This window comes from Rhizobacter fulvus, assembly GCF_964020785.1.
This window is the reverse complement of record NZ_OZ224516.1, coordinates 2929648-3155094: the sequence shown is the minus strand read 5'-3', so window position 1 is coordinate 3155094 and position 225447 is coordinate 2929648. Positions and strand designations below refer to the sequence as shown.

211 protein-coding genes, 1 tRNA gene, 2 pseudogenes and 1 riboswitch (2 of these 215 cut by a window edge) are annotated in these 225447 nt (G+C 67.4%); of the genes and pseudogenes, 94 read left to right on the top strand and 120 right to left on the bottom strand.

Translation table 11 applies throughout. The features are described 5' to 3' along the window. Positions 1-746, top strand: the 3' portion of a protein-coding gene (gene fahA, locus ACWH49_RS15085) for a fumarylacetoacetase (protein ID WP_448172187.1). Its footprint begins 571 nt before the window's first position; only the last 746 of its 1317 coding nucleotides appear in the window; the start codon falls outside the window, past its left edge; the stop codon is at positions 744-746. Between the two features lie 8 nt (positions 747-754). Here fahA and ACWH49_RS15080 read toward each other — a convergent pair whose 3' ends face one another. After that, positions 755-1369 (bottom strand): LysE family transporter, encoded by a 615-nt coding sequence (locus tag ACWH49_RS15080; protein ID WP_448172186.1) that lies wholly within the window; start codon positions 1367-1369, stop codon positions 755-757. 96 nt (positions 1370-1465) lie between these two features. Between ACWH49_RS15080 and ACWH49_RS15075 the strand changes: the two genes are divergently transcribed. Then, on the top strand, positions 1466-1855 hold the full coding sequence (locus ACWH49_RS15075; RefSeq protein WP_448172185.1) for a hypothetical protein: 390 nt from the start codon (positions 1466-1468) through the stop codon (positions 1853-1855). Positions 1856-1887: 32 nt separating this feature from the next. Then, complete coding sequence (gene miaB, locus ACWH49_RS15070) at positions 1888-3195, top strand: tRNA (N6-isopentenyl adenosine(37)-C2)-methylthiotransferase MiaB (RefSeq protein ID WP_448174356.1); 1308 nt, start codon at positions 1888-1890, stop codon at positions 3193-3195. A gap of 18 nt (positions 3196-3213) precedes the next feature. Here the strand turns inward: miaB and ACWH49_RS15065 are convergent, their stop codons facing one another. Next, positions 3214-3495, bottom strand: a complete 282-nt coding sequence (locus ACWH49_RS15065; RefSeq protein WP_448172184.1) for a hypothetical protein — start codon at positions 3493-3495, stop codon at positions 3214-3216. Positions 3496-3563: 68 nt separating this feature from the next. Here ACWH49_RS15065 and hemA point away from each other — a divergent pair, with 68 nt between their 5' ends. From hemA to ACWH49_RS15035, 6 genes are all read left to right on the top strand, one after another. Next, entirely contained in the window at positions 3564-4850 is a 1287-nt protein-coding gene (gene hemA, locus ACWH49_RS15060) for a glutamyl-tRNA reductase (protein ID WP_448172183.1), read from the top strand. 76 nt (positions 4851-4926) lie between these two features. Beyond that, positions 4927-6012: a peptide chain release factor 1 gene (gene prfA / locus ACWH49_RS15055; RefSeq protein WP_448172182.1), complete on the top strand. Its 1086-nt coding sequence runs from the start codon at positions 4927-4929 to the stop codon at positions 6010-6012. Further along, the gene (prmC, locus tag ACWH49_RS15050; RefSeq protein ID WP_448172181.1) at positions 6009-6851 is read left to right on the top strand and encodes a peptide chain release factor N(5)-glutamine methyltransferase; all 843 of its coding nucleotides are present in this window, start codon (positions 6009-6011) and stop codon (positions 6849-6851) included. The genes prfA and prmC overlap by 4 nt, the downstream gene beginning before the upstream one ends. 104 nt (positions 6852-6955) lie before the next feature. Then, the gene (locus ACWH49_RS15045; RefSeq protein ID WP_448172180.1) at positions 6956-7570 is read left to right on the top strand and encodes a hypothetical protein; all 615 of its coding nucleotides are present in this window, start codon (positions 6956-6958) and stop codon (positions 7568-7570) included. A 112-nt stretch (positions 7571-7682) separates the two neighbouring features. Further along, a complete protein-coding gene (gene grxD / locus ACWH49_RS15040; protein WP_448172179.1) occupies positions 7683-8003 on the top strand; it encodes a Grx4 family monothiol glutaredoxin in 321 nt (106 codons plus the stop codon). Beyond that, on the top strand, positions 8000-8575 hold the full coding sequence (locus ACWH49_RS15035) for a UbiX family flavin prenyltransferase (protein ID WP_448172178.1): 576 nt from the start codon (positions 8000-8002) through the stop codon (positions 8573-8575). The genes grxD and ACWH49_RS15035 overlap by 4 nt, the downstream gene beginning before the upstream one ends. Before the next feature lie 4 nt (positions 8576-8579). Here the strand turns inward: ACWH49_RS15035 and ACWH49_RS15030 are convergent, their stop codons facing one another. Both ACWH49_RS15030 and ACWH49_RS15025 read right to left on the bottom strand, forming a co-directional pair. Continuing rightward, entirely contained in the window at positions 8580-9230 is a 651-nt protein-coding gene (locus ACWH49_RS15030) for a lytic transglycosylase domain-containing protein (protein WP_056461307.1), read from the bottom strand. Next, positions 9227-10972: a proline--tRNA ligase gene (locus ACWH49_RS15025; RefSeq protein WP_448172177.1), complete on the bottom strand. Its 1746-nt coding sequence runs from the start codon at positions 10970-10972 to the stop codon at positions 9227-9229. Before ACWH49_RS15025 ends, ACWH49_RS15030 begins: the two co-directional genes overlap by 4 nt. Before the next feature lie 167 nt (positions 10973-11139). Here ACWH49_RS15025 and ACWH49_RS15020 point away from each other — a divergent pair, with 167 nt between their 5' ends. Next, positions 11140-11751 carry an RNA pyrophosphohydrolase gene (locus ACWH49_RS15020; RefSeq protein ID WP_448174355.1) on the top strand — a complete coding sequence of 204 codons (612 nt, stop codon included), beginning with the start codon at positions 11140-11142 and terminating at the stop codon, positions 11749-11751. Positions 11752-11764: 13 nt separating this feature from the next. Here the strand turns inward: ACWH49_RS15020 and proB are convergent, their stop codons facing one another. The 4 genes from proB to rplU all read right to left on the bottom strand — a co-directional run bounded on the left by proB (position 11765) and on the right by rplU (position 14643). Then, positions 11765-12883 (bottom strand): glutamate 5-kinase, encoded by a 1119-nt coding sequence (gene proB, locus ACWH49_RS15015; protein WP_448172176.1) that lies wholly within the window; start codon positions 12881-12883, stop codon positions 11765-11767. Beyond that, on the bottom strand, positions 12880-13953 hold the full coding sequence (gene cgtA / locus ACWH49_RS15010; protein ID WP_448172175.1) for an Obg family GTPase CgtA: 1074 nt from the start codon (positions 13951-13953) through the stop codon (positions 12880-12882). The genes proB and cgtA overlap by 4 nt, the downstream gene beginning before the upstream one ends. Before the next feature lie 106 nt (positions 13954-14059). After that, positions 14060-14317: a 50S ribosomal protein L27 gene (gene rpmA / locus ACWH49_RS15005; protein ID WP_056461291.1), complete on the bottom strand. Its 258-nt coding sequence runs from the start codon at positions 14315-14317 to the stop codon at positions 14060-14062. Positions 14318-14331: 14 nt separating this feature from the next. Then, positions 14332-14643 (bottom strand): 50S ribosomal protein L21, encoded by a 312-nt coding sequence (gene rplU / locus ACWH49_RS15000; RefSeq protein WP_056461288.1) that lies wholly within the window; start codon positions 14641-14643, stop codon positions 14332-14334. Between the two features lie 240 nt (positions 14644-14883). Between rplU and ispB the strand changes: the two genes are divergently transcribed. From ispB to ACWH49_RS14960, 8 genes are all read left to right on the top strand, one after another. Next, positions 14884-15825: an octaprenyl diphosphate synthase gene (gene ispB, locus ACWH49_RS14995; protein ID WP_448172174.1), complete on the top strand. Its 942-nt coding sequence runs from the start codon at positions 14884-14886 to the stop codon at positions 15823-15825. Between the two features lie 41 nt (positions 15826-15866). Next, positions 15867-15943 (top strand) — tRNA-Pro (locus ACWH49_RS14990). Between the two features lie 306 nt (positions 15944-16249). Beyond that, positions 16250-17968: a type IV-A pilus assembly ATPase PilB gene (gene pilB, locus ACWH49_RS14985; protein WP_056463022.1), complete on the top strand. Its 1719-nt coding sequence runs from the start codon at positions 16250-16252 to the stop codon at positions 17966-17968. 52 nt (positions 17969-18020) lie between these two features. Further along, positions 18021-19241, top strand: a complete 1221-nt coding sequence (locus ACWH49_RS14980) for a type II secretion system F family protein (protein WP_448172173.1) — start codon at positions 18021-18023, stop codon at positions 19239-19241. Between the two features lie 11 nt (positions 19242-19252). After that, a complete protein-coding gene (locus ACWH49_RS14975; RefSeq protein WP_448172172.1) occupies positions 19253-20110 on the top strand; it encodes a prepilin peptidase in 858 nt (285 codons plus the stop codon). Continuing rightward, entirely contained in the window at positions 20092-20718 is a 627-nt protein-coding gene (gene coaE, locus ACWH49_RS14970; protein ID WP_448172171.1) for a dephospho-CoA kinase, read from the top strand. The genes ACWH49_RS14975 and coaE overlap by 19 nt, the downstream gene beginning before the upstream one ends. A 79-nt stretch (positions 20719-20797) precedes the next feature. Then, positions 20798-21553 carry a cell division protein ZapD gene (gene zapD, locus ACWH49_RS14965; RefSeq protein WP_056461274.1) on the top strand — a complete coding sequence of 252 codons (756 nt, stop codon included), beginning with the start codon at positions 20798-20800 and terminating at the stop codon, positions 21551-21553. Beyond that, the gene (locus ACWH49_RS14960; RefSeq protein WP_056461271.1) at positions 21550-21774 is read left to right on the top strand and encodes a DNA gyrase inhibitor YacG; all 225 of its coding nucleotides are present in this window, start codon (positions 21550-21552) and stop codon (positions 21772-21774) included. Before zapD ends, ACWH49_RS14960 begins: the two co-directional genes overlap by 4 nt. A 12-nt stretch (positions 21775-21786) precedes the next feature. Here the strand turns inward: ACWH49_RS14960 and ACWH49_RS14955 are convergent, their stop codons facing one another. Further along, positions 21787-22389, bottom strand: coding sequence for an HAD family hydrolase (locus tag ACWH49_RS14955; protein ID WP_448172170.1), 603 nt, complete (start codon positions 22387-22389; stop codon positions 21787-21789). Between the two features lie 60 nt (positions 22390-22449). On the opposite strand from ACWH49_RS14955, the gene ACWH49_RS14950 reads away from it, so the two are divergent. After that, positions 22450-23046 (top strand): DUF938 domain-containing protein, encoded by a 597-nt coding sequence (locus ACWH49_RS14950; RefSeq protein ID WP_448172169.1) that lies wholly within the window; start codon positions 22450-22452, stop codon positions 23044-23046. On the opposite strand, the gene ACWH49_RS14945 is transcribed toward ACWH49_RS14950, so the two are convergent. The 4 genes from ACWH49_RS14945 to ACWH49_RS14930 form a co-directional block, all read right to left on the bottom strand. After that, positions 23024-23722, bottom strand: a complete 699-nt coding sequence (locus ACWH49_RS14945; protein WP_448172168.1) for a helix-turn-helix domain-containing protein — start codon at positions 23720-23722, stop codon at positions 23024-23026. The genes ACWH49_RS14950 and ACWH49_RS14945 overlap by 23 nt on opposite strands. Before the next feature lie 31 nt (positions 23723-23753). After that, entirely contained in the window at positions 23754-25337 is a 1584-nt protein-coding gene (locus ACWH49_RS14940; RefSeq protein WP_448172167.1) for a WS/DGAT/MGAT family O-acyltransferase, read from the bottom strand. Beyond that, positions 25334-27034 carry an AMP-binding protein gene (locus ACWH49_RS14935; RefSeq protein ID WP_448172166.1) on the bottom strand — a complete coding sequence of 567 codons (1701 nt, stop codon included), beginning with the start codon at positions 27032-27034 and terminating at the stop codon, positions 25334-25336. The genes ACWH49_RS14940 and ACWH49_RS14935 overlap by 4 nt, the downstream gene beginning before the upstream one ends. Positions 27035-27112: 78 nt before the next feature. Beyond that, a complete protein-coding gene (locus ACWH49_RS14930) occupies positions 27113-28186 on the bottom strand; it encodes a phosphotransferase (protein WP_448172165.1) in 1074 nt (357 codons plus the stop codon). Positions 28187-28248: 62 nt separating this feature from the next. On the opposite strand from ACWH49_RS14930, the gene ACWH49_RS14925 reads away from it, so the two are divergent. The 3 genes from ACWH49_RS14925 to ACWH49_RS14915 all read left to right on the top strand — a co-directional run bounded on the left by ACWH49_RS14925 (position 28249) and on the right by ACWH49_RS14915 (position 31879). Continuing rightward, complete coding sequence (locus tag ACWH49_RS14925) at positions 28249-29235, top strand: LysR family transcriptional regulator (protein ID WP_448172164.1); 987 nt, start codon at positions 28249-28251, stop codon at positions 29233-29235. Beyond that, complete coding sequence (locus ACWH49_RS14920; RefSeq protein ID WP_448172163.1) at positions 29232-30842, top strand: amidase; 1611 nt, start codon at positions 29232-29234, stop codon at positions 30840-30842. The genes ACWH49_RS14925 and ACWH49_RS14920 overlap by 4 nt, the downstream gene beginning before the upstream one ends. Before the next feature lie 107 nt (positions 30843-30949). After that, complete coding sequence (locus ACWH49_RS14915; RefSeq protein ID WP_448172162.1) at positions 30950-31879, top strand: exopolyphosphatase; 930 nt, start codon at positions 30950-30952, stop codon at positions 31877-31879. Between the two features lie 24 nt (positions 31880-31903). Here the strand turns inward: ACWH49_RS14915 and ACWH49_RS14910 are convergent, their stop codons facing one another. The 6 genes from ACWH49_RS14910 to ACWH49_RS14885 form a co-directional block, all read right to left on the bottom strand. Then, positions 31904-33091 (bottom strand): DUF4382 domain-containing protein, encoded by a 1188-nt coding sequence (locus ACWH49_RS14910; protein WP_448172161.1) that lies wholly within the window; start codon positions 33089-33091, stop codon positions 31904-31906. Continuing rightward, complete coding sequence (locus ACWH49_RS14905) at positions 33088-33939, bottom strand: DUF6502 family protein (protein WP_448172160.1); 852 nt, start codon at positions 33937-33939, stop codon at positions 33088-33090. The genes ACWH49_RS14910 and ACWH49_RS14905 overlap by 4 nt, the downstream gene beginning before the upstream one ends. Positions 33940-34018: 79 nt before the next feature. Next, a complete protein-coding gene (locus ACWH49_RS14900; protein ID WP_448172159.1) occupies positions 34019-35248 on the bottom strand; it encodes an acyl-CoA dehydrogenase family protein in 1230 nt (409 codons plus the stop codon). Positions 35249-35392: 144 nt separating this feature from the next. Then, entirely contained in the window at positions 35393-36580 is a 1188-nt protein-coding gene (pobA, locus tag ACWH49_RS14895) for a 4-hydroxybenzoate 3-monooxygenase (protein ID WP_448172158.1), read from the bottom strand. Between the two features lie 42 nt (positions 36581-36622). Further along, positions 36623-37612, bottom strand: a complete 990-nt coding sequence (locus tag ACWH49_RS14890; protein WP_448172157.1) for an NAD-dependent epimerase/dehydratase family protein — start codon at positions 37610-37612, stop codon at positions 36623-36625. Positions 37613-37658: 46 nt separating this feature from the next. Continuing rightward, on the bottom strand, positions 37659-38213 hold the full coding sequence (locus tag ACWH49_RS14885; RefSeq protein WP_448172156.1) for a GAF domain-containing protein: 555 nt from the start codon (positions 38211-38213) through the stop codon (positions 37659-37661). 282 nt (positions 38214-38495) lie between these two features. On the opposite strand from ACWH49_RS14885, the gene groES reads away from it, so the two are divergent. Together groES and groL are read left to right on the top strand one after the other, a co-directional pair. Continuing rightward, on the top strand, positions 38496-38786 hold the full coding sequence (groES, locus tag ACWH49_RS14880; RefSeq protein ID WP_056461224.1) for a co-chaperone GroES: 291 nt from the start codon (positions 38496-38498) through the stop codon (positions 38784-38786). A gap of 27 nt (positions 38787-38813) precedes the next feature. Then, positions 38814-40466: a chaperonin GroEL gene (groL, locus tag ACWH49_RS14875; RefSeq protein WP_056461221.1), complete on the top strand. Its 1653-nt coding sequence runs from the start codon at positions 38814-38816 to the stop codon at positions 40464-40466. Between the two features lie 83 nt (positions 40467-40549). On the opposite strand, the gene ACWH49_RS14870 is transcribed toward groL, so the two are convergent. Further along, positions 40550-41455 carry an alpha/beta fold hydrolase gene (locus tag ACWH49_RS14870; RefSeq protein ID WP_448172155.1) on the bottom strand — a complete coding sequence of 302 codons (906 nt, stop codon included), beginning with the start codon at positions 41453-41455 and terminating at the stop codon, positions 40550-40552. Between the two features lie 72 nt (positions 41456-41527). Next, positions 41528-42217, bottom strand: a complete 690-nt coding sequence (gene yihA, locus ACWH49_RS14865; protein WP_448172154.1) for a ribosome biogenesis GTP-binding protein YihA/YsxC — start codon at positions 42215-42217, stop codon at positions 41528-41530. 64 nt (positions 42218-42281) lie between these two features. On the opposite strand from yihA, the gene ACWH49_RS14860 reads away from it, so the two are divergent. The 6 genes from ACWH49_RS14860 (at position 42282) to ACWH49_RS14835 (ending at position 48637) form a co-directional block, all read left to right on the top strand. Beyond that, a complete protein-coding gene (locus ACWH49_RS14860) occupies positions 42282-42911 on the top strand; it encodes a c-type cytochrome (RefSeq protein ID WP_448172153.1) in 630 nt (209 codons plus the stop codon). Between the two features lie 97 nt (positions 42912-43008). Then, positions 43009-45144 (top strand): cytochrome c biogenesis protein ResB, encoded by a 2136-nt coding sequence (locus tag ACWH49_RS14855; RefSeq protein ID WP_448172152.1) that lies wholly within the window; start codon positions 43009-43011, stop codon positions 45142-45144. Then, a complete protein-coding gene (ccsB, locus tag ACWH49_RS14850; RefSeq protein WP_448172151.1) occupies positions 45144-46514 on the top strand; it encodes a c-type cytochrome biogenesis protein CcsB in 1371 nt (456 codons plus the stop codon). The genes ACWH49_RS14855 and ccsB overlap by 1 nt, the downstream gene beginning before the upstream one ends. 21 nt (positions 46515-46535) lie before the next feature. Next, positions 46536-46871, top strand: coding sequence for a hypothetical protein (locus ACWH49_RS14845; protein WP_448172150.1), 336 nt, complete (start codon positions 46536-46538; stop codon positions 46869-46871). 75 nt (positions 46872-46946) lie between these two features. After that, positions 46947-47939 carry a protein-methionine-sulfoxide reductase catalytic subunit MsrP gene (gene msrP / locus ACWH49_RS14840; RefSeq protein WP_056461199.1) on the top strand — a complete coding sequence of 331 codons (993 nt, stop codon included), beginning with the start codon at positions 46947-46949 and terminating at the stop codon, positions 47937-47939. A gap of 2 nt (positions 47940-47941) precedes the next feature. Further along, positions 47942-48637 (top strand): sulfite oxidase heme-binding subunit YedZ, encoded by a 696-nt coding sequence (locus ACWH49_RS14835; RefSeq protein WP_448172149.1) that lies wholly within the window; start codon positions 47942-47944, stop codon positions 48635-48637. On the opposite strand, the gene ACWH49_RS14830 is transcribed toward ACWH49_RS14835, so the two are convergent. The 18 genes from ACWH49_RS14830 to ACWH49_RS14745 all read right to left on the bottom strand — a co-directional run bounded on the left by ACWH49_RS14830 (position 48583) and on the right by ACWH49_RS14745 (position 68294). After that, complete coding sequence (locus ACWH49_RS14830) at positions 48583-48873, bottom strand: STAS domain-containing protein (protein ID WP_448172148.1); 291 nt, start codon at positions 48871-48873, stop codon at positions 48583-48585. The two genes, ACWH49_RS14835 and ACWH49_RS14830, sit on opposite strands and share 55 nt — an antisense overlap. 12 nt (positions 48874-48885) lie before the next feature. Next, complete coding sequence (locus tag ACWH49_RS14825; RefSeq protein ID WP_448172147.1) at positions 48886-49512, bottom strand: MlaC/ttg2D family ABC transporter substrate-binding protein; 627 nt, start codon at positions 49510-49512, stop codon at positions 48886-48888. A 101-nt stretch (positions 49513-49613) separates the two neighbouring features. After that, positions 49614-50471, bottom strand: coding sequence for an MlaA family lipoprotein (locus ACWH49_RS14820; protein WP_448172146.1), 858 nt, complete (start codon positions 50469-50471; stop codon positions 49614-49616). Next, the gene (gene mlaD / locus ACWH49_RS14815) at positions 50468-50980 is read right to left on the bottom strand and encodes an outer membrane lipid asymmetry maintenance protein MlaD (RefSeq protein ID WP_448172145.1); all 513 of its coding nucleotides are present in this window, start codon (positions 50978-50980) and stop codon (positions 50468-50470) included. The genes ACWH49_RS14820 and mlaD overlap by 4 nt, the downstream gene beginning before the upstream one ends. A 12-nt stretch (positions 50981-50992) precedes the next feature. After that, positions 50993-51772, bottom strand: coding sequence for a lipid asymmetry maintenance ABC transporter permease subunit MlaE (mlaE, locus tag ACWH49_RS14810; RefSeq protein ID WP_448172144.1), 780 nt, complete (start codon positions 51770-51772; stop codon positions 50993-50995). Positions 51773-51774: 2 nt separating this feature from the next. Next, entirely contained in the window at positions 51775-52623 is an 849-nt protein-coding gene (locus ACWH49_RS14805; protein WP_448172143.1) for an ABC transporter ATP-binding protein, read from the bottom strand. Positions 52624-52691: 68 nt separating this feature from the next. Next, a complete protein-coding gene (locus tag ACWH49_RS14800; protein ID WP_448172142.1) occupies positions 52692-54170 on the bottom strand; it encodes a glutamate synthase subunit beta in 1479 nt (492 codons plus the stop codon). Positions 54171-54206: 36 nt separating this feature from the next. After that, positions 54207-58982 (bottom strand): glutamate synthase-related protein, encoded by a 4776-nt coding sequence (locus ACWH49_RS14795; protein WP_448172141.1) that lies wholly within the window; start codon positions 58980-58982, stop codon positions 54207-54209. Positions 58983-59113: 131 nt separating this feature from the next. After that, positions 59114-59788 carry a transposase gene (locus ACWH49_RS14790; protein WP_448172140.1) on the bottom strand — a complete coding sequence of 225 codons (675 nt, stop codon included), beginning with the start codon at positions 59786-59788 and terminating at the stop codon, positions 59114-59116. Between the two features lie 18 nt (positions 59789-59806). Further along, on the bottom strand, positions 59807-60979 hold the full coding sequence (locus tag ACWH49_RS14785; protein WP_448172139.1) for a deoxyguanosinetriphosphate triphosphohydrolase: 1173 nt from the start codon (positions 60977-60979) through the stop codon (positions 59807-59809). Between the two features lie 5 nt (positions 60980-60984). Continuing rightward, entirely contained in the window at positions 60985-62079 is a 1095-nt protein-coding gene (gene aroB, locus ACWH49_RS14780; RefSeq protein WP_448172138.1) for a 3-dehydroquinate synthase, read from the bottom strand. Between the two features lie 49 nt (positions 62080-62128). Then, a complete protein-coding gene (locus ACWH49_RS14775; protein WP_448172137.1) occupies positions 62129-62698 on the bottom strand; it encodes a shikimate kinase in 570 nt (189 codons plus the stop codon). A gap of 55 nt (positions 62699-62753) precedes the next feature. Continuing rightward, entirely contained in the window at positions 62754-63140 is a 387-nt protein-coding gene (locus ACWH49_RS14770) for a hypothetical protein (RefSeq protein WP_056461168.1), read from the bottom strand. A 69-nt stretch (positions 63141-63209) separates the two neighbouring features. After that, on the bottom strand, positions 63210-65384 hold the full coding sequence (gene pilQ, locus ACWH49_RS14765; RefSeq protein ID WP_448172136.1) for a type IV pilus secretin PilQ: 2175 nt from the start codon (positions 65382-65384) through the stop codon (positions 63210-63212). Continuing rightward, positions 65381-65884, bottom strand: coding sequence for a pilus assembly protein PilP (locus tag ACWH49_RS14760; RefSeq protein WP_448172135.1), 504 nt, complete (start codon positions 65882-65884; stop codon positions 65381-65383). The genes pilQ and ACWH49_RS14760 overlap by 4 nt, the downstream gene beginning before the upstream one ends. 47 nt (positions 65885-65931) lie before the next feature. Further along, positions 65932-66621 carry a type 4a pilus biogenesis protein PilO gene (locus tag ACWH49_RS14755; protein ID WP_448172134.1) on the bottom strand — a complete coding sequence of 230 codons (690 nt, stop codon included), beginning with the start codon at positions 66619-66621 and terminating at the stop codon, positions 65932-65934. A 6-nt stretch (positions 66622-66627) separates the two neighbouring features. Continuing rightward, the gene (locus ACWH49_RS14750; protein ID WP_448172133.1) at positions 66628-67260 is read right to left on the bottom strand and encodes a PilN domain-containing protein; all 633 of its coding nucleotides are present in this window, start codon (positions 67258-67260) and stop codon (positions 66628-66630) included. Continuing rightward, the gene (locus ACWH49_RS14745; RefSeq protein WP_056461153.1) at positions 67257-68294 is read right to left on the bottom strand and encodes a pilus assembly protein PilM; all 1038 of its coding nucleotides are present in this window, start codon (positions 68292-68294) and stop codon (positions 67257-67259) included. The genes ACWH49_RS14750 and ACWH49_RS14745 overlap by 4 nt, the downstream gene beginning before the upstream one ends. A gap of 315 nt (positions 68295-68609) precedes the next feature. Between ACWH49_RS14745 and ACWH49_RS14740 the strand changes: the two genes are divergently transcribed. Then, positions 68610-71000, top strand: a complete 2391-nt coding sequence (locus tag ACWH49_RS14740; RefSeq protein WP_448172132.1) for a penicillin-binding protein 1A — start codon at positions 68610-68612, stop codon at positions 70998-71000. A 9-nt stretch (positions 71001-71009) separates the two neighbouring features. On the opposite strand, the gene cyaY is transcribed toward ACWH49_RS14740, so the two are convergent. Beyond that, complete coding sequence (gene cyaY, locus ACWH49_RS14735) at positions 71010-71345, bottom strand: iron donor protein CyaY (protein WP_448174354.1); 336 nt, start codon at positions 71343-71345, stop codon at positions 71010-71012. Between the two features lie 45 nt (positions 71346-71390). Here cyaY and lptM point away from each other — a divergent pair, with 45 nt between their 5' ends. Both lptM and lysA read left to right on the top strand, forming a co-directional pair. Then, positions 71391-71576 carry an LPS translocon maturation chaperone LptM gene (lptM, locus tag ACWH49_RS14730; RefSeq protein WP_448172131.1) on the top strand — a complete coding sequence of 62 codons (186 nt, stop codon included), beginning with the start codon at positions 71391-71393 and terminating at the stop codon, positions 71574-71576. Beyond that, complete coding sequence (gene lysA, locus ACWH49_RS14725; protein ID WP_448172130.1) at positions 71573-72844, top strand: diaminopimelate decarboxylase; 1272 nt, start codon at positions 71573-71575, stop codon at positions 72842-72844. The genes lptM and lysA overlap by 4 nt, the downstream gene beginning before the upstream one ends. Before the next feature lie 6 nt (positions 72845-72850). On the opposite strand, the gene ACWH49_RS14720 is transcribed toward lysA, so the two are convergent. From ACWH49_RS14720 to ACWH49_RS14695, 6 genes are all read right to left on the bottom strand, one after another. Further along, on the bottom strand, positions 72851-73897 hold the full coding sequence (locus ACWH49_RS14720; protein ID WP_448172129.1) for an ABC transporter ATP-binding protein: 1047 nt from the start codon (positions 73895-73897) through the stop codon (positions 72851-72853). After that, the gene (locus ACWH49_RS14715) at positions 73894-74877 is read right to left on the bottom strand and encodes an ABC transporter ATP-binding protein (RefSeq protein WP_448172128.1); all 984 of its coding nucleotides are present in this window, start codon (positions 74875-74877) and stop codon (positions 73894-73896) included. The genes ACWH49_RS14720 and ACWH49_RS14715 overlap by 4 nt, the downstream gene beginning before the upstream one ends. 11 nt (positions 74878-74888) lie before the next feature. After that, positions 74889-75830, bottom strand: a complete 942-nt coding sequence (locus ACWH49_RS14710; RefSeq protein ID WP_448172127.1) for an ABC transporter permease — start codon at positions 75828-75830, stop codon at positions 74889-74891. Between the two features lie 19 nt (positions 75831-75849). Continuing rightward, positions 75850-77424, bottom strand: coding sequence for an ABC transporter substrate-binding protein (locus tag ACWH49_RS14705; RefSeq protein WP_448172126.1), 1575 nt, complete (start codon positions 77422-77424; stop codon positions 75850-75852). Between the two features lie 42 nt (positions 77425-77466). Continuing rightward, positions 77467-78450: an ABC transporter permease gene (locus ACWH49_RS14700; protein WP_448172125.1), complete on the bottom strand. Its 984-nt coding sequence runs from the start codon at positions 78448-78450 to the stop codon at positions 77467-77469. A 201-nt stretch (positions 78451-78651) separates the two neighbouring features. Beyond that, positions 78652-79689, bottom strand: coding sequence for a porin (locus ACWH49_RS14695; protein WP_448172124.1), 1038 nt, complete (start codon positions 79687-79689; stop codon positions 78652-78654). Between the two features lie 222 nt (positions 79690-79911). Between ACWH49_RS14695 and coq7 the strand changes: the two genes are divergently transcribed. Further along, positions 79912-80544, top strand: a complete 633-nt coding sequence (gene coq7 / locus ACWH49_RS14690) for a 2-polyprenyl-3-methyl-6-methoxy-1,4-benzoquinone monooxygenase (RefSeq protein ID WP_448172123.1) — start codon at positions 79912-79914, stop codon at positions 80542-80544. 3 nt (positions 80545-80547) lie between these two features. Here coq7 and ACWH49_RS14685 read toward each other — a convergent pair whose 3' ends face one another. After that, positions 80548-80970, bottom strand: a complete 423-nt coding sequence (locus tag ACWH49_RS14685; RefSeq protein WP_448172122.1) for an OsmC family protein — start codon at positions 80968-80970, stop codon at positions 80548-80550. Positions 80971-81262: 292 nt separating this feature from the next. Between ACWH49_RS14685 and ilvA the strand changes: the two genes are divergently transcribed. Continuing rightward, complete coding sequence (ilvA, locus tag ACWH49_RS14680; RefSeq protein ID WP_448172121.1) at positions 81263-82831, top strand: threonine ammonia-lyase, biosynthetic; 1569 nt, start codon at positions 81263-81265, stop codon at positions 82829-82831. Between the two features lie 79 nt (positions 82832-82910). Beyond that, positions 82911-83984 (top strand): nicotinate-nucleotide--dimethylbenzimidazole phosphoribosyltransferase, encoded by a 1074-nt coding sequence (locus tag ACWH49_RS14675; RefSeq protein ID WP_448172120.1) that lies wholly within the window; start codon positions 82911-82913, stop codon positions 83982-83984. Between the two features lie 17 nt (positions 83985-84001). Here the strand turns inward: ACWH49_RS14675 and ACWH49_RS14670 are convergent, their stop codons facing one another. Then, on the bottom strand, positions 84002-84613 hold the full coding sequence (locus ACWH49_RS14670) for a type II secretion system protein N (protein WP_448172119.1): 612 nt from the start codon (positions 84611-84613) through the stop codon (positions 84002-84004). 58 nt (positions 84614-84671) lie between these two features. On the opposite strand from ACWH49_RS14670, the gene gspG reads away from it, so the two are divergent. The 14 genes from gspG to ACWH49_RS14600 all read left to right on the top strand — a co-directional run bounded on the left by gspG (position 84672) and on the right by ACWH49_RS14600 (position 98410). Continuing rightward, positions 84672-85136, top strand: coding sequence for a type II secretion system major pseudopilin GspG (gene gspG / locus ACWH49_RS14665; protein ID WP_448172118.1), 465 nt, complete (start codon positions 84672-84674; stop codon positions 85134-85136). Beyond that, complete coding sequence (locus ACWH49_RS14660) at positions 85136-85642, top strand: pilus assembly FimT family protein (protein WP_448172117.1); 507 nt, start codon at positions 85136-85138, stop codon at positions 85640-85642. The genes gspG and ACWH49_RS14660 overlap by 1 nt, the downstream gene beginning before the upstream one ends. After that, entirely contained in the window at positions 85639-86001 is a 363-nt protein-coding gene (gspI, locus tag ACWH49_RS14655; RefSeq protein WP_056461112.1) for a type II secretion system minor pseudopilin GspI, read from the top strand. Before ACWH49_RS14660 ends, gspI begins: the two co-directional genes overlap by 4 nt. Beyond that, positions 85998-86657 (top strand): prepilin-type N-terminal cleavage/methylation domain-containing protein, encoded by a 660-nt coding sequence (locus ACWH49_RS14650; RefSeq protein WP_448172116.1) that lies wholly within the window; start codon positions 85998-86000, stop codon positions 86655-86657. The genes gspI and ACWH49_RS14650 overlap by 4 nt, the downstream gene beginning before the upstream one ends. A 5-nt stretch (positions 86658-86662) precedes the next feature. Further along, on the top strand, positions 86663-87640 hold the full coding sequence (gene gspK, locus ACWH49_RS14645; protein ID WP_448172115.1) for a type II secretion system minor pseudopilin GspK: 978 nt from the start codon (positions 86663-86665) through the stop codon (positions 87638-87640). Between the two features lie 115 nt (positions 87641-87755). Next, positions 87756-89021 carry a type II secretion system protein GspL gene (gene gspL / locus ACWH49_RS14640; protein ID WP_448172114.1) on the top strand — a complete coding sequence of 422 codons (1266 nt, stop codon included), beginning with the start codon at positions 87756-87758 and terminating at the stop codon, positions 89019-89021. Beyond that, positions 89018-89530, top strand: a complete 513-nt coding sequence (gene gspM / locus ACWH49_RS14635) for a type II secretion system protein GspM (RefSeq protein ID WP_448172113.1) — start codon at positions 89018-89020, stop codon at positions 89528-89530. The genes gspL and gspM overlap by 4 nt, the downstream gene beginning before the upstream one ends. Next, entirely contained in the window at positions 89527-90423 is an 897-nt protein-coding gene (gene gspN / locus ACWH49_RS14630) for a type II secretion system protein N (RefSeq protein WP_448172112.1), read from the top strand. The genes gspM and gspN overlap by 4 nt, the downstream gene beginning before the upstream one ends. Then, positions 90420-92675 carry a type II secretion system secretin GspD gene (gene gspD, locus ACWH49_RS14625; RefSeq protein WP_448172111.1) on the top strand — a complete coding sequence of 752 codons (2256 nt, stop codon included), beginning with the start codon at positions 90420-90422 and terminating at the stop codon, positions 92673-92675. The genes gspN and gspD overlap by 4 nt, the downstream gene beginning before the upstream one ends. 13 nt (positions 92676-92688) lie before the next feature. Beyond that, positions 92689-94110, top strand: coding sequence for a type II secretion system ATPase GspE (gene gspE / locus ACWH49_RS14620; RefSeq protein ID WP_448172110.1), 1422 nt, complete (start codon positions 92689-92691; stop codon positions 94108-94110). Between the two features lie 3 nt (positions 94111-94113). Next, complete coding sequence (gene gspF / locus ACWH49_RS14615) at positions 94114-95328, top strand: type II secretion system inner membrane protein GspF (protein WP_448172109.1); 1215 nt, start codon at positions 94114-94116, stop codon at positions 95326-95328. Between the two features lie 160 nt (positions 95329-95488). Next, positions 95489-96490, top strand: a complete 1002-nt coding sequence (locus ACWH49_RS14610) for an AAA family ATPase (protein ID WP_448172108.1) — start codon at positions 95489-95491, stop codon at positions 96488-96490. 112 nt (positions 96491-96602) lie between these two features. Continuing rightward, a complete protein-coding gene (locus ACWH49_RS14605) occupies positions 96603-97496 on the top strand; it encodes a 5'-nucleotidase (protein WP_448172107.1) in 894 nt (297 codons plus the stop codon). Positions 97497-97711: 215 nt separating this feature from the next. Further along, entirely contained in the window at positions 97712-98410 is a 699-nt protein-coding gene (locus ACWH49_RS14600; protein ID WP_448172106.1) for a PEP-CTERM sorting domain-containing protein, read from the top strand. Between the two features lie 44 nt (positions 98411-98454). Here the strand turns inward: ACWH49_RS14600 and ACWH49_RS14595 are convergent, their stop codons facing one another. Continuing rightward, a complete protein-coding gene (locus ACWH49_RS14595) occupies positions 98455-101265 on the bottom strand; it encodes an ATP-binding protein (protein WP_448172105.1) in 2811 nt (936 codons plus the stop codon). Between the two features lie 142 nt (positions 101266-101407). Then, on the bottom strand, positions 101408-102136 hold the full coding sequence (locus ACWH49_RS14590; protein ID WP_448172104.1) for a Crp/Fnr family transcriptional regulator: 729 nt from the start codon (positions 102134-102136) through the stop codon (positions 101408-101410). A gap of 139 nt (positions 102137-102275) precedes the next feature. Here ACWH49_RS14590 and ACWH49_RS14585 point away from each other — a divergent pair, with 139 nt between their 5' ends. The 9 genes from ACWH49_RS14585 (at position 102276) to ACWH49_RS14545 (ending at position 111837) form a co-directional block, all read left to right on the top strand. Beyond that, a complete protein-coding gene (locus ACWH49_RS14585; protein ID WP_448172103.1) occupies positions 102276-104222 on the top strand; it encodes an AMP-dependent synthetase/ligase in 1947 nt (648 codons plus the stop codon). After that, positions 104222-105007, top strand: a complete 786-nt coding sequence (locus ACWH49_RS14580; RefSeq protein WP_448172102.1) for an ABC transporter ATP-binding protein — start codon at positions 104222-104224, stop codon at positions 105005-105007. The genes ACWH49_RS14585 and ACWH49_RS14580 overlap by 1 nt, the downstream gene beginning before the upstream one ends. 1 nt (position 105008) lies before the next feature. Next, on the top strand, positions 105009-105938 hold the full coding sequence (locus ACWH49_RS14575; RefSeq protein ID WP_448172101.1) for a branched-chain amino acid ABC transporter permease: 930 nt from the start codon (positions 105009-105011) through the stop codon (positions 105936-105938). Positions 105939-105945: 7 nt separating this feature from the next. Next, complete coding sequence (locus ACWH49_RS14570) at positions 105946-107010, top strand: branched-chain amino acid ABC transporter permease (protein ID WP_448172100.1); 1065 nt, start codon at positions 105946-105948, stop codon at positions 107008-107010. A 25-nt stretch (positions 107011-107035) separates the two neighbouring features. Next, positions 107036-108352, top strand: a complete 1317-nt coding sequence (locus ACWH49_RS14565; protein ID WP_448172099.1) for an ABC transporter substrate-binding protein — start codon at positions 107036-107038, stop codon at positions 108350-108352. A 7-nt stretch (positions 108353-108359) separates the two neighbouring features. After that, the gene (locus ACWH49_RS14560) at positions 108360-109172 is read left to right on the top strand and encodes an ABC transporter ATP-binding protein (protein ID WP_448172098.1); all 813 of its coding nucleotides are present in this window, start codon (positions 108360-108362) and stop codon (positions 109170-109172) included. A gap of 15 nt (positions 109173-109187) precedes the next feature. Then, positions 109188-109457 carry a hypothetical protein gene (locus ACWH49_RS14555; RefSeq protein ID WP_448172097.1) on the top strand — a complete coding sequence of 90 codons (270 nt, stop codon included), beginning with the start codon at positions 109188-109190 and terminating at the stop codon, positions 109455-109457. A 16-nt stretch (positions 109458-109473) separates the two neighbouring features. After that, positions 109474-110745 carry a phenylacetate--CoA ligase family protein gene (locus tag ACWH49_RS14550; protein ID WP_448172096.1) on the top strand — a complete coding sequence of 424 codons (1272 nt, stop codon included), beginning with the start codon at positions 109474-109476 and terminating at the stop codon, positions 110743-110745. A 120-nt stretch (positions 110746-110865) separates the two neighbouring features. Beyond that, positions 110866-111837, top strand: a complete 972-nt coding sequence (locus tag ACWH49_RS14545; RefSeq protein ID WP_448172095.1) for a tripartite tricarboxylate transporter substrate-binding protein — start codon at positions 110866-110868, stop codon at positions 111835-111837. A 6-nt stretch (positions 111838-111843) separates the two neighbouring features. On the opposite strand, the gene dtd is transcribed toward ACWH49_RS14545, so the two are convergent. Genes dtd through tyrS form a run of 4 tightly spaced genes read right to left on the bottom strand, consistent with a single transcriptional unit; the run spans position 111844 to position 114816 of the window. Next, positions 111844-112287: a D-aminoacyl-tRNA deacylase gene (gene dtd / locus ACWH49_RS14540; RefSeq protein WP_448172094.1), complete on the bottom strand. Its 444-nt coding sequence runs from the start codon at positions 112285-112287 to the stop codon at positions 111844-111846. Continuing rightward, positions 112284-113174, bottom strand: coding sequence for a cation diffusion facilitator family transporter (locus ACWH49_RS14535; protein WP_448172093.1), 891 nt, complete (start codon positions 113172-113174; stop codon positions 112284-112286). The genes dtd and ACWH49_RS14535 overlap by 4 nt, the downstream gene beginning before the upstream one ends. A gap of 4 nt (positions 113175-113178) precedes the next feature. Beyond that, on the bottom strand, positions 113179-113550 hold the full coding sequence (locus ACWH49_RS14530; protein ID WP_448172092.1) for a DUF5329 family protein: 372 nt from the start codon (positions 113548-113550) through the stop codon (positions 113179-113181). A 6-nt stretch (positions 113551-113556) separates the two neighbouring features. Next, the gene (gene tyrS, locus ACWH49_RS14525; protein WP_448172091.1) at positions 113557-114816 is read right to left on the bottom strand and encodes a tyrosine--tRNA ligase; all 1260 of its coding nucleotides are present in this window, start codon (positions 114814-114816) and stop codon (positions 113557-113559) included. Between the two features lie 225 nt (positions 114817-115041). On the opposite strand from tyrS, the gene ACWH49_RS14520 reads away from it, so the two are divergent. Together ACWH49_RS14520 and ACWH49_RS14515 are read left to right on the top strand one after the other, a co-directional pair. Then, positions 115042-116427 (top strand): peptidoglycan DD-metalloendopeptidase family protein, encoded by a 1386-nt coding sequence (locus ACWH49_RS14520; protein WP_448172090.1) that lies wholly within the window; start codon positions 115042-115044, stop codon positions 116425-116427. Positions 116428-116493: 66 nt separating this feature from the next. After that, positions 116494-117615: an anhydro-N-acetylmuramic acid kinase gene (locus ACWH49_RS14515; protein ID WP_448172089.1), complete on the top strand. Its 1122-nt coding sequence runs from the start codon at positions 116494-116496 to the stop codon at positions 117613-117615. Positions 117616-117691: 76 nt separating this feature from the next. On the opposite strand, the gene erpA is transcribed toward ACWH49_RS14515, so the two are convergent. The 5 genes from erpA to rplM form a co-directional block, all read right to left on the bottom strand. Continuing rightward, positions 117692-118081, bottom strand: coding sequence for an iron-sulfur cluster insertion protein ErpA (gene erpA / locus ACWH49_RS14510; protein ID WP_056461030.1), 390 nt, complete (start codon positions 118079-118081; stop codon positions 117692-117694). Positions 118082-118117: 36 nt separating this feature from the next. After that, on the bottom strand, positions 118118-118513 hold the full coding sequence (locus ACWH49_RS14505; RefSeq protein WP_448172088.1) for a bactofilin family protein: 396 nt from the start codon (positions 118511-118513) through the stop codon (positions 118118-118120). A 35-nt stretch (positions 118514-118548) separates the two neighbouring features. Further along, entirely contained in the window at positions 118549-119259 is a 711-nt protein-coding gene (locus tag ACWH49_RS14500; protein ID WP_448172087.1) for a DUF6776 family protein, read from the bottom strand. Positions 119260-119363: 104 nt separating this feature from the next. After that, on the bottom strand, positions 119364-119756 hold the full coding sequence (gene rpsI / locus ACWH49_RS14495) for a 30S ribosomal protein S9 (RefSeq protein ID WP_056461020.1): 393 nt from the start codon (positions 119754-119756) through the stop codon (positions 119364-119366). Positions 119757-119768: 12 nt separating this feature from the next. Continuing rightward, the gene (gene rplM, locus ACWH49_RS14490; RefSeq protein WP_056461018.1) at positions 119769-120197 is read right to left on the bottom strand and encodes a 50S ribosomal protein L13; all 429 of its coding nucleotides are present in this window, start codon (positions 120195-120197) and stop codon (positions 119769-119771) included. Positions 120198-120437: 240 nt separating this feature from the next. Between rplM and ACWH49_RS14485 the strand changes: the two genes are divergently transcribed. The 3 genes from ACWH49_RS14485 (at position 120438) to ACWH49_RS14475 (ending at position 123254) form a co-directional block, all read left to right on the top strand. After that, positions 120438-121136 carry an N-acetyltransferase family protein gene (locus ACWH49_RS14485; RefSeq protein ID WP_448172086.1) on the top strand — a complete coding sequence of 233 codons (699 nt, stop codon included), beginning with the start codon at positions 120438-120440 and terminating at the stop codon, positions 121134-121136. A 170-nt stretch (positions 121137-121306) separates the two neighbouring features. Further along, positions 121307-122143 (top strand): DUF2726 domain-containing protein, encoded by an 837-nt coding sequence (locus ACWH49_RS14480; protein ID WP_056461012.1) that lies wholly within the window; start codon positions 121307-121309, stop codon positions 122141-122143. Positions 122144-122177: 34 nt separating this feature from the next. Next, positions 122178-123254, top strand: a complete 1077-nt coding sequence (locus ACWH49_RS14475) for a serine/threonine protein kinase (RefSeq protein WP_448172085.1) — start codon at positions 122178-122180, stop codon at positions 123252-123254. 18 nt (positions 123255-123272) lie between these two features. Here the strand turns inward: ACWH49_RS14475 and htpG are convergent, their stop codons facing one another. From htpG to ACWH49_RS14455, 4 genes are all read right to left on the bottom strand, one after another. Then, entirely contained in the window at positions 123273-125153 is a 1881-nt protein-coding gene (gene htpG, locus ACWH49_RS14470; protein ID WP_448172084.1) for a molecular chaperone HtpG, read from the bottom strand. Positions 125154-125234: 81 nt separating this feature from the next. Then, complete coding sequence (locus tag ACWH49_RS14465) at positions 125235-125585, bottom strand: hypothetical protein (protein ID WP_056461003.1); 351 nt, start codon at positions 125583-125585, stop codon at positions 125235-125237. A 14-nt stretch (positions 125586-125599) separates the two neighbouring features. Next, entirely contained in the window at positions 125600-126037 is a 438-nt protein-coding gene (locus ACWH49_RS14460) for an OsmC family protein (RefSeq protein ID WP_448172083.1), read from the bottom strand. Positions 126038-126092: 55 nt separating this feature from the next. After that, positions 126093-127163, bottom strand: coding sequence for a flavodoxin family protein (locus tag ACWH49_RS14455; protein WP_448172082.1), 1071 nt, complete (start codon positions 127161-127163; stop codon positions 126093-126095). Positions 127164-127255: 92 nt separating this feature from the next. Between ACWH49_RS14455 and ACWH49_RS14450 the strand changes: the two genes are divergently transcribed. After that, a complete protein-coding gene (locus ACWH49_RS14450) occupies positions 127256-128062 on the top strand; it encodes a HipA family kinase (protein WP_448172081.1) in 807 nt (268 codons plus the stop codon). Then, the gene (locus ACWH49_RS14445) at positions 128040-128462 is read left to right on the top strand and encodes a DUF3037 domain-containing protein (protein ID WP_448172080.1); all 423 of its coding nucleotides are present in this window, start codon (positions 128040-128042) and stop codon (positions 128460-128462) included. Before ACWH49_RS14450 ends, ACWH49_RS14445 begins: the two co-directional genes overlap by 23 nt. On the opposite strand, the gene asd is transcribed toward ACWH49_RS14445, so the two are convergent. After that, the gene (gene asd / locus ACWH49_RS14440; protein ID WP_448172079.1) at positions 128447-129298 is read right to left on the bottom strand and encodes an archaetidylserine decarboxylase; all 852 of its coding nucleotides are present in this window, start codon (positions 129296-129298) and stop codon (positions 128447-128449) included. The two genes, ACWH49_RS14445 and asd, sit on opposite strands and share 16 nt — an antisense overlap. Positions 129299-129393: 95 nt before the next feature. Between asd and ACWH49_RS14435 the strand changes: the two genes are divergently transcribed. Then, the gene (locus ACWH49_RS14435; protein ID WP_448172078.1) at positions 129394-131103 is read left to right on the top strand and encodes a long-chain fatty acid--CoA ligase; all 1710 of its coding nucleotides are present in this window, start codon (positions 129394-129396) and stop codon (positions 131101-131103) included. A gap of 16 nt (positions 131104-131119) precedes the next feature. Here ACWH49_RS14435 and ACWH49_RS14430 read toward each other — a convergent pair whose 3' ends face one another. The 9 genes from ACWH49_RS14430 to ACWH49_RS14390 are packed head-to-tail and all read right to left on the bottom strand — an operon-like array spanning position 131120 to position 147470. Next, positions 131120-132307 (bottom strand): amylo-alpha-1,6-glucosidase, encoded by a 1188-nt coding sequence (locus ACWH49_RS14430; RefSeq protein WP_448172077.1) that lies wholly within the window; start codon positions 132305-132307, stop codon positions 131120-131122. Continuing rightward, positions 132285-135245, bottom strand: coding sequence for a malto-oligosyltrehalose synthase (gene treY, locus ACWH49_RS14425; RefSeq protein ID WP_448172076.1), 2961 nt, complete (start codon positions 135243-135245; stop codon positions 132285-132287). The genes ACWH49_RS14430 and treY overlap by 23 nt, the downstream gene beginning before the upstream one ends. Next, positions 135242-137074, bottom strand: a complete 1833-nt coding sequence (gene treZ / locus ACWH49_RS14420; RefSeq protein ID WP_448172075.1) for a malto-oligosyltrehalose trehalohydrolase — start codon at positions 137072-137074, stop codon at positions 135242-135244. Before treZ ends, treY begins: the two co-directional genes overlap by 4 nt. Next, positions 137071-139206 carry a glycogen debranching protein GlgX gene (gene glgX, locus ACWH49_RS14415; protein WP_448172074.1) on the bottom strand — a complete coding sequence of 712 codons (2136 nt, stop codon included), beginning with the start codon at positions 139204-139206 and terminating at the stop codon, positions 137071-137073. The genes treZ and glgX overlap by 4 nt, the downstream gene beginning before the upstream one ends. Beyond that, complete coding sequence (locus ACWH49_RS14410) at positions 139206-139889, bottom strand: mechanosensitive ion channel family protein (protein ID WP_448172073.1); 684 nt, start codon at positions 139887-139889, stop codon at positions 139206-139208. Before ACWH49_RS14410 ends, glgX begins: the two co-directional genes overlap by 1 nt. Positions 139890-139904: 15 nt before the next feature. Continuing rightward, positions 139905-143261 (bottom strand): maltose alpha-D-glucosyltransferase, encoded by a 3357-nt coding sequence (gene treS / locus ACWH49_RS14405; RefSeq protein ID WP_448172072.1) that lies wholly within the window; start codon positions 143259-143261, stop codon positions 139905-139907. Between the two features lie 8 nt (positions 143262-143269). Then, a complete protein-coding gene (locus ACWH49_RS14400; protein WP_448172071.1) occupies positions 143270-145348 on the bottom strand; it encodes an alpha-1,4-glucan--maltose-1-phosphate maltosyltransferase in 2079 nt (692 codons plus the stop codon). Then, the gene (gene glgB, locus ACWH49_RS14395) at positions 145345-147267 is read right to left on the bottom strand and encodes a 1,4-alpha-glucan branching protein GlgB (RefSeq protein ID WP_448172070.1); all 1923 of its coding nucleotides are present in this window, start codon (positions 147265-147267) and stop codon (positions 145345-145347) included. The genes ACWH49_RS14400 and glgB overlap by 4 nt, the downstream gene beginning before the upstream one ends. After that, positions 147264-147470 (bottom strand): hypothetical protein, encoded by a 207-nt coding sequence (locus ACWH49_RS14390; protein WP_448172069.1) that lies wholly within the window; start codon positions 147468-147470, stop codon positions 147264-147266. Before ACWH49_RS14390 ends, glgB begins: the two co-directional genes overlap by 4 nt. Positions 147471-147661: 191 nt before the next feature. On the opposite strand from ACWH49_RS14390, the gene ACWH49_RS14385 reads away from it, so the two are divergent. Both ACWH49_RS14385 and ACWH49_RS14380 read left to right on the top strand, forming a co-directional pair. Beyond that, complete coding sequence (locus ACWH49_RS14385; RefSeq protein WP_448172068.1) at positions 147662-148618, top strand: LysR family transcriptional regulator; 957 nt, start codon at positions 147662-147664, stop codon at positions 148616-148618. Positions 148619-148722: 104 nt separating this feature from the next. Then, positions 148723-149703, top strand: coding sequence for a Bug family tripartite tricarboxylate transporter substrate binding protein (locus tag ACWH49_RS14380; protein WP_448172067.1), 981 nt, complete (start codon positions 148723-148725; stop codon positions 149701-149703). Positions 149704-149766: 63 nt separating this feature from the next. Here the strand turns inward: ACWH49_RS14380 and ACWH49_RS14375 are convergent, their stop codons facing one another. From ACWH49_RS14375 to ACWH49_RS14355, 5 genes are read right to left on the bottom strand one after another with little or no spacing between them, the layout of a single operon-like run. Next, on the bottom strand, positions 149767-150924 hold the full coding sequence (locus ACWH49_RS14375; RefSeq protein WP_448172066.1) for an ABC transporter substrate-binding protein: 1158 nt from the start codon (positions 150922-150924) through the stop codon (positions 149767-149769). A 49-nt stretch (positions 150925-150973) separates the two neighbouring features. Further along, positions 150974-151681 (bottom strand): ABC transporter ATP-binding protein, encoded by a 708-nt coding sequence (locus tag ACWH49_RS14370; protein ID WP_448172065.1) that lies wholly within the window; start codon positions 151679-151681, stop codon positions 150974-150976. After that, positions 151668-152477 (bottom strand): ABC transporter ATP-binding protein, encoded by an 810-nt coding sequence (locus ACWH49_RS14365; protein WP_448172064.1) that lies wholly within the window; start codon positions 152475-152477, stop codon positions 151668-151670. Before ACWH49_RS14365 ends, ACWH49_RS14370 begins: the two co-directional genes overlap by 14 nt. Then, complete coding sequence (locus ACWH49_RS14360; RefSeq protein ID WP_448174353.1) at positions 152470-153480, bottom strand: branched-chain amino acid ABC transporter permease; 1011 nt, start codon at positions 153478-153480, stop codon at positions 152470-152472. Before ACWH49_RS14360 ends, ACWH49_RS14365 begins: the two co-directional genes overlap by 8 nt. Before the next feature lie 11 nt (positions 153481-153491). After that, positions 153492-154355 carry a branched-chain amino acid ABC transporter permease gene (locus tag ACWH49_RS14355; RefSeq protein ID WP_056460977.1) on the bottom strand — a complete coding sequence of 288 codons (864 nt, stop codon included), beginning with the start codon at positions 154353-154355 and terminating at the stop codon, positions 153492-153494. Between the two features lie 281 nt (positions 154356-154636). Between ACWH49_RS14355 and ACWH49_RS14350 the strand changes: the two genes are divergently transcribed. Both ACWH49_RS14350 and ACWH49_RS14345 read left to right on the top strand, forming a co-directional pair. Beyond that, the gene (locus ACWH49_RS14350) at positions 154637-156190 is read left to right on the top strand and encodes a class I adenylate-forming enzyme family protein (protein ID WP_448172063.1); all 1554 of its coding nucleotides are present in this window, start codon (positions 154637-154639) and stop codon (positions 156188-156190) included. A 2-nt stretch (positions 156191-156192) separates the two neighbouring features. Further along, positions 156193-157179: a Bug family tripartite tricarboxylate transporter substrate binding protein gene (locus ACWH49_RS14345; protein ID WP_448174352.1), complete on the top strand. Its 987-nt coding sequence runs from the start codon at positions 156193-156195 to the stop codon at positions 157177-157179. A 10-nt stretch (positions 157180-157189) separates the two neighbouring features. Here ACWH49_RS14345 and ACWH49_RS14340 read toward each other — a convergent pair whose 3' ends face one another. The 14 genes from ACWH49_RS14340 to ACWH49_RS14275 all read right to left on the bottom strand — a co-directional run bounded on the left by ACWH49_RS14340 (position 157190) and on the right by ACWH49_RS14275 (position 167588). Next, positions 157190-157672 carry a hypothetical protein gene (locus ACWH49_RS14340; RefSeq protein WP_448172062.1) on the bottom strand — a complete coding sequence of 161 codons (483 nt, stop codon included), beginning with the start codon at positions 157670-157672 and terminating at the stop codon, positions 157190-157192. A gap of 129 nt (positions 157673-157801) precedes the next feature. Next, on the bottom strand, positions 157802-157993 hold the full coding sequence (locus ACWH49_RS14335; protein ID WP_056460967.1) for a hypothetical protein: 192 nt from the start codon (positions 157991-157993) through the stop codon (positions 157802-157804). Positions 157994-158086: 93 nt separating this feature from the next. Further along, complete coding sequence (locus tag ACWH49_RS14330) at positions 158087-158869, bottom strand: esterase/lipase family protein (RefSeq protein ID WP_448172061.1); 783 nt, start codon at positions 158867-158869, stop codon at positions 158087-158089. A 33-nt stretch (positions 158870-158902) separates the two neighbouring features. Beyond that, a complete protein-coding gene (locus ACWH49_RS14325; RefSeq protein ID WP_448172060.1) occupies positions 158903-159541 on the bottom strand; it encodes a TetR/AcrR family transcriptional regulator in 639 nt (212 codons plus the stop codon). Positions 159542-159547: 6 nt separating this feature from the next. Continuing rightward, on the bottom strand, positions 159548-160015 hold the full coding sequence (locus ACWH49_RS14320; RefSeq protein WP_448172059.1) for a phasin family protein: 468 nt from the start codon (positions 160013-160015) through the stop codon (positions 159548-159550). A 104-nt stretch (positions 160016-160119) separates the two neighbouring features. Then, a complete protein-coding gene (locus ACWH49_RS14315; protein ID WP_056460954.1) occupies positions 160120-160665 on the bottom strand; it encodes a hypothetical protein in 546 nt (181 codons plus the stop codon). 98 nt (positions 160666-160763) lie between these two features. Continuing rightward, on the bottom strand, positions 160764-161462 hold the full coding sequence (locus ACWH49_RS14310) for a GntR family transcriptional regulator (protein ID WP_448172058.1): 699 nt from the start codon (positions 161460-161462) through the stop codon (positions 160764-160766). A 22-nt stretch (positions 161463-161484) separates the two neighbouring features. Then, complete coding sequence (locus ACWH49_RS14305; RefSeq protein ID WP_448172057.1) at positions 161485-162807, bottom strand: C4-dicarboxylate transporter DctA; 1323 nt, start codon at positions 162805-162807, stop codon at positions 161485-161487. Positions 162808-162917: 110 nt separating this feature from the next. Next, entirely contained in the window at positions 162918-163676 is a 759-nt protein-coding gene (soxA, locus tag ACWH49_RS14300; protein WP_448172056.1) for a sulfur oxidation c-type cytochrome SoxA, read from the bottom strand. After that, a complete protein-coding gene (locus ACWH49_RS14295) occupies positions 163673-164005 on the bottom strand; it encodes a thiosulfate oxidation carrier complex protein SoxZ (protein WP_448172055.1) in 333 nt (110 codons plus the stop codon). The genes soxA and ACWH49_RS14295 overlap by 4 nt, the downstream gene beginning before the upstream one ends. An 11-nt stretch (positions 164006-164016) precedes the next feature. Further along, entirely contained in the window at positions 164017-164475 is a 459-nt protein-coding gene (locus tag ACWH49_RS14290) for a SoxY-related AACIE arm protein (protein WP_448172054.1), read from the bottom strand. 11 nt (positions 164476-164486) lie between these two features. Next, a complete protein-coding gene (soxX, locus tag ACWH49_RS14285; protein WP_448172053.1) occupies positions 164487-164906 on the bottom strand; it encodes a sulfur oxidation c-type cytochrome SoxX in 420 nt (139 codons plus the stop codon). Beyond that, positions 164906-167122 (bottom strand): molybdopterin cofactor-binding domain-containing protein, encoded by a 2217-nt coding sequence (locus ACWH49_RS14280; protein WP_448172052.1) that lies wholly within the window; start codon positions 167120-167122, stop codon positions 164906-164908. The genes soxX and ACWH49_RS14280 overlap by 1 nt, the downstream gene beginning before the upstream one ends. Positions 167123-167135: 13 nt before the next feature. Then, positions 167136-167588, bottom strand: coding sequence for a (2Fe-2S)-binding protein (locus ACWH49_RS14275; protein ID WP_448172051.1), 453 nt, complete (start codon positions 167586-167588; stop codon positions 167136-167138). A 116-nt stretch (positions 167589-167704) separates the two neighbouring features. Between ACWH49_RS14275 and ACWH49_RS14270 the strand changes: the two genes are divergently transcribed. After that, entirely contained in the window at positions 167705-169495 is a 1791-nt protein-coding gene (locus tag ACWH49_RS14270) for an acyclic terpene utilization AtuA family protein (protein WP_448172050.1), read from the top strand. A gap of 3 nt (positions 169496-169498) precedes the next feature. Here the strand turns inward: ACWH49_RS14270 and ACWH49_RS14265 are convergent, their stop codons facing one another. The 4 genes from ACWH49_RS14265 to ACWH49_RS14250 all read right to left on the bottom strand — a co-directional run bounded on the left by ACWH49_RS14265 (position 169499) and on the right by ACWH49_RS14250 (position 172978). Then, positions 169499-170203, bottom strand: a complete 705-nt coding sequence (locus ACWH49_RS14265) for an RES family NAD+ phosphorylase (RefSeq protein WP_448172049.1) — start codon at positions 170201-170203, stop codon at positions 169499-169501. Beyond that, positions 170204-170617, bottom strand: coding sequence for an MbcA/ParS/Xre antitoxin family protein (locus tag ACWH49_RS14260; protein ID WP_448172048.1), 414 nt, complete (start codon positions 170615-170617; stop codon positions 170204-170206). Positions 170618-170681: 64 nt separating this feature from the next. After that, positions 170682-171449 carry an SDR family oxidoreductase gene (locus ACWH49_RS14255; RefSeq protein ID WP_448172047.1) on the bottom strand — a complete coding sequence of 256 codons (768 nt, stop codon included), beginning with the start codon at positions 171447-171449 and terminating at the stop codon, positions 170682-170684. Positions 171450-171745: 296 nt separating this feature from the next. Next, the gene (locus ACWH49_RS14250) at positions 171746-172978 is read right to left on the bottom strand and encodes a multifunctional CCA addition/repair protein (protein ID WP_448172046.1); all 1233 of its coding nucleotides are present in this window, start codon (positions 172976-172978) and stop codon (positions 171746-171748) included. 160 nt (positions 172979-173138) lie between these two features. Between ACWH49_RS14250 and ACWH49_RS14245 the strand changes: the two genes are divergently transcribed. Beyond that, a complete protein-coding gene (locus tag ACWH49_RS14245) occupies positions 173139-173684 on the top strand; it encodes a PEP-CTERM sorting domain-containing protein (protein WP_235580295.1) in 546 nt (181 codons plus the stop codon). Between the two features lie 75 nt (positions 173685-173759). Here ACWH49_RS14245 and ACWH49_RS14240 read toward each other — a convergent pair whose 3' ends face one another. Together ACWH49_RS14240 and ACWH49_RS14235 are read right to left on the bottom strand one after the other, a co-directional pair. Further along, a complete protein-coding gene (locus ACWH49_RS14240; protein ID WP_448172045.1) occupies positions 173760-174440 on the bottom strand; it encodes a glutathione S-transferase family protein in 681 nt (226 codons plus the stop codon). Positions 174441-174547: 107 nt separating this feature from the next. Beyond that, on the bottom strand, positions 174548-176590 hold the full coding sequence (locus tag ACWH49_RS14235; RefSeq protein WP_448172044.1) for a transglycosylase SLT domain-containing protein: 2043 nt from the start codon (positions 176588-176590) through the stop codon (positions 174548-174550). A 24-nt stretch (positions 176591-176614) separates the two neighbouring features. On the opposite strand from ACWH49_RS14235, the gene ACWH49_RS14230 reads away from it, so the two are divergent. Next, positions 176615-177172: a 5-formyltetrahydrofolate cyclo-ligase gene (locus tag ACWH49_RS14230; protein ID WP_448172043.1), complete on the top strand. Its 558-nt coding sequence runs from the start codon at positions 176615-176617 to the stop codon at positions 177170-177172. On the opposite strand, the gene ACWH49_RS14225 is transcribed toward ACWH49_RS14230, so the two are convergent. Further along, positions 177169-178125, bottom strand: a complete 957-nt coding sequence (locus tag ACWH49_RS14225; protein WP_448172042.1) for a LysR substrate-binding domain-containing protein — start codon at positions 178123-178125, stop codon at positions 177169-177171. The two genes, ACWH49_RS14230 and ACWH49_RS14225, sit on opposite strands and share 4 nt — an antisense overlap. Here ACWH49_RS14225 and ACWH49_RS14220 point away from each other — a divergent pair. After that, a pseudogene (locus tag ACWH49_RS14220) lies at positions 178007-178402 on the top strand (DUF2917 domain-containing protein); the annotation flags it as partial. The gene ACWH49_RS14225 and the pseudogene ACWH49_RS14220 sit on opposite strands and share 119 nt — an antisense overlap. Before the next feature lie 53 nt (positions 178403-178455). On the opposite strand, the gene ACWH49_RS14215 reads toward ACWH49_RS14220, so the two are convergent. Further along, a complete protein-coding gene (locus ACWH49_RS14215) occupies positions 178456-178803 on the bottom strand; it encodes a TfoX/Sxy family protein (protein ID WP_448174351.1) in 348 nt (115 codons plus the stop codon). A 127-nt stretch (positions 178804-178930) separates the two neighbouring features. Between ACWH49_RS14215 and ACWH49_RS14210 the strand changes: the two genes are divergently transcribed. After that, positions 178931-179512 carry a 5-formyltetrahydrofolate cyclo-ligase gene (locus tag ACWH49_RS14210; RefSeq protein WP_448172041.1) on the top strand — a complete coding sequence of 194 codons (582 nt, stop codon included), beginning with the start codon at positions 178931-178933 and terminating at the stop codon, positions 179510-179512. Positions 179513-179565: 53 nt separating this feature from the next. Here the strand turns inward: ACWH49_RS14210 and metF are convergent, their stop codons facing one another. The 3 genes from metF to ahcY are packed head-to-tail and all read right to left on the bottom strand — an operon-like array spanning position 179566 to position 182630. Continuing rightward, a complete protein-coding gene (gene metF / locus ACWH49_RS14205; RefSeq protein ID WP_448172040.1) occupies positions 179566-180408 on the bottom strand; it encodes a methylenetetrahydrofolate reductase [NAD(P)H] in 843 nt (280 codons plus the stop codon). Positions 180409-180419: 11 nt separating this feature from the next. Next, entirely contained in the window at positions 180420-181187 is a 768-nt protein-coding gene (locus tag ACWH49_RS14200) for a TlyA family RNA methyltransferase (protein ID WP_448172039.1), read from the bottom strand. Between the two features lie 3 nt (positions 181188-181190). Continuing rightward, entirely contained in the window at positions 181191-182630 is a 1440-nt protein-coding gene (gene ahcY / locus ACWH49_RS14195) for an adenosylhomocysteinase (RefSeq protein WP_448172038.1), read from the bottom strand. A 75-nt stretch (positions 182631-182705) separates the two neighbouring features. Further along, positions 182706-182793, bottom strand: a riboswitch (S-adenosyl-L-homocysteine riboswitch). Between the two features lie 66 nt (positions 182794-182859). Here ahcY and ACWH49_RS14190 point away from each other — a divergent pair. Continuing rightward, a complete protein-coding gene (locus tag ACWH49_RS14190) occupies positions 182860-183678 on the top strand; it encodes an HAD-IIB family hydrolase (RefSeq protein ID WP_448172037.1) in 819 nt (272 codons plus the stop codon). Here ACWH49_RS14190 and ACWH49_RS14185 read toward each other — a convergent pair. Continuing rightward, on the bottom strand, positions 183665-184522 hold the full coding sequence (locus ACWH49_RS14185; RefSeq protein WP_448172036.1) for a transglutaminase-like domain-containing protein: 858 nt from the start codon (positions 184520-184522) through the stop codon (positions 183665-183667). The genes ACWH49_RS14190 and ACWH49_RS14185 overlap by 14 nt on opposite strands. A 177-nt stretch (positions 184523-184699) precedes the next feature. Between ACWH49_RS14185 and ACWH49_RS14180 the strand changes: the two genes are divergently transcribed. Next, a complete protein-coding gene (locus ACWH49_RS14180; protein WP_448172035.1) occupies positions 184700-185914 on the top strand; it encodes a YbfB/YjiJ family MFS transporter in 1215 nt (404 codons plus the stop codon). A 13-nt stretch (positions 185915-185927) separates the two neighbouring features. Here ACWH49_RS14180 and ACWH49_RS14175 read toward each other — a convergent pair whose 3' ends face one another. From ACWH49_RS14175 to metK, 3 genes are read right to left on the bottom strand one after another with little or no spacing between them, the layout of a single operon-like run. Then, positions 185928-187025 carry a DNA glycosylase AlkZ-like family protein gene (locus tag ACWH49_RS14175; protein ID WP_448172034.1) on the bottom strand — a complete coding sequence of 366 codons (1098 nt, stop codon included), beginning with the start codon at positions 187023-187025 and terminating at the stop codon, positions 185928-185930. 33 nt (positions 187026-187058) lie between these two features. Then, positions 187059-187598, bottom strand: a complete 540-nt coding sequence (locus ACWH49_RS14170) for a GNAT family N-acetyltransferase (protein ID WP_056460874.1) — start codon at positions 187596-187598, stop codon at positions 187059-187061. Between the two features lie 17 nt (positions 187599-187615). Continuing rightward, positions 187616-188797 carry a methionine adenosyltransferase gene (gene metK / locus ACWH49_RS14165; protein ID WP_448172033.1) on the bottom strand — a complete coding sequence of 394 codons (1182 nt, stop codon included), beginning with the start codon at positions 188795-188797 and terminating at the stop codon, positions 187616-187618. A 174-nt stretch (positions 188798-188971) separates the two neighbouring features. Here metK and ACWH49_RS14160 point away from each other — a divergent pair, with 174 nt between their 5' ends. Genes ACWH49_RS14160 through ACWH49_RS14140 form a run of 5 tightly spaced genes read left to right on the top strand, consistent with a single transcriptional unit; the run spans position 188972 to position 193324 of the window. Continuing rightward, on the top strand, positions 188972-189835 hold the full coding sequence (locus ACWH49_RS14160; protein WP_448172032.1) for a lysophospholipid acyltransferase family protein: 864 nt from the start codon (positions 188972-188974) through the stop codon (positions 189833-189835). A gap of 32 nt (positions 189836-189867) precedes the next feature. After that, positions 189868-190743, top strand: coding sequence for a lysophospholipid acyltransferase family protein (locus tag ACWH49_RS14155; RefSeq protein ID WP_448172031.1), 876 nt, complete (start codon positions 189868-189870; stop codon positions 190741-190743). Positions 190744-190756: 13 nt separating this feature from the next. Continuing rightward, positions 190757-191623: a diaminopimelate epimerase gene (gene dapF, locus ACWH49_RS14150; RefSeq protein ID WP_448172030.1), complete on the top strand. Its 867-nt coding sequence runs from the start codon at positions 190757-190759 to the stop codon at positions 191621-191623. Positions 191624-191648: 25 nt separating this feature from the next. After that, entirely contained in the window at positions 191649-192347 is a 699-nt protein-coding gene (locus tag ACWH49_RS14145) for a DUF484 family protein (protein WP_056460859.1), read from the top strand. Positions 192348-192358: 11 nt separating this feature from the next. After that, a complete protein-coding gene (locus ACWH49_RS14140) occupies positions 192359-193324 on the top strand; it encodes a tyrosine recombinase XerC (protein WP_448172029.1) in 966 nt (321 codons plus the stop codon). A gap of 14 nt (positions 193325-193338) precedes the next feature. On the opposite strand, the gene ACWH49_RS14135 is transcribed toward ACWH49_RS14140, so the two are convergent. Beyond that, on the bottom strand, positions 193339-193827 hold the full coding sequence (locus ACWH49_RS14135) for an Lrp/AsnC family transcriptional regulator (RefSeq protein ID WP_448172028.1): 489 nt from the start codon (positions 193825-193827) through the stop codon (positions 193339-193341). A gap of 134 nt (positions 193828-193961) precedes the next feature. Here ACWH49_RS14135 and glmS point away from each other — a divergent pair, with 134 nt between their 5' ends. After that, positions 193962-195848, top strand: coding sequence for a glutamine--fructose-6-phosphate transaminase (isomerizing) (gene glmS / locus ACWH49_RS14130; RefSeq protein WP_448172027.1), 1887 nt, complete (start codon positions 193962-193964; stop codon positions 195846-195848). Positions 195849-196031: 183 nt separating this feature from the next. Then, entirely contained in the window at positions 196032-196532 is a 501-nt protein-coding gene (locus ACWH49_RS14125) for a hypothetical protein (RefSeq protein ID WP_448172026.1), read from the top strand. A gap of 119 nt (positions 196533-196651) precedes the next feature. Here ACWH49_RS14125 and ACWH49_RS14120 read toward each other — a convergent pair whose 3' ends face one another. From ACWH49_RS14120 to ACWH49_RS14070, 11 genes and pseudogenes are all read right to left on the bottom strand, one after another. Then, positions 196652-198430 (bottom strand): UvrD-helicase domain-containing protein, encoded by a 1779-nt coding sequence (locus tag ACWH49_RS14120; protein WP_448172025.1) that lies wholly within the window; start codon positions 198428-198430, stop codon positions 196652-196654. Further along, complete coding sequence (locus tag ACWH49_RS14115) at positions 198423-200171, bottom strand: ATP-dependent nuclease (RefSeq protein ID WP_448172024.1); 1749 nt, start codon at positions 200169-200171, stop codon at positions 198423-198425. Before ACWH49_RS14115 ends, ACWH49_RS14120 begins: the two co-directional genes overlap by 8 nt. A gap of 88 nt (positions 200172-200259) precedes the next feature. After that, positions 200260-203382, bottom strand: a complete 3123-nt coding sequence (locus ACWH49_RS14110; RefSeq protein WP_448172023.1) for a type I restriction endonuclease subunit R — start codon at positions 203380-203382, stop codon at positions 200260-200262. Position 203383: 1 nt separating this feature from the next. Continuing rightward, entirely contained in the window at positions 203384-204583 is a 1200-nt protein-coding gene (locus ACWH49_RS14105; RefSeq protein WP_448172022.1) for a DUF4357 domain-containing protein, read from the bottom strand. A 33-nt stretch (positions 204584-204616) separates the two neighbouring features. Next, positions 204617-204979, bottom strand: a complete 363-nt coding sequence (locus ACWH49_RS14100) for a DUF262 domain-containing protein (protein WP_448174350.1) — start codon at positions 204977-204979, stop codon at positions 204617-204619. Next, positions 204901-205500 carry a DUF262 domain-containing protein gene (locus ACWH49_RS14095; RefSeq protein ID WP_448172021.1) on the bottom strand — a complete coding sequence of 200 codons (600 nt, stop codon included), beginning with the start codon at positions 205498-205500 and terminating at the stop codon, positions 204901-204903. Before ACWH49_RS14095 ends, ACWH49_RS14100 begins: the two co-directional genes overlap by 79 nt. A 25-nt stretch (positions 205501-205525) precedes the next feature. Beyond that, complete coding sequence (locus ACWH49_RS14090; protein ID WP_448172020.1) at positions 205526-206830, bottom strand: restriction endonuclease subunit S; 1305 nt, start codon at positions 206828-206830, stop codon at positions 205526-205528. After that, positions 206827-208667: pseudogene (locus tag ACWH49_RS14085) on the bottom strand (type I restriction-modification system subunit M). The gene ACWH49_RS14090 and the pseudogene ACWH49_RS14085 overlap by 4 nt, the downstream one beginning before the upstream one ends. Before the next feature lie 329 nt (positions 208668-208996). Then, the gene (locus tag ACWH49_RS14080; RefSeq protein ID WP_448172019.1) at positions 208997-210709 is read right to left on the bottom strand and encodes an NERD domain-containing protein; all 1713 of its coding nucleotides are present in this window, start codon (positions 210707-210709) and stop codon (positions 208997-208999) included. Further along, on the bottom strand, positions 210706-213264 hold the full coding sequence (locus ACWH49_RS14075; RefSeq protein WP_448172018.1) for a protein NO VEIN domain-containing protein: 2559 nt from the start codon (positions 213262-213264) through the stop codon (positions 210706-210708). Before ACWH49_RS14075 ends, ACWH49_RS14080 begins: the two co-directional genes overlap by 4 nt. Next, complete coding sequence (locus tag ACWH49_RS14070; protein WP_448172017.1) at positions 213185-215008, bottom strand: sacsin N-terminal ATP-binding-like domain-containing protein; 1824 nt, start codon at positions 215006-215008, stop codon at positions 213185-213187. The genes ACWH49_RS14075 and ACWH49_RS14070 overlap by 80 nt, the downstream gene beginning before the upstream one ends. A gap of 473 nt (positions 215009-215481) precedes the next feature. Between ACWH49_RS14070 and ACWH49_RS14065 the strand changes: the two genes are divergently transcribed. Genes ACWH49_RS14065 through ACWH49_RS14035 form a run of 7 tightly spaced genes read left to right on the top strand, consistent with a single transcriptional unit; the run spans position 215482 to position 223458 of the window. Further along, a complete protein-coding gene (locus tag ACWH49_RS14065) occupies positions 215482-216321 on the top strand; it encodes a TnsA endonuclease N-terminal domain-containing protein (RefSeq protein WP_448172016.1) in 840 nt (279 codons plus the stop codon). Then, positions 216318-218519 carry a hypothetical protein gene (locus ACWH49_RS14060; RefSeq protein WP_448172015.1) on the top strand — a complete coding sequence of 734 codons (2202 nt, stop codon included), beginning with the start codon at positions 216318-216320 and terminating at the stop codon, positions 218517-218519. The genes ACWH49_RS14065 and ACWH49_RS14060 overlap by 4 nt, the downstream gene beginning before the upstream one ends. 11 nt (positions 218520-218530) lie before the next feature. Beyond that, on the top strand, positions 218531-220015 hold the full coding sequence (locus ACWH49_RS14055) for a TniB family NTP-binding protein (RefSeq protein ID WP_448172014.1): 1485 nt from the start codon (positions 218531-218533) through the stop codon (positions 220013-220015). Further along, complete coding sequence (locus tag ACWH49_RS14050; RefSeq protein WP_448172013.1) at positions 219999-221666, top strand: TnsD family Tn7-like transposition protein; 1668 nt, start codon at positions 219999-220001, stop codon at positions 221664-221666. The genes ACWH49_RS14055 and ACWH49_RS14050 overlap by 17 nt, the downstream gene beginning before the upstream one ends. Continuing rightward, positions 221663-222439, top strand: coding sequence for a hypothetical protein (locus tag ACWH49_RS14045; protein WP_448174409.1), 777 nt, complete (start codon positions 221663-221665; stop codon positions 222437-222439). The genes ACWH49_RS14050 and ACWH49_RS14045 overlap by 4 nt, the downstream gene beginning before the upstream one ends. Further along, positions 222394-222864: a BPSL0761 family protein gene (locus tag ACWH49_RS14040; RefSeq protein WP_448172012.1), complete on the top strand. Its 471-nt coding sequence runs from the start codon at positions 222394-222396 to the stop codon at positions 222862-222864. The genes ACWH49_RS14045 and ACWH49_RS14040 overlap by 46 nt, the downstream gene beginning before the upstream one ends. A gap of 36 nt (positions 222865-222900) precedes the next feature. Further along, positions 222901-223458, top strand: coding sequence for an HAD domain-containing protein (locus tag ACWH49_RS14035; protein ID WP_448172011.1), 558 nt, complete (start codon positions 222901-222903; stop codon positions 223456-223458). A 471-nt stretch (positions 223459-223929) separates the two neighbouring features. Here the strand turns inward: ACWH49_RS14035 and ACWH49_RS14030 are convergent, their stop codons facing one another. Continuing rightward, a complete protein-coding gene (locus ACWH49_RS14030; RefSeq protein WP_448172010.1) occupies positions 223930-224469 on the bottom strand; it encodes a MerR family transcriptional regulator in 540 nt (179 codons plus the stop codon). Positions 224470-224916: 447 nt separating this feature from the next. Here ACWH49_RS14030 and ACWH49_RS14025 point away from each other — a divergent pair, with 447 nt between their 5' ends. Continuing rightward, on the top strand, positions 224917-225252 hold the full coding sequence (locus ACWH49_RS14025) for a YnfA family protein (protein ID WP_448172009.1): 336 nt from the start codon (positions 224917-224919) through the stop codon (positions 225250-225252). A 46-nt stretch (positions 225253-225298) separates the two neighbouring features. Then, on the top strand, positions 225299-225447 hold the 5' portion of the coding sequence (locus ACWH49_RS14020; RefSeq protein WP_448172008.1) for a hypothetical protein. Its footprint extends 241 nt past the window's final position; 149 of the gene's 390 nt are visible here — the first part of the coding sequence; its start codon is at positions 225299-225301; its stop codon lies off the right edge, out of view.

The window sequence follows — 225447 nt, the reverse complement described above, 5'->3', positions numbered from 1 at the left end:
CCAAGGGCGAGGCCGCCACGCCGGCATTCGGCCCGAGCCAGCGCATCGACTACGAGCTCGAACTGGGCATCTTCGTCGGACCCGGCAATGCGCTCGGCGAGCCGGTGGCGATCGCCGATGCCGAGGATCACCTGTTCGGCGTCTGCCTGCTGAACGACTGGTCGGCGCGCGACTTGCAGGCCTGGGAGTACCAGCCGCTCGGCCCGTTCCTGGCGAAGAACTTCGCGACCACGATCTCGCCGTGGATCGTGACGATGGAGGCGCTGGCGCCGTACCGTGCGGCGTTCACGCGGCCCGCCGGCGATCCGCAGCCGCTGCCCTACCTCGACTCACCGTTCAACCGCGAACACGGCGCCCTCGACATGACGCTGGAAGCGTGGCTGCAGACCGCCGCGATGAAGGAGGCCGGCGTGGCCGCCGTGCGTCTGTCGCAATCGTCCGTCCGCGAAGCCGCCTACTGGACCTTCGCGCAGCTGCTGGCCCACCACACTGTGAACGGCTGCAACCTGCAATCGGGCGACCTGCTCGGCTCGGGCACCCTCTCCGGTCCCGCGGCCGACCAGGGCGGCTCGCTGCTCGAGCTGTCGATGGGCGGCAAGCAACACATCACGCTGCCGAACGGCGAGACGCGCACCTTCCTGCAGGACGGCGACACCGTGACGCTGCGCGGCTATTGCGCCCGGGCAGGCGCCGCGCGGATCGGCCTCGGCGAGGTCAGCGGCACGGTGCTCAGCGCCGTGGGCTGAAGGTCCGATCAGCGGGACAGCGCCAGCTTGACGCCGAAACCGATCAGGAACACGCCCGCGACCTTCTGCAGTGCATTCGAGATCGCCGGGCTGGCGCGCAGCCGCTCGGCGAGCCGGTGCGTCAGCAGCACGACGATCAGGCCGTAGAGGAAGGTCAGCGCTGCGATCGTCGCCGCCATCACGCCGAAGGTCAGCAGGCCCTGGTGGCGCGCCGGGTCGACGAACAGCGGGAAGAACGCCATGTAGAACACGATCGCCTTCGGGTTCAGCAGCGTGATCACGAAGGACTGCTTGAAGAAATGGTGCGGCTTGATGTTCAGCACCGGCTTGTCGCCGGCCTTGGCCAGCAGCATGCGCAGGCCCAGCCAGGCCAGGTACGCCGCGCCCAGCCACTGCACCGCGTTGAAGGCCGGCGGCCACGCGGTGAGCAGCGCGGCCACACCGGCCACGGCCATCCACATCAGCACCTGGTCGCCGGTGATCAGCCCGAAGATCGAAGCGAAGCCGCCGCGCAGGCCGCCCTTGCCGGTCGACGTGATCAGCGCCAGGTTGCCCGGGCCAGGGATCATCAGGAACACGATCACGGCGATGACGAACGACGGGTAGTCAGCGATGCCGAACATGGGAACTCCGGGTGTGCAGTGCGTGGCGGGCCTGCATGGTACGCGCGGCAGGGCGACCGGTAAAATGCGCAGCTTCGCCACTCCGACAGCCACTGGATGAACACCATGTACCGCTGTGCCCTCGCGGTCGCCGTCGCCGCCGGCATCGTCGCGCCGGCCGCCGCGCAGACTCGTTCCTTCCCGCAGAACACCTTGCGCGGCACCATCGCCTTCGCCGAGGACGGCACGATCGCGCTGAACGGCCGCGCGACCACGCTCTCGCCCGGCTCGCGCGTGCGCGACGAGCAGAACATGATCGTGCTGCCGGCCGGGCTGGTCGGCACGAAGCGCCTGGTGCACTACACGCTCGACATCGGCGGTGGCCAGGTGCGTGACGTCTGGATCCTGCGGCCCGACGAGGCGGCGATCCGCCCCTGGCCGGCGACGCTCGAACAGGCCAACACCTGGACCTTCGACCCGACGACGATGACCTGGACCAAGCCGTGAAGAAGGTCTTCATCAAAACGTTCGGCTGCCAGATGAACGAGTACGACTCGGACAAGATGGCCGACGTGCTGCACGCCGCGCAGGGCTACGAACCGACCAGCGATGTCGACGAGGCCGACCTGATCCTGTTCAATACCTGCTCGGTGCGCGAGAAGGCGCAGGAGAAGGTGTTCAGCGACCTGGGGCGCGTCAAGCACCTGAAAGCCAAGGGCGTGCTGATCGGCGTCGGGGGCTGCGTGGCGAGCCAGGAAGGCGAGGCGATCATCGCGCGTGCGCCGTATGTCGACGTGGTGTTCGGCCCGCAGACGCTGCACCGCCTGCCCGAGATGCTGAACCAGCGCGCCAAGCAGATGCGCCCGCAGGTCGACATCAGCTTCCCCGAAATCGAGAAGTTCGACCACCTGCCGCCGGCGCGGGTCGATGGCGCGACCGCGTACGTCTCGATCATGGAGGGCTGCTCCAAGTACTGCAGCTACTGCGTCGTGCCGTACACGCGCGGCGAGGAGGTATCGCGCCCGTTCGACGACGTGCTCGCCGAAGTGGCCGGCCTGGCCGCCCAGGGCGTCAAGGAAGTGACGCTGCTCGGCCAGAACGTCAACGCCTACCGCGGTGCGATGGGCACGACGGCCGAGATCGCCGACTTCGCACTGCTGATCGAGTACGTGGCCGAGATCCCCGGCATCGAGCGCATCCGTTACACCACCAGCCACCCGAACGAGTTCACGCAGCGGCTGATCGACGTCTACGCCCGGGTGCCGCAGCTGGTGAACCACCTGCACCTGCCGGTGCAGCACGGCAGCGACCGCATCCTGATGGCGATGAAGCGCGGCTACACCGCCATGGAATACAAGAGCACGGTGCGCAAGCTGCGCGCGGTGCGGCCCGGCATCTCGATGTCGAGCGATTTCATCATCGGCTTTCCCGGCGAAACCGAGGCGGACTTCTCGGCGATGATGAAGTTGATCGACGACATCGGCTTCGACGACAGCTTCAGCTTCGTGTTCAGCCCGCGCCCCGGCACGCCGGCGGCCAACCTGGCCGACGAGACGCCGCAGGTCGAGAAGATGAAGCGGCTGCATGTGCTGCAGAAGGCGATCACCGCCAGCGCCTTCGCGATCAGCCAATCGCGGCTGGGCACGGTGCAGCGGCTGCTGGTCGAGGGCCCGTCGCGCAAGGACCCGAACGAGCTCGCCGGCCGCACCGAATGCAACCGCATGGTGAACTTCAAGGGCCCCCCGCGGCTGATCGGCCAGATGGTCGACGTGACGATCACCGAAGCCAATTCGCACTCGCTGCGGGGCGAGGTGCTGCAGCGCCAGGCGCAGGCGCTGCCGGCCTGAACGGCACGCGGTCGAGCTTCAGCGCCGCAGCGGGCCGAAGCCGACCAGCCACAGCATCAGCCCGCAAGCGGCGACCATCGCGGCGTAGGTCGCCATCTTGCCGTCATGGCCGAACACCACCAGCCCGGCGACGAGCACCAGCGCGCAGCCGCCCGAGGCCCACAACGCCAGGCGCTGCCAGCTGGCCGCCTTGAGCTCGCGCCGCCACAGCAATTTGGCGAGCCCGGCCGCGGTCAGCCCGACGCCGACGGCGGGCGCGAAGAAGTTCAACAGGTGCCAGACGGCGTCGATCGGGCCCAAGCGGTGCCTTTCCGGTGGCTTGACGGCGCGCAAACACGCGCGCCGGGCGCGGATTTTATAATTCGGACATGAGCGTCTTCGCCCTCGGCCTGAACCACACCACCGCGCCTGTCGATCTGCGCGGCCGGTTCGCGTTTTCGGCCGAGCAGCTGGCGCCCACCCTGCGCGGCTTCCGCGAGCGGCTGCAGCGCGCCAGCGAGGTCGCAATCGTCTCGACGTGCAACCGCACCGAGCTCTATGTCGGCGCCAATCGCGGGCTGGTGACGCCGGCGGTCGACTGGCTGGCCGGCGTCGGCGGCGTCTCGCCGCAGACCTTGCGCGAGCACGCCTACGTGCTCGAAGGCGGCGCCGCGGCGCGGCACGCGTTCCGCGTGGCCAGCGGCCTCGATTCGATGGTGCTGGGCGAGCCGCAGATCCTCGGCCAGCTGAAGCAGGCGGTGCGCGAGGCCGAGACCGCCGGCACGCTCGGCGGCTCGCTGCACCAGATGTTCCAGCGCTCCTTCGCCGTCGCGAAGGAGGTGCGCAGCTCCACCGAGATCGGTTCGCATTCGATCAGCATGGCCGCCGCGGCGGTCCGCCTCGCCGCTCAGCTGTTCGAGGACCTGCGCGAGAACAAAGTGCTGTTCGTCGGCGCCGGCGAGATGATCGACCTGGTCGCGACGCACTTCGCGGCGCGGCACCCGCGCGCGATGGCCGTCGCGAACCGCACGCTCGAACGCGGCGAGAAGCTGGCCGGCCGCTTCGGCGCCGAGGCCATGCGGCTGGCCGACCTGCCGTCCCGCCTGGCCGAGTTCGACATCGTGATCTCGTGCACCGCGAGCACGCTGCCGATCATCGGCCTGGGTGCCGTCGAGCGCGCGCTCAAGCAGCGCAAGCACCGGCCGATCTTCATGGTCGACCTGGCGGTGCCGCGCGACATCGAGCCCGAGGTGGCGCGGCTGTCGGACGTCTACCTCTACACCGTCGACGACCTGTCGACGCTGGTCCAGTCCGCCGGCGAGAAGCGCCAGGCCGCCGTCGAGCAGGCCGAGGCGATCATCGAGACCGGCGTCCAGAGCTTCGTGCACTGGCTGGACCAGCGCGGCTCGGTCCCGTTGATCCAGGCCCTGCAGACCCAGGCCGACGACTGGCGTGCGACCGAGATCGCGCGCGCCCGCAAGATGCTCGCGAAGGGCGACAACGTCGAGGCCGTGCTCGAAGCACTGTCGCGCGGCCTGACGCAGAAGATGCTGCACGGCACGATGGCCGAGTTGAACGCTGCCGCCGATGGCGACCAGCGCGCGCAGTTGGCGCAGACGGTATCGCGGCTGTTCCTGCGGCAAAGCGCGCGTCCGCCCGTCGACGATCAGCGTTAGCGGCGCTCGCGCCGCCGCTGCCGCGCGCCCTCTCCGGGCGCGCTGCGACTCCGCTGATTTCCCAGTCGACGCCCGCATGAAAGATTCCCTCCGCCACCAGTTCGAGCGCCTCGCGCTGCGGCTGGCCGAACTCGACGCCACCCTCGCCGACCCGAGCGTCGCGAGCGACATGAAGCGCTACCGCGCGCTGTCGCGCGAGCATGCCGAGGTCGCGGGCCTGGTGGCGCGCTACCGCCGATACGAGCAGCGCGAGCGTGACCTGGGCGACGCGCAGCAGATGCTCGACGATCCCGACATGGCCGAGCTCGCGCAGCAGGAGATCGCCGAGGCGCGCGCCGATGTCGAGCGGCTCGACCTGGAGTTGCAGACCGCACTGCTGCCGCGCGACCCGGACGACGCGCGCAACGCCTTCGTCGAGATCCGCGCGGGCACCGGCGGGGACGAATCGGCGCTGTTCGCCGGCGACCTGGCGCGCATGTACCTGCGCCACTGCGAGCGCCGCGGCTGGAAATCGGAGTTGATGAGCGAGAGCGTCAGCGACCTCGGCGGCTACAAGGAAGTGGTGATCCGGGTCGAGGGCGACGACGTGTATGCGCGGCTGAAGTTCGAGTCCGGAGGCCACCGCGTGCAGCGCGTGCCGGTCACCGAGACGCAGGGCCGCATCCACACCAGCGCCTGCACCGTCGCCGTGCTGCCCGAGCCTGACGAGGCGGAGGAGGTCACGCTGAACCCGGCCGAGCTGCGCATCGACACGTTCAGGGCCAGTGGTGCCGGCGGCCAGCACGTCAACAAGACCGACAGCGCGATCCGCATCACCCACCTGCCGACCGGCATCGTCGCCGAATGCCAGGACGACCGCTCGCAGCACCGCAACAAGGCCAAGGCGATGGCGGTGCTGACGGCGCGGCTGCGCGACAAGGACCGCAACGAGCGCGCCGCGAAGGAGGCCGCGACCCGCAAGGGCCTGATCGGCAGCGGCGACCGCAGCGACCGCATCCGCACCTACAACTTCCCGCAGGGGCGTTTCACCGACCATCGGATCAACCTGACGCTGTACAAGCTGCAGCTGATCCTCGATGGCGACCTGGACGATGTGACTGCGGCGCTGCAGGCCGCACAGGCCGCCGAGCAGCTGGCGGCGCTCGAAAGCGGCGACGCATGACGACGGTCGCCAGCGCGCTGCACGAGGCGAGGATTGCCGGCGTCGAGCGGCTGGATGCGCAATTGCTGCTGGCGCATGTGCTCGCGCGGCCGCGCGCCTGGTTGTACGCGCATGACGACGCCGCAATCGACGCCGCACAGGCGCTCACGTGGCGCGGACTGCTGGCCCGCAGGGCGGCCGGCGAGCCGGTCGCGTACCTGATCGGCCGCAAGGAATTCCACGGGCTGACGTTGCAGGTCGACAAGCGCGTGCTGGTGCCGCGGCCGGAGACGGAGCTGCTGGTCGACTGGGCGCTCGATCGCCTGACCGACGCGGCGACGTCGCATCCGCGCGTCGTCGACCTCGGCACGGGCAGCGGGGCCGTCGCGCTCGCGGTCAAGGCGGCGTGGCCGCAGGCGGACGTGCTCGCGACCGACGTGTCCGAGGACGCGCTCGCGGTCGCGCGCGCCAATGCCGACGCGCTGGGCCTGCCGCTCGCCACCTGCAGCGGCGCCTGGTGGGACGCGCTCGACGGCGAGCGCTTCGATCTTGTGCTGAGCAACCCGCCCTACATCGCCGGCGGCGACCCGCACCTGCCCGCGCTGCGCCACGAGCCGGCGCTCGCGCTGACGCCCGGCGGCGACGGGCTGGACGCATTGCGGATCATCGTCGCCGGCGCCGCGGTGCACCTGCGCGCCGGCGGCTGGCTGCTGCTCGAGCACGGCTATGACCAGGCGGACGCGGTCCAGGCGCTGCTGCGCGAACACGGCTTCGATGGCATCGAAACCCGGTGCGACCTGGCCGGGCAACCGCGCTGCACCGGCGGCCGAAAGCTCGCCGCGACAGAACGCACGGGTTGACCCGTCGCTTTTTCGGGCGATCGCTACCCGAGCGCCGGGCATCGGCGTACGATGAAGCTGCCGCTGAGGCCGGTGGCCGTTCCTGTCGTCGAAAGGAGCCCGCAATGCGCCAGTTCGTGTGGATGTTCGCCGGGGCGTTCGCTCTGGTCTCGACCGCCGCGCTCGCGGCCGACCCCGCGCCGTACGCCGGCGTCGACTCGCTCTCATGGTCGCGATGGCAAGGCCGCCTGTCCCTGGGGACGCCCGCCACTCCCTGGCGCCTTGGCGCCGACAGCCCCAACGCCAAGCTCGGCAGCGCCAGCCTGATGGGCGACTACTACTTCAGCCGCTCGCTCGTCGGCGCCCGCCAGCTCGGCGGCTTCCGCGCCACCAGCGGGCTGATCGTCGGCCCGCGCTCGCTTCTCGGCAGCGCACAAGGCGGGTTCGCCAGCGGCAACGCCTTCAGCATCGGCAGCCGTTCGATCGGCCTTGCGCCGGCGCCGCTTGCGGGCGATCCGGCCGCGGAGACGACGACGGCGCCCTACCTCGGTGTCGGCTACACGAATCTGTCGGTGCGCAACGGCTGGAGCTTCAACGCCGACCTGGGGCTGGTGGCCCAGGGCAGCGGCAGCGGCGCGCGACTCGGCCGGGGCCTGACCGGCGGCCAGAGCCTGGACGACGCGGTGCGCGAGATGCGGATGACGCCGCTGTTGCAACTCGGCGTCTCGTACGCGTTCTGAACCCCGTCGGCGCGGCGGGGGCATGCGCGCCGCCACGGCCGCCGGAGGGCGGTTTGCCGTATAACCTCGCCTGTCTGTCCCCCTCTTCTTCCTGCTTGCGAGCCCGATCATCATGAGTGACGTCCAACAACGCATCGACGACATCGTCAAAGGCAACCGCGTGGTGCTTTTCATGAAGGGCACCGCGCAGTTCCCGCAATGCGGCTTTTCCGGCCGGGCCGTGCAGGTGCTGAAGGCCTGCGGCGTCGGCGCGACCGAGCTGAAGACCGTCAACGTGCTCGAGGACGAGGGCATCCGCCAGGGCATCAAGGACTACGCGCAGTGGCCGACCATCCCGCAGCTCTACGTCAACGGTGAATTCGTCGGCGGCTCGGACATCATGATGGAGATGTACCAGGCCGGCGAACTGCAACCGCTGCTGTCGCCGGCTTGAACCCGGCGCCGCGCGCGCGCGTCGTCGTCGGCATCACCGGCGCGACCGGCGCGGTCTACGCGCAGCGCCTGTTGCTGCGCCTGAAGGTCTGCGGGGCGGAAACGCACCTGGTCGTCAGCCCGGCCGGCGTGCTGAACGCGCACCACGAACTCGGCCTGGATCGTCGGGCGCTCGAAGCGCTCGCCGATCACTCCTACAACCCGGCCGACATCGGTGCCGCGATCGCCAGCGGCTCGTTCGCGACCGACGCGATGGTGATTGCGCCGTGCTCGATGCGCACGCTCGCGGCCGTGGCCCACGGCCTCTCGGACAACCTGCTGACCCGCGCCGCCGACGTGGTGCTGAAGGAGCGTCGCCGCCTGGTGCTGATGGTGCGCGAGACGCCGTTCAACCTGGCGCACCTGCGCAACATGACGGCGGTGACGGAGATGGGCGGCGTGATTTTCCCGCCGCTGCCGGCCTTCTATCACCGGCCGCAGAGCATCGACGAGATGGTCGACGACACCGTCGAGCGGGTGCTGGCGCTGCTCGGCATCACCGGCGCAGTGCCGAGGGTCTGGTCCGGTCTCTAGCCCATCACGCCACGGCCGGCTTGTAAAGCCACTGGCGCTGGGACGCGAACACGGCGTCCGGGTACTCGGCCCGGCCGCGGCTGCCGTTGTAGCGGCCGAGCGCCATGAACAGGTCGCCGCGCTCGCGGTCGAGGTAGTGGCGCAGGATCACGCAGCCGAAGCGCAGGTTGGTCTGCATGTGGAACAGCCGCGCCGGGTCGCCGTCTCCGATCAGCTTGGCCCAGAACGGCATGACTTGCGTATAGCCCCGCGCGCCGGCGCTGCTGATGGCATAGCGGCGGAAGCCGCTTTCCACCTGGATCAGCCCGAGAAGCAACGCCGGCTCCAGACCGGCGCGGGTGCTCTCGTACCACGCTGTCTGCAGAAACTCGACACGGCGCAGGTGCTCCGACTCGCGCCGCTTCAAGCGGTTGCTCATCTCGCCGAGCCAGCGCAGGTAGGCCAGGCGCGCATCCATCGTGTCGAACTGCGGCCTGGGCGGCGCGGCGTCGGCAACGGCCGCGGCGAGCGCCGAGCGCACCGCGTTCGCGAGCGGTTCTTCGACCTGCGCACCGGCGAACGCGCGCGTCGGCCACAACGCGGCCAGCGGACTCCCGATCGCGGCGGCGGCGAGGCTGCGCCGCGCTCTCCCGAGCCGGGAGAGGGGCTCGCTCATGCCGTGAGCTTGGCCTTCAAGGAAGGCAGCAGATCGGCGATGGCGATGGCGGTGGCCTGCGCGTCGCGCCGGCCCTGGTACTCGGCCTTGCCGTCCTTCAATCCGCGGTCGGAGAGCACCACGCGGTGTGGCACGCCGATCAGTTCCCAGTCGGCGAACATCGCCCCGGGACGCTCGCCACGGTCGTCGAGCATCACGTCGATGCCGGCGGCTTCGAGTTCGTCGTGCAGGCGATCGGCCGCGGCCTTCACCTCGGCCGAGCGGTCGTAGCCGATCGGACACACGACGACCGTGAACGGCGCGATCGCCGCCGGCCAGACGATGCCGCGCTCGTCGTGGTTCTGCTCGATCGCGGCGCCCAGGATGCGCGTGACGCCGATGCCGTAGCAGCCCATCTGCATCAGCTGCGGCTTGCCGGCTTCGTCGAGGTAGGTCGCATTCATCTTCTCGCTGTAGAACGAGCCCAGCAGGAACACGTGGCCGACCTCGATGCCGCGCTGGATGGCGAGCACGCCCCGGCCGTCGGGCGACGGATCGCCGACGACGACGTTGCGGATGTCGGCCACCATGTCAGGCTCGGGCAGGTCGCGGCCCCAGTTGACGCCGGTGTAGTGGAAGTCGGCGAGGTTCGCGCCGCAGATGAAATCGCTCATCTGCGCGACGGTGCGGTCAGCGACGATGCGGACCGGCTGCGCGATGCCGATCGGCCCGAGGTAGCCGGGCTTGCAGCCGAAGTGCGCGTCGATCTCGGCAGCGGTCGCAAAGCGGAAGCCCTTGTCGAGCCCCGGCACCTTGCTGGCCTTGATCTCGTTCAGCGCGTGGTCGCCGCGCACCAGCAGCAGCCAGACGGTGGTCTCGAGCACGTCGCCGGCGTCGCTGGTCTTGTCGGTCGCGAGCACGAGCGATTTCACGGTCGACTGCAGCGCAACGCCGAGCAGTTCGGCCACGTCTTCGCAGGTGGCCTTTCCGGGCGTGGGCGTCTTGGTCAGCGGGGCCGACGCGGCGCCGCGTGGGGCGGCCGGCGCGACGGCCTCGGCGAGTTCGATGTTGGCGGCGTAGTCGGAGGTGGGGCAATAGATGATCGCGTCTTCACCAGTCTCGGCGATGACCTGGAACTCGTGCGAGCGCACACCGCCGATCGAGCCGTTGTCCGCCGCGACCGCGCGGAACGTGAGGCCCATGCGTTCGAAGATGCGCGTGTAGGCCGCGAACATCTGGTCGTAGCTGCGGCTGGCCGACTCGACGTCGCGATCGAACGAGTACGCATCCTTCATCGTGAACTCGCGCCCGCGCATCACGCCGAACCGCGGCCGGCGCTCGTCCCGGAACTTGGTCTGGATGTGATAGAAATTCTTCGGCAGCGCGCGGTAGCTTCGCAGCTCCTGGCGCGCGATGTCGGTGATGACCTCTTCGCTGGTCGGCTGGATCACGAAGTCGCGGTCGTGGCGGTCCTTCAGGCGCAACAGTTCGGCGCCGTACTTCTGGAACCGGCCGCTCTCCTGCCACAGCTCGGCAGGCTGCACGACAGGCATCAGCAACTCGACGCCGCCGGCCCGGTCCATCTCCTCGCGAATGATCGCCTCGACCTTGCGGATGACACGCAGGCCCATCGGCATGTAGTTGTAGATGCCGGCGCCGAGCCGCTTGATGAAGCCCGCGCGCATCATCAATCGATGGCTCGCCACTTCAGCGTCGGCGGGCGCTTCTTTCAGCGTCGAGATGAAGAAACGGGATGCTTTCATGCGGCGGGCCGATTGGTCGTGTTGAACGGGTTGATGCGAGCGCGACTGGAGCCGGCGCGGTGCGCGTCGGGCCACGCAGCGAGGCGCGGCTGCTGCGGGAAACCGCAGGGGTTGAATCCCGTCACGCCGGTGTAATAATGAATTCAACGAATGAATTGGGGTTGATTATGCTCGACCGTGAAGGGTTCAGACCCAACGTCGGCATCGTCCTGCTGAACCAAAGAAACCAGGTGTTCTGGGGCAAGCGCATCCGAACCCATTCCTGGCAGTTCCCGCAAGGGGGCATCAAGTACGGCGAGACGCCCGAGCAGGCGATGTACCGCGAGCTCCACGAAGAAGTGGGCCTCGTTCCCGAGCATGTGCGGATCGTCGCGCGCACGCGCGACTGGCTGCGCTACGAGGTGCCGGATCACTTCATCCGCCGCGACGCCCGGGGCCACTACCGCGGGCAAAAGCAGATCTGGTTCCTGCTCCAGCTGGTGGGTCGTGACAGCGACATGAACCTGCGCGCCACCGACCACCCGGAGTTCGACGCGTGGCGCTGGAACGAGTACTGGGTGCCGCTCGATCTGGTGATCGAGTTCAAGCGCGATGTCTACCAGATGGCGTTGACCGAACTCGCGCGCTTCCTGCCGCGTGGCACGCACCACAACCGCTATCTGCGCTCGGGCATGCGGCCACACCATCGCGACGAGTCGCCGATGCCGCAGCTGGTGCAGGCGCCAACGGCGAACGAGCCGATCGCCACGCCATCGACGGTCAGCAAGCTGCCCGAGTGATCCGCCGGGTCCGCTACGCCAGGACCAGGTTGTCGCGGTGGATGAGTTCGGGCTCGGCGGTGTAGCCGAGCAGCTTCTCGAATTCGCTCGACGGCCGGCGCGCGATCAGTCGCGCTTCGCTGCTGCCGTAGTTGGCGAGCCCACGCGCGAGTTCGACACCGTCCGGGCCGCGCACCGCGATCACGTCGCCGCGATGGAATTCGCCCTGCACTTCGGTCACGCCGATCGGCAACAGGCTCTTGCCCTCATCGCGCACCTTGTGCGCGGCACCCGCATCGACGAGCACCGCGCCCCGCAGCTGCAGGTGGTCGACCATCCACTGCTTGCGCGCAGCGAGCTTTTGCGTCGGCGCGATCAGCGCGGTGCCGATGGCCTCGCCGTCGACCAGCCGCACCAGCACGTCGCTCTCGCGGCCGTACGCGATCACGGTACTGGCGCCGCTGCTGGCAGCCCGCTTGGCCGCGAGGATCTTGGTGAGCATGCCGCCCCGGCCGATGCTGGAACCCGAGCCGCCCGCCATGTGCTCGAGTTCCGGCGTTCCGGCACGCGCTTCGTCGATGAAGCGCGCGTTCGGATCCTTGCGCGGATCGGCTGAATAGAGGCCGCGCTGATCGGTCAGGATCACCAATGCATCGGCGTCGACGAGGTTGGCGACCAGCGCCCCGAGCGTGTCGTTGTCGCCGAACTTGATCTCGTCGACCACGACGGTGTCGTTCTCGTTGATGACCGGGATGACGCGGTGGTTCAGCAGCGTCAGCAGCGTCGAGCGCGCGTTCAGGTAGCGCTCCCGATCGGCGAGGTCCGCGTGCGTCAGCAGCACCTGGGCGCTGCCCATGCCGTACTCGCGCAGCTTCGATTCGTAGATTTGTGCGAGGCCCATCTGGCCGACCGCGGCCGCAGCCTGCAGTTCGTGCACTTCCTTGGGCCGCACCGACCAGCCCAGGCGCTTCATGCCCTCGGCGATCGCGCCGCTCGACACCATCACGACCTCGCGCCCCTGCCCGGCCAACACCGCCATCTGCCGGCACCAGTTGCCGACGGCTTCGGCATCGACACCGCGGCCCTCGTTCGTCACCAGGCTCGAGCCGACCTTGACGACTATGCGGCGCGCGTTGCGCAGCGCCGAAGTCATGACGCCGAACCGGTGGGCGCCTCGTCGAAGCGCGGGTCCGGATCGTCCGGCACGACGTTCTTCAACGTCGCCACGTGGTCGTAGATCGCACGGATCAGGGTGTCGCAGCCTTCGCGCGTCAGTGCCGATATCTGGAACACCGGGCCCTTCCACTTGAAACGCTTGACGAAGTCCTTCACGCGCTTCTCGCGTTCCTCGATCGGCACCATGTCGAGCTTGTTCAGCACCAGCCAGCGGGGCTTCTCGAAGAGCGCCTGGTCGTACTTCTTCAGCTCGGCGACGATCGCCTTGGCCTGCGCGACCGGATCGACCGCGTCGTCGAACGGTGCGAAGTCGACCAGGTGCAGCAGCAGGTGCGTGCGCTGCAGGTGGCGCAGAAACAGGTGACCGAGCCCGGCGCCTTCGGACGCGCCTTCGATCAGGCCGGGGATGTCCGCGACCACGAAGCTCTGCTCCGGCGCGACGCGCACGACGCCGAGGTTGGGGTGCAGCGTCGTGAACGGGTAGTCGGCGATCTTCGGCCGCGCATTCGAGATCGCCGTGATCAGCGACGACTTGCCCGCGTTGGGCATGCCCAGCAGCCCGACATCGGCGAGCACCTTGAGTTCGAGCTTGAGCTTCCTTTGCTCGCCGGGCCAGCCGGGCGTCTTCTGACGCGGCGCGCGGTTGGTGCTGGTCTTGAAGTGCAGATTGCCGAACCCGCCGTCGCCGCCCTTGACGATCAGCACCTTCTCGTCCGGCACCAGCAGCTCGGCGATGACCTGATCGGTCTCGGCGTCGGTGATCACGGTGCCCATCGGCATGCGCAGCACGATGTCTTCGGCGGCGGCGCCGTACTGGTCGGAGCCGCGTCCGTTCTCGCCGCGACGGGCCTCGTGGCGCCGGGCGTAGCGAAAATCGATCAGCGTGTTCAGGTTGCGATCGCCGACGGCGTAGACGCTGCCGCCGCGCCCGCCGTCACCGCCGTTCGGGCCGCCGAAGGGCAGGAACTTCTCGCGCCGAAAGCTCATGCAACCGTTGCCGCCGTCGCCGGCAACGACGTCGATGGTGGCTTCGTCAACGAATTTCATGGGTGCGTGTCCGGGTCAGCGCGCATGTTACGGCACGGTCGAAAGAACGAAGCCCCGGGGGTGCCGGGGCTTCGTCGCGTGGCCGCACCGCTCGCGCGGTCGCAGCTCAGAGTGCCTTGACGAAGACCGTCTGGCGGTTGCGCGGGCCCTTGACGGCGTAGCTCACTTCGCCATCGACCAGCGCGAACAGCGTGTGGTCCTTGCCGATACCGACATTGCTGCCGGCATGGAACTTGGTGCCGCGCTGGCGCACGATGATCGAGCCGGCCGGAACCTGCTGGCCGCCGAACACCTTCACGCCGAGCATCTTGGGTTGGGAGTCGCGGCCGTTCCGTGTGGAACCGCCGCCCTTTTTCTGTGCCATGAATCAGCTCCTTGTTAAGCGTTCACCGCACCGATTTGAATCTCGGTGTAGTTCTGGCGATGACCTTGCCGCTTCTGGTAGTGCTTGCGACGGCGCATCTTGAAGATGCGCACCTTGTCATGCCGGCCATGAGCCACGACGGTGGCCACCACGCTTGCGCCCGTTACCAAGGGAGTCCCGACCGTCAGATCGGCGCCGGCACCAATGGCCAACACCTGGTCGATCGTGATCTCTTGGCCAACATCCGCAGCAATCTGTTCTATTTTGATCTTTTCGCCGGCTGCAACCTTGTATTGCTTGCCACCGGTTTTTATGACCGCGTACATATCAGCCCTTTCTGTGTATGCCGCCGAGCCCGGTGGCCGAATGGCTTACCGAATGCAGCAGCCCCTGCAAAACGCGCAGAGCCTGTGATTCTAGCACGCCGCTACTTTTCGGGGCCATCGACCCGTTGCGCGTGACACACTTTCTATAATCGAACGTTATCCGTCGAGCCCCTCGTGCCTTCAACGCCCACCTCCACACCCGCGCCAGTCGACGCTCCCGCCGTTTCCGCCGCCGTCTTGATGGCTGCCGACATGCGCGAGGTGGACGGCGTCATCCGCGAACGCCTGGCTTCGGACGTGGTGATGATCAACCAGATCGCGCACTACATCATCAGCGCCGGCGGCAAGCGGATACGACCGCTTCTGGTGCTTCTGTTTGCGAACGCCCTGGGCTTCGGCGGGCGCGAGCGGTTCGAACTGGCTGCTACCGTGGAGTTCATCCACACCGCCACGCTGCTGCACGACGACGTGGTCGACGAATCGGCGCTGCGCCGCGGCCGCCAGACGGCGAATGCGTTGTTCGGCAACGCTGCGAGTGTGCTGGTCGGCGATTTCGTCTATTCGCGCGCCTTCCAGATGATGGTGTCGGTGAACAAGATGCGCGTGCTCGAGGTATTGGCCGACGCGACGAACGTGATCGCCGAAGGCGAAGTGCTGCAGTTGATGAACATGCACGATCCCGACCTGTCGGTCGACGACTACCTGCGAGTCATCCGTTACAAGACCGCGAAGCTGTTCGAGGCCAGCGCGCGCATCGGTGCCGTGTTGGCCGATGCGGATCGCGCCGTGGAGGAGTCCTGCGCCGCTTACGGGCGCTCGCTCGGCACCGCGTTCCAGCTGGTCGACGACCTCCTCGACTACGAAGGCGCCACGGAGCAACTCGGCAAGAACGTCGGCGATGACCTGCGTGAAGGCAAGCCCACCTTGCCCCTTCTGCTCGCCATGGAGCGGGGCAGCGCCGACGAGCGCAACCTGATCCGCCATGCGATCGAACATGGCGAGGTCGCCCGGCTGCCCGACATCGTCGAGATCGTGCGCAACACGGGGGCGCTGGCGGCAACGCGCGAAGCGGCCCGTGCCGAAGCCGACAAGGCCGCGCAGGCGCTGCAGGTGCTGCCGCCCTCGACGTACCGCGAAGCTCTGCTAGAATTGTGTTTTCGATCCGTCGAGCGCTCGTCCTGAGTCGTTCGGCGTTGGCTTCGCGACAAGCACAGCCATTGAATCGGGGTGTAGCTTAGCCTGGTAGAGCGCTACGTTCGGGACGTAGAGGCCGGAGGTTCGAATCCTCTCACCCCGACCAATTTTCCCCTCAGAAGCCTTTCCGTTGTGGCGACGCCGCGCGCGCGTCGTGCGCTTGGGCGCGCTCATTCCGATCGGGCATTCTTGAATGTTCCCGTTGCACTACGCGTGCTAATCTGTTGATTTGTTGGGCTTCTTTCCGCGCATAGCACACGGCTGTGGAACGCGTTTTGCGGCTTCAAACTGTTTCAATTGGCGGGATAAGTGCGCCAAATTGTTGGCTTTGGCTTTCCGACAGCGCGTTTACAGTCGTTGATCGATCGGGGAAGATCGTTCGTTTGAGAATCTTGGAGTGAACCAGCGAACCGTGGACACCTTGGCAGAAGCTCCGCAATCCGCGCTATCCGGCGTGGCACGCGTGCTCGTGCACGCCGGAAAGCTGAATGCCAAGGTCGCCGAGGACCTGGTCAAGAGTTCGAAGGACAAGCGCAACAGTTTCGTGGCGTCGGTGATTGCGGCGGGCGCGGTCTCGCCGGCCGACCTGGCGCATACCTTGTCTGCCGCCTTGGCGCTGCCGCTGCTCGACCTGTCCGCGATCGACCCGCAGCGGCTGCCGCGCAATGTGATCGACGGCAAGCTCGCTGCCCAGTACCAAGTTGTCGTGCTCGGCAAGCGTGGCAGCCGGTTGTTCATCGGTGGCGCCGACCCCACCGACCAGGAAGCCGTCGAGCGCATCAAGTTCGCCACCCAGCTCTCGCCTGAATGGGTGATCGTCGAGCACGACAAGCTCGCGAAGATGCTCGACTTGAGCAGTGCCAGTGCGAACGAGACGCTCGAATCGCTGTCCTCGGGCGATTTCGAATTCGATGTCACCGACGACGTCACCACGCCGCAGGAATCGAACGAGGCCTCCTCGGACGTCGAAGACGCCCCGGTGGTGCGCTTCCTGCAGAAGATGCTGATCGACGCGATCAACATGCGCGCCTCGGACCTGCACTTCGAACCCTACGAATACCACTATCGCGTGCGCTTCCGGATCGACGGCGAGCTGCGCGAGATCACGCAGCCGCCGATCGCGATCAAGGACAAGCTGTCGTCGCGAATCAAGGTCATCTCGAGACTCGACATCGCCGAGAAGCGCGTCCCTCAGGATGGTCGGATGAAGCTGAAGTTCGGCGCCAAGGCGATCGACTTCCGCGTCAGCACTTTGCCGACGCTGTTCGGCGAGAAGATCGTGATCCGAATCCTCGATCCGAGCAGCGCGAAGGTCGGCATCGAGGCGCTCGGCTACGAGAAGATCGAGAAGGACCGGCTGCTCAAGATCATCCAGCGCCCGTACGGCATGGTGCTGGTGACCGGCCCGACGGGCAGCGGCAAGACCGTGTCGTTGTACACGTGCCTCAATATCCTGAATCAGCCGGGCGTCAACATCTCGACCGTCGAGGACCCGGCGGAAATCAATCTGCCCGGCGTGAACCAGGTCAACGTCAACGACAAGGCAGGGCTCACTTTCTCGGCCGCGCTGAAGTCGTTCCTGCGCCAGGATCCGGACATCATCATGGTCGGCGAGATCCGCGACCTCGAAACAGCCGACATCGCGATCAAGGCCGCCCAGACGGGCCACATGGTGATGTCGACGCTGCACACTAACGACGCGCCGACCACGCTGACCCGCCTGCTGAACATGGGCGTCGCGCCGTTCAATATCGCCTCCAGCGTGCTGCTGATCACCGCGCAGCGGCTGGCGCGCAAGCTGTGCGAGACCTGCAAGACACCCGCCGACTACCCGCGCGAGGCGATGCTCAAGGCCGGCTTTGCCGACCATGATCTCGACGGCACCTGGAAGCCGTTCCGCGCCGTCGGCTGCTCGGCGTGCACCAATGGCTACAAGGGCCGGGTCGGCATCTACCAGGTGATGCCGATCACCGACGAAATTCAGAAGATCATCCTGAACGAAGGCACTTCGATGGACATCGCGACGCAGGCCCAGCGCGAAAGCGTGCGGGACCTGCGCCAGTCGGGTCTGGTCAAGGTGCGCGCAGGCGTCACGACACTCGAGGAAGTGATCTCGGTGACGAACGAGTAGGCCTCCATACCAACACATCGAAGGGACGGGGAGGACACTCCTCGAAGTTCATATGGCGACTGCAGCGGCCGCGAAAAACATCAAGGACCTGGTCTTCGAATGGGAAGGCCGGGACAAGAACGGCAAGGTCGTTCGCGGCGAGATGCGCGCGGGCGGCGAGGCCGTCGTCGGCGCCAGCCTGCGCCGCCAGGGCATCCTCGTCAACAAGGTGAAGAAGCGTCGGCTGAACGGCGGCAAGTCGATCAAGCAGAAGGACATCGCGATCTTCACGCGCCAGCTGACCACGATGATGCGCGCCGGCGTGCCGCTGATCCAGGCCTTCGACATCGTCGCTCGCGGAAGCACCAACCCACGGATGACGCGCCTGCTGACCGACATCCGCAGCGACGTCGAGACCGGCACCAGTCTGTCGTCAGCGTTTCGCAAGCACCCGCTCTATTTCGACGCACTCTACTGCAACTTGGTCGAGGCCGGGGAGGCCGGCGGTATCCTGGAGCAACTGCTGGATCGCCTGGCGATCTACCAGGAAAAAACGATGGCGATCAAGAACAAGATCAAGTCCGCCTTGATCTACCCGATCGCGGTGATCGTCGTGGCCTTCGTCGTGCTCGCGGTCATCATGATCTTCGTGATCCCGGCGTTCAAGGAGGTGTTCTCGTCGTTCGGCGCCGACCTGCCGGTACCGACGCTGGTCGTGATCGCGATGTCCGAATTCTTCGTCAAGTACTGGTGGCTGATCTTTGGCTTCCTTGGCGGCGGAACATACTTCTTCATCCAGTCGTGGCGGCGCTCGATCAGGATGCAAAAATTCATGGATCGGCTGCTGCTGCGCGTGCCGGTATTCGGTGATCTGGTCCGCAAGTCGGCCGTGGCGCGCTGGACGCGTACGCTGTCGACGATGTTCGCCGCCGGCGTCCCGCTTGTCGAGGCACTCGACTCGGTCGGTGGCGCCTCGGGCAACGCGGTCTACGCCGAAGCGACCGAACAGATCCAGAAGGACGTGTCGACCGGTTCGGCTTTGACCACCTCGATGCAGACCACCGGCGTTTTCCCGACGATGGTGCTGCAGATGTGCGCGATCGGCGAGGAGTCGGGCTCGCTGGACCAGATGCTCGGCAAGGCCGCGGAGTTCTATGAGGACGAGATCGACGAGGCCGTCAAAGGGCTGTCCAGCCTGATGGAGCCGTTCATCATCGTGATCCTCGGCGTGCTGGTCGGCGGCATCGTGGTCTCGATGTACCTCCCGATCTTCAAGCTGGGGGCCGTCGTCTGACCGCCGTTCGGATGTTGGACCCGCAACTCGTCGGCGCGCTGCTGTCGCCGCTCACGCTGGCCGTGCTCGGCCTGTTGATCGGCAGCTTCCTGAATGTCGTGATCCACCGCATGCCGCTGATGATGGAGCGCGGCTGGCGCATGGAGAGCGCCGAACTGCTCGGGGTGACGATCGAGCCCACGCCCGAGATCACGCTGTCGACACCGCGCTCCCGCTGCCCGTCGTGCGGGCACCAGATTCGCTGGTACGAGAACATCCCGGTCGTCGGCTACCTCGCGTTGCGCGGCAAGTGTTCCGCCTGCAAGGCACCAATCTCGGTGCGCTACCCGGCCATCGAGATCCTGACCGGTTTGCTGTTCGCCGCCTGCGGCGTGCACTTCGGCGCCCAACCCACCGTGCTGCTGTGGTGCGGATTTGCCGCCACGTTGGTCGCGCTCGCCTTCATCGATCTGGACACCAGCTTCCTGCCCGATGACCTGACGCTGCCGCTGATGTGGGCCGGAATCGTCTCGGCCGCGTTGGGCTGGATCCCGGTCACGCTCAGCGCCTCGGTGGCCGGCGCAGCGATCGGCTACCTGTCGTTGTGGTTCGTGTTCCATGCCTACCGCCTGATCCGCGGCAAGGAAGGCATGGGCGCCGGTGACTTCAAGCTGCTCGCCGCACTCGGCGCGTGGATGGGCTGGCAGGCGATTCCGTCGATCATCCTGCTGTCGTCCGCGGTCGGCGCGATCGTCGGCATCGCGCTGATCATCTTCCGTCGCCACGACCGCGACGTGCCGATCCCGTTCGGCCCCTACCTCGCGGGCGGAGGGGTTGCGGCCCTGTTCTTCGGCGAGCAGCTTTCCCGCCTGTGGATGCCGCCGGTCTGACACCGGGCCGGCTGCAGATCGGCCTGACCGGCGGGATCGGCAGCGGCAAGAGCACGGTGGCGCGGCGGCTGGCGACGCACGGCGCGGTCGTCGTCGACACCGACCTGATCGCCCGCCAGCTCACCCTGCCCGGCGGCGCGGCCATCACGGCCATCGCTGCGGCGTTCGGCGCGGACCTGATCGACGCCAACGGCGCGCTCGACCGTCACCGCATGCGCGAGATCGTTTTCGCGGATCCGCTGAAGAAGCGCGAGCTCGAGGCCATCCTGCACCCGATGATCGGCCTGGAGACCGAACGCCAAGCCGCGGCGGCGGCCGGAATAGCCGTCGTTTTCGACGTTCCGCTGTTGGTCGAGTCGGGCCGCTGGCGGGCCCGCGTCGACAAGGTGCTCGTGGTCGACTGCGCCGAACGCACGCAGGTCGAACGCGTGGTCGCGCGCTCAGGCTGGACGCCTGCTGCGGTGCAGGCGGTCATCGACCAGCAGGCTCCGCGCCCGCGCCGGCGTGCCTGTGCCGATGCGGTGGTGTTCAACGACGGCATCACACTGGCAGAGCTCGAGCGCCAGGTGAGTGCACTGTGGGCGTGCTGGACCCGACCAGCGCAGTGAGTCTCGTGTGGCGCCCACGCGTCACTGTGGAACAATCGCGCCTCGACAGGTCCCGCTTTGCCTGTTCAGGACCCCCACAGTGATCCTTTACGAATACCCGTTCAACGAAGGCATCCGCACGATGCTGCGCCTCGAGCACCTGTTCGACCGGCTCGGCCAGTTGATCGCGCGCGAGGCTCCGGTCGATCACCACTACGCGCTCGCCACGCTGTTCGAGATCCTCGACGTGTCGTCCCGCGCCGACCTGAAATCCGACCTGCTGAAGGAACTCGACAAGCACAAGCAGCAGTTCAACAGCTACCGCGGCAACCCGTCGATCTCCGAGGCCGCGCTCGACGACGTGGTTGCCAAGATCGACCACGCGTTCAATGGCCTCAACGAGGTCCAGGGCAAGGCCGGCGCGGCGCTGAACAGCAACGAGTGGCTGATGAGCATCCGCAGCCGCATCAGCATCCCGGGCGGCACCTGCGAGTTCGACCTGCCGGCGTACTACGCCTGGCAGAAGCTCGAGCCGCAGCGTCGCCGCGCCGACCTGATGCAGTGGGTCGCCTCGCTGATGCCGCTGGCCGAGGCGCTGCAGGTGCTGCTCGGGCTGCTGCGCGATTCCGGCACGCCGCACAAGGTCGCCGCGCCAGCCGGCCAGTACCAGCAGAGCCTGCCGCAGGGCCGTGTCTACCAGTTGATGCGGGTGCGCCTCGACGTGCCCGAAGACATCGTTCCCGAGATCAGCGGCCACCGCCTGATGGTCTCGGTGCGCCTGATGCGGCAGGACGCCGAGGGCCGCCTCAAACCCAGCCTGGAAGACGCCAACTTCGAGTTGACGCTCTGTTCATGAGCGCGGGGACCGTCGGGGCGCGGACGATCCGCTGCCCGGGATGTGGCGGGCCGAGCGTGTACGCCGCCGACAACCCGTATCGCCCGTTCTGCAGCGCACGCTGCAAGAACAATGATTTCGGTGCATGGGCGAGCGAAGCCTTTGCCGTGCCGGCCGATCCGGAGCCGGACGCCGACGCGCCCGAGCCCGGCACCGGCCGACCCGACCCGTTGCCGCATTAGCCCGCCCGCGGCTCAGCGGCTCAGCCAGTGGTCGGCGAACCCGGCCAGATTCTCGTGCGTCGACTTCGCCCACCTGAGGTCCGGCCCGACGTTCGGGCTGCCGTTCGGCGCGCGCAGCACCAGCGCGGTGTGGACATGCGCGGGCAGGCCACGCATGTAGAGGATGTAGTCGTCGACGAACGCGAGCGGGTTCAGCATCTCGATCGCATCGGCCTTCGGGCTGCGTTCGCCTTCGTGGTTGCCGGTCGCGATCACCCGCTCGATCGGAAAGCCGAGATTGCGCAGATTGCGAAGCCGGGCGGCCTCGAATTCCAGGTCGAGCGCCGAGACGCAAATCAGCTCGAAGCCGGCGTCATGCAGCCGATGGCAGGCGTCGAGCGCGCCGTCGATCGGCGGCATCGTGGTCCAGAAATGCTCGTCGAATGCCGCCCGGAAGATCGGCCTGCGTTCGGGCGTCAGGCGGTCGACCGCCCAGCGGTCGATCGGCCAGTAGGCGTGCGGGTCGCGGTCCGTCGGTCGCATGCCGAACGCACGTTCCCAGGCCGAGGCGTAGCCGAGCTGGAAGTCGAGCAGCACGCCATCGCAGTCGAGCGCAATCAAGGGTCGGGAAGCCATCCCCGGACTGTAGCGAGACCCGCGCCACCGCGCTGTCACCCGCAGGACGACAATCGAACGATGCAGCACAAACCCTTCTCGCCCGCCTGCGAGCGCAATCAGGACGCGATCCTCGCGGTGCTGCGCACGCACTTCGCCGATCGCACGCGGGTGCTCGAGATCGGCAGCGGCACCGGACAGCACGCCGTCCACTTCGCCCGCGCGCTGCCGCAGCTGACCTGGCAGACCTCCGACGTGCCGGCCAACCTGCCGGGCATCCGCCAATGGCTCGACGAGGCGGCGTTGCCGAACACCCCGCCCCCGCTCGTGTTCGACGTCAACGAGGAGCCGCCCGCGGGTCGATACGACGCGGCCTTCAGCGCCAACACGCTGCACATCATGGGCTGGACGGAGGTCCAGGATCTGTTCGCCCTGCTGCCGGTGATGCTGGACGCGAACGCCCTGCTGACGATCTACGGACCGTTCAACGTCGCGGGCGCCTTCACGAGCGCCAGCAATGCGGCGTTCGACGCCGTGCTGCGCCAGGCGGATCCGAAGCGCGGCATCCGCGACATCGAGGCCGTCGACGCGCTCGCGCGAACCGCCGGCTTCGCGCTGATCGACGATTGGGCGATGCCGGCCAACAACCGCTGTGTCACGTGGCGTCGGGCGGGTTGACCTTGCTCTTGCCGGCCTTCACCGTCTCGCCGCGAAACACCAGCGCTGCCTCGAACGACGCGCGCACGAACTTCAACGCGGCGGCGAACTCCTCGTCGTTCAGTTGCCGCGCCGCGTCGCTGGCGCGGTAGAGGTTGGCGAATTCGCGCTCGCGCCCGGCCTGCACGGCCAGCTTGCCGATTCCGAGGCTCTCGAGCGTGGCCCACAGCTTGGGGTTGTAGGTTCGGGTCAGCTTCATCGCGACCGGGATCGGGTCGTTGCGACCGAGCACGCCGGCCAGCCGCAGGATGATCTCGAATGGCAGCCCGACCTTGCCGCCCTCCACCTGCTCCAGCAGCGAGGTGTCCTTCAGGTTGATCGCGTGGCCGAGGTCGCCCAGCGTCAGCCCGGCGCTCTCGCGCAGGTCGCGGAACAGCCCGCCGGCCTTTTCCACCGCGGCCTTGTGCGAGGGCTTGGTCAGCCGCGAGCTGGCGACCCGGAACGACAGGTCGGCGGCCGTGTTGGCGATGCCGAGCACGAAATCGGTCCACGACCGCAGGTCGCTGGCCAGCGTCATCAGGCTCTTTTGATCCGGCGGCGCGACGATCACCGCGTCACTCACCGGGCGCTTTGCCGCCGGAAGCTTCGAGCGGGTCGACGGGGTCTTCTTCGCGGGTGTGCGCTTTGCGGTGACCATGCGAGCCCTCGGTGGTGAGTACGGTATGAGGTCAGCGCGCCGCAGCGGAAGCGCTCTTGGCGCTGCGCTTGCGGGCGACGCCGGTCGGCGGCACCACGGCACGGCGTCGCGTCATCGCCGGCTTTTTCGCCGTCGGTCGCTTCTTCGCCGTCGGTGCCGGCTCGGGGTCCGCCGCCCGCGGCGTCGCCTCGGCCGCCACGTCGAGCGCCTCGATGACCGCGCGGAGCTTCTTGTGCTCCTCGACGATGTAGTCCGCCAGGTCGGCCACGTCCGGCAGCGCACGCCGGCATGCCGTCAGCCCGACCTCGAGCAGCCCGTTGTAGCTCTGCACCGTGATGTTCAGCGCGATGCCGTGGCCGGGGATCGAGACCGGGAAGAAGTTCGCGAGCTTGGCGCCGGCGAAGTACAGCGGGAACTGCGGCCCCGGCACGTTCGAGATCGCGACGTTCGCCACCGGCGGCAGCCGGTTCGCGAGCCGCGAGCGGCCATACAGCGAGACCAGCCCGGTCATGATCCACGGCACGCCGAGCGACGGGAAGTCGGTCGGCATCGCGCCCTTCACGCTGCCTTGCAACTTCTTGCCCAGGTTGGCCGACGCGTTGATCGCCATCAGCCGCTCGATCGGATCGGCGATGTGCGTGGCCAGGCTCACCAGCATCATCGACACCTGGTTGTTCGGGTCGGTGTTGCCGGCTTCGCGCAGCGAGACCGGCACGCCGGCGATCAGCGGCTTGTCGGGCGTCACGTCGTAGTCCGCGAGGTAGCGCTTGAGCGCGCCGGCGCAGGTCGCCATCACGATGTCGTTCAGGCTCGCACCGCTGCGCTTGGCCATCGCCTTGACCTCGGCCAGCGAGATCGAGCGCGCCGCGAACGAACGCTGGTTCGTGATCGCGACGTTCAGCGGCGTCTTCGGCCCGAGCTGGAAGCCCTCGGGCAGGCTCAGGTGCCGCTTGCCATCGACCTCGGAGACGGGGTAGACGACTGCCCGCAGCGCCCGCCCCATCGCCGGCAGCGACTTGAACAGCTTGATGTACTGCGTGACCGCGTTGCTGACCGCCGCACCGGCCAGCTCGGCCACGCCGAGCTGGTAGCGGTTGGTGCGCGGACGCTGGCGCGGCGGCTTGGTCGGCGGCGGCGTGGCCGAGCCGCTGAGCAGCGCCTTGGCGATCGCGACGCCGGCCTGGCCGTCGATCGCCGCGTGGTGCATCTTGTTGTAGATCGCGACCTGGCCGGTGTTCAGGCCTTCGATCACGTAGATCTCCCACAGCGGCCGGCTGCGGTCGAGCAGGCTCGAATGCAGGCGCGCGACGTACTTCTCGAGCTGCTCCATCGTGCCGGGCCGCGGCAGGATCACGTGGCGCACGTGGTAGTCGAGGTCGACGTCCTCGTCGTCGACCCAGACCGGGTTCGCGAGGTCGAACGGCATCAGCGCGAGCTTGCGCTGGAACACCGGGGCGAGGTGCATGCGCGTGGCCATCCAGCGCTTCACATCTTCGTAGTAGTCGCCGGCGTAGCCCTCGGGGAGGTCGGCAATCTGCAGGCTGCCGACGTGCATCGGCATCTCGGGCGTTTCGAGGTGCAGGAACGAGGCGTCCATGCCGCTGAGGTGGATCATGCTTGTGCCCTCTTCTTCGCTTCTTCTTCGACCAGTTCCTTCTTCAACAGCTTGCCGACCGGCGACTTCGGCAACTCGGCGCGCAGCTCCATTGCCTGCACCATCTCGTGCTTGCCGATGCGGTCCTTCAGGAAGGCCTTGAGCTCGTCGAGCGTGAACGCAGCCGCGCCGTTCTTGAGCTTGATGAAGGCCTTCGGCGACTGGCCGCGGTACTCGTCGGGAATGCCGATCACGCACACCTCCTCGACCGCCGGGTGCTCGTAGATCGCCTCCTCGATGACCCGGGGGTACACGTTGTAGCCGCCGCACAGCAGCATGTCCTTGGTGCGGTCGACGATGAACACGAAGCCGTCGTCGTCCATGTAGGCGACATCGCCGCTGCGGAAGAAGCCGTCCTTCGTCATCGACTTGGCCGTGGCCGCCTCGTTCTTCCAGTAGCCCTTCATCACGTTCGGGCCGCGGATGCACAGCTCGCCGGGCTCGCCGCGCGGCGCCTCCTGCTCGGGGTCGCTCAGGCTTTCGAACTTGAGTTCGATGCGCGGCAGCGGCATGCCGCACGAGCCGGCCTTGCGCATGCCGTGCACCGGCGTGAAGGTGCCGGTCGGCGAGGTCTCGGTCATGCCCCAGCCCTCGTTGAGCTTGCAGCCGGTCAACTCGACGAAGCGGTTCGCCACCTCGACCGGCAGCGGCGCGCCGCCCGAGCCGCAGAACTGCAGCGACTTCAGCTCGCCGGCCTGCACCCGCGGGTGCGCGGCCAACGCCATGTACATCGTCGGCACGCCGGCGAACAGGCTGATCTTCTTGTCGATCAGGTCCTTGATCACCGCATCGACGTCGAAGCGCGCGTGCAGCACCATCAGCGCACCCAGACGAACGCCGTACAGCAGGTTGACGGTCAGGGCGTAGATGTGGAACAGCGGCAGCACCACCAGCACGCGCTCGACGCCTTCCGTCAGAACGCGCGGGTTGCCCTGCGAGGTCGCGAGGTACTGCGCGCAGGCCGCGGTCAGGTTGGCGTGGGTCAGCATCGCGCCCTTCGGCAGCCCGGTCGTGCCGCCGGTGTACTGCAGCACGACGATGGCCTGACGCAGGTCGCCGAGCGCATGCGGCTCGTACGCGCCGTCGTTGGCGAGCAGCTGGTCGAAGCTCAGGTGGCGCTCGTCGCTCGCCACCGGCGCCAGCTGCCCGGCCGCCTGAAGGTGGGCGCGCACGCCGGCCGGCTGCGCGGCGTAGTCGGCCAGGTTGCCGACGACCAGCTTCTTCAGGCGCGAGGTGCCCAGTTGCCGCGCCATCTGCGGGTAGAGCACTGTCAGGTCGAGCGTCACGAGCACATCGGTCTCGCTGTCCTCGATCTTGTGCGCGAGCACCCGCTCGGCGTCGAGCGGCGAGTAATTGACGACGGTGCCACCGGCCTTCAGCACGCCGAAGAAGGCGATCGGATAGTGCGGCGTGTTCGGCAGGTACAGACCCACATGGACGCCGGGCCCGACGCCGATCTGCTGGAAGCCCTTGGCCGCACGGTCGGCCAGTTCGCCGAACTCACGGTAGGTGAGGGTGCGGCCCATGAATTCGATGGCCGGGTTCTCGGGCCAGCGCCGCACGGCGTCGTCGAGCAGTTGCTGCACCGGCATCAGCGGAAGTTCCGCGTCCCAGCGCACGCCGTCGGGGTAGTTCTTGATCCAGGGGTGGTCGGCCAAAGTGGGCTCCTCGTTCCGGGGCGCGGATGCGCCGCGGGGGTTCGTCTTGCGGGAACTATCGCGTGGCGGCGGGCCGCGTCAGTTCGGTGTTTGCCCGGTGTCGGCCAGCACACGCTGCCACGCGATGTCGGCCACCACGCGGCCCTTGCGGCCCGCCTCGAACGCATGCGCGCTGGCGGCCGAGCCGTCGAGCGCGCGTTTCAGGATGCCCTGCGAGATCGCGGCACCCCGAAACAGGTTATAGGCGATGTAGAACGACCACTCGATCGCGGACGGCGGCGTGGCGCCGGTGCGCTCGCAGTAGCGCGCGAGGTAGGCCTCGGCGCTCGGGATGCCGAGCGCCGCCAGATCGGGCCCGACCAGGCCGCGCATCTCGCCGGCCGGCATGATCCACGCCATCGCGTGATACGCGAAATCGGCCATCGGGTGGCCGAGGGTCGACAGCTCCCAGTCGAGCACCGCGATGACGCGCGGCTCGGTCGGGTGGAACACGAGGTTGTCGAGCCGGTAGTCGCCGTGCACCAGCGACGCCGCCTCAGAGGGCGGGATGTGCGCCGGCAGCCAGTCGATCAACCGCTCCATCGATTCGATGCGCTCGGTCTCCGACGCGCGGTATTGCGCTGTCCAGCGGCCGATCTGCCGGGCGAAGAAATTGCCGGGCTTGCCGTAGTCGGCCAGCCCGATCGACGCGTAGTCGACGCTGTGCAGCGCGGAGAGCGCGGCGTTCATGCTGTCGAAGATGGCGGCCCGTTCAGCCGGCGCCATGCCGGGCAGGCCCGGGTCCCACAGGATGCGTCCCGGCACGTTCGCCATCACGTAGAACGCGGTGCCGATGACTGAATCGTCCTCGCACAGCGCGAAGGTCTCGGGCACCGGCACGTCGGTGCCGGCGAGCGCGCGCATCACGCGGAACTCGCGGTCAACGGCATGCGCGGAAGGCAGCAGCTTGCCCGGCGGCTTGCGGCGCAGCACGTAGCTGCGCGACGGCGTGGCGAGCAGGAAAGTCGGGTTCGACTGCCCGCCCTTGAACTGGCGCACCTGCAGCGGGCCGGCATAGCCCTCCACGTAGCGACGCAGCCAGGCGTCGAGCGCGCCCTCGTCGAAGCGGTGGCGCTCCTGAACCTCGCTGGTTCCGGTGAACTGTCCGGTCATCCTGTCTCCTGGCCCGCTCTGTGTCGGTCTGCGACCGTATGCTGCCACGGCAGGCGGCGCCAATGAACTTTGCGCGTTATCGTCATGCACCGGGCGCATTTGCCCCTTTCAGCGTGCCGCTCGTGGTCAACGTCAGCCGAGTCGATCTGAACCTGTTCGTCGTGCTCGACGCGATCTACACCGAGGGGGGCATCACGCGCGCGAGCGAGCGCCTGAACCTGACCCAGCCGGCGATCAGCCACGCGCTGGCCCGTCTGCGCGAACTGGTCGACGACCCGTTGTTCGTGCGCGAGGGTCACGCGATGGTGCCGACGCCGGCCGCGCACGCGCTGATCGGCCCGGTGAGACGCGCGCTGAAGGAGATCGAGGGCTCGCTGAATCAGCTGAAGCAGTTCGAGCCGGCCACGTCGACCCGCGCGTTCCGCATCGGCATGCGCCACATCGTCGAGTCGGCCGCCCTGCCGGCACTGGTGCAACGCGTGCGCGCGCAGGCGCCGCACGTCCAGATCGTCTCGGCCCACCACGACCGCGACGCGCTGCACGGCGCGCTGGCGAAAGGTGAGCTCGACGCGGTGATCGACGTGCTGCTGCCACGCGTCCAACACGTCTCGTACCAGCTGCTGGCCGGCGGACGCATGGTGGTGGCCGTGCGCGCCGGGCATCCGCGCGTCGGAGACACGCTGGACCTCGCGACCTACCTGGAGATGGAGCACGTGATGACCAGCTCGCGCCGCAGCGGGCCCGGTCTCGAGGACCTGGCGCTGCAGCGCCTCGGCCGCGAGCGCCGCGTGGCCGTGCGCTGCCAGCACCACTGGACGGCCTGCCAGCTCGTCGCCAGCTCCGACCTGCTGCTGACCATGCCCGAGCGTTACGCCGGCATCGCAAACGCGGCGCTCGGCAACCGCTTGCTGCCGTTCCCGCTCGCCACGCCGGCCAACGATCTGTACCTGTACTGGCATGCCAATGCCGACGCCGAACCCGGCAACCGCTGGCTGCGCGAGCAGATCCGCAGTTGCCTGGCCGATCACGAACCCGCCGAATCCGCATGAACGAGAACCGTCGCCACTTGCTGCTCGCCACCGTCACCGGCGCGCTGCTGCCCGCCACCACCAACGCGCAGACCGCGCCCGCCGGAGACCCGATGACCCCGATCGCGCTCGAAGAACGCAGCCTTGCCGATCTGCAGGCCGACCTGGCGTCCGGACGCGTCAGCGCGCAGCAGTTGGTCTCCGCGTACACCGAGCGCATCGAGCGGATCGACCGCCGCGGCCCGACGCTGGCGGCCGTGATCGAGCTGAACCCCGACGCGCTCGCGACCGCAAAGCAGCTCGACGCGGAGCGCGCCGCCGGTCGCACGCGCGGGCCGCTGCATGGCATCCCGATCCTGGTCAAGGACAACGTCGCCACCCGCGACCGCATGCAGACCACCGCCGGGTCGCTCGCGCTCGCGGGCATCCGACCGCCGGACGACGCGTTCGTGGTGCAGCGCTTGCGCGCCGCCGGCGCGGTGATCCTGGGCAAGACCAATCTGAGCGAGTGGGCCAACATCCGCAGCAGCCAGAGCAGCAGCGGCTGGAGCGCGCGGGGCGGGCTGACCCGCAACCCCTACGCGCTGGACCGCAGCGCCTCGGGCTCGAGCTCGGGTTCCGGCGCCGCGGTGGCGGCGAGCCTGTGCGCCGCCGCGGTCGGCACCGAGACGGACGGTTCGATCGTGAGCCCGTCGTCGGTCTGCGGCATCGTCGGGCTGAAGCCGACGGTCGGCCTCATCTCCCGACGCGGCATCGTGCCGATCGCGCACAGCCAGGACACTGCCGGCCCGATGGCGCGCAGCGTGCGCGATTGCGCGCTGCTGCTGGGTGCGCTGGTCGGCCACGATCCGCAGGATCCCGCGATGAGCGAGGGGGCACGCCCGGCGGTCGACTACGCCGCCGCGCTCGACGCCGGCGCGCTCAAGGGCGCGCGGCTCGGCGTCGCACGCCAGTTCTTCGGCTTTCACGAGCCGACCGACCGCGTCTTCGCCGGCGTGCTGGCGGCACTCGAGCGCGCCGGCGCGGTGCTCGTCGACCCGGTCGAACTGCCCGCGATCGAGAGCATCGGCGACGCCGAGCTGACCGTCCTGCTTTACGAGCTGAAGGCGGACCTGAATGCCTACCTCGCGGGCCTCGGCCCGAATGCCGCCGTCAAGTCGCTCGCCGATGTGATCGCCTTCAACGAGCGGCACGCCGAGCGCGAGCTCCGATGGTTCGGGCAGGACCTGTTCGCAAAGGCCGAAGCCAAGGGCCCGCTGACCGACGAGGCCTACGTGAAGGCACGCGCCCAGTGCCTGCGCGTGGCACGCGAGGAAGGCATCGTCGCCGTGATGAAGCAGCACCGGCTCGACGCCTTCGTTGCGCCGACCGGAGGGCCGGCGTGGCGCAGCGACCTCGTCATCGGCGACCACGTCGTCGGCGGCGGCAGCACCACGGCGCCGGCGGTGGCAGGCACGCCCGCCGTCACCGTGCCGGCCGGCTTCGTGCAAGGCTTGCCGGTCGGGCTCACCTTCTTCGGTGGGGCGTGGAGCGAGGCGCGCCTGCTGGCGCTGGCCTACGCGTTCGAGCAGGCGACGCAGGCCCGGCGCCCGCCGCGCTACCTGGCGAGCATCGACACGCTCCTCTGACGGCCCTGTCGGGCATTAGCGCACGGCGGCGCCCTCGCCGGCCCTTCAGTTGTCGCGCGCCGCGCCGTAAATGTGCGGACGACGCCTGTCAACCGAAGGACCCGACCATGAGCCCACAGAAGTACCGTCTCATCACCCGCAGCGATTTCGACGGCCTGGTCTGCGCCGTGCTGCTGAACGAGATGAAGCTGATCGACGAGATCAAGTTCGTCCACCCCAAGGACATGCAGGACGGCAAGATCGACGTCGGCCCGCGCGACATCACGACCAACCTGCCCTACGTGCCGGGCGCCTACCTGGCGTTCGACCACCACCTGTCGGAGTCGATCCGCAACGGCAAGCACCTGAACCACATCATCGAGGTCGATGCGCCCTCCGCCGCGCGCGTCGTCTACAACCACTACGGCGCCCGCGACGCCTTCCCGCGCATCACCGACGAGATGATGCTGGCGGTCGACAAGGCCGATTCCGCGCAGTACGAGCGCGACGACATCCTCGATCCCAAGGGCTGGGTGCTGCTGAACTACCTGATGGACGCGCGCACCGGCCTCGGCCGTTTCCGCGACTTCCGCATCAGCAACTACGCGCTGATGATGGACCTGATCGAGTACTGCCGCGACCACACGATCGAGCAGATCCTGGAATTGCCGGACGTGCGCGAGCGCGTCGACCTGTACTTCGAGCACGCCGAGCCGGCACGCCGCCAGATCGAGCGCTGCGCCGCCGTGCACGGCAACCTCGTCGTGCTCGACCTGCGTGGCGAGGAGACGATCTACGCGACCAACCGCTTCATGGTCTACGCACTGTTCCCGCAAACCAACATCTCGATCCACGTGATGTGGGGCGTGCAGAAGCAGAACACCGTGCTCGCAACCGGCAAGTCCATCCTGGACCGCAGCAGCCGCACCAACGTCGGCGGGCTGATGCTGACCTATGGCGGTGGCGGCCACGTGGCCGCGGGCACCTGCCAGATCGCGAACGACCAGGCCGACGCGACGCTGGCGGCGCTGATCAGGACGATCAACGCCGACGGCTGATGCGCTGGCCCGCCCGCGGGGCCGTCACGGGATGGTCAGGGTCAGCGCCGGCACCGCCGCGCTGACATCGAGCGCCTGCGTCTTCAGCGTACCGGCCGAGGTGGCCTCGATCGTGTACCGGGCGGCGGCAGAGGCGTCGGGCGTGAACACTGGCGCTGTCACGCCGGCCGCGTACGCGTTGCGCACCGGCGCAGCGATCGGCAACGAGAACGAGAACGCTCCGCTGAGGGCATCGACGGCGCCCCATCCCGACTCGAGCGTGGGCCCGCCATTCAGCGTCTGCAGCGCACGCACCGTCGCCGTGACCGGCGTCACCGTGCCGTTCACCGCCCGCACCGCGCTGGCGGGCGGCACGATCGGCGCGCCGACGGCGTTGACATAGGTGTAGGCACTCGTCGTGACCGGCACGCCGGTCATCACGGCCATGACGCGGCCGGGTGCCGTGACCACCAGGTCATAGGTGCCGGCCGGCACCGGGTAGAGCTGGAACTGGCCGGTCGAATCCGGCGCGGTCGCCTTCACCGGCCGGCCGTTGACCTGAACCGACACGCTGGTCGAGCCGTTCGCCAGCAAGGGGTCCAGGTAGCCGACCACGCGCATCCCGGCGTCCGACAGGCGCGGGATCACGCTGATCACCGGCTTCAGGTTGTACTGGCCCGAATTGCCGCGCTTGACGATGGATTTGCAGGCGTCGAAATCGAGCACGTAGTCGGCGATCTGGTCCGGCGCCACCTCGATGTCGGCGTTGAGCTTCAGCCCGCTCTGGTTCGCGCTCGGCGTGGTCAGTGGCGTCTCGCTGCCGCCGGTGGGCACGACCGAGTTCGCCAGGGCCGGCGCGCCGTTGCCGTTCTCGGCCAGCACCAGCCGCACCTGCGTGTACTTGCCCGCAGGCAGCTGGGTTTGGCCGAGCTCGACCAGCACCCCGTTCTGCAGGGTCAGCAGGTCGACCCGCTTCGGCGGGTTGACGACGATCTCGGACCAGCCGGCGTCGGCGTCCGCCGCGCTCGCGCTGGCGTGGATGCGGACCTTCTCGACCGTGATGTTGACCGCGTCGAAGCCGCAAGACGGCGCGTCGGTCATCGACATGCGCACGGTGCCATACGCGGAGCCGGTGCCGCCGATCCCGCCTCCTCCACCACCGCCCCCGCCGCAACCGGCGAGGAACAGGAGCAAAGCGGTGGATGCAGCGATAGCGCGCAACAGAGTGGTCATGACTGGCCTCGTTCGGCAGGAGGCGGCTCGTCGCCGAGCCGCTCTTCGAAATAGTAGATGCCCAAGCCGACGCGGGCATGGGGCAGGTGAGGGTTCTCGTGCGGCGCGTCGGGATCGTGTTCGGCGAGCCAGCGGTCGAGTTGCTCGAGCAGCGCTTGCGCCCGCGACGTGCTCAGCCGCCGGAACGCCGGCAGTTCGTCGACGCGAATGCGGTGATACATCACTTTGCGCTGGAATCGCGGGTCGGCGGCGCCATCGGTCAGGTTGTGGTCGATCGTCTCGATCAGGTCTGCCACGTCGGTGCCCAGGATCTGCAGCTTGTCGACCGAGCTGCCGATCGGCAGGTAGCCGCGCGCCACCGGTTCGATGCGGCCGTCGTCGAGGCGCCGCACGGCACCGACGCGCAGCAACTCGTCGAGCACGGCGCGGGCCGGCATGTCGCCGCTGTAGAGCCGCGCGAGCTGCGGGAAATCGCCGACGGCGTCGGTGCTCAGCGGGCGCGGCGTGCCGGCCGCGTCATGGAATTTGGGGTCGCGCAGCCAGCCGCCGAGCACGCGGGCGGCGCGGTTGTAGCGCTCGTTCGTCTCGGCCGCATCGGGCTCCGGCTCGGTCAGCAGGCGCTGGACGTCCTTGCGCGTCAGGCCGGTCAGGATCGACGCGCGGGCCGCCGAGGGCTTCTTGCCCGGAATGGCGAAATCGTTCATCGCCACCTCCACGTAAGCCCGCTTCGCGATCTCCTGGAATGCACCGAACGGCACCGCGTGACGAAGCAGCAGCCGCACCAGCGGGCGCAGCAGTCGCATCGTGGCGGCATGCAGGGCCGCGGTCGCTCGGGAACCATCCTCCATTTTTGGGATGTTTGTCCCAAACGCCTTGCCAGTCAATGTTGCAGGTGTGAGCGGTCGTGACGATTCCCGATCCGCGGACTCAAAGGTACGCAGCCAGCTCCTGCTTGGCAATGGCGTTTCTATGGACCTCGTCGGGGCCGTCGGCCACGCGCAGGTGGCGTTCGTAGGCGTAGAAGCTCGTCAGCAACGTATCCTGGCTGAGCCCCATCGCGCCGAAGGCCTGCATCGCCCAGTCGATCACCTTGACGCAGTTGTTCGGCGTCAGCACCTTGATCATCGCGATCTCCTTGGCTGCGACCTTGTTGCCCACGGTGTCCATGCGGTGAGCGGCGTTCAGCACCATCCAGCGCGACTGGTCGATCAGCATGCGCGATTCGGCGATCCGCTCGCGCCACACGCCCTGGTCGGCCAGCAACTTGCGGAACGCCGTGCGCGAGGCCAGGCGCCTGCACATCATCTCGAGTGCCGCCTCGGCCATGCCGATCGCACGCATGCAGTGGTGAATGCGTCCGGGCCCGAGCCGACCCTGCGCGATCTCGAAGCCGCGCCCTTCGCCGAGGAGGATGTTCGAGACCGGCACGCGCACGTTCTCGAACACGATCTCCGGGTGACCGAACGGCGGGTCGTAGACGCCGAGCAGTGCCATGTCGCGCACGATCGTGATGCCGGGCGTGTCCTTCGGCACCAGGATCATCGACTGCTGCTTGTGGCGGTCGGCGTGGTCGGGATCGGTCTTGCCCATCAGCACGAAGATTTCGCAGCGCTCGTTCATCGCGCCGGTGATGTACCACTTGCGGCCGTTGATCACGTACTCGTCGCCCTCGCGGCGGATGCTGCACTGGATGTTGGTGGCGTCGCTCGACGCGACTTCCGGCTCGGTCATCGCGAACGACGAACGGATCTCGCCCGCCAGCAGCGGCGTGAGCCAGCGGGCTTGCTGCTCGGGCGTGCCGTAGCGGGCCAGCACCTCCATGTTGCCGGTGTCGGGCGCGGAGCAGTTGAAGATCTCCGCGCACCAGTAGCGCCGGCCCATGATCTCGCACAGCGGGGCGTACTCCACGTTCGTGAGGCCGGTCGGCGCATGGGTATCGCCGGGGTGCGGCGGCAGGAACAGGTTCCACAGGCCCTGCTCCCGCGCCTTGGCCTTCAGGCCGGCCATCATCGGCAGCTCGGCGTAGGGCCGGCCGGCCTTGGCATTGGCAGCCAGTTCTTCCTCGCGGCGCTGTTCGTTCGGATAGACGTGGTCGTCCATGAACTTCAGCAGGCGTTCGCGCAGTTCGACGACCTTGGGGGAGAACTCGAATTCCATGACGGTGTTCCTGTGACGTTGAGCGTGCGTCGAAGATACGCACCGCGACGCCCACCGGGTGTCCGGCAGGCGACAAGGGCCGATGCAGATTGTTGATGCCGCCCGCCCCGCCAATTCATTTGACGCCGGCGGCACGCGGGGGGCTCAGGCTTCGAACGGCAGCCCGACGTAGTTCTCGGCCATCGCGGTCGACGCGGCACGCGAGCCGACCAGGTAGTCGAGTTCGGCGCGCTGCAGCTTCTGGCCGATCGCGCCGGTCTCCGGGAACTTGTGCATCAGCCCGGTGAACCACCACGAGAAGCGCTCGGCCTTCCAGACCCGGCGCAGGCACTTCTCCGAGTAGTGATCGATGCCGGCGCGGCTTTTCTCGGCGTAGAACTCGATGAAGGCGCGCGACAGGAAGCGCACGTCGGCGGCCGCCAGGTTCAAGCCCTTGGCGCCGGTCGGCGGCACGATGTGGGCCGAGTCGCCGGCCAGGAACAGCGTGCCGAAACGCATCGGCTCCGCAACGAAGCTGCGCAGCGGTGCGATGCTCTTCTCGATCGACGGGCCGGTGACCAGCGCCTCGGCCGCGGCCGGGTCGAGCCGGCGGCGCAGTTCGTCCCAGAACGCGGCGTCGCTCCACTGCTCGACCTTGTCGTGCAGCGGGCACTGCACGTAGTAGCGTGTGCGCGTGGCCGAGCGCATCGAGCACAGCGCGAAACCGCGTTCGTGGTTCGAGTAGATCAGTTCGTGCGCGACCGGCGGCGTGTCCGCCAGCACGCCGAGCCAGCCGAACTGGTAGACCTTTTCGTAGATCGACAGCGCCTTCGGCGGCACGCTGGCCCGGCTCACGCCGTGGTAGCCGTCGCAGCCGGCGATGAAGTCGCAGGCGACTGTGTGGACGACGCCGTCGAGCGTGTAGCTGACGGTCGGGTGGTCGGTGTCGAAGCCGTGCGGTGCCACGTCCTTCGCGCCGTAGATCGTCGGCAGGCTGGCAGCGGCGCGCGCCGCCATCAGGTCGCGCGTCACTTCGGTCTGGCCATAGACGGTCACGTGCTTGCCGCCGGTCAGCCCGTGCATGTCGATGCGGTGGCGCGCGCCGCCGAAGCACAGCTCGAAGCCGTCGTGCACCATCCCCTCGGCATGCATCCGCTCGCCGACGCCGGCCTCGTCGAGCAGGTCGCAAGTCGTCTGCTCCAGCACGCCGGCGCGAATGCGGCCGAGCACGTAGTCGCCAGTCTGGCGCTCGAGGATCACGTTGTCGATGCCGGCCCGGTGAAGCAACTGACCGAGCAACAGCCCGGCCGGGCCGGCGCCGATGATCGCGACTTGGGTGCGCTGGGTGCTCATGCGGAAATCCTCATCGGCCACGACGCGGGCCGGCGCCGTAGTCTAGGGCGCGACGGGGTACGGGCCGTCACCCAGGAACGGCCCCGGGTGGTAGCCCTTCTTGCCGATCTCGAGCGCGAGCGCACTGCGGTGGTCGCCGCCCGAACGCAGCCGCTCGAGCACCGAAGCGAAGTCGTGGCGGGGCTGCCAGTGCAGATCGGTGCGGGCCTTGGCGTTGACGTAGACGCGATCGATGCCGTCGAACATCTTCCAGCCGCGGCGCTGATACTCGGCCTCGAAATCAGGCACGCGGCGTGCCACGACGCCGGCCGCGCCGCGACGCAGCGCCGCGAGATCCACCGCCTCGAAGGGCGTCGTCGCGCTGACGATGTAGCGGCCGAAACCGAGCACCGGCGCACGCTCGAGGGCGCACAGGTGCGCATCGACCGCGTCCTCGATGTCGACACGGCGGTTCAACAACTCGTTCACCTTGGCGTTCGCGTCGAAGTAGTCGTCGCGCGTGCGCTTGCAGTCGTCGTCCTCCGGAAAGAAGCGCGAGGTGCGCAGCACCAGGCACGGCAACCCGTGCAGCGCATGCATCAATTCGCACAGGTTCTCCGCGGCCAGCTTGGTCACGCCATAGATGTTCTTCGGGCGCGGCACGACCTCCTCGGTGATCCAGGCGGCCGGCGCGCCCGGCGCCGGGATCAGCACGTGTCCGTAGGCGCTGGTCGTGCTGGTGAAGATGAAGGCGCCGACACCCCCGGCGAGCGCTTCCTCCAGCAGGTTCAGCGTCCCGGTGATGTTCGTGTCGACGAAATGCTGGCGCGTGTGGGTCGCGATGTGCGGCTTATGCAGTGTGGCGGTGTGCAGCACCGCGTCGATGCCGTCCATGCAGCGCGCGACGAACGCCCGATCGGCGACCGAGCCGACATGCCGCGTGTACGGCGACGCCCGCACGTCGCAACCGACCGCGTCGTGCACGCTTTCCGCCAGCGTGCGCATCAGCGCTTCGCCGAGGTGGCCGGCGCTTCCGGTGACGAGGATCTTCATGGCGGGCAGTCTGGGGCTCGCGGTCCGCAGGTGCCATGGCGCCCAGTCACGTCAGGAAGCCCCCGGTGGACAGCGAATTCCCGAGCATCCGGCGCTGGCTCCGCAAGGTCGAGATCTCGGCGGCGCACTTCCTCAGCGCCGTCACCTCGGCGGATCGCCATGTCCGTGCGACATTGTTCGTGCAGGTGATGATGCCCCACACCTCGCCGTGGCCGCCATACGAGGCGGCCAGCAACGCGCGGATCCCGAACGGCACGAGCATGGCGTCCTTCACCGACTGGAGCGCCGGATCCGCGAAGGTGTCGCCGCAGACATAGCACCCCTCGCGCACCAATGCGCCGAAGAAGCCGCCGCCCGACTCGGGGAACACCGCGGCGCCCGCGATGGCCATTCCCCTGACACCGTCATAGGCCGCGACGCTGCGCATCACGCGCCGGCCGATGGGCCCGGAGACGCTCCAGAACGTGACGTGGATGCATCCCAGCGCCTTCTGGATGTGCTCGGCCACTTGGCCGGCAGCGTCGATGTCGGTCACGCGCCCGGCGTCCACTTCGTGCGCCAGGTCTCTCATGAGGAAATGGAAATTCGGCACACCGGTCACGCGGGGATCTCCGTCCTTGATTCAGCGCGGCATTTTCTCGCAACCGGCGGCACGTGGAGTCAGCGGCGTCGGAGCCATCGTGCCCGCTCGCGCTGAACGGGCGGCGATGTCACTTGAAAGATCGGGTCGTCGCCCTATAATCCGCCCTGCTAGCACTCGCTTCCAGTGAGTGCTAACGGCGGATCGGCGTGCCCCAGGTCGCGATCCGCCGTGGAAAGCTGAGTGCCCACTTCGCTTCCAAGCCACGATTTATATCGTTCTTAAGTCCATCAAGGAGATGCTATGAAACTTCGTCCGTTGCACGATCGCGTGATCGTCAAGCGCCTGGAACAGGAAACCAAGACCGCCTCGGGCATCGTCATCCCCGACAACGCCGCCGAAAAGCCCGATCAGGGCGAAGTGCTGGCCGTCGGTCCGGGCAAGCGCAATGACAAGGGCGACTTCGTCGTCCTGAACATCAAGGTCGGCGACCGGGTGTTGTTCGGCAAGTACAGCGGCCAGACCGTCAAGGTCGATGGCGAAGAACTGCTGGTGATGAAGGAAGACGACCTGTTCGCGGTCGTCGAGAAGTAATCCCACGGTACACAGGAGAACATTCAAATGGCAGCAAAAGACGTAATTTTCGGCGGCGAAGCCCGCGCACGCATGGTCGAGGGTGTGAACATCCTGGCCAACGCGGTCAAGGTCACGCTCGGCCCCAAGGGTCGCAACGTGGTGCTGGAGCGTTCGTTCGGCGGCCCGACGGTCACCAAGGACGGTGTCTCGGTCGCCAAGGAAATCGAGCTGAAGGACAAGCTTCAGAACATGGGCGCGCAGATGGTCAAGGAAGTCGCTTCCAAGACCTCCGACATCGCCGGTGACGGCACCACCACCGCCACCGTGCTCGCGCAAGCCATCGTTCGCGAAGGCATGAAGTACGTGGCCGCGGGCATGAACCCGATGGACCTGAAGCGCGGCATCGACAAGGCCGTCACGGCGCTGGTCGAGCAGCTGAAGAAGCAGTCGAAGGCCACCACGACCTCGAAGGAAATCGCGCAAGTCGGCACGATCTCGGCCAACAGCGACGAGGAAGTCGGCAAGATCATCGCCGACGCGATGGACAAGGTCGGCAAGGAAGGCGTCATCACCGTCGAAGACGGCAAGAGCCTGAACAGCGAACTCGAAGTCGTCGAAGGCATGCAGTTCGACCGCGGCTACCTGTCGCCGTACTTCATCAACAACCCGGAAAAGCAGACCGCGACGCTGGACAACCCGTTCGTGCTGCTGTTCGACAAGAAGATCAGCAACATCCGTGACCTGCTGCCGACGCTGGAGCAAGTCGCCAAGTCGGGCCGTCCGCTGCTGATCATCGCGGAAGAAGTCGAAGGCGAAGCGCTCGCCACGCTGGTCGTCAACACGATCCGCGGCATCCTGAAGGTCGTCGCCGTCAAGGCGCCGGGCTTCGGTGACCGCCGCAAGGCGATGCTCGAGGACATCGCGATCCTGACCGGCGGCAAGGTCATCGCCGAAGAAGTCGGCCTGACGCTCGAGAAGGTCACGCTGGCCGACCTGGGCCAGGCCAAGCGCGTCGAAGTGGGCAAGGAAAACACCACGATCATCGACGGCTCGGGCGCCGCGGGCGACATCGAGGCGCGCGTCAAGCAAGTGCGCATCCAGATCGAGGAAGCCACCAGCGACTACGACCGTGAAAAGCTGCAAGAGCGCGTGGCCAAGCTGGCCGGCGGTGTGGCGGTGATCAAGGTCGGCGCCGCCACCGAAGTCGAGATGAAGGAAAAGAAGGCCCGCGTCGAAGATGCGCTGCACGCGACCCGTGCCGCCGTCGAGGAAGGCATCGTGGCCGGTGGTGGCGTCGCGCTGCTGCGCGCCAAGCAATCCGCGGGCGTCATCAAGGGCGACAACCCCGACCAGGAAGCCGGCATCAAGCTGGTGTTGAAGGCCATCGAAGCGCCGCTGCGCGAGATCGTCTACAACGCCGGCGGCGAAGCCAGCGTGGTCGTGAATGCGGTGTTGGCCGGCAAGGGCAACTACGGCTTCAATGCGGCCAATGACACGTATGGCGACATGATCGAGATGGGCATCCTGGACCCGACGAAGGTCACGCGCACGGCCCTGCAGAACGCAGCCTCGGTCGCGTCGCTGATGCTGACGACGGAAGCCATGATCTCCGAGGCGCCGAAGGACGAAGCCGCCGGCGGCGGCGGCATGCCGGGTGGCATGGGCGGCATGGGTGGCATGGGCGGCATGGACATGTAAGACGACCCGGGCGGTCAAAGCCGCCCGATTCGCACCCGCAAAGAGGGCACTTCGGTGCCCTCTTTCTTTTGACGCGTCCGATTTCAGCGGCGCAGGTGCTTGTCGATCTCCGCGGCGATGGACGCCGGCCGCTCGTGGATGATCCAGTGGCTCGCGCCCGGCACGCGCACGAGGTTCATGTCGGGCACGAACTCGTCCAGGCCGTCGATCAGCGCGACCGGCAACGCCATGTCGTCCTCGCCCCAGATCACCAGCGTGGGACGCCGGACCGTGACGTACTCGCGCGGGAACTCGACCTTCATGACCGCGGACTCGGCATCGAGCGGCGGGCGCAGCGGCGAGGCGCGGTAGTAGTTGCAGCCGCCCGTCAGCCCGGCGTCCCAGATCGCGCGGTACTGGTCCCGAACCGATTCGGTGAGCCAGCCGCCGCCCTCGCGGCCGGTGTCCGCCGCGCCCATGTTGGTGAACATCGGCCACATGCGGGCGTAGTCGTTCTCGGCGAGCAGCTTCTCGGCATCGGGCCGGCACAGGAAGTTCATGTACGCACTCGCCGCCTGCTGGTTCGGGCTGCTCTTGAGCTCGCGCAGGAACAGGGCGGGGTGCGGCGAATTGATGATCACCAGGCGCTTCATCAGTTCCGGATGGAGCGCGGCCAGCGTCCAGGCGACTGCGCCGCCCCAGTCGTGAGCGACCAGCGCCTCGAGCGGTGCGCCCTCGCCCAGCTGCGCGATCAGCGCCTGCAGGTCGGCCATCAGGTGCTTGACGCGGTACTGCTCCGGTTCCGTCGGCGACGAGGACGGGCCGAAGCCGCGCAGGTTGGGCGCGACGCACCGGTAGCGGTCGCCGAAGTGCTCGAGCACTTCGTCCCAGACGAACGCCGCCTCGGGAAAGCCGTGCAGGAACACGAGCAGCGGCGCGCCGGGCCGGCCGGTGGCGCGGCAGTTCAGCGTGATGCCGTGGGGGAGCGCGAGGTCGAAGGTGTCGATCATGAAAGCCTCCATGCAGGGGCGCCAGTATCGGTGCGACGCGCCGACGCCGGCGTCACGATCGGGACAGGGGCGTCAGCCGTGGACCCAGCTGTAGAGCACCTTGGCGGCGTCGTCGATACCCGACTTCTTGAGCGCCGAGAACAGCGCGACGCCGACGTCGGCCTCGTCGGTCGCGAGCTCGCCAAGCACGGCCTGCGCGCTCTCCAGCGCGGCGTTCGACTCGGCCCGATTGAGCTTGTCCGACTTGGTCAGCAGCACCAGCAGCTTGACCGAGCCGTTGCCGACGCGCGGCGCGACGAAGCTCATCAGCTGGTGGTCGAGGTCGGTGAAGCCCAGGCGGGAATCGACCATCAGCACCACGCCGACCAGGCTGCGGCGCACGTCGAGGTAATCGGCCATCACCTTCTGCCACCGCAGCTTGGCGCCCCGCGCCACCGCGGCGTAGCCGTAGCCCGGCAGGTCGGCGAAGATCGCGTTGGGGACCATCTTCGGCCCGAGGTCGAACAGGTTGATGTGCTGCGTGCGGCCGGGCGTCTTCGAGGCGAACGCGAGCCGCTTCTGCTGCGTCAGCGTGTTGATCGCGGTGGACTTGCCGGCGTTGGAGCGGCCGACGAAGGCGATCTCGGGCAGCTCGGTCTGCGGCAGCTGGTCGAGCTGGCTGGCCGTGGTGCGAAAGCGCGCGGTGTGCGCCCAGCCGAGGGCCCGCTTGGCCTCGTCGACGAGGGCGTCCGGTGCCGGATTGGAATTGTTTTGCTCGGCCATGGAGTCGCCCAAAGCCATCATTGTAAAATCATGGGGTTTTGCACATGAAACACGTCGCACTCCTATGAAGTCCGTTGCCTCCGTCGTCGCCTCCCTCTTGCTCGCCGCCTGCGCCTCGTCGGCGATCGCGGCCGAGGCCGCCAAACCCGCTGCGAAGCCCGATCTGGCGAAGGGACAGGCCACCTCGACCAACGTGTGCGCCGCCTGCCACACCAGCGACGGCTCGCGCGGCAGCCCCGCAAACCCTATCCTGCAGGGGCAGCACCCGGAATACCTGGTCAAGCAGCTGACCGAGTTCAAGTCCGGCAAGCGCCAGAACGCCGTGATGTCGGGGATGGCCGCGACACTGAGCGAAGACGACATGAAGAACGTCGCCGCGTTCTACGCCGGCAAGGTCGCCAAGCCCGGCTTCGCGAAGAACAAGGCCACGGTCGAGCTGGGCGAGAAGATCTACCGCGGCGGCATCGCCGATCGCAACGTGCCGGCCTGCGCCGGCTGCCACAGCCCGAACGGTGCAGGACTGCCGTCCCAGTACCCGCGTCTGGCCGGCCAGCATGCCGACTACACCGAGGCGCAGCTGGTCGCGTTCCGCAGCGGCGTGCGCAAGAACAGCGTGCCGATGACCGGCGTCGCCGCCAAGATGAACGACCGCGAGATCAAGGCCGTGGCCGACTACATCGCCGGCCTGAACTGACCGCCGCGTTCTTCCCCCTCCTGGAAAGGGCCGGTCTCGTACCGGCCCTTTGCCTTTGATTCGCTCGCTTCCGCACGCCGCCCCGGATAATCCGCCCATGACCGCCTCCACCACCGGCATCGAACTGCGTACCCGCTCGCGCCGGGTGCGCGACGTCGTCGAGCTGGTGTCGTCGATGCGCTTCTCGATCTCGCTGCTGACGGTGATCTGCATCGCGTCGGTGATCGGCACCGTCGTCAAGCAACACGAGCCATACAACAACTACGTCAACCAGTTCGGGCCGTTCTGGGCCGAGGTGCTCGACAAGGTCGGCCTGTATTCGGTCTACAGCGTCTGGTGGTTCCTGCTGATCCTGGCGTTCCTGGTGATCTCGACCAGCCTGTGCATCGCGCGCAACGTGCCGAAGATCGTCGTCGATCTGAAGACCTACAAGGAGCATGTGCGGGAGCAGGCGCTCGGCGCGTTCCACCACCGCGGCCAGGCCGAAGTCGCCGAGACCCGCGACGCTGCGTTCGAGCGCATCTCGGCCCTCCTGGTGCATTCGGGCTGGAAAGCCAAGGTGCAGGTTCGCAAGGACGGCGAGCGCGAGTTGGGGACGATGATCGCCGCGCGCCGTGGCACCGCCAACAAGCTCGGCTACATCGCGGCGCATTCGGCGATCGTCCTGGTGTGCGTCGGCGGGCTGCTCGACGGCGACCTGATCGTGCGTGCGCAGATGGCGCTGCAAGGCAAGAGCAGCTACACCGGCGGCGGCATGATGCGCGACGTGCCGGCCGCGAACCGCCTCGGCCCCGGCACGCCGACCTTCCGCGCCAACCTGTTCGTCCCCGAGGGCCAGCGCTCGAGCACCGCGGTGATCAACCTGCAGGACGGCGTCGTGATGCAGGACCTGCCGTTCGACGTGGAACTGAAGAAGTTCATCGTCGACTACTACGACACCGGCATGCCGAAGCTGTTCGCCAGCGAGATCGTGATCCACGACCACGACAGCGGCGAATCGATCCCGGCGCTGGTCAAGGTCAACGAGCCGGCCTTCCACCGCGGCGTGGCGATCTACCAGAGCAGCTTCGACGACGGCGGCTCGGCCCTCAAGCTGCGCGGCCTGCCGATGAGCGCGGGCGGCAAGACCTTCGACATAGATGGCGTGGTCGGCGGCAAGACCCAGATCTCGAACGGGGCGTCGCAGATGACGCTCGAGTTCACCGGCCTGCGCGTGATCAACGTCGAGAACCTCGGCGGCAATCCGGCCGGCGCGGCCGGCACGGACGTGCGCAAGGTCGACCTGGTCGGTTCCCTGCAGGAGCACCTCGGCTCGGGCGCCAAGGGCAATGGCAAGAAGGAGTTGCGCAACGTCGGCCCGTCGGTCAGCTACAAATTGCGCGACGCCGCCGGGCAGGCCCGCGAATTCAACAATTACATGGTGCCCGTCGAGCTCGATGGCGTCCGCGTCTTCCTCGTCGGCGCCCGCGACAAGCCGGAGCAGGAGATGCGCTACCTGCGCATCCCCGCCGACGACAAGGACAGCATCGACGGCTGGGCGCGCCTGCGCATGGGCCTGCTCGATCCGGCGCTGCGCAGCAAGGCGGCCGCCCGCTACGTGGCCATCGCCTCGCCGCCCGACAAGCCCGAGATGGCAGCGCAGCTGACGACGACCGCGGAGCGGGCCCTCGGGCTGTTCGCCGGCGCGGAATCCGTGCTTCCCAAGGGTGCCGCGGCACCGGCCGACCCGCGCGCCGGGCTCCAGGCGATCTCCGATTTCATCGAGGGCAGCGTGCCGGAGGCGGACCGCGTGCGCATCTCCGAGGTGCTGCTGCGCATCCTCAACGGCACCCTGTTCGAGTTGCTGAACCTGACCCGCGAGAACGCCGGTCTCGCGCCCTTGAAGGCAGACGACAAGACCCAGGCGTTCATGACCCAGTCGGTGCTGTCGCTGTCCGACAGCTTCTTCTACCCGGCGCCGGTGCTGTTCCAGCTGACCGACTTCACGCAGGTGCAGGCGAGCGTGTTCCAGGTCGCGCGCGCTCCCGGCAAGAAGCTCGTCTACCTGGGCGCGATCCTGCTGATCGTCGGGGTCTTTGCGATGCTCTACATTCGCGAGCGCCGCCTGTGGGTGTGGCTCACGCCCGCCGCGAACGGAACCAAGATCACCACGGCGTTGTCCACCACCCGCCGCACGCTGGACGCCGACGCCGAGTTCGAGCAGTTGAAGCGCCAGATCCTGAAGGAAGCCTGATGAACACGACCACCCTCGAGACGATGTCGCTCGGCCGCCGCGCCGGCCCGGTCGGCTTCGTGACCGGCCGCTCGATCTTCGACTGGCTGTTCGCGCTGCTCGTCGTCGTCGGCGGCGGCTACGCGTTCTCGCGCTACGCCGGTGCGATGGACTACTACGAGAAGCTCATCCTCGTCGGCACGCTGCCGGTGGCGGTTCTGCTCGGCTGGTTCTGGGGCCCGTTGCGCGTGCTGATGGTCGGCGTCGCCGCGGCCACGCTGCTCGCGATCAGCCTCTACAACCGGCAGATGGACGGCTTCGGTGCGGACCTGGCGCAGGCGGACCAGGTCTTCCTGCTCAAGTACTTCCTGTCGAGCCAGAGCGCGATCATGTGGATGAGCGTGCTGTTCTTCATGAGCACTACGTTCTACTGGATCGGGTTCGCCGCCAAAACCGAGAACAATACCGCCGTGCGGATCGGCTCGGGCCTGACCTGGGCCGCCGTCTTCATGGCGCTGACCGGCACGATGGTGCGCTGGTTCGAGAGTCACCAGATCGGCGCCGACATCGGCCACATCCCGGTCAGCAACCTGTACGAGGTGTTCGTGCTGTTCTGCTGGCTGACGGCGCTGTTCTACCTGTACTACGAGCAGCACTACGGCACCCGCTCGCTCGGCGCGTTCGTGATGCTGGTCGTCAGTGCCGCGGTCGGCTTTCTGATCTGGTACACGCTGGCGCGCCAGGCCAGCGAGATCCAGCCGCTGGTGCCCGCCCTGCAGAGCTGGTGGATGAAGCTGCACGTGCCGGCCAACTTCATCGGCTACGGCAGCTTTGCGCTGTCGGCGATGGTGGCGCTGGCCTACGTGCTGAAGAACGCGACGCCGCGGGCGTTGTGGATCGGCCTGCTCGGCGTGCCGGGCATCGTGATCGCAATGCCGCTGCTCGGGTTCGCGCTGTTCGGCGGCCTGTCGGCAGAGGGCATGGCGAGCGTGGCCAAGTCCGGCCGCATGATCACCGGACTGATGGCATTCTTCGCCTTCACGATCGTCGCCCGAAAGTGGATCAACGCCCGCACGCCGAGCGCCGAGATCGCCGACGACCTGATGTACAAGTCGATCGCGGTCGGCTTCGCGTTCTTCACGATCGCGACCATCCTCGGTGCGTTCTGGGCCGCCGAGGCCTGGGGCGGATACTGGAGCTGGGACCCGAAGGAGACCTGGGCGCTGATCGTCTGGCTCAACTACGCGGCCTGGCTGCACATGCGCCTGATGAAGGGCCTCCGGGGCGTGGTTTCGGCCTGGTGGGCGCTGACCGGGCTGGTCGTGACCACGTTTGCCTTCCTCGGCGTGAACATGTTCCTTTCCGGATTGCACTCGTACGGTACGCTTTGAGCCTGTCTCCGGAGTGCCACCATGCCCTATGTTCACCGCGATGACGAGGGGCGGATCGCGACCGTTCAACGTCTTGCCGACGACGCCTGCCGCGAGTTCGTCGCCGACGGCGATCGCGAGTTGCTCGCCTTCGTCGGCGCTGGCACCATGCCGGGTGCGTTCGATGAACTCGACGCCGGCTTCGTGCGCGTGCTCGAAGACGTGATCGACACGCTCCTCACCAAGAACATCATGAACATCACCGACCTGCCCGAGCAGGCGCAGGCCAAGCTGTTCGCCCGCAAGAGTTTTCGGGAACGCGCCTCCAGGAGCGCGCTCCAATTGTTGGCACCGACCGATTTCGGCGACGTCATCTGACTCGCGTGGCGGTGCGTAGGTAAGAAGGCCCGTCGCGATCGCGACGGACTGTCATCGACCGAGCGAGCACCCTCCATGCACCATCTTCGCGACCGCGGCTTCGACCATCCGCATCCTTCCGAGATCACGCCGCGCGCGGCCTACGCCGACCGGCGCACGCTGCTGAAGCTGTTCGGCACCGGCGTCGCCGGCGCGGCGCTCGCCACCTGGGCCGCGCGCGAAGCCCACGCGCAATCGGCCAGCGGCGGCAAGCTCGCGCCGCTGCCCGGCGTGCGCAGCACGATCGCCGGCGGCGTGACGATGGAGACGCCCACCGCCTACATCGACGCGACCGGCTACAACAACTTCTACGAGTTCGGCACCGACAAGGGTGATCCGGCCCAGAACGCACACACGCTCAAGACCCGGCCGTGGACCGTGGCGATCGAAGGCGCGGTGCGCAAGCCCAAGGTTTACGACATCGCCGACCTGCTGAAGCTGGCGCCGCTCGAGGAGCGCGTCTACCGACTGCGCTGCGTCGAAGGCTGGTCAATGGTGATCCCATGGGTCGGCTATTCGCTGGCCGAGCTGATCAAGCAGGTGGAGCCGACCGGCAACGCCAAGTTCGTCGAGTTCGTGACGCTGGCCGATCCGAAGACCATGCCCTTCGTCGGCTCGCGCGTGCTGGAATGGCCGTATGTCGAGGGCCTGCGGATCGACGAGGCCATGCACCCGCTGACCCTCCTCGCGTTCGGCATGTACGGCGAGGTGATGCCGAACCAGAACGGCGCGCCGGTGCGCGCGGTCGTGCCGTGGAAGTACGGCTTCAAGAGCGGCAAGTCGATCGTGAAGATCCGCTTCGTCGAGAAGCAGCCGGCGACCAGCTGGGTCAAGAGCGCGAGCAACGAATACGGGTTCTATTCGAACGTGAATCCCGAGGTCGATCATCCGCGCTGGAGCCAGGCGACCGAGCGCCGCATCGGCCAGGACAACATCTTCGCGAAGAAGCGGCCGACGCTGATGTTCAACGGCTACGGGCAGCAGGTCGCGTCCCTGTACACGGGCATGGACCTGAAGAAGAACTTCTGACGATGCGGGCGCTGCAAAGGCCCGCGCGGCCCCTGCCGCTTCTGCTGCGCCCGGCTGCGAAGGTTCTCCTGTTCGCGCTGTGCCTGCTGCCGTTCGCCTGGCTGCTGCGCGGTGCAGTGCTCAGCGTGATGGGAACGAACGTGCTCGGCGCCAACCCGGCGGAGGCGCTGATCCGCGCGACCGGCGACTGGACTCTGCGCTTCCTGTGCCTCACGCTCGCCGTGACACCGCTGCGCCAGGCCTTGACGCTGCCGGCACTCGCGCGCTTCCGGCGCATGCTGGGGCTGTTCACGTTCTTCTATGGCGCGGTGCACTTCCTCTGCTACAGCTGGCTGGACATGGGGCTGGTCTGGAGCGACATCGTGCGCGACATCGCGAAGCGCCCGTTCATCCTGGTCGGCACGAGTGCCCTGCTGCTGATGCTGCCGCTCGCGGCCACGTCGTTCAACCGCGCGATCAAGGCGCTCGGGGCGCGCCGCTGGCAGGCGCTGCACCGCGCGGTGTATGCAGTGGCGCTGCTGGGTCTGCTGCACTTCTTCTGGATGCGCTCCGCGAAGAGCAACTATGCGGAGGTGGCGGTCTACGCCGCAGTGATCGGCGTGCTGTTGGGCTGGCGCCTGATCGCGGCGCTGCGCCGACGGGCTCAGGCGGCCGGCGGCGCCTCGGGCTCGGCCATCAGCACGACGTCGAGCCCGTAAAGTGCGGCCAATGCCGCCAGCTTGGGCGGGACGTGACGCAATGTGAAGCGCTTGCCCGACGCATCTGCGGCGCGCTGGCAGTCCAGCAGCACTGCCAGCGCCGCTGAATCGAAATGCTGCAGGTTGGAGGCATCGACGACGACGGCGTCACCCTGCTCGCCCTTCATCGCCTGCGCGAGCAGGCGACGGGTATCGTTGGCCTCCTTGGCCGTGACGGTGGCGGGCAGCAGCATCATCGACGCGGACGCTCAGCTCTTCGCCGCGCCGGCCGACTTGTTGCGCGCCGCGAGCTTGCCGATCAGCCCGTCGATCCCGCCCGAGCTGATTTCCTGCGAGAAGCTGTTGCGGTAGTTCTCGACCAGCCACACGCCGAGCACGTTGACGTCGTAGATCTTCCAGCCGCCGGGCGTCTGCTCGAGACGGTAGTCGAGTTGGACCGGGTCGCCGCGGCCCTTGATCTCGGTCTTCACGACGACTTCGGTGTCGGTCGGCGTGCTGCGCATCGGCTTGAGTTCGACCGTCTGGTCCTGCACCTGGGCGAGCGCCCCCGAGTAGGTGCGCACCAGCAGGATCTTGAATTCGTCCTGCAGTCGCTTCTGCTGGTCCGGCGTCGCCTGGCGCCAGTAACGGCCAACCGCCGAGGCCGTCATGCGCTGAAAATCGACGTGCGGCATCACCTTGCTGTCGACCAGCGCGATGACCTTGGTCACGTCGCCTTGCTTGATCGACTTGTCGGCGCGGACCGAGTCGAGGACGTCGGTCGAGACTTCCTTGATCAGCGCGTCGGGCGACTTGCCGGACTGCGCCTGCGAGACGGCACAGCCCACGGTGAGCAGGCCGGCAGCCAGCCACGGAATCATTCGCTTGAGCAACATCTGGTTTCCTCTTTGTAGAGACAGGTGAGCCTGTCTGAGCCCGCTTCGACCGGTTGGTTCAGCGGCGGCCCCGTGGTTAACGCGCGAACCGGGTCAGCGGTTCACGGCTTGGTGGGAGCCGAGCCGGCCGTGGCGGGGGGCGCCGGCGCGTACACCGGATCGGCCGCGGTCGCGCCCGAGGCCGGCACGGCCGCCGGCGACGGCGCGTCGGGCATCTCCGGCGCGTCGCCATCGAACACCAGGCTGCGGCGGCGCTGCAGATAGGCATCGCGGATGAACGTGTACTTGTCGAGTGCGATGTCGTCGATCACCTGGCTCGCGCCCAGCAGTCTGGCGCGGGTGTTGATGATCTGCAGGCCGACGACGCCGAACTGGTAGCTGCCATCGCTGATGTACAGCGCCGGCGACGCGGTGCGGTCGAGCGGCAGCGCGATCGTTTCGCGCACGGTCGACGGGCCGATCAGCGGCCAGACGATGTACGCACCCGCGCCGAAGCCCCAGCGGCCGAGCGTCTGGCCGAAGTCTTCGTAGTGATGCTCCAGGCCGAACTCGCTGGCGATGTCGAGGACGCCGAAGAAGCCGAACACGGTGTTGGTCGTGAAGCGCACGACGTCGGTGAATGCGGGCTCGGCCTTGCCTTGCAGCACGTTGTTGACAGCCGACCAGGCATCCGCCGCGTTGGCGAAGAAGTTGTCGACGCTACGGCGCACGAACTGCGGCACCACCTTGGCATAGCCGGTCGCGACCGGCTTCAGGATGCGCTCGTCCAGGCCCTCGTTGAAGGCGAAGACCTTGCGGTTCCAGTTCTCCCACGGGTCGAGGCGCGCGCCCGGGCCGCCACGCGCATCGGTCACCAACGACTTGGTGGTCGCGCAGCCGCCGAGCGTCAGCAACGCGCCCACCATCAGGGTCAGCACTGCGCGCGCGCACAGGGAGCGCATGTCGGTTGAGCGGGTCACTTCTTACCTCCGGGGGCGGCGGGCGCGGGTGCCGCCGGCGCGGCGCCGGCGTCGGCCGCCTTGTTGAACAGGAACTGGCTGATCAGGCTTTCCAGCACGATCGCCGATTGGGTTTGCTTGATGGTATCGCCGGCGGCGAAATTCTTCTCGCTGCCGCCCGCCTCGAGGCCGACGTACTGATCGCCGAGCAGACCGGAGGTGAGGATGCGCGCCGAAGAATCGGCCGGGAACTGCACCGACTTCTGCATGTCCAGCATCACGACGCCCTGGAATGTCTTCGGGTCGAGCGTGATCGAGGCGACCCGGCCGACCGTGACGCCGGCGCTGCGCACCGGCGCGCGCACCTTGAGCCCGCCGATGTTGTCGAACTTGGCCGCCAGCGGATAGGTGTCGCCGCCGTTGAAGCTGCTCAGATTGGCGGCCCGCAGCGACAGGAACACCAGCGCGGCGATGCCCAGCAATACGAAGAAGCCGACCAGCGTTTCAGTGCCCTTCTTGCCCATATTCATTCCCCTTGTCGTTCAGCGCGTCGAGAACATCAGCGCGGTGAGCAGGAAGTCCATCGCCAGCACCGTCAGCGAGGAGATCACCACCGTGCGCGTCGTCGCGCGCGCCACGCCCTCGGGCGTGGCCTTGGCTTCATAACCTTGATAGACCGCGACGAAGCTGCAGATCACCCCGAACACGATGCTCTTGATGACGCCGTTGCCCAGATCGCGCCACACGTCGACGCCGTTCTCCATCGCCGACCAGAAGTTGCCCGGATCGAGCCCGATCAGCATCACCCCGACGATGTACGCGCCGAGGATGCCCACCGCCGAGAACAGCAGCGCCAGGATCGGCATCGCGACGACGCCGCCGATGAAGCGCGGCGCCAGCACGCGGCTCTTCGGGTCGACCGCCATCAGCTCCATCGCGGCGAGCTGTTCGCCGGCCTTCATCAGGCCGATCTCCGCGGTCAGCGACGTGCCGGCGCGCCCGGCGAACAGCAGCGCGGTGACGACCGGGCCCAGCTCGCGCACCAGCGACAAGTTCACCAGCAACCCGACAGAGTCGGCCGCGCCATAGGTCACGAGTGCGTAGTAGGACTGCAGCGCCAGCACGAAGCCGACCGCCAGGCCCGACGACAGGATCACCAGCAGCGACAGGTTGCCCAGCGCGTGCACCTGCGCGACCGAGAAATAGGGTCGCCGCAGCGACACCGGCAAGGTGCGCAGCAATTCCCAGAAGAAGAACGCGTGGTGACCCAGCACCCGCAGGCTCTCGATGACGGAGCGACCGATCGCGGCGACCCAGCCCATGCTCACCGCGCCTGCAGGCCCAGGTCCTGCGCCAGCGGCGGCGCGGGATAGTGGAACGGCACCGGGCCGTCAGGCTCGCCGCGCAGGAACTGACGCACCTGCGGATCCTCGCTGGCGTTCAGTTCCTCGGGCCGCCCGTGTGCGATCACCACCCCCGGCGCGGCCATGATGTAGGCGTAGTCGCAAATCGCGAAGCACTCGTGCACGTCGTGCGAGACGACCAGCGAAGTCGCGCCGGTGGCGTCGTTCAGCTTGCGGATCAGGTTGGCGGTGACGCCCATCGCGATCGGATCCAGGCCGGTGAATGGCTCGTCGTAGAGCAGCACTTCCGGGTCGAGCGCCATGGCGCGGGCGAGGGCGACGCGTCGACCCATGCCACCGGAGATCTCGGCGATGCGCAGCCTGGCCGCGCCGCGCAAGCCCACGGCATTGAGCTTCATCAGCACGATGTCGCGGATCATGGTGTCGTCCAGATCGGTGTGCTCGCGCAGCGGGAACGCGACGTTCTCGAACACCGACAGGTCGGTGAACAGCGCGCCGAACTGGAACAGCATCCCGAGACGACGCCGCAAGCCGTAGAGCTGCGCGGCGTTGCGCGTGTCGATCGCCTCGCCCGCGAAGCGGACGCTGCCCTGCGTCACCGGATGCACACCGCCGATCAGGCGCAGCACGGTCGTCTTGCCGCATCCCGAGCCGCCGAGGATCGCGGTGACCTGCCCGCGCCGGAAGCTCATCGAGATGTCGTTGAGGATGTTCCGGCTGGGCTCGTAGCCGAACGTGACGTGGTCGACCTCGATCAGCGCGTCGGCGCTGCTTTGGTCATGGCGGGTCCGGCTGAAGTCACTCGGCATGCGGTCGTTGTTCTGGGTCGGCTCTCGAAAATCATTGTCTCACGCGACCCTTCGCCAGCGTGTTGCGGTCAGCGCGGCAGTTCGCTGGCGCCCATCAGGAACAGATCGACCGCGCGTGCCGCCTGCCGGCCCTCGCGGATCGCCCACACCACCAGTGACTGGCCACGGCGCATGTCACCGGCCGCGAAGACCTTGTCGACGTTGGTCGCGTAGCCACCGACCGCGTCCATCGACGCCCTGGCGTTGCCGCGCGCGTCCTTCTCGACGCCGAAGGCCTCGAGCACGCTCGCCACCGGGCTGACGAAGCCCATCGCCAGCAGCACCAGATCGGCCGGCAACGTCTGCTCCGAGCCGGCGACTTCGACCATCTTGCCGCCCTGCCACTCGACGCGCACCGCCTTCAGGCCCTTGACCTTGCCCTTGTCCTTGCCCTCGCCGCCGATGAACTCCTTGGTCGCGATCGCGAACTCGCGCTCGCAGCCTTCCTCGTGGCTCGACGAAGTGCGCAGCTTGATCGGCCAGTACGGCCACACGAGCGGCTTGTTCTCCTGCTCGGGCGGCATCGGCAGCAGTTCGAACTGCGTGACGCTGACCGCGCCGTGGCGGTTGCTGGTGCCCACGCAATCGCTGCCGGTGTCGCCGCCGCCGATCACGACGACATGCTTGCCGTCGGCACGCAGCTGCGACTTGATCTTGCCGCCGGCGTTGATCTTGTTCTGTTGCGGCAGGAACTCCATCGCGAAATGCACGCCGTCGAGCTCGCGGCCGGGCACCGGCAGATCGCGCGACTGCTCGGCGCCGCCGGTCAGCAGCACGGCGTCGAACTCGGCCTTCAGCTGCTCGGGCGTGATTGTTTCCCTGGCCCAGTTGGTGACCTTCGTGCCCTCGGGCATCTTGCCGACCAGCACGCCGGTGCGCATCGTCACGCCCTCGGCCTCCATCTGCTTGACGCGGCGGTCGATGTGCGACTTCTCCATCTTGAAGTCAGGAATGCCGTAGCGCAGCAGGCCGCCGATCGCATCGTTCTTCTCGAACAGCGTCACGGCGTGACCGGCGCGCGCGAGCTGCTGCGCCGCGGCCATGCCGGCCGGCCCGGAGCCGACCACCGCGACCTTCTTGCCGGTCTTGGTCTTCGACAGGCGCGGCGTGACCCAGCCCTCGGCCCAGGCCTTGTCAATGATCGCGTGCTCGATGCTCTTGATGCCGACCGCGTCGTCATTGACGTTCAGCGTGCACGCCGCCTCGCACGGCGCCGGGCAGATGCGGCCGGTGAACTCGGGGAAGTTGTTGGTCGAGTCGAGCACCGCGAACGCGTTCTTCCAGTCGGCGCGGTACACGAGGTCGTTGAAGTCCGGAATGATGTTGTTGACCGGGCAGCCGCTGTTGCAGAACGGCGTGCCGCAGTCCATGCAGCGGGCGGCCTGGATCTTCGCGTCGGCCTCCTTCAAGCCGATCACGAATTCCTTGTAGTGCTGCTTGCGCTCGGCGACGGGCGCGTAACCCTCCTCGAGGCGCTCGTATTCCATGAAGCCGGTGACTTTTCCCATGATGCTGTGCGTCTGTGTTCGTTGTACGAGGGCCGCTTACTTGGCAGGCACCGACTTGTTCTTCGCCTTCGCGATCGTCGTGTCGGCCTCTTGCACCGCCTTCGATTCGCTCGCGAGCATCACCGCCTTCGCCGCGCGTTCGCCGAGCGCGCGCTTGTACTCGTTCGGGAACACCTTGACGAACTTGGCGCGCGACTCGACCCAGTGGTCCATGATGTGGCGCGCGCGCAGCGAGCCGGTCCACTTGTGGTGGTCCTCGATCAGCTTCTTCAGGATCGCCTCGTCGGGCTGGCCGTTGTGCCAGTGGTCGCGCTCGGCCTCCTGCTCGGCGGCGCTCACGACCTTGCCGAGCGACACCATCGCGGTGTTGCAGCGCGAGGCGAAGCTGCCGTCCTCGTCGTACACATAGGCCACGCCGCCGCTCATGCCTGCCGCGAAGTTGCGCCCGGTCTTGCCGAGCACCGCGACCGTGCCGCCGGTCATGTACTCGCAGCCGTGGTCGCCGGTGCCTTCGACGACCGCGGTCGCGCCCGACAGCCGCACCGCGAAGCGCTCGCCGGCCACGCCGCGGAAGAACGCCTCGCCACTGGTCGCGCCGTACAGCACGGTGTTGCCGACGATGATGTTCTGCGTCGCGTCACCGCGGAACTCGATGCTCGGCCGGATCGCGATGCGCCCGCCGCTCATGCCCTTGCCGGTGTAGTCGTTCGCGTCGCCGATCAGGTAGATCGTGATGCCTTTCGCGAGGAACGCGCCGAAGCTCTGACCGCCGGTGCCTTCCATCTGGATGAAGATGGTGTGGTCGGGCAGGCCCTCGGGGCGGTGCCTGATCAGCTCGCCCGAGAGCATCGCGCCCACCGTGCGGTTGACGTTGCGCACCTCCTGCATGAACTGCACCTTCTCGCCGGTCTCGATCGCCGGGCGGCACTTCTCGATCAGCTTGACGTCGAGCGCCTTCGCGAGACCGTGGTCCTGCTCCTCGGTATGGCGGCGCGCCACCTCGGCGGGCGCGGTCGACAGCTGGAACACGCGGCTGAAGTCGAGGCCCTTGGCCTTCCAGTGCTCGACGCCCTTCTTCGTGTCGAGCAGATCGGCGCGGCCGATCAGGTCATCGAACTTGCGGATGCCGAGCTGCGCCATGATCGAGCGCGCTTCCTCGGCGACGAAGAAGAAGAAGTTGACGACGTGCTCGGGGCGGCCGGTGAACTTCTTGCGCAGCACCGGGTCCTGCGTCGCGACGCCGACCGGGCAGGTGTTCAGATGGCACTTGCGCATCATGATGCAGCCCTCGGCCACCAGCGGCGCGGTCGCGAAGCCGAACTCGTCGGCGCCGAGCAGCGCGCCGATGACCACGTCGCGCCCGGTCTTCATCTGGCCGTCGGCCTGCACGCGGATGCGCGAGCGCAGGCGGTTCAAGACCAGCGTCTGCTGGGTCTCGGCCAGGCCCAGTTCCCATGGGGTGCCGGCATGCTTGATCGAGCTCCACGGCGAGGCGCCGGTGCCGCCGTCGTGGCCGGCGATCACGACATGGTCGGCCTTGGCCTTGGCCACGCCGGTCGCGATCGTGCCCACGCCGACCTCGCTGACCAGCTTGACGCTGATGCTGGCGCGCGAGTTGGCGTTCTTCAGGTCGTGGATCAGTTGCGCGAGGTCTTCGATCGAGTAGATGTCGTGGTGCGGCGGCGGCGAGATCAGGCCGACGCCCGGCACCGAGTAGCGCAGCATGCCGATGTAGTCGGTCACCTTGCCGCCGGGCAGCTGACCGCCCTCGCCGGGCTTCGCGCCCTGCGCCATCTTGATCTGGATCTGGTCGGCGCTCTGCAGGTACTCGGTGGTCACACCGAAGCGGCCCGATGCGACCTGCTTGATCTTCGAGCGCAGCGAGTCGCCGTCGTTCAGCTCGAAGTCGACCTGGATGTTGCCCGGCCCGAGCACGTCGCTGAACTTCGTGCCCTGCCTGATCGGGATGCCCTTGAGTTCGTTGCGATAACGCGCCGGGTCTTCACCGCCCTCGCCGGTGTTCGACTTGCCGCCGATGCGGTTCATCGCGACAGCGAGGTTGGCGTGCGCCTCGGTGCTGATCGAGCCGAGCGACATCGCACCGGTCGCGAAGCGCTTGACTATCTCGCTCGCGGGCTCGACCTCGTCGATGGGGATCGCCTTGCTCGGATCGACCTTGAACTCGAACAGCCCGCGCAACGTCATGTGGCGGTGCGACTGGTCGTTGATGATCTGCGCGTATTCCTTGTAGGTCTCGTACTTGTTGGAGCGCGCGCTGTGCTGCAGCTTGGCGATCGCGTCGGGCGTCCACATGTGCTCCTCGCCGCGCACCCGCCACGCGTATTCGCCACCGGCGTCGAGCATGTTCTCGAGCACCGGATCGTCTCCGAACGCGGCCTTGTGCATGCGGATCGCCTCTTCGGCGACCTCGAACACCCCGATGCCGCCGACCTGGCTCGCGGTGCCCTTGAAGAACTTCTGGACCAGATCCTTGTCGAGCCCGATCGCCTCGAACAACTGCGCGCCGCAGTAGCTCATGTAGGTCGACACGCCCATCTTGGACATGATCTTCGACAGGCCCTTGCCAATCGCCTTGACGTAGTTGTAGATCGCCTTCTCGGCCGACAGGTCGCCAGCGAGTTCCTTGTGCATCGAGGCGAGCGTCTCCATCGCGAGGTATGGGTGGACCGCCTCGGCGCCGTAGCCGGCGAGCACGCCGAAGTGATGCACTTCCCTGGCCGAACCGGTTTCGACGACCAGACCGGCCGTCGTGCGCAGGCCCTCGCGCACCAAGTGCTGGTGGATCGCCGACAAGGCCAGCAGCGCCGGAATCGCGACGAAATCGCGGTTCATCTGGCGGTCGCTGATGATCAGGATGTTGTGGCCGCTCCTGATCGCGTCGACGCTTTCCGCGCACAGCGATGCGAGCTTGGCTTCGACGCCTTCATCGCCCCAGACCAGCGGGTACGTGATGTTCAGCTCGTAGCTCTTGAACTTTGCGCCGGTGTGCTTCTCGATCTCGCGCAGCCGCGCCATCGCCTCGAAATCGAGGATCGGCTGCGGCACTTCGAGCCGCATGGGCGGGTTCACCGCGTTGATGTCGAGCAGGTTCGGCTTCGGGCCGATGAACGACACCAGCGACATCACGATCGCCTCGCGGATCGGGTCGATCGGCGGGTTCGTGACCTGCGCGAACAGCTGCTTGAAGTAGTTGTAGAGCGGCTTGTTCTTGTCCGACAGCACCGCCAGCGGCGAGTCGTTGCCCATCGAGCCGATGCCCTCTTCGCCGGCCTGCGCCATCGGGCTGAGCAGGAACTTCAGGTCCTCCTGCGTGTAGCCGAAGGCCTGCTGGCGGTCGAGCAGCGATTCGCTGTGCGGCGCGGGCTGCGCGCCGGCCGGCACGTCGTCGAGCTTGACGCGCACGCTCTCGATCCACTGGCGATACGGCTTGGCGGACGCGAACTGGTTCTTCAGCTCCTCGTCCTCGATGATGCGGCCCTGCTCGAGGTCGATCAGCAGCATCTTGCCCGGCTGGAGGCGCCACTTCTTGACGATGCGGTTCTCCGCGATCATCGGCAGCACGCCGGATTCGGAAGCGCCGACCACCAGGTCGTCGTCGGTGACGATGTAGCGCGTCGGGCGCAGGCCGTTGCGGTCGAGCGTGGCGCCGATCTGGCGTCCATCGGTGAAGACCATTGCGGCCGGGCCGTCCCACGGCTCCATCATTGCGGCGTGGTATTCGTAGAACGCGCGGCGGCGCTCGTCCATCGTCGCGTGCTGCTCCCAGGCCTCGGGGATCATCATCATCGCGGCGTGGGCAAGCGAGTAGCCGCTCATCACCAGCAGTTCGAGCGCGTTGTCGAAGGTGGCGGTGTCGCTCTGGTGCTCGAAGCTGATCGGGTACAGCTTCTTCAGGTCGTCGCCGAGCACCGGCGACTTCATCACGCCCTCGCGGGCGCGCATCCAGTTGAAGTTGCCCTTGACGGTGTTGATCTCGCCGTTGTGCGCCACCATCCGGTACGGGTGCGCGAGCGGCCACTCGGGGAACGTATTGGTCGAGAAGCGCTGGTGCACCAGCGCGAGCGCCGAGGTGACGCGGGTGTCCTGCAAGTCCTTGTAGTACTTGCCGACCTGGTCGGCGAGCAGCAGACCTTTATAGATGACCGTGCGGCAGCTCATGCTGGGCACGTAGTACTCGCGCGAATGGGTCAGCTTGAGCGCCTGGATCGCGCTCGACGCGGTCTTGCGGATCACGTAGAGCTTGCGCTCCAGCGCATCGGGCACGATCACGTCGGGGCCGCTGCCGATGAAGATCATCTTCAGGATCGGCTCCTTGGCGCGCACGGTGGGCGACATCGGCATCTCCGCATCAACCGGCACGTCGCGCCAGCCGATCAGGATCTGGCCTTCGGCCTTGACGGCGCGCTCCAGTTCCTGCACGCAGGCCAGGCGCGACGCATGCTCCTTGGGCAGGAAGATCATCCCGACGCCGTACTCCCCGGGCGGCGGCAGCGTGATGCCTTGGGCGGCCATGTCGGCGCGGTAGAACTCGTCGGGGATTTGAATCAGGATCCCTGCACCGTCGCCCATCAGCTTGTCGGCGCCGACGGCGCCGCGGTGATCGAGGTTCTCCAGGATCTTCAGGCCTTGCTCGACGATCGAGTGCGCCTTCTGCCCCTTGATGTGGGCGACGAAGCCGACGCCGCAGGCATCGTGCTCGGACGTCGGGTCATACAAGCCACGTGTCTGGGCGCTCGTGAGTTCGGCATCGGAGGGCGCCGCGGCGGACGAGGGATCTGTAGTAAGGGGCATGGCGCGCGCTCCGGAGGCTCAAAACGGCTGGGAAGGATACTGCACTGCAGCATAGTTCTCAACACAAACAGTCGGGGTCTGACACCAATTAACTCTCAGCGATCAGTTCGACTCAGGAAATCGGGGACAGATCAGCGTTGCGCAACGCGCGGCCGCCCCGGCGAGGCCGGCCGGGGCCGCCTTTCGGCCTGTTGCGCCGCGGTCGCGAGAAACCCGTCGGAACCGACCGCCCACCCATGCGCGGCCGCATGCAAGATTGCTGCCAACTGGCGCTCCGGAGGCCCGTCCGCGGCGTAGCGCCGGTAGGCCGCCTCGCGCTCGAACGGCGTGTTCCCCAGCGCCCAGAACGACGGGTGCGCGACGACGAGCGTATCGGCCTGCCCTGTCAGGTGGTGACCGGCGCTGCTGCGCACATCGTCGGCGCCCGGCTCGGCGAGCGCCTCGACGAAGTACATCGCGGCGGGCAGCTGCGAAGCGGCTTCGATCACCGCCGAGCGGAACCGCCCTTCCCAGGGCGTGCCGTTGCGCGCGTGACGCTGGTTGAACTGGCGCACGTAGCGGCGTCCGACCGATTGCATCATCCGCCCGAGTCCCTCGGCATCGCGCGGGGTCACGAGCAGGCGGACTTCGCGCGTCAACAGGCCATAGGCATGGATCGCCACACCCGCCTCGCGCCCCGCCTCACGCACGCTGGCGAGGTAGGCGTCGCGATCATGCTCGTCGATGAAGACCGGCTGTCCGTTGTGACCGCGATGGACGACCACATGCAATTCGCCGGGCAGGACGATTCGGCGCAGGCGTGCCACTGCAGCGTCCCGACCGCGTCAACCCTGCCAGTCCAGGCCGCTGCGCCCCGGTCCGAACAGGCGCGCGTGCTCGCGCAGCGCGAACCGGTCGGTCATGCCGGCGATGTAGTCGGCCACGGCTCGATGCTGCGGCGTGCGCAGCGCATGCGTCGCCGGCAACTGGGCCGGGTCGGCGCTGTACGCGTCGAACAGATCCGCCACGACCTGGCGAGCCGACTGGGTCGTCTGCACCACGCGCGGGTGTCGATAGAGTCCCGAACGCAAGAACGCCTTCACCTCGCGCGAGGCGGTATGCGCGTCGTCGCTGCAGGCCATCAACGGCCCCGCCACGCGCGCGGCATCCGCGTCACGCGGCGAGGTGCGCGCCAAACGCGACGCACTGGTGTCGATCAAATCGTAGACCTGCGTCGACAACATCCGTCGCAAGGCCTCGAACAACAACCGGCGCCCCGCCAGCGCCGGGTGCGCCGCAAGCGACTCGCGGTGAAAGCGCTCAAAGGCCGGCAGCTCCAGCAGTTGCTCGTAGCCCAACAGTCCGGATCGGACCCCGTCATCGATGTCGTGGGTGTTGTAGGCGATCTCGTCGGCCAGATTGCACAGCTGCGCCTCGAGACCGGGCTGGGTGTGGTCGATGAAGCGCCGGCCCACGCCCCCGGGCTCGCGGGCCTCGAGCGCTCGCGCGTTGCGCGCCGAACAATGCTTGAGGATGCCCTCGCGCGTCTCGAATGTGAGATTGAGGCCGTCGAAATCGGGATAGCGCTCCTCCAGCTCGTCGACGACGCGCAGACTCTGGAAGTTGTGTTCGAAGCCGCCGCTGTCCGGATGCGCCTTGCGCAGGCAGGCGTCGAGCGCATCCTGCCCGGCGTGGCCGAACGGCGTGTGGCCCAGGTCGTGCGCGAGCGCGATCGCCTCGCACAGGTCCTCGTTCAGGCCCAGGGCACGCGCGACCGAACGCGCCAGTTGCGCGACCTCGAGCGAGTGCGTCAGGCGCGTACGGAAGAGATCGCCTTCGTGATTCAGGAAGACCTGGGTCTTGTAGACCAGGCGCCGGAAGGCCGTGCTGTGGACGATGCGGTCGCGGTCGCGCTGGAAGTCGTCGCGCGTCGGTGCCGCGGGCTCGGGCCGGGCGCGGCCACGAGAATGCGCGGCCCGGCTCGCCCAGGCGGCCGGGGCGCGAGCAGGCTTCGTCATCGGGTTCACGCCGTGGCGTCGTCGATCACCTGCGCCACCAGGGCATCGGGCGCCGTGCGAACGCCCGCGCGCCCCGGAGACTCGATCACGACGAAACGGATCTCGCCGTCGCGCGCCTTCTTGTCGACGCGCATCAGCTCGAGGTAGCGGGCCGCCCCGAGGCGCGGCCCGCGCACCGGCAGCCCCGCGCGTTCGATCACGCGGACGATGCGGTCCTGGTACGCCCGATCGATCAACCCGAGGCGCCGCGACAGGTCGGCCGCCATGACCATGCCGCAGCCGACCGCCTCGCCGTGCAGCCATTCGCCGTAACCCAGACCGCTCTCGATCGCATGCCCGAAGGTGTGGCCGAAGTTGAGAAGCTCACGCACGGCAGCCTCGCGCTCGTCGCGCGCGACGATGTCGGCCTTGATCTCGCACGAACGGCGAACCGCGTGCCGCAACGCCGCGCGGTCGCGGTCCAGCAGCGCGGGCAGGTTGCCCTCGATCCACTGCAGGAACGATTCGTCGGCGATCGGCCCGTACTTGATCACCTCGGCCAGTCCGGCGCTGAACTCGCGCGCGGGCAAGGTGTCGAGCACGTCGAGGTCGGCGATCACCCGCAGCGGCTGGTTGAACACGCCGATCATGTTCTTGCCGAGCGGATGATTCACCGCCGTCTTGCCGCCGACCGACGAGTCGACCTGCGCGAGCAGCGTGGTGGGCACCTGCACGTAGGGCACGCCGCGCATGTAGCAGGCGGCGGCGAAACCGGCCATGTCGCCCACCACCCCGCCGCCAAGCGCGAAGACGATGGTCTTGCGGTCGCAGGCCGCGCCGAGCAACGCGTCGAAGATCGTGTTCAGCGTCGCCAGGTTCTTGTGCGCTTCGCCGTCGGGCAGCACGATCAGCTGCACCTGCGCAAAGGCGGGCCGCAAGGCCTGCGTGAGTCGCGCCGCCAACAGGGGCGCGACCATCTCGTTGGTCACGATCGCCGCCGCAGCGCCGGCCGGCAGGCCCTCGAACGTGTCGGCGCGGCCGAGCAGGCCGGAGCCGATCAGGATGTCATAGCTGCGCTCGCCGAGATCGATCGCGACCCGTTCAACGTCATGGGAGTTCATCGGCGAAGTGTACGAGCCACGGCAAACGGGCGTCGCTCCCCGCCGCCGCTCAGTGCGGCGGTGCGTCGATCGGCGACGGTACGCCGGAGGCGTCGATCACGCCGGCAAGCTCGAGTTGCATGAGGATCATGTTGACGAGCGTGGGGACGGAGGGGCGGCCCGTATCGACGCTGAAGTGCGCGGTTTCGCGATAGAGCGGATCCCGGGTCGCGTACAGCTCTCGCAGTCGCGTCAGTGGATCGGCCACCTGCAGCAACGGGCGCTTGGTATCGTGGCGCAGGCGCCGGAAGAGGTCCTCGGGCGTGGAACGCAGGTAGACGACTGTCGCATGGCGGTTGAGGCGTTCGCGCGTCGCTTGTCGCAGGATGGCCCCTCCGCCGGTCGCGAGTACCTGTCGGGGCTTGCCCAGCAAGTCCGCGATGACCTGCTCCTCGATGTCGCGAAATCGCGCCTCGCCTTCGCGCTCGAAGAAACTACTGATAGAGCAGCCCACCTGGCGCTCGACGAGCGCGTCGGAGTCTGCGAATTCCCAGTTCAGCCGACGCGCAAGTTGTCTGCCGACCGTGGACTTGCCTCCGCCCGGCATCGAGACCAACGCAATCAGCTCAGGCCTGCTCACGGCAGATGTACCAGCGTCACAGCTGGAATCCGTGGGCAGTGGAGGCCGGCTGGCGTCAGGCCCCAGGCGTCGTCGTCACCGTCAACGTGACGTTGTTGCCGAGCTTGTCGACGACGACGATGTTGCCGGGCGAGACACAACCACCCAGCGTGGTGATCGTGAAGCTGCCCCCACGGTCGCTGACGGTTCCGGTACTCAGTGCGATGAAATCCGGCACGGTGTTGTCGATCCGATACGGTGCGGCGCCGCCATACACAAATATGGTGGCGGTTCCGCCGCCGGGGCATACGCCAACGGACGTGCCTGCCGGCGGCGCCGTGAATGTCACGGTGCTCGGAACAATGCTGAACGCCGTCGGCGAACCTGCTTCATCGTCTCCTCCGCCGCCGCACGCAGCCAATACGGTGGCCGCAACCATGGCGGAAAAAACGGCAGCCTGCATCCCTGTTTTCATCGCTCGCACCTGCTTTGATAGTGTTCTACGTACGCTCCGCGCTGACTGGCTGGAGCGTCACCGCGCTGCCGTCCGGTCCGTGACGACCTTGGGCGTGAGGAAAATCAGCATCTCGGTCTTGGTGCTCGACTTCGTCCGGGTCTTGAACAAATTGCCGAGGTACGGCACATCGCCAAGCAGCGGAACCTTGGAGATATCCTCACGTTCGTTCTGCTCGAAGATGCCGCCGATCACGACTGTGCCGCCATTCTCGATCAACACCTTGGTCTGCACGTGCTTCGTGTTGATTGCAAAGCCGGCAATACCCGCCGACGTGCCGCGACTGTCCTTGGTCACGTCCACATCGAGAATCACGCTGCCTTCAGGCGTGATCTGCGGCGTGACCTCGAGCTTCAGGTTCGCCTTGCGGAAGCTGACCGCCGTCGCGCCACTGGAAGTGGACGACTGGTAGGGGATTTCTTCACCTTGCTCGATCAATGCCTTCTGCTGGTCGGCCGTGATGACGCGGGGGCTCGAAACGATCTTGCCCTTGCCTTCGGCTTCGAGGGCGGAGAGTTCCAGGTTGAGGAATCGGTTCGCCCCGGCGGTGAAGAGCGACAGCGCAAAGGACGCGGGGCTGGCGTCGCCACCCAGCGGATTGCCGGCTGGAAGGCTGACGAAGTTCGTATCGTTGAAGCCGCTGGTCGCGCCCGGTTGCTGGGTTTGCGTGCCGACCGCGTTCAGGTTGCCGCCGACGCCGATGTAATTGCTGCCGCCGACGTTGTACCCGGAGATGCCGCCGCGAGCGCCACGGTTGTCAACCAAGCCCAACTTCACGCCGAGCGAGCGTCCGAAGGAATCGTCCGCGATCACGATACGTGATTCGATCAACACCTGGCGCACCGGGATGTCGATCTTCGCGATCATGTCTTGAATTTCCTGAAGCTTCGACGGCGTATCGCTGACGAACATCTGATTCGTGCGCGCTTCGTAGATGACGCTTCCGCGGCTCGAGAGGATTCGCGAATTTGTTCCTGCAGCTCCTTGACCGCCCTGGCCGGTCAGCCCGTTCGCGACATCAGCCGCCTTCGCATAGTTCAACTGGAACGACTGCGTCCGCAGCGGTTCGAGCGAAGCGATCTGGGCCTTGGCCTCGAGCTCGACCTTTTCCTTGGCGTTGAGTTCATCCTTCGGCGCGATCAGGATCACGTTGCCGGACTTGCGCAGCCCGAGGCCCTTGGCCTGCAGGATGATGTCGAGCGCCTGGTCCCACGGCACGTCCTTGAGGCGCAGCGTGACGTTGCCCGTCACCGTGTCGCTCGTCACGACGTTGAAGTTCGTGAAGTCGGCGATCACCTGCAGCAGCGCACGGACCTCGATGTTCTGGAAGTTCAGCGACAGCTTCTCGCCCGCGTAGCCCGGGCCCTGCGTGAGCTTGTTCGGGTCGACCTTGCGCTGGCGCACTTCGAGCACGAACTGGTTGTCGCTCTGGTAGGCGCTGTGTTCCCAGTTGCCGCGGGGGTCGACGGTCATGCGGACACGGTCGCCGTTCTGCGTGGTCGTGATCGACTGCACCGGCGTGCCGAAATCGGTCACGTCGAGTCGACGACGCAGGTTGTCGGGCAACGACGAACGCAGGAACTCGACGACCAGACTCTGCCCTTGCTGGCGGATGTCGACGCCGACCTGGCTGTTCGGCAGTTCGACGACGACGCGACCGGCGCCATCGCTGCCGCGGCGGAAGTCGATGTCCTTCAGCGACAGCGGGTTGCGGTTCAGGCTGGGCGCGAAGTTGCCGGAAGGTGTCGCGGCCGGCGCGGCCGCCACGGCGGCTTCCGGTGCAGGGCCACCGTCCAACACAAGGAGCAGCACCTTGCCCTGCACCTCGGCGCGGTAATTGGCGGCCTTCTTCAAGTTCAACACGAGACGCGTGCGCTCCCCGGCCTGGGCGACATTGACCGTGCGCAGATTGCCCTGGTTGATCTCGACGCTCGATTTGCCGAGGGCGTTGGAGACGCCCGGGAGGTCGATCGCGATGCGCGGTGGCGTCTGGATCGCGAAGCCGGCCGGCACGGCGGTCAGCGGTTCCGACAATTCCACGCGGATCACTTCGGAGCCGGCCTGCTGGCTGCTGCTGATCGACTGGATCGCGTTCTGGGCCAGCGCGCTCGCGCAGGCACCCAACGACAACACGAGCGTCAAGGCACGGGCGCGCCATTTAGCGGTCATCTGATTCTCCTGATTGCTCTTCATCGCGCCTTCTCCTGAAGCTGGAGGGCGCTGGTGCGCTCAATCCATTCACCGGCTGCATCCTGAACGATTTCCCGGAGCGCCACGTCGGTCTCCGAGATCTTGGTGATCTTTCCGTAGTTCTGGCCGATGTAGTCGCCCGGCTTGACCTGATAGAGCAGGTTGTCGACCCGCAGCAGCGCGTACTGGCGACCGCCACGCACGACGCTGCCGACCATCGACATGCTGTCGAGCGGGTAGGCCTCGAGCGGTTCCTTGCGGCGGTTGATCTCGGCCGACAGCAGGGAATTCGGCTGCCGCGCTTCCTGCTTGAGCGCTACCGTCAGCTTCTGGTTGCTGAAGGGCTCGACACCGCTCAGCGCCACATAGGGCTGCGGCACGAATTGCTTCGGGGCGGCGATCGGCTCGACGTTCGGCTTGACCTCGCGGCGCTGCTGGTCCATCCACTGGCTGAGCTCTTCCTGTTCGCCGCCGCAGCCCGCCAGCCCGACGCCGAGCGCCACGCTGATGAGACAGAGCGAGAGCCGCGACGATCGTGCTGCTTTCGCGCTCATTTCTTCGCTCCCGGCTTGGCCTTGGCAGCCGCGGCCTTGGTGGCTTCGAGTTCGGTCTGGTCCAGATAGCGGTAAGTGCGCGCAGTCGCCTCCATCGCGAGCGCGCCCGTCGTTCCCGGCGCGGTGCTGATGTTCATGTTGTGCAGCGTGACGATGCGCGACAGGTTGGCGATGTCACCGGCGAACGCGCCCATGTCGTGATATCGCCCCGACACGCGAATCGCGATCGGCAATTCCGCGTAGTAGTCCTTGACGATCACCTGGCCCGGGCGGAACAACTCGAACTGCAGTCCGCGTCCGAGTCCTGCCTGGTTGATGTCCGACAGCAGCGCGTCCATTTCGGCCTTGCCGGGCAGTTGCTTCTCGAGCTGCGTGACGTAGCCTTCGACCTGCAGCTTCTGCTTGCGCAATTCGGCCAGGTTGACGGCCTGCGCGAGCTTGGCGCGGTAGTCCGCTTTGAGCGTCGGCTCCTTGGCGCGCTCGGCGTCGAGCTCTTCGTGCGAAGTCTGCAGCAGCAGGAACCAGCCGAGCACCACGACCGCCACGGCGACGAGCGCCCAGACGGCCAGCTTGGGCAGCAGCGGCCACTGCCCGGGCTGGTTCGGGTTCAAGCCGCGGAACTGCGAAGCCGCGCCTTCGAACACCGAGTTCAGGTCGAGATTGATAGGGGTTGCTTTGGTCGCCATGGCGGGTCAAGCCTTCTTCGCCGCGGCCGCGGCACTGGCCGGGGCGCTGGCAGGGATCGCCTGAGCGGCCGCCTTGTCCTGCGGACGCTTCACGGTCAGACGCATGGAAAAGTCGAACAGGCGCTTCTGCTCGCGATTGGCGCCAGTCACGACCGTGGCCTTGCTTTCGATCAGTTCCGGCTTCACGAGCCACTCGGAGTTGTAGGCGGTGTTGCGCAGAAACTCGGAGATGCGTTCCTGGGTCTGCGCGATGCCGGTGATGTTCAGAATCTGCCCGTCCTGCCTCATGGCGGTGAAGTACATCCCCTCGGGCGTCTGGCGCACGAGCTCGTTCAGGATGTGGACCGGCACGTTGCGGTCCGTCTGCAGATCCTCGACGGCTTTCTGACGCGCCACCAGCGAGGCGATCTCGGCCTTCAGGTTCGCAATGTCCTTGATCTCGAGTTCGAGTTTCGCGATCTCGGTGGCCAGGAACTTGTTGCGGTCCTGCTGCGCCGACTTCAGCTGCTCGACCACGAGGTACCAACCGCCGACGACGCCCAGGCCCACGACGGCCGCCACGCCCAGGCCCGCGAAGAACGCGATCTTGCGGCGCTTGCGTCGTTCTTCCCGGTGCGGGAGTAGATTGATCAGGATCACTGCACGAACCTCCGCATGGCCAGACCGCAGGCCGTGAGATAGGACGGAGCCTCGCGACGAAGCTTGCTCTCACGCACCGCCGAGCCGAGCTTCATGTTCTCGAACGGGTTCACGACCATCGAGGCGAAACCGGTCAGTTCGGTGACGCGGTCCTTGAGGCCGGGCAAGGTGGCCGTGCCGCCCGCCAGCATCACGTAATGCACCTTGTGGTGCGGCGTGCTGGTGAAGAAATACTGCAGCGCCCGGCCGATCTCCTGCGACAGGCTGTCGACGAACGGCGCCAGCAGGGTGGCCTCGTAGTCGTCCGGCAAGTCGGCGGCGAGCTTCTTCTGTTCCGCTTCCTCGTACGAGAAGCCGTACTGGCGCGAGATCAGTTGCGTGAGCTGCGATCCGCCGAACGCCTGGTCGCGGTCGTAGAGCATCTCTTCGTCGCGCAGCACCTTGAGGCTCGTGGTGTCCGCGCCGATCTCGAACAACGCGACGAGCGCATCCTTGCCCTCGTTGGGAAGCGACGCGATCACGCGGCTCATGGCAAGGCGCGACGCGTGCGATTCGATGTCGAGCACCACCGGCGTCAGACCGGCCGCTTCGGCCAGGCCCTGTCGATCCTGCACACGATCCTTGCGCGAGGCCGCGATCAGCACCTCGACATCTCCCACCGAGGTCGGGCTCGGGCCGATCACGCAGAAGTCGAGGCTGACCTCGTCGAGCGAAAACGGAATGTACTGGTTGGCCTCGGTCTCGACCTGCACCTCGAGTTCTTCCTCGCGCAGGCCGGCGGGCAGCATGATCTTCTTGGTGATCACCGCAGACTGCGGCATCGCCATCACGACGTGCCGTGTCTTGGTGCCGCTCTTGGACACCACGCGCTTCACGGCCTCGGCGACCTCGTCGAATTTCTCGATCTGGCCATCGGCAATCCAGCCCTTTTCGAAGCTCTCGACGCCGAACCGCTCGACCACGTATTCGCCGGTTGCCGACTGTCCCAACTCCACGAGCTTCACGCTGGATGAGCTGATGTCCAGCCCGATCATCGGCGGATGTTTGCGGCCCAACAACGTGTCTAGGAAGCTCACGACGCCTTTCCACCAGCTGTGAAGAAACGTGCTGGATTGTTAATAAGTTACTTCAATGCTAGCAGTAAAGCCTTTGTGCCACAAAGAAAAATCCGGTTTGCGGCACGCGCGCTCGTTGCAAAACTCACACGCTAACAAACGTTGCTCGAGGTCGCCGAGCGCATTCTCGAAAGCATTCGGCGGGCCACCCCACGAAGGGCCGAAAAGCGTCACTCCCTGCAAGATCGGCCTCGCCACGGTTTTCTATAATGCGAACTTGCAACGTGGAGTGACATGAGCGAATCCGAGCGCGCGCGCAAGCGCCCTGCCGATGAACCTGCCGCGCGCGGCACCCACCTCCCGCGTTGGGCCCGCTGGGTGAGTCGCAGCGCACTCTGGCTGGTGGGCTTGATCGCGACCGGCGTCATCACGGTCGTCGTGCTGGTCGGGATCGCGCTGTCGGTGGCCTATCCCAACCTGCCGGAGATCGGCGGGCTGATGGATTACCGGCCGAAACTGCCGATGCGGGTGTTCTCGTCCGACGGCGTGTTGCTGGGCGAATACGGCGAGGAGCGACGCAACTTCGTGCCGCTCGCGCAGATTCCCAAGGTCATGCAGCACGCGGTGTTGGCCTCGGAAGACGCGCGGTTCTACGAGCACAGCGGCGTCGACATCAAGGGCGTGCTGCGGGCCGGCCTGGCCCAGTTCAACCGCTCGCGCAGCCAGGGCGCGTCGACGATCACGATGCAGGTCGCGCGCAACTTCTACCTGTCGACCGAGAAGACCTACACCCGCAAGATCTACGAGATGCTGCTGGCCTTCAAGATGGAGAGCCTGCTGACCAAGGACCAGATCCTCGAGGTCTACATGAACCAGATCTTCCTGGGACAGCGGGCCTACGGCTTCGCATCCGCCAGCGAGATCTACTTCGGCAAACCGCTGAAAGACCTGTCGATCGCCGAGGCCGCGATGCTTGCCGGCCTGCCCCAGGCGCCGTCGGCCTACAACCCGATCAACAACCCCGAGCGGGCCAAGAACGGCCAACTGCGGATCCTCGATCGCATGGTCGACAACGGCTACATCACGGCCGAGCAGCGGGACGCCGCGCGCCAAGAGCCGCTGCGCTACCGTGAACCGTCGGAGGTCGCGGTGCACGCCGAGTATGTGGCCGAGGCCGCGCGCCAGCTGATCTTCACCCAGTACGGCGAAGATGCCTACACCCGCGGCCTGAATGTCTACCTGACCCTCAAGTCCGCGGACCAGATGGTGGCGTACCGCGCGCTGCGGCGCGGCATCATGGACTACGAACGGCGCCAGGTTTATCGCGGCCCTGAAGACTATGTCGACCTGCCTGCGGACCCGAAGGAAGTCGACGCCCGCATCGCCGAGGCGCTGCAGGACCACCCGGACAACGACGAACTGAAGGCCGCAATCGCCATCGAGGCGAGCCCGAAGAAGGTGGTGGCGGTGTTGCAGAACGGCGATGCGATCACGATCACCGGCGACGGCCTGAAGCCGGTCACCTCAGGCCTCGCGGTCAAGGGCAACCCCAAGACGCAGATCCGGCCGGGCGCGGTGATCCGTCTGATCCGCGGCACCGGCAAGGACGGCAAGCCCGGCGACTGGAGCATCACGCAACTGCCCGAGGTCGAAGGCGCCTTCGTCGCGATCGACCCACGCACCGGCGCCGTGCGGGCGATGGTCGGCGGGTTCGACTACGCGAAAAACAAGTTCAACCACGTGACGCAGGCCTGGCGCCAGCCGGGTTCGAGCTTCAAGCCGTTCATCTATTCGGCGGCCCTGGAGAAGGGCTTCACGCCCGCCACCGTGGTCAACGACGCGCCCCTGTTCTTCGACGCCGGCTCGACCGGCAGCCAGCCTTGGGAACCCAAGAACTACGACGGCAAGTTCGAGGGGCCGATGACGCTGCGCCGCGGTCTCGAGAAGTCGAAGAACATGATTTCGATCCGCATCCTGCAGTCCATCGGTGCACCTTATGCGCAGAACTGGATCACGCGGTTCGGTTTCGAAGCCGACAAGCACCCTGCCTACCTGCCGATGGCGCTGGGCACCGGTTCGGTCACGCCGCTGCAGATGGCCTCGGCGTACAGCGTGTTCGCCAGCGGCGGCTATCGCGTCAATCCGATGCTGATCAGCAAGATCACCGACAGCAAGGGCCGGGTGCTGAATGAGGCCACGCCGCCGGTGCTCAACGAATCGATGCGCACACTGGATGCACGCAACGCCTTCGTGATGGACTCGCTGCTGAACACCGTGGCGCTGCGCGGCACGGCCGCGGCGGCCCGGCGGGTGCTGAACCGACCCGACATCTACGGCAAGACCGGCACCACCAACGACTCGATCGACACCTGGTTCGCCGGCTTCCAGCCCAGCCTGGTGGCGATCGTCTGGATCGGCTATGACACGCCACGCAAGCTCGGCGACAACGAGACGGGCGGCGGCTTGTCACTGCCGATCTGGATCGAGTACATGAAGCACGCGCTGAACGGCGTGCCGGTCGAGCAGTACCCTGTGCCCGAAGGCGTCGTGAACATCGGCGACGAGTGGTTCTACGAGGAATACACCAGGGGCGCCGGTGTCGCCAGCGTCGGCCTGGAGGACAAACTGCCCGCCGCGCCCGACGAAGAAGAGCGAAAGAGCATCCTCGACCTCTTCAAGCGCTGACGAAAACTGTCATTCGGGGGCCGCGAAACGTAATTGTTGACCGGCCTGCTCGCTCGCACAGGCCGACAAGGCCTCGAAAAACTCGCCGCCGTGGCGCGTGTCGCGCCAGGCGCCGTCGACGAACTTGTAGTGAAAACCCCCGGATCGTGCCGCGAGCCACAGCTCGTGAAGCGGCGGCTGCGTGTTCAGGACGATCTTGCTGCCGTTCGGGAAGCTCATCTCCAGCAGCCCGCCGGTGCGGTGGGTGTCGATGTCGACCACATCGTCCTGCAGCCACCCGTCGATGCGCGCTTCGACGCTCGCCAGCAGGGCGCTGGTGCGCTGATCGTATTCGCTGTCGGTCAAAAGCGTGGGGCTGAGGTCGGCGGGCATGGTCGATAGAATCCGGGAATGTTGCAGCGCAAGATCAGTGTAGCGGCGGCCGCGAAGGCTGCGTCGGCGGTGGGCTCATGTCTCGCGCTGACCGTTTCGCTCACGGCCTGCGGTCAGAAGGGCCCGCTGAGCTTGCCCAAGCCGGCGACGCCCGGCGTCGCCTCCCAACCCGCTTCTGCCCCCCCAACCACCCCTGCCCGATGACCCTGCCCGGCTCCCCGCACATCGCCTATCGCGGCGACGATCTTTACATCGAGGGCCGTTCGGTCGCTGCGCTCGCTCGCGAGCACGGCACACCGCTGTACGCCTACTCGCAGGCGTCGATGCTGGACGCGCTCGCCAGCTACCAGCGCGCACTCACCGGCCGCGATCACCTGATCTGCTACGCCATGAAGGCGAATTCCAGCCTGGCGGTGCTGCAGACCTTCGCGCGTGCCGGTTGCGGGTTCGACATCGTCTCCGGTGGCGAACTCGAGCGCGTCCTCGCGATCGGGGTGCCCGCCACGAAGATCGTGTTCTCGGGCGTCGGCAAGACGCGCGCCGAGATGCGGCGGGCGCTCGAAGCCGGCGTGCTCTGCTTCAACGTCGAGAGCGAGGCGGAGCTGACGCTGCTGTCAGAAATCGCGGCTGCGGTCGGCAAGACCGCCCGCGTGAGCTTGCGCATCAATCCCGATGTCGACGCCGGCACGCACCCCTACATCTCGACCGGCTTGAAGGGCAACAAGTTCGGCATCGCGCACGAAGACGCGCTGGCCAACTACCTGCGTGCCGCCGCGCTGCCCGGCCTCGAGGTCGTCGGCATCGATTGCCACATCGGCTCGCAGATCACCGACGCCGGGCCCTACCTCGACGCACTGGACCGCCTGCTGGAACTGGTCGAGGCGATCGAGGCGCGCGGCATCACGATCCACCACCTCGATCTCGGCGGCGGACTGGGCATCACTTACACCGACGAGGCGCCGCCTTCGGCGGAGGCACTGGTGCGCAGCCTGCTCGAGCGCATCGACGCGCGCGGCCACGGCCATCGCAAGGTGATGTTCGAGCCGGGCCGGTCGCTGGTGGGCAACGCCGGCGTGCTGGTCAGCGAGGTGCTCTACGTGAAGCCGGGCAAGAAGAATTTCTGCATCGTCGATGCGGCGATGAACGACTTGATGCGCCCGGCGATGTACCAGGCCTGGATGAACATCGTGCCGTGCGTGAGGCGGGCCGAGCCCGTGGTGCTGTTCGACGTGGTCGGCCCCGTGTGCGAATCGGGCGACTGGCTCGGCAAGGATCGCGAGCTCGCGGTCCAGGCGGGTGATTTCGTCGCGGTGCTCTCGGCGGGCGCTTACTGCATGAGCATGGCCAGCAACTACAACACGCGTGGCCGCGCCGCCGAAGTGATGGTGGCGGGCGACGCCGCCTGGCTGATCCGCGATCGCGAGCCCGTGGCGGCGCTGTTCGCCGGCGAGCACCTCCTGCCCACCGGCTGACCGCCGCTAGATCCGGCCTTCTTCCACCCCGTGGCACGCGATCAGCGCGCCACCGAACATCTTCAGCGCCGGCCGCTCGGCCTTGCAGCGCGCATTCGCATGCGGGCAGCGGGGGTGGAAGCTGCAGCCGCTCGGCGGATTCAGCGGGTTCGGCACCTCGCCCTGCACGGGCGTACGGGCGCGACCGCTCATGTGAATGTCCGGAATCGCATCGAGCAGCATCCGCGTGTACGGGTGCCGCGGGCCGCCGAACAGGTCGGCCTTGTCGGCGAGCTCGACGATCCGGCCCAGGTACATCACGCCGACATGGTCGCTCACGTGGCGTACGACCGCGAGGTTGTGGGAGATGAACAGGTAGGTCAGGCCCTGCTCGCGCTGCAGGTCCTTCATGATGTTGAGCACCTGCGCCTGCACCGACACATCGAGCGCGGAGGTCGGCTCGTCGCAGACCAGGAACTCGGGTTGCGTCGCCAGCGCGCGGGCGATCGAGATCCGCTGACGCTGACCGCCGGAGAACTGGTGCGGGAACTTCTCGACGTCGGCCGCCGCGAGGCCCACCGATTGGAGCAACTGTGCGACGCGCACTCGCATCTCGTCCTTGGTCGCGGCCGTGCCGGAGCCGCTCGCGGTCTGCAGCAGGCCGTGCTCCTTCAGGGGCTCGCCGACGATGTCGGCCACCTTCCAGCGCGGATTCAGGCTCGCGTAGGGGTCCTGGAAGATCATCTGCATGCGGCGACGCAGCGCGAGCGCGTTCTTGGAACGGAACGTCGCTGCGGTGTCGACGCCGTCGAACTCGACCCGGCCCTGGGTCGGCGCGTAGAGACCCACCAGCAAACGCGCGACCGTGCTCTTGCCGCAGCCGGATTCACCGACCAGCGCCAGCGTCTTGCCGCGCTGGATCGAGAAGCTGATGCCGTCGACCGCGTGCACGAACTGGCGCGGTTGGCGCTCGATCATGCGGTTGAGCCACGGCGCCGACACGTCGAAGGTCTTCGCGAGATCGTGCACCTGCACGAGCGGCGCGCTCGGGTCGGGCTTCAGCACCGCGCTCATGCCGCCTCCTGCAGTTCAGGCGCGTGCAGCCAGCAGGCAGCGCGTGTTGCGCCCGCCGGCAGCAGGTCGGGCCGCTCCACGCGACAGCGATCGAACGCGCGCGGACAGCGCGGGTTGAACGCACATCCGGCCGGGATCGCCGTGAGCCGCGGCATCGCGCCATCGATCTGCAGCAGGCGCTCGCGGTCCTCGTCCATGGCGGGAATCGAACCCATCAGGCCGACCGTGTAAGGGTGAGCCGGGGCGTGGATCACATCGTGCACCGGGCCGATCTCGGCGATGCGGCCGGCGTACATCACGGCCACGCGGTCGCAGGTCTCGGCGATCACGCCCATGTCGTGGGTGACCAGCATCACCGCCGCGCCGTGTTCCTTGCACAGGCGCTTCAGCAGTGAAATGATCTGCGCCTGGATCGAGACGTCGAGCGCGGTGGTGGGCTCGTCCGCGACGATCAGCTTCGGCTCGGCCGCCAGCGCGAGCGCGATCACGACGCGCTGACGCATGCCGCCCGAGAATTGATGCGGATACTGGTCGATGCGCGCCTCGGCAGCCGGAATGCCGGTCTCCTGCAGCAGGTGGATGGCGCGCTTGCGGGCCTCGTCTGGGCTGAGTGGCAGGTGCGTCATGATCGTCTCGACGAGTTGCCGCCCGACCGTGTACAGCGGGTTCAACGACGTCAGCGGGTCCTGGAAGATCGCGCCGATGTGGCGCCCGCGGACCTTGCGCATCTCCTCGTACGGCAGGTTGTCGATGCGGCGGCCGCCGAACAGGATCTCGCCCGAGGCGACCCGGCCGGGCGGATCGAGCAGGCCGATGATCGCCGCGCCGGTCAACGATTTGCCGGCGCCGGACTCGCCGACGACGCCGAGGATCTCGCCCGGCGCGATCTGGAACGAGACGTCGTCGAGCGCGACGAGCCTGCCGCGGCGGGTCGGAAATTCGACGCGCAGGTTGCGGACTTCGAGCAGCGGGTGGGTCATGGTCGGTCCCCTCACCGCAGGCGCGGGTTCAGCGCGTCACGCAGCCAGTCGCCGAACAGGTTCATGCTCAGCGCGATCAGCAGCAGCATCGTGCCCGGGAAGATCACCAGCCACCAGGCGCCGCTGAACAGTTGCTTGTTGCCCTCGTTGATGAAGGTGCCCAGCGATGGCGAGGTCGGTGACACGCCGACGCCGAGGAACGACAGCGTCGCCTCGGTCTGGATCGCGAGTGCGAGGTGGATCGTGGCCAGCACCAGCACCGGACCCAGCACGTTGGGCAGCACGTGGCGGATCATGATGCGAATCGGCGGCACGCCGACGACGCGCGCCGCCTGCACGTACTCCTTGCTGCGCTCGACCATCGTCGAGCCGCGCACCGTGCGCGCGTACTGCACCCACCCCGGCAGCGCGATCGCCAGGATCAGCACGCCGAAGGCCAGCGAGTCGTGCGCCTGCGGGAACAGCGCGCGACCGACGCCGGCGATCAGCAGCGCGATCAGGATCGACGGGAACGACAGCATCACGTCGCAGACCCGCATGATGAAGCCGTCGATGCGCCCGCCCGCATAGCCGGACAATAGACCGAGCGACACGCCGATCAGCATCGACACCAGCACCGATGCGCCCCCGATCAGCAGCGAGATGCGCGCCCCGTACATCAGCGCGGAGAGCACGTCACGGCCCTGCTCGTCGGTGCCGAGCAGGTACTTGGCCTGTCCACCCTCCATCCACGCCGGCGGCAGCATCGAATCGCTGAGCTCGAGCGTGGCCAGATCGAACGGGTTGTGCGGCGCGATCACGCCGGCGAACAGCGCGACGATCATGCAACCCAGCGCAACCAGCGCCGCGCCGATCGCCATCGGCGAGGTGCGAAACGAGTGCCAGAAATCGCCGTCGAAGAAGCGCGCCCAGGCACTGGGCGCCGCAGTGGCGGGCGAAGAAGAAGCGTTCACGATGCGCGGCTGCAATCGATCACTTGGCCTTCATCGACACCCACTTGAAGTACATGTAGTTGGTGGGCAGCTGCGTCAGCGTCACGTTCTTGTTGTAGGCCCAGGCCAGTGCCTGCTGGTGCAGCGGGATGTGACCGACGTCGTCGGTGTGCACCTTGAAGGCCTCGCGAATCATTTCGTCGCGCTTGGTCTTGTCGGTCTCGGTCTGGATCTTCGTGGTCAGCTCGTCGAGCTTGGCATTGCTGTACGCGCCGAGGTTGTACTGGCCCTGACCCTTGTCCGTCGGCGTGGCCATCAGGTTGTAGAGCGCGTCGTGCGCATCGGCGGTGCTCGGCGTCCAGCCGAGCAGGTAGAAGCTGGTATCGCGGCGCAGGATCTTCGGGAAGTAGCTGACCTTGGTCTCGGTCTGCAGGTTCACCTTGACGCCGATGCGCGCGAGGTTGGCGGCGACGGCCTGGCAGATCGCCGCGTCATTCACGTAGCGGTCGTTCGGGCAGTTCATGCCGACCTCGAAGCCGCTCGGATAGCCGGCGTCGGCCAGCAGCTTCTTGGCCGCGTCCACGTCGTACGGCAGGCGCTTGTTCATCTCGGGCATGAAACCGCGCACGCCCGGGCCGATCATCAACGCGGTCGGCGCCGCTGCGCCGCGCATCACGCGTGCCTTGATCGTCTCTTCGTCGATCGCCTGGTAGAAGGCCTGGCGAACGCGCTTGTCCTTGAACGGGTTCTTGCCCTTCACGCTGCTGTTCAACAGTTCATCTCGCTTCTGGTCCATGCCCAGGAAGATCGTGCGCAGTTCGGGGCCTTGCAGGACGGTCAGATTAGGGCTGCCCTTGATGCGCTCGACGTCCTGGAGCGGCACCGGCTCCATCACATCGGACTCGCCCGACAGCAGCGCCGCGACGCGCGTGGCGTCGTTGCCGATCGGCGTGAACACGACCTCGTCGAGGTTACTCTCGACCTTGTCCCAGTAGTTGAAGTTGCGCACGATCACCGTGCGCACCGAAGGCTGGCGCTCCTTCAGCCGGAACGGACCGGTGCCATTGGCCTTGAAGCTGGCGGTGTTCTCCACGCCCTTGCGACGGTCGACCGGGCGCTCCGCCTTGTTCTCCTCGCACCACTTCTTGCTCATGATCGCGAACACGGTCAGCGTGTCCGGCAGGATTGGGAACGGCGCCACCGTCTCGATCTCGACCACCGAGTCGCTGACCTTGCGCACGTCCTTCACCGGTGCCACATAGCCACGCATGTCGCTGCCGGCGTCGGCCGCGCGTTTGAAGCTGAAGATCACGTCGTCGGCGGTGAACGGCGTGCCATCGTGAAACTTGACGCCCTTGCGCAGCTCGAAGCGCCAGACCGTCGGCGAGGTCTGTGACCACTTGGTGGCGAGCAGGGGCTGCACCGACATGTCCTTGCCGCGGCCGACCAGCGACTCGTAGACGCTGCCCATGAAGCTCAGCTGCAGCGATTCGTTCAGCGAGTGCGGGTCCATCGACTGCACGTCGCCCTGGTTCGACACGCGCAAGGTCACGGCCTGGGCGGCACCGACAGCCAGCGCTGCCGCGGCGATCACGAGGTTTTTCTTGAAGTTCATGGAGTCTCCTGGACGAAAGGGGATGCGAGGGAGGGTGGCCGCTCAGTGCGCAGCAGCCGACTTCTCGACCCGCAGGCGCGGATCGACGACGAAATAGAGCATGTCCACCGCGAGGTTGATCACGACGAAGATCAATGCGATCAGGCACAGGTAGGCCGCCATCACCGGGATGTCGGCAAAGGTCACGGCCTGGATGAACAGCAGGCCCATACCGGGCCACTGGAACACCGTCTCGGTGATGATTGCAAACGCGATCAGCCCGCCCAGTTGCAAACCGGTGATCGTGATGACCGGCACGAGCGTGTTGCGCAGTGCGTGGCCGAAGTAGACCACCCGGTTCGGAAGTCCGCGTGCGCGCGCGAACTTGATGTAGTCGGCGCGCAGCACTTCCAGCATCTCGGAGCGGACGAGCCGCATGATCAGCGTCAGCTGGAACACCGCGAGCGTGATCGACGGCAGGATCAGGTGCTTCCAGCCGTCGACGGTCAGGAATCCGGTGCTCCACTGGCCGAGCATCGTCACCTCACCGCGGCCGAAGCTGGGCAGCCACTTCAGCGTCACGGCAAAGACCAGGATCAGCAGGATGCCAATCAGGAACACCGGCAAGGACACGCCGAGCAGCGAGATCGTCATCAAAGCCTGGGACAGAAAACTGCCGCGACGCAGCGCGGCGTAAACGCCCATCGGAATGCCCAGCAGCAGCGCCAGAGACGCAGCGACGAAAGCCAGTTCGAGCGTTGCCGGCAGACGCTCCGCGATTAGGGAAGAGACCTTGCGCCCTTGCCTCAAGCTCAGGCCGAACTCGCCCCGGACCGCATTGCCGACGAAACGCGCGAACTGGAGCGGAAAGGGCTTGTCCAGTCCAAGGTCGACGCGCAATTGCGCGCGCTGCTCCGGCGTCGCGTCCTGACCGAGGATGTTGTTGACCGGGTCGCCGACATACTGGAACAGCATGAACGCGATGAAGGCCACCGTGAGCATCACGATGACAGCTTGGAAGAGGCGGCGCAGGACGAAAACAAGCATCGGGGAGTTGCGGGTTCAGTGCAGTGCTCACTGACGCAAGCGGTGTGCGATCAGAGCAAAACGCGAGCCAGCCGTCAAAGGGGAATGCACCGATACGGTGATCGGAACGTTCGAGTGGGGGGCAGAAAAGGGGCCCAAAAAAAAGCCGCCCGAAGGCGGCTTTCTGATTCTGACGACTGCTGGCACCAGGCCAGCGGGCGATCAGAAAAAGTGACGCAGACCGACTTCGGCGCCCGACGACTTGCCGCCGAAGGTCGGAGCTGCCGTTTGCGCGGCGCTGACCGACAGACGCGAGACGTTGCCGTTCTTCAGGTGCGAGTAGGTCGTGTAGACGGCCGTGCGCTTCGACAGGTTGTAGACATAGCCGACCTTGAACTGGTCGACCTTGTTGTCGACGCCGCTGCCGGTCAGCTTGCTGCGGTCGTAGCCAGCGTGGATTTCGCCTTGGCCGAGCGGCACAACGCCGCTGAACGAGAAGCGGTTCTCGCGGAACGAGCCCACGGTGTCGCGGTCGAAGTAGCCCATCAGCTTGACGACGCCGAGGTCGTACGAACCGCCGATGTTCCAGGTCTTCTGCTCGGCAGCGCCGCTTTGGAAGCGCTGTTGGGCATACGCTGCAGCGATGTCGAACGGGCCTGCGGCGAAGCCGATGCGGCCGCCAAGGTAACGACCCGGGTTGTTGCCGACGGTCGTGCCGTACAGCGACGGACCCGTGCCGCCTTCGCTGGCAGCGGCCATGAACTGGCCGTAGACGCCACCGATGCCGGACGGCAGGAAGTAGCCGATCGAGTTGTTGGCGCGCACGAACGTGGCGGTCGGCAGCTGCAGAACGTGGCTCGAGTCGCCCACGCCGTTGGTGCCGAAGGCATCAAAAATCGTGTTGTTCCAGAACGTCGGGGTGTAGTCACGGCCGAGGCGGACTTCACCGAAACCGCCCATCAGGCTGACGGTGGCACGGCGATTGAAGAACTGCGCGTTCGTGGTGCCCGAGTCGGCGTTGACACCGGCCAGCAGGACGAAGCCGGCCTTGAGGCCGCCACCGAGGTCTTCGATGCCCTTGAAGCCCAGCTGGCTGCTGTTGATGCCGTCTTGGCTCAGCGAGTAGCGACGCGCAGAGCCGTCATTCTTGACGTACTTGGCGTTCAGGTCGACCGTTCCGTAGAGGCTGACCGACGATTGGGCCGATGCGACACCGGCGAAAGCGCCCAGAACTGCGAGAGCGAGCAGAGATTTTTTCATTGCAACTATCTCCTAGGTTGAACAAGAGGTCCCGATCACGAATCACCCTCGTTGGGCAGATCAGGCACAACCCCCTCAGCGGAAGTTGTACGTATTGCACCAGAGGGGCCGGGTACTGGAAAGCCTTGGCGGGCAAAAAAGGACTTTATGTTGTCTCAGCACAACGAGCTTGCCGGCACCTTCGCTGCGTTATTCTGGCCACCTGTTTACCTCGTTGATCGCATGACCGAGACCCTGATCGACCCCCTCCTGAACGCCGCCGACAGCGCGCTCCGGACGCTCTCCGGCGCGGACACGGCAGCCCGCCCGCGACCGATCGCGAAGGCGGCGCCGGTCGAGCTGGACGCCGCCCAACGCCGCCTGTCCGGCGCGCTGATGCGGGTCAACCATGTCGGCGAGGTCTGCGCCCAAGCGCTCTACAACGCGCAGGCGCTCACCACCCGCGACCCCGCGCTGCGTCGCCAGTTCGAGCACGCGGCGCGCGAAGAGACCGACCACCTCGCCTGGACGCAGGAACGGCTGCGCGAGTTGAACGCCCGGCCCAGCCTGCTCAATCCCCTTTGGTATGCCGGTTCGTTCGCGATCGGGCTGCTGGCAGGGCGCGCCGGCGACGCGGTCAGCCTGGGCTTCGTCGACGAAACCGAACGTCAGGTGGAGCAGCACCTCGACAGCCACTTGCAACGTCTGCCGACCGATGACACCGCGTCACGCGCCATCGTCTCGCAGATGAAGCAGGACGAGGCGCGCCATGGCGCCGAAGCGCGCGCGGCCGGTGCCGCGCCGCTGCCGGCACCGGTTCGATGGGCGATGCGGCTCGCGTCCAAGGTCATGACGAGCACCGCCTACCGCATCTGAACCTCAGGCTGCCCGGATCTCGAAGCTGGTCGTGATCTCGGCCGTCTTCTCCAGCATGATGGTCGCCGAGCAGTACTTCTCGTGCGACATCTTCACCGCCCGCTCGACCACGGCCTCCTCCAGCGCCGGCCCCGTGACCACGAAGTGCAGGTGGATCTTCGTGAACACCTTCGGATCGGTCGGCGCGCGCTCCGAGGTCACGACGACCTGGCAGCCGCGCACATCGTGGCGGCCGCGGTGCAGGATCAGCACCACGTCGTAGGCGGTGCAACCGCCGGTGCCTGCGAGCACGGTCTCCATCGGACGGGGCGCCAGGTTTCGGCCGCCGCCATCGGGCGCACCGTCCATCATCAGCAGGTGGCCACTGCCCGTTTCGGCCGAGAACGCCATGCCGCTGGCTGGCATCCAGTTGATCGTGCACTGCATCGTCTTGTCCTCCCGGTCCGGCACCGATTGCGGAACCCTCGCATCGATTGTGCACACGCCGGCGACGCGGGTGGAGCGCCTGCTCTAAATGCATTCCCCTGATTTATTGCAGCGCAGCAAAAAACGTTCTACACTCGTCCGCATGCGGTGATCGATGCCGATCGGCTCTCACCCGAACGTTTGTCTCCTCCACCTCCTCCATTGGTGGATTCAGCCCAAGGCAGCAATGCCTTGGGCTTTTTTCTGCCCGTATGATGCAGCGCCGCAAAAGCCTGATCCGGAGACAACGCGCATGGCCGCCCCGAAGACCAAGACCGCCGCGCCCGTCGCGAAGTCGAACACCCCGCTCACGCTCGCCGACTACCTCCAGAAGATCCTGACCGCTCGGGTCTACGACGTGGCCATCGAGACGGCGCTCGAGCCGGCCCGCAACCTTTCGGCACGGCTGGCCAACCAGGTGTTGCTGAAGCGCGAGGACACGCAGCCGGTTTTCAGCTTCAAGTTGCGAGGCGCGTACAACAAGATGGCCCACCTGGCGCCGGCGCGGCTCAAGCGCGGCGTGATCTGCGCGTCGGCCGGCAACCACGCCCAGGGCGTGGCGCTGGCCGCCAAGCGCCTGGGCTGCAAGGCGCTGATCGTGATGCCGGTGACGACGCCGCAGGTCAAGGTCGACGCGGTGCGCTCCCATGGCGGCGAGGTCGTGCTGTTCGGCGAGAGCTATTCCGACGCTTACCTGCACGCCCTCGAGCTCGAAGCCAAGCGCGGCCTGACCTTCGTCCACCCATTCGACGACCCCGACGTGATCGCCGGCCAGGGCACGATCGCGATGGAAATCCTGCGCCAGCACCAGGCGCCGATCGACGCGATCTTCGTCGCGATCGGCGGCGGCGGCCTGATCTCCGGCGTGGCGGCGTACATCAAGTCGGTGCGTCCCGAGATCAAGGTGATCGGCGTGCAGACCCACGATTCCGACGCGATGCTGCGCTCGGTCAAGTCGGGCAAGCGCGTGCAGCTGCACGACGTGGGCCTGTTCGCCGATGGCACGGCCGTCAAGCTGGTCGGCCAGGAGACCTTCCGCCTCGCGCGCGAGCTCGTCGACGAGTACGTGGTCGTCGACACCGACGCCGCCTGCGCCGCGATCAAGGACGTGTTCCAGGACACGCGCAGCATCCTCGAACCGTCGGGTGCCCTGGGCGTCGCGGCGATCAAGCAGTACGTCGAGACGCACAAGTGCAAGGGCAAGACCTTCGTCGCGATCACCTGCGGCGCCAACATGAACTTCGACCGCCTGCGTTTCGTCGCCGAACGCGCGGAAGTCGGCGAGGAGCGCGAGGCGCTGTTCGCGGTGACGATTCCCGAGGAGCGCGGCAGCTTCAGGCGCTTCTGCGAGTTGCTGGGCCCGCGTGCGGTGACCGAGTTCAACTACCGCATCTCCGATGCGAAGCAGGCCCATGTGTTCGTCGGCCTCGCGACGACCAAGCGTGCCGAGTCGACCACGCTCGCCAAGCAGTTCAAGCGCCACGGCTTCGACACGCTGGACCTGACCGGCGACGAATTGGCCAAGGAACACGTGCGCCACATGGTCGGGGGTCGCAGCAGCCTGGCGCAGGACGAACGCCTTTACCGCTTCGTGTTCCCGGAGCGCCCGGGTGCGCTGATGCGCTTCCTGTCGAGCATGCATCCGGGCTGGAACATCACGCTGTTCCACTACCGCAACCAGGGCGCGGATTACGGGCGCATCCTCGTCGGCATCCAGGTGCCGCGGGCCGACAAAAAGGCGTTCAAGGCCTTCCTCGAAACCCTGGCGTACCCGTGCGAGGACGAGACCGACAACCCGGTCTATCGGTTGTTTCTGCGCTGAGGCCGGCGCGGGCTCGTTGCCGCGGCGCGGTGCGGGCCTCACAATCCCGGCGTCGTTGAGACTTCTCGAACACGCACCCATGTCGGTCAATCGCTCGCTGATCTCTGCCACGTCGAACCCGCTGCTCGAGCAGGCTCTGCGCCAGAAGCTCGCGCGGCGCGCCGAGACCACCGGCAGCCTCGGCGAATTGGAAGCACTCGCGGTGCGGCTCGGCCTGATCCAGAACACGCTGAAGCCGCGCTTTCGCACGCCGCAATTGGCGATCTTCGCGTCCGACCACGGCCTGGCCGTCGAGGGCCTGAGCGCTGCCGGCGGCCAGTCGACGGCGCTGCTCGCGCACCAGCTGCTGACTTCGCAACTGCCGGTGGCGGTCTTCGCCCGCATCCAGGGCCTCGAACTCTCGGTCGTCGACTGCGGCATCGCCGAATCGGTGAATCCGCACGCCCGGCTGCTCGCCCGCAAGATCGCCCACGGGACCCGCAACGCGCGCGTTACCGCCGCGATGTCGCTCGACCAGGCCCATGCAGCCATCCGGGCGGGCATGGAAATCGCCGATTCGCTGGTCGGCAACGTCGTTGTGTGCGCCGGCATCGGCGTCGGCTCGCACGCAAGCGCGGCGCTGGTGCTGTCGCGCCTGTCCGGCGCCAACCTCAGCGATTTGCTGATCGAGGGCCCCGACATGGAGGAGGCCCACCTGTCCCACCTGCTCGCCGTGCTGCAGACGGCCCAGGCCCGGCATCGCGACGTCAGCGACCCCGTGGAAGTGCTCGCCGCTTTCGGCGGGTTCGAGATGGCGATGATGGTCGGCGTGATGCTGGTCGCCGGCAGCAAGCGGCACCTGATCGTCGTTGACGGCATGCCGGCCTGTGCGGCGCTGATGGTCGCGGCGCGCATCGCGCCGGCCGTCACCGACTACTGCATCTACTGCCGCAGCCACAGTCACGAGGGGCTGGACCAGGCGCTGGCGCTGTTCCACGCCTCCGCGCTGCTCGAACTCGGCATGGAGAGCACCGATGGCACGGGGGCCACGCTGGCCTGGCCGCTGGTGCGCAGCGCTGCGGCGCTGCTGACCGAAGTGGCCGAAGGCGAAGAACCCGGCCCGACCCACCCCGGCTCGATCACCACCACGGACCTGCCGGCGACGACGCTCTGAGAGCGCCGGTCACCCGCTCACTGCGTCGGCGCGTTCGACTCGGGCCGGTTGACGGGCGGCGCCTGCGGCGGCGGCGGCACGGCCAGCGGCGGCGCGGGCGGCACATACTGCGGCACCGGCGCGGACGGCGCCAGCGGCGCGCCAGCACCACCCCCGATGTTGATCGGCAGCGTGCCCGTGGCGGCGGCCGCCAGCGGCGGCAGCTCGAGCGTGATGGTGGGTGCGCCCTGGGTCGGGCCGATCGACACGGTGCGCAGGCTGACCGACTGCAGCACCAGGTCGTTGTCCACCCGCGCGCCCACCGGATACGCCTTGGCCATCTTGCCGTCGACCGCGATCAGCGCGACGCCGTGCGTCGAGGACGAAGCGGTGGTCGACGCGTATTTCGGCGCGACGATGCCGAGCAGCTTGAAGCGGCTCGCGGCCTGGGGCGTTGCCACAGCCGCGGGCGCCGCGACCGGCGCGCTGCCGAGCAGGCGGGTCAGGTCGCCGCGCACCGCCGCGGTGTCGCCGACTGGCACGGCGTAGGCCGGCGCCACCGGCGCGCGGACGAACAGGCGCAAGCCCCAGAACACCGCGGTGGCGGCGACCAGAGCCCATATCACGAACGCTGACAGACGGGCGAGCATGCACGATTATGATTCAACCGACTTCAAACACCGGCCTCGCTGCCGGCAGGAAATTGCCATGACGTTGGTTCTCCACCTCGGCACCCGGCGCCGCGCCCGTGCACTCGCCGGCCGCCGACCGCGCGGCTTCACGCTGATCGAGCTGATGGTCGTGCTGGTCATCATCGGCGTGCTCGCCGCGCTGATCGTGCCCAACGTGCTCGAACGCGCCGACGATGCGCGTGTCACCGCCGCCCGCACCGACGTGAACAACCTGATGCAGGCCCTCAAGCTCTACAAGCTCGACAACCAACGCTACCCGAGCGCCGAGCAAGGCCTGAACGCGCTGGTCGCGAAGCCGACCGCCGGCGCGATCCCTCCGAACTGGAAGCCGTATCTCGACAAGCTGCCGAACGACCCCTGGGGCCACGCCTACCAATATGCGAACCCGGGCCTGAAGGGCGAGATCGACGTCTACAGCTTCGGCGCCGACGGCGTGATCGGCGGCGAAGCGAAGAACGCCGACATCGGTTCCTGGCAGTGATGAACCCGCTCGTCGAACACGAACGTTCGACGATCCCGCGCCGCGCCGCGCGGCGCGGCGGCGGCTTCACGCTGATCGAGCTGATGGTCGTGGTCGCCCTGATCGCGATCGCCAGCGCGGTGGCCAGCCTCGCGCTGCGCGACCCCGCGTCGACCCGGCTCGAACACGAAGGCGCCCGGCTGGTCGCCTTGCTGGAGTCGGCGCGGACCGAGGCCCGAGCGTCCGGCCTGACGGCCAGCTGGGAACCTCGGCCTGCGCAGGAAGGTGCGGAGGGCTTCCGCTTCGTCGGCTTCCCGCCGTCCTCGCAACTTCCCTCGAACTGGCTCGTGCCGGGCGTCCGCGCCGAGGTCATGGGCGCACGCGCGGTGCTGCTCGGCCCCGAACCGCTGATCGGCGCGCAGCGCATCGTGCTGCGGCTGGACGACCAGGCCCTGACCCTGGCCACCGACGGCCTCGGCCCGTTCGTCGTGGTGGACAACAGCACGCCCGTGGCGGGTCGGTCATGATCCGCTGGCGCGACCGCGGCTTCACGCTGATCGAAGTGATGGTCGCGCTGGCAATCGTCGCGATCACCCTCGGCGCCGGCATCAAGGCGGCTGGCGCGCTGACCGGCAACACCCAGCGCCTGGCCGACACCAGCGCCGCCCAGTGGTGCGCCGACAACCAGCTCACCGGCCTGCGCCTGAGCAAGCTGACGCCACCGATCGGCGACTCCGACTTCAGTTGCGTCGAGCTCGGCGTGACCTACCAGGGCCGGCTGTCGGTGCGACCGACGCCGAACCCGCTGTTCGTCAACGTCGATGCGCTGGTCGCCGACGCCAACGGCCAGGCGATCCTGAACCTGACGACGGTGCTGCGCAAATGAGCACCCCCGCAGCCGGCCGGCGACTCCAGGGCTTCACGCTTGTCGAAGTCCTGGTGGCGATGGTCGTGATGGCGATCATGGCGGTGATGGCCTGGCAGGGTGTCGACGGCATCGTCCGCACCCGCGACGCCAGCCAGGCGCGGCTCGAACAGACGCTGCGGCTGAACACCGTGATGGCGCAGTGGGAACAGGACCTGGCGTCGATGCAGGAAAGCCTGACCGTGCCCTACACGGTCGCCTGCGACGGGGCTTCGGTACGGATCGTGCGCCGCACGCCCGATGGCTTGCAGATCGTCGCGTGGAGCTTCCGGCCCGACGAAAACGGCGGCGGCGCCTGGGTGCGCTGGGCCGGGCCGTCGGTCACGACCACCGGCGAGTTGCAGGACAGCTGGCTGCGCAGCCTGCAGCTGCAAGGCACGGAGGTCGGCTCGCTGAAGACGCTCACCGGACTTCTCGGCTGGCAGGTGTATTTCTACCAGGGCAACGGCTGGGCCAACTGCCAGTCCACCGGCAACGTCGGAACCGTCGGCGGCACCACCACCGGCACGCCGGCGCCGCGCATCAAGCCGCCGGATGGGGTGCGGATCGTCCTCAGCTTCGCGCCCGGCAGCGGGCTGAGCGGCGACCTGACGCGCGACACGCTGCTGACGCCGTGAACGTCATGAGCGCTGCGAATCGCCGCCCTTCGCGCCCGCCAACGCGTCGCCAGCGCGGTGCCGCGCTGCTCACCGCGATGATCATCGTCACGCTGGTCGCGACGCTGGCCACGGCGATGGTCTGGCAGCAGTGGCGCGCGGTGCAGGTCGAGTCGGCCGAGCGCGCCCGGGCGCAGGCGGCGTGGATCCTGTCCGGCGCGCTTGACTTCGCACGCCTCATCCTGCGGGAGGACCAGAAGAGCGGCAAGCCGACCGCCCTGACCGAACCGTGGGCGACGCCCCTGGCCGAATCGCGGCTGTCGACCTTTCTCGCGATCGACAAGTCCAACGCCGACGACGGACCCGAGGCGTTTCTATCGGGCACGATCACCGACGCCCAAGCGCGCTACAACCTCTACAACCTGATCGTGCCCGGCGACGCGCAGTCGCCGCAGAAGATCGATCCGCCGGAACTGCAGACGCTGAAGCGCCTGTGCCTAAACATCGGTCTCGACGCCGGCATCGCCGACCGCATCGCGAACGGGCTGCTCGACGCCCGGATGGCGTCGACCGGCGCCGCACCGCTGTTGCCGCAAAGCGTCGCGCAGCTGCGCTGGTTCGGCATCGACGCCACCGCGGTTCAGACGCTGCAGGGCTATGTCGTGCTGCTGCCCGCCCCGACCAAGGTCAATGTGAACACCGCGTCGAAGGAGGTGCTCGCCGCCGCGATCGAGGAGATGGATCTGGCAAGCGCCGAGCGGGTGGTGCAGATGCGCCAACGGGCCCCGTTCAAGACCCTGAAGAGCTTCAGCGACGCGGCCGGGCTGGCCGAGATCAAGGGCCGGGTCGACGTCTTGAGTTCAGGCTTTTTCGAGGTGCGGGGCCGGCTGCGCCTCATCGACCGGGTGCTGGTCGAGCGCTCGCTGGTCCACCGCTTGCCGAACGGCCAGATCAGCGTCCTGCTGCGCGAGCGCATCGCCAGCCTCGAGCAGGTCGGCACATGAGCCCCGGCGCGCCTGCTGCCAGCACGCTACAACAACGAGCTCTAAGTCGTTGATTCACTTCAATTTGTAAACCACGCGTGCCTACAATGCGCGCGTAACCCGCTGCCGTCACACCATGTCGACCCTCGTTGTCCAGATCCCGTCGCGTTCGCGCCTGCGCAGCAGCGTCGGCGCCGTCGCGCCCGAGAACAGCGACACCGCGACAGACTATGTCTACGTGACAAGCCCCGACGGGCTGGTGCTCGAGACGCAGGGCCACTGCGCCGCTTCATTGTTGCCCAAGGCCACCTCGGTCGTCGCGGTGCTGGCCGACACCGATGTGAGCTGGCACCGCATCACGCTGCCGAAAGCCCCGGCCGCCCGCCTGCGGGCCGCGCTCGGCGGCGTGCTCGAAGACGCCCTGCTCGAGGATGCGGAAGACGTGCACCTCGCGCTCGCACCCAACGCCGTTGCTGGGGCACCGACCTGGGTCGCTGCCGTGTCCCGGCGCTGGCTGCGCGGCGAACTGGCCGCGCTCGAGAAGGCCGAGGTGTTCGTCGACCGCGTCGTGCCGATGGCCTGGCCCGACGAACCGCCGATCGGGCACTTCGCCGAAACCGATGTGGGCCCGAACGGCGCGCCGCACGGCATCGCGCTGCACTGGGCGCACGCCGACGGCGTGGCCAGCGTGCGCCTGCAGGGCGGACTGGCCCGGGCCCTGGTGCCGCAACCCGCACCGGCCGACACCCGCTGGAGCGCCACGCCCGGCGCCGTCGCGGCAGCCGAACAGTGGCTCGGCGGCCCGGTGCGCGTGATGGCCCCCGGCCAGCGCCTGCTGCAGGCCGCGCGCAGCCTGTGGAACCTGCGCCAGTTCGATCTCGCCCGCCGCAACCGCGGCGTGCGCGCGCTGCGCGACTCGGCCCGCAAGTTCTTCAGCCCGGCCTGGCGGCCGGTGCGCTGGGGCCTGGCCACGCTGGTGGTCGCGCAGATCCTCGGTCTGAACCTGTGGGCCTGGCACCAGCGCGGCGCGATCGAGAGCCGCCAGCAGGCGATGCAGGGCATCGTCCGCAGTGCTTTTCCCAATGCCAATCCGCAGGACATCCAGCGCGATGCCGAGGCCGTGATGCAGCGCGAGGCTCAGGCGCTGCGCACGCTCGCCGGCAAGCCTGGCGAAACAGATCTGGAGCCGATGCTGCAAGCCGCCGCCAGCGCGTGGCCTGCGGATCGTCCGCCGGTCGAGACGATCCGCTTCGAGCCCGGCCGCCTGACGCTCTCGGCCACCGGCTGGACCGACGAGCAGATCGCCCAGTTCCGCAGCCTGTTGCGGCCCGGCGGGTGGGCCGTCGAGACCGCCGAAGGCCGTCTGGTGATGAGCCGGATGCGACCCGGAGCTGCCTCGTGAACACCGTAGTTGCCTCCTCCCCGGGCCTGGCGACGCTGCGTCAGCAATCGCGCACCTGGTGGCAGGCGCGCACGCCGCGCGAGCGCCAGGCCGTCGCGGTCGTCGGCGCGGTGATCGCGCTGTTCCTGATCTGGAGCCTGCTCGTGCAGCCGGCGTTGCGCACCGTACGCGAGGCGCCGGCGCAGCTCGACCGACTCGACGCCCAGGCCCAGCAGATGCAGCGTGTCGCCACCGAAAGCACCGCGCTGCGGGGCGCGCCGCGCGTCGGTCCGACGCAGGCCCAGCAGGCACTGCGCGCCGCGACCGACCGCCTCGGCGACCGCGGCAAGCTGCTGCTGCAGGGGGACCGCGCGACGCTGACCCTGACGAACGCGACACCGGAGGCGCTGCGAGCGTGGCTCAACGAGGCCCGCAGCGGGGCCCGCGCGCGTCCGCTCGAAGCGCAGTTGCAACGCGGGCCGGGCGGCTACAGCGGCACGATCGCCGTCGCGCTCGGGAGCGGCGCGTGATTCGCCTGCGCGCGAAGAAGCGCACGCGCGGCCTGTTCGCGCCGACCGTCGCTGCGACCGGCTGGGGGGAATCGACCTTTGCCGAACTCTCCTGGGACAAGTCGCGCAACGCCGGCCTGCGCTGGGGCATCGCCGGCGCCGTGCTGGGTCTGTTCGCGGCGCTCATCGTGTTCGCGCCGGCGGCCTGGCTGGCCGGCGCCGTCGCCTCGGCGAGCCAGCAGCGCCTGATCCTCGCCGACGCGCGCGGCACGATCTGGACCGGCAGCGCCGTCGTCGTGCTGACCGGCGGTGAGGGCAGCCGCGATGCCAGTTCCCTGCCCGGCCGCCTCGCCTGGACACTGCGCCCGGCCGGCCTCGGCCTGGCGCTTCGACTCGAGCAGGCCTGCTGCCTGAACGGCACGGTCGGACTGCGCGTGCAGCCCGGGTTCGGGCGCACCACCTACACGCTGGTGCCGCCGTCCGGCTGGGTCGGCCAGTGGCCGACCGCGTTCCTGGGCGGCCTGGGCACGCCGTTCAACACGATGCAGTTGGGCGGGACTGCCCGCCTCGTGTCGCCCGGATTGAAACTCGAGTCCGTGCAAGGCCGCTGGCTCGTCGACGGCCGCGCCGAACTGGAACTGGTCGACGTGTCGTCGCGCTTGAGCACGCTCGAATCGCTGGGCAGCTACCGCATGAGCCTGGCCGGCGATGCCGCGAACCCCGGCATCTCCCTGTTGACGTTGACGACCCAGGACGGCGCGCTCAAGCTGAGCGGCACGGGCACGGTCGGCCCCGCCGGCGTGCGCTTCCGCGGCGAGGCCCGGGCCGGCGCCGCCGAGGAAGCGGCGTTGTCGAACCTGCTGAACATCATCGGACGGCGCGACGGCGCCCGCTCCGTCATTTCGATCGGATGAGCATGAAGCCAAGCGACCCCCTGAAACCTGCCAGCCGCGTGCTGCCGGCCGCGATCGCCGCGGCGGTGCTGATGGCCTCGCTGCTGCCGGCGCCGATGGCCTTCGCGCAGAGCAGCAAGGCCCGCAACACGCGCGGCGAAACCGTGACGCTGAACTTCGTCAACGCCGAGATCGAGGGCGTGGCGCGCGCGATGTCGGCGATCCTGAAGCAGCCGTTCGTCGTCGACCCGCGCGTCAAGGGCACGATGACGCTGTACAGCGATTCGGCGCTGACCCCGCGCGAGGCCTACGTCAACTTCCTGGCCGCACTGCGCGGGCTGGGCTTCACGGTCGTCGAGGTCGGTGGCCTGTACAAGATCGTGCCCGAGGCCGATGCCAAGCTGCAGACCGGCACCGTCTCGGTCGGCGAGCGCACCTCGCGCGGCGGCGACCAGGTGCTGACGCAGGTCTTCCGCCTGCAGCACGAGAATGCCAACAACCTGGTGCCGGTGCTGCGTCCGCTGATCAGCCCGAACAACACGATCAACGCGAACCCCGGCAACAACACGCTGGTGATCACCGACTACGCCGACAACCTGCAGCGCATCGGCAAGATCATCGCGGCGATGGACACCCCGGCCTCGGGCGACGTCGAAGTGATCCCGCTGAAGTACGCCGTGGCCGCCGACATCGCGCCGCTGGTGCAGCGCATGACCGACAGCACCGGCACCGGCCCCGGCGGCGCGCCGACGGCGCCGGGCGTGGCCGGCAGCACCACCGCGTCGTCGCTGCAGATCGATTCGCGCAGCAACTCGCTGCTGGTGCGCGCCCCGAACCCGGCGCGCATGGCCTCGATCCGGGCGCTGATCGACAAGCTCGACCGGCCGGTGCCTTCCGCCGGAGCGACCGGCAACGTCTGGGTCGTCTATCTGAAGAACGCCGACGCGGTGAAGCTGGCGACGGTGCTGCGGGCGGCCTATGGCGGTTCGGGCGGTGGCGGATCGTCGAGCAGCACCGGCAGCAGCACGCTGGGCACGCCGACTTCGGCAAGCGCCAACACGAGCAGCGCCAACACCGGTGCATCGACCCAGACGACGTCGCCGCTGGCATCCTCGGGCGGCCCGTCGACCGGCGGCTTCGTGCAGGCCGATCCGTCGAGCAATGCGTTGATCATTACCGCGCCCGAACCCTTCTACAAGCAGCTCCGTGCCGTCATCGAGCAGTTGGATTCGAGGCGCGCGCAGGTGTACATCGAGTCGTTGATCGTCGAGGTCAATCCGGAGCAGAGCATCGATTTCGGCATCCAGTGGCAGGCGCTGAGCAATCCCGGAAGCCGGTTCATCGGCGGCGCCGGTACGAATTTCGGCACCTCCAACAACATCCTGGCCAACCAGGGCGCGCCTTCCGCAATCGAAGCGCTTGCCGGCTTAGGCGCCGGGGGCAACATCGGCCTGATTCGGAACTTTGGCGGCACCAATGGATTCGGGTTGGCCGCCATTGCCCGGGCGCTTCAGACTCAGGCCGACACCAACATTCTGTCGACGCCGAATTTAGTGACGCTGGACAACGAGGAGGCCAGAATCGTTGTTGGACAAAACGTCCCATTCGTGACTGGCCAGTACACAAACACCGGCACCAGCACGACAAGTCCATTCCAGACCATCGAGCGCAAGGACGTCGGCACGACGCTGAAGATCAAGCCGCAGATCGGCGAGAACGGCACCGTGCGCATGACGATCTATCAGGAGTCCTCGTCCGTGGCCGGCGCCGTCGCGACCGGCACCGACAATGCCGGACCGACCACCAACAAGCGGTCGATCGAATCGACCATCACGGTCGACGACGGGCAGATCATCGTGCTGGGTGGGCTGATCGAGGACAACTATTCGATCAATCGCTCCAAAGTTCCGCTACTCGGCGACATCCCGTACATCGGCGCACTGTTCCGCAGCGAGAACCGCACCCGCAAGCGCTCCAACTTGATGGTGTTTTTGCGACCGGTCGTGATGCGTGACCAAGCGGCGAGCAACAGGATCTCGCTGGACCGCTATGACTTCATCCGCGGGCAGCAGATGAATGCACAGCCGCCCCAAAGCACGATCCTCCAACTCAATGAATCGCCAGTGTTGCCGCAGCTCCGCCTCGGCGAGACCAGCCCGACGGGGGTGCCGCGGCCATTGACCGATACGGCGCCGCCGGCCCCGGTAGTGCCTCCCTCGCTGCCCGCGTCGGCGCCGGAGCCGGTGCCGGCGTCTGCCCCGAAGACGAACTGACCGGAGCACCACGATGGGCGCCCGCCACCCCCTGCCCTATGCCTACGCCAAGGCCAACACGCTGCTGCTCGAGGACGATGGCGCACGGCTCGTGCTGTGGGCGCCCGAATCCGTCGGCCTGCCCGCCCTCGGCGAGGTGCTGCGCCTGTACGACGTGGACGCGCTGGAGCGCGAGGCCGCGTCGTCGCTCGCCAACCGCATTGCGGTGGCGTACGCGGGCAGCGAGTCGAGCGCCGCCACGGTCATCGGCGAGGTCGAGAGCGCAGTCGACCTGAGCCGCATGATGCAGGAGCTGCCGGCGATCGAGGATTTGCTCGAAGCGAGCAACGACGCCCCGATCATCCGCATGCTGAACGCGCTGCTGACGCAGGCGGCGAAGGACGGCGCGTCCGACATCCACATCGAGCCCTACGAGCGCAGCAGTTCGGTGCGCTTCCGCGTCGACGGCACGCTGCGCGAGGTGGTGCAGCCGAACAAGGCGCTGCACGCGGCGCTGATCTCGCGCCTGAAGATCATGGCCGAGCTCGACATCGCCGAGCGCCGGCTGCCGCAGGACGGCCGGATCTCGCTGCGCATCGGCGGCCGCGCGGTCGACGTGCGCGTCTCGACGCTGCCGTCCTCGCACGGCGAGCGCGCGGTGCTGCGGCTGCTCGACAAGGGCGAATCGAAGTTCACGCTCGAAGGTCTGGGCATGAGCGGCGAGGTGCTCAAGAAGTTCGACAAGCTGGTGCAGCAGCCGCACGGCATCGTGCTGGTGACCGGGCCGACCGGCTCGGGCAAGACGACCACGCTCTACGCGTCGCTCGGCCGCGTCGACACCGGCTCGACCAACGTGCTGACCGTCGAAGACCCGGTCGAGTACGAGCTCGCCGGCATCGGCCAGACGCAGGTCAACCCAAAGATCGACCTGACCTTCGCGAAGGCGCTGCGCGCGATCCTGCGCCAGGACCCGGACGTGATCATGATCGGCGAGATCCGCGACTACGAGACCGCGCAGATCGCGATCCAGGCCTCGCTGACCGGCCACCTGGTCCTCGCCACCGTCCACACCAACGACGCGCCGAGCACCGTGACGCGGATGATCGACATGGGCGTCGAGCCGTTCCTGCTGAGCTCCAGCCTGATCGGCGTGCTGGCGCAGCGGCTGGTGCGCAAGCTCTGCCCGCACTGCAAAAAGGTCGACGCGCGCGGCCGCTACCACCCGGTCGGCTGCCCGGAATGCGGCAGCACCGGCTACAAGGGCCGCACCGGCGTGTACGAGCTGATGGCGGTCGACGACCAGGTTCGCGCGCTGATCCACGGGCGCGCCGCGGAGTCGCAGATCTTCGTCGCCGCCGAGGCAGCCGGCCTGCGCTCGATGCGCGAGGACGGCGAACGGCTGGTCGCCGAAGGCATCACGTCAGCCGAAGAAGTGATGCGCGTGACCCGGGAATAAGCAGTGCCCGCCTACAAGTTCGAAGCCCTCGACGCCGCCGGCAAGTCGACCACCGGCCTGCTCGACGCCGAGAACGCCAAGGCCGCGCGTGGCCAGCTGCGCGCGCAGTCGCTGGTGCCGCTGGCGGTCACGCTGGTCGCGTCGGCCGGCACGCGCGCCGAAGGCTTGCGCTTCACGCGGCGCGTGTTCAACACCACCAGCCTGACCGTCTGGACGCGACAGCTGGCCGGCCTCGTCGGCGCCGGCCTGCCGCTCGAACGCGCGCTGACGGCGCTGAGCGAGGAGGCCGAGGATTCACGCCAGCGCGAGCTCGTCGCGCACCTGAAGAGCGAGGTCAACAGCGGCTCGCCGTTCGCGCGGGCGCTGGCCAGCGCACCGCGCGAATTCGACGAGGTGTACCGCGGCGTCGTCGCCGCCGGCGAACAGAGCGGTGCGCTCGGCAAGGTGCTGGAACGCCTCGCCGACGACCTGGAAGAGCGCCAGGAACTGCGCAGCAAGCTGATCGGCGCGACGCTCTACCCGGCCATCGTCTCGTTGATTGCGATCGTGATCGTGATCTTCCTCGTCACCTACGTGGTGCCGCAGGTCGCTTCGGTGTTCAGCAGTTCCAAACGCGCGTTGCCGACGCTGACCATCGCGATGCTCGGCATCAGTGCCTTCCTGCGCAACTGGGGGTGGGCGGTGCTGCTGGCGCTGGCCGCCGGCGGCGGGCTGCTGATGGCGATGCTGCGCAACGAGGTGTTCCGCCAGAGCTTCGATGCCGGCTGGCTCGAGCTGCCGCTGATCGGCAAGCTCGCGCGCGGCTACAACGCCGCGCGCTTCGCCGGCACGCTGGCGATGCTGGCCGGGGCCGGGGTGCCGATCCTGAAAGCGCTGCAGGCCGCGAGCGAGACGCTGTCGAACCGCGCGATGCGCGCCGACGCGATGGACGCGCTGGTGCAGGTGCGCGAGGGCGCGCCTCTCGCGTCGGCGTTGGCCGGCAAGAAGCGCTTCCCCGGCATCCTCGGCATGTTCTCGCGCCTGGGCGAACAGACCGGCCAGCTGCCGCTGATGCTCGACCGGGCCGCCCGCCAGCTCGGCACCGAGGTGCAACGCCGCGCGATGCAGATGGCGACGATCCTCGAGCCCCTGCTGATCGTCGCGATGGGCGGCGTCGTGATGCTGATCGTGCTCGCCGTTCTGCTGCCGATCATCCAGCTCAATACCTGGGTGAAGTGATCCCTCGGCCGCCTCGGGGCGGCCCGGCGCTCGGCCCGCGGCCTCCTGGCACGCGATCTGCAACATCAAGCTCGGGTTTGCCCCTCAGTTCCGCGAGGCGCCGTTCGGCAGACTGTGCTTGAATGTTCACAGCGCAAGGTTGCACCAGGAGGTTCGCCAGATGCCCGCTTCCAACGATCTCGTGACGGTCTCGTCCCGGCCCGGCAGCATCCCGATCGCGCGGATGCGCAACCTCTACCGCGTCGACGACGTCGGCCGCAAGCTCGACAAGCTGCCGCACAAGGAACACGAGACGCTGCGTTCAACCTACGAGCGCATGCTCGAGAAAGGCCCCGAGCGCTTCCAGGTCAAGCCTTCCGGGCTGCCGGAGATGGACCACCTCTACGACGAGCTGCCCAACTTCACCGAGGTGCTCGACGACATCCGCCGCCAGCTGGCCCTGTGCGAGGACAGCCGCGACGCGCTCGAGATCACGCCGCTGCTGCTGCTCGGCCCGCCGGGCGTGGGCAAGACGCACTTCGCGCGCGAACTCGCCCAGTTGCTCGGCACCGGCATGGGCTTCCTGTCGATGAGCTCGATGACCGCCGGTTGGGTGCTCAGCGGCGCGTCCAGCCAATGGAAGGGCGCGCGCCCCGGCAAGGTGTTCGAGACGCTGGTCGACGGCCAGTACGCGAACCCGGTGATGGTCGTCGACGAGATCGACAAGGCCGGCGGCGAGCACGCGTACGACCCGCTCGGCGCGCTCTACGGCCTGCTCGAGCACGACACCGCCGGCAGCTTCACCGACGAGTTCGCCGAGGTGCCGATCGACGCCAGCCAGGTGATCTGGGTCGCGACCGCCAACGACGGCCGGGCGATCCCGGACCCGATCCTGAACCGCATGAACGTGTACGAAGTGCACGCACCCGATCGCGACGCCGCACGCCGCATCGCCGCGCGCCTCTACGCGAGCATCCGCGCCGAGCACGGCTGGGGCGAGCGCTTCGAGCTCGACCCGCCCAGCGACGTGCTGGACGCGATGAGCGAGTTGGCTCCGCGCGAGATGCGCCGCGCCTGGATGACCGCGTTCGGCAACGCCAAGCTCGACCGTCGAAGCCGCATCGAAACCCGTGACCTGCCCGACGCACGCGGCAAGCGCGGGGCGATCGGCTTCATGCAGTAGGCGAGGCGCGTTCGGGCAAGTCGCGATGGCGCCGCGCGGTGGCGCGGGCAAGATCGGCGCACCGAAGCTGGACGGAGCCGACCCGAGCCGCCCGGCTCGTATCATCGGCCGCATGCCCACCTCACTCGACGGTCAGCTCGTCGTCGCGATCTCGTCGCGCGCGCTTTTCGACTTCGAGGAGGAGAACGAGCACTTCGAAGCGAACGACGACCGCGCCTACATGCAGCTGCAGCTGGCGCGGCTCGACCGGGCCGCCAAGCCCGGCGTCGCCTTCTCGCTGGTCAACAAGCTGCTGGCGTTCAATGTGGAGAGCCCGCGCGTCGAGGTCGTGATCCTGTCGCGCAACGATCCGGTCTCCGGGATGCGGGTGTTCCGCTCGGCGCAGCACTACAGGCTGCCGATCCAGCGCGGCGTGTTCACCCGCGGCGAGTCGCCGTGGCGCTACCTGCGGCCGCTGAACGCGCACCTGTTCCTGTCGACCAACGAGGCCGACGTGCGCTCGGCGCTCGGCGCCGGCGTGCCGGCGGCGCGCGTCTACCCGCACTCGGCACGCGCCTCGAGTGCGCACCCGGGCGAGGTGCGAATCGCCTTCGACGGCGACGCGGTGCTGTTCTCCGACGAAGCCGAGCGCGTCTACCAGTCGGGCGGGCTCGACGCCTTCCAGGCGCACGAGCGCGACCACTCGGCGACCCCGCTGGCGGCCGGGCCGTTCAAGCCCTTGCTGCTGGCCCTGCAGCGGCTCCAGCACGAACCCGCCGCCGGCATGCGCATCCGCACCGCACTGGTCACGGCCCGCAGCGCGCCGGCCCACGAGCGCGCGATCCGCACGCTGATGGACTGGCACATCGAGGTCGACGAGGCGATGTTCCTGGGCGGGCTGCCGAAGGGGGCGTTCCTGCGCGAGTTCGAGCCGGACTTCTTCTTCGACGACCAGACCGGCCATGTCGATTCCGCGGCGGCGCACGTCCCCGCGGGGCATGTCGCCTCAGGTGTGAGCAACGCCTGACGCCGACCGCTTTCCGGGACTTTTCCCGGGCTTGACCCCCTTTTCCCGGGCCCTTGTACCCCCCTGACTGGGGGTGATTGGCGGGACAACGTCGTTGACATTGGTCCTTATGATCGCGCCCTGAACAGTGAATCTTTGGCGGTTGAGCGGCCAGTTTGTGGCGCCACCGACTCAAGTGCAGATCGGTTTGCACGCAACCACACAAGGCGGTACCCATGTCTGTCCATCGTTTCAAGTCCCTCGTCGCCAGCGCGGCCGTCGCCGGCGCCACCTTGGTCGCCGCCTCGGGCTCCGCTCAGGCCGCCGTCTACACCGGCAGCTGGGATCCGGCGTTCGGCGCCCCGGTCCCGAACCTGGGCTGGTCGGCCACCGCGACGTTCCAGGTCGACGACAGCTGCCTGGCCCAGCCGACCGGCAACTACACCGCGACGGGCGCGTGCTCGGGCTTCCAGGTCACCGCTTTCGACGTCACGTTCTACGACCTGGCCGACCAGGCCGGCACCGAGACGACGTTCTCGATCCTGAGCAGCATCCCCGCCACGTTCGTGACCGGCCTGCAGATCGTCGACAACCAGCTGACCGGGCTGCTGTCGAACTACACGACCGGCTTCATCCCCCCCGCCGGCGCCTCGTTCGCCGCAGCCGGCAGCGGCGCGTACGCGTTCTACATGTACTTCGACTTCGACTCGGTGGACCCGCTCGCGGCCAACGGCGTGCGGGCCTACATGGGCCTGACCCCGAACGATCCGGCGTACTCGAACACCTGCTTCAACCGCAACGAGCTGTGCGTGATCTCCGAGACCTACTCGCTCGGCGAACTGACCCCGGCGATCCCGGAGCCGGGCACCTACGCGCTGATGCTCGCCGGCCTGGGCGTGCTCGGGTTCGTCGCGCGCCGCCGCCGCGCGGCCTGAAGGTCCCGCCGCGCCTGCGCGCGGCGCGAACGGCGACTGCCCGATCAGGCCGTCGCCGTTTCTTTTTGGGGCGCCAGCGCGTGGCGGATCGCAACGTCGATCTGCCAGTCCTGCGCGTCGAGCCAGACGCCGCTGTATTGCAGGTCGGGCACGGCGCGCCGCATGTCGGCCAGGTGCGCCTGCCAGCGGGCCTCGTCGCGCGGCGAATGCACCAGGCCCAGGCGCTCGCGGGCCTTGGCGGCGACCGCGGCGATCCCGACCGACAGCTCGGGCAGCCCCTCGGCCAGCGCCAGCACCGCATGGTCCTCGAGGCAGCCGAGCACGTCCTCCCAGGCCTCGAAGGCGCGGAACGCGCGCAGCGCCTCGCTGAGTCGCGAGCGCGCGGAGACGAAGTCGCCGCTGCGCAGGTCGAGGTGGCCGAGCCACCACATCGCGTGCGCCTCGCCGCGCTTGTCGCCGGCCTCGCGGCACACCGTCAGCGAGCGCTTGAAGCGCAGGCCGGCCTGGTCCCGGTCGTCGCCCTGCAGCGCGGTCGCGCCGAGGAACAGCTCGCACTCGGCCTCGAGCTCCTGGTGCTTGATCTCGCGCGAGATCGCCAGGCACCGGTCGAGGTGCGCGCGCGCCGCCGTGTCGTCGCCCTCGAACAGGCCGATCTGCCCCAGGTGCAGCAGGCCGATCGCCTCGCCGCGCCGGTCGCCCAGGCGCTGGAAGATCTGCAGCGCCTCGGTCTCGCCGGCCGCCGCGCCGACGGCGTCGCCGGCTTGCAGGCGCGCCAGAGACAGCGTCGACAGCGTGGCCGCGATGTCGATCTCGTTGCCGAGCTGCCGCCGCAGTTCGAGGCAGGTCTCCAGCATCTTGCGGGCCTCGGCGTGGTCGCTCTGGCTCTCGGCCAGCGCGGCGCCGACGTAGAGCGCCCACCCCTGCGCGACCGACGACGCCTCGATCGCCGGCAGCGCGAGCGCGGCGCGCACCACGTTGCGGCCCTCGGTCGAATAGCCGCGCAGGATCCAGAAGCCCTGCATCGCCACCGCGAACTTGACCGCGATGAAGGAATCGACGCCACCGGCCAACGCGAGCGCGATCGCATTGCGCACGTTGTCGAGCTCGGTCTCGAGCTTCCAGATCCAGTCTGCCTGCTCCGGACCGCGCAGGCCGTGGTTGGCCGCCTTGGCGACGGCGAAGTAGTGGCCGCAGTGCCGCGCCGCGACCGCGGCGACGTCGTCGTTCTGCTCGAGCTTCTCGCGCGCGTAGTCGCGAATGGTCTCCAGCATGCGGTAACGCGAGCCTTCGTCGCGCTCCTCGAGCATCACGAGCGACTTCTCGCACAGCGATGCGAGCAAATCCAGCACGTCGGCGCTGTCCACGGCGTCGTCGCCGCAGACCGCCTCCGCGGCGGCCAGGTCGAAGCCGCCGACGAACACCGCCAGGCGCGACAGCACGGTCTGTTCGGGCGGCTCCAGCAGTTCGTACGACCAGTCGACTAGCGCGCGCAGCGTCTGCTGGCGCTCCTGCAGCACGCGCGAGCCGCCGGTCAGCAGCTTGTAGCGGTCCTTCAGGCGGGTGTTGATGTCGGCCAGCGTCAGCGAGCGGATGCGCGCGGCCGCCAGCTCCAGCGCGAGCGGGATGCCCTCCAGCCGCGCCACCAGCTCGGCCACGTGCGGCGCCTCGCGCTCGTTCAGCTCGAAGCTGGGCTTGTGCAGCTGGACCCGGTCGACGAACAGCCGCACCGCGGTCGAGCGCGCCAGCGCCTCCATGCCCGCACCCTGTGCCGGCACCGGCAGCGGCAGCACCGGATAGCTCTGCTCGCCGGGCGTGCGCAGCGATTCGCGGCTGGACGCCAGGATGCGCACCTGCGGCGCCACCTTCAGGATCGCACTGGCGAGCTGCGCCGAGACTTTGATCAGATGCTCGCAGTTGTCGAAGATCAGCAGCGCACGGTGGTTCTTCAGGTGCGCACACAAGGTCTGCAGCAGCGGCCGGTCCGGCTCCTCGCGCACGCCGAGCGCCTGCGCGACCTCGCCGAGCACCAAGGTCGCGTCGCTGATCGGCGCCAGGTCGAGGAACCAGACACCGTCCGGGAACAGGTGGATCAGTTCCGCCGCCGCCTGCAGCGACAGGCGCGTCTTGCCGAGTCCGCCCATGCCGAGCAGCGTGACCAGCCGCGCCGTGCCCAGCAGCGCCTTGACGTCGCCGAGCTCGCGTTCGCGACCGATGAACGAGGTCGGCTGGTGCGGCAGGTTGTTCGGGATGTCCTTGACCGGCAGCCACCAGTCGCCCAGGCGCACGACGCGGAACGCCTTCTCGCCGTCGGGCGGCTGCACGAATGCGGCGCCCGCGTCGCCGGCCTCGAACAGCTCGAGCGGATCGGACACGCCCTTGACCTGCCAGTGGCCGTGCGAGACGACCTTCAGCGCCGTCTTGCCGAGGTCATCGCGCGCCTCGGCCGTCAGCAGCGTCTGGCCGGCGCGCGCCAGCGCCATCACGCGGGCGGCGATCGGCTTGGCCAGGCCCTCGACCTCCAGCGGCTTGGCGCCGCGGGCCACGTCGCTCGCCTCGTTCTCGCGCAGGATCACCGGGCCCACGTGCAGGCCGGCGCGCGCGGCCAGCGGCGTCTCCAGCGCGGCCAGCGCGCGGTGGTAGGCCATCGCGTAACCCAGGGCGTCGCCGGCGTTGTCGAACAGCAGCAGCATGCCGTCGGACTTGTCGATCTCGCGGCCGCGCCACGGATCGAGCAGGCCACGGGCGACGCGGTCGTGCGCCATCCAGACGGCGGCCATGGCGGCATCGCCGATTTCCTGGGACAGCTTGGTGCTGTCCACGACATCGGTCAGGAGCAGCGCCCTGATCTCACTCATCGTGGAGTCGGTCGAGCGTGACGTTTGCCACGCCGAATGGGTTTGCACACAACGGTGAGTCTAATCGCCGCGGGGTGGCCTGCCCGGCCTGAAACCCGCTGCCACCCCCACGTTTGACAAGTCGCGCTCGCCGCGCGGCCGCTCACCCCACCTTGCGCAGGCCCTCGAGGTCGAGCACGCTGACGCCGCCGTACTCGATCCGGATCAGGCCCTTGTCCTGAAGCGAGTTCAGCGCCTCGTTGACCCGCTGGCGCGACAGGCCGATCAGGTAGCCGAGTTCCTGCTGCGTGATCCGCAGCAGGCCACCGACGCCCGGGTACAGCACCGGGTGGAACAGCGCGCCCAGGCTGCGCGCGACGCGGGCATCGACATTGATCATCCGGTCGGTCTCGCGGGCGCCGATGAACTGGCCGAGCCGCTCGTTGAGTTGCTGGATGATGAAGCGGTTGAACGGAATGCTGCGGTTGAGCAGCCAGTGGAAGGTGTCGACGCCGAGACCGGCGGCCACGCTGGTGCGCACCGCCTGGATGTTGTAGCGGTAGACCTCGCGCTTGATCACCGTGCCTTCGCCGAACCAGCCGCCCGGCGGCAGGCCGGTGAAGGTGATCGGCATCCCGAGCTCGCTGTCGTTGCTCATCTTGAGGAAGCCGTCGATCACGCCGAACCAGAAGGTCACCGGTCGGCCGACGCGGCAGAGCAGTTCGCCGGCGGCGATCTGCACCACCTTCAGGTCCTGGACCGCGACCGCGCGCTCCTCGCGGTCGAGTGCGGCCAGCCATGGGATGTCGGCCAGTTCCGCCGCGTTGGGCGCGCGGGCCCGCTGGTAGATCGGCGCCGGCGCGCGCGTGCTGTCGGCAGGGCGTGAATTCATCGAGGGAAACACCCGAGGGGACTGTCCCTAGGATTGTCGTCAGAACGACAACCTGGCGTCAAACTTGTTTCTACATTCGCGAGCAGACCCCGGCGCTGTCGCCTTCGCGACGCGCCGGCGCCACCACGGAGACACCCCGGTGCCCACGACGTTCACGCGCCTCCTGCTCGACCACGCCGCCCAGCGGCCGAACGCCGCGGCATTGCGCGAGAAGGAATTCGGCATTTGGCAGACGCTGACCTGGAGTGCGCTGGCCACGCTGGTGCGCGAGCTCGCCTGCGGGCTGCACGAGGCCGGGCTGAAGCGCGGCGAGCACATCGTCGTGGTCGGCGCGAACCGGCCGCGGCTGCAGGCCTGCATGCTCGCGGCGCAGTCGCTCGGCGCGGTGCCGGTGCCGCTGTACCAGGACGCGGCGCCGACCGAGTTCGTGTTCCCGATCACCAACGCCGACGTCGCGTTCGCGATCGTCGAGGACCAGGAGCAGGTCGACAAGATGCTCGAGGTGCGCGAGCAGTGCCCGCAGCTCGCGCGGATCTGGTTCGACGACCCGCGCGGCCTGCGCAACTACAACGAGCCGGGCCTGTCCCCGCTGGACGCCTTGATCGCGGCCGGCCGCGCGTTCGATGCCGCGAACCCGGGCGTGTTCGACGCCGAGGTGCAGGCGACCCAGCCCGACGACGTGGCCGCGATGTTCTTCACCTCGGGCACCACCGGCAACCCGAAGGGCGTGGTCCACACCCACATGACGCTGATCGACCGCGCCCAGGCCGGCGCGAAGTTCGACAAGCTCACGAATGCCGAAGAGGTGCTGGCCTACCTGCCGCCTGCCTGGGTCGGACAGAACATCTTCTCTTATGCGCAGTGGCTGGTCTGCGGCTACGTCGTCAACTGCCCCGAGTCGGCCAGCACCGTCGCGATCGACCTGAATGACATCGGCCCGACCTACTACTTCGCGCCGCCGCGGATCTTCGAAGGCCTGCTGACCACCGTGATGATCCGCATGGAGGATGCGGGCGCGATCAAGAAGGGCCTGTTTCATCACTTCATGGCGGTCGCGCGGCGGGTCGGCACGCGGCTGATGGATGGGCAGCCGGTCGGCGCGCTCGATCGCCTGCACTACGCGATCGGCAAGCTGCTGATCTACGGCCCGCTGCGCAACACGCTGGGCCTGAGCCGCGTGCGCGTGGCCTACACCGCCGGCGAGGCGATCGGCCCCGACCTGTTCACGTTCTACCGCTCGATCGGCATCAACCTGAAGCAGCTCTACGGCTCGACCGAGACCGCGGTGTTCGTCTGCCTGCAGCCCGACCATGAAGCGAAGGCCGACACGGTCGGCGTGCCGATCGACGGCGTCGAGATCCGTCTGACCGACAGCGGCGAGATCCTCGTCAAATCCCCGGGCCTGCTGAAGGAGTACTACCGCAACCCGGCCGCCACCGCCGAGGTGCTGACGCCGGACGGCTGGTACCACACCGGCGACGCTGGCTTCCTCGACGCCGGCGGGCACCTGAAGATCATCGACCGCGCGAAGGATGTCGGCCGCATCATGGGCGGGCCGAACGACGGCGCGATGTTCGCGCCCAAGTACGTCGAGAACAAGCTGAAGTTCTTCCCGCATATCAAGGAGGCGGTGGCGATCGGCGACAAGCGCGCGACCGTCTGCGCGTTCATCAACATCGACTTCGAGGCGGTCGGCAACTGGGCCGAGCGCCGCAACCTGCCCTACGCCGGCTACACCGACCTGGCGCAGAAGCCCGAGGTCTACGAGTTGATCCGCGAGTGCGTCGAGAAGGTCAATGCGGACCTGGCGGTCGACGAGAAGCTCGCGGGTTCGCAGATCAGCCGCTTCCTGATCCTGCACAAGGAACTCGACGCCGACGACGGCGAGCTCACGCGCACCCGCAAGGTCCGGCGCGGCTTCATCGCCGAGCGCTACCAGGTGCTGGTCAACGCGCTCTACGGCGGCAAGACCAACCAGTACATCGAGACGCAGGTCAAGTTCGAGGATGGGCGCAGCGGCATGGTCGCGGCGGACCTGAAGATCATCGACACCAAGGTCTTTCCGCCTGTGAAGGCGGCTGCCTGATGGCCACCCGCAAGATCGGCGAGGTCATCCTCGAAGTGAAGAACATCAGCCTCGCGTTCGGCGGCGTGAAGGCGCTGACCGACATCAGCTTCGACGTGAAGGAGCACGAGATCCGAGCGATCATCGGCCCGAACGGCGCCGGCAAGAGCTCGATGCTGAACTGCATCAACGGCGTCTACCAGCCGCAGCAGGGGTCGATCAGCTTTCGCGGTCAGACCTTCAAGCACATGAACTCGCGGCAGGTGGCCGAGATGGGCATGGCCCGCACCTTCCAGAACCTCGCGCTGTTCAAGGGCATGAGCGTGCTCGACAACATCATGACGGGGCGCAACCTGAAGATGAAGAGCAACCTGTTCCAGCAGGCGATCCGCTGGGGTGCCGCCGAGCGCGAGGAGACCGAGCAACGCCAGGTGGTGGAGCGCATCATCGACTTCCTCGAGATCCAGCCCTACCGCAAGACGCCGGTCGGCAAGATGCCGTACGGCCTGCAAAAGCGCGTCGACCTCGGCCGCGCGCTCGCGATGGAGCCGCAGGTGCTGCTGCTCGACGAGCCGATGGCCGGCATGAACGTGGAGGAGAAGCAGGACATGAGCCGCTTCATCCTCGACGTGAACGACGAGTTCGGCACGACCATCGTGCTGATCGAGCACGACATGGGCGTGGTGATGGACATCTCCGACCGCGTGGTCGTGCTCGACTACGGCAAGAAGATCGGCGACGGTTCGCCGCAGGAGGTGCGATCGAACCCGGACGTCATCAGCGCCTACCTCGGGACGAGTCACTGACATGGGCTTCTTCCTCGAAACCCTCTTTGGCGGCCTGATGGTCGGGATGCTGTATTCGCTGATCGCGCTCGGCTTCGTGCTGATCTACAAAGCCAGCGGCGTCTTCAACTTCGCGCAGGGCGCGATGGTGCTGTTCGCGGCGCTGGCGATGGCGCGCTTCTACGAGTGGATCCCGAAGTGGTTCGGGTTCGACAACAAGGTGCTGGCCAACGTGCTCGCGTTCGCCGCAGCGGTCGTGATCATGATCGCGGTCGCGTGGCTGATCGAGCGGCTGGTGCTGCGCAAGCTCGTGAACCAGGAGCACATCACGCTGCTGATGGCGACGCTCGGCATCAGCTACTTCCTCGAAGGCTTCGGCCAGACGCTGTTCGGCTCCGACATCTACAAGATCGACGTCGGCATGCCGAAGGACCCGGTGATCGTGCTCGACGGCGTGCTACAGGGCGGCGTGCTGATCAACAAGGAAGACCTCTACGCGGCGGCGATCGCCGCGGTGCTGGTCGCGCTGCTGGCGCTGTTCTTCCAGAAGACCGCGACCGGCCGCGCGCTGCGCGCGGTGGCCGATGACCACCAGGCCGCGCAGTCGATCGGCATCCCGCTCGGGCGGATCTGGATCATCGTCTGGTCGGTCGCGGGCGTCGTGGCCCTCGTGGCCGGCGTGATCTGGGGCAGCAAGCTCGGCGTGCAGTTCTCGCTCGCGCTGGTGGCGCTGAAGGCACTGCCGGTGGTGATCCTCGGCGGGCTGACCTCGGTGCCGGGCGCGATCATCGGCGGGCTGATCATCGGCGTCGGCGAGAAGCTCTCCGAAATCTACATCGGGCCGATGCTCGGCGGCGGCATCGAGATCTGGTTCGCCTACGTGCTGGCGCTCGTGTTCCTGCTGTTCCGGCCGCAGGGCTTGTTCGGCGAGAAGATCATCGACCGGGTCTGAACGAATCATGCTGTACAGAGAGAACGGTCAGTTCAAGTCCACCTACCGCGCGGACCAGCAGATCTTCCCGATCCTGCAGGACCGCGTGGCGATCGCCGCGCTGCTGGCGGTCGCATTCATCGCGGTGCCGATGTTCGCGTCCGAGTACTTGCTGCGCGCGATTTTCGTGCCGTTCCTGATCCTGTCGCTGGCGGCCCTCGGCCTGAACATCCTGGTCGGCTACTGCGGGCAGATCTCGCTCGGCACCGGTGCGTTCATGGCGATCGGCGCGTACGCGGCCTACAACTTCCAGGCGCGCATCGAGGGCATACCGCTGATCTTCTCGCTGCTGCTCGGCGGCGTGTGCAGCACGGCGGTGGGCGTGCTGTTCGGCATCCCGTCGCTGCGCATCAAGGGGCTGTACCTCGCGGTCGCCACGCTCGCCGCGCAGTTCTTCGTCGACTGGGCCTGCCTGCGATTGAAGTGGGTGACCAACGATTCGTCGTCGGGCTCGGTCAGCGTCGCGGGGCTGAACGTGTTCGGCGTGCCGATCGAATCGCCGGCGCACAAGTACCTGTTCTGCCTCGGCTTCCTGGTGGTCTTCGCGCTGCTCGCGAAAAACCTGGTGCGCGGCGCGATCGGCCGCGAGTGGATGGCGATCCGCGACATGGACGTGGCCGCCGCCGTCATCGGCATCCGCCCGATCTACGCGAAGCTGACCGCGTTCGCCGTGAGCTCGTTCATCGTCGGCGTCGCCGGCGGGCTGTGGGGCTTCATCCACCTCGGCTCGTGGGAGCCGGCGGCATTCAACATCGACCGATCGTTCCAGCTGCTGTTCATGATCATCATCGGCGGCCTGGGCTCGATCATGGGCAGCTTCTTCGGCGCGGCGTTCATCGTCGTGCTGCCGATCGTGCTGGACGGGCTGCCGTATTGGTTCGGCATCCCCATCGACACCGCGACCGCGTCGCACCTGACCTTCATGGTGTTCGGCGCGCTGATCGTGTTCTTCCTCATCGTCGAGCCGCACGGCATCGCGCGGCTGTGGTCGACCGCGAAAGAAAAGCTGCGGCTCTGGCCGTTTCCTCACTGACCCCCTCACCACCGGAGACAGACAAATGAATCATTTGCGTTCTCTCGCGCTCGGCGCGACCCTCCTGGCCGCGGCCACCGGCGCCTTCGCGCAGGCCAAGGAGCAGTTCTTCCCGCTGCTGGCCTACCGCACCGGCCCGTACGCGCCGAACGGCACGCCGTGGGCCAACGGCAAGCAGGACTACATCAAGATGATCAACGCGCGCGACGGCGGCATCAACGGCGTGAAGATCACGTTCGAGGAATGCGAGACCGGCTACGCGACCGACAAGGGCGTCGAGTGCTACGAGCGCCTGAAGAGCCGCCCGGGCGTCACGCTGATCGATCCGCAGGCCACCGGCATCACCTTCGCGCTGACCGACAAGGTCGCCGCCGACAAGATCCCGCTGCTGACCCTCGGCTACGGCCTGTCGGCGTCGCAGGACGGCAACGTGTTCAAGTGGAACTTCCCGCTGATGGGCAGTTACTGGACCGCGGCCGACATGCTGATCCAGCACATCGGCAAGAAGGAAGGCGGCCTGGACAAGCTCAAGGGCAAGAAGATCGCGCTGGTCTACCACGACAGCCCGTTCGGCAAGGAGCCGATCCCGCTGCTGGAAGAGCGCGCCAAGATGCATGGCTTCGAGCTGACCAAGATCCCGGTGACGGCGCCGGGCGTCGAGCAGAAGTCCGCTTGGCTGCAGGTCCGCCAGCAGCGCCCCGACTACGTGCTGCTGTGGGGCTGGGGCGTGATGAATTCGACCGCGCTGAAGGAGGCCCAGGCCACCGGCTACCCGCGCGAGAAGATGTACGGCGTCTGGTGGGCCGGCGCCGAGCCGGACGTGAAGGACGTGGGCGAAGGCGCGAAGGGCTACAACGCGCTGAACCTGAACACCTCGGGCCAGAGCCCGAAGGTGATCCAGGACATCCTGAAGTACGTGCACGACAAGGGCCAGGGCACCGGGCCGAAGGAAGAAGTCGGCACCGTGCTGTACACCCGCGGCCTGATCATCCAGATGCTCGGCGTCGAGGCCGTCCGGCGCGCGCAGGAGCGCTTCGGCAAGGGCAAGGTCATGACCGGCGAGCAGGTGCGCTGGGGCCTCGAGAACCTGGCGCTCGACCAGAAGAAGCTCGACGCACTCGGCTTCTCCGGCGTGATGCGGCCGCTGTCGACCTCGTGCCAGGACCACATGGGCTCGACCTGGGCGCGCGTGCACACCTGGGACGGCGCGAAGTGGAACTTCAGTTCCGACTGGCTGCAGGCCGACGAGCAGATCATCAAGCCGATGGTCAAGGTCGCGGCCGACAAGTACGCCGGCGAGAAGAAGCTGACCCGCCGCACCCCTGCGGATTGCCAGAGCTGAGGTCGAAATGGCTGCAGCGAACATTCTTCTGGATGTCAACGGGATCGAGGTGATCTACAACCACGTCATCCTGGTGCTGAAGGGGGTGTCGCTGCAGGTGCCCGAGGGCAGGATCGTCGCGCTGATGGGCGGCAACGGGGCCGGCAAGACGACCACGTTGCGCGCCGTCAGCAACCTGCTCGAGAGCGAGCGCGGCGCCGTCACCAAAGGCACGATCCAGCTGCGCGGCGAGCGGATCGAGTCGCTCGGGACCGCCGAGATGGTGAACCGCGGCGTGATCCAGGTGATGGAAGGCCGGCACTGCTTCGCGCACCTGACGATCGAGGAGAACCTGATGACCGGCGCCTACACACGGCGCGACGGCAAGGGCGGGGTGGCCGCCACGCTGGACAAGGTCTACACCTACTTTCCGCGGCTGAAGACGCGCCGCGCCTCGCAGGCGGCCTACACCTCCGGCGGCGAGCAGCAGATGTGCGCGATCGGCCGCGCGCTGATGGCCAACCCGAAGATGGTGCTGCTCGACGAGCCGTCGATGGGGCTGGCGCCGCAGATCGTCGAAGAGGTGTTCGAGATCGTCAAGGACCTGAACACCCGCGAGGGCGTGACCTTCCTGCTCGCGGAGCAGAACACCAACATGGCGCTGCGCTACTCCGACTACGGCTACATCCTCGAGAACGGCCGCATCGTGATGGACGGCGAGGCCGCCTCGCTGCGCGAGAACGAGGACGTGAAGGAGTTCTACCTCGGCGTCGGCGGCGGCGACCGCAAGAGCTTCCGCGACGTGAAGAGCTACAAGCGCAGGAAGCGCTGGCTCGCCTGAGACGGAGTGACGACGATGGCCCACGCCGACGAAGCCGCCCTCGCCCGCCTGCTGCCGCTGCTGCGCCAGCTGCGCGAGATCAAGGGCCTGCGCGAGATCAAGCCCGGCACCTTCCACCTGAAGGGCAGCGCCTTCATCCATTTCCACGACGAGGCGGGCGCGCTCATCGCCGACCTCAAGCGCGCGCGCGGCGGCTTCGACCGCTACCCGGTCGACACGCCGGTCGGCCAGCGCAAACTGCTGGACGACGCCAAGCGCCGCGTCGACCGCGGCGACGACGAATGACGCGACGATGACCCCCATGACGCCGAAAGACGCTCACTACGACGCCTTCGAGACGCGCTCGCCGGAGGTGCGCGAAGCCGCGTTGATGCGCGCGCTCGCCACGCAGATCGCGCACGCGAAGGCGCACGCGCCGGCGTTCGCCGCGAGCCTCGCGACCATCGATGCGGCCGGGATCACCAACCGTGAGGCGCTCGCCCGCTTGCCGGTCATCCGCAAGCACGAATTGCTGGAGCGCCAGCGCGACCCGGCCGCGCCGGACCTGTTCGGCGGTTTCTCGGCGTTGGGTTGGGGCGCGACACCGAGCGCGCGCCGCGCGCTGCGGGTGTTCGCATCGCCGGGCCCGATCCACGAGCCCGAAGGCAGCGCACCCGACTACTGGCGCATGGCGCGCGCGCTGTTCGCGGCCGGTCTGCGCGAGGGTGAGCTGGTGCACAACACCTTCAGCTACCACTTCACGCCGGCCGGCGCGATGATGGAAAGCGGCGCGTTCGCGCTCGGCTGCACGGTATTTCCGGCCGGTACCGGGCAGACGGAGCAGCAGGTCCACGCGATCGCGGCGATGAAGCCGTCCGCCTACATCGGCACGCCGAGCTTCCTGAAGATCATCCTCGAGAAGGCCGACGACTCGGGCGTCGCGCTGCGCTCGCTCACCAAGGCGTCGGTCGGCGGCGAGGCCTTCCCGCCGAGCCTGCGCGACTGGATGCTGGCACGCGGCGTCGACGCCTACCAAAGCTATGGCACGGCCGACCTGGGCCTGGTCGCGTACGAGACTGCGGCTCGACAAGGGCTGGTGCTCGACGAGGGCGTGATCGTCGAGATCGTGCGGCCCGGCACCGGCGATCCGGTCCCCGAGGGTGAGGTGGGCGAAGTCGTCGTGACAACGCTGAACCCCGGCTACCCGCTGATCCGCTTCGGCACGGGTGACCTGTCGGCCGTGCTGCCCGGCACCTGCCCGACCGGCCGCACCAACACCCGCATCAAGGGCTGGATGGGCCGCGCCGACCAGACGGCCAAGGTGCGCGGCATGTTCGTGCACCCGGGCCAGGTGGCGGAGATCGTGCGCCGCCAGCCGCTGGCGCGCAAGGCGCGCCTGGTGGTCAGCGGCGAGATGGCGAACGACGCGATGACGCTGCATGTCGAAGTCGATGGCCAGCCCGAGGGCCTGGCCGCGAAACTCGCCGAATCCATGCGCGACATCACCAAGCTGCGCGGCGAGGTGCTGCTGTGTGCGCCCGGCAGCTTGCCGAACGACGGCAAGGTCATCGACGACGCGCGACGTTTCGCGTGAACACGCGACGGCGTGACGCAAGTCCTTGCCGAACGCACGGGTTACGTACTTTCCGCGATGGCGTCGCGAGCCGGCTTTCGGACAATCGCGCGGTCGACACACGCTGAAAGCCCATTCCCCATGAAACAACTCCTGATCGCCGGCCTCGTCGCCGCCGTTGCCACGTCGGCCTTCGCCGAGTACCCGGACAAGCCGGTCACCATCGTCGTGCCGTTCGCGGCCGGCGGCCCGACCGACAAGGTGGCCCGTGATCTGGCCGAGGCACTGCGCAAGCCGCTCGGCGGCCAGTCGATCATCATCGAGAACGTCGGCGGCGCGGGCGGCACGCTGGGCGCCGCCAAGGTCGCCAAGTCGGCACCGGACGGCTACACGCTGCTGCTGCACCACATCGGCATGAGCACGGCACCGGCGCTCTATCGCAAGATGAGCTACGACACGCTGGGCGACTTCGAGTATGTCGGCATGGTCAACGAGGTGCCGATGACGCTGATCGGCAAGCCCACGCTGCCGGCTGCCAACTACGCCGAACTGGTCAAGTGGATGGAGGCCAACAAGGGCAAGATCAACCTCGCCAACGCCGGGCTTGGCGCCGCCTCGCACCTGTGCGGGCTCCTGTTCCAGAGCACGCTGAAGATCAACATGCAGACGGTGCCGTACAAGGGCACCGGCCCGGCGATGACCGATCTGCTCGGCGGCCAGGTCGACCTGATGTGCGACCAGACGACCAACACGACCAGCCAGATCGCCGCCGGCAGCGTCAAGGCCTACGCGGTCACGACGCCGAAGCGCCTGAGCACGCCGGCGCTGAAGAACCTGCCGACGCTCGACGAAGCGGGTCTGAAGGGCTTCAACGTCAGCATCTGGCACGGCATGTACGCGCCCAAGGGCACGCCGAAGGCGGTGGTGGACAAGATCAACGGCGCGCTGCGCACCGCGCTGAAGGACCCCGAGTTCATGAAGCGCGAGGAGGCCCTCGGCGCGGTGATCATCACCGACGCGCGGCTGTCCGGCGACGAGCACAAGAAGTTCGTCGCGTCGGAAATCGCCAAGTGGGGCCCGATCATCAAGGCCGCCGGCGAATACGCCGACTGATCGGTTTCACGGGCGCAACGTGATCGGGATGGTCACCGGCCCGTCGTTCACGAGTTCGACCTGCATGTCGGCGCCGAACTCGCCCGCAGCGACCAGCGGATGGGCGGCGCGGGCAGTCGCGAGCAGCCGCTCGTAGAGCGCCCGGCCGAGTTCGGGACCGGCCGCGGCGGTGAAGCTGGGCCGGTTGCCGCCGGACAGATCGGCGGCCAGCGTGAACTGGCTGACGATCAGCAAACCGCCCTGCACGTCGACGACGCTGCGGTTCATCTTGCCCTGGCCATCCGCGAAGACGCGCAGCTTCAGCAGCTTGGCGATCAGCTTGTCGGCGATCGCGTCGGTGTCGTCCGGTTCGGCGCAGGCCAGGATCAGCAAGCCGTGGCCGATCGCGCCGATCTCCGTTCCACCGACCCGCACGCTCGCGCGCGACACCCGTTGCGCGATCGCGATCACGGCGTGTCCGCCACGTCGTTGAAGTGCGCCTCGACGTCGGACGGCAGCAGCTGGATCGACGCGCGCAGCCCCGGCACCTCGCTCATCAGCGCCTGCTCGACCGTGGTGCGCAGGGCCGCCGCGCGCCCGAGCGACCAGCTCGCCGGCATGTGCATGTGCAGGTCGACGAAGCGGCGCTGGCCGGCGCGGCGCGTGACCAGGTGGTCGAAGCGGATCGTCGGGTGGTCGAACTGCGCCAACGTGCGGTCGATCTGCGTACGCACGTCGGGCTCCACGGCGCTGTCCATCAGGCCCTCGATCGAGCGCCAGGCCAGGTGCGCGCCCTCGCGCAGGATGTTCAGCGCCACGCCGATCGCCAGCACCGGGTCCAGCCACAGCCAGCCCGTGAAGTGCACCAGCACCAGACCGGCGACGACGCCGACGGAGGTCCACACGTCGGTGTAGAGGTGGCGCGCGTCGGCCTCGAGCACGATCGAGCGGTGCTCTCGTGACGCGGCCATCATCCGCCAGGCCAGCACGCCGTTCAGCGCCGAACTGGCCACCGCCAGACCCAGGCCCCACCCGAGCGAGTGCAGCGGCAGCGGCGCGTTGAAGCGGTGAATCGCCGCCCAGATGATCCCGGCGGCCGCGCCGACGATCAGCAGACCTTCGAAGCCGCTCGAGAAATACTCTGCCTTGGTGTGGCCGAACGGGTGGTCGTCGTCCGCGGGGCGTTGCGCGATGGTGACCATCGCGAGCGCGAACAGCGCCGATGCGAGGTTGACGAACGACTCCAGCGCGTCCGAGAGCAGGCCGACCGAGTCGGTGACCCACCAGGCCGCCGTCTTCATCGTGATCGTCGCGACCGCCGCCGCGATCGACAGCTTGAAGAGGGTGCGGACCTGCACTCGGTCAGGAGGTCGCGCCGCTGTCCAGGCGCTTGAGCTCCTCGTGCAGGAACTGGCTCGCGAGCATCGTGCGGCCGTCGGCGAACTTGACCTGGTACGGCTGCCCGCTCATGCTGGACTTGCTGGCGATGCGCTCGATGAATTCGCGCGCGGTCGTGACTTCCTTGCCCATCGCCTCGAGCTTGCCGCGCAGGAACTTGCCGGCGTCGGCACAGGTGTACTCGGTGCCGTTGCGCACGAACTTCATGTCCTTCTGGGTCTCGACGAAGCGGATCAGCTTCTCGATGCGCGTCTGCTCATGCGCCGCCGGCGCGGCACGCGCAGCACCGAGGGCCAACAGGCTCGTCATGCTCACCAGGAAGTTTCTGCGAAACATGGTGGATCACTCCAGCGTCACCCGCGCGAACTTGCGCTTGCCCACTTGCACCACATAGGTCCCGGCGGCCAGTTTCAAACCCCGGTCGCTGACGACCGAACCATCCACCTTCACGCCGTTGCCGTCGACCAGGCGCAGGGCCTCGCCGGTCGACGCCGCAAGATTAGCCTGTTTCAGCACCGCGCCGATACCCAGAGGAGCCCCTGTCAACCCGACCGCGACGATCTCGTCCGGCACGCCGCCGCGGGCGCGCAGCTCGAAATCGCGCTCGGCCGCGTCGGCCGCCGCGGCGCCGTGGAAACGCGCGGTCACTTCCTTGGCCAGCTGGACCTTGGCGTCCTTCGGATTGCGGCCATCCTCCACCTCCGTCCGCAGCCGGGCCACCTCGGCCTCCGGGCGGAAGCTGAGCAGGGTGAAGTACTTCCACATCAACGCGTCGTTGATCGAGAGCAGCTTTGCGAACATCGTGTTCGCCGGCTCGGTGATGCCGATGTAGTTGCCCTTGCTCTTGGACATCTTCTCCACGCCATCCAGACCTTCCAGCAGCGGCATCGTCAGGATGCATTGCGGCTCCTGGCCGTATTCGCTCTGCAACGATCGGCCGACCAGCAGATTGAATTTCTGGTCGGTGCCGCCGAGTTCGAGGTCGCTCTTCAACGCAACCGAGTCGTAGCCCTGCATCAGCGGGTACAGGAATTCGTGGACGCTGATCGGCGTGCCGGCGTTGAAGCGATCGTGAAAGTCGTTGCGCTCCATCATCCGCGCCACCGTGTAGCGCGACGCGAGCTGGATCATTCCGCGCGCACCCAGCGGATCGCTCCATTCCGAGTTGTAACGAACTTCGGCCCGCTCGATGTCGACGACCAGACTGATCTGATCGAAGTAAGTCTTCGCATTCGCCTCGATCTGCTCGCGGGTCAAAGGCGGCCGGGTCGCGTTGCGTCCCGACGGATCGCCGATCATCGACGTGAAATCGCCGATCAGCGGGATCACGGTGTGGCCCAGGTCCTGGAGCTGGCGCAGCTTGTTGAAGACCACCGTATGACCCAGGTGCAGGTCGGGCGCGGTCGGGTCCAGACCGAACTTGATCCGCAGTGGCACGCCGGTTGCTTCCGACTTGGCGAGCTTGGCCAGCCAGTCGGCCTGCGGCAGCAGTTCGTCGCAGCCACGCATCGAGATTGCCAATGCCTCCCGGACCCGATCTGTCACCGGATGCCCGGGGTTTGGCGAAGCGGAGGCAGAAGCTTGACTGGAAGTGGGGGGCATACGGGGCTTTTACGGGGATGGGCGCGCGGTGGGGTCGTTATACTTCCCGGCGGTTCAGGGCCCGCTCCCCGGCATGGCGGATGCGATCTGAACACGGTCCGTGCCCGTCCGGAGTCGGGCGCCACGGATTCTAGTAGAGGCCCTTCGGGGCGGTAGGGACACAACATCGAAGCGCGCGGCCACGCTGCCGTCGCTCGCACCAGGGCACCGGGCCCTCGAATTGAATTGAAATCGCTGGACTCACTCGACCGCGCGCTGGCAGCAGCCGCCACGCGCACCGCCCGTTTCGTCTCTGCGCATCCGCGCGGCCTCTCGGCGGCCGTGATGCTGTCGCTGGCCGGCTTCGGCGTCACGGCGTTCGGCATCGCGCCGATGGCGCCCGACGCGTCTGACATTCCGAAACGACTGGTGACCGAGAGCGTCACGCCGGACGAAATCCAGTCCCAGCTCGACGCGCTGGCGGAGCACGAGTTACAGCTGTACCGGACCGACCTGACCCGCACCAGCGACACGGTCGACAGTCTCCTGAAGCGCCTGAACGTCAGCGACGCCGCTGCGGCGCAGTTCCTGCGCACCGATGCCACGGGCCGCAAGCTCCTCGAGGGCCGGGGCGGCAAGATGGTCCGCGTCCAGACCGACGAGAACGGCACGCTGACGGAGTTGATCGCGCGCTACGCGCCGTCCAATCCGGATCAGCTGGGCACGCATTTCAACCGTTTGACCGTGCGCCTGATCGGCGGCAAGCTGATGGCGATGATCGAGACCGCGCCACTGGCTGCGCAGGTTCGCATGGGCAGCGGGACGATCCATTCGTCCCTGTTCGCGGCGACCGACGAGGCGCGCATTCCCGACAACGTCGCGACCCAGCTGGCCGACGTGTTCTCGACCGATGTCGATTTCCGCCGCCAGCTGCAGAAGGGCGACACCTTCTCGGTGCTGTACGAGGCGCTCACCGCCGATGGCGAGCCCATCACCTGGGGCGTGGCCGGCCGCGTGCTGGCCGCCGACTTCGTCAACAACGGCAAGACCTACTCGGCGGTCTGGTTCAAGGGCGCCGAAGGCAAGGGCGGCTACTACGGCTTCGACGGCCAGAGCAAGAAGCGCGCGTTCCTCGCGAGCCCGATGGAGTTCTCGCGGGTGACCTCCGGCTTCGCGATGCGCATGCACCCGATCCTGAACAGCTGGAAGCAGCACAAGGGCGTCGACTACGGCGCGCCGGCCGGCACGCCGATCCGCGCGGTCGGCGACGGCACGGTCGATTTCGCGGGCTGGCAGAACGGCTACGGCAATGTCGTCGAGATCCGCCACAGCGCGCAGCGCTCGACGCTGTACGCGCACATGAGCCGGATCGACGTGAAGCGCGGCGCCCACGTCGAGCAAGGCCAGCGCGTCGGCGCGGTCGGCGCCACCGGCTGGGCGACCGGGCCGCACCTGCACTTCGAAGTCAAGGTCAGCGGCATGCAGCAAGACCCGATGATCATGGCCAAGGCCTCCGAGGTGATCGAACTCGCGCCGGCGCAGAAGGCCGCGTTTGCGCAGCTCGCGGGCAGCCTGCGCAGCCAGCTCGAGGTCGCTGAATCCGTGGCCCGCTCGGGCGCCTACGCCGAGTAAGCACCGCTTCTCTGGCGCCGGGGCCCGCAGTGCGGGCCCTTCGCATTTGGTGGGCACAATCGAGCGATGACCGCGCTCTACATCGGACTGATGTCCGGCACCTCGCTCGACGGCATCGACGGCGTGCTCGTCGACTTCGACGCCGCCGACGGTCCCGCCCCGCAGGTGGTGGCGCATGTGCATCGGCCGTTCGCTCCCGACCTCGCCGCCGAGCTGCTGGCGCTGAACAGCGTCGGCGCGAACGAGCTGCACCGCGCCGCCCTCGCCGGAAATGCGTTGGCGCGCGGGTATGCCGACGTCGTCGACGCGTTGCTTCGAACCAGCGCCACTCCCCGCGAGCGCGTGCGCGCGATCGGCGCACACGGCCAGACGGTGCGGCACCGCCCGGGCGAGTTCGATGGCACGGGCTACACCCTGCAGCTGAACAGCCCGGCGCTGCTCGCGGAGTTGACCGGGATCGACGTTGTCGCCGACCTGCGCGGCCGCGACGTCGCGGCCGGGGGCCAGGGCGCCCCGTTGGTGCCGGCGTTCCACCGTGCGGTGTTCGGACGCGCCGGCGAGGCGGTCGCCGTGCTGAACCTCGGCGGGATCGCGAACCTGACCGCGCTCCGGGCGGACGGCACGACCGTCGGCTTCGACTGCGGGCCGGCGAACGCCCTGCTCGATCATTGGTGCCGCTTGCACACCGGACACCCCTATGACGCCGATGGCGCATGGGCGGCAAGCGGACACGTCCTGGCACCGCTGCTCGCGAGCCTGCGTACCGAACCCTACTTCGCGCTGCCGCCGCCGAAGAGCACGGGCCGCGACCTGTTCAATCCGGCCTGGCTGCAGGCTCGGCTCGCTGCCGCGGCGCCGGTGGCGCAGGCCGTCGATGTCCAGGCCACGCTGGCAGAGTTGACCGCGGTGAGTTGCGTGGCCGACGTGTCCGCCTGCGCCGGGGCCGCACGCGAACTGCTGGTCTGCGGCGGCGGCGCGTTCAACCGCCATCTGATGCGACGTCTGGCCGCGAACCTGCCGGGCATGGCGGTAATCTCGAGCGACGAACGGGGCCTTCCGCCCGATCAGGTCGAGGCCTGCGCGTTCGCCTGGCTGGCGCACGCGTTCATGCGCCGGGAGCCCGCCAACCTGCCAGCCGTGACGGGCGCGGCCGGGCCACGGCTGCTGGGCGCGCTGTACCCGGCGTGATGCGCAGGACCAGCCGGCGCAGCGGCCAGCAAAAAGCCGCCCGAAGGCGGCTTTGACGACGACGCGCGGTCGGTGCTCAGGCCGAGAAGCTCGAGCCGCAGCCGCAGGTGGTCGTCGCGTTCGGGTTCTTGATCACGAACTGGGCGCCTTGCAGGTCGTCCTTGTAGTCGATCTCCGCGCCGGCCAGGTACTGCAGGCTCATCGCGTCGATCAACAGCGTGACGCCGTTCTTGCTCATCTGCGTGTCGTCGTCGTTGACGATCTCGTCGAAGGTGAAGCCGTACTGGAAGCCCGAACAACCGCCGCCCTGCACGAAGACGCGCAGCTTGAGTTCGGGATTGCCTTCCTCGTCGACCAGTTCCTTGACCTTGTTGGCGGCGCTGTCGGTGAAGACCAGCGGCACCGGCGGCTCGTCCATCGAGGCGAGGGCGGTAGTGTCTTGAATTCTTTCGGCGGTTGCGCTCATGGCAAAACTCCTGCGGCGATATGCCGATGCACGTGATTATCCCGGATTCGACGCCGCCAGCTTGAGGCCGGGCCTTTCCGCGGCGCCCAACGGGCGCAGTTCACCATCAATGGTGGCGCCCTGGTGCATTTCAAGCACCTCGTAGCGGACGTCACCGGCGATCTGGGCCTTGGGTTGCAATTCGAGCAGTTCCGTGGAGCGGATCGGGCCGTTCACTTGGCCGTTGACGATCACATGGCCGCCGCTGATCTTCCCGGTCACGCGGGCTTTCTCGCTGATCACGAGGATGCTCGGGCCATCGCCGAGCGCGGTCACGTCGCCGACGACTTCGCCATCGATCCGCAGCCCGTCGGAGAATCTCAATTCGCCCTGGATCAGGGTGCCCTCGCCGACCAGCGTGCGGATCGGCGGCTGCTTTTTCTTACCGAACATCGATTTCCCCTCCACGGGCGGCGCGTGACGCACCGCTACGGCCTGACGCTCAGGCTGGCTTTCACCACGCCGTTCAGGTCCATCACCCTGACTGAGGCGGTTTTTACCACGGCCTGGGGCGGTGGATCGATCATTCCTTCGACGCGCAGGTACTGCTTCAGCTGCAGCGGCTGGGGGCCTGCCGCGGGCGTGAAGCTCCACGGCTTGCCGTCGAGCGTGCCCGCCAGCGAGACCTCGTAGCGTCCCTTGAATTCGGACAGCGCCTTGCCGGCCTGCATCACGAGTAGCTGGAAGCGCACGCGGCCCGGCGAGGGCGTCTCGACCTGCAGGCCGCGGATGCTCACGCCCTCCCCGGCGTTCGTCGGCAGCAGCCGCTCGAAGAAGCCCAGGTCGTTCTTCAGCGCCAGGTTGTCGGCCTCGCTCTGCCGAAGTTGCTGCGCCAGGCGGTCCTGGACGGTCTTCTCGGCCTTCAGCAGGCTCTCGGCCGTGTTCGCGATCGACACCGCCTTGTCGCGTTCGGTGTGCAGCCGGACAGCCTCGTCGCGCAGCCGACGCAATTCCTCGGCCGAACGGCTGTCGAAACCGGCGATCTCCTTGCCGAACTCGAACGCCCACAGCGCCAGCGCGGCCGAGAAGCCGACCATCAGCGCCACCACCGCCCAGCGCAGCGGCCACGGCAGGTGGCTGCGCACGATCATGCGCGGCGCGCTGATCGACAGGCGTCGGCGCAACAGCTTCAGGCGCATCGGATCTTGCTCTTCGAGAGAGAGAGAGGCGCGATTGTAGGAGCGCCATGAACACAAAAGCCGCCCGAAGGCGGCCTTTGCAGGGCGGGCGATCAGCCCGGGTCTTATCGCTTCGAGAACTGCTTGCGACGGCGCGCACCGTGCAGGCCGACCTTCTTGCGCTCGACTTCACGCGCATCGCGGGTGACGAAGCCGGCGTGCTTCAGCGGCGACTTCAGCGTCTCGTCGTAGTCGATCAGCGCGCGGGTGATGCCGTGACGCACCGCGCCGGCCTGCCCCGATTCGCCACCGCCACGCACGTTGACCTTGACGTCGAATGCAGCGTCGTTCGAGGTCAGCACCAGCGGCTGGCGCACGACCATGATGGAGGTCTGGCGGCCGAAATACTCGTCGACGGTCTTGCCGTTGACGATGATCTGGCCGGTGCCCTTCTTGATGAAGACGCGGGCCACCGACGATTTGCGGCGGCCGGTGCCGTAGTTCCAAATACCGATCATTGCGGCAGCTCCTTAGATGTCCAGGACTTTGGGCTGCTGAGCGGTATGCGGGTGCGTGGCACCGGCGTAGACCTTCAGCTTCTTCACCATCGCGTAGCCCAGCGGACCCTTCGGAAGCATGCCCTTGACGGCCTTCTCGATGGCGCGGCCGGGGTGCTTGGCCTGCATGTCCTTGAACTTGGTGGCGTGGATGCCGCCCGGGTAGCCGGAATGACGGTAGTACACCTTGTCATTGGCCTTGTTCCCGGTCACGCGGATCTTGTCGGCGTTGACGATGACGATGAAATCACCGGTGTCGACGTGGGGCGTGTAGATAGGCTTGTGTTTGCCGCGCAAGCGGAGGGCGACTTCACTGGCCACCCGTCCGAGAACCTTATCGGTCGCGTCAATCACAAACCACTCATGCACCACTTCGGCCGGCTTGGCGCTGAAGGTCTTCATGTTGAGTCGTTTGGTTGGTCAGCCTCGTTCTGCTTTGACACAGAACTCGCGCCCGGCTCGGCTACCACTTCGAACGGTGGACTCTCGCAGGCACGTCTTCCCCAGAGGCAAATTTCGGGAAAGCCCGCGAGTGTATCAGAGAAGGCATTGTTCTGCCGTGGTGCAGTGCAGCAACTTGGCAGCGGCCCCTAGCCGGATCACGTAGACTGGTGTTAACCCTGAACCAGGAAGGACTCAGCAATGAGCACTCCCGACCACACCAACACCCCCCTTCACACGCCCGCAGCACCCGTCGTCCCGACCTGGACTTGGGTGCCGATCCGCTCGCTCGGCCCGCGCCACCGGGACCGGATCCTGACGCACCTGCTGGCGCTCGAACCGAGCGACCGCTACCTGCGCTTCGGCTATGCCGCCACGGATGCCCAGATCTCCAAGTATGTCGACATGCTCGACTTCGAGCAGGACGAGGTCTTCGGCATCTTCAGTCGCCGCCTCGAACTGATCGCGATGGCGCACCTCGCCCACTCGGTGTCGGGCACGGGTCACAACGCGGCGCCGGTGTCGGAATTCGGCGTGTCGGTGTTGAAGCAGGCCCGCGCGCGCGGCTTCGGCCGCCGCTTGTTCGAGCATGCGATGCTGCATGCGCGCAATCGTGGCGTCGAGACGCTGCTGATCCACGCGCTCAGCGAGAACACCGCAATGCTGAAGATCGCTCGCAATGCGGGCGCCAAGGTGGTCCGCGAAGGTTCCGAGTCGGACGCCTGGCTGAAGCTGCCGCCCGACTCGCTGGCCTCGCACATGGGCGAGCTGGTCGAGCATCGCGCCGCTGAGCTGGACTACCGCCTGAAGGTGCATGCGCGCCAGGTCGGCGGGCTGCTGGACGCGATCACCGAGGTCAAGGCCTCGTTGACCAAGGCCTCGCACGTCGCGGAAGAGTGACGGCAGTGCGTGCATACCGCACGCACGTGCCTCGCGCCCGCCGATGACCCTCATGTCGGGGGATCGGCGCGGTCCTATGCAGTGGGTTGCATCCGTTACAGTCCGGCATCGATTCCGACGCCCCGGAATCTGCCGTTCATTGTGTCAACCGCGGAACCGCGCTGCCCGCCATGCAAATGCTCCCCTGGATCATTGCGCTCACCGCCCTTGCGCTGCTGGCCATCGTGTTGGTCGCGTGGGCATTGCGACGCAATCCGAAGAAATCGGCCGAACTCCCTACCGAGTGGGCGCTGGCGCCGCGCCCGGTATTCTCGACCGACGAACGTCGTGTGTACCGTCTGCTGCGCGAAGCGCTCCCGCACCACATCGTGCTGTCGAAGCTGCCGCTGGTGCGGTTCTGCCAACCGACCGATCCGAACGAGGTCCGCTACTGGTTCGATCTGCTGGGCACCAGCCACGTGACCTTTGCGGTCTGCAGCGCCAATGGCCGCGTGCTTGCGGCGATCGACCTCGACACCGACCGCGGCAATTCGCGCCGCGTGATGCAGATCAAGCAATCGGTGCTGAGCGCCTGCCGCGTGCGCTACCTGCGTTGCCCGGTCGACCAGTTGCCGTCGGTCGCCGAACTGCAGTTGCTCGTGCCCAGCAGCAGCGCCCAATCGCGCGGTCCGCAGCCGGCGCCCGCGCCCCCTGCCAACCTGCACCAGGCGCGCGACTCGCTCTCGCACGCGGTCGCCTCGCGGCGCGCCGAGCGCACCGCGCTGTGGCAGGACTCCACGGTGTTCCAGGATTCGTTCTTCGCGCCCGACTCCCGCGACGGCTTCAGCAACAGCGAGTTCGCACCGATGCCGCGCCCGAAGCCACTGCGCTCGTCGTCGCGGCGCAGCGAGCCGAGCAACTTCGCCGGCCTCGACGACCGGCCCGATCCGTTGACGGGCCTGGACACCGAGGAACTCGGCGGCGTGGTCGACGACAACCCGCGCTACTCGAGCGGCTCGCAACGCTGACGCGCCCGCGCGGGGCGGCGCGTACGATGCGCGCATGACGCCGCCCGATCGCGAACCCCTTCCTGCCGCTTCGGACCGCACCTCCGACACCCCGTTCGCCGGCCTCGACCCCGACACCGTCCTCGACGCGCTCGATGCCGTCGGCCTGCGCGGCGACGGCCGCCTGATCCAGCTGAACTCGTACGAGAACCGCGTCTTCCAGGTGTTCCTGGAGGACGGCCGGGTCGTCGTCACCAAGTTCTACCGGCCGCGGCGCTGGAGCGATGCGCAGATCCTTGAAGAGCATGCGTTCGCCAACGAACTTGCTGCGGCAGAAATTCCGGTCGCCGCGGTCTGGCCGCTCGCGATCGATGCCGGTGCGCGCCTCGCCGACCGGGTCGGGCTCTCCGGCGCCACGCTCGCGCAGATCGAGACGGCCCACGGCGCCTACCGCTTCAGCGTCAGCGAGAAGCTCGCGGGTCGTGCGCCCGAGCTGGAAGACGATGGCACGCTCGAATGGATCGGCCGTTTCATCGGCCGGATGCATTCGGTCGGCGCGCTGAAGCCGTTCGTGCACCGCCAGACGCTTTCGCCACAGACCTTCGGCGTCGACAACCGCGACTGGCTGCTGAGCCAGGACATCATTCCGCCGGATGCAGAAACTGCCTGGCGACAGGCCACCGACGAGGCGCTCGCGGCGATCGCCGAGGCCTTCGGCGGCCCGGCGATCCGCACGTTGCGCCTGCACGGCGACTGCCATCTCGGCAACGTGCTGTGGGCCGCCGACGGTCCGCACTTCGTCGACCTGGACGACGCGGTGATGGGCCCGGCGACGCAGGACCTGTGGATGCTGCTGTCCGGCGAGCGCGGCGCGATGACGCGCCAGCTCGCCGCCGTGCTCGAGGGCTACGAGGCCTTCATGGACTTCGACTGGCGCGAGCTGCGCCTGGTCGAACCGCTGCGCACGCTGCGGATGATCCACCACAGCGCGTGGATCGCGCGGCGCTGGACCGACCCGGCGTTCCCGATCGCGTTCCCGTGGTTCGACAGCCCGAAGTACTGGGCCGAGCAGACGACCCGCCTGCGTCAGCAGATCGACGCGATGGGCGAGCCGCCCCTGGGGGGCCCGTAACCCCGGGTTCGCTGCCGGTCAGGCGACCAGCAACGCGTTGACCCGCCGCACGTAGGCGGCCGGGTCGTCGAGCTGCCCGCCTTCGGCCAGCAGGGCCTGGTCGAACAGGATGTTCGCCAGGTCGTCGAAATGCGCGCTGCTGTCCAGGCGCTTGACCAAGGCATGCTCGGCGTTCACCTCCAGCGTCGGCAGCGACTTCGGCGCGCTCTGCCCGGCCTGCTTCAGCAGCCGCGCAAGGTGGCCGCTCATGTCGCCCTCCTCCACCACCAGGCAGGCCGGCGAATCGACCAGCCGCGTCGTGACCCGCACGTCCTTGGCCCGTTCCTTCAACGTCTCCTTCAGGCGATCGAGCACCGGCTTGAACGCGGTCGCGGCCTCCTCGGCCTGCTTCTTCTCGGCCTCGTCCTGCAGCTTGCCGAGGTCGACAGAGCCCTTCGCGACGCTCTGCAATGGCTTGCCGTCGAACTCGTACAGGTGGCTCAGCATCCACTCGTCGACCCGGTCGGTCAGCAGCAGCACCTCGATGCCCTTCTTGCGGAAGATCTCGAGCTGCGGGCTGCTCTTGGCGGCGGCCAGGCTGTCGGCGGTGATGTAGTAGACGACCTCCTGGCCTTCCTTCATGCGTCCGACGTAATCGGTGAACGAGACGCCCTCGTCGGCGTGCGTCGATGCGAAGCGCAGCAGCTTGACCAGCCGTTCCTGGTTCGCGTGGTCCTCGCCGACGCCTTCCTTCAGCACGACGCCGAAGTCCTTCCAGAACGCGGCGTACTTGGCCTTCTCGGCGACGTCCTCGCTGTCGGCCAGCGCCTCGAGCATGCCGAGCACGCGCTTGGTCGAGCCCTCGCGAATCGCCTTCACATCGCGGCTCTCCTGCAGCAACTCGCGGCTCACGTTGAGCGGCAGGTCGGCACTGTCGATCACGCCCTTGACGAAGCGCAGGTACACCGGCATCAGCGCCTCGGCGTCGTCCATGATGAAGACGCGCTTGACGTAGAGCTTGACGCCGCCACGCTTGTCGCGGTTCCACAGGTCGAATGGTGCCTTGGCCGGCACGTAGAGCAGCTGCGTGTACTCGCTGCGGCCCTCGACCCGGTTGTGGGTGTAGGCCAGCGGCGCCTCGGTGTCGTAGCTGATCTGCTTGTAGAACTCGGTGTACTGCTCGGGCGTGATGTCGTTCTTGCTCCGCGTCCACAGCGCGGCCGCCTTGTTGACCGGCGCCCACTCGTCCTTCGTGACCTGCTTGGAGGCCTCGGCATCCCACTCTTCCTTCTGCATCAGGATCGGCAGCGAGATGTGGTCGGAGTACTTGCCGATGATCGACTTCAGCTTCCAGCCGCTGAGGAACTCCTCCTCGCCGTCGCGCAGGTGCAGCGTCACGGTGGTGCCGCGCGCCGGACGGGTGATCGTCTCGACTTCGAAGTCGCCGCTGCCCTGCGACGACCAGCGCACGCCCTCCTCGGGCGGCAGCCCGGCGCGGCGCGACTCGACGGTGATGCGGTCGGCGACGATGAACCCGCTGTAGAAGCCCACGCCGAACTGGCCGATCAGCTGCGCGTCCTTCTTCTGGTCGCCTTCCAGGGCCGACATGAACTCGCGGGTGCCGCTCTTGGCGATCGTGCCGAGGTTGGCAATCGCCTCCTCCTCGGACAGGCCGATGCCGTTGTCGGTGATCGTGATCGTCTTTGCCTCGGCGTCGAACGCCACGCGAACGTCGAGGTTCGGCTGGTCTTCCAGCAGCGCCGGGTGGTTCAGCGCCTCGAAACGCAGCTTGTCGCACGCGTCAGAGGCGTTCGAGACCAGCTCGCGCAGGAAGATTTCCTTGTTGGAATAGAGCGAGTGCGTGACGAGGTGCAGGATCTGCTTGACCTCGGCCTGAAAGGAAAGCGTCTGTTTGTCCATGGCTCTTCTGGGGTACGGGCCGAGACGGCACCGCGCCGCCCGGAAGAGCGGGATTTTGGGGCCGCAACGCCCGATTTCAAGTCAGGCCGGCTCGGGCAAGAGCTCGAACGTCCCCTTCTGCTGCGCCCAGGTGTCGTGGCCGGACGCGAAGCCGACCATCTGCGAGGTCTCGAGGTTCAGTGCCACCGTCAGCGTGTAGCCGCCGGACGAGACGTACGAGACCACGACCACGTCGTCGCTGACCGGCGCCACGGCACCGAACTTCTCGTGGTGCAGTTCGGTCGGGTCCTGGCCGTCGACGCTGCGCCACACCACGCTGCCGTCGGTGCTGAACGTGTGCTCGAAGGTCTGGCCGGCGACCGGGCCGTCGTTGAACCGCCAGCGGATCGTGCGGCCGAGCAGCGCGCGGCGCTCGGCTTGGGTCGTGGTCATGGCCGTGCCTCCCCTCAGTTCCTCAAGGTCGCCTGCAAGGTGATTTCGGGCACGCTCGCGAGCGCCTTCGACAACGGGCAGTCGCGCTTGGCGGCCGCGGCGATCTCCTGGAACTTCGCGTCGTCGATGCCCGGCACCGTGGCCTCCATCGTCAGTGCGATGCGGTCGATCACGAAGCCTTCGCCCTGCTTGGCCAGACGCACCGCCGCCCTGGTGTCGACCTTGCCGGTCGCGATGCCGGCCTTGTCGCAGGCGAACGAGAACGCCATCGTGAAGCAGGCGGCGTGGGCCGCACCGAGGATCTCCTCGGGATTGGTGCCCTTCACGTCGCCCTCGAAGCGGCTGGCGAAGCCATACGGATAGGCCTTCAGCGCACCGGTCTCGGTGCTGATCTGGCCGGTGCCCTTCTTGCCGGCGCCTTCCCAGTGAACAGTCGCTGTCTTCTCGATCATGGTGTGTCCTTTCGGTGCTGGTTCGTGACGTGTGTGTGACAGCGGCCCGCCGGCGTCACTTCGGGCGCGGCCGCTCGAGTCGGCTGTCGGGCGGCGACAGGCGGCCGGCCCGCAGTTCCTGCACGGCCGCGACGACGGCCCGCGCGACGTTGCGGGTCTCTTCCTGCACCGCGGCGTCCCGATCGAGCGCCTCGTGGCTGTTGTAGTACGGTTCGTAGTAGCCGATGTAACGATCCAGCTTGGCGCTCGATCCGGCGTCGATCAGGCCCATCCAGTCGAGCCAGTCGGTGAGGTTGCGGCGCTGCGCCTCGACGCCGGCGACGTCGCCATGGACGACGACGCCGTAGGCGCGACCGGCCACGTGCTTCGGGTACTCCCACCCGCCCGCCTCGATCTGCTTCGCCTGCGCGGCCTTCTTGCCGTGCGTCGAGGTCGGGTCCGGGTTGCCGCCGTCGGCGCAGACCAGGCGGTCGATCATCAGCTTCAGGGGGCTGGGCGATTGGTACCAGTAGGTCGGCGCCAGGATGATGACCGCGTGCGCGTCGACCCAGCGCTCGTAGATCTCGGCCATCCAGTCGTGGGCCTGGCCGAGCGCGTGGTTCGGGTAGCAGCTGCAAGGCCAGTGGCAAAGCGGCATCGCGGTCGAGACGCAGCCCTTGCACGGGTGGATCTGGCGCCCGTACTCCGACGTCACGAGGCTCAGGTCGAGCACGTCGGCCTGAACACCCGCGCCTTCGACCACCTCCCGCGCCAGCTGGGTAAGGCGCCAGGTCTTCGACATCTCGCCGGGGCAGGTCGCGTCGTTGCGCGAGCTGCCGTTGATCAGCAGGATGCGGGAGGGCGACCCCGGCGCCTGCCAGCGCTGCTGGGCCGCCTGGAGCCGCTGCCGGGTATCCAGCCACTCGACAGAGACCTCGTAGCCGGGGTCCTTGAAGCCCTCGCCGGCCGGCTGCGTGACAGGCGCCTTGCGCCCCTGTTCCAGCGCCTCCCAGGCGATCGCCTCGAGCCGATCGATCGCGTCCCGTTCGGGACCGTATGCGGGGTCGTAGAAATTCCGCTGGAAGCGTTCCCTGAACGCCTCGCGCGTCAGCTTGGCCGGCGCCTGGCCCGTGCGGATGTCAGTCATCGGGCCAGTATCAGCAGCCGCGCCGAAGGCCGAAGTCGGAAGCCGCCCCGTCGCGGCGCTGGCTGCGTCCTACAGTGCAGCAGAATGCGCGCATGCCGCCGCTGCGCACCGTCACCGCCACCCGCTACGTCACGCCGCTGCGCGAAGGGGGCTCGCTGCCGGCGGTGATCGAGGCCGACGACGACGGTCTGTACGTGCTCAAGTTCCGCGGCGCCGGCCAGGGCCCGCGGGCCCTGATCGCCGAACTGGTCGCCGGCGAACTCGCGCGCGCGGCCGGCCTGCCGGTGCCCGAGATCGTGTTCGCCGAACTCGACCCCGAACTCGCGCGCACGGAGCCGGACCCCGAAATCCAGGACCTGATCCGCGCCAGTGCCGACCTCGTCGCCGGTGGACGCGGCCTGAACCTCGCGCTCGACTACCTGCCCGGCTCGGTGACCTTCGACCCGCTGGCGATGCAGCCCGGCGCCGAGCTCGCGTCGCGCATCGTCTGGTTCGACGCGTTCGTCAGCAACCTGGACCGCACCGCGCGCAACACCAACATGCTGGTGTGGCACGGCCGGCTCTGGCTGATCGACCACGGCGCGGCGCTCTACTTCCACCACGACTGGCGCGACGTCATGGCGCGTGCCAATGCCCCGTTCGCGCTGATCAAGGACCACGTGCTGCTGCCGTTCGCGACCGGGCTCGAAGCAGCCGACGACTGGATGACGCAGCGGATCACGCCCGCGCGGATCGCCGAAGTCGTTGCGCTGATCCCCGACACCTGGCTCGAGGACGAGACCTCGTTCGCGAGCAAGGCGGCGCACCGCGCTGCGTATTCGCAGTTCCTGACCGAACGCTTGGCCGCGCCGCGTGCATTCCTCGAGGAGGCCGTGCGTGCCCAAGCCCTGCACGTATGACTACGCGATCGTGCGTGTGGTCCCGCGCGTCGAGCGCGGCGAGTTCGTCAATGCCGGCGTGATCGTCTCGTGCGCGGAGCAGGGCTTGCTGCAGGCCGCGATCGAGTTGGACGAGTCGCGCCTGCTTGCGCTCGATCCGAACGCCGACCTCGTGGGCATCCGCGCGGCGCTGGCGGCGATCCCGGTGATCTGCGCCGGCGGTGACGCGGCGGGGCCGCTCGGAAAGCTCTCGGTGCGCGAGCGCTTCCACTGGCTCGTGGCGCCGCGCAGTTCGAGCATCCAGACCTCGCCGGTGCACACCGGTCGCTGCGAGACGCCCGGGCTGATGCTGGATCAGCTGATGCGCAAGATGGTGCGGCTGCCCGCGGCCGCGACGCCGCCGTTTCAGGCGTCGACGTAGTCCGCCATCGCCTCGCCGAGGCGGATCGGCCGCGCCGGTGCCCAGGCCGGGTTGAAGCGCAGCGCGCCGGTCGGGAACAGCATCACGACCGTCGAGCCGAGCAGGAAGCGGCCCATCTCGTCGCCTTGTTTCAGCACGACTTGCTGGTCGTCGTAGCGCCATTCGCGCACGCCGGCGACCCGCTTCTGGTTGACGACGCCGTGCCATACCGTCGCCATGCGGCCGACGATCGTCGCGCCGACCAGCGTCAGCACGAACGGGCCGCGCGCCGACTCGAACACGCACACCACCCGCTCGTTGCGCGCGAACAGCCCCGGCACGCCGCGCGCGGTCAGCGGGTTCACCGAGAAAAGGTCGCCCGGCACGTGGATCATGCGCAGCAGGCGGCCGTCGCGCGGCATGTGGATGCGGTGGTAGTCCTTCGGGCTCAGGTAGAGCGTCGCGAAGTGGCCGTTCTCGAACTGCGCGGCCAGCGCGGCGTCGCCGCCGACCAGCGCGGTGGTCGAGTACGCGTGGCCCTTGGCCTGGAAGATCTGGTCACGCCGGATGTCGCCGAACTGGCTGATCGCGCCGTCGACCGGACAGACCAGGTCGGCCTGCGCGAGCGGCCGGGCGCCGGGCTTCAGCGCGCGGGTGAAGAAATCGTTGAAGCTCTTGTAGCTGGCGATGTCCGGGTTCGCCGCTTCGCTCATGTCGACGCCGTACTTCGCGACGAAGCCGCCGATCAGCTTGGTCGTGCGAGCCCCCCACTCGCGCGAGGCGCGCCAGCCGGCATAGCGGGTCAATGCCTGCTTCGGCAGCAGGTATTGCGGGAGCACTTTCAGGCGGTCGGACACGTTGGCGGCTGGAGGGCGACAGAGGGCGGGATTGTATCGACGGGCCCGCCGCGCACGCTGGACTAAAGTGCCCGCAACGCCCGAGGAACCACCCGATGTCCGCCGCTTCGACCCGCCCTGCCCCCGCCCATTTCGCCCACTGGCCGCCGGCCCTGCCACACCACCTGACGATCCCGGCGACCAACCTGTTCTACAACGCCGAGGTCTCGGCCACACGCTACCCGGACAAGCCGTTCCTGGTCTTCTACGACACGCCGATCACGTTCAAGGCGTTCCACGCCGAGTGCGAGCGCATCGCCGGCTACCTGCAGCACGACTGCGGCGTGCAGGCCGGTGACCGCGTGCTGCTGTACATGCAGAACAGCCCGCAGTGGATCATCGCGTTCTACGCGATCCTGCGCGCCAATGCGGTCGTCGTGCCGGTCAACCCGATGAACCGCACCGAGGAATTGCGCCATTACGTGCGCGACACCGGCGCCACCACCGCGTTCGTGCCGCAGGACCTGGCCGAGCAGATGCAGCCGCTGGTCGGCGGCGCGGCCGGCAGCGACAGCGGCCTGCGGCACCTGATCGTCGCGACCTACAGCGACTACCTGACGCACCCGACCGACCTGCACGTGCCGCCCTTCGTGGTGGAGCGCATCCGCCGCTTCGACGGGACGGTCGCGTGGCGCGACATGCTCGCACTGGACCGCGTCCCCGGCCCATTGACCCAGGGCGCCGACGACCTGGCGGTGATGCCCTACACCTCCGGCACCACCGGCCACCCGAAGGGCTGCATGCACACCCACCGCAGCGTGATGAGCACGCTGGTCGGCGGCGTCGACTGGTTCCAGCGCACGCAGGACTCGGTGTTCCTGACCGTGCTGCCGCTGTTCCACGTCACCGGCCTGTCGGGCAGCATGAACGGGCCGCTGTACACGGGCGGCACGATCGTCGTGCTGCCGCGCTGGGACCGCGACACCGCCGCACTGTGCGTGCAGCGCTACCGCATCAACACCTTCCAGGCGATCACGACGATGCTGGTCGACTTCCTGTCGAACCCGCGGCTCGGCGAGTACGACCTGTCGAGCCTGCGCGTGGTGCGCGGCGGCGGTGCGGCGATGCCGGCCGCCGTCGCGGCGAAGCTGCACGCGCTGACCGGCCAGCACTACATCGAGGGCTACGGCATGAGCGAGACGATGGCCGCGACCCACATCAACCCGATGCACCGCCCGAAGCCGCAGTGCCTGGGCATCCCGGTGTTCGATGTCGACGCGCGCGTGATCGACCCCGCCACGCTGCAGGAGGTGCGGCCCGGCGAGACCGGCGAGATCGTCGTCGACGCGCCCCAGGTGATGCGCGGCTACTGGAACGACCCCGACGGCACCGCCAAGGCCTTCATCGAGATCGACGGCCGCCCCTTCCTGCGCACCGGGGATCTCGCGATGGTCGACACGGACGGCTACTTCTTCATGGTCGACCGGCTGAAGCGGATGATCAACGCGAGCGGCTACAAGGTCTGGCCGGCCGAGGTCGAGGCGCTGCTCTACCACCACCCGGCGATCCTCGAGGCCTGCGTGATCGGCGCGCCGGACGCGAAGCGCGGCGAGACCGTCAAGGCGCTGGTGGTGCTGAAGGACGCGCACCGCGGCACGGTCACCGAGCAGCAGGTCATCGAATGGGCGCACGCACACATCGCGGCCTACAAGAGCCCCCGGATCGTCGAGTTCGTTCCGGTGCTGCCGAAGTCCGGCTCGGGCAAGGTGCAGTGGCGCGAACTGCAGGAACGCGAATTCGCCGGCCGACCCGGCGCTGCGGGCTGATCGCGCGAGCGTCGGCTCAGGCGGTCGCGCCACCCCGCTGCAGCACGCGCAGCGCGAGCAGCCAGGCGGCCGCGTTCCAGCTCTGCCCGGCCATGCCCATCGGCGCCAGCGTGCGGCCGTGGAACCACTCGGTGAAGCGCCAGTCGCCGAGCGCGTTGACGCGGGCCAGCCGCATCAGTTCGGCCCACGCCGTCTCGCGCCGGCCAAGCTGCGCCAGCGCCATCACCCAGTAGCCGCCGACGAACGGCCAGATGCCGCCGTTGTGGTACTGGTGCACCTGGTTCTGCTGGTGGCGCGCCATGTAGGGGCGCCACAGTTCATGCTGGCGCGACAGCGGGTGCAGCACGACGCGGATCGGGTAGGGATCGGACGCGCGTGCGGCCTCGATCGTCTTCACGATGCGGTGGCCCATCGATTCGTCCGCCAGTCCGGCCAGCACCGCCAGCACGTTGCCGAACACGTCGCCCTCGTGACCGACCATCGCGAGGTTGACGAAGCTCAGGTACAGCCCGGGGTCGCGCCGCCCGCGCCGCGCGTAGTGGCGCAACAAGCGGGCGCGGTGGTACTCGGGCAGGTCGCGCTGGAACGGATCGAACAGGTGATTGAAGTGGTGGTGCGTGACGTCGGCATGCGCCAGCCCGAAGCGCCGCTTGACCTCGTACCAGAGCGCGTTGCTGTAGAGCACGTAGCCCGAGCGCGGCATGATGTCGGCCCAGTCGCTGGCCTCGTTCTGCTGCAGCAGGCGGAAGTGCTGGTGCTCCTGCGCCAGCAGCCAGCCGATCGCGCGTTCGGTCTGCGCGGCCCAGTGCTGCGGGCCGACGCTGCCGTGGCGGCGCACATGGTCGACCGCGATCAGCCACCACAGCGTCGCGTCGATGCAGCCGAGGTACCAGAAATCGGCATCGCGGCCGTCGGGGTCGACGTACTTCGGGATCTGCCCGTTGTCGGCCTGTTGCGCGGCGAGCGCGTCGAGGCTCGCGACCGCGCCGGCCTCGAGCGAGGCGACGCCGCTGCCGCACATCGCCATCACGCAGATCGCCGCGTCACGGCCGAAGATCCGCGTGTAACGGCGCGCTTCGGCGGCGGCATTGCGGGTCGCGGCCAGGATGCCGTGGGGCGTCAGGTTGTGCTGGAGCAGGTCGAGCGAGGCCTGCCTGCACGCCGCGATCAGCGAGGCATCATCATCCGGATCGGGAGGGCTCATCGGTTTCGGACGCGTCGCCGGAGAGCGCCGCCACCGGGAATTCTCGCAGCGTCGCGGCCAGCGACAGCGCGCCGTCCTGGAGCGCCAGCGTGCGCCCGGTGATGGCGTCGGTGAGCCAGGCATGCGGCGGCAGCGCCGCCCCGCCGTCGGGCCAGACCACGGCCGTGTCGCCCCAGACGTCGCCGAGCGGTGCCTCGCCCTGACCCAGGGCGACGCTCAACCGCGTGCCGATCACCACCAGCCAGCGCGGTCCGTCGCGGCGCGCGAACGCGACGACGTGCGCCGCGTGCACCCCGCGCACCTCGAGCGGCACGTACACCGCGCGCGCCAGCATCGCCTCGCACGCGCGGCGCAGTTGCAGCGCGCGCCAGGTGACCCAGAACTTCGCGTCGCCGTCGACTGCCCGGTCCAGCAGCGCGCGCAGCGCGGGACCGCGCTGCGGCAGCGCCCACCGCGCCTCGGCCTCGGCCAGCAGGGCGCGGCGCCGATCGAAGTCGACCGGTCGCCGGTTGTCCGGGTCGACGAGCGCCAGCTCGATCGCCTCGTGCCCCTGGTAGAAATCGGGCACGCCGGGCGAGAGCGTCTTCACCAGCGCGAGCGTCAAGCCGTTCAGCGCGCCGTGCCAGGCGAGCACCGCGACGTTGCGCTGCAGGTCGTCGAGGAACAGGTTGCGCTCGCGGCGGCCGAGCAGCGCCTGCACGAAGCCCGCGAGCGCCGCCTCATAGGCCGCGTGCGGGTTCATCCAGCTGGTGAGCGCCTTCGATTCGCGTGCCGACTTGAGCATCACGGCCTCGATGCGGGCCGCGTATTCGGCCAGCGCGGCGTCGCTCGGATCGCCGGTCGGCAGGCTGCCGACGAGCAGCTGGTACAGCAGGTACTCGTCGTTGCGCGACGGCGCGCGTTGGCCGTCGACCGTGCGCTTGTGGCTGCGGTTCATGCGGCTCCAGCGCCGCACTGCCAGCCGCCACGCGGCCGGCAGTTCGCTGATCACGTCGATGCGCACCCGCACGTCCTCGGAGCGCTTGGCATCGTGGGTGGAACTGGCCAGCAGCGTGTGCGGCCACTGGGTCGCGCGGTCGAGGCTGGCGGCGTGGAAGGCCGCGACCGTCATGCCGAACGCGTCTGGCTCGCCGCCGACATCGTTGACCGAGACGAGCCGGTGGTGCCGGTACAGCGCGGTGTCCTCGATGCCCTTGGCCGCGACCGGGGCGGTGTATTGCTGCAGGCGGAGCGCGAACTGCCGGTAACGCTCGGCCAGCCCGGCCGGCGCACCGGCCAGTGGGCGACCCAGCAGCACCTGGCGGAGGTAGTCGAACACGCCGGCATCGGCGGCGACGCTGCGCCGCCGCGCGCGACCGATGGCCCAGTCGATGAAGCGGCGGTCCTGCGGGCTCGCCTTGTCGACGATGTAGGTGCGATAGACCGGGAACGACGCGACCACCTCGGCCAGCGCGCGTCGCAGCGAGTTCAGCGTGAAGTCGCGCGTGCGCCGGTCCGCGCGCGCCAGGCGCAACAGCGTCGCGCTGAGCACGGTGAGCTCGCCGGCCAGGCTGCCGTTCATCACGAGGTGCCGGCACTGCCACGAGAGCGTCTCGAAGTCTTCGGCCTCGTCGCGCACGAAGGCGCGCCAGGCGCGGTCGAGCCGCGCCTTGGCATCGCCGTCGATCAGCAGGCCGTTGACGACGTTCGCGAAGCGGTAGCCGGTCGTGCCGTGCACGGCCCAGTCGGCCGGCACCTTCTCGTGCGGCGCGACGATCTTCTCGACCACCACATACAGCGGCATCGCGTCGCGCCCCGCGCCGGGCGGCGGCAACCCCGCGACTTCGGCGTGGCGCCGCTGCAGGCGCTCGAAGTAGCCGGCGGGATCGGACAGGCCGTCCGGGTGGTCGATGCGCAGGCCGTCGACCGCGCCGCTCGCGGTGAGCTCGAGGACGAGGCGGTGGGTCGCCTCGAACACCTCCGGGCGCTCCATGCGCAGCGCGGCCAGCTCGTTGATGTCGAAGAAGCGGCGGTAGTTGATCTCGTCCGCGGCGATCCGCCAATGGGCGAGACGGTAGGCCTGCACACCGATCAGCCGGTCCAGCGCATCGACGCTGCCGCGATCGCCGGGGCGCCCGTTGAGCGTCTCGACGACGGCCTCGATCGCGGTGGCGAGTGCCGGCATCTGCCGGACTGCTTCCTTCAGCTCGGCCTTGAGCGCGGTCTTGCTGCGCTGGCGGCGCAGTCTGGCGGCGGGGTCGGCCGCCGCGCGCGGCGGCAGGCGGTCGAACTGGCCGGCCAGGCGCGCCAGCGTCGCGGCGGCACCGCCGCGCAGCGCCTGCGCCGGCACCGCCCGCAGCGCCTCGCGCAGCAGCGCCCCGTAGCCGGACGGATCGACCGGCAGCCGGTGCTCGTAGTAGCTCAGCGTGAAATAGCCGCGCGCCGCATCGAAGCCGAGCCGAAGCTCGCCGCGCTCCAGCACCACGCCGTACTGGTCGCCGAGCACCGGCAGCAGCACCTTGCCGGCCAGCGCCGGATCGGCGGCGTGCCAATCGATGTCGAAGAACTCGGCCCAGGCCGACGCCGCGCCGTTCTCGAGCACGTCCAGCCACCAAGCGTTGTCACCGTCGAGCACGCCCATGTGGTTGGGCACGATGTCGATCAGCAGGCCCATGTCGTGGCCGTGCAGCGCAGCGACCAGCGCGTCGAATTCGGCGCGGCTGCCGAGCTCGGGGTTCAGCATGCCGTGGTCGACCACGTCGTAGCCGTGCTGGCTGCCGACGCGCGCCCGCAGGGGTGGCGAGATGTACAGGTGGCTGACGCCGAGCGCGTCGAGGTATGGCACCAGCGCGGTCGCGTCGGCGAACCGGAAGCCGCCGTGCAGCTGCACGCGGTAGGTCGCGCGCGGCACGATGGCGGTGGCCGGCGCGCCGCGCCCGGCGATGGTCGGGCGGCTCATGCGCGCTCGATCGCTACCCGCACCGACCAGGCCGGGAGCGCGGCGGCGGGGGCGTCGTGACTGCGGTAGACGGTCTCGCCCGGCAGGTCGCCGGCGCTCGCGCCGTCGTCCGGCGCGAGCCGGGCCAGCAGATGCCAGCGGTGGCCGCCGCCGAGCGGCCACTGCACGTGCAGCGTGCCCGGCTCCGGCAGCGCGAAGGTCCCGCTGCCGGCCTCGGCCAGCCAAGGCACCAGGTGGTCACGCCGCAGCGCGAGCAGCCTGCGGTGCAGGGCCAGCCAGCCGGCATGCGGGGCGCGCCCGCGCTCGTCCCAGTCGAGCCGGCTGCGCTCGAACGTCGCGAGCGCGTTCGGGTCCGGTATCGAATCGCGCACCGCCGGGTCGGCGAAGCGCTTGAAGCGCCCGAACTCGGCGCGACGCCCGCGCGTCACCGCCGCGGCCAGCTCGCCTCCGAAATCGCAGAAGAACAGGAAGGGCGTCGACGCGGCCCACTCCTCGCCCATGAACAGCATCGGCGGCGACGGCGCGAGCAGCACGCACGCGGTCAGCGCGCGCAGCGCGGCGTCGCGACCGGCGGCCTCGGCCAGCGTCGCGAGGCGCTCGCCGAACGCGCGGTTGCCGACCTGGTCGTGGGTCTGCAACGCGTTGACGAAGGCCAGCGGCGGCAGGTGCGCCGAGGCCGTGCCGCGCGGTTCGCCGCCGCGGTACGGCGAGGCGTCGCCCTGGAACGCGAAACCCTCGGCCAGCGCCCTGCCCAGCTGCCGCACCGGCGCGGCCGCGTAGTCGGCGTAATAGCCGTCGGTCTCGCCGCTGGCGATGACGTGGGCGGCGTGGTGCACGTCGTCGTTCCACTGCGCATCGGCCAGCAGCGGCCGGCGCCCGGCGTCCCGGCCCAGGCGCGCGGCGTCGTTCAGGTCGTTCTCGAGGATCAGGTGGACGTGGCGGGCGCGGCCCGGGCCGGCGCGCACCGCCTGCACCAGCTCGTCGGCGAAATGCAGCGCGCCGCGGTCGTGCATCGCGTGCACCGCGTCGACGCGCAGCCCGTCGAGGTGGAACTCCTCGAGCCAGTACAGCGCGTTGTGGATGAAGAAGTCCCGCACGGTGCGGCTGCCCGGACCGTCGAAGTTGATCGCCGCGCCCCACGGCGTGTCGACCGCGGCGTTGAAGAACTGCGGCGCCGAGGCGTGCAGGTAGTTGCCTTCGGGACCGAAGTGGTTGTAGACCACGTCCAGCAGCACCATCAGCCCGCGCCGGTGCGCCTCGACGACGAGGCGCTTGAGCTCGCCCGAGCTGCCGTAGGTCGACTTCGGCGCGAACGGCAGCACGCCGTCGTAGCCCCAGCCGCGCCGGCCGGGAAAGTCGGCCACCGGCATCAGCTCGATCGCGGTCACACCGAGCTCGACCAGCGCGTCGAGCCGCTCGATCGCCGCCTCGAACGTGCCCGCCCGCGTGAAGCAGCCGACGTGCAGCTCGTAGATCACGGCCTCGTGCCAGGGCCGGCCGCGCCACGCGGTGTCGGTCCAGTCGAAGGCGAGCGGATCGACGAACGCGCTCGGCCCGTGCACGTCGCCATGGTTGGCGCGCGAGGCCGGATCGGGCACGACGATGCGGCGGTCGATGTGGAAGGCGTAGTCGGTGCCGTGCGCGACGCGCGGCAGGACGATCTCGAACCAGCCCCCGGCGCGCGCCTGCATCGGGTAGGTGCCGCGGTCCACCCCACCGCCGCTGCGGATCAGGTCGACCTGCCGCGCGCCCGGCGCCCAGAGCCGGAAGCACGCGCCGCCGCGCCCGTCGGGGCGGGCGCCGAACGGCATGTCGTGGATGCGCTTCACGGCGCGCCCCGCGAGAACCGCACCAGCGCGAGCGCGCGCCCGGCGAGCACGTAGCCGTCGGCCAACGCCACCAGCGTGTCCGGCGCCGCCGCCAGGGCGGTGTCGAACAGCAGCTGGCCGTGGGCCGGCACGAGCTCGGGCGCGAGCGTGAACCGCACCTCGTTGGAGTCGGCATTGAACAGCACCAGGAAGCTGTCGTCGTGCACGGCGCGGCCGCGGCCATCGACCTCGTTCAGGCCGTCGCCCGAGAGGAACACGGCCAGCGCGCGGGCATGGTCCTGGCCCCACGCCTGCTCGCTCATCTCGGTGCCATCGGGTTGCAGCCAGACGATGTCGCGCACCGTGCTGCCGTGCAGCGGCCGGCCCTGGAAAAAGTCGCGGCGCCGGAACACCGGATGCGCCGCGCGCAGCGCCATCACGCGCTGGGTGAAGGCCAGCAGCGTGCGCTGGTCGTCGTCGGCGGACCAGTCGAGCCAGCTGATCGGGTTGTCCTGGCAATACGCGTTGTTGTTGCCCCCCTGGGTGCGGCCGCGCTCGTCGCCGGCGAGCAGCATCGGCACGCCCTGCGATAGCAGCAGCGTGGCGATGAAGTTGCGCTGCTGGCGCGCGCGCAGCCTGCGCACCTCGGCATCGTCGGTCGGACCTTCGACGCCGCAGTTCCACGACAGGTTGTGGCCGTGGCCGTCGCGGCCGTCCTCGCCGTTCGCCTCGTTGTGCTTGTCGTTGTAGGCCACGACATCGGCGAGCGGGAAGCCGTCGTGCGCGGCGATGAAATTGATGCTCGCGTAGGGCCGCCGGCTGCTGCGGTTGTAGAGGTCGCTCGATCCGGTCAGGCGCTGCGCGAACTCGCCGATCACGCCACCCTCGCCCTTCCAGTAGGCGCGCATCGTGTCGCGGTACTTGTCGTTCCACTCGGCCCAGCCGACCGGGAAATTGCCGACCTGGTAGCCGCCGTCGCCGAGGTCCCAGGGTTCCGCGATCAGCTTGACGCGCGACAGCACCGGGTCCTGGCGCAGGATGTCGAAGAACGCGCTGAGCCGGTCGACCGCGTGCAGCTCGCGCGCCAGCGCCGAGGCGAGGTCGAAGCGGAATCCGTCGACGTGCATCTCGGTCACCCAGTAGCGCAGCGAGTCCATCAGCAGCTGCAGCACGCGCGGGTGCTGCATGTCGAGCGTGTTGCCGCAGCCGGTGAAGTCCTGGTAGTGGCGCGGGGCGTCGGGGGCGAGGCGGTAATACGCGGCGTTGTCGATGCCGCGGAACGCGAGGGTGGGCCCCCATTCGTTGCCCTCGGCCGTGTGGTTGTAGACCACGTCGAGCAGCACCTCGATGCCGGCCTCGTGCAGCGTGCGCACCATGGTCTTGAACTCGCCGACCTTGCCGCTCGCGCTGTAGCGGTGCTCGGGCGCGAAGAAGCCGATCGTGTTGTAGCCCCAGTAGTTGCGCAGGCCGCGCTCGACCAGGTGCCGGTCGTCGAGGAAGGAGTGCACCGGCATCAGCTCGATCGTCGTCACGCCGAGCCGCTTCAGGTACTCGATCACCGGCGCGCAGGCCAGGCCCGCGTAGGTGCCGCGCAGTTCCGGCGGCACCTCGGGGTTGAGCTGCGTGAAACCCTTGACGTGCAGTTCGTAGATCACGGTCTCGTGCCAGGGCACGTTCGGCGGGCGGTCGTCGCCCCAGGTGAACGCCGACTCGACGACCTTGCAGCGCGGCAGGTAGGGCGCACTGTCGCGCCGGTCGAACGAGAGGTCACCCTGGGCATGACCAACGCGGTAGCCGAACAGGGCGTCGTGCCAGCGGATCGTGCCGACGATGTTGCGCGCGTACGGGTCGAGCAGCAGCTTGTGGCCGTTGAAGCGATGGCCGTCCTGCGGCCGGTACGGCCCGTGCACGCGGTAGCCGTAGAGCAGCCCGGGCCGGGCCTGCGGCAGGTAACCGTGGAAGACCTGGTCGGTCTGCTCGCGCAGCGGCAGGCGCGCGACCTCATGGCGCCCGCTCGGATCGAACAGGCACAGCTCGACCCGCTCCGCCGATTCCGAGAACAGCGCGAAATTCACGCCCATGCCGTCCCAGGTGGCGCCGCGCGGATACGGCTTGCCCCGCCACAGCGTGTCGATCGGTGCAGCGCGCGCCATCACCGCAACCGGTCCGCGCCGTTGCGCGGGAACCAGCGTTCGATCAGTTCGGCCGCCCGCGCGCGGGCGCCCAGGCCGAACGCGAGCGCGAGCGCCAGCACCACGCCGGCCAGCAGGATCAGGAAGGTCTGCTGGATCAGGCCGCCGCCGATGTCGAGGTGGTCGATCGCCAGCAGCAGCACGAAGGTCATCACCGCGTAGCGCACGAGCCGGCCGAGGATCTCGGCATCGCTGATGCCCGCGGCCTTGAAGTAGCGCTGCACCGCGCTCGCGACGAAGCGCGAAAAATAGCCGCCGAACACCAGCACCAGCAGCGCGACCAGCAGGCGCGGCACGAACAGCATCAGCCGGCTCAGCAACGCGGTCACCTGCGTCAGCCCGAGGCTGTTGAAGGCGATGATCAGCGACGCCAGCAGCACCAGCGCGTAGCCGATGAGGCCGATCCAGTCGGTCGTGTCCTTCTCGGTGCCGCCCTGTTTCAGGAAGCCGTCGATGCCGGCGCGCTCGGTCAGGATGTGGAAGTTGAGCGCCCGCAAGGCCTTGACGACACTGAAGCGGAACGCCTTGGCCAGCAGCCAGCCGACCAGCAGCACGGCCAGCGCCACGCCCAGGCGCGGCAGGAAGTTGCCGATCTCCATCAGGAACCCGCGCACGGGGACAAGCATCACATCGAGGTTTTCCATCTCAGCTCCAGGTTCTCAGTCGGCGACACCGGCCAGCGCGGCGATCCCGGCCAGGGGCACGCCGATCCAGTCGGGGCGGTTGTCGATCTCGTAGCGCAGTTCGTAGAGCGCCTTCTCCAGCTCGAACAGGTCGAGCAGCGGCGCGCACGCGGCGTTGAACGCGGCCTCGCTCGCGTACAGCCCGCCCGCCACGACGACCTCGCGGTACGCGAGCACGAACGCCTCGCGCATGCGCCGCTCCCACTGCCGCGCCGCCGGCACGAGGCGTTCGAATTCGACCGCGCCCTGCACGCTCTGGTGCAGTGCGGTGTGGCGGGCATAGTCGAAGGAGCGCAGCATGCCGGCCACGTCGCGCAGCGCGCTGTGCTTGGCGCGGCGCTCGGCCAGCGTGCGCTGCGGCTCGCCCTCGAAGTCGATGAGCAGGTAGTCGTCGCGCACGATCAGCACCTGCTGCAGGTGCAGGTCACCGTGCAGCCGCGTCTTCAGGCCGGCCGGCTGCAGCTGCGCGGCGGCGCCGATGCGCTGCCCGAGCGCCGGCTCGGCGTCGACGACGCGGGCCGCGAGCGCCGCCAGCGACTCGCCGAAGCCCGGCACGCGCGAGCGCAACAGCGCGAAGGTCTGTGCGCTCTCGCGTTGCACCGTCGCCGCCCAGTCGCCCAGATCGGCCGCGCCGATCGGCTCGGGATCGAACGCCGGGCCGCCACCGGGCCGGGCCAGCGCCACGTGCAGTTCGGCCACGCGGCGCGCCAGCACCTGCACGCGCTCGGCCATCGCCTCGATCCCCTCCTGCACGCCGGTCTCGCCACCGCGCTGCTGCTCGAGCAGGCGCGCCAGCTGGTCGACGATGTAGGTCCACGCATCGCCCTGGTTCGCCACCTGGGCCTGCAGCAGCGCCAGCACCCACACCGCGCCGTCCTTCGCGACGAACTCGAGGCTTCCCGCCACGGGCACGCAGTGCGGGTAGGCCGCCACGTCGGTCAGGAAGCGACCCATCTCGAGCTCGGGGCTCGCACCCGCCTGCAGGCGCCGGTAGCCCTTCAGGAACAGGCGGTCGCCGAGCAGGCTGATCGAATTGCTGCTGGTCGTCAGCCGGTGCAGCGGCGTCGGGCCGTCGAGCGCGTCGCCGACGACCTGCTCGAACGCCGCCGTCGGCGTGAAGCGCAGGCTGCCGCCGTCGGCTGGCAGCTCGCGCCCGGCGCCGATGCCGCGCACCAGCGCGCGGCAGAACGGCACGTCGGCCATCGCGTCGGCCAGCACGCCAGTCGTCGCCTGCTCGCGCACCCGCGTGACGGCCAGCGGCGTGAGCTCGCGCACGCGCTCCTCGTCGTCGTCCTCGAACGCGATCGCGAGCGGCACGAAGTAGCGCGCCGGCTCGGCCGGACCCTCCAGGTCGACCAGCGCGACCAGCCACTGCGCGCCGTCGGTCTCGAGCACGCCGTGCGCGCTCAGCGTCGCGCGGGTCAGCGGCTCGGCCTTGGCCGCGTACCAGCGCTGGCGCTGCATGAAGCGCGGCAGCAGCTCGCGTTCGAACTGCGCCCGGGTCTTCTCGGCCATGCCCATGCGCCAGGGCACGACCTTGCCGCGGAAGAAGCTGTTCCAGCCGTCGAACAGCACCAGCACCGGCAGGTCCTCGACCGCGAGCCGTTCGACGTGCCACTGCGGCGGTGCCGCGTCGCTGGCGAGCCGGAACCAGAAGAAACCGTAGGCCGGCAAGGTCATCATGTACGGGTGGTCGCCGATGGTGGGGAACGCGTTGCGCCCCAGCATCTCGACCGGGACGCGGCCCTTGTAGTCCTCCAGCGCCAGCTCGACCGGCTGCGCCGCACGGCTGACGTTGAACACGCACAGGATCACGTCGTCGCCGTGTTCGCGCACGTACGCCAGCACCTTGCGGTTGCCGGGGTGGAGCATCGTGAAGCGGCCGCGACCGAAGGCCTGGGTGGCGCTGCGCACCGCGAGCAGCCGCTTGGTCCAGTTCATCAGCGACGAGGGCTCGCGCGCCTGCGCCTCCACATTGAGCGCCTCGAAGCCGTAGATCGGGTCCTGGATTGGCGGCAGGTACAGCCGCTGCGGGTCGGCGCGCGAGAAGCCGCCGTTGCGGTCGCTGGTCCACTGCATCGGCGTGCGCACGCCGTCGCGGTCGCCGAGGAAGATGTTGTCGCCCATGCCGATCTCGTCGCCGTAGTACAGCACCGGCGTGCCCGGCATCGACAGCAGCAGGCCGTTCATCAGCTCGATGCGCGCCCGGTCGTTCTCGAGCAGCGGCGCCAGGCGCCGGCGGATGCCCAGGTTGATGCGGGCGCGCGCGTCGGAGGCGTACATGCGGTACATGTAGTCGCGCTCCTTGCTGGTGACCATCTCGAGCGTCAGCTCGTCGTGGTTGCGCAGGAAGATCGCCCACTGGCAGCCGTCGGGGATCTCCGGCGTCTGCGCCAGGATCTCGACGATCGGATGCCGGTCCTCCTGGGCGATCGCCATGTACATGCGCGGCATCAGCGGGAAGTGGTAAGCCATCTGGCATTCGTCGCCGTCGCCGAAGTACTCGCGCACGTCCTCCGGCCACATGTTGGCCTCGGCGAGCAGCAGGCGACCGGGGTAGTGCGACTCGATGCGCGCGCGTATCTTCTTGATGACGTCGTGGGTCTCGCGCAGGTTCTCGTTGCTCGTGCCGTCGCGCTCGATCAGGTACGGAATCGCGTCGAGCCGGAACCCGTCGACCCCCATCTCGAGCCAGAACTCCATCGTCTTGAGCACCGCTTCGAGCACGACCGGGTTGTCGAAGTTGAGGTCGGGCTGATGGCTGAAGAAGCGGTGCCAGAAGAACTGCTGGGCGACCTCGTCCCAGGTCCAGTTCGATTTCTCGGTATCGGTGAAGATGATCCGGGTGCCGGAGTACAGCGTGTTGTCGTCGCTCCAGACGTAGAAGTCGCGCTCCGGCGAGCCCTTGGGCGCGCGCCGCGCGGCCTGGAACCACGGGTGCTGGTCGGACGTGTGGTTGACGACCAGCTCCGTGATCACGCGCAGGCCGCGGCGATGCGCCTCGATCACGAATGCGCGAAAGTCGTCGAGCGTGCCGTAGCTCGGGTGCACGTCCTCGTAGTTCGCGACGTCGTAGCCGTCGTCACGCTGTGGCGACGGGTAGAACGGCAGCAGCCAGATCGTGTTGACGCCCAGCGACTGCACGTGATCGAGCCGCTCGGTGAGACCGCGGAAGTCGCCGATGCCGTCGCCGTTGGCGTCGGCGTAGGCCTTGATGTGCAGCTCGTAGACGACGGCGTCGCGATACCACAGCGGGTCGGCGGCAGTCTCGACGGGGTGCGGCGCGGGCGCCAGGCCTGGTTGGGGCTCGACGGTGTTCGCTTGAAGGCTCACAGGCATCCTCAGAGGAAGTAATCGAAATCGTTCTCGCGCTTCATGCGCGCCCGCAGCTCCATCACGTGCGCGGGCACGCGCTGCGGATCGAGGCTGACATAGTTGCGGGAACCGTGCCAGAGGAAGTGCGCGCCGCTGATCAGATCGTGCAGCTGGTAGACCTGGTCGGTCGGCAATCCGAAAGCCGCGAGGTCGAACTCGATCCAGCCGCTCTGCGTGTGGTGCGGATCGAGATTGATCACGCAGACCACGGTGTTGCTGCCGTCGGCGGAGGTCTTCGCATAGGCCAGCAGCTGCTCGTTGTCGACGCTCAGGAAGCGCAGCCCGGCATCGCTGTGCAGCGCCGGGTTGGCGCGTCGCACGCGGTTCAGCACGCCGATGAAGTCGGCCAGCGAATCGGGTTGGTCGCGGTTCCAGACCCGGCGCTCGAACTTCTCGGAGTCGAGGTACTCCTCGCCACCCGCGCGCAGCGCCCGGGCCTCGAGGAGTTCGTAGGCGGGCCCGTAGATGCCGTAGTTGGCCGAGAGCGTCGCGGCCATCGCGACGCGCGCCATGAAGACCGGGCGTCCGCCATACTGCAGCGCGGCCGGCAGGATGTCGGGCGTGTTCGGCCAGACGTTCGGCCGGAAGTACTCGCGGCCCGCGCCCTGGCTCAGTTCGGTGAAGTAGGCGGTGAGCTCCTGCTTCGAGTTGCGCCAGGTGTAGTAGGTGTACGACTGGCTGAAGCCGACCTTGGCGAGCCGGTGCATGACACGCGGGCGCGTGAATGCTTCCGACAGGAAGATCACCTCGGGCTGCTTCGCCCGCACCCGGGCGATCACCCACTCCCAGAACGGATACGCCTTGGTGTGCGGGTTGTCGACGCGGAACACCTTCACGCCCTGGTCGATCCAGTGCTCGAACACACCGGCAAGCGCCACCCACATCGCGCGCCAGTCGGGGCTCTCGAAATCGAAGGGGTAGATGTCCTGGTACTTCTTGGGCGGATTCTCGGCGTACTGGATGCTGCCGTCGGCGCGCTTCCTGAACCACGTCGGGTGCTCGGTCACCCAGGGGTGGTCCGGCGCGCACTGGAAGGCGATGTCGAGCGCGACGTCGATCTCGAGCTCGGCGGCGCGCGCCACCAGCCGGCGGAAGTCGGCAAGCGTGCCGAGCGCGGGCAGGATCGCATCGTGCCCGCCCTCGGCGGCGCCGATCGCCCAGGGGCTGCCGAGGTGCTCGTGACTCGCGTCGAGCGTGTTGTTCGGCCCCTTTCGGCGCGACCGGCCGATCGGGTGGATCGGCGGGAAGTAAAGCACGTCGAAGCCCATGCGCTTGACGTAGGGCAGCCAGGCCTCGCAGTCGGCGAACGTGCCGTGGCGCCCGGCATCGGGCGAGGCCGATCGCGGGAAGAACTCGTACCAGGCCGAGAAGCGCGCCCGTTCGCGTTCGACGGTGACGCCGTAGACCTGCGGATGGTGCGTCGCATGGGTCAGGTCCGGGTAGCGCCGGGCGACGCCCGCACGCGCCTCGTCGTTGCCCAGTTCCTGCAACGCCGCGACGTCGTCGGGCGAATCGACCGCCGCGCGCGCCAGATCGCTGGCCCAGTCACGCAGCAGGTCGGCATCGCGACCGCGATCCGCTCGAGCGGCGGCCTGCTCGATCAGCTGGGCACCCGTGGCGGCGGCGATGCGCACGTCGTCGGGGTCGACGCGCCGCGTGAAGTCGTGCAGCCACGACTGGAACGGGTCGACCCAGGCCCACACCGTGTACTCCCACGAGCCGAGCGCGTCGACCGTGAAGCTGGCCCGCCAGCGGTCGTTGACGAGCGCGGTCATCGGCGTCGCCTGCCAGGCATTCGCGCCGCGGCGGCGCCACAGCAGCCGGGCCGCGACCACGTCGTGGCCGTCGGCGAAACAGTCGGCCTCGACGACGACGGCATCGCCGACGATCCGCTTGATCGGGAAGCGGCCGGCGTCCACGGCCGGCTGCACGTTCTCGATCACCGCGCGCACCCGGCCGTCGGCGAGCGCGATCGGGGTGACGGTGTCGTCCGCGCTGGACACCCGGGTCGGGGCCACGGGCTGGGTGGGGCTCGCAGGGCTCACGCGCTCTCTCCTTCGTGCTTCAGGATCAGGATGCCGAGGGGCGGCAGGCGCAGGTTCAGCGACTGGAAGCGCCCGTGTGCCGCCACCGGCACCGTCGTCACGCCGCCGTGGTTGCCCACACCGCTGCCGCCGTACAGCGTCGCGTCGCTGTTCAGGCATTCGCGCCAGAGGCCGGACGCCGGCACGCCGACGAGGTAGTCCTCGCGCGGCACCGGCGTGAAGTTCGCGATCACCAGGAGCCGACTGCCGTCGCGCGCCTTGCGCAGGTAGCTGATCACGCTGCCCTCGGCGTCGGCGCCGTCGATCCATTCGAAGCCGCCGGCATCGAAGTCGAGCGCATGCAGCGCGGGCTCGGCGCGGTACAGACGGTTCAGGTCCTCGACCCAGCGCTGCACGCCACCATGCGCGTCGTTGCTGCCGAGCAGCCACCAGTCGAGCGCGGCGTCGTGGTTCCATTCGCGGCGCTGCGCGAACTCGTCGCCCATGAAGAGCAACTTCTTGCCAGGGTGCGCCCACATGTGGCCGTACAGCAGCCGCAGGTTTGCGAACTGGCGCCACGGGTCGCCGGGCATCTTGTCGATCAGCGAGCGCTTGCCGTGGACCACCTCGTCGTGCGAGAGCGGGAGCATGAAGTTCTCGTTGAACGCGTAGGCCAGCGAGAACGTCAGTTCGCCGTGGTGCCAGCGCCGGTGGATCGGGTCCTCCTGCATGTAGCCGAGCATGTCGTGCATCCAGCCCATGTTCCATTTCATGCCGAAACCCAGCCCGCCCAGATAGGTCGGCCGCGAGACCATCGGCCAGGCGGTCGACTCCTCGGCGATCACCTGGACCCCCGGATGGTCACGGTAGGCGGCCTCGTTCAGCAGGCGCAGGAACGCGATGGCCGCGAGGTTCTCGCGCCCGCCGTGCACGTTCGGGATCCACTCGCCCTCCTTGCGCGCGTAGTCGAGGTACAGCATCGAGGCGACCGCGTCGACCCGAAGGCCGTCGATGTGGTACTCGTCCAGCCAGAACATCGCGCTCGACAACAGGAACGCGCGCACCTCGTTGCGGCCGTAGTTGAAGATCGACGAGTTCCACTCGGGATGGAAGCCCTGGCGCGGGTCGGCGTGCTCGTACAGGTGCGTGCCGTCGAACTCGGCCAGCCCGTGCGCGTCGGCCGGGAAGTGCGAGGGCACCCAGTCGAGGATCACGCCGATGCCGGCCTGATGCAGCGTGTCGACCAGGAACTTGAAGTCCTGCGGCGTGCCGTAGCGCGAGGTCGGCGCGAAATACCCCGTCGTCTGGTAGCCCCAGGAGCCGTAGAACGGGTGCTCGGTGATCGGCATCAGTTCGACGTGGGTGAAGCCGAGCCCGGTCACGTACTGGGCCAGCAGCTGGGCCGCGACGCGGTAGTCGAGGAACTCGCCGTCCGGGCCGCGTCGCCAGGAGCCGAGATGGACTTCGTAGACCGAGAGCGGCGCGTTCAAGGTGTCGGCGCGGGCGCGCTGCTGCATCCAGTCGGCATCGCCCCAGCCGTAGCCTCCGGTGCGCCAGGCGATCGAGGCGGTCGCCGGCGGCGGCTCGGCGCGCCGGGCGAACGGATCGGCCTTGTCCAGGCGCGCGCCGTCGTGCGTGAAGATCGCGAACTTGTAGGCCTGCCCTTCGACGACGCCGGGGACGTCTAGCTCCCACAGGCCCGAACCGTCGCTGCGCACGTAGGCGCGGTCCACCGTCGCATCCCACTGGTTGAACTCGCCGACGACCGACACCGAGCGCGCGTTCGGCGCCCAGACGGCGAAGTGCGCGCCGCCCGGATGCAGGTGGCAGCCGAGCTTGTCGTACAGCCGCGCATGGGTCCCCTCGCGGAACAGGTGGATGTCCTGGTCGCCCAGTTGGGTGGCGGGGCGAGAGCGGGTGGCGGTGTCGAGGAGAGTCATGGTCGGCCTTTTCTGGGCGCGCTCGGCGGGTCGAGCTGCAGTTCGTCGAGGATCGCCGCGAGCACGCGCTCGTTCTCGGCGGCCGCGCGCATCGGCTGGTCGAGGCTGCGCGTCAGCGCTTCGAGAGCGTGTTCGTCGGCATACATGTAGAGCTGTCCCATCTGCTGCGCGACACTGCGATAGCCCTCGGTGATGGCCAGCACGCGCCGTATCAGCGCGTTTCGCACCTCGCCAGGAATGGGCGCCGCGGCGCCCCGCGCGGCAGCGCGGCTCATCCTGCAGCGTCGAGTAGTTCCATGCCGGCCTCGTCGATCATCGTGGTGGGGGACGACTCGACCTTACCTTGCAATGAATGCAAAAATGCCCGCAAATATCCAACTCCATATTTGCAAAAATGAAAACTCAAGCCGCCACCGACGACCCCGCCAGCGAGCCTCGGGGGAGCGGCTCGCCGCGGCTGCAACTCGACTGGTCGGACTTCGCCATCGTGCTCGCGGTGGCGCGTCACGGCAGCGTCGCGCGCGCGTTCGGCCCGCTCGGGATGACGCATTCGACCCTGCTGCGCAAGCTCGACCTGATCGAGACGCGCCTGAAGACCCGGCTGTTCGAGCGCGGTCGGGCGCGGTACACGCTGACCGCGGCCGGTCACGAGATCGAGCGCGCCGCACAGGCGTTCGAGCCGATCGCGCTCGGTGCCGAGACACGCGCGATCGGCGCCGACCTGCGACCCAGCGGCGAAGTGCGCGTGAGCGTCTCGTCGATCATCATCGACCACCTGCTGCCGTCGGTGCTCGCGCAGTTCGGCTCTGCCTTTCCTGACGTGCAGATCGAGCTGCTGGGCTCGCGCGAACACGTCAACCTGCGCCGGCGCGAGGCCGACATCGCGATCCGCATCGCCGACAGCGTGCCCGAGTGGCTCGTCGGCCGTCGGCTGACGGTGTTGCGCTTCAAGGTCTATGCGCGGCGCCTGCCGGGTACGCGCGGCGCATTGCGCGATGTCGAAGCGCTCTCGCTGGAGCGCCGCTGGATCAGCTTCGAGCGCGACGCGTACGACCTGAAGTTCGACCGCTGGCTCACGACCCGGCTGCCGCCCCAGAACGTCGTGCTGCGGGTCGACAACTTCAGCCACGCGGCGACGATGGTGCGGGCCGGCATCGGCATTGCGCTGCTGCCGGCATTCGTCGAGGCCAGCATGCCGGAGCTGCAGCCGCTGACCGGGACGATCGACGAGCTCGACACGCCGCTGTGGCTGATCACCCACCCCGAGTTGCGCAACGCGGCCCGCATCCAGGTGCTGATGCGCGCCTTCGGTCCGGCGCTGGCGAACGCGGTCGACGCCATCCAGCGCTGAAGCCCTTCATCGTCGAGTTTGTACTCTCACGTGCCGCGGCCGGCGTCGGGTAAGGTGATGCGTTGCCCGAGCCTGCAGAACGATCACCCACGGAGACCCGCCAGATGCCTTCATCCACCGCTTCCGAAATCCGCCGCCGCAGCGTGCTGCTCGGTACCGCGGCCCTCGCACTGCCCTTCGGCGCGCGCGCCCAAGCCTTTCCGGGCAAGCCCGTCACGTTGATCGTGCCGTGGCCGGCCGGCGGCTCGACCGACCGCCACCTGCGCGCGCTCGCGGAGATCGCCGGCAAGAACCTCGGCCAGAACATCATCGTGGAGAACAAGCCCGGTGGCGGCGGCACCACCGGGCCCGGTTCGATGGCGCTCACGGCCAAGCCCGACGGCTACACGATCGCCCAGTACCCGATGGGCATGGTGCGGCTGCCGCACATGCAGAAGGTGCAATGGGATCCGTTGAAGGATTTCACGTTCATCATCGGTGTCAGCGGCTACACCTTCGGCTTCACGGTGCGCGCGGATTCGCCGTACAAGACCTTCAACGAGTACATCGAGGCGGCCCGCAAGGCGCCCGGCAAGATCGACTACGGCTCGACCGGCATCGGCACCTCGCCGCACCTGCTGATGGAAGAGCTGGCCGGCAACGCCAAGGTCGAGCTCACCCACGTGCCGTTCAAGGGCAACGCCGACCTGACCCAGGCCCTGCTCGGCGGCCACGTGATGGCGATGAGCGACGCGACCGGCTGGGACAAGTTCGTCGATGGCGGCCAGATGCGCCTGCTCGTCACGTTCGGCGAACAGCGCACCAAGCGCTGGCCGAACGTGCCGACGGCCAAGGACCTTGGCTACAACGTCGTCTCCACCTCGCCGTACGGTCTGGTCGGGCCGAAGGGCATGGACCCGGCCGTCGTCAAGGCGCTGCACGATGCCTTCCGCAAGGCGATGGACGACCCCAAGCACATGGAAGTGATGGCGCAGCTGAACCAGGACCTCTGGTACCGCAGCGGCGACGACTACGCCAAGTGGGCGCGCGACCAGTTCGCGAAGGACAAGCAGTTGATCGAGCGACTCGGGCTCGCCGCGAAGTAGTCCGACGCGCCATGAAAAAAGCGGCCCCGCTGGGCCGCTTTGCATTGCAGGCCGCCGATCCGCCTACTTGATCGCGCTGAGCTTGACCTCGCGGATCTTGCCGTTCTCGACCACTGCGACTCGCGGGTCGGCGGTCGAGCCGCCGCGCTCGTCGACACCGTCGACCGCGCCCGGGTTGAGCTTGCCCGGGATGGTCTTGAAGGCCTTGTCGAGCTGGGCCCGGATCGCGACCGCGTCGGTCACGCTGCCGGCCAGCTTCATCGCCAGCGCGGTCACGTGCACCGCGGTGTAGTTCAGCGACACCTCGGAGCTCGGGTCACGGCCCGGGTACAGCTTGTGGAAGCGCTCGACGTAGGCCTTGGTGTCGGCCGAGCTGTCGTCGACGACCGGCAACACGCCGATCGAGCCCTCGAGCGAGCCGTAGCCGCCGCTGACCTTCTGCACCTCGTCCATCTTGGCCTGGTCGATGATGATGAAACCGCCCTTGAAGCCGAGTTCGCGCGCCTGCTTGACGACCAGACCGGTCGGCTCCGACGCACCGCCGATGAACATCACGTCCGGCTTGCCGGCGAGCGCGCGGCTCACGCCGCTGTAGAAGTCGGTCGCCTTGTTGTAGCTCATCGGGTTGTCGGCGACGATCTTGCCGCCGGCTGCTTCCCACGCCGGCTTGAAGGCCGCGTTCCAGGCTTTCGCGTAGTCGTGGTCGGCATCGGCGATCGCGACGTTCTTGCCGAACTTGCCCATCGCATGCTTGATGAACGGCTGGATGTAGCTGGTGAACTCGGGCGGGATGCGCAGCGTCAGCTTGTTGTTCGCGGCGGCGATCTGCGGCGTGCTGCTGTACGCGAGGATCAGGTACTTCTGCGCGACGTTGTTGGTCTGCAGCGCGTAGATGCCGCCCGAGTGCGGCACCAGGATCGCCGGAGTCTTGCTCTCCTGCACCAGGCGCTGCGCGTTGATCGCGGTCTCGCTCGGGTTGTACTTGTCGTCGAGCGCGACGATCTCGAGCTTGTACTTCTTGCCGGCCACCTCGAAGCCGGCCGCGTTGACCTCGTCGGCGGCCATCTTCATGCCGTCGAGCACGTTCTTGCCGTAGAGCGCGGCGCCCCCCGAGAGCGGGCCGGAGAAGCCGATCTTGACGACCTCCTGGGCGAAAGCGGGCGTCGCGGCGATCGCCAGCGTGGTCGCCACGGCGGCGGCGAGTCGGTTGAATCGATTCATCTGTCTTGTCTCCTTCAGGGTTGACTGGACCAAAACCGGGTGCGGTGCGTCAGGCGCCGATGTAGGCCTTGCGCACCGCGTCGTTGTCGAGCAGGGATTGCGGGTCGCCTTCCATCACGATGCGCCCGCTCTCGATCACATAGGCGCGGTGCGCGATCTTCAGCGCCGCGAACGCGTTCTGCTCGGCGAGCAGCACCGTGGTGCCGGCGCGGTTGATGCGCTGGATCACCTCGAACACCATCTTGACGACCAGCGGCGCGAGGCCGAGCGAGGGCTCGTCGAGCAGCAGCGCCTTCGGCCGCCCCATCATCGCGCGGCCGATCGCGACCATCTGCTGCTGGCCGCCGCTGAGCGACCCGGCCGCATCGTCCTTCTTCTCGGCGAGGATCGGGAACAGGCCCAGCACCTCGTCGAGCATCTTCTGGTTGCCGGCCTTGTCGCCGCGGTGGACGTAGGCGCCGAGCATCAGGTTCTTCAGCACCGACATCTGCGGGAACAGCTTGCGCCCCTCGGGGCACTGCACCACGCCGGTCGCGACGATCTGCGAGGCCTTCATGCCGACCAGCTCGGTCTGGCGGAACCGGATGCTGCCGCCTGCCGCCTTGTGGATGCCGCTGGTGGTCAGGAAGATCGAGCTCTTCCCGGCCCCGTTGGCACCGAGCAGCACGACCAGTTCGCCCTCCTTCGCGTTCAGCGTCACGCCGTTCAAAGCGCGGAAGCTGCCGTAATTCAGCGAGACGTTCTCAAGCGTGAGCATCGGTGCCCGCCTCCAGGTGATCGATGCCCGCATGGTCGGCGCCGAGGTAGGCGTCGATCACGGCCGGATCGGCCCGCACCTGGGCTGGCGTGCCCTCGGCGATCTTCTCGCCGTAGTTCAGCACCAGGATCTTGTCGGCCAGGCTCATGATCATGTCCATCTTGTGCTCGATCAGGCACACCGTCAGGCCGCTGGCGACCATCTTGCGGATCAGCGTCGCCAGGCCGACGGTCTCTTCCGGGTTCACGCCGCCGGCCGGCTCGTCGAGCATCACCAGGCTCGGCGAGGTGGACAGCGCGAGCGCGAACGCGACCCGCTTGCGCTCCTCCTGCGAGATGTCGCCGGCGAGCCGGTGCGCGACATGCGACAGGCCGACGAAGTCGAGCGCGTCGCGCGCCTTCTCGCGGCAGATGCGCTCCTCGTCCTTCAGGCGGCCGGTACCGACGAGCACGTCCCACAGACCCGACTTGGTGCGCAGCCGGTGGCCGACGATCAGGTTGTCGAGCACGGTCGCCATGTCGAACAGCGCGGTGCTCTGGAAGGTGCGCGAGATGCCGAGCTGCGCGACCTGGTCGGTGCGCAGCTGCGTGATGTCCTGGCCCTTGAAGACGATGCTGCCCGAGGTGGCCCGGTGCGTGCCGCCGATCAGGTTGAAGAAGGTCGTCTTGCCGGCGCCGTTCGGACCGATGATCGCGTTGATCTTGCCGGTCTCGATCTCGGTGCTGACGTCGTTGACCGCCGCCAGCCCGCCGAAGCGCTTGGTCAGGTGCGAGACCTTGAGGATCGGCTCAGACATGGCTCGTCCCTTCGCGCATCGGGGCATCCGCGCGGGCCGCCGCCGGGGCCGGCTGCGCGTGCGCGGCCCGGCGCGCGCGCCAGCCCAGGTAGGTGCCGACGACACCGTGCGGCAGGAAGATCACCAGCAGCACCAGGATCGGCCCGAACACGATGAACCGGTACTCCTGCAGGAACTGCAGGTACTGCGTCAGCCACGGCACGGACAGCGCTCCGAGCAGCGGCCCGAGCAGCGTACCGATGCCCCCGATCAGCATGTAGATCGTCATGTCGAAGGTGTTCTCGACGCCGGCCACGCCGGGGCCCAGGAAGCGCACGAAGCCGGCGTAGAGCCCGCCCGCCATGCCGGCGTAGAACACCGACAGCATGAACGCCAGCAGCTTGGTGCGCATCAGGTTGATGCCGAGCGACTCGGCCAGCTCCTCGCTGTTGCGGATCGCGACGAAGGTGCGGCCCAGCAGCGAGCGGACGATGCGGCTCATCACCCACACGCCGAGCACGAGAAACGCGAACACCAGGTAGTACAGCGTGCGCGGCGTGTCGAATGCGATGCCGGCGATCGCCCCGGGTGCCGGGATGCCGATGATGCCAACGGTGCCGTGGGTCAGGCTCTCCCACTTCTCGATCACGAGGAACATGATGTAGCCGACGCACAAGGTGAAGATCGAGAAGAAGTGGCCGCGCAGCCGCAGCGACAGGATGCCGACGAAGAAGCCCAGCGCCGCGGCCGTGAACCCGGACAGCGCGAAGGCCGCCCAGAACGGCCAGTGGTGGTCGACCGTCAGGATGCCGACGGTGTACGCGCCCACCGCCATGAACCCGCTGTGCGCGAGGTTGAACTGGCCGGTGTAGCCGGTGATCAGGTTCAGCCCGATCGTGGCGATCGCGAAGATGTACGCGGTCGACATCACGGTCAGGTGGTAGTCGTTCTTGGCGATCAGCGGGAACACCAGCCCGAGCGCGGCGAGCAGCGCCCAGCCCCACTTGCCCTGAATGCCGTTCATCAGCGCGCCCATCACCGGGCGCCCTTCGTGAAGATGCCCTGCGGGCGCACCGACAGGATGATCACGAGTAAGGCGAACGCGACGATGTCCTTGTAGTCGGTCGACAGGTAGAACGCGCCGAAGCTCTCGGCGAAGCCGATGATCAGCCCGCCGACGATCGCCCCGGGCACGCTGCCCATGCCGCCGAGGATGATGATCACGAAGGCCTTGGTGATCACGAGGTTGCCCATCGCCGGATAGACCAGGTTGATCGGCGCGTACAGCGTCGCCGCGATCGCGGCCAGCGCGCCGGAGATCGCGAAGGTGAGCATCGCGACCTTGTTCGCGTCGATGCCGACGAGCGAGGCGCCGTCGCGGTTCTGTGCCATCGCGATGATGGTCGAGCCCATCACCGTCTTCTTCAGGAACAGCTGCAGCGCGACCACCAGCGCGAACGCGCCGCAGATGATCAGCAGGCGCTGCGAGGGGAGCGTCAGGCCGCCGATGTCGATGATGCCGGTGTAGGGCGTCTGCATGCGGTTGAAATCGGCACCCCAGATCGCCTGCGCGCCGGCCTCCAGGAACAGCAGCACGCCGATCGCCGCGATCATCGGGTGCAGCCCCGAGGCGTGGCGCAGCGGGTGGAACACCAGGCGCTCGGCCAGCGTGGCGAGCAGCGCGACGCAGGCGGCCGAACCGATCATCGCGATCCAGTAGTTGAGGCCGAAGGCCTTCATCAGGTGGAACGAGACGAACGCGCCGGCCATGTAGAACGCGCCGTGCGCGAAGTTCGGGACGTGCAGGATGCCGTAGACCAGCGTCAGGCCCAGCGCGACCAGGCTGTAGATGCCGCCGAGGGTCAGCCCGTTCAACACCTGTTGCAGGAAAAGGTCCATCGTCGTGGGATCTCGCGAGCATCCGCGTTTGTTGCAGCGCGGCGATCTTCGCGGTCGCACGCGGCAGCGTCAACGCCGGCAGCCGCGGAGCAAGGGCATTGCGGTTCGTTTCTAGGGCAAACACCGACGCATTGCGCCGGCGCACGCACGAGCCTGCCGTGCGACGCGTCGCGCACGTGACAGGCCCGCTCCGTGACAACCCTTGTGACGCGGTGCTGCGCACGCTGCGCGATCGCGCGCATCATTCCGCCTTGATCGATCCGACCCCTGCGCCGCCACCGATGACCGCCCCTGCCGCACCCCTCGACGCTCCCTACCGCACCCTCAGCGACCTCGTCCGCGAGCATGCGCTTGCACGCCCCGGCCAGGCCGCGCTGGTGCAGGGCGACGACGTGCTCAGCTATGCCGAGCTCGATGCGCTGATGGACCGCATCGCCGCCACGCTGCAGCGCGATGGGCTCAAGCCGGGCGATGCGATCGCGATCTGCGCGCTCGCGTCGCCGCGCTATGCCGCTGTGTTCCTCGGCGCGCTGCGGGCCGGCGTGGCGGTGGCGCCGCTCGCGCCGTCGGTCACGCCCGAGAGCTTCGCATCGATGCGCGGCGACGCGCAGGCGCGCTGGCTGTTCGCCGACGCCGCCGCGCTCGAGCCGCTGGCCGGCACCGGCCGCGAGGCCGACTGCATCTCGCTCGACGGCATCGCGCCCGGCCGCCCGTTCGACGCCTGGCTGATGCCGGCGGGCGCGCGCCCGCTGCCGGTCGACGTGCCGCCCGAGGCGCCGTTCAACATCATCTATTCGTCCGGCACGACCGGCATGCCGAAGGGCATCGTGCAGTCGCACGGCATGCGCTGGTCGCACGTCGCGCGCGGCGCCAACTACCGCTACGGCCACACGGGCGTGACGCTGCTCGCCACGCCGCTCTACTCGAACACGACGCTGGTCGTGTTCTTCCCGACCCTCGGCTTCGGCGGCACCATCGTGCTGATGCCCAAGTTCGATGCCGCGAAGTACCTCGCGCTCGCGCAGCAGCACCGGATGACCCACACGATGCTGGTGCCGGTGCAGTACCAGCGCATCATGGCCCTGCCCACGTTCGCCACGCACGACCTGTCGAGCACGCTGTTCAAGTTCTGCACCAGCGCGCCGTTCAACGCCGCGCTGAAGGCCGACGTGCTCGAGCGCTGGCCCGGCGGGCTGATCGAGTTCTACGGCATGACCGAGGGCGGCGGCACCTGCATCCTGCTGGCGCACGAGCACCCGGACAAGCTGCACACGGTCGGCCAGCCGGCGCAGGGGCACGACATCCGGCTCATCGACGACGAGGGCGTCGAGTTGCCGCCGGGCGCGACCGGCGAAGTCGTCGGCCACTCGGGCGGCATGATGCTCGGCTACCACCGCCAGCCGCAGAAGACGCGCGAGGCCGAATGGTTCGCACCCGACGGCAAGCGCTTCATCCGCACCGGCGACGTCGGCCGGTTCGACGACGACGGCTTCCTGGTGCTGATGGACCGCAAGAAGGACATGGTCATCAGCGGCGGCTTCAACATCTACCCGAGCGACCTCGAGGCCGTGCTGCGCGAGCATCCTGCGGTCGCCGACGTGGCCGTGGTCGGCGTGCCGTCGACCGAGTGGGGCGAGACGCCGGTGGCGTTCGTCGTGCCGCGTGCCGGCCACACCGACGAGCCGCGCGCGATCATGGCGTGGATGAACCAGCGCGTCGGCAAGACGCAGCGCCTCGCCGACCTGCGCTTCATGGCCGAGCTGCCGCGCAGCGCGATCGGCAAGGTGCTCAAGCGCGAGCTGCGCGATCGCTACACCACCGGAGACACCGCATGACGATCGACCACCCGACCCGCCGCCGCTTCAACGGCACGCTGCTCGCCGGCAGCGCCGCGCTGATCGCCGCGCCGGGCGTGCGCGCGCAGGCTGCCTGGCCGGGCAAGCCGATCCGCATGATCGTGCCCTACACGCCCGGCGGCTTCACCGACGTGACCGCGCGACTGATCTCGCAGAAGCTGCAGGAGCGGCTCGGCCAGACCGTGACGATCGACAACAAGCCCGGCGCGAACAGCATCATCGGCGTCGACCTGATCGCCAAGGCGCCGCCCGACGGCTACACCATGGGCGTCGTGATCGCCGCCTACGCGGCCAACACCTCGCTGTACCCGAAACTGCCCTACGACCCGAAGAAGGACCTGGCAGCCGTCTCGCTGATCGGCATCTCCCCACTGATCGCCGCGGTCAACAACGATGCACCGTTCAAGACGGGCCCGGAACTGATCGCCTACGCGCGCGCCCATCCGGGCAAGGTCAGCTTCGGTTCCAGCGGCGGCGGCTCGGCCGCGCACCTGACGACCGAGTACCTGAAGGCGCTGACCAACACCTTCATGGTCCACATCCCGTACCGCGGCGCGGCGCCGGCACTGACCGACCTGATGGGCGGTCAGATCCAGCTGTTCTTCGACGCGGCCTCGGGCCTGATCAACCCCGGCAAGACGGGCAAGGTGCGCCTGATCGGCGTCGCGAGCGACCGGCGCCTGCCCGCGGCGCCCGACGTGCCGACATTCATCGAACAAGGCATCGCGAACTTCACCGGCAGCACCTGGGCGGGCATCCTGGCCCCGGCGGGCACGCCGAAGGACATCGTCAAGCGCGTGGCCGACGAGGTGGCGCGCATCGTCCGCATGGACGACGTGAAGGCGCGACTCGAAGGCATGGGCACGATCCCGGTCGGCGGCACGCCGGAAGAATTCGCCTCCTTCATCGGCGCGGAGACGGCGAAGTGGGGTCAGGTCATCCGCAACGCGAAGGTCACGGCCGAATAGAGCCGCGTGTTCAGCGACCGCCGCCGACCTCGCGACCCGAGCGGGTCTGCGCATCCAGCCCGCGTTCGGGCGACTCGGCCACCTGCTTCTCGCCCGAGCCGACCTCGATCAGCTCCTCGATCATCAGGTGACCGTAGCGCTGCGCACGGGCCGCGCGGAAGCGCCGGGCCACGTCGGCGATCCGGTTCGCCTCGTCGTCGCTCGGCGCCTTGACGACGAGAAAACTGTGGCCCTGCACGGCCAGTTCGCGATGGGCCTTGACGAGGTTAAGCTCCTGGCCGATGCCGGCCAGCACACCCGCCTGCTCGATGTCGATGTCGGCCTGCTGGCGCATCTGATCCGGGGTGTACGCGGTGATGTCGCCCGGGGCGCTGCCGCCGCTCAGCAGGGCCGAGTACGCCCCCTTCATGTCGCTCTCGTTCGGGAACGCGAGGATCACATGGCCCACGGGTTTGAACACGCCATAGGCTGCTGGGCGGTCGTTGGGGGACATGGAGGTTCCTTCCGGTCGATGACTGGCCGCAGGGGCCGGAGCGCCGATCCTCGCCGCGCCATTTGAAACCGTCACTCGGCGGACCGAGCATTCTCACGTCGGCCGGCGCCTACACCGACGGATCGGCGGTCAGGACCGCCGCATGTCGAGGTCGAACACGGCCTGCGCCGCCGCCTCGGGGCCCATGCTGCGCCAGCGCAAGCGTGAACACATGTCCTCGACCACCGGCCGGGCCAGTTCCGGGTCGAGCGCCGGGTCGAGTTCCACCATGCGCGCGATGCAGCGTGCGACCCAGGTCGAGTCGTCGAGCGGTTCCACCATGGTCCAGTCCCGGCGCCAGCAGGCGCCTCGTCTTTTGAAGGGGATGGAACTCTACTCGGGCCGTGCGCGGCCCGGGATGTCAAAAGACGCAGCTCAGCGGGTCGTCGCGGCGGGCGGGAACACCGACGCGCGCCAGCCCTTGCGCTCGAACGGCTTCCAGTCGCCCTCGCGCTGCGCCAGGCGCTCGGCGACCGCGAACAGCACCGCCGGATGCACCGCCATGCCCATGTGGCTGCTGACGACCTCGATGCTCTCGGTGTTCTCGCTGGCCGGCTCGAGGCTGCTCTGCCATGCGACCACGCCGTCCGTGCGGCTGTAGATCGACGTGGTCGGCACGCGCGGCCGGCTGGTGATCTGCTGCCAGCGCTGCGGGTCGACCGAGCTCTTGCCGCTGGTGAACTCGTAAACCCGCCATGCATTGCTCGAGCGCGGATGGCCGGTGACCGGGCTGCCCAAGGTGATGACGCTGCGCACCGCATCCGGCCGCTGCGACGCGAGCAGGCGCGCGTACGCGCCGCCCAGGCTCTGGCCGACCAGGCTCACGGTGCGGCCGCTGCGGGCATGCAATTGGTCGATCTTCGCGAGCATCGCGTCCTCGACGCCCGGACGCGGGCCGTAGTTGCGGCCGAGGCCCCAGCCATGCACCTCGTAGCCGCGCCGGCCCAGGAAGTCGCGCAGCAACTTGGTCGACGCATCGCTTGCGACCAGCCCCGGCAGCACCAGCACCGGGTGGCCGTCGCCGCGCGGCGCCAGGCGCAGCCAGGGCAGCGCGGCCACGCCGACGGCCAGTTCCCAGCCGGCGCGCAGTTCGAGGAATTGCAGCAGGCGCGACGGCGGCTGGATGTGCGACGGGTGGGCGGTGTGGGCAGTGGGCATGGTGGTCTCCGTGCTTTGTCGTTGTGGGGAAAACTATCGCAGGTACTTGGACCGCAGGTAATTCAGGTAATCGCGCGCCTCGCCCACCACGTAGGGCGACAGCAGCGTCAGCGTGTAGTACGCGGCCAGCGCCGGCTCGGCGTGCGGCTGGGTGGTGCGCCGCGGGGTCAGCCGCTTGAAGCTGAACCAGCAGGTGGTCGAGAACACGATCTGCAGCGCGAGCATCTCGACCTCCTCGTCGCTGGCCTCGATCGTGCCGGCCTGCTTGAGGCCGGTGCACAGGCTCTTCGCGGCCAGCAGGTTGTGGGCGGTCAGCGCGCGCGCCCGGGTCTCGAGCTCGGGGTATTCGTTGAGCAGGTAGTCGACGTCGCGGTAGACGAAGCGGTAGTCGTTGATGACCTCGAAGACGAGGTGCAGCGACAGCCACAGGTCGTCGATCGCATCGACGTCCGCGGCGGCGTCCATGCACGAGGCGAGCCGTTCCTCGAAGCGGCGGAACAGGCCGGCGACGATCAGTTGCTTGGCCTTGAAGTGGTAGTGCAGGTTGCCCGGGCTAATGCCCAGTTCGGCGGCGATGCGATGGGTCGAGACGCCGGCCAGCCCGTCGCCGTTGAACAGCGCGAGGCTGGCTTCGAGAATGCGGTCGCGGGTACGGGTGGCGGGCGCCGTCATGCAGGATCAGCGCTTGCGCGGGGTCGCCTTCGGTTTCGCGGCCGGCGCCGGCTTCTTCAGCGCCGCCACCTCGGCGCGCAGCGCCGTGAGCTCGGCACGCTGGGCCGCGAGTTCGTCGCCCAGCGCCTGCAGCGCCTCGATCGACGGCATGCCCATGCGCTCCAGCGCATGCACCACGCGCTGGTCGAACACGGCCTCGAACTTGCGCAGGCCGAGGGCGTCCTGCGCGACCTTCGCGGCGCCGCCCTCGCGCTTGACCAGGCCCGACCAGCCGGCACCCGCGTCGAGACCGAGGATCGCCTCGAACACCCGGCTCTGATGCTGCACGACGTCGTCGCGGACCTTGCCCAGCGCCTTCAATCCGGCGCGCAGCGGGTTGTCCTTGCCGGTCTCGGCGTCGGCAGCGGCGACCGGCTCCGCCGCGGCGGACTCGGGCCGCGCGCGCGGCGCGCGGCGTTTGGGCGGGGTGACCATGGGGCGTCCTTCGTTCAACGACATGATCGCAGATGGAACAAAGGCCTTCGCTCGCGCGAAGGCCTCGCTTTCACCGATGGCGCTCGGTTCGCGCCTGGTGCCTCTTACGCGCGGGCCTTGGCGACGCGGCGGGTGGCCTTCTTGGCGACGCGCTTGACCGTCTTGACGACCTGCTCGACCTCGTCCTCGGCGCCGACCACGCGGGCCGACAGGCGCTTCGTGCCTTCGACGGCGCGGTTGGCGATCTCGAGCGAGACCTGCGCGACCGGCATCGTCAGCTGGCCGACGGTGGTGATCGCCTTGGTGTCGAACGCGGTCTCGACGCGGTCGACGGTCGCGACCGCACGCTTGATGCTGCCGTTGACGCCGTCGGCGACCAGGTCGATCGCCTGCTCGGCACGGTCCGAACCGGTGGCGATGCCACCGACGACGACGCCGGCGATCTGCTGCTGCACGTCGATCAGGCTGGCCTTGACCTCTTCGCTGACCAGCGGCAGCGCACGGGTGTTCAGGAACTCGACATAGCGCGCGTTCGCGCCGCTGACCAGGCGTTGCGCGCCGGTGCGGTAGGCGCCGACGATGATCTTGCCGACCTGGCTGTACTGGCCGACGACGGTGTGGGCAACGGTGCTGAAGGTTTGCGTGGACATGTTCTCTCTCCGGGGGTGAATGATTCGATGGACGGAATCATCCGCGACGACCCCTAGTCGCCGAAAGCTAGAACGGTTCGAAACCTAGTACGACTGGCCTAGGACCGGCGAGCCAGCGGTGCCAGCGATTCGCGCAGCCGCTCGACCGGATCGACGGCAGCCAGCGACTGCCCCAGCGCGTCCTCGACGCCGCCGATGTGCGTCAACATCATCGCGGACGCGCCGTCGGCATCGCCACGCGCCAGCGCGGCGACGATGCGGCCGTGGTCGGCACAGGACTCCTGCGCGTCGTGCGAACTCTGGAACAGCGACGCGACCAGCGTGGTGCGCGCGGTCAGGTCGCGCAGCATGTTGCACAGCACGCGGTGGCCGAGGCAGTCGGCCAGGCAGACATGAAAGTCGGCCAGCATGAAGGTGCGGGCGGCGATGTCGCCGGAATCGATTGCCGCCTGCTCCTCCTTCAGGTGATCGCGCAGGCGCCTGATCACGCTCTGCAGCGGCTTGCCGGCGTCGCGCACGAGCGCCGATTCGCGCAGCATGCCGGTCTCGACCGCGCGCCGTGCCGCGAAGGCATCGCGCGCCTGCTCGATCGACGGCTCGACGACGTACCAGCCCTTGCGCGAGCGCACCTCGAGGAAGCCGCGCGCCTGCAGCTGCATCAGCGCCTCGCGCACCAGCGTGCGGCTGACGCCGAACATGTCGGCCAGTTCCTGCTCGCCCAGGCGCTCGCCGGGCTTGAGCTTCTGCGCGAGGATCGACTCGACGACGCGCTGGGCGATTTCGGTTTGCGTGGCCATGGGCGGCGAGACTAACAGGGCGTCAGTGCGCGGCGACCGGCAGGGCGACGGGCGCGATGTCCTCGTCGGTCTCGTCCGCCGGCACCGGCCGACCGTCCAGCACGGCGTGCGCACGCTCGCGGTCGATGTCGCCTTCCCACGCCGCCACCGCGACGGTCGCGACGCAGTTGCCGATCAGGTTGCCCAGCGCCCGCGCGATGCCCATGAACCAGTCCACCGACAGCACCAGCACCAGGCCGATCGCCGGGATCGCGGGGATCGCCTGCAACGTGGCCGCCAGAACGACGATCGCCGAACCCGGCACGCCGTGCGCGCCCTTGGAGGTGACGAGCGAGATCGCCAGGATGGTGAGCAGGTCGGTCATCGAGATCGGCGTGTTCGTCGCCTGCGCGATGAAGACGGCGGCCAGCGTGATGTAGATCGAGAATGCGTCGAGGTTGAACGAGTAGCCGGTCGGGATCACGAGGCCGACGGTCGAATCGCGGATGCCCATGCGGCGCAGCTTGGCCATGATCTGCGGCAGCACGCTGTCGCTCGACGTGGTGGCGAACACGATCGCCAGTTCCTCGCGCAGGTACTTCAGCAGCTTGACGATCGAGAAGCCCGAGAACCGCATGATCGCGCCGAGCACCACGAACACGAACAGGATCACCGCGACGTAGTACAGCGCGACCAGCATGCCGAGTTGCTTCAGCGAGCCGATGCCGTACTTGCCGACCGTGAACGCGATCGCGCCGAGCACGCCCAGCGGCGCGAGCTTGATGATCAGCCCCATGATCTTGAACAGCACGTGCGACAGGTCGTCGACGAAGCCGGCGACCGCCTTGCCGCGCGGGCCGATCAGCGCCAGCGCGCAGCCGAACAGGATCGCGAAGAGCAGCACCTGCAGCACGTCGCCTTTCGCGAACGCATCGACGACGGTCGTCGGGATCAGCTTCTGGAGGAACTCGACCGTGCCGCCGCCGGTAAGCTTGGAGGCGTTGTCGACATAGGCGCTCATCGCCTTCGCGTCGAGCGCCTTCGGGTCGACGTTCATGCCCGCGCCGGGCTGGAACACGAAGGCCAGCAGCAGGCCGAGCGCGAGGGCGATCGTCGTCACCACCTCGAAATAGATCAGCGCCTTGACGCCGACCCGGCCCACGCGCTTCAGGTCGCCCGCGCCGGCGATGCCGTGCACGACCACGCAGAACACGAGCACCGGGATGATCATCTTGATGAGCTTGATGAAGCTGTCGCCCAGCGGCTTGAGTTTCGTGGCGAAGTCGGGTGCGAGCAGCCCGACCAGCACGCCGATCAGCAGCGCCAGGACGACCTGACCGAACAGGGAACGAAGGAAACGAGGCATGAGCTTCTCCTGCGAGGGGTCGGACAAGCTCTTTGACGACAAGCTTGCATACAAGCAATGTAGTCAACAGATGGAATTCGTCCGTCAGGGATTTCCCGCGGCCCGCACGTTCAAGGTCGGACGGCAGGTGTCTCCACCGTCATGCCGGCCGCGCGCTGCGTGAGGTACAGCTCGAGCTCGACCCACTCCGGCGCGCCGGCGGCGAACGGCTCGGCGCGCACGCCGGTCATGCAGCTGCGAAGCCGCCGCTGCAGCGACCCGAGACCCTGCCATTCGAGCCGGTAGATCGGGTAGCCGGTCGGATGTGCCTGCGGGATCGTCGCGCCGCCGAGGCGCTGGCCGGCGTGGTCGTCATGGCACTGCGCGCACGAGAAATCGAACTGGCCCAGACGCTGGCGGAACAGCGCCTCGCCACGCGCACGATAGGGCTGCAGCCGCGGGTCGGCCGGGGGCGCGATCGGCAGGCCACGCGACTGCATCGCGACGAACGCCTCGAGCCCGAGCAGCGCGTCGCTTTCAGCCGCGAGCGGCGCGGCTTGCTGGTGCTCGACGCGGCAGGCGTTGATGCGCTGTGCCAGCGTGACCGGTCGCCGCGCCGCGGCATCGAACGCCGGGTAGCGGGCCGCGACGCCGCGCATCGCCGTGCTCGCGTCCCCGTGGCAGGCGGCGCAGCTGGGCAGGCCGGCCGCCGGCACGCGCTCCCACGATGCGGCCCCGTCGGCGACTCCGAGCATTGCCGGGTTGGCCGCGTCGTCGCGCTGCATCGCCTGCAGCTGCGGCGTCATGTCGTCATAGCCGGAGCGGCGCGGGTCGGTGGCGGCTGTCGCGGCCGACGCGAGCAGCATCATCGCGAGCGCGCGAACCCTCATGTCACCGTCAGCGTCACGCTCTCGGTCTGCGCGAAGCCGTTGTCGCCATCCCACTGGAAGCGCAGCGTGCCGCTCCCGGTGGCGACCGTGAAGAAGGAGATGAACGGGTTCGCGGCGACCGCGGGAAACAGCTCGGCGCTGAAGACTTCGACCTCCTCCCGCCCGTCGACGTAGCGGCAGCTCAGGCGCCGGATCAGGTTGCGCGGCTGGATCGCGCCGTCCTCGCCGGGCCGGTAGCCGGTCTCCATCGGGTGCGCGATCAACGTGCGGATCTCGATGAGCTCGCCGCGCTTCGCGGTCTTCGGCATGGTGATCAGGACACGGGCCATGGCCGCTCGCTTCAGGATTCGACGCACGCGGCGAGCGTGACGATCACGTCGACGGTGTGCATGAAGCACGACCCGTCGTTCATCCTGGCCACCGCCACCAGCTGCTGCGAGGTCGCGAGCCGGATGCGGGTCGCCACCGCGGCGCGGCCCGCGCGCGGGCCGAGGTGGAACACCGCGACATCGCGCTGGGGGTTGCGCTCGTTGAACACCGCGATCGCCGTGACGTGGTCGGCCTCCGTCATCGGGCTGTCGACCTTCACGCTGATCGGCACGACGTTGCCGTTCTCGACCAGCGGCGCGATGTCGAGCAACACCCGCCCGGTCCGCAGCGGCGCGCCGCCCGCGAAAGCGCGGATGGCGGCGGCCAGCTCCTCCGGCGACGCCGCCGCGCTGCGCCACGCGATCGACCCGACCACGCCGACCGCCGCGCCGAGCAGCGCACGCCGCGTCCAGCCGCCTCGGTCCGACACGGTGTCGCGCCTCATTGCAGCGTACGAAGGAACGCCACCACGTCTTCGACCTGCTGCGGCGCCAGCACCGGCTTGCCCTGCCATGCGGCGCCGACGCGGGTCAGCCCTTCGGTGCGCTGGTACGCCGGCATCATCGACTGCGGATTCAGGCGTCGGCTGTCGACGATGCGCAGCCGCAGCTGGCCCTCGCTCCAGCGCGCGCCGGCGCCGGTGAGGTCGGGCGCGAGGTTGCCCTGAAAGCGCTCCTCGGGGAACGGCCCGGCGTGGCACAGCAGGCACAGGCCGACCTGGCGGTTGACGACGATCGCGCGGCCACGCGCGGCGTCGCCCGGCACGTCGGTCAGCGGGCGCTCGATCGCGTCCTCGGCCGCGCGCGCGTCGTGCGCGGCGACGCCCAGGCACAGCAGCGTGGCGGCGACGCCGGCGCGCATCACGCCCTCTTCAGGCTCTGGCTCTTCAGCGGCAGCTCGCGGATGCGTCGGCCGGTGGCGGCGAAGATCGCGTTCAGCACCGCCGGCGCAGCGACCGCGATCGTCGGCTCGCCGACGCCGCCCCAGAAGCCGCCCGAGGGCATCAGGATCGCCTCGACCTTCGGCATGTCCTCCATGTGCATCACCGGGTAATCGCTGAAGTTGCTCTGTTCGATCCGCCCGTCCTTGACGGTGCATTCGCCGTACAGCGCGGCCGACAGCCCGTACGCGAACGAGCCTTCGACCTGCGCCTCGATCTGCTGCGGGTTGACCGCGTTGCCCGGGTCGGTGGCCGCGACGATCCGGTGCACCTTCAGCGAACCGTCGTCGCCGACCGACACCTCGGCGCAGGCCGCAACGTAGCTGCCGAAGCCCATGATCTGCGCCAGGCCGCGATGGACCTTGCGCCCGCCGACGTCCGGCGCCGGCGTGCCCCAGCCCGCGCGCTGCGCGACCGCGTTCAGCACCGCCAGGTGCTTGGGCGAGTCGGCGAGCAGCTTGCGGCGCAGTGCGAGCGGGTCCTGCCCGGTCGCGAACGCGATCTCGTCGATGAAGCTCTCGACATAGATCGCGTTGTGGTTCAGGTTCACGCCGCGCCAGAAGCCCGGCGGCACGTGCGGGTTGCGCATCGCGTGGTCGACCAGCAGCGCAGGCAGCTTGTAGCCGAACGCGCCCTCCGCCCCGCCCGCGTTCAGGCCCTGGAAGACGACCGGGTCGCGCCCGTTCTGCAGGTTCTGCGGCATCAGCCCGGCGACGATCGACTGGCCGGAGATGCGCATGTGCAGCCCCGTCACGTTGCCCTGCGCATCGAGCCCCGCGGTCATCCTGCACTGCGTGATCGGGTGGTACTTGCCGTGCTGCATGTCCTCCTCGCGCGACCAGATCATCTTGATCGGCGTGCCTGGCAGCTGCTTGGCGATCAGCACCGCCTGGGTCAGCCAGTCGTGCGCGCCGCGACGACCGAAGCCGCCGCCGAGGTTGAGCTTGTAGACCTCGCACTTCGCGGGCGGCAGGCCGGCAGCCTCGGCAGTGGCGGCGAGCGCGGCCTCGCCGTTCTGGGTCGGGCACCAGACCTCGCAGCGCTCGGGCGTGTAGCGCACGGTCGCGTTCATCACCTCCATCGGCGCGTGGTTCTGGTAGGGGTACGAATAAACCGCTTCGAGCTTGCGCGGCGCGGCGGCGATTGCGGCCTTCGCGTCACCGACCGAGTTGCCCACGATCGCCTGCGGCGCGTCCAGGCCCTCCTTCAGGAACGCCGCGATGGTGGCGCTCGAGACCTTGGCGTTCGGGCCTTCGTCCCATTCGATCGGCAGCGCGTCCAGCGCGCTCTTCGCACGCCACCAGGTGTCGGCGATCACCGCGACGGCGCTGTCGCCGACCGCGACGACCTTCTTCACGCCAGGCCGGCCCGCGATCGCTGCGGCGTCGAATCGCTTGACCTTGCCGCCGAACACCGGGCAGTCCTTGATCGCGGCATTCAGCATGCCGGGCAGCTTCAGGTCCATGCCGAAGACCTGCGAGCCGTCGAGCTTCGCGGCGGTGTCCAGGCGCTTGACCGGCTTGCCGGCGATCTTCCAGTCCTTCGGGTCCTTCAGCGCGACCTCGGTCGGTGGCGTGAGGCGGCTGGCCGCGGGCGCGACCTTGCCGTAGGTGGTGGTGCGGCCGCTGGGCTTGTGGGTGATCACCCCGGCGGCGGCCACGCACTCGGCCACCGGCACCTTCCATCCGTCGGCCGCGGCCTGGACCAGCATCAGCCGCGCGATGGCGCCGCCCTTGCGCACGTAGTCGTTCGACTCGCGCACGCCGCGGCTGCCGCCGGTCGAGAAGTTGCCCCAGACGCGGCCGCGCGCGAGGTTCTGACCGGGGGTCGGGTACTCGGTGGTGACGCGGGCCCAGTCGCAGTCGAGTTCCTCGGCCACGAGTTGCGCCAGGCCCGTCAGCGTGCCCTGCCCCATCTCGGACCGGGCGACGCGGATCACGACGGTCTCGTCCGGCTTGATGACGACCCAGGCGTTGACCTCGGGCGGCACGGCCAGCGGTGCCTGCGCCTGCGCGGTGTTCGCGAACGGCACGTGGAAGCCGACGACGAGGCTGCCGGCCGCGGCAGTCGAGGCGCCGATGAAATGGCGCCGGTTCAAACGCGCGCCAGCGGCGGAAGCGGTGGTGATGGTCTTCATCGCAGGCTCCCGTTCAGGCCGAGGCCGCCGCCTGCTTGATCGCGGCGCGCACCCGGTTGTAGGTGCCGCAGCGGCAGATGTTGGTCATCGCGGCGTCGATGTCGGCGTCGGTGGGCTTGGGCTTCTCCTTCAGCAGCGCGGCGGCGGCCATGATCATGCCGGCCTGGCAGAAGCCGCACTGCGGCACGTCGAGCGCGGCCCAGGCCTTCTGGACCGGGTGCGACGCGTTCTTCGACAGGCCTTCGATCGTCACGATCTTCTCGGTGGCACTGACCGTCGACGCCGGCCGCACGCACGAACGCGTCGGCACACCGTCGATGTGCACGGTGCAGGCACCGCACTGCGCGATGCCGCAACCGTACTTGGTGCCGGTCAGTCCGAGCTGTTCCCGCAGCACCCACAGCAGCGGCGTGTCCGCCTCGGCCTGGAAGTCTCGGTTGCTGCCGTTCACGTTCAGTGTCGCCATCGGTCCGTCTCCTGCGGTGGGGGGTGCCGGAGCATTATGTGGCGCGCCGATGACCTGCGTGCGCGCTGCCGATTACCCTGAGCGACAGCCTCGGTCGGGCACGCACAATGACTCGCATGACGATCCACCCGACGCCCGCGCCCCGTCGATCCACCGTCCGCATCGGCGGCGCCTCGGGCTTCTGGGGCGACACCGCGCTGGCAGTGCCGCAACTGCTGGCCGGCGGCGCGGTCGACTACCTGGTGTTCGATTACCTGGCCGAGGTGACGATGTCCATCCTCGCGGCGCAGCGCGCGAAGGACCCGACCGCCGGCTACGCGGTGGACTTCGTCCAGATCATGATGCGCGAGGCGCTGCCGCGACTGCAGGCGCAGCGCATCCGCGTGGTCGCGAACGCAGGTGGCGTGAACCCGCTCGCGTGTCGCGACGCACTGCTGAAGCTCGCGGCCGAGATGGGCATCACGCTCAAGGTCGGCGTCGTGCTCGGCGATGACCTCGTCGCGCAGGCCGGCGAGTTCCGCAGCGCCGGCATCACCGAGATGTTCAGCGGCGAGCCGTTCCCGCAGCGCGTTGCGAGCATCAACGCCTACCTCGGCGCGCTGCCGATCGCGCGCGCCCTCGACGCCGGTTGCGACGTGGTGATCACCGGGCGCTGTGTCGATTCCGCGGTGACGCTGGGTGTGCTGATGCACGAGTTCGGCTGGGCCGCGGATGCGTACGACCGGCTCGCGCAGGGCACGCTGGCCGGCCACCTGATCGAGTGCGGCGCGCAGTGCACCGGCGGCCTGTTCACCGACTGGGAGCAGGTGCCCGACTGGGAGAACATCGGCTTCCCGGTCGTCGAGGCGCATGCCGACGGCAGCTTCGTGATCACCAAGTCACCGGGCACCGGCGGGCTCGTGACGCCGGCGACCGTCAGCGAGCAGTTGCTCTACGAGATCGGCGACCCGCGCGCCTACCTGGTGCCGGACGTGGCCTGCGATTTCACTCAGGTGCGCATGACACCCGACGGCGCGGACCGCGTGCGCGTGAGCGGCGCGACCGGCCGCGCGCCGACCGCGCGCTACAAGGTCAGCGCGACCTTCGCCGACGGCTACCGCAACACCGGGTTCCTGACGATCGCCGGGGTCGACGCGGTGCGCAAGGCGCAGCGCACCGGCGACGCGCTGCTCGTGCGCATGCAGCGCATGCTCGCGGCACACGGGCTGCCGCCGTTCACCGAGACGCGGGTCGAGGTGCTGGGCGGCGAGGAGATGTTCGGTGCGCAGGCCCGGCAAGGTGCGCGCGAGGTCGTGTTGAAGATGGGCGCGAAGGCGGCGTCGCGCGACAGCCTCGAACTGTTCGCACGGGAGTTCGCGCCCGCGGCCACGTCGATGGCGCCGGGCACGCTGGGCCTGGTCGGCGGCCGCCCGACGCCGACGCCGGTCGTGCGGCTGTTCTCGTTCCTGCTCGACAAGCGCGCGCTGGCGGTGAGCGTCGACATCGACGGCACGAGCGAGCCGGTGGCGATCCCGACCGACGGCGGCTTCGACGAGGCGGCGCTGCCGCCGGCGCTGCAGCACGCCAGCGCGCCGCAGCGGGCCGACGCGCCGCTGGTCCCGCTCATCGAGCTCGCGCACGGCCGCTCCGGCGACAAGGGCAACAAGGCCAACATCGGCATCGTCGCGCGCCGACCGGAACATCTGGCCGCGCTGTCCGCCTGGCTGACGCCGGAGCGCGTGGCCGCGCATTTTGCGCATCGCGCGCCGAGCGGCGTCGAGCGCTTCGACCTGCCGGGCCTGCATGCGATCAACTTCGTGCTGCACGACGTGCTCGGCGGCGGCGGCATGGCCTCGCTGCACACCGACAACCTGGCCAAGGCCTACGCACAGGTGCTGCTGACGATGGAGGTGCCGCGGCCCGATTGAGCGTCAAGGCAGCGCGTGCGGGCCGCGCTTTTCGTACCAGTGGGTGATGCGCCGGCCATCCCAGTGCAACGCGATGTGGGCACTGGAACGCGCCTGGCGCAGCGCCTTGGGTCGGAAGATGCCAACGCAAAGGCCGCCCTCGTGACGGACGCTGGGGAACAGCACGCCCGCGCTGCCCGCCTCGCGCAGCTCGCGCCCCAGCGCCTGCGGCGCGCCATAGTCGTTCGGGTCGAGCAGCGTCGCGCCCTGCGGACCGAGCGCACGCAGGTCGTGCAGATCAGCTGCGACGGTCGCGGTGATGAGCCGCAAGTCGACATCGATCGCCGGCTCCGCGGTGCGCGACAGGAACAGTGCCCGGTGGTGGCTGACCTCCGCGACGGCCGTCTCGAGTGCGTGGGCCGCGTAATAGACGCCGTAGCTGCCGTCCGAAAAGCGCGAGCCCTCCGGGTTCAGGTGCGTGAAGGCCGCCATCACCATCGTGCTGCCGACGCCGGTCACGCGCTCCGCCGGCGGCACCAGCTGCAACTGGCCGATCTCGTCACGGATGCGCGGGTTGGTCAGTGCCTCGATCGCGAACACGACATCGAGGTCGGCCGGGTCGGCGACGCGGTCGTACAGGCCGACGGTCGGGTAACGCGACGGGATCAGCCGATAGCTCGGCCGCCATTCGGTCGCGCTGACCGGAATGGTCTCGAGCGACACCGACATTCAGGCTTTGCCGCCGCGCTGCGCGTCGAGGTAGTGGCGCACGACATAGAGATCGGCCACCTGCCCGCCCAGCATGCGCTCGAGCGCCGAGTGGCCACCGAACAGCGGCGCCGTGTTGGGCTGGCGGACCCAGCGGTCGGCCTGCTCGGCCGCCGGCAGCAGGATCTGCAACGCCGCGTAGATGCCGAACAGATAGGACAGCCGCTCAAGCACATGGCGGTCGAGCCCGTGGCCGACCTTGCCCTGCTTCCACTGATACAGCGTGCTGCGGCCGACGCCGAGCAGCGTGGCCTGCTCGGTCGCATCGAGCTGCCAGGCCGCGCTGATGCGCCAGAAGGTCCGCAGCGCGGCCTGCGCGGCGGCGGCCGCCGTGAGATCGATCGGCGGGGCAGACGGCTGAAGAACGGCGTTCATACCCGGCAGGGTAGTTCATGCCTGGACGAAATACAAGTTTTCGTCCAGGCTCGAACAGGGTGAATCAGCCCCGCGCGTGGGTCACACCGCCGTCGATCACGAGCGTCGAGCCCATCACGTAGTCGCCGGCGCGCGAGGCCAGGTAAATAGCGCCGCCCGCCATGTCCTCGTCGCGGCCGATGCGTTTGGCGGGGATGCGCTTGGCGGTTTCCTCGGCGTGGTCCCGGGCGACGCGGTTCATCTCGGAGGCGAAGGCGCCCGGCGCGATCGCGCTGACGACGATGTTGTCCTCCGCCAGGCGCAGCGCCATTCGCCGCGTCAGCTGGATCAGCCCGGCCTTGCTGGCGGCGTACGAGTACGTCTCCTGCGGGTTGACGGAGATGCCGTCGATCGACGCGATGTTGATGACCTTCGCGGGCTGCTTCTTGGCGGCGGCCCGCAGCGGCGCGATCAGCGCCTGGGTCAGGAAAAACGGCGACTTGAGGTTCAGGTCGACGACCTTGTCCCAGCCCTTCTCGGGGAAGGTGTCGAAGGTCTCGCCCCAAGCCGCACCGGCGTTGTTGACGAGGATGTCGAGCGTCGACTCGTGTTCACCGTAGGCGGCGACCAGGCCCTGGATGCCTTCCATCGTCGACACGTCGGCCGGCAGCGAGATGCATTCGCCCTGCGCCGACAACGCCTTGGCGGTCGCATCGCAATCGGCGGCCTTGCGCGACGAGATGTAGACCTTCGCGCCCTGGGCGAGGAAGCCGGCGGCGATCATGCGGCCGATGCCGCGCGAGCCGCCGGTGACGAGCGCGATGCGCCCCTTGAGGGAAAACAGGTCGGTCATGGGTGTCTCCTTCGATGATTGTCGTCATCGATTGTGAGCACCGCCCGACCGCCGCGCTGTCACCAGCGCGTCCTGGTCCCTCGGGTCGGTTCAGTGGAAGAAGAAATACGCGATCACCAGAACAAAGAGGGGAACGCCGAGCAGCCAGCCGAGAAAGTACTTGCCCATGATGTGTCTCCGGTCGGATTCGAGTTGAGGTGCAGCCAGCGTAGGGCGCGTATTGCGCTCGGCCGACCGGACGACCCCGCCGCGAGGTGTAGGAGACCTGCCCGCGCCACCGGCCGCCAGTGCGGGCGTCAGTGCGGCGCGTCCAGTCCGACGGCCACGGCATCCGAGCGCGCGTGCTGGATGGCCTCGCCGATCGCCGGGCCCTTCATTCCGCGTGCGGCTGCCTGCGTTGCGACCGCCGTGGCGTCCACCGCGAGTGCCAGCCGCAGCGCGCGCGCGAGCCGCGGGCGCTGCGGATAGGCGCTGTCTTCGAGCCCGAGGCGGCCGCGTGCATCGCACTCGCAGGCGAGCAGCAGCTGTTCGAAACGATCGGGCCGGCGGATGGCGTCGCAACGTTCGAGCAGCCGCATCACCGCGGCGGCGTTGAACTCGCCGCTGCGGTGCACGTTGCCGTGCTCGCGCGCGACCACTTCGGCGAGTTCGCGGCAGGCGACCGGCACGCGCAGCCGCTCGCAGACCCCGCGCACCAGCGTCACACTGCGCTGCTCATGGCCGAGGTGACGCGGCAGCACGTCCGGCGGCGTCGTGCCCTTGCCGAGATCGTGGCCGAGGCAGGCGAAGCGCACCGGCAGGCTTGCATCGAGCCGCGCGGCCATGTCCAGCACCATCATCAGGTGCACGCCGGTGTCGACCTCGGGGTGAGGATCGGCGGGCTGCGGCACCCCCCAGAGCCGGTCGACCTCGGGCAACAGGCACCGGAGCGCGCCGCAGGCGCGCAGCACCTCGAACATTCGCGACGGCCGCGCCTCCATCAGGCCGCGCGAGAGCTCCTGCCAGATGCGCTCCGGCACCAGTGCATCGACCTCGCCCGCCGCGACCATCGAGGCCGCGAGCACCATCGTCTCCGGCGCGACGCTGAACTCCGGGAAACGGGCCGCGAAGCGCGCGAGCCGCAGGATGCGCACCGGGTCTTCCGCGAATGCGCTCGACACGTGGCGCAGCAGCCGGGCCTGCAAATCGCGCTGCCCGCCCCACGGATCGATCAGCCGGCCATCGGCGGCGCGCGCCATCGCGTTGATGGTCAGATCGCGGCGGGACAAGTCCTGCTCCAGCGTCACGTCGGGCGATGCGTGGAATTGAAAGCCTTTGTAACCCGGCGCCGTCTTGCGCTCGGTGCGCGCGAGGGCGTATTCCTCTCGGGTCTGCGGGTGCAGGAAGACGGGGAAGTCGGCGCCGACGGCGATGAAACCGGCCGATCGCATCGCCTGTGGCGTCGATCCGACCACCACCCAATCACGGTCCGTCACGGGGCGCTGCAGCAATTCGTCCCGTACTGCCCCTCCGACCACGAATGCTTGCATGTGACTCGCCCAAACCCCTGCATCTTCGTTACATCTTGAATCAGATAAACCCCTCACGTGTGGGGGACCGAATTCTGAATCGCCTGTTTATAAACGCAACTGTGCGGTACAGCTTCAACCCGGTATGCACGGCCTCCCAAACATTCAATCAGGTGAACCCATGAATTTCCTCAAATCTTTGTTTACTGTCGCTGCCCTCGTCGCGACGGTTGGCGCCAACGCGCAGTCGTTCAGCTTCTCGGCCCCCGTCGACGGCGACTATGCCGCGCCGATCTTCACGACCGCCACGCCGGCACTGGCGATGGAAGTCACCGGCAGCGTGCCGAACCTGTACCTGCAGCCGCTGGGCAGCTTCGGGACCTACCTCGAGGTCGCCACGGGCGGCTCGGCCACAATCGATCTCGGCGGTGCGACTTCGTTCAGCTTCCTGTGGGGTTCGCCGGACGCGAGCAACATGATCTCGATCGACGGCGTCGATTTCACCGGCTCCCTCCTGCTCGGCGCCACCGCCAACAGCTCGAACAGCAACACCCAGTGGGTCACGGTGACCAACGAGACGGGCATGAACAACTTCACCATCACGACCGGCCAGATCGCCTTCGAGATGGCCGTCGCCGCTCCGGTGCCGGAACCCGAAACCTACGCACTGATGCTGGCCGGCCTGGGCGCGATGGCGTTCGTCGCACGTCGCCGCAAGAACGCCTGATCGGCGTCTGAAGAGGCCCGCATGGGCCGCACGGCAGGCGGGCTTCGGCCCGCCTTCTTTTTTGGGCCGGCCGGTTCAGGCCTGCGAGCGGTACGCCTCCTCGAACGGCAGGAAATCGTGCTCGGCCAGCGCGTCGGCGATCCAGGCGGCAACGCCCGGCAACGCCACCACCCGCTCGACGTAGGCCGAGATCGTGGCCGGCAGCGGCACGCCATAGGTGCGAAGCCGCATCACGACCGGCGCATAGAACGCGTCGGCGATGCCGAACGCGCCGAACAGCATCGGCCCGCCATGCTGTGCGAGCAGCTCGGTCCACATCGCGACGATGCGATCGACATCCGCACGCACCGCCGGCTCCTCCCGCAGCACCCGCTCGCCGACCTCCGGCAGCTGCGCCTCGATGTTCATGCCGAAGTGGTTGCGCAGCGCGCCGAAGCCCGAATGCATCTCGGCGCAGACGCTGCGGGCGCGGGCACGGGCACGCCGGTCCGCAGGCCAAAGGCGCTTGTCCGGAAAGCGCTCGGCGAGGTACTCGGCGATCGCCAGCGTGTCCCAGACCACCAGCCCGTCGTCGACCAGCACCGGCACCCGCCCCGCCGGATTCAGGCGCTGCACCGCGGTCTTGAACTGAGAGTCCGGCGTGAAGGCGTCGAAACGCAGCTTGACCTCGTCGAACGGGATGCCGGCCTGGGTCATCAGCACCCAGGGGCGCATCGACCACGACGAATAATTCTTGTTGCCGATGTAGAGCTGCATGCCGGTCCTCGCGGATGTGAAGGCCTGCATGCTAGCCAACGCGACCGCCGCGCGGGTTGAGGCTTTCGCATCGGATTGATGCGTGCGCGGTCGCCGTCAACCGCGACTCAGGGCAATTCCTTGTCCAGCGGGTTGCCGGCCGCGGCCGGCGCGATCGGGCGGCCGAGCCGCTGCTTCAGCGACGGCGCCTGCGCGCCGAGCTGCGCGGCGTAGTAGGTGGCGTTGCTGAGCACCTTCTTGACATAGTCCCGCGTCTCGGCGAACGGCACGTTCTCGGCCCAGATCGCCGGCTCGAGCGGTGGCCCGTCGCGCCACCGGCGCGGCCGGCCGGGGCCGGCGTTGTAGGCCGCGGCGGCCAGCGCCTGCGAGCCGCCCATGTCGTCGAGCACGAGCTTCAGGTAGTTGGTGCCCAGGCGCAGGTTGGTGTCGCGGTCGGTGATCAGGTCGTGGGTGTAGGTCAGGCCGATCTTCTTCGCGGTCCAGCGCGCGGTCGCGGGCATCAGCTGCATCAGGCCCGAGGCGCCGACCGTCGAGCGCGCATCCATGATGAAGCGCGACTCCTGGCGGATCAGCCCGTAGACATATGCCGGGTCGAGGCCGATCTCGCCCGCCTTCGCGACCACCTCCTTGCGGAACGGCATCGGGAAGCGCTGCTCCATGTCGATCTCGGACTTGGTGCGCTCGCTGGTGTTGATGCAACGGTCCCAGACCTCGCGGTCGCAGGCGAGCTGCGCGGCGGCGAGCAGCTCTCGGTCGCTCATGCCGCGGATCGAGTAGTTCCACTCGCGCACGCCTTCGCTGCGCAGGCCCGTGTCGATCAGCAGCAGCGCCCGCACCAGGCCGGGATGGCGCGCGGCGGCCTCGCGCTCGGCGGGCGTCAGCGGCTGCGGCCGCGCCGGCAGCCAGACCGGCTGGCCGAGGTTCTCGGCCGCGAGTGCGGCATAGAAGTTCAGCTGCGCCGCGATGCTGCCGAGCTGCTCGCGCGCCAGGCTGCGCATCGAGTCGCCTTCTTGGGAGTCCAGCGCGATCGCATTGAGCGCGCGCGCCTTCCAATACACCCAGGCCGGCTCGCGCTGCTCGCTCGGCGTCATCGCGTTGACGGCCTGGCTGACCTGCTGCCAGCGCGCCTTGCCGTTGTCGGCGCGCAGCGCGGCACGCACCTTCCAGGCGAGCGTGTCGTCGGGCCAGTCGAGCTCTCGGCCGGCCTTCGCGGCGCGCTGCGCCGCGCGTTGGTAATAGTCGGCGGCTTCCGGCTGCAGCTTCATCGCAGCCTGCTTGCCCACCGACGCCCAGGCCCAGGCCGTCAGGTCGGCCGGGAGCGCGCGGTCCCAGCGGTCGTTCAGCTGGGTGGCCGCGGCGTCGGCATCGCTCGACGCCATGCGCATCAGCGCGAGCGTCGTCAACTCGGCGCCGGTGCGGCTCGACGCGGACGCATGTTTCGCCAGGTAGCGCGCGGGGTTGTCGGAAAGTTCAGCGACGGCGCTCGCCGGCGCGATGCCGACCAGCGCCACCGCCTGCCGCGCCGCGCGGGGACGTCCGACATCGATCGCGAAGCGCGCCTTGCGCCACGCATCGGCGGCGGTGAACTGCTTCGCGTCGGTCAGCGTGGCGGCGAGCAGGCTACAACCGTCGTCGGCGTCGCGCTGGGCGAGCCAGGCGGCGAGCGCGGCGTCGCGGACATCCTTGCCGTCGCGCTGGTCGAGCAGCAGCGCATAGCAGCTGACCTCGCGGTCGTCGTTCATGCGGAAGCGTGGGTACTCGGCAGCGAAGTTGGCCCAATCGCGCCGCTTGCCCAGCTCCAGCAGCCAGTCGTTGCGGAACCGGTCTTCCACGTAGGTGCCCGGCCAGCGCGCGCTGAACTCGTTGACCTCGGCCTGCTGGACCTCGCCGATGCGGTTGGTCAGCTCCCAGTAGTCGACCCACATCGCCAGCGGCAGCCGGTTCGCGACCGCGACGCTGCGCAGCGCGGCCAGGCGCGTACGGTCCTTCTTGCGGAAGGCTTCGCGGGCGTCGAGCAGCGTCGGGTCGCCGGACTGGGCGCGCACGACCGGCGCGGCGGCCAGCAGCGTCACCAGCGCGAGCGCGCCCAGGAGCGCCCCGCGCCAGCGGGTGGGCCCATATACTGATTTGGAAAGTCGGTTCGGCGTCATCACGGGATCATCTTGAGTTCAGCCATGCCAACGGGGCGGCAGGCCCTGCGCCAGCAACTGCTCCGACAGCGCGAACAATTCGAAGGCGGCTCGCCCGAGGCGGGTGCCGATGCGGAGCTCGCGCGCCATCTGGTGACCGTGTTATCGGCACTGGAGCCGGACATGTTGGGGCTTTACTGGCCGCATCGCGCCGAATTTAACGCAGTGGCGGCCGTTGCTGGCGACTCCACACTCGCAAAGTTGCGGATGGCGCTGCCATTCGCGCAGCGCGACCCGGTGCAGATGCATTACCGCGCCTGGGGCGGCCGGCCGCCCACGATCGTCGACGAACGCCGCATTCCGACCAGCGACGGTGCGCCGGTCGTGCCCGACGTGGTGCTGGTGCCCTGCGTCGGCTTCACCGCCTCGGGCTACCGGCTCGGCTACGGCGGCGGCTACTTCGACCGCTGGCTGGCCGCGCACCCGGGCGTCACGGCCGTCGGCGTCGCCTGGTCGGCGGCCGAGATCGACGAGGCGAGCCTGCAGCCGCTGGCGCACGACCTGCCACTGACGCTGATCGTCACCGAACGCGGCGTGGTCTAGGCTTCGCCGACCGCCCTGCGCGTGTCGGCTGCCTGCGCAAGCACCCAGTCGCAGAACTGCGCCACCTCGGGCCGCGCGCGGCTCGCCGGGGCGACCACCAGCCAATAGAGGTAGGGGCTGTCCATGCGCCCGGCCCGCCCGAACGGTTCGACCAGTTCGCCGCGCTGCAACGCCTCGAACACCAGTGCGACCCGCGCCAGGGCCACGCCGTGGCCGGCCAGCGCCGCCTGGACCTGCTGGTAGGTGAAGTTCAGGTACAGCCAGCGCTTGGGCTGCAGCCCCGGGTGGCCCTGCAGCGTCAGCCAGCGGCGCCAGCTGAGGTATTCCGTGCTGGTCTTGGTGTCGTCCTCCTCGGCCAGTGTGTGCTGGGTCAGGTCGCCGGGCTTCGACAGCGGCGGTGCCGCGCCGAGCCGGATCTGCTCGGACAGCGACCGGCTGACGACCGGTGTCAGCACCTCGCCGAACATCCGCACCGCGCCGGCCGGCGCCTGGGCGGGGCTGCAGTAGCGCAGCGCCAGATCGAGCTCGGGGTCGTCGAGGTCGGCGATTGCGTCGGCCGCCGACACGCGGATGTCGATGTCCGGGTGCTCGCGCTGAAACGCCTCGATCCGCGGCAGCAGCCACAGCGATCCGAACGACGCGAAGGTCGTCACGCTGACGCGCTTGCGGCTGCGCGCGGCGCGGATCTGCCGCACGCTGGCGTCGATCTTCGGCAGGCCCGCCTCCACCGCGCGCATCAGCATCTGGCCGCTTTGCGTCATCTCGACATGGCGGGTGCCGCGCACGAACAAAGCCGCGCCCAGTTCCTCCTCCAGCCCCTTGATCTGGCGGCTGATGGCGGACTGGGTGACGAACAGTTCCTCGGCGGCGTCGCTGAAGCTGAGCCGGCGCGCGACCGCCTCGAACGCCCGCAAGTTGCCCAGCGACAAGGGTCGACGGGTCGAGCCGCTCATATCAAATCCGCATCAATCGACGCCGCAGGTTTCATTGGATTGTTCGATGGCAGAAGACGATCATAGCCATACCGAACACAGGAGATTGATGATGAATGCGCAATCGAACCGGACCCTTCGACGCCTCGCTTCCGGAGAGGCCTTGCACCTCGGACGCCTGGGCGGCGAACTGGCCGTGGTCGAAGGGCGCGTCTGGCTGACGCGCGACGGCGACCTCGGCGACCACGTGGTCGAGCCCGGTCAACGGGTGCGACTCGGCGTCGACGAGAACGCGGTGATCGAATCCGCGCGCACCGGCGAGGCCGTGTCGGTGCGCTGGTACCCGCGCCGTCAGAGCTTCGTCGGCGCCTTGGCCGAGGAGCCCTTGCGCGGCCTGGCCTTCCTGACCGGGCTGGTGGCACGGGGCTTCGTCGCCCTGGCGCGCAGCGCCGCGGCCAGCGCGAGCCGGGCCCAGGGCTGCATCAACGGCGGGGATTCCATCGCGTCCTCCGGCGCGCTGAAGTAGCTCGTCGCCACCGATTCGACGCTGCCTCTACGCGCCTTCTCGAACGTGAAGGGCGTGCAGCCGGCCGCTTCGAAGGTCGCCCGCGTGACCTCGTCCGCCTTCAGGTACAGGCGCTCCGCGGAGATGAGGGCGATGAACACGTCGTCGACATAGAAGCCGTGCCCGCCGAACATCCGGCGGGTGCGCACCGCCCCCAGCGGGGCCAGCAGTTCGCAGCAATGCGCGACGAGTTCGTTCGGTACGGCGGCCATGCGCCAGTCTTGCACAATGGCGGCGCACGACTCAACCGGACGAACTTGCATGCAGCACCCCGCGCCCGACCGCGCCGCCTTGCGCCAGAAGCTGATCGCCGCGCGAATGGCATTGACCGACCGGCTCGAGCGGGCCGTCCAGTTGCAGAGCGCGCTGCGCGTCTTCCTGGTCGGCCGGCGTGAGAACACGATCGGCGCCTACTGGCCGATCAAGGGCGAGTTCGACCCGCTGCCGGCGCTCTACCGCTGGGCCGAGGGCGGCCCGGAAGGCGCCCCGCGGCGCATCGGGCTGCCGGTCGCGAACCGCGAGACCGGGCAACTGCGCTTCCACGTCTGGTACCCGGGCTGCCCGATGGAACACGACGCCTACGACATCCCGAAACCGAAGGACACCGACGAGTTCGCGCCGCAGATCCTGGTCGTGCCGTGCCTGGGGTTCGGGCCGGGCGGCGTGCGGCTGGGCTACGGCGGCGGGTTCTTCGACCGCACGCTGGCGTCGCTCGAGCCGCGCCCGCTGATCGTCGGCGTCGGCTTCGCGCAGGGCTTCCTTCCCTTGCTGCGGCCGGGGCCGCTCGACACGCAGCTCGATGCGATGCTGACGGAGGATGGTTTGATGTGGGCGCGGCCCTAGTTTCGCGGATCGCCGCCTGCCAACGACACGGCGCGATACGCCACCGACAAATCTCAAACCGCCTGCAGCCGCCGGCAGATCTCCACCGTCACCGGCGCCTGGTTCATCGTGTAGAAGTGCAACCCCGGCGCGCCACCCGCGATCAAGCGCTCGCACAACTCGGTGACCACGTCGATGCCGAACGCGCGGATCGATGCGGTGTCGTCCATGTAGCCTTCCATCTTCAGCGCGATCCAGCGCGGGATCTCGATGCCGTCGCGCGCCGCGAACTGCGCGATCTTCGCGAAGTTGTGGAACGGCATGATGCCCGGCACGACCGGCGCCGTGGCGCCGAGCTTCGTGGTCGCGTCGACGAAGTGGAAGTACGCGTCCGCGTTGAAGAAGAACTGGGTGATCGCCGAGTTCGCGCCCGCCTTGACCTTGGTCACGTAGTGCGCCAGGTCGCGCGCCGCGTAGCGCTGCTCGGGGTGGTACTCGGGGTAGGCCGCGACCTCGATGTGCCAGTCCGGCCCCTGGGTTTCGCGGATGAACGCCACCAGGTCGGCGGCGTAGCGAAAGTCGCCCCCCAGGTGCGTGCCGCTGGGCATGTCGCCACGCAGTGCCACGATGCGGCGGATCTGCTGCGCGCGGTAGGTCGCGAGAATCTCGGTGAGCCCGGCGCGTGTCGAGCCCACGCACGACAGGTGCGGCGCGGCCTCGAAGCCGGCCGCGGCGATGGCCGTCACGGTCGCCAGCGTCTTCTCGCGCGTCGAGCCGCCGGCGCCGTAAGTGACGCTGAAGAACTCGGGCGCGAGCGCGCCCAGCGCCTGCACCACGCCCTTCAGCTTCTCGTCACCGATCGGCGTGTTGGGCGGGAAGAACTCGAAACTGATGGGGACTTCTCGGGCTGCCGTCATGGCGCCTCTCCTCAAGCGGACGCTGCCCCAGGGCAGGCCCAGACAAAGAATTCTCGATTGCCGTCGCCGCCGGTGACGGGGCTGGCAAAGTAATCGCGCACGGTCAGGCCGAGCGCCGCGCACGCGTCGCGGATGCGTTTCTCGACACGCGGATAGGCCGAGGCGTGCTTCACCAGCCCGCCCTTGCCGATGTCCTCCGGCTGCAGTTCGAACTGCGGCTTGACCAGCAGCACGGCTTGACCGGCGGGCGCGAGCCACGTTGCGATGGTCGGCAGCACGTGGGTCAGGGTGATGAAGGACAGGTCCGCCACGACGAGGTCGAACGAGTGCGTCGGTTCCTCTTGCGCGAATGCCGAGCCCGCCACGTCGCGCGCGTTCAGACCTTCGTGCGTGGTGACGCGCGCATCGCCCGCGAGCGACGCCGCCAGTTGGCCGCGCCCCACGTCGAGCCCGACGACGCGTGCGGCGCCGCGCTGCAGCAGCGCATCGGTGAAGCCACCGGTGCTCTGGCCGACATCGAGGCAGTTCGCACCCGACGCGTCGACGCCGCAATGCGCCAGCGCCGCGTCGAGCTTGAGCCCGCCGCGCGACACGAAGCGCAGCTCCGCGTCGTCGGTGACCTCGATCTGGCAGCCGTCGGGCAACTCCTCGCCGGCCTTGCGCGGCAGCGCCCAGCCCTTCGGGCCGAGCCAGCGCACGGCACCCGCGTCGATCAGCCGCTGCGCGGCCGACCGGGTGGGTGCGAGGCTGCGCTGCACCAGCAGTTGGTCAGCGCGCACCGATCAGTACCGATACGTATCCGGCTTGTACGGGCCCTGCTTCGGCACGCCGATGTACGCGGCCTGCTCGTCGGTCAGCTCGGTCAGCATCGCGCCGACCTTCTTCAGGTGCAGGCGCGCGACCTTCTCGTCCAGGTGCTTCGGCAGCACGTAGACCTTGCCGATGTCGTAGCTGTCCGGGTGCGAGAACAGCTCGATCTGCGCGATCGTCTGGTTCGCGAAGCTCGAGCTCATCACGAAGCTCGGGTGGCCCGTGCCGCAGCCCAGGTTCACGAGGCGGCCCTTGGCCAGCATGATGATCTTCTTGCCGTCCGGGAAGGTGATGTGGTCGACCTGCGGCTTGATCTCGTCCCAGGTGTACTTCTCGAGCGACGCGATGTCGATCTCGTTGTCGAAGTGGCCGATGTTGCAGACGATCGCCTGATCCTTCATCGCGACCATGTGCTCGTGGCGGATGATGCCCTTGTTGCCGGTCGTGGTGACGAAGATGTCGGCCTTGTCGGCGGCGTACTCCATCGTCACGACCTTGTAACCTTCCATCGCGGCCTGCAGCGCGTTGATCGGGTCGATCTCGGTGACCCAGACTTGCGCGCTCAAAGCACGCAGCGCCTGTGCCGATCCCTTGCCCACGTCGCCGTAGCCGGCCACGACCGCCACCTTGCCGGCGATCATCACATCGGTGGCGCGCTTGATGCCGTCGACCAGCGACTCGCGGCAGCCGTACAGGTTGTCGAACTTGCTCTTGGTGACGCTGTCGTTGACGTTGATCGCGCGGAACGGCAGCGTGCCCTTCGCGCTCATTTCCTTCAGGCGGTGCACGCCGGTGGTCGTCTCTTCGGTCACGCCGATGATCTGCGCGGACTTGCGGGTGTACCAGGTCGGGTCGGTCGCGAGTTTGGCTTTGATCGCGGCGTACAGGCAGGTCTCTTCCTCGCTGGTCGGGTTGGCGATGACCGACGCGTCCTTCTCGGCCTTCTTGCCCAGGATCATCAGCAGCGTCGCGTCGCCGCCGTCGTCCAGGATCATGTTCGGGCCTTCACCTTCGGCACCCTTGGCGCCGAATTCGAAGATGCGATGGGTGAAGTCCCAGTATTCGGCCAGGGTCTCGCCCTTGTGCGCGAACACCGGCGTGCCCTCGGCCACCAGCGCCGCGGCGGCGTGGTCCTGGGTCGAGAAGATGTTGCACGAGGCCCAGCGCACGCTGGCGCCGAGTGCCTGCAGCGTCTCGACCAGCACGGCGGTCTGGATCGTCATGTGGATGCTGCCGGTGATGCGCGCGCCCTTCAGCGGCTGGGCTTTCGCGAATTCGTCGCGGATGGCCATCAGGCCGGGCATCTCGGTTTCGGCGATCTTGATTTCCTTGCGGCCCCAGGCGGCGAGGCTGGCGTCGGCGATCGCGAAATCGGCAGTGGCGCTGGGTGAAGACTTGAGAACGGCGTTCATAACGGGCTCCGAAGATTGAGGAACCCGCACGCGGACACGAAGGGAAAGTTGGAACTCACCCACGAGGTCGAATCGTGCGGGTGAGCGCGGTTGCAATTCAAATTCCGAGCCTGGGGACGCACGCTCGAACACGGCGGCGGGCCTTGCAACGCTCCTCGGAAAGTTCACGGATTGTAGGCGACGGTCGGCGCCGCCGCAAAAGCCCTGTGCAAGACTCGCGGGCATGAGCGTGACTTCCCGTGCAATCTCCGCCCCCGCTGGCAGCCGCCCGTGGGCCGAACTCCCCGCCGCCAACGCCCGCCGCGTGCGCGGCGTGCTGACCGACATCGACGACACGCTGACCACCGCCGGCGCGATCACGCCAGAGGCGCTCGACGCGCTCGCCGCGCTGAAAGCCGCCGGCCTGCCGGTCATCGCGATCACCGGCCGGCCGATGGGCTGGAGCGAGCCGTTCGCACGCGCCTGGCCGATCGACGCGATCGTCGCGGAGAACGGCGCGGTCGCGCTGTTCCGCGAACCGGGCGCCCTCGCGATCGAGTACGCGCAGGACGTCGCCACCCGCCGGGACAACGCGGTGCGCCTGAAGGCAGTCGCCGCGCAAGTGCTGCGCGAGGTGCCGGGCGCCACGCTCGCGCAGGACAGCCCGGGCCGCGTCACCGACATCGCGATCGACCACGACGAGTTCGCGCACCTGTCGGCGGCGCAGATCGACGCGGTGGTCGCGCTGATGCACGCCGCCGGCATGAACGCGACCGTGAGCTCGATCCACATCAACGGCTGGTTCGGCGCGCACACCAAGCTGAGCGGCGCACGCTGGATCGTGCAGCGCCTGCTGGGGCGCGACATCGAGGTCGAACGCGGGGACTGGGTCTACGTCGGCGACTCGACCAACGACCAGCTGATGTTCGGCCACTTCCCGCTCAGCGTCGGCGTCGCCAACCTGATGGAGTTCGCGGCGCAATTGACCACCTGGCCGGCCTACCTGACCGACGGCGCACGCGGCGCCGGCTTCGCCGAAGTGGCGCGGCGGCTGATCAGCGCGCGGTGATCAGCGGGTTCATCGAGGTCATGGTCGCCGGGCCGAAGATCGTCGCGAAGGCCACGTCCTTGGCGTCGCGACCGATCGCGATGCGCACGAGTTCGTCGACCGGCGACATGCGCGTCGCGTCGAACATCACCCAGCGGCCGCCGAGGTAGGCCTCGAACACCGCGTGGAAATCCGGCGGCGGCTCCTCGAAGCGGGCGTAGCCGACCACCAGCCGTGCCGGGATGTTCAGCGCGCGACAGAAGGTGACGCCCAGGTGCGCGAAATCGCGGCACACGCCGGCGCGCTGCACGAACACATCGCGCGAGGTCGTGGTCGCCTGGGTCGAGCCGACCTGGTATGCGACGTTGTCGTAAATCCAGTCGACGATCGCCTGCACCCGGGCATGGCCGGGCGGCAGGTCGCCGAACTGCATCTGCGCCGCGCGGCCGAGCAGGTCGGACTCGCAATAGCGCGTCGGGTTGAGGTTGTGCAGCAGATGGTCCGGCAACTCGGCGATCGGCATCTCGCGCGCCTGCGGATCGACCGCGATCGGGCGGCGCTCGACGCTCGCCCGGTAGCGCAACTCGACCGGCCCCGCGTCGGCGTGCAGCCGCAGAAAGCGGTGGCCGACGGTCGGATCGCAATACACGTGGTGCGGCAGCTGCGGCGTGATGACGAGCGACTCGTCCAGCACGCGCTGGTCCAAGCCGTCGAGCGCGTGGATCTGGAACAGGAAATCGGTCGGCCCGTTGACCTGGTAGGCCAGCGTGCAGTCGATGTCGAAGGTGCGCGCGGACTGTGCGGCGGTGCGGTCGGGCGCGGCGGCGGCGGCGATGGGTGCGTCAGGGGCGAGGATGTCGGACATGGCGTGGTGATCGTGGAAGAACCGGACCGCCATTGAATCGTGCCGACCGGTCGCTCGCCAGCGCCGCGGCGCCCGAGGCGCAGTAGGACAAGCACGCATCCCGCGCGCGCACGACAACGGTGCGCCGCCTGTGCAAGACTTCCTGCCCCGACCACCGCCCTGCACCGCCCCGACCCGATGCCCACCGACACCGCGAGCGCACCCGATCACCCGACGCTCGTCGTCGCCGCCGCGCTGGCGCTCGCTGCCGCCGTGTCGCTCGGCCTGGCGCGCTTCTCCTACGCGCTGCTGCTGCCGCCGATGCGGGCCGACCTGGGCTGGAGCTACACCGTGGCCGGCGCGATGAACACGGTCAACGCCGCCGGCTACCTGGTGGGCGCGCTGCTGGCGCCGGGCTGGCTGCGCCGCTTCGGCGCGCGGCGTTCGCTGCTGGCCGGCGGCTTCGGCTCGGCGCTGCTGCTCGCCGCCCACGGCGCCGTGACGGCCGATGCCGCGCTGTACCTGCTGCGCGGCCTGACCGGGATCGCCAGCGCGGCGACCTTCGTCTCCGGCGGCCTGCTGGCCGCGCAATTGAGCAACCGGGCGCCCTCCGGCCACGCCGGCCGCGCGCCGAGCGCCGGCCTCGTGCTCGGCATCTACTACGGCGGCACCGGCGTCGGCATCGTGATCTCGGCGCTGCTGGTGCCGCCGCTGAGTGCGCTGGCCGGTGCGCACGCATGGCAATGGGCGTGGGTCGCGCTCGGGGTGGCAGCCCTCGCTGCCACCGCCATCACCGGCGCGGTGACGCGCGGCCTGGCGGCCAGTGCGGCGGCGCGCGGCGACGCCGCGGCGCCATTCCGCTGGACGCAATTCGCCTGCGGCCTGGCGGCCTACTTCTGCTTCGGCCTCGGCTACATCGGCTACATGACCTTCGTCGTCACGCTGCTGCGCGAGCAGCAACTGAGCGCGACCGCGATCACGGTGTTCTACGCGCTGCTCGGCGTGGCGGTGCTCGGCTCGTCGTTCGTCTGGGCCGGCTTGCTGCAGCGCCAGCGCGGCGGCGGCGCGCTGCGGCTGCTGAACGCGCTGCTCGCGGTGGCGACCGTGCTGCCGGTGCTGAGCGCGCACCCGGTGGCGGTGTTCGCGTCCGGCGTGCTGTTCGGCGGCGTGTTCCTGTCGGTCGTCGCCTCGACGACCGCGCTGGTGCGGCACAACCTGCCGGCCACCGCGTGGCCGGCCGGGATCGCGGCGTTCACGATCGTGTTCGCGGCCGGGCAGATCGTCGGGCCGACGCTGGTCGGCTGGGTCGCGGATGGCACCGGCGGGCTGCGCGGCGGGCTGGCGTGCTCGGCGGCGGTGCTGCTGCTCGGCGCGCTGATCGCGTGGGGGCAGAAGCCGCTGGCCGCGGCGTGAAGGAGGAGATCGCTCAGGCGTCGAGCCCGAGGAATCCGCGCAGGCGGTCCACCTCGTCGCTCAGGGCGCTCTTGAAGCGCGGGTCGCGCGGCGCCTTGCCGGCGACGTAGCCGACCTTCACGTCGAGCGCGCCGGCGCCGACGCTCGCGTTCGCCCAGCCGATCACCTGGTCGTGCCAGAGCAGCGGCAGCGCGTAGTAGCCGAGCCGGCGCTGCGGCGCCGGCGTGTAGGCCTCGAAGCGGTAGGCCCAGCCCCAGAAATGTTCGAAGCGGCGCCGGTCCCACACGATCGGATCGAACGGCGTGAGCAGCCGCACCTGCTCGTCGGGGCGCCAGCGCGCGGACGCGGGCTTCTCGTCGGCGGGCCAGTACCAGTCGACGCCATCGATCCGCTGGCGCGCGAGCCGCTGCTTCGCGCGGGCCAGCGTGCCGGCGCGCTCGCCACGCCACTGCGGCGCGCCGATGCCGAGGTGGCTGATCAGTTGCCCGAGCGTCGCGAACGGCAGCGGCGCGTACTTGGCGACGACGAGGTCGACCAGCGCATCCATGCGCGCCGCGGCCGTCGCACCGTCGGGCGCCGTGCTGTCGCCGGCGCGCACCGCGTAGACGCGTGTGCCGCCGTCGCGCCGGGCCACGCGCAGCAGGCCGCGGTAGTGCATCTCGTCAAGCAGCTGCGTGCTGGCGTTCGACGAGCCGCCGAACCAGTTGGTGGTCTTGCCGTGCGCGAAGTGCGCGTCGACCTCGCGCGGGTGCACTGCGCCGTGCGCACGCACGAACTCGAGCACCGCCTGCGCCTGCGTCGCACGCGCCGGCGTCCAGGCGCGGCGCGGCGCACGCGGGTGCATCAGCGCGTGGTGCGCGCGCGGCAGGAAGCCGTAGTTGACGAAGAAGTCCTCCTCGATGCCGAGCCGCGCATAGCGGCGCTCGAGGTCGCCGGCGCGGTAGTCGACGACGCGGTGGCGCAGCGTCAGGTCCTGCGCGCGCGCCGGCGCGCGGATCGGGTCCGCCTGCACGAAACCGAGCCGGGTGATCGCGCGCCCCAGCGTGGTCGGCTTGAACAGCGTGCGGGCGATCGCGTAGTGGCGCAGGTGGTCGAGGGTCACGGCCGTCATGGGCGCGATGATGCCCGGTCGCACGCAGTCCCGTCAGGGTGCCGGCGGTCTCAGCGTGGCCGTGCGCGATTCGAACAGCGCCCTGCGTTCGGGCGTGAGGTGCAGCACCAGGCGGACCAGCAGCCCCATCTGATCGAGGTACTCGGTGCCGGCAATCACATAGCCCGCCTTGAGCTTGGCGATCAGCACCGGGGTGTTGGTGGCCACGTGCTGCGACGTGATCAGCAGGCCGCCGCGTTCGCGCACGGTCTGCTCCATCAGGCCGAGCATGCGCGTGTAGATGCGCTGCTGGCGGTACGCGGGGTCGACGGCCGACAGGCCGATGTAGAAGTTGCCGCCGCCGAACTCGAACCAGCCGCTGCTGCAGCCGACCAGCCGGTCGCCGTCGAGCGCGGCGATGCGGATCCGTTCGGGTTTCGGCAGCGTTGCACGCAGCGCCTTGTTGCGGTCGTCGACTTCCGCGCCGACGAGCGCGCGCATGTACCGCTCGCGCGCCTCGTTGCCGAAGACCGGCTCGGTCAGCGCCGCGAATGCGGCCTCGTCGAAGGTCTCGACCTGACGGATCTCCACCATCGACGGAGGCCTTGCGCTTACAGCCCTGCCGCAGCGCGCAGCGTGGCCGCCTTGTCCGTGCGCTCCCACGAGAACTCCGGCTCCTCGCGGCCGAAGTGGCCGTAGGCGGCGGTCTTCTCGTAGATCGGGCGCAGCAGGTCGAGCATCTGGATGATGCCCTTCGGGCGCAGATCGAAGTGCTCCTGAACCAGCGCCGACAACTTGTCGTCGGAGATCACGCCGGTGCCCTCGGTGTAGACCGTGACGTTCATCGGACGGGCCACGCCGATCGCGTAGGCGACCTGGATCTGGCACTGGCGCGCCAGGCCGGCCGCGACGATGTTCTTCGCGACATAGCGCGCGGCATACGCGGCCGAGCGGTCGACCTTGCTCGGGTCCTTGCCCGAGAACGCGCCGCCGCCGTGCGGGCAGGCGCCGCCATAGGTGTCGACGATGATCTTGCGGCCGGTCAGGCCGCAGTCGCCCTGCGGGCCGCCGATGACGAAGCGACCGGTCGGGTTGATCAGGAACTTGGTGTCCTTCAGCCATTCCTTGGGTAGCACCGGGCGGATGATTTCCTCGATGATCGCCTCGGTGAACGAGGCCTTCATCTTGGTCGGGGTCTCGCTCTGGTCGGGGTGATGTTGCGTGGACAGCACGACCGTGTCGATCGAGTGCGGCTTGCCGTCGACGTAGCGCATCGTGACCTGGCTCTTCGCGTCCGGACGCAGGAACGGCAGGCGGCCGTCCTTGCGCAGCTGCGCCTGGCGCTCGACCAGGCGGTGCGCGTAGTAGATCGGCGCGGGCATCAGCTCGGGCGTCTCGTCGCAGGCGTAGCCGAACATCAGGCCCTGGTCGCCGGCGCCGATGTTGAGGTGGTCGTCGCTGGCATGGTCGACGCCCTGGGCGATGTCGTTGCTCTGCTTGTCGTAGCAGACCATCACCGCGCAGCCCTTGTAGTCGATGCCGTATTCGGTGTTGTCGTAGCCGATGCGCTTGATGGTGTCGCGTGCGACCTGGATGTAATCGACGTGCGCGTTGGTGGTGATCTCGCCGGCCAGCACGACCAGGCCGGTGTTGGTCAGCGTCTCGGCGGCGACGCGCGAGCGCGGGTCCTGCGCGAAGATCGCGTCGAGGATGGCGTCGGAGATCTGGTCGGCGACCTTGTCGGGGTGGCCTTCGGAAACGGACTCTGACGTGAAAAGGAAATCGTTCGACACTCTTAAACTCCGGTAGGTTGCAAGGCTTGCGTTGCCTGACCTCTGGAGGAGCGGCGAACGCTTTAGCGGCATTTGTTGAGCGGCGCCTCGGTGCCACCCGGCGCCGGCCTGGGAGGCCTGCGCATCGCCCGCAAGTAGTTCAAATTAACTCGGCGATGGCCCGATTATAAGAAGATGCTCAGCTTGTTCCGCTGGCTCGCCCGGCGTCCCCTGTGGTTTCTGCACGTGATCGGCGCCTTTCTGGGTTGGATCACGTACTGGTCATCGCCGTCGTACCGGCGGCGCTTCAACGAGAACGTGCGCCAGGCCGGCATCGATCCGGTGCTGGCGCGTCCGGCGATCGGCGCGGCCGGACGCATGGTCGCGGAGGCGCCTTATCTCTGGCTGCGGCCGCCGGGCGCCGGCATCGGCCCGCGCCTGGAATGGGCGGGCCGCGCGCTGATCGAGCAGGCGGCGCAGGCAAGACGCGGCATCGTGTTCCTCACGCCGCACATGGGCAGCTTCGAGGTCACCGCGCAGGCCGTGGCGCAGGAGTTCGCGGCACAGCACGGGCCCATCACCGTGCTCTACCGGCCGGCCCGCCAGCCGGCGCTGCGCGAGGTGATGGACCAGTCGCGCGCGCGCCCGGGACTGGCCACCGCACCGGCCACGCTGGGCGGCGTGCGCCAGATGATGCGCGCGCTGCGCCGTGGCGAAGCCGTCGGCCTGCTGCCCGACCAGGTGCCGCCCGACGGCATGGGCGTGTGGGTGCCGTTCTTCGGCAAGCCGGCCTACACCATGACGCTGGCGGCGCGCCTGATCCAGCAGACCGGCGCGACGCCGTTGCTCATCTGGGGCGAGCGTCTCGCGCACGGCGCGGGCTACGCGGTGCGCGTCAGCCGGTTGGACGAGCCCTTGCCGACCGACGATCCCGGTCAGGCAGAATCCGCCGCGGTCATCAACCGCGCGATGGAAGCGCTGATCCGGCAGTGCCCGCAGCAATACCTCTGGGGCTACAACCGGTACAAGCAGCCACGCTCGCAAGACCCCGCCGCCTGAGCGGGGCCACGAACAAGAACGAAGGGTGAGAGTTGGGCGCGCGAATCCTGCTGGCCTTGTTGTGGCTGTTGCATTGCTTGCCGCTGGGCGCGCAGGCCGCACTCGGCCGCGGCCTGGGCCGACTGCTCTACCCGCTCGCCAAGGCACGGCGCCGCATCGCGTTGCGCAATATCGCGCTGTGCTTCCCGGAGCAGACGCACGACGAGCACGAAGCGCTGGCACGCGAGCACTTCGAGTGGCTCGGGCGCAGCATCCTCGAGCGCGGGCTGCTCTGGTACGCGTCGCCGGCGCGCCTGAAGCGGCTGATCCACATCGAGGGCGACGTGAAGCTCGCCGAGCGCAGCGAGCGGCCAGTCATGTGGCTCGCGCCGCACTTCATGGCGCTGGACGTGGCCGGCGTTTCGGTGCTGCTGTTCCAGAACCGCAAGGGCATCTCGATCTACCAGGCGCAGAGCGACCCGGTGATGGACGCCGCGATCCGCCGCGGCCGCCTGCGCCTGGGCAACGCGGAGATCTTCCCGCGCGACGAGGCCGGGAAGGCGCTGTTCCGCGCGATCCGCCGCGGCGACGCCTTCTTCAATCTGCCGGACATGGACTTCGGCGAGCGCGATGCCGCGTTCGTGCCGTTCTTCGGCATTCCGGCGGCGACGCTGCTTGCCCCGTCGCGCCTGGCGCGGGCCCTGAACATGATCGTGCAGCCGGTCGTCGCCGAGACATTGCCCGGCGGCGCCGGCTACCGCGTGCGCTTCCTTCCGCCGTGGACCGATTTCCCGACCGACGACCCGCTCGCGGACACCGAACGGATGAACCTGTGGATCGAACGCGAAATCCGCAAGCTCCCGGCGCAATACCTGTGGGTGCACAAGCGTTTCAAGACGCGACCGCAGGGTGAAGACACCTTGTACTGACGATAATCGGGCGATGAAGCTGAAGTTCACCAAGATGCAGGGCGCCGGCAACGACTTCGTCGTGCTCGACGGCACCCGCACGCCGGTGGAACTCGGCCCGGCGCAGATCCAGAAATTGGGCGACCGGCGCTTCGGCGTCGGTGCCGACCAGATCCTGATGGTCGAGAAGAGCGATGCGCCGGGCGTGGACTTCGGCTACCGCATCTTCAACGGCGGCAGCGGCGACGAGGTCGAGCACTGCGGCAACGGCGCGCGCTGCTTCGTGCGCTACGTGGTCGACCACGGCCTGAGCGCCAAGCGCACGCTGCGCGTGCAGACGATGAACAACCTGCTCGAACTGCGCCTGCAGGACGACGGCCGCGTCACCGTCGACATGAACGCGCCGGTCTTCGACCTGTCGCGCGTGCCGTTCGATGCGAGCGGGCTCACGCCGCGCACGACCGCCGGCTTCGAAACGTGGCCCCTCGACGCGGGCGACCAGAACGTCGACGTGGCGGTGCTCTCGATGGGCAACCCGCACGCGGTGCAGTTGGTGGCCGACATCGACACCGCGCCGGTCGGCAGCATCGGCCCGGTCGTCGAGACGCACCCGCGCTTCCCGCGCGGCGTCAACGCCGGCTTCTTGCAGATCGTCGATCGCACGCATGTGCGCCTGCGCGTGTTCGAGCGCGGCGCCGGCGAAACGCTGGCCTGCGGCACCGGCGCCTGCGCCGCGGTGGTTGCGGGCATCCGGCTCGGCCTGCTCGACGCGCGCGTCGATGTCGAGGCGCGCGGCGGGCGGCTGACGATCGAATGGCAGGGTGGCGCTGGCGACCTCGGCGCGCATGTGCTGATGACCGGCCCGGCCGAAACAGTCTTTGATGGAGAGATCGACCTATGAGCAACCGACTGACGAGCAGCGCCCCATGAGCGGCGGCGTGCAAGGCATCACCGAGAACGACATCGCGAACTACCTCGCGAACACGCCGGGCTTCTTCGAGCGCCACGCCGAGTTGCTCAGCAGCATCCAGCTGACCAGCCCGCACGGGCAGCGCGCCGTCTCGCTGCAGGAGCGGCAGATGGAGATGCTGCGCGACAAGATCCGCGGGCTCGAAGGCAAGATCATCGAGATGATCCGCTACGGCCAGGACAACGTCGGCATCGCCGACCGGCTGCACCGCTGGACCCGCGCGCTGATGCTGACCGCGCAACCGGCCGAACTGCCGACCGTGCTGGTGCGCGAGCTGATGCACCAGTTCATGATCCCGCAGGCCGGCATCCGCGTCTGGGGGGCCGCCGCGGCATACGCGACGCAGGACTTCGCGCAGCCGGTCGGCGACGACATCAAGCTGTTCGCCGGCAGCCTGAGCCTGCCGTACTGCGGCGTGAACTCGGGCTTCGAGGCCGCGCAGTGGCTCGAGGTGCCGGGCGACGCGAAGTCGATGGCGCTGATCCCGCTGCGCGCCGATTCGTCCGACGCGACCACCGCAGCCACCTTCGGCATGCTGGTGCTGGCCTCGCCGGACCCGACCCGCTACACCGCCGACATGGGCACCGAGTTCCTCGTGCGCATCGGCGACATCGCCGGCGCCGCGATCTCGCGGCTGCTGCCGGCGAACGGCTGAGCGAGCGCGCGATGACCGACGCCGCGCAACCCCCGGTCGCGGCGCCGGCGGCGGAAGGCGACATCGCGCGCCATCTGGTGCACCTCGAGGTCGAGCGCCGCCTGGCAGGCCGCACGCTCGTGATCTACCGCGACGCGTTGGCGAAGCTGCAGGCCTTCGCGGCCGACCAGGGCGTCGCGCTGCGCGATGCGCAAGTCCATCACGTGCGGCGCTGGGCCGCCACGCTGCACCGCGAGGGCCTGGGGCCGCGCAGCATCGCGCTCGTGCTGTCGGCCTGGCGCGGCTTGTACCGCTGGCTCGGACGCGACGGGCTGGTCGCCGTCAACCCGGTCGAGGGGGTGCGTGCCCCGAAGGCCGCGAAGCCGCTGCCGAAGGCCCTGTCGGTGGATCTGGCGATGACGCTCGCCGATGCGCCGACCCCGGCCGACGGCGCCCGGGCCGACACGCCCGCCGTCGCGGCGCGCGACCAGTGCATCGTCGAGCTGCTGTACGGCTGCGGGCTGCGGGTCGGCGAGCTGGTCGGGCTGGACGTGCGGCCCGGCGGCGCGGGCTGGATCGACGCGTCCGACGCGACCGCGCACGTGCTCGGCAAGGGCAGCAAGCGGCGCAGCGTGCCGGTCGGCGCCGCGGCATTGCGCGCGCTGCGGGACTGGCTCGGCGCCCGCGACCGTCTGGCGCGTGCCGACGAACCGGCCCTGCTGGTCGGCGCCCGCGGCGCACGCATCAGCGCGGGCCAGGTGCGCACGCGCCTGAAGCTGCGCGCGCTGCGCGCCGGGCTGCCGACCCACGTGCACCCGCACATGCTGCGGCACTCGTTCGCGACCCACGTGTTGCAGTCCAGCGGCGACCTGCGGGCGGTGCAGGAGCTCCTGGGCCACGCCAACATCACGACCACGCAGGTCTACACCCAGCTCGACTTCGGCCACCTCTCGAAGGTGTACGACGCCGCCCATCCGCGCGCCCGGCGCAAAGGCTGAGCGGGCCGGGCGTGTCAGGCGCGCCGCGCGGCCGGCAGCGGCACGGCGGGGTCGAACTTGGCGCGGTGAACGCTGAAGAACGTCTTGACGTTGCGCACGTTCGCGTCCTGGGTGAACAGGCGCTGCACGAGCGCGTGGTAGCCCGGCATGTCGGGCACCTGCAGCACCAGCACGAGATCGGGCCCGGAGGAGACGCGGTAGCACTGCTGCACCGCCGGCTCGGCGACAGCGCGCGCCTCGAACGCCTCCAGGTGCTCGGCACCCTGGCGATCGAGCCCGACTTCCACGATGGCGGTCAGCGCCGGGCCGAGGCGCTGCGGGGCGAGCAGCGCGACGCGGCGCTCGATCACGCCGGCGTCGACGAGTCGCTTGACGCGGCGCAGGCAGGTGGCCGCGGACGTGTGCGCGGCGACCGAGAGGGCCTGGTTGGACAGCGAGGCGTCGCGCTGCAGCAAATCGAGCAAGCGCAGGTCGGTGTCGTCGAGATTGATTGATTCATTCATTCATTTGATCCATCTGAATGATTATTTCTACCTCGGCAGATCCTGCAACTTTCACACATATTGACTTCCATTATGAATGCATGCTCCACAGGACGGTGCCTAGCATCACGCCATCCCATCCCTAGGAGCCCGTCATGTGCGGCATCGTCGGCGCGGTCAGCACGCGCAACATCGTCCCGATCCTGCTCGAAGGCCTGAAGCGGCTCGAGTACCGCGGCTACGACTCATGCGGCGTCGCCGTCCACCAGGACGGCGAGTTGCGCCGCGCCCGCAGCACCGCGCGCGTCGCGGAACTCGACGCCGAGGTCGCGCGCGACCACGTGCAGGCCGGCACCGGCATCGCACACACGCGCTGGGCCACGCACGGTGCGCCGGTCGTGCACAACGCGCACCCGCACTTCAGCCGCGGCCCGGGCGTGTCCGAAGCGGCCGTGGCCGTCAGCGGCCGCAGCGCGCAGGCCGGCCGCGTCGCGCTGGTCCACAACGGCATCATCGAGAACCATGACGAGCTGCGCGCCGAGCTGATCGCGCGCGGCTACCTCTTCAGCAGCCAGACCGACACCGAGGTCATCGCCCACCTGGTCGACCACCTGTACGACGGCGACCTGTTCGACGCCGTCCAGCGCACCACCGTGCGGCTGCGCGGCGCCTTCGCGATCGCGGTGTTCTGCCGCGACGAGCCGCACCGCGTCGTCGGTGCGCGCGAGGGATCGCCGCTGGTGCTCGGGGTCGGCGATGGCGAGGTGTTCCTCGCGTCCGACGCGATGGCGCTGGCCGGCGTGACCGACCAGATCGTCTACCTCGAGGAAGGCGACGTCGTCGACCTGCAACTCGGCAAGCACTGGATCAGCCAGCGCGACGCCGACGGACGCTACCGGCCGGTGCAACGCGAGGTGCGCACAGTCGTCGCGCACAGCGGCGCCGCCGAGCTTGGCCCGTACCGCCACTACATGCAGAAGGAGATCTTCGAGCAGCCCAAGGCGATCGCCGACACGCTCGACGCCGTCCCCGGCATCTCGCCCGAGCTGTTCGGCGACGGCGCGCACCGCGTGTTCAGCCAGGAGATCGATTCGGTGCTGATCCTCGCGTGCGGCACCAGCTACTACGCCGGCTCGGTCGCCAAGTACTGGCTGGAGAGCATCGCGAAGATCCCGACCAGCGTCGAGGTCGCGAGCGAGTACCGCTACCGGGACAGCGTGCCGAACCCGCGCACCCTCGTCGTCACGATCACGCAGAGCGGCGAGACCGCCGACACGCTCGCCGCGCTCAAGCACGCGCGCGCGCTCGGCATGGCGCACACGCTGACCGTCTGCAACGTGGCGACCAGCGCGATGGTGCGCGAGTGCCGGTTCGCCTACATCACCCGCGCCGGCGTCGAGATCGGCGTCGCGTCGACCAAGGCGTTCAGCACCCAGCTCGTCGGCCTGTTCCTGCTGACGCTCGCGCTCGCGCAGGCGCGCGGGTTGCTCACCGACGAACAGGAGGCGGCGCACCTCACGGCCCTGCGCCACCTGCCGGTGGCGGTGCAGGGCGTGCTCGCGCTCGAGCCGCAGGTGATCGCGTGGAGCGAGGAATTCGCGCGCAAGGAGAACGCCCTGTTCCTCGGCCGCGGCCTGCACTACCCGATCGCGCTCGAAGGTGCGCTGAAGCTCAAGGAGATCAGCTACATCCACGCCGAGGCCTACCCCGCCGGGGAGCTGAAGCACGGCCCGCTCGCGCTCGTGACGGCCGAGATGCCGGTCGTGACCGTCGCGCCGAACGACGCGCTGCTCGAGAAGCTCAAGAGCAACCTGCAGGAAGTGCGCGCGCGCGGCGGCGAGCTGTTCGTGTTCGCCGACGCCGACACGCGCATCGAGAGCGGCGAAGGCCTGCACGTGATCCGCATGCCGGAGCACTACGGCGCGCTGTCACCGATCCTGCATGTCGTGCCGCTGCAGCTGCTGGCGTATCACACGGCCTGCGCACGGGGGACGGATGTCGACAAGCCGCGAAATCTGGCGAAAAGCGTGACGGTGGAGTGACGATGACTTCACCCTTTGCCGCGATGTGCGCAGGAAACAATCGCGCTTACTGAGAACAGAGTTGCTTACCGCAGAATAAAGTCGACTACTGAGATTCCCACATAGGAAAACACAGTTGCTAACTGGACAACGAGTGGGATTGCTCTAACCAATGGCCGTAGCACAGGCATTTCAACGCAACCGATGGCCGACACCCTTCGCTTTTATGCGCTCGACACTGACCTCCCCGCGGGCTTCTTTGGCGTCAGCTACGCCGCTACCGCATTCAGCCTTGAAAACGTCTCGCCCGGCTGCGCTCGACTTGAGTTCCTATTTCTCTTGACGCTAGGGGTGCCTCGCCTTTGGCGTGCAGCCATGGAAGTCCCCTTCGGACGGCTGCCTGGCATCGAGCAAGAATGGGACGCTCCCCGAATCCACGAGGAGGGTCGTGGACAGCTCGAACTCAAGCTTTACTACGCACAGAGGCTGCGTGCCGCAAACCTGGGTAGGCCCGACTTAGCAGACGCCAGGGTCAAGCTCAAGCCGATGGAGACGAGACCCTTGATTGGCTCCGCCTTGCGCGGCCAGTGGACCGCTGAGATTCGCGAGCTCGCCATCACCGCCGAAACGCCCGTTCTAAAGCGCTACTGCGAGGCCGCCATGCGCATGGGGCAGAAAGTTATAGGACCGCGGGGCCCGGCCTAGCGTGCTACTCAGAGACTCGTGGAGCCACGTTGAACGAAATTGCGAGCTTCGCCGCTGAACTGCACCGCGGTAGCTTAAGCCCCAGCGGCTGCGGGCTTGGACCCGCGAGGCCGCAGCGTCTAATGCGTCACCACCTCGAACGACGTAGTAGCAACCGCAAGCTTGTTTTGGCCCCACTCAGTGAGCCCGAAGCCCTGCAATGCGTTGACGACGCTATCGCTTGTCTTCTTCGGAATGGCGATAACCAGGAGGTCTCGGGCGCGCGTGGCGGCCACGAATCCAATCCGTCCCTCCTCCTCTTCCGTCCCAGCGACTAGCGCGTCGAGGTTGTCCTTTGCGGTGAGGTACATCACCGCAGGAATACCCTCGCCCTTAAAGGAGTGCACCGTGCCAAATCGCAGCCCCGACCACTCGTTCTGTCCGAAGTCGGACGTCACAATCGGCTTGGTCGGAAGCCCCTTCACCGTGACTCGATTCGCCCAGCTGTCGAAACGGCTATACGGTGTCTGCAGCTCCACTCGGTCTAGCCACAGCCCGAGGTTCTTCTTCAATTCAGGGTGCCATTCATCCTTCGCGCTGAGAGTGCCCAACGGGATACCTGCCCAGGGGTCGCGAATTAAGCTCCAAACGAGCCGACGCATGGCCACCATGTCACCATCTCTGCCTAGGGACTTCAGGTCATGAACGAAAGATGACGGTAAGCCGCCCACCACAAGCGTTACGCCTCTGGCGCAATGCTCCAGCGCCGAAGCGATGTCGCCCCGCAGCTCCCGCACGGCCGCGGCGGCGGCAAAATGCTTGACCGCGGACTGCCCAAGCTCGTCGACCCCAGTAGACACCCTGGCAAGCAGCGAATTTCCGCGAACGAGAACTGCACCGTCTTTGAGTTCGTACCGTTCAGCTTTGAGCGCCGTGGCCCAAGCCGACATGAGCTGCGGCAACTGCTTGTCCTCGTAACGCCAGTAGAACGTCCCCGACAGCCTATCGCAAGTCTCTCGATGCGACCCAGAGACCGTGCGGGCAAGCGCATTCGAGAACTTCACAATTTCGGGAAGCGAACGCCGATTCTGCGAGAGAGGAAATGACAGGACGTCCTCGCGCTTGGCGAACTCTCGTAGGCATGCTCCGGTGGCGAAGTTGAAGCCAAAGATGGACTGATGGACGTCGCCAATCAGCGAGACGACGCTGCCCGCTTTTCCGAGAACATCCAGGAGTGCCGCCTCGAAGCTGCCGATGTCTTGTGCCTCGTCCACAAGAATTTGAGGGAACCGGCGAGCGACGGCGGCCGCAAGCCGCTTTTCTTTGCGCAATAGAGCAAGCGCCCAAGCTCGCCCAAAACCATACGTATATCCGCCGACCTCGCCGAGTTTCCTCGCCTGAAGACGAACGGCCGCAGATTTCTCGGCGTCCAACAGCTGCTTTCCTCCACCCCTGAACTTTCGGTAAAACTGAGTGGAGCCGTCGGCCTTCCGGTCCAGAAGGACTCGGTCAAGACCGAAGCTCTCACTTCTTTCGCCAATAGCGTAGCTGCTGAGAAACGGCTCGCCGCCGAGCACCAGGAACGGCGTTCGCGTGCAGTTCATGATGCGCGCGCCGTGAGGGCGCAGGAGGTATGTCGCGATAAAGGCGTCGACCGTGTGGAACACCACGCGGTCATGGTCTCCGGAGCGGCCAGTCAGGAGCTTGTACTCATTGCGAAAGGTGTCGACCGCAACGTTTGAGTACGACAACAGGGCCACGCATCCGCGAGAGCCGGCCAACCGCCGTCGGATTTCGGCGAGGCGGCGTACCGCGGTCGTGGTCTTGCCGCTGCCTGGACATGCAACGACAGCGAGCGAAACCAAGTCGGCTCCGATGATGGCCCGCTGTTCCGGCGTTGGGTCGAACGGCTTATGCACTGGACTTCACAGGGCCGGAAACAAACTTCAGGGCGTCCGCCAGGTAGGGCGGCACCGCAACTGCGTCGGCAGTCTCCACCAGCGCATATGCCAAGAGCTGCGAGAAGCGTCCCTTCTGAACCTTGGTCTTCCCATCGCCGCGTTGAAACATTCCCTTGAATAGGGCAGTCGCCTTTGCGTCGCCACCAACTGCCTTGTCTACTTCAGCTCGGAGTTCTTTGGCGATTTCCGAGTGCATGTCCTCCAGCGCGGCGAGCATGTGGGTTCGGCATACAGGGTCGAACCCAAGGTCGTATTCAAGCGTTTTCTTAGCGAAGAAGCACCTTACGAACTCGTCCTCTTCCGCCTGTAGCAAATTCGCGTTCGACGAAAGTACGAGCTCTGCGTCTTTGCCTGGGAAGGACAAGGTGGGCGGGTCAGCATCCGTGACTACTGCCACAGGAATTTGCAGCGCGCCGGCCCCGAAGAGCGGCATGAAAGCGTCGAAGTTCAGACCGTCAGTGCTGATGACGCTTACCGAGTGCTTGCGAAGGTCGATGCCCGCCTTTCTGGCCAAGGCCTCGACAATGAAGAGCTCAGACGTTCCTTCAACCAGCACAAGCCGTCGCGCGAAGAACAGTTCAGCTCGTGTCACGTTCAGATAGCGTTGAAGCTTCTCCTTCTTCTTGTCCTTGAAAACGACGTCTCTCGGAGCGAATGCCGCCGGACCGGCAGGCGCCTGGTACACGCAACAGATGGAGTCAAGGTCGGCCAGCGCTGCGAAGTTTGGCGAATGGCTAGTGACAAAGACCTGGACTGCGCGCTGACCTGCATCTGGGGTTTCGACAGTGCGCAGGTAGTTCAGAAGCACCGCCTGTAGTTGGGGATGGAGATGCGCCTCAGGCTCTTCGACGATGAGGCCGCAATAGGAGGCGTCCGTGTTCAGAGCCAGCTCGCTAAGGACCACTGCCATATAGATGAGGTTGTTGAACCCGAGTCCGTTCTGCTCAACTTCCATGTCACCCACGGAAAGGCCCACCCTCGACGCGAAGCGTACGAAGTCGCTCGGACTCAGCTCAAGACTTAGGAGCTGCGCGAGTTCCTCGCCAAGCATTCCGACGTGTCGTTGGGTGATAGCTTCGTTAGTGGACGAAATTGGCGGCTCTGCCAAAAGCGCAGCTTCGAAATCTGCAAGGCTTTTCTCTACCGCGGCGCGTTGGTCCGGCGTCGATAACCGCTGTACTAGCTTCGAAAGCTGGCTCATACGTCCGGGCTTCAGCCCCAGAGCTGGGTCACGCAAAGGCTGAAGGTAGATTCCGCGCAGCTCCTCCAACATATCGGTCGAAAGCAGGTTTTCCGGATGGTCACCGACCCATCGTTTGAGCCTCAACCGAGTGCCGGGCTCCGTCCGCGTGTACTGCACGGTGAACCGCGCCTCGTATTCAATCAGCTTGCCTTCCTTATCGTTGCGCGGTTGTAGCGCCGTCATGAAGTCGGCTTCCTGGTCCGCACTTAGGTCACGGAAAACAAACGTGAACGTCGCTTCGGGACTCTGGGTTCCGTCGGCTGCAATGTGCAGGTCAAGCTCCGTGAGGCGCAGATTGCCCTCGTCGCTCGCGGACAGCAGCACTCGCAAGGCATCGACGACTGCCGTCTTGCCCGCGTTGTTGGGTCCGACGATGACGTTCAGGCCATTTTTGAAGCGAAGGTGAATGTCGGCAAAGCGCCGAAAGCCCTGGATGCGCAGTTCGTAGAGATACATGGCTTTGTCTTCTTCTCCCTGGGAGATGCACTCCTTTATGGAGACGCTTGTCCTGGTGGCTTAGCCCATCGGGCTGTTGCCCCATCACTCAAGCGCCCCGTGCCTCTTGGCTGTTCGTGGCACGCAACGCCTCATACAACTGAGCCGGTCCCAGTAAGATGTCTTTCAAGCCTTCGCGAACTCGCTCCGAGCCCAGCGCCTGCGTACTCATTGTCGTGTGCGCCTCCAAGGCATCCATGATGGCGTGCAGCAACGCATCCTTCAGGTCCGGCGAGTTCGCGAACTGCTCCTTGCTGTTGCTGACCGCCTGCTGCACCAGCGTCTCGTTTTCGAGCAACTTGCCCTTTAGCACGCCGTTCACGTAGACGAGCTGGTCGTCGTCGGTCAGCTCACCGTCGAAGAGGCCATTGACCTTCTGGATGATTTCGGTGAAGTAGGCCTGTTGCTTTGTCTGAACCGAGCCGCTGCCGACCGCATCCATCGGCGGCAGCTTGTAGCTGCCGTTTTGATTCAGTCCCATCGGCTGCTTGCTCAGGTTCTTCAGCGTGTGGTGGGTCAAGACCACCTTGCTGAGGTCCACGGTGTCGCGCTCTCGGCCGAATTCCAGCAACGGGATAAGCCGCTTGAAGAACAGGAAGCGCTTTTCGATGTCGGTGTTGCCGTAGTCGAAGATTTGACTCAGAAACGAATACAGGCGCACATATGCGCCGAGGTCGTTCTTGAACAGCAGCAAGGCGTCCAGCGCGTCCTTGGCGGCTCGGGTGGACTTGTCATCTAGCTGGGCCTCTGCGGCCGCCTTCTCTTGCTGGGCCGCCTTGAAGCGCTTCAGCAAGCGGTCAGCCACCGGCGCAATGGCCGCGTCGAGCTGCTTCTGCGTGCCGTTGGGGTCCGTGTCCACCCTGGCGACGCGCTCGACCTCGAAGTCGTCGTAGTTGCCGCTGGCGTCGAGCTTGGCTCGCAGGTCGTAGACCAGGTGCGGGTCCGTCGCGGCTTCCAGCTCCGCCGTCTCGTAATAGGTCTTGAAGGCCTTCAGAATGTCCGCGGCATCGTTGACGAAGTCGAGGATGTAGGTCGTGTCTTTCTTGACACCGCCTGATTCGTACGCGCGGTTCAGGCGCGAAAGAGTCTGCACCGCTTGAATGCCGCCCAGCATCTTGTCGACGTACATGCCGCACAGCAGAGGCTGGTCAAAGCCCGTCTGGAACTTGTTGGCCACCAGCAGCAGGTGGTAGTCGGTCCCGGAAAAGGCGTCGCGAATGTCGCGACCCTTCAAACCCGGGTTCAAGTCTTTGCTTGTCTCGGTCACGGCCTGCGGGTAGCTCTCAGAGTCGTTGACTTCACCTGAGAACGCCACCAACACACCGAGCGGGTAGTTCTGTTTGGCGATGTAGGCGCGGATGGCCTTCTGCCAGCGCACAGCCTCTTTGCGGCTGCCTACCACCACCATTGCCTTGGCGCAGCCGGCAAGAAGAGGTTGCACGTTCTCGCGGTAGTGCTCCACCACGACCTGCACCTTCTGAGAAATGTTGTAGGGGTGCAGACGAACCCACTGCATGATGCCCTTCATCGCCGTGCTGCGTTCGACCTGCTTCTCGTCGTACTCCTCACGGTCGTGGGCCAACTTGAACGCCAGCTTGTAGCTGGTGTAGTTCGCCAGCACGTCGAGGATGAAGCCCTCTTCAATTGCCTGGCGCATCGAATACACGTGGAAGGGCGCCGGCAATCCATCGGGCCCGGGCCTGCCGAACAACTCCAGTGTCTTGGACTTGGGCGTGGCAGTGAACGCGACGTATGTCAGGCCTGCGCCCCCCCCCACACGGGCCTCCATCTGAGCCGCCAGCAGTGCCTCGGTATCGACCTCGCCGCCATCCTGCAGCTCGGCCCATTCCTGAGCCGAGAGCAACTGCTTCAGCTTCGCCGCTGCCTCACCAGTCTGCGAGCTGTGGGCCTCGTCAGCAATCACTGCGAAGCGTTTGCCTTCGGTGGCCGCCAGTTCTTGCACGGCCGCCAAGGCAAACGGGAAGGTCTGGATGGTGCAGACGATGAGCTTCTTGCCATCTTTCAGCGCCTGCGAGAGCTGCGCACTCTTGCTGCCGTGCTCGTTGGTGATGCTGGCCACTACGCCGGTGGTGCGCTCGAAGTCGAAGATGGCTTCTTGTAGCTGTGCGTCCAGCACATTGCGGTCGGACACGACCAACACGCTGTCGAACATCTTCTTATGCTCTGCGTCGTGCAGGTCGGCCAGAAAGTGCGCCGCCCAGGCAATCGAGTTGGTCTTGCCCGAGCCGGCTGAGTGCTGAATCAGGTAGCGCTGGCCAGGCCCGTTGGCCAACACATCGGCCAAGAGTTGTCGCGTCGCGTCGAGCTGGTGATAGCGCGGGAAGATGACGCTCTTGAGCTGCCTCTTGTCGTCGCGCTTGCCAATCAGGTAACGGTGCAAGATGTCCAGCCAGCTCTCGCGTGCCCACACCTCTTCCCACAGGTAGGCCGTGGCAAAGCCTTCCGGGTTGGGTGCGTTGCCAGCCGCACCGGCATTGCCCCGATTGAACGGCAGGAACGTGGTGGTCGGCCCGGCGAGGCGGGTTGCCATCTTCACTGCCGACTGGCTCACAGCGAAGTGCACCAGCGCCCCGCCTGGGAAGCCTAGCAGCGGCTCCAGCACACCGCCCTTAGGCTGCGGGTGGCGGTCGAAGCGGTACTGGTCCACCGCATCGTCCACGCTCTGCGTGAAATCTGACTTGAGCTCGGCCGTGGCCACCGCGATGCCGTTGACAAAAAGCACCAGGTCCAGCTCGGCCTTGGTGTTGTTCGGCGAGTGGCAGACCTGCGGTACCACTCGCAGCCGGTTGGCGGCGTAGCGCGCCTGGATAGCCGGGTTAATGGCCAGCGCCGGCTTGAACTGCGCCAGCGCCAGCGGCTCTTTCAGGCCCAGCAGCTCCACGCCCCTCCGCATCACTTCCAGCGTGCCGCGCTCGTTGAGGCTTTTCCGCACGCGTTCCGCCAGCACGGTAGGCAAGGCAGTGCCATGAGTCTTGCTCAGGCGCTGCCAGCTCTCGGGCTGCGTGGCCACCACCCAGGCCAGCATGTCGGGCATGAACAGGCCGTTGGCGCGGTTGTAGAGCGCCGCGCCGCCTTCGGCGTACAGCCAGCCGTTGGCCGCCAGGTGCTGGCAGATTTCAGATTCGAAATGGACTTCCCGGTGCAGTGACATGCTAGCCCTCCGAGCGGCCAGTCGCCGGCTGGCTGCTGGGCAGGTTGTCTTGCCAGGCCCCGTAGGTAATCGAGGTGCCCTTCAGGCGCCAGGTGTTGCGGCCGTTGTCCGTGCGGCCCAGCACTGTGGCCGAGGCAGCGCTGGGGCTCTTGAAATCAGTGTCTGTGGCAAATATCAGGTGCGCGCCATCCTCAGACGGTTTCAGCGAGCCGGTCCTGAGTAGTTCTTCGCGCAACTGCAGGTAGGAATGCGGCTGCCCCGACCATCCAAGTTTGGCTTGCGAGCCAGCCAGCACGGTGAATGCCTTACCGTTCTCCCTGGCCGTGGCAACTAGGCCATGCCTCGTGCTTTCAAGCTCGAACAGCACGGCGTCGCCGGCCCCAGCCAGCTCGGCCAACATGGCGTCGGCGATGTCAACCTTACTTTTGCGGTCTTGCAGCCGCCAGTGCTTTTCGAGTGTTTCCAGCATGGCGTCTTGCCGCTGCTGCATCACCGCGACTGTCCAATCCGTGTGCTGGAGCACCTGCGTGGTGAGCGCGAAGCCGCAGACGCCGCCTTTGGTGAAGTAGGCGTCTTTCTTCCAGGCAAAGTCGCGGTTGCTCGCCGAGCTGTTTTTGTGGCGGCTCAGCAGGGCCAAGTTGCCGAGGCGGTGAACCCACTGCTGATGCAATGCCGTGTCGGGCACCCATGTCGCCCACTGGCTGTTGGGTGCCGGCTGCTGCGGCATCACATGCTCAACCGACACCACTTCATGGTGGTAGCTAGCGCTGCCGTCTGACAAGAGACGGTCCAGGCGCAGCAGCAGCAACGCGAGCGCGCGCGGCGAGTGGGTGTCGTAAAGCGGGCCGCCCAGTGCCGAATAGGTTTGCAGCTGCTCTTCCGGCGTGAGCTGCAAGGGCGACGTTGCAGCGAACAGGTCACCGCCGCCTTCTACCGCGCCAGTCAGCCCAGAGAACCGCTCGATTCGCTCGTTGACACCCGCCTTGCGAGCCAGCATCGAATAACCCAGCCGCTCCAGGTCACGGAAGAAGCTCAGCACCGCATCGGGTTGCTGCCGGTACCGCACAAAGAACGTGAGCGCAGGTGGCACCCAGTCCTTGAACTCCAACCGGTTCAGCCAGCGCAGGTGTTCGTTGACCTGCTCAGCGTGTCGCTGGCTGGCGTAGTCAGCATCGCGCAACTCGCTGAAGGCTAATGCCATGGGCAGCAAGATTTCGTCGACGAAACTGCGCGGCTACCGTGCCGGCACCACATGCTCCTTGAACTCCTTGAGGAGCGTGCCCTGCGGCTTGGCCTTGCGATAGACCATGCGAATGTGGCTAAACAGTTCCCCGAACTCGTCGCGCCCCAGGTCTTCTTCTTCGTCTTCCCACTTCTTGGTGTAGTCGTCGCGCAGTGCCAGCTCAATGCCGCCGATGATTTCGGCCTTCAGGATGTCCGTTGCGCTGAGGTCGAGGCCCCGGCTGTTGAGCACGCCGAAGATTCGGTAGGCCGAATCGAGGTCGGGCGTTGCCACCGTCACCAGGTAGCAGCGCGTGATGACGAACTGCACCAGGCGCACCAGGTCGGCCTGCTGCAGCTTAGCCAACCCGTCCATGAACACCTGGGCGTTTGCGCGAAGGCGGGCTTGCGCATCGGGCAGCGGCGTGTTGAGCTGGGCCAAGACCAGCAATCCGTTTTCGTGTTGCACGTACTGGCGGAAGAAATACGGTCACGCTCGCGCATCAATAGTCGATACCGTGCCTGCGTGGCCGAGACCACATCGCCGTGCTCGTAGATGCGCTTAGTGATGCCAATCTGCACGCTTGCGTCTTGCACCGTGGCGCGAATGGCCGAGAGCAGCAGGGTCAGCGTCGTCAGCCGTTGCTGCCCATCCACCACCGTTGCTTCCGGCAAGGTCTCACCTTTTATGAGCACGATGCTCCCCAAGAAGTACGGGGCAGCTTCGCTGAGTTGGGCCGGAGCAGAGGCCAGCGCACCGAGCAGGTCGTCCAGAAGTTCTTGCGCTTGGTCTTTGCCCCAGGCGTAGGGCCGCTGGTAGCCAGGGATGGTGAAGACGTAGTCGTCGCTGAAGATTTTGGCGAGCGACTGTTCCTTGGCGGTGAGGGTGTGGGTCAACGCTTTTCTCCCTGGGAATGGTGTTCTATGCCTGGCGCACGTCAATTTGGCCGGTGACGGCAGCGGCTATCAGGGCGCTACGGCGCTCTTTGAGCAGCGCAACCACTCGTTCGGCTTCCGCGCTTAGTTTGTCCAGCTTTGCTATCTCGGAGTCTAGATAGTTGACGATGTCGGCCTGCTCTTCAATCGGAGGGAGACCAAGGAAAATCTTGACCATCCGAGTCAAGCCCAGGTCTTGATTCGTCGCGCCGCGCGTGTATAGCTGGGATTGCTCGTAGCAACCCAAGCTATTTAGCGCATGCGCGACATAGTGTGGCAATGTGACGGCTCTGTTGAGTTTTAGCACCGCCACATGCACCCACACTTGAAAGCGCTCTTTAATGTCAACGACGCGGGCGATGCCTGTTGTTCCGCCCTTCGTATACAGCACGTCACCAATCTCAGGGATGACGCGCCGGCAAAACTCTTTGTAGTCATCCTCTGAGACGTACTTCGCGTCCTCCAAAGACCATCCATCAGTACGGACGTTCCGAGCCGAAATAAACATCACTCCGTCCTCGACATAAGAAGGAGAGAAGTGGGGCCCATCGGACACCTGAGTGCACAGCCGCCCCAGCTGGACGCGTTCCCAATGGGCCGGCAACTCGCCCAGCCACGTCACCCCGGAATCCTTCATCAGCGCGTCGGGGTTGAGGCCGCGGGTGACGGCGTGGGAGATGGTGGCCTGGCGCTTTTCAGCCAGCAGAGCGATGAGCTTTTCCTGCTCGGCAATCAGCGCATCAATCTTGCCGGTTTCGCGGTCGAGGAAAGCGGCGATGGTGGCCTGCTCACTTGGCGATGGGCACGGAAAGCGAAAGTCGTTGAACTGGTCGGTTGAAAATCGCCAACGGCCGAATTCGGATGCTCCCTGGCCAAAGGCATAGAAGACCTTCTGTCGATAGCCGTTCTGCAGCAGGTAAAGAAAGTACCTCGGTTCGCAAGCGACACCATCACGCACGGTAAACACTCGATAGTCAGGGCTGGTCACGCCGGCGTGAGGTGAGATGTCGACGAACCCGGTCAGCAAGTCCATATGGTTCATCGCGAAGTCGCCAAGCCGAACGATTTGGTACTTCGAGTAATCCAGGGAGAGCTGGCCATCGTTGCTCTCGATGTCTTTTACCTTGATGCCGCGCTGCGTGATGGACAGGACCTGATGCCCGTCTTCACCGACGATGCGCTTGCGAATCTCGAACAAATTCTTCAGTCGAGGGACTTGCCAGTGCGCCGGAACGGCTCCAAGCCAACGTTCGCCGCTGTCCTTGTACTCCCCATACCTCGGCAAACTCATTCCGCCAACTCCTCCAGCATCTTCATGATGCTAGCCGTTACGGTTTTCAGCTCCTCGTCGATGGTGTGCAGGCTGCGCGGTGGCTCGAACACATAGAAGTGGCGGTTGAACGGAATCTCGTAGCCGACCTTGCTTTTCTCTTCGTCAATCCAGGCATCCTGCGCGTGCGGCAGCACCTCGCGTTTGAAGTAGGCGGCGATGTCATCGCTTAGCGGCACGTTCTCGGTGTCGCGCAGCGCGCTGTCGGGTTGAGGCTTGCCCTTTTGCTTGCCCTTGAGGCCCAGCACGAGCTGACCCTTGTCATCGCGAAGCGGGCGCTCGACGGTCAATGTCGTGTATCCAAACTCCTCGTTCTTGAAAATACGCGCGATGGGCACGCGCTTGAGCCGACCACCCTCCGGTGCTGTGGGTGCCGTGTCGGTGCTGGTAATGAGCTGCGGCTCACCGAGCGCTTTGCCTGCGGCATCGAACACGGTCACCTGCTCGGCCTCAGCGAAGCTGCCGAATAGGCGGGTTACCGTGGCGATGTGAACCTCGCTCATCTCCTTGCGCTTGCTACCCAAGCTCTTGCGCATCTTCTGCCAGTAGCTGCTTGCGTCAATGAGTTGCACGAAGCCTTTGCGGTCGACCGGCTTCTTGTTGGACAGAATCCAGATGTAGGTGGCGATGCCGGTGTTGTAGAACATGTCGCTGGGCAGACCGACGATGGCCTCAACCAGGTCGTTCTCAAGCACGTAGCGGCGGATTTCGCTCTCGCCGCTGCCGGCGCCGCCGGTGAACAGGGGTGAGCCATTGAGCACGATGCCGAAGCGGCTGCCTCCGTCATGCGCCGGGCGCATCTGGACAACAAGTGCATGAGGAACAGCATGGAGCCGTCGCTCACGCGCGGCAGGCCGGGGCCGAAGCGGCCGTCGAAACCCTTTTGTTCGTGCTCTTGGCGCACGGCCCTCTCGGCCTTCTTCCACTCCACACCGAAGGGCGGGTTGGAGAGCATGTAGTCGAACTTGGCGTTACCGTGGCCGTCTTCGCTAAGGGTGTTGCCGACGACGATGTTTTCGACCGGCTGGCCCTTGATGAGCATGTCGGCCTTACAGATGGCGTAGCTCTCGTCGTTGAGCTCTTGGCCGTACATGGTAAGCCGCGCTTGCGGGTTGTGCTCGACTAGGTATTCGCCCGCCACCGAGAGCATGCCGCCGGTGCCGGCGGTCGGGTCGTAGATGGTGCGAACCACGGCATTGCCGGGCGTGAGCACGTCGTCGTCTTCGATGAAGATGAGGTCGACCATCAGGCGGATGACCTCGCGCGGGGTGAAGTGCTCGCCGGCTGTCTCGTTGCTGATTTCAGCGAACTTGCGAATCAGCTCTTCGAACACCGCGCCCATACTGGCGTTGTCAACGGCCTTAGGGTGCAGGTCGATGTTGGCGAACTTCTCGGTAACGAGGTACAGCAGGTTGGCCTTGGCCAGTCGCTCAACCTGCGAGTAGAAGTCGAAGCGCTCGAAGATGTCGCGCGTCGCGGGCGAGAAAGCCTGAATATAGGCGTAGAGGTTCTGGCGAACGCTATCTTGGTCACCGAGCAGCGTGACCAAGTCCAACGGTGAGGTGTTGTAGAAGCTCTGCCCCGCCTTGCGCAGCAGGAAGGGGTCCGGGTTGAGCCCGGCTTGGGTCTTGGCTTCGAACTCCTTCAACACCGCGGGCTTGGTCGCGTGCAATACGCAATCAAGCCGGCGCAGCACGGTAAAGGGCAGAATGACGCGGCCGTATTCGGACTGTTTGTAGTCCCCTCGCAATAGGTCTGCGACGGACCAAATGAAGGATGAGAGAGCTTGGTGGTTCATACCCTGCCTATTGAATTCAATTTACCCTTTTTCGACTGGCCAGCTATGGGCGGCTTCCGTCGCTTACGCTCACCGCATACCGCTCTAGGTGCGTCAGCTGGTAGCTCCCTCCACACGCTGGAGCAACTCTGGCCGAGAACAAGGGATTGCGATATGGCACTGGACGGTGTCATGGACTGATGTTTTGCATTGCAGTACCGCCTCTAAGCCGCCAGCCTGTTCCGTCCGCTAGCGCGCCACCATCAAGATTAAGGCCAGCCGTCGCGCCGAAGGTCCGAACGCGCGAGATTCTGAAATGCAGATTTGCGTTCGAATCGTTGGCCTAGGAGTTATCGAGTGACGAAGTCCCTGACAGCTTGAAGAGCTTTCGACGTGCCAATGACCGCGAGCAGAGACTTTCCACGCGTGATTCCAACGTAGACGGTCTCCCAAAGTCCCTCGTCAATGACTTCGTCCCCGAGCCACAGGACAACCGCCTGGGCCTCTAGACCCTTGAACCGTGCGACGGTGTCAAGCAGAACGGAGGCTCGTCCGCTTTGCGATTCGACACCCCAGCGCACCTTTCCTGCATCCGGCCGCTCCTGAAGGAGGGTGTAATAGAACGCCTTAGGGCGCTTCGTCACCAGCACCACAACATCCTGGGTGTCAATGCCTTCAACGTTTACCCACTGATTAACGCGTCGAGCGACTGCATCCGCTTGCGCGTCGTCTCGGTCATGACTGCTCCACGTGATGGGCAGGCCTCGCAGTTCGGGCGGGTCAATCGATATGCCCGCGTAAAACCTGTACCCCGCTTCGTGAATTGGTGCGGTGTTTCGACAATTGGTCATCAGGTGAAATGGCACGTCCTCTATGGGTAGCGCTGCTTGTCGCGAATAAAGCGCTTGGTTCTGGTCGATGAAAATGTAGAAGTGACTGCGCTCGGGGTCGCGTAGCATCATCTCAACACCTAACCAGTATTCGTCACTGAAGTCCTGCGCCTCGTCGACGACTAATGCGTCGAAGCGGTCAGGCAGAACTTCTGCGGAGAGTGCGAGTGCGAATGGCAGCTGTAGGTCAAAGAGCAGCTTGTCCCCCGCTCCCGGATAGGCCTGCACTGCCTCCGCTAGAACGTCACGGCCCGAAATAGCCGCTGCACGGGCCCTTTGGTCACAGAGCTGGTGATAGCTCTGCATTTGAATATTTGGCACGTCACGCAGTCCTTGAGCCAAGAAGTCTGCCAACGGGCGGTTGTAGCAAAGCAAAAGAACGCTGAGCCCTTGAGCAGCGAGTTGCCTTGCCTTCTCAACGGCCAACAGTGTCTTGCCGGTGCCGGCGCCTCCGGAAACGATAGCTCGCCTTCGCCCACCAATGACACGAAGGACCTTCGCTTGGTTATTCGTCAAGCGAATCCGGTGAACCTCAGTCTGGTCTATGGAAGCGCGCAGCACCGGTCGGACGTCGATGGGGCTGCAAAGGATTGACTCAATTACATTGACTCCGCGTGCACCCAGATGACTGTCGATAGATTGATGCCAGAAGCGCATTACTCGACTGACCCAGCCAACTACATCACCCAGGTCCGCGTTTACGCCAACTATTTCGCGCTGGCGGTCAGGACCGATCAGAGGAGTGGCATCAAGGACGTCGGGAAAGACCACGGAGTGGCCAAGAGTGAATCTCTTGCCGCCGAACTTCCGCCAGCTGACGTGGTTAACAACTTGGTCTAGCAACGCATGGCGTTCCCTGGAAGCCTGCCTAAAAGGGTCCTTGATAGGATTCGCTCGGCCGTTCCGGTCCACGGAGTGCCAGGCGCCCGAGGAAGGGTCGAAGTGGACACCACCGCCTTTGACCTCAACCGCCAAGACGCCTAGGGTCGGAGAGACCAGGGTGAAGTCCGCCTCACCTTCGTTGACCCGACCTCGGTCATCCCGATACAGCCACGTGGCACTGTAAATGACGACGAATTCGTTCGGAAGTTGGTCGCGACACGCGGCATAGAAACGCGATTCGGCGCGTGACTGCAGTGCTTGCAATTGTTCCTCATCCAATGCAGGAATCATTCGTGCCACGGTGGCTCCTTCGAGAGACTCATCTTGGCTGGATGAAAAAGCGAGTTGACTTGTTTTCCGTCTTTAAGAATGACGTGCACATGGAAGAACAATCCTTTACCGCGGACGCTCAGAATCGTGCCCATGCCTACACCGGCGATATCAATGTAGAGCCCCTTTTCCGGAACAGCCGGCACGGTGGTCACCGTCTCTGCAGCTGCCTTCCAACCCACGTCAAATCTGAACTGAGTCACAAGCCCGAACGGGTCCCTCAGGAGATGCATCTGCCGCCGCTTGACGTCTTGCGCAAATTCGACAACGCAAAGCCAGTACCGGCCCCCTTTCCGCTGGGCTGTGAGTAGCTCAGTTGGGGTCAATGCAACCCCCTCTTGAGTCCAGGCGCCTGTCTGGCCCTTGACCTCGATGTACTCCTCTTCCCCGGACGCAGTTTGGGCAAGCACATCGAAACCCGGGTTGTTGTGCGGCATCTCGGTGAGGGAAGCCCAGCGCTTGGCTTGGGTCTTGAGAAAATGCTCCACTGCAGCGCGACCGGTGGCATCCCGTGTCGCAGCCTGCCCCGAGTTGTCGGCACGTGTGTTCTGCCCAAGCTCAGCCGGTCCCACTACGTAACTTAGGAGTCGACCCGACCTGGCTCGAAGAGACGACGGCTTAGCGGTGCGTCCTGATAACGCCCCGTCATCCTGCAGACGTGGTCCTAAACCCTTCGCGTTAGGACTCCCCCCGATGAGCGGTGCGAGAGGAGATGGTTCCCTACCGCTCGGATTCCCAGCGACGGGCGAAGGAGCTGGAGGTCGGAGCCCAACTGCGTCATTGCTATGCGAGGGTGCAATGGTACGGAGGTGCACGGACGGCTCGCCAGGTGCATCGCCTCGGTTTTGCCCCGAAATCTGTCCGCCCGTCGAGCTAATAGGCGCGGAGGCTAGCGGCGTAGCGGACGGCCTTGAGGGTGCTGCAGGTAAAGGTGCTAGTTGTCCGGATGGTGTAGCCGGGCCCGTCAGCTCCAATGCTTGCGAAGAGACTCCGGATTGAGGGGGCTCACTCGTTATTTCTGCGGAATGGCCATCCGCAGCTTCGTCCGCCGGACCGACTGCCTCCGGCCCTTCACGGACGACGTCATCAGCTGGTCCTTCCCCCTCGTTTGGTGTGGCTTCCTCAAATTGCTGCGCGGCATCGTGCTCGGCTGCATCTTGGCTGGTCGGAAGGGGTTCATCTTCGGCGAGTAGTTCGCGTTGTCGAAGCGCATCCGCGAGGTCGGACGGTAGACGCCCGATAGACACCACGCCCAAGAACTCTTCAATTCCATCGGCGTCTTCTGCAAGAAGGATGCGAGCGAAACTATCTGCGAAGTCGAGCGTGCCGACTAAGTATTTACTGAGTTCGGCTGCGACCCTGTCCTTGAGTGACTTGGCATCGGTGCGATAGAGCACCTGACCATTCGCCATCGCCGCGTCGGTTGTCGTAGTTCGGCGGAACTCCCCCAGCGTCACTCGCAGGTTCACCGTCCGCACTTCCACAACTGTGAGGGTCCAAAGTGTTGACAGCTTTCCCCCGTCCAGCGCATCTTCGAACGCTTCTGGGTTGCGGGAATAGAGCACCCTGGCGACGTAAGGAACGGCCCTCTGCACACGTGCTGTGAGGTCGGCGTCCACCATGCCGAAGCCATCTCCTTCGACTTCAATGGATACAGATTCCGATAGTCGCGCAACACCTGCTGCTCCCAGCAGACGGCTGAGTCTCGGGACCTCGATAGATGGAATGGCAAGAAGCGAGAGACCCTCTTCGTTCTCGAAGAGCTCGGCGAGTGCAGGCGAGTCGTTTGCAAAGAGAAAGCCGGCGTTGTCCACCACTGCGCCCCAGTGGTCGACGAATACAGCCTCGTTCTTGAATGTGTGCATCCAGTCCGGCATCTCAATCTCTCGTCCGAACTGCGGCCTCAACGCCTGCTCTGCTCGCTTGTAGATGGCGAGTGCCTCCAGCTCGCGCATTGCTCTATCGGCGACTTCCCCCAGCCGCATCAACGCTTCTACTCTTTGCTTGATGGGCAGCGCTTTGGGGATGCGAAGCTTCTCGATAAGGAAGCCCTGGAAGTCTCTGTACAGGCTCTGAACCGGCGGGTAGAGAGAGTCGAGAAACAAGCCGTTGGTTTGCCATGCGACTCCACTCGGGCTGAACCAGCCTTTGTGGGCGCCCTTCAACTGAATCAGGGCGTCCTCCTCGACCGACTGGCGTATAAATGTTGAATCGAACTCCCAAAGACGCTCATCTAGGACCCGGTAAATGGCCTGAACCTGCTTCGTCGTACCGGCGTCGTTCTGTTTAAGTTCATTGAGGCGCTTGACCAACGATTTTGCGTTGAGGCGGTGAGTTACTCGACAGTCGTCGAGCATCTGTGAAACCAGGAATGCGTCAACGTATGGAAGTCCGTCGCCTAGGGTGGCGCGAAGCTCTTCTGTCATGTAGTAGGCATCAGACAGAGCGACCGTGGACTTCTTCCCACGCAATGGTGCGGGCATTGCGCGAATCTGCTTGGCAAATGCGGTCTCCATCACATTTACCCGGTTTCGGCCCACGCTTATTATGCGCAACGACTAAGTCGTACGGGTCGTCGGGGCGAACTTGCATGGCCTCGAAGAGGTTCGTTGAATTAGGCGAGCGCTCTATAACGGCGTCGTAGAGCTCGCTGTCGACGATTACGAGTTCCTTTTCAAATCCGTATTTCTTCCCACGCCCCAAGGGGTAGAAGACGTTGGACTGAGCAGGCGAGACGTAAGAGCCACTTGAGGTCGGCAAACAAGGCGTCTTTAGCAAGCCCGCCTTCACGAACGCCGCCAAGTCGCCTGCGATAAACGCATACAGGCTGGCGCGCCACTCCAGTGGTTGTTCTCGCAGCCATACCTGATGTGACTTGAAGACACCGAGAACTTCAGCACGACCTGCGTCGCGTACACCAAGCTCGCGGAGCAGGGCTTGACCGCCTTGCACACGCAAATCAACGTAGTCGAAACCGAAGAGCGACATTGCCAGCGAGGATGGAAAGAGGGCACGGAATCCGTCATCAGCAAGCCGGAGGTCGCATGGTCGTTGCCAAGTGCCCGATGCAGACGGGATGCTGTCCGTCTCAGCAAGGTGACCGACAATCTGTTGGCGAACTTCACCAAAGAAGTCTTCGGCCACGTCACCCTTGTCCGGGACATACCGCAGGTAGCTTAACGCTAGCACTGGAGAGGTCTTAAATTCCTCAAGCGCAGAGACAAAGGTATCTGCGATGCAATCGCGGAGTCGCTGATTCCAGGGGCGGTCACTCAAGACCCCCTCTCGACCAGAGTTCAGTATGAAATCCGCATGCAGAGGAAATCGGAATCCGGATTGCTGGACGGGCAGGAACGCAAAAACGTATGAGGCTGGCTCCAGAATCGCCGCACCGTATTCATCTACCGGAAGTGCAAGAACTACCGTCGACTCGCTCACAGCCGGGCGTTTCACGTCGGCGAACTGCCCGACCATTGGAAATGTCTTGGTCACGCGAACGTATCTGAGGCTTCCTTCACTGGAAATGCCATCAGCGGTGATTTCGGACGTGGTTAGTCGGGAGTGCCCCTTGTCGTCAATGCGCCGATAAATCAGCTGCGCGCCGCCTTTAGCAAGCGTCAGCTGCCGAAGCTTGTTGAGAAAGAGTAGGACCCGGGAGTCCAAGTCAGCGACAGTCGAGTCGTCGAACACGTAGCCAGGTGCCGCCGGAAGGATGATGGTCGTGTAATCGGGTCGGACCGCTTCCGACGGCCCACACCACGTGGGAATCACGTAACCGAGTAAGTTGGACGGGTCTGTTCGGTCGAACCTGAAGTGAAATCCGTTTGAGTGAATCTCCGGCGCGTTTGACACCGAAAACACGGACTTGAAGCCGATTCCCTTCTCACCGATGTGATGGTGCTTCGCGTTGGCCTTCGAACTAGCTCCGACTTTGCAGATGGCGCTGATGTTCTCCTCGGTGAAGCCAACCTCATTGTTCGACAAGACGAGTCGAGTCGGAGTGACTTGAAAACTGAGCTCCGGCATTGCGCCTTTCGGATAGCTGTTGTCATCGGCGTTCTGCACGAGTTCGAAGACAAAGTGCGACTTCTTCGAGTACAGGTCTTCAGATAGCAATCGGAGCGCGTTGTTGAGCTGCGTCTGCAGATTCAGCGCTCCATCTTGAAGATGCTCAGGTAAGTCGTCGTCTACGAGGAAGGAACGACGCACCTTTTCGATGAACTTCTGCGGCAGCAATGGTGTTTCCTTCCACGTTGTCATGGTGCGCCTGGGACTTCTGGGCACCTAGGTGGCGTTCTCGGCAGTCCAGCTGCGTACATCGCGACCCCAAGTGTGACCGCACGTGTATCACTTACATGTGGCGAAAATCACACTTGTCACTTGGTGCAGCTGCCGCACCGAGTCCCGCACGCGAGAAATCTTCGAGATAATCTCTACGTGAGAGGGTTATGACGCCCACCGCAGCAGGGCCAAACAGGCTCACGGTTAATGTCATCCGCGACAGCGGCAAGTTTCTCCACAAAACTGAACAGCCGCAGATGGCTGTCGGCCGTCGGCCGAAAATTCACACCTCGTAATTGCAGCGCGGGAGTGTTCCAAAGCGTCGTTTGACGTGAAGGGATACTCATGCGAGAAGCACGTGCGTTGCGACTGCCTTGCCGCCCACATCAAGTTGGCAACGTTCTCGACTCATCACGCCGTACCGGCGATGTCGCTGTCCGGGACGTCAGGCAATGACGCGCCTTCGATATGTCTTCGACGAGGCGAGGGTTCAGCGCTTCATTGCACAAGGACGTGGCCAAGGTTTCGGTCCAGCCTACAGACCTTGGCTTCAGATTCAGGACGTGCCTTCCAGCGGACGCTCCCACCGTCCTTGCGGCGTTAAATCCCGGCGCGTCCATCACCTTCTCTCCGACGGCGAATGGAAGTGCTTCCTGAAGTTCGAAAGCGCCTCCAACGTTATCGAGATTCAGGAACAGTTTCCCCTGGACCGTTTGGAGACCTTCCGCATCGCGCGCAGGCTCGGCTTCAAGCACCCGCGGACGCTCGATGGCACGCCGTACGTGATGACGCTGGACTTTCTGGTCACCGAGACCACCCTCACCGGTAGTCGCAAGGTTCCCTACACATTCAAGTACGACCCGGAGACGCTGACGCCGCGCGAGCAGGAGCTCATGACCATCACCCGTGAGTTCTACCGGTTCCACGGGATGGAGCTCCAGCTCCTCGACCAGCGCTTCTTCGACGAGCCGTTCAACATCAACTACGACTCCGTCAGGGCGTATCACGACATCTCGCAGCTGGCCTTCTACGACCAGACCAACGTCGACGGCCTCGTGCAAGCGCTGTTGGCGGAGGTGACCTCTCGCAGCGACGACACTTTGCTACGGGCTTGTCGGTGGCTCGCTGGCGCCTTCGACACGACGCCACTTGTCGTCTATCAGATGGCCATGCATTTGGTATCGCGCGGGGTGCTCCGTGTCGACCTCGGCAGCAGCGTCGGGCTGGAGCGTCTACCGTTGAGCGCTTACTCGGTCGGAACACCAGAGGCGCTGATGGAGCAGAGCCGATGATTCTTCCGGTCAACACCCTGCTCAAGGAACGCGCGACCGAAACCATCTGGCGTGTGTTGGACGAGGTCGCGTCCGGCGAGACCTCTGACCCGACGTCGACGCATTTCGTTCTCATCGACATTCATGCGTCGGGTGCCGTGCCCTTCTCCCTCGGCAAGCTTAGGACTTTGAGCCGCGTCGCCGCGGAAGAACTCATCGTCGTCGAGGAAGTGTTCCTGCCAGTCAATCTTGGCGGTCTGACGGAGTACGACGAAAAGCTGCTCGAACGTCGCTGGCGGCTCGTCCAGTTCATGCGTCGCTTCGGCCACCGCATGTGGGACCAGCGCTTCCGCGGTCGACTCTCACGTCGACTTGCCGCGCTCAAGATTTGCTCCAAGCCGTTCTTCTACGACGTCCTTCGGCTCTTTTGGCAGAGAGGCCAGTCGAAGGAGGCCCTGGTCACAGCCATGTGGCGATGCGGCGCGCCCGGCGAGTTGCGTATCCCGGCAGTCGGTGCCCCGAAGACGGGCAGGCCGCGGACAGTTCAGCCCGGGGTTGGGGTGGCCGCCACGGAAGACCACCGCCGCAACATGCGGCTGGCATGGGCTTCAGCTCCCGTCGGCCGGGACGGGCGCCAACTGAAGAAGGCCTGGGAGTGGATGCTCATTTCTCGCTACCACGAGCATGTGAACGTCCTGCCGAAGGACGAGAACCGCCACTTGGTCAAGGTCGAGAACTACGACCGCGTGCCGACCTTCGAGCAGTTCGAATACCACTGGAAGCAGGAGCACCCCTTCGACGTCCGGCAGCTGAAGCGACTGCAACAACGCCGCTTCGACTTGGCTTTCAAGCCGCTGTTGTCGGGAACGTTGCCCGAGGTTCGCGGCCCGGGCACCCGCTACTACATCGACGCTACCGTGCTTGACGTGTATGCAGTGTCGCGATTCAACCCGCGGCGAATCGTGGGGCGACCGACCTTGTACGTGGTCATCGACCAGTTCTCCCGCATGGTTGTGGGCATCTATGTCGGCCTGGAGCCGCCTTGCTGGGCGGGGGCCATGCTCGCCGTGTGGAACTGCTCGGTCGACAAGGTCTCATTCTGCAAGGCCTACGGCATCGACATCACGGCGGACCTATGGCCCACCGGCTACATGCCGCTGCACCTGATGGGCGACCGGGGCGAGCTCAAGTCGGAGGAAGCCAACCGGCTGTCGATGGGCTTCAATCTCGATGTCGAGAACGCGCGGGGATACAGCGGCGAAGCCAAGGGCGTGGTCGAGCGAGTCTTCCGGACGCTGCACGCTACCTTTGGTCCGTTCCTGCCCGGGTACATCGACAAGGAACTCGCCGGTCGCGACCAGGAGCCCGCAGTGCTCCGCAGTGCCATGACCGTCGAGGCCATCACGCGTGCCGTCATCAACGCCGTGCTCACTGCCAATCTGCGTGTGGTCCGGGAGTACGACGGCTGGCCGGAAGTCATCGCAGATGGCGTTCCTTTCGTCCCGGTGAGCCTGTGGCACTGGGGCGTGGAGAACCTGCGGGCCGATGTGCGCAAGTACCCCGACCTGCATCTCAAGAAATACCTTTGGCCACAGGCGCAGATGACTGTCGTTCAACGGGGCCTTCAGCTGTATCGCGGGCTGTACTACATGGGTGACGCGCTGCGCCAGCAGTCCTGGTTCGCCCATGCGCTGCATCGCAAGGAGGTCGTCGATGTTCTGTACCACCCCTTGTTCAGCGGCAGTGCCGTCGCGCTTCCGTCCTCTCAGCACGGGGCCGCGTGCGACGTGACGCTCACTCGCCGCTCGCAAAAGTGGGGGAGCGCAAGTTTCAGCGAAATTGCCGCGCTCGAACTCCAGCGCAACCGGCAGAACGCCGCAGCTTCGTGGGCCAATCTTCCCCATCAACTGGCCGCATCGCATCGGACCATCGAAACCTCGGCCCAAGGGCGCCGGCTGGCTGAACAAGCCAAGCCACCGGGTGAAACCCGCGCCGAACGCACCCGCGACATCCGTGGCAATCGTGAGGCGGAACTGGCAGCGCTCACGTCCGAAGTATTCATCAACACGGCGAGGACAGGCCCCCCCGCCGGCGTACCCCTCGCAGCGGGTCAATCTGCTGCGGCGGCGCCGCCCGATGACGCCGCCAGCCGTACCGCCGACTCCGTGCGAGCCCTTTTTGCGGCGCGCCGCGCCTCTCAACCCGCAATGCCGAACTGAATCGCCCAGCCATGAACAGCTCAAACGTCACTGACCACCGTGTCGAACCGGTCATCGCCATCTACCCTCTTTCGCCTGGGCCGCAGCCCGACCGAAATCCACTCATGCTCGCTCTGCCAGCCATCAAGTCCGACGACGAGTGGTTGGAACAGCTCGCAGTAGCGCCGGCGTTCGACGAATCACAGTTGGCGGACGAGGCTTTCGTCCGCTCGTACTACGTCGCCGGTCTTAAGCATTTCTTCCTTCCTGCCGAGCGCGGGCGCCACGTTGCGCGGCGGCTGGACCAAGTCCTCCGCCACGGCTTGACGCCGCGCAACCCGCTGGCCAGCGACCACTTCCGCTTGCTGCAGCGCGACTATGCCGAGGCGCAGCGCTCCGGCAAGGCCGCGCGCTTGGTCTACTCGAAGCTGTGTCCTATCTGCAGCTTCTCGCTCATCGGCGTTTCCGGGATGGGCAAGTCCACGACTGTAGAGGCGGTACTGGCGGCCTACCCGCAGTACATCCTTCACAAGGAGTTGGACCTGCATCAATTGGTCTGGTTGAAGGTTGAGTGTCCGAAGGACGGCAGCGTGAAGGAGCTCGCGTTGAACATCCTGCGAGCGTTTGACGCAGTCTTAGGCACCACGCACACACCGAAGGTCACCCGCAGCGTGACCCTCGACATGCTGATGAGCTTGGTCAAGCAATTGGCGCGTGCGCACTACCTCGGCGTCATGGTCTTGGACGAGTTGCAGAACGTCAGCGTTCGCAAGAGCGGCGGCCGGGAAGAGCTGATGAACTGGTTCCAGGAGCTGGTCAACGAGCTGAAGTTGCCGCTCGTCGTGCTCGGGACGTTTAAGGCTCGTTCTGTGCTCCAGCTCGATGCCCGCCACAGCCGCCGGGCGGGGGTGATGGGCGGGGCGACCTGGCGTCCCCTTGTCCGCGGCGCGGAGTTCGACCTGCTTATAGATACGCTGTGGTGCTACCAATGGCTGCGCAAGCCGGGGGAACTGACAGACGCGTTCAAGGACATGGTGTATGCCGAGACCCAGGGTGTGGTCGCCTTCATCGTCGACATGTTCTTGGTCTGTCAGCTGCACGCACTCAGCCATGGCAAGGAAACACTGACGCCGGAAATGTTTCACCACGTGGCCCGCCACGAGTTCGAGTTTCTGCAGCCCCTGCTCAACGCGCTGCGGTCCCGACAGCCCAGTCGTCTGGCGAGATTTGAGGACGTCGACGCCTACGACATCGATGAAATCATCCAGAAGCATCAGCAGCTCATCCCGCAAAGTTCGGCGGCTCAGTCTGAGGGAAAGCCTGGCCTCAGCCTGCTCGCGCGCTCCGCCGCTTCCGTGCGCTCGGCCCTTGGAATTTCGGACACGGAATCACGTCGCCTGGTGGAATCGGTCCTTACTGCGGCGCACAAGTCGCACACGAAGTTGACGCTGGACGCGCTTGCCGCGTGGTTCCGCGCTCAGGAGCCTCAGGAGACACCGCATGCGTACGCTGCCTAAGCCCTTGCCCGACGAGTTGCTCTACAGCGCCTTGGCGCGCGCGACCTATCGCTACGGTTTCTGGAGTCCCAAGCGGCTGCTCGACATCTTGTACGGGCGCCGCACCGTCGTCGCGGTGCCCGACCTACCGTCCAACTTGGCGTCTTTGGCGCGAGCCACCGGCAGCGAATGGCAGTTGGGGGTCGAAGAAATGGCCGTGCGCCATACCTTGTTCGGGTACTACACCCACTTTTGTAGTGCGCGGCAAAGGAAGCAAGTGCTCGCCGCTATGGCCTCTGACGGCGGGAATCTTCAGGTACGGCTCGGCATTTGCGCCGGGTCCGCACGCGCCCCTAAGCGTTTCCACTTCTGCCCGCGTTGCCATGCGGCTGATGTTGCTCGCTCCGGCGAAGCCTACTGGCACCGCGCGCACCATTTGCCTGGCGTAGTGGTTTGCCATCTGCATGGCGACCCCTTGGTGGAATCAGACGTGCCATTTCGGCCACCCGGACGACATGCGTACCTCGCAGCCCCAGTGGAGGCCGACCTCAGCAACCTCCGGCCGCTTGTGGGCGCCCAGACGCAACCGGAGGTGGCGCGGGCGGTGGCAGTGCGCTCCTTCGAGTTGCTCATCGGCCAACCCTGCACCACAGCGATGAAGCCTGACTATCGCGCGCACCTCGGACACATGGGCTCCGTCCGGGGGCGCTCCCAGCGTCTCCGGAGTGCCTTCATCGACTACTTCGGCGAAAGCCTGCTGCTGGCATCGTTCGGACGTGAGTACGGCGACCCGCTCGCATGGCTGGACGAGGTCCTGCGTGCGCCGCGCCGACCCTTGCATCCGTTCAAGCACGTGCTGATGGGCGTGTTCATCAATGGGACGCGCGTGATGGCCCAGGACAGCAACGATGCATCGAGCGTTGCGAGCGGCAAGCGCTGGGGCGTCTACCGGTCGCCGGGGATGCGGCAGGAGGCGGCCAGCCTCGCTCAGCTCGGTCTCAGCACCCGCGCCGTCGCTTGGACCTTGGACGTCGACTGGAAGACGGCAGAGCGTCTGCTGGCCCCGCTGCCACCGACGCAGGCGGCACCTGCCCACGAATCGGGAGTCGACCGCCAGGCGTGGGCTGAGACAGCTGCGGCCAATTCCGAAAAGGGGAAGAAGGAGCTTCGCGGCATTGCGCCTGCGCTCTACGCGCGCCTCTACCGACACGACCGGGCCTGGCTGCTCGCATGGCACCCCGTGCGGGCGCAGAGCGACCTCAGTGTGCGGCGGCGCATTGATTGGGGTCGTCGTGACTCCAATTTGCAGGACCGGGTGCGGCAGCTGGTCGCCCAGACCCTGCAAGAGATTCCGCCGCGCCGCGCATCGAAGAATCACATCCTTGGCCTGATGGGTCAGCGCGCACTGCTGACTCATCGGGCTGCGCTGTTGCCAAGGGCGACGGAGACACTTGATGCGCTGTGCGAGACGGTTGAAAGCTTCCAACTGCGTCGTCTCGCGTTTGTCTTGAGCCAGGAAGGGGGGCACGCGCTGCCCGATTGGAGGGCGTTTCGTGATGCGCACATCCAGCCTGGTCGGTCTCCCGATGAAGGGCAAGGCATCATGGAACGCGCTCGGAGACGCAATAACGAGATGTCCTCCATCGAGTCCCGACCGCAGGCAAGGCCATGACCGAGGACCCTTGTTGGCTCAACGGATGGCAGCGGTTCCGGCGCGGCTGGGCGCTGGAGGCTGTGGTGCGCGAAGGCACCGGTTGGGGGACGAGACTACTGCCGGCGTCCTGGCTCCCGCAAAGCGGACGCTTGTTCGAGCCTTCAGCGCGACCGTTTGAGCGGTTGCACTCACGAAGCTTCAAACTGAGAGTCTCCGACCTCACGCGGTTGTCGCCGCTGCTAGAACCCGGTCGACTCATTGCATCGCTCGTGCCGCCGGCTGCCCGTACGCGACAGACCGTTTACGCCGTTGAGGAAGAGGAACACCGTGTCTACCTGCCGGCCGCGCTGCTCCTGCGCGAACTCTGGATGTGGAGTCCCGCTGCAATGGAGGCGCTGCTGACACCGAACAGTCTCGCGCTCTACCTCCGACGCATTGATGGGCTTGAAGGGGCGCACTTTCAAACATCGGGAAGCCTGGCCCGCGTTGGCGCGAGTGATAGCGGTTTGCGCCGACTGTGCTGGCTGGCGCAATGCAGTGACGCGCAGTCATCCTGGTCCAGCGTCCTGACTTTCGCGCACGACGGCGAACTTCGACTGCGGCTTCCACGAGCGTCACTCGAAGCCTGGGCCTGGGGAGTGGAATTGCGGACCGGCACCCTTGTGGCGGAGCTGTCAGCGGTGTCGCTGTCTTTCGAGCTTCCCCAGGAAGTGTGCCGCATCCAGCTCGGCAGGGGCGACCACTTATGTCCGCCGGCGCCTCGACCCCGTACAGGTTTTGTCAGTTTCTAGAAGGCGTCAACGATGGACATCAAGAGGCCGTGCGGCCACTGTTTCGACGGATGCCGGCAACTTGCACACCAGCCAAGCGTCCAGGGGGAATGCACATCATGACCATGCCAAGCGAAAGAACCCGCGCTGTTTTGGCCACACGCCGGTTTCTGCAAGAACTTTGCAATAACGGGAATGGCCTTGAGGTGCCGCCCAGCGTGCGCGAATCTGCGAGGCGTTTGCTGCGTCACTACCCTTGTTCTTGGCACATCGATATCGCTGCAGTGGCATGGCCGATGGCATGGGCGCCCGCGAGTCGGCGGCGAGCGCCGTCACTTTCATACCTTGACCTCCTGGCGCTTACGACCACAAAGGCTTCAACGGAGGCTGGCGAGGGAGCGGACATCCAAGGCAAACCTATGGAGTCCGACGATGCAACGAACTGACGGATTTACCGCCTACTCAAAGATGGGGGATGACGCATGACTGGAGGACCTCCAACTGCATACCTTGGGATATCTGGCGTGCTTCATCCCAGCGAGTCCCTCTACGGGCTGCTGCGTGGCCGTTCACCTTGGGCAGATGGCCATGCCAAGTATGAAGGTGTCCCCTATCTCGAAAAGGCGCTGCGTGAATGGCCCGACGTGCGCATCATGCTTACGTCGACGCAGCCACGGGCGCATGGCCTCTCGTCGGTCCTGGAGCGGCTAGGGCCGAACCTCGCAGCGCGCGTCAGCGGCTGCACCTACGAAGACCTCACCACCAAGGCCAACCGCGTTGCAGTCACGCGCAGCGGCTCAAATCGGACAGTGGCGTACTCCAACGACGATTACTGGCGTATGAGCAAGGCGCAAATCGTCGATGCCCACGTCAGATGGCTCCGCCCTTCGAACTGGATTGCAATCGACGACGAGGACATCCTATGGCCGCAGGCGGTACGCCATGACCAGCTCGTCTTGACTGACGGCTGCATGGGTCTGTTGAGTATTGAGGCACAAGACAGGCTCGACTTCGTCCTTCGCACCAACTTCGGACCTTGAGTTCCAGTCGACTCACCGACTCGCGGGGCGGTCGAGGTTCGGCAAGCACCAAGGAGGTCCAACGCCCTTCTCTGTTCAAGCGATGAAGGGTGTCAGGTCGGTAGAGGTGGTGGCGCAGCGTGAAGCGTCAGGAGCCCTTGCCCGCACTGCTTAAATTGATATCAGGCTACGAAGGATGTGCTGGCTGGTGCGGCACGCTGACACACGGGCTTCTTGGTCGAGCGTTCTGACCTTGCGCACGATGTTGCCCTCCCACCAACGGGCGTCTCGGGCGTCGCTGGAGGCTTCGGCACGAAAGGCGCCGACCGGGTGTTCAAGAGTCCGACGTGCGGTTGCTGCAGCGCCTGGGTGGACCACTTGAAGGCAGCCCGCTTCCCCGTGAAGGTGACCGATGATGAAGCCGTAGGAAGCCCGAGAACCCGCAAGAGGCGCACGTTTATCGACTGCCTGCTTGCAGAGTGGGCCTGTTCATCAAGATGCCGCTCCTTCAGGACGCACTGCCAATGTGCCGCAACATGGACTGGCTGCCATCAGGCTCGCCGGGTTCGTAGGTTGCGCGAGGTCTTCGAGGATGGCGCAGTCGACCGCCGTACCTCCGGCGCATGCGGTATCGCAGCTCACAACGAACGCCGACAGACTGGACTCAAGTGCCTTGAGCTCCGCGAGCTTCTTGCGAACCTCCGTCAGGTGGCCAGCTGCGATTTCGCGTACCTCCACACAGGGCCGGTCGGGTTCATCTACCAAGCCCACCAGTCCTCGAACCTGGTCTATCGAAAAGCCGAAGTCCCGGCAGCGCCGAATAAACGTCAGCCGCTTGGCCGTGGGCCCGCTGTAGAGCCGCCGTCCGGCGTTAGTGCGAGGCACAGCAGGCAACAGGCCAATTTCTTCGTAGTACCGGATGGTTGGCACAGTGCAGCCCGTTTGCTGGGCAAGCACCCCGATAGAGACCATGGCATTCATTTTGGGTACCTCACACTGGCCATCGTAGGTCATCCGCGTCAGCATGCACATTCGTCCCGGCTCGTCGCCCGTGAAACGGGCCCATCGACTGCAAATCCAACGTGCACGCAATCGGCGCCGGTTCAGGTCAGGACATGACTTGCTCTCGTCGAGCACGACGTCGTGCACGCGCAGGTGTTGGCCTGAGCGGACCGGCGCTTTCGCCACAACCACAGAGCCAGGAGTGCCGACGCGAAAGCTCCCAGACCGATGGCGGCGGGGATGAACTCGTCGGCACACGCCCACAGCGCGGATGCGAACACCGCCAGCCCCCCGGCGGCTCCCAGCAACGGAATGGCACAGCAAGCGGCACATGCCGCGCCAAGCCCCAACATCAACTTCCAAGACTTCATCCAGACTCCTTCAATGCGGAACTGCTTGTCCCGCCCGAAAGGTAGTACCTCAAGCTACTTGAGGAGCAAGCGCTTTCTGCATCGGCGGCCTGACGACAATGGGCGCATGGACATCTTGAAGACGCTCGCCCTGTTCGTTGTCACCGCTGTCGCGGAAATCGTCGGCTGCTATCTGCCGTACCTGTGGCTGAAGCAGGGTAAGACGGCATGGTTGCTGTTGCCGGCAGCGGCGAGCTTGGCGCTATTTGCCTGGCTCCTGACGCTGCATCCAACGGCTGCGGGCCGGGTCTACGCCGCGTACGGCGGGGTCTATATCGGCATCGCAATCCTGTGGCTCTGGGTCGTCGACAAAGTGCAGCCGACGGCGACCGACTGGATGGGGCTCGGTGTCAGCTTCCTTGGCATGGCCATCATCATGTTTGGGCCGCGTCTTGCCAGGTAAGACCCCGCAGGCTAGTTACGGCTAGATTCGGACAGCTACACTTCGCATGCTCATGTCGCGCCGTTCCATTCATCGCCTGACAACGACGTTCTTCGTCGTGCTGTCACTGCTGTTCTCGCAGCTAGCGTTGGCGAACTATGTGTGCCCGGGGCAGGTCGATGCTGCAATCATGGCCGAAATGATGGCCGCGGGCGA

Excerpts from the sequence above, each read along its gene's own strand:
- ACWH49_RS14785 (WP_448172139.1), bottom strand. The coding sequence starts at position 60,979 with ATGACGAAGCCTGCTCGCGCCCCGGCCGCCTGGGCGAGCCGGGCCGCG.
- glmS (WP_448172027.1), top strand. The coding sequence starts at position 193,962 with ATGTGCGGCATCGTCGGCGCGGTCAGCACGCGCAACATCGTCCCGATC.
- ACWH49_RS14515 (WP_448172089.1), top strand. The coding sequence starts at position 116,494 with ATGACCGCGCTCTACATCGGACTGATGTCCGGCACCTCGCTCGACGGC.
- ACWH49_RS14340 (WP_448172062.1), bottom strand. The coding sequence starts at position 157,672 with ATGTCCCCCAACGACCGCCCAGCAGCCTATGGCGTGTTCAAACCCGTG.
- ACWH49_RS14350 (WP_448172063.1), top strand. The coding sequence starts at position 154,637 with ATGACCGCCCCTGCCGCACCCCTCGACGCTCCCTACCGCACCCTCAGC.
- ACWH49_RS14650 (WP_448172116.1), top strand. The coding sequence starts at position 85,998 with ATGAGCACCCCCGCAGCCGGCCGGCGACTCCAGGGCTTCACGCTTGTC.
- ACWH49_RS14855 (WP_448172152.1), top strand. The coding sequence starts at position 43,009 with ATGACCGCCTCCACCACCGGCATCGAACTGCGTACCCGCTCGCGCCGG.
- ACWH49_RS14845 (WP_448172150.1), top strand. The coding sequence starts at position 46,536 with ATGCCCTATGTTCACCGCGATGACGAGGGGCGGATCGCGACCGTTCAA.
- ACWH49_RS15045 (WP_448172180.1), top strand. The coding sequence starts at position 6,956 with ATGCGCCAGTTCGTGTGGATGTTCGCCGGGGCGTTCGCTCTGGTCTCG.
- ACWH49_RS14025 (WP_448172009.1), top strand. The coding sequence starts at position 224,917 with ATGGACATCTTGAAGACGCTCGCCCTGTTCGTTGTCACCGCTGTCGCG.
- ACWH49_RS14795 (WP_448172141.1), bottom strand. The coding sequence starts at position 58,982 with ATGCCCCTTACTACAGATCCCTCGTCCGCCGCGGCGCCCTCCGATGCC.
- ACWH49_RS14170 (WP_056460874.1), bottom strand. The coding sequence starts at position 187,598 with ATGGTGGAGATCCGTCAGGTCGAGACCTTCGACGAGGCCGCATTCGCG.
- rplM (WP_056461018.1), bottom strand. The coding sequence starts at position 120,197 with ATGAAGACCTTCAGCGCCAAGCCGGCCGAAGTGGTGCATGAGTGGTTT.
- ACWH49_RS14890 (WP_448172157.1), bottom strand. The coding sequence starts at position 37,612 with ATGAAGATCCTCGTCACCGGAAGCGCCGGCCACCTCGGCGAAGCGCTG.
- erpA (WP_056461030.1), bottom strand. The coding sequence starts at position 118,081 with ATGAGCGCAACCGCCGAAAGAATTCAAGACACTACCGCCCTCGCCTCG.
- ACWH49_RS14115 (WP_448172024.1), bottom strand. The coding sequence starts at position 200,171 with ATGTATCTCTACGAACTGCGCATCCAGGGCTTTCGGCGCTTTGCCGAC.
- ACWH49_RS14705 (WP_448172126.1), bottom strand. The coding sequence starts at position 77,424 with ATGAACTTCAAGAAAAACCTCGTGATCGCCGCGGCAGCGCTGGCTGTC.
- ACWH49_RS15020 (WP_448174355.1), top strand. The coding sequence starts at position 11,140 with ATGCTCGACCGTGAAGGGTTCAGACCCAACGTCGGCATCGTCCTGCTG.
- ACWH49_RS14575 (WP_448172101.1), top strand. The coding sequence starts at position 105,009 with ATGGGCTTCTTCCTCGAAACCCTCTTTGGCGGCCTGATGGTCGGGATG.
- ACWH49_RS14740 (WP_448172132.1), top strand. The coding sequence starts at position 68,610 with ATGAGCGAATCCGAGCGCGCGCGCAAGCGCCCTGCCGATGAACCTGCC.
- ACWH49_RS14380 (WP_448172067.1), top strand. The coding sequence starts at position 148,723 with ATGCCTTCATCCACCGCTTCCGAAATCCGCCGCCGCAGCGTGCTGCTC.
- ACWH49_RS14770 (WP_056461168.1), bottom strand. The coding sequence starts at position 63,140 with ATGCAGGCTGCCGTTTTTTCCGCCATGGTTGCGGCCACCGTATTGGCT.
- ACWH49_RS14975 (WP_448172172.1), top strand. The coding sequence starts at position 19,253 with ATGTTGGACCCGCAACTCGTCGGCGCGCTGCTGTCGCCGCTCACGCTG.
- ACWH49_RS14050 (WP_448172013.1), top strand. The coding sequence starts at position 219,999 with ATGCGTACGCTGCCTAAGCCCTTGCCCGACGAGTTGCTCTACAGCGCC.
- tyrS (WP_448172091.1), bottom strand. The coding sequence starts at position 114,816 with ATGCCCCCCACTTCCAGTCAAGCTTCTGCCTCCGCTTCGCCAAACCCC.
- ACWH49_RS14070 (WP_448172017.1), bottom strand. The coding sequence starts at position 215,008 with ATGACAACGTGGAAGGAAACACCATTGCTGCCGCAGAAGTTCATCGAA.
- ACWH49_RS14905 (WP_448172160.1), bottom strand. The coding sequence starts at position 33,939 with ATGGAGGATGGTTCCCGAGCGACCGCGGCCCTGCATGCCGCCACGATG.
- ACWH49_RS14960 (WP_056461271.1), top strand. The coding sequence starts at position 21,550 with ATGAGCGCGGGGACCGTCGGGGCGCGGACGATCCGCTGCCCGGGATGT.
- soxA (WP_448172056.1), bottom strand. The coding sequence starts at position 163,676 with ATGAGGGTTCGCGCGCTCGCGATGATGCTGCTCGCGTCGGCCGCGACA.
- ACWH49_RS14980 (WP_448172173.1), top strand. The coding sequence starts at position 18,021 with ATGGCGACTGCAGCGGCCGCGAAAAACATCAAGGACCTGGTCTTCGAA.
- ACWH49_RS14555 (WP_448172097.1), top strand. The coding sequence starts at position 109,188 with ATGGCCCACGCCGACGAAGCCGCCCTCGCCCGCCTGCTGCCGCTGCTG.
- ACWH49_RS14110 (WP_448172023.1), bottom strand. The coding sequence starts at position 203,382 with ATGTCACTGCACCGGGAAGTCCATTTCGAATCTGAAATCTGCCAGCAC.
- proB (WP_448172176.1), bottom strand. The coding sequence starts at position 12,883 with ATGACTTCGGCGCTGCGCAACGCGCGCCGCATAGTCGTCAAGGTCGGC.
- prfA (WP_448172182.1), top strand. The coding sequence starts at position 4,927 with ATGAAAGATTCCCTCCGCCACCAGTTCGAGCGCCTCGCGCTGCGGCTG.
- ACWH49_RS14270 (WP_448172050.1), top strand. The coding sequence starts at position 167,705 with ATGACGATCCACCCGACGCCCGCGCCCCGTCGATCCACCGTCCGCATC.
- ACWH49_RS14860 (WP_448172153.1), top strand. The coding sequence starts at position 42,282 with ATGAAGTCCGTTGCCTCCGTCGTCGCCTCCCTCTTGCTCGCCGCCTGC.
- ACWH49_RS15030 (WP_056461307.1), bottom strand. The coding sequence starts at position 9,230 with ATGAGCGAGCCCCTCTCCCGGCTCGGGAGAGCGCGGCGCAGCCTCGCC.
- cgtA (WP_448172175.1), bottom strand. The coding sequence starts at position 13,953 with ATGAAATTCGTTGACGAAGCCACCATCGACGTCGTTGCCGGCGACGGC.
- ACWH49_RS14370 (WP_448172065.1), bottom strand. The coding sequence starts at position 151,681 with ATGCTCACGCTTGAGAACGTCTCGCTGAATTACGGCAGCTTCCGCGCT.
- ACWH49_RS14835 (WP_448172149.1), top strand. The coding sequence starts at position 47,942 with ATGCGGGCGCTGCAAAGGCCCGCGCGGCCCCTGCCGCTTCTGCTGCGC.
- ACWH49_RS14335 (WP_056460967.1), bottom strand. The coding sequence starts at position 157,993 with ATGGTGGAACCGCTCGACGACTCGACCTGGGTCGCACGCTGCATCGCG.
- ACWH49_RS14695 (WP_448172124.1), bottom strand. The coding sequence starts at position 79,689 with ATGAAAAAATCTCTGCTCGCTCTCGCAGTTCTGGGCGCTTTCGCCGGT.
- ACWH49_RS14455 (WP_448172082.1), bottom strand. The coding sequence starts at position 127,163 with ATGACTGACATCCGCACGGGCCAGGCGCCGGCCAAGCTGACGCGCGAG.
- ACWH49_RS14245 (WP_235580295.1), top strand. The coding sequence starts at position 173,139 with ATGAATTTCCTCAAATCTTTGTTTACTGTCGCTGCCCTCGTCGCGACG.
- ACWH49_RS14100 (WP_448174350.1), bottom strand. The coding sequence starts at position 204,979 with ATGGACGGGTTGGCTAAGCTGCAGCAGGCCGACCTGGTGCGCCTGGTG.
- ACWH49_RS14145 (WP_056460859.1), top strand. The coding sequence starts at position 191,649 with ATGAGCGGCGGCGTGCAAGGCATCACCGAGAACGACATCGCGAACTAC.
- ACWH49_RS14945 (WP_448172168.1), bottom strand. The coding sequence starts at position 23,722 with ATGGTCACCGCAAAGCGCACACCCGCGAAGAAGACCCCGTCGACCCGC.
- ACWH49_RS14545 (WP_448172095.1), top strand. The coding sequence starts at position 110,866 with ATGAAACAACTCCTGATCGCCGGCCTCGTCGCCGCCGTTGCCACGTCG.
- ACWH49_RS14295 (WP_448172055.1), bottom strand. The coding sequence starts at position 164,005 with ATGGCCCGTGTCCTGATCACCATGCCGAAGACCGCGAAGCGCGGCGAG.
- ACWH49_RS14745 (WP_056461153.1), bottom strand. The coding sequence starts at position 68,294 with ATGATCGGGCTGGACATCAGCTCATCCAGCGTGAAGCTCGTGGAGTTG.
- ACWH49_RS14435 (WP_448172078.1), top strand. The coding sequence starts at position 129,394 with ATGTCCGCCGCTTCGACCCGCCCTGCCCCCGCCCATTTCGCCCACTGG.
- ACWH49_RS14410 (WP_448172073.1), bottom strand. The coding sequence starts at position 139,889 with ATGGAAAACCTCGATGTGATGCTTGTCCCCGTGCGCGGGTTCCTGATG.
- ACWH49_RS14225 (WP_448172042.1), bottom strand. The coding sequence starts at position 178,125 with ATGAGCGGCTCGACCCGTCGACCCTTGTCGCTGGGCAACTTGCGGGCG.
- ACWH49_RS14925 (WP_448172164.1), top strand. The coding sequence starts at position 28,249 with ATGAACTTTGCGCGTTATCGTCATGCACCGGGCGCATTTGCCCCTTTC.
- glgX (WP_448172074.1), bottom strand. The coding sequence starts at position 139,206 with ATGGCGCGCGCTGCACCGATCGACACGCTGTGGCGGGGCAAGCCGTAT.
- ACWH49_RS14460 (WP_448172083.1), bottom strand. The coding sequence starts at position 126,037 with ATGATCGAGAAGACAGCGACTGTTCACTGGGAAGGCGCCGGCAAGAAG.
- mlaD (WP_448172145.1), bottom strand. The coding sequence starts at position 50,980 with ATGAATATGGGCAAGAAGGGCACTGAAACGCTGGTCGGCTTCTTCGTA.
- ACWH49_RS14310 (WP_448172058.1), bottom strand. The coding sequence starts at position 161,462 with ATGGCCACGCAAACCGAAATCGCCCAGCGCGTCGTCGAGTCGATCCTC.
- gspK (WP_448172115.1), top strand. The coding sequence starts at position 86,663 with ATGAGCGCTGCGAATCGCCGCCCTTCGCGCCCGCCAACGCGTCGCCAG.
- lysA (WP_448172130.1), top strand. The coding sequence starts at position 71,573 with ATGACCCTGCCCGGCTCCCCGCACATCGCCTATCGCGGCGACGATCTT.
- ACWH49_RS15075 (WP_448172185.1), top strand. The coding sequence starts at position 1,466 with ATGAACACCATGTACCGCTGTGCCCTCGCGGTCGCCGTCGCCGCCGGC.
- ACWH49_RS14210 (WP_448172041.1), top strand. The coding sequence starts at position 178,931 with ATGCAGCACCCCGCGCCCGACCGCGCCGCCTTGCGCCAGAAGCTGATC.
- htpG (WP_448172084.1), bottom strand. The coding sequence starts at position 125,153 with ATGGACAAACAGACGCTTTCCTTTCAGGCCGAGGTCAAGCAGATCCTG.
- ACWH49_RS14185 (WP_448172036.1), bottom strand. The coding sequence starts at position 184,522 with ATGTCCGACATCCTCGCCCCTGACGCACCCATCGCCGCCGCCGCCGCG.
- ACWH49_RS14955 (WP_448172170.1), bottom strand. The coding sequence starts at position 22,389 with ATGGCTTCCCGACCCTTGATTGCGCTCGACTGCGATGGCGTGCTGCTC.
- ACWH49_RS14590 (WP_448172104.1), bottom strand. The coding sequence starts at position 102,136 with ATGAATTCACGCCCTGCCGACAGCACGCGCGCGCCGGCGCCGATCTAC.
- soxX (WP_448172053.1), bottom strand. The coding sequence starts at position 164,906 with ATGCGCGCCGGCGTCGCCGCCACGCTGCTGTGCCTGGGCGTCGCCGCG.
- ACWH49_RS14255 (WP_448172047.1), bottom strand. The coding sequence starts at position 171,449 with ATGACCGACCTGTTTTCCCTCAAGGGGCGCATCGCGCTCGTCACCGGC.
- ACWH49_RS14465 (WP_056461003.1), bottom strand. The coding sequence starts at position 125,585 with ATGACCACGACCCAAGCCGAGCGCCGCGCGCTGCTCGGCCGCACGATC.
- ACWH49_RS14240 (WP_448172045.1), bottom strand. The coding sequence starts at position 174,440 with ATGCAGCTCTACATCGGCAACAAGAATTATTCGTCGTGGTCGATGCGC.
- ACWH49_RS14275 (WP_448172051.1), bottom strand. The coding sequence starts at position 167,588 with ATGGCGACACTGAACGTGAACGGCAGCAACCGAGACTTCCAGGCCGAG.
- ACWH49_RS14475 (WP_448172085.1), top strand. The coding sequence starts at position 122,178 with ATGACGCCGCCCGATCGCGAACCCCTTCCTGCCGCTTCGGACCGCACC.
- ACWH49_RS14055 (WP_448172014.1), top strand. The coding sequence starts at position 218,531 with ATGAACAGCTCAAACGTCACTGACCACCGTGTCGAACCGGTCATCGCC.
- ACWH49_RS14700 (WP_448172125.1), bottom strand. The coding sequence starts at position 78,450 with ATGCTTGTTTTCGTCCTGCGCCGCCTCTTCCAAGCTGTCATCGTGATG.
- ACWH49_RS14260 (WP_448172048.1), bottom strand. The coding sequence starts at position 170,617 with ATGAACGCCGTTCTTCAGCCGTCTGCCCCGCCGATCGATCTCACGGCG.
- coq7 (WP_448172123.1), top strand. The coding sequence starts at position 79,912 with ATGACCGAGACCCTGATCGACCCCCTCCTGAACGCCGCCGACAGCGCG.
- msrP (WP_056461199.1), top strand. The coding sequence starts at position 46,947 with ATGCACCATCTTCGCGACCGCGGCTTCGACCATCCGCATCCTTCCGAG.
- ACWH49_RS14485 (WP_448172086.1), top strand. The coding sequence starts at position 120,438 with ATGAGCACTCCCGACCACACCAACACCCCCCTTCACACGCCCGCAGCA.
- ACWH49_RS14045 (WP_448174409.1), top strand. The coding sequence starts at position 221,663 with ATGACCGAGGACCCTTGTTGGCTCAACGGATGGCAGCGGTTCCGGCGC.
- gspL (WP_448172114.1), top strand. The coding sequence starts at position 87,756 with ATGTCGACCCTCGTTGTCCAGATCCCGTCGCGTTCGCGCCTGCGCAGC.
- ACWH49_RS14715 (WP_448172128.1), bottom strand. The coding sequence starts at position 74,877 with ATGACCCACCCGCTGCTCGAAGTCCGCAACCTGCGCGTCGAATTTCCG.
- ACWH49_RS14180 (WP_448172035.1), top strand. The coding sequence starts at position 184,700 with ATGCCCACCGACACCGCGAGCGCACCCGATCACCCGACGCTCGTCGTC.
- ACWH49_RS14600 (WP_448172106.1), top strand. The coding sequence starts at position 97,712 with ATGTCTGTCCATCGTTTCAAGTCCCTCGTCGCCAGCGCGGCCGTCGCC.
- ACWH49_RS14570 (WP_448172100.1), top strand. The coding sequence starts at position 105,946 with ATGCTGTACAGAGAGAACGGTCAGTTCAAGTCCACCTACCGCGCGGAC.
- ACWH49_RS14480 (WP_056461012.1), top strand. The coding sequence starts at position 121,307 with ATGCAAATGCTCCCCTGGATCATTGCGCTCACCGCCCTTGCGCTGCTG.
- ACWH49_RS14330 (WP_448172061.1), bottom strand. The coding sequence starts at position 158,869 with ATGCCCACTGCCCACACCGCCCACCCGTCGCACATCCAGCCGCCGTCG.
- hemA (WP_448172183.1), top strand. The coding sequence starts at position 3,564 with ATGAGCGTCTTCGCCCTCGGCCTGAACCACACCACCGCGCCTGTCGAT.
- pilQ (WP_448172136.1), bottom strand. The coding sequence starts at position 65,384 with ATGAAGAGCAATCAGGAGAATCAGATGACCGCTAAATGGCGCGCCCGT.
- ACWH49_RS14450 (WP_448172081.1), top strand. The coding sequence starts at position 127,256 with ATGCCGCCGCTGCGCACCGTCACCGCCACCCGCTACGTCACGCCGCTG.
- ACWH49_RS14500 (WP_448172087.1), bottom strand. The coding sequence starts at position 119,259 with ATGCGCCTGAAGCTGTTGCGCCGACGCCTGTCGATCAGCGCGCCGCGC.
- ACWH49_RS14355 (WP_056460977.1), bottom strand. The coding sequence starts at position 154,355 with ATGGACCTTTTCCTGCAACAGGTGTTGAACGGGCTGACCCTCGGCGGC.
- ACWH49_RS14800 (WP_448172142.1), bottom strand. The coding sequence starts at position 54,170 with ATGGGAAAAGTCACCGGCTTCATGGAATACGAGCGCCTCGAGGAGGGT.
- ACWH49_RS14040 (WP_448172012.1), top strand. The coding sequence starts at position 222,394 with ATGTCCGCCGGCGCCTCGACCCCGTACAGGTTTTGTCAGTTTCTAGAA.
- ACWH49_RS14135 (WP_448172028.1), bottom strand. The coding sequence starts at position 193,827 with ATGAATGAATCAATCAATCTCGACGACACCGACCTGCGCTTGCTCGAT.
- ACWH49_RS14930 (WP_448172165.1), bottom strand. The coding sequence starts at position 28,186 with ATGACCGGACAGTTCACCGGAACCAGCGAGGTTCAGGAGCGCCACCGC.
- miaB (WP_448174356.1), top strand. The coding sequence starts at position 1,888 with ATGAACGAGTACGACTCGGACAAGATGGCCGACGTGCTGCACGCCGCG.
- rpsI (WP_056461020.1), bottom strand. The coding sequence starts at position 119,756 with ATGATCGGTATTTGGAACTACGGCACCGGCCGCCGCAAATCGTCGGTG.
- groL (WP_056461221.1), top strand. The coding sequence starts at position 38,814 with ATGGCAGCAAAAGACGTAATTTTCGGCGGCGAAGCCCGCGCACGCATG.
- ACWH49_RS14215 (WP_448174351.1), bottom strand. The coding sequence starts at position 178,803 with ATGTTCGGCGGGCACGGCTTCTATGTCGACGACGTGTTCATCGCCCTC.
- ispB (WP_448172174.1), top strand. The coding sequence starts at position 14,884 with ATGGCTGCCGACATGCGCGAGGTGGACGGCGTCATCCGCGAACGCCTG.
- ACWH49_RS14035 (WP_448172011.1), top strand. The coding sequence starts at position 222,901 with ATGACTGGAGGACCTCCAACTGCATACCTTGGGATATCTGGCGTGCTT.
- ACWH49_RS14030 (WP_448172010.1), bottom strand. The coding sequence starts at position 224,469 with ATGTGCATGCTGACGCGGATGACCTACGATGGCCAGTGTGAGGTACCC.
- lptM (WP_448172131.1), top strand. The coding sequence starts at position 71,391 with ATGTTGCAGCGCAAGATCAGTGTAGCGGCGGCCGCGAAGGCTGCGTCG.
- ACWH49_RS14175 (WP_448172034.1), bottom strand. The coding sequence starts at position 187,025 with ATGACGGCCGTGACCCTCGACCACCTGCGCCACTACGCGATCGCCCGC.
- ACWH49_RS14505 (WP_448172088.1), bottom strand. The coding sequence starts at position 118,513 with ATGTTCGGTAAGAAAAAGCAGCCGCCGATCCGCACGCTGGTCGGCGAG.
- mlaE (WP_448172144.1), bottom strand. The coding sequence starts at position 51,772 with ATGGGCTGGGTCGCCGCGATCGGTCGCTCCGTCATCGAGAGCCTGCGG.
- ACWH49_RS14565 (WP_448172099.1), top strand. The coding sequence starts at position 107,036 with ATGAATCATTTGCGTTCTCTCGCGCTCGGCGCGACCCTCCTGGCCGCG.
- ACWH49_RS14595 (WP_448172105.1), bottom strand. The coding sequence starts at position 101,265 with ATGAGTGAGATCAGGGCGCTGCTCCTGACCGATGTCGTGGACAGCACC.
- ACWH49_RS14060 (WP_448172015.1), top strand. The coding sequence starts at position 216,318 with ATGATTCTTCCGGTCAACACCCTGCTCAAGGAACGCGCGACCGAAACC.
- ACWH49_RS14530 (WP_448172092.1), bottom strand. The coding sequence starts at position 113,550 with ATGTTTCGCAGAAACTTCCTGGTGAGCATGACGAGCCTGTTGGCCCTC.
- ACWH49_RS14940 (WP_448172167.1), bottom strand. The coding sequence starts at position 25,337 with ATGATCCACCTCAGCGGCATGGACGCCTCGTTCCTGCACCTCGAAACG.
- ACWH49_RS14280 (WP_448172052.1), bottom strand. The coding sequence starts at position 167,122 with ATGAAGACCATCACCACCGCTTCCGCCGCTGGCGCGCGTTTGAACCGG.
- ACWH49_RS14065 (WP_448172016.1), top strand. The coding sequence starts at position 215,482 with ATGACGCGCCTTCGATATGTCTTCGACGAGGCGAGGGTTCAGCGCTTC.
- ACWH49_RS14720 (WP_448172129.1), bottom strand. The coding sequence starts at position 73,897 with ATGAGCGCGGTGCTGAAGCCCGACCCGAGCGCGCCGCTCGTGCAGGTG.
- ACWH49_RS14915 (WP_448172162.1), top strand. The coding sequence starts at position 30,950 with ATGAGCCCACAGAAGTACCGTCTCATCACCCGCAGCGATTTCGACGGC.
- dapF (WP_448172030.1), top strand. The coding sequence starts at position 190,757 with ATGAAGCTGAAGTTCACCAAGATGCAGGGCGCCGGCAACGACTTCGTC.
- ACWH49_RS15025 (WP_448172177.1), bottom strand. The coding sequence starts at position 10,972 with ATGAAAGCATCCCGTTTCTTCATCTCGACGCTGAAAGAAGCGCCCGCC.
- ACWH49_RS14105 (WP_448172022.1), bottom strand. The coding sequence starts at position 204,583 with ATGGCATTAGCCTTCAGCGAGTTGCGCGATGCTGACTACGCCAGCCAG.
- gspI (WP_056461112.1), top strand. The coding sequence starts at position 85,639 with ATGATCCGCTGGCGCGACCGCGGCTTCACGCTGATCGAAGTGATGGTC.
- ACWH49_RS14360 (WP_448174353.1), bottom strand. The coding sequence starts at position 153,480 with ATGAACGGCATTCAGGGCAAGTGGGGCTGGGCGCTGCTCGCCGCGCTC.
- ACWH49_RS14670 (WP_448172119.1), bottom strand. The coding sequence starts at position 84,613 with ATGCTCGCCCGTCTGTCAGCGTTCGTGATATGGGCTCTGGTCGCCGCC.
- ACWH49_RS14950 (WP_448172169.1), top strand. The coding sequence starts at position 22,450 with ATGCAGCACAAACCCTTCTCGCCCGCCTGCGAGCGCAATCAGGACGCG.
- rpmA (WP_056461291.1), bottom strand. The coding sequence starts at position 14,317 with ATGGCACAGAAAAAGGGCGGCGGTTCCACACGGAACGGCCGCGACTCC.
- ACWH49_RS14140 (WP_448172029.1), top strand. The coding sequence starts at position 192,359 with ATGACCGACGCCGCGCAACCCCCGGTCGCGGCGCCGGCGGCGGAAGGC.
- ACWH49_RS14550 (WP_448172096.1), top strand. The coding sequence starts at position 109,474 with ATGACGCCGAAAGACGCTCACTACGACGCCTTCGAGACGCGCTCGCCG.
- ACWH49_RS14250 (WP_448172046.1), bottom strand. The coding sequence starts at position 172,978 with ATGCAAGCATTCGTGGTCGGAGGGGCAGTACGGGACGAATTGCTGCAG.
- ACWH49_RS14235 (WP_448172044.1), bottom strand. The coding sequence starts at position 176,590 with ATGACGCCGAACCGACTTTCCAAATCAGTATATGGGCCCACCCGCTGG.
- ACWH49_RS14265 (WP_448172049.1), bottom strand. The coding sequence starts at position 170,203 with ATGTCGGTGTCGCTCGAGACCATTCCGGTCAGCGCGACCGAATGGCGG.
- ACWH49_RS14900 (WP_448172159.1), bottom strand. The coding sequence starts at position 35,248 with ATGGAATTCGAGTTCTCCCCCAAGGTCGTCGAACTGCGCGAACGCCTG.
- ahcY (WP_448172038.1), bottom strand. The coding sequence starts at position 182,630 with ATGAACGCCGTTCTCAAGTCTTCACCCAGCGCCACTGCCGATTTCGCG.
- gspE (WP_448172110.1), top strand. The coding sequence starts at position 92,689 with ATGGGCGCCCGCCACCCCCTGCCCTATGCCTACGCCAAGGCCAACACG.
- aroB (WP_448172138.1), bottom strand. The coding sequence starts at position 62,079 with ATGAACTCCCATGACGTTGAACGGGTCGCGATCGATCTCGGCGAGCGC.
- ACWH49_RS14325 (WP_448172060.1), bottom strand. The coding sequence starts at position 159,541 with ATGACGGCGCCCGCCACCCGTACCCGCGACCGCATTCTCGAAGCCAGC.
- ACWH49_RS14230 (WP_448172043.1), top strand. The coding sequence starts at position 176,615 with ATGCCAACGGGGCGGCAGGCCCTGCGCCAGCAACTGCTCCGACAGCGC.
- ACWH49_RS14660 (WP_448172117.1), top strand. The coding sequence starts at position 85,136 with ATGAACCCGCTCGTCGAACACGAACGTTCGACGATCCCGCGCCGCGCC.
- ACWH49_RS14805 (WP_448172143.1), bottom strand. The coding sequence starts at position 52,623 with ATGCCGAGTGACTTCAGCCGGACCCGCCATGACCAAAGCAGCGCCGAC.
- ACWH49_RS14375 (WP_448172066.1), bottom strand. The coding sequence starts at position 150,924 with ATGAATCGATTCAACCGACTCGCCGCCGCCGTGGCGACCACGCTGGCG.
- ACWH49_RS14080 (WP_448172019.1), bottom strand. The coding sequence starts at position 210,709 with ATGATTCCTGCATTGGATGAGGAACAATTGCAAGCACTGCAGTCACGC.
- ACWH49_RS14365 (WP_448172064.1), bottom strand. The coding sequence starts at position 152,477 with ATGTCTGAGCCGATCCTCAAGGTCTCGCACCTGACCAAGCGCTTCGGC.
- pobA (WP_448172158.1), bottom strand. The coding sequence starts at position 36,580 with ATGAGCACCCAGCGCACCCAAGTCGCGATCATCGGCGCCGGCCCGGCC.
- ACWH49_RS14315 (WP_056460954.1), bottom strand. The coding sequence starts at position 160,665 with ATGTCCACGCAAACCTTCAGCACCGTTGCCCACACCGTCGTCGGCCAG.
- prmC (WP_448172181.1), top strand. The coding sequence starts at position 6,009 with ATGACGACGGTCGCCAGCGCGCTGCACGAGGCGAGGATTGCCGGCGTC.
- ACWH49_RS14560 (WP_448172098.1), top strand. The coding sequence starts at position 108,360 with ATGGCTGCAGCGAACATTCTTCTGGATGTCAACGGGATCGAGGTGATC.
- ACWH49_RS14430 (WP_448172077.1), bottom strand. The coding sequence starts at position 132,307 with ATGAGCCCTCCCGATCCGGATGATGATGCCTCGCTGATCGCGGCGTGC.
- ACWH49_RS14605 (WP_448172107.1), top strand. The coding sequence starts at position 96,603 with ATGCCCACCTCACTCGACGGTCAGCTCGTCGTCGCGATCTCGTCGCGC.
- ACWH49_RS14755 (WP_448172134.1), bottom strand. The coding sequence starts at position 66,621 with ATGGCGACCAAAGCAACCCCTATCAATCTCGACCTGAACTCGGTGTTC.
- ACWH49_RS14305 (WP_448172057.1), bottom strand. The coding sequence starts at position 162,807 with ATGCCTCGTTTCCTTCGTTCCCTGTTCGGTCAGGTCGTCCTGGCGCTG.
- ACWH49_RS14125 (WP_448172026.1), top strand. The coding sequence starts at position 196,032 with ATGGCCGACACCCTTCGCTTTTATGCGCTCGACACTGACCTCCCCGCG.
- grxD (WP_448172179.1), top strand. The coding sequence starts at position 7,683 with ATGAGTGACGTCCAACAACGCATCGACGACATCGTCAAAGGCAACCGC.
- groES (WP_056461224.1), top strand. The coding sequence starts at position 38,496 with ATGAAACTTCGTCCGTTGCACGATCGCGTGATCGTCAAGCGCCTGGAA.
- ACWH49_RS14320 (WP_448172059.1), bottom strand. The coding sequence starts at position 160,015 with ATGGTCACCCCGCCCAAACGCCGCGCGCCGCGCGCGCGGCCCGAGTCC.
- ACWH49_RS14870 (WP_448172155.1), bottom strand. The coding sequence starts at position 41,455 with ATGATCGACACCTTCGACCTCGCGCTCCCCCACGGCATCACGCTGAAC.
- ACWH49_RS14075 (WP_448172018.1), bottom strand. The coding sequence starts at position 213,264 with ATGGAGACCGCATTTGCCAAGCAGATTCGCGCAATGCCCGCACCATTG.
- gspD (WP_448172111.1), top strand. The coding sequence starts at position 90,420 with ATGAGCATGAAGCCAAGCGACCCCCTGAAACCTGCCAGCCGCGTGCTG.
- yihA (WP_448172154.1), bottom strand. The coding sequence starts at position 42,217 with ATGGCCGAGCAAAACAATTCCAATCCGGCACCGGACGCCCTCGTCGAC.
- ACWH49_RS14685 (WP_448172122.1), bottom strand. The coding sequence starts at position 80,970 with ATGCAGTGCACGATCAACTGGATGCCAGCCAGCGGCATGGCGTTCTCG.
- rplU (WP_056461288.1), bottom strand. The coding sequence starts at position 14,643 with ATGTACGCGGTCATAAAAACCGGTGGCAAGCAATACAAGGTTGCAGCC.
- metF (WP_448172040.1), bottom strand. The coding sequence starts at position 180,408 with ATGACGGCAGCCCGAGAAGTCCCCATCAGTTTCGAGTTCTTCCCGCCC.
- ACWH49_RS14580 (WP_448172102.1), top strand. The coding sequence starts at position 104,222 with ATGGCCACCCGCAAGATCGGCGAGGTCATCCTCGAAGTGAAGAACATC.
- ACWH49_RS14830 (WP_448172148.1), bottom strand. The coding sequence starts at position 48,873 with ATGATGCTGCTGCCCGCCACCGTCACGGCCAAGGAGGCCAACGATACC.
- glgB (WP_448172070.1), bottom strand. The coding sequence starts at position 147,267 with ATGACTCTCCTCGACACCGCCACCCGCTCTCGCCCCGCCACCCAACTG.
- ACWH49_RS14610 (WP_448172108.1), top strand. The coding sequence starts at position 95,489 with ATGCCCGCTTCCAACGATCTCGTGACGGTCTCGTCCCGGCCCGGCAGC.
- ilvA (WP_448172121.1), top strand. The coding sequence starts at position 81,263 with ATGGCCGCCCCGAAGACCAAGACCGCCGCGCCCGTCGCGAAGTCGAAC.
- ACWH49_RS15080 (WP_448172186.1), bottom strand. The coding sequence starts at position 1,369 with ATGTTCGGCATCGCTGACTACCCGTCGTTCGTCATCGCCGTGATCGTG.
- ACWH49_RS14920 (WP_448172163.1), top strand. The coding sequence starts at position 29,232 with ATGAACGAGAACCGTCGCCACTTGCTGCTCGCCACCGTCACCGGCGCG.
- ACWH49_RS14910 (WP_448172161.1), bottom strand. The coding sequence starts at position 33,091 with ATGACCACTCTGTTGCGCGCTATCGCTGCATCCACCGCTTTGCTCCTG.
- treY (WP_448172076.1), bottom strand. The coding sequence starts at position 135,245 with ATGAGCCGCCCGACCATCGCCGGGCGCGGCGCGCCGGCCACCGCCATC.
- ACWH49_RS14160 (WP_448172032.1), top strand. The coding sequence starts at position 188,972 with ATGCTCAGCTTGTTCCGCTGGCTCGCCCGGCGTCCCCTGTGGTTTCTG.
- gspG (WP_448172118.1), top strand. The coding sequence starts at position 84,672 with ATGACGTTGGTTCTCCACCTCGGCACCCGGCGCCGCGCCCGTGCACTC.
- ACWH49_RS14675 (WP_448172120.1), top strand. The coding sequence starts at position 82,911 with ATGTCGGTCAATCGCTCGCTGATCTCTGCCACGTCGAACCCGCTGCTC.
- ccsB (WP_448172151.1), top strand. The coding sequence starts at position 45,144 with ATGAACACGACCACCCTCGAGACGATGTCGCTCGGCCGCCGCGCCGGC.
- ACWH49_RS14385 (WP_448172068.1), top strand. The coding sequence starts at position 147,662 with ATGAAAACTCAAGCCGCCACCGACGACCCCGCCAGCGAGCCTCGGGGG.
- ACWH49_RS14090 (WP_448172020.1), bottom strand. The coding sequence starts at position 206,830 with ATGAGTTTGCCGAGGTATGGGGAGTACAAGGACAGCGGCGAACGTTGG.
- ACWH49_RS14825 (WP_448172147.1), bottom strand. The coding sequence starts at position 49,512 with ATGTTGCTCAAGCGAATGATTCCGTGGCTGGCTGCCGGCCTGCTCACC.